This window comes from Microbacterium sp. LMI13-1-1.1, assembly GCF_040815625.1.
GTDB classification, from domain to species: Bacteria; Actinomycetota; Actinomycetes; order Actinomycetales; family Microbacteriaceae; genus Microbacterium; species Microbacterium forte.
The window spans coordinates 56,058-277,486 of the sequence record NZ_JBFPNL010000005.1 but is presented as its reverse complement, the minus strand read 5'-3'; the positions used below and the strand labels follow the sequence as shown (position 1 = coordinate 277,486).

Below are 221,429 nucleotides of genomic sequence, written 5' to 3'. Positions count from 1 at the left end.
CGACGAAGGACACAGCCTCGCTGAAGACATCGCGGTTGACCTGAAACCTCACGGGTGCTCCCTTGTCGTCATTCTGAGACGGTTCGTCATCGGTCCTGCCTGTGCAGGGCTTCCCATGCTAGCCCCACAGTCGGGCGTATCCCTACGAGCGGCGCAAACCTCCGTCCCGTCGGACTTTCCCCACCGTCTGGTGATCGGATCGCCCTTGAATTGAATTAACTCCTTAACGGTGTTAACACCTGTGGATACTGTGGATAACTCGGTGGAAAGCAGACGCGAGTAAGGAACTACACGGTTGTCAGTTGTGGAAACCCTGAGGAATCCGCGGGTGGACACCTTCCCCTCGGTCCGACCGTCTCCCCTAGTTATCCACAGGTTCGGTGGTTTCACACACATCCGTCCCGATCTCGAGGCGAGTCATCCACAAGTTATCCACATGTGCAAACTGGCATCGATCGAGCCGGCCGTATGCCTCTCACACGCACAGAAAGGGGGCCGTAGCGTCCCAACGGAAGCCACGACCCCCTTTTCGAGGTGTCCTGAGGTCAGCGCCGACCGAGCTGCGTGGTGATCTCGGTCACCTGGTTGTAGATCGAACGACGCTCTTTCATGAGCTCACTGATCTTCTTGTAGGCGTACATGACCGTGGTGTGATCCCGGTTGCCGAACAGCTGCCCGATCTTCGGCAGTGACAGGCTCGTGCGCTCCCGACACAGGTACATGGCGATCTGACGCGACGTGGCGATCTGCTGCGACCTGCTCGAGCCATAGAGGTCGTCGACGGTCAGCTTGAAGTACTGCGCGGTGGCGGTGATGATGTCGGTCGGCGAGATGATGTTGTCTTCCGCCGTGTCGATGATGTCGCGCAGCACCGTCTGCGCGAGGGAGATGTCGAGAGCCGAGCGGTTCAGGCTGGCGAAGGCCGAGACCCGGATCAACGCGCCCTCGAGTTCGCGGATGTTCGACGACACCACCGTGGCGATGTACTCGAGTACCTCGTCGGGAATATGGAGGGCTTCGCTCTGCGCCTTCTTGCGCAGGATCGCGATCCTGGTCTCGAGGTCGGGAGCCTGGACGTCGGTGATCAGGCCCCACTCGAACCGGCTGCGCATGCGGTCCTCGAAGCCGGTCAGGTGCTTCGGGGCGACGTCGCTCGTGATCACGACCTGCTTGTTGTGGTCGTGGAGCGTGTTGAAGGTGTGGAAGAAGGCTTCCTGCGTCTCGGCGCGACCCTGGAGGAACTGGATGTCATCGATCAGGAGGATGTCGACATCGCGGTAGCGAGCCTGGAAGGCTGCACCTCGGTTGTTCGCGATCGAGTTGATGAAGTCGTTCGTGAACTCCTCACTCGACACGTACCTGACTTTGACGCCGGCATAGAGCGACTGGGCGTAGTCTCCGATCGCGTGCAGCAGGTGGGTCTTGCCCAGGCCCGAGTCACCGTAGATGAAGAGCGGGTTGTATGCCTTGGCCGGCGCCTCGGCGACCGCGACTGCTGCGGCATGAGCGAACCTGTTGGACTGGCCGATGACGAAGTTGTCGAAGGTGTACTTGGGGTTGAGGCGCGACTCGTGGCGCTGCTGCGTCGGCTGCTCCATCGGAGATTCGACGCGCGTCTGCTCCTGGCGGCCGTAATCCGCGACGGCGATGGGCGCCGTCGGCTGCTCGGCGAGTTCGTGGTTGACCACCACTCGGTAGGAGGTGACCTCGTCGCCGATGTGAGAGAGAGCCTCCATGATCGGAAGCCGCAGCCTCTTGTTGATCTGCGCCGCGGTGAGATCGTTGGGAACCTCGAGATAGAGCGTCGCCGCCATCACACCGGCGGGAACCGCGAGGCTGAGGAATCCCTGGAGCTGAGGGGTGACTCGGTCATCCGCTTCGAGGAGCTCCTGCACCGTGGTCCAGATCGGAACGTCGGGCTGGGCAGGTGATGACATGACGCTCCGTGCTGAGGGGCGACGGGCCGTCGGGATGACGCGGCTCGCCTGTGGATAACTTCGGATGCCACGGTAGTCACCACGGCTGTGAACGGCAACCTGCCCTGAGAAATCCGCGCGCGTGTTGCGCATACGTGCACGCGGCAGGTTGTGGATAATAGCTGTGCGGATCCTGTCAGGGTCCGTGCCGAAGCGCGCAGATTTGCTCTGTGGGCCGCCAGGACGTACCCTTAATCGGTTGACTTATGCCTGAATGGCAGATCCCTATGTCTCCGGTCAAAATGATCCCGGTGGCAGCATTCCCGGAGTGATTTCATGAGCAAGCGCACCTTCCAGCCCAACAACCGTCGTCGCGCCAAGAAGCACGGCTTCCGTCTTCGCATGCGCACGCGCGCCGGTCGTTCGATCCTCTCGGCCCGTCGCGCGAAGGGCCGCACCGAGCTCTCCGCGTAAATCGCTGTGCTCGCCCGCCCGTTTCGTGTGACCCGCGGGAGCGACTATCGCCTGGTCGTTCGACGCGGATCCCGTTGTGGCGGAGCCAAAGTCGTCACATCGATGCTGACGACGGGCGAGAGCAGAGCCGCGAGGTTCGGATTCATCATCAGCAAGCAGGTGGGCACCGCTGTGGTGCGCAACACCGTTCGTCGGCGACTCAAAGCCGTGTGTGCGGATGCGCTGTCGCGGGTCCCCGAGGGCACGGATGTCGTCATCCGTGCCCTTCCTGCATCCGCGACAGCCACCTACGCAGAGCTGAGCGCCGATGTGAACCGCTGCCTCGACCGTCTCGGGCAGGGTCGAGCATGACCGCCCTTCCGGCATCTTCGATCGGCAGCGCTCATCTGCAGACCGGGGACGTGCTGCGCAGCATCCCGCTGATTCCGAGGAATCTCGTTCTGGGGTTCCTCACCGGGTATCGCAAGGTGATCTCCCCCATGTACGGAGATGTCTGCGCCTATTACCCATCCTGTTCCGCTTACGCTGTAGGTGCGGTGCAACAGCACGGCGCGGTGAAGGGAGCGATGCTCTCGGCATGGCGCATCCTTCGTTGCAATCCCTGGAGCCACGGCGGCGTCGACGACGTCCGTCCGCACCAACACTTCCGTTATGACCTGACCGCTCGCGGTTTCGTCGTCCCTGCCCGAAAGGATTGATCGGTGGGTCTTGACCTTCTGCTCGCCAGCGCAACACCGTCACCGGAGCCTGCCTCCGGCGGCTTCGATCTGATCGGAACCATTCTCTGGCCCCTCAAGTGGGTCGTCGAGCTCGTCCTCGTCGCCTGGCACTGGCTCCTGACCGCCGTCGGTCTGCCGGCAGCATCCGGTCTGACCTGGGTGCTCTCGATCGTCGGCCTCGTGATCGTGGTGCGCGCTGCCCTGATCCCGCTCTTCGTGAAGCAGATCAAGAGCCAGCGAAAGATGATGGAAATCGCTCCTGAGCTGCGAAAAGTTCAGGAGAAGTACCGGGGCAAGAAGGATCAGCTGTCTCGTGAGGCGATGAGCCGCGAGACCATGGGCCTCTATAAGAAGCACGGCACGACGCCGATGTCGAGCTGTCTGCCGCTCCTCGTGCAGATGCCGATCTTCTTCTCTCTGTTCAGTGTGCTGAGCGATGTCTCGAAGCACCACAATCAGGGCGTCGGCGGCGTGGGCCTGCTGAATGCAGAGCTCACCGAGCAGTTCTACAACGCGGAGCTCTTCGGGGTCGCCTCTCTTCACGAGACGCTCGGCAACGCAGTGGACGCCGGCAACACCACCGCGATCATCATCCTGGTCACGCTCGTCGTGCTCATGATCGCGTCGCAGTTCTTCACGCAGCTGCAGATCATCTCGAAGAACCTGTCGCCCGAGGCCAAGACCGGCCAGGCGTACCAGATGCAGAAGATCATGCTCTACGTGCTGCCGCTCGGCTTCATCTTCTCGGGCATCTTCTTCCCGCTCGGCGTCGTCGTGTACTGGTTCATCTCGAACCTGTGGACCATGGGTCAGCAGTTCCTGGTCATCCGCGAGATGCCGACTCCCGGTTCTGAAGCCGCGAAGGCGCGTGAAGAGCGACTCGCCCGCAAGGGCAAGGCGATCGATTCCTCGGGCAAGGTCGTTCCCATGGCCGCCTATGAAGCAGAGCAGCAGCGGCTGCTCGAAGAGGCGGAGCGAGCCAAGGCGCAGACTCCGAAGCGCCAGCAGCCCGTGGGCAAGAAGCGTGCCAAGAAGAAGGGGAGCGGTTCGTGACCGACAACATGACCGAGACCGTGGAGCCCACGGTCGCCGAGCTCGAGAACGAGGGCGACGTCGCCGCTGACTACCTCGAAGAGCTGCTCGACATCGCTGACATCGACGGCGATCTGAACCTCGATGTCCGCCAAGGCCGCGCCTACGTGTCGGTCGAGGCTGAAGGAGACGGACTGGCTCTGCTGTCTGCTCCCGAAACAGTGCAGGCTCTTCAGGAGCTGACGCGCCTGGCTGTCCAGAACAAGACCGGTTCGTTCTCGCGACTGATCCTCGATGTCGGCGGGTCTCGCGACGCACGCCGTCGCCAGCTCGAGACGCTGGTGAATGCGGCGGCCGCGAAGCTCGATGATGGAGCGACTCAGGCATCGTTGCCCGCGATGTCCAGCTATGAGCGCAAGCTTGTGCACGATATTGCCGCTGATCAGGGACTTGTTTCCGAGTCGTACGGCGAGGGTGCCGACCGCCACACGGTTCTGCGGCGTCGTTGACGTTTCACGTGGAACATCTGATCAGGATGCTGTCGTGAGTGATGTCGATGTCGAGGTCGAGCCCTCCGTCGCGCCCGAGCTCTTCGGAGACCGCATCGAGCTGGCACGCCGGTTCGCAGCAGCCCTGACTGAGCATGGGGAGGAAAGGGGTCTGATCGGCCCCCTCGAGCTTCCGCGTCTGTGGACCAGGCACATTCTGAACAGCGTCATCGCTGCTCCTCTGTTCCACGGATCGGTTGCGGATATCGGCTCCGGTGCGGGACTGCCTGGAATCGTGCTCGCGATCGCCCGCCCTGACGTGGAGTGGACGCTCATCGAACCGATGGAGCGTCGCACCACGTGGCTGAACGAGCAGGTGGCGGAGTTGACCCTGGACAACGTCGAGGTCGTGCGCGCGCGTGCTGAGGACGTACCTCGTCCGGCGGGGTTCGATGTCGTCACCGCGCGCGCGGTCAGCGCGCTCAAGACGCTCATCCCGCTCACCGCTCCTCTTGTTCGTGATGGGGGAGAGCTCCTGCTGCTCAAGGGGATGAACGCCGACAACGAGATCGAAGCGGCGCAGAAGCAGATCAAGAAGTTCCGCCTCTCAGACGTCCGTGTCGAAGTGCTCGGAGAGGGACTCCTCGCTGAAAGCACCCGCGTCGTTCGGGCTCGGGTTCGGTAGACAAAGCCGCGCGCTGCAGCTCCTAAGGGATCTTGGCCAGACGCGCCGGGAATCGTCGGAATACAGGGTCCGCCTTTTCGGACGTGGCACCCACTCCAGTGCTGAGTGGTCCGGCTGAGATGGACGGTTCGGATCTAAGCGCGGGGGCGTTTGACCCCCACGTCCCTGTCGGCGGGCGATAGGTCTACGACAAATCTTGCGGTTCTGACGTTCTCGGTGAAGTCTTCTTTGGTGGCGCCCCTGCCGCGGCATCGTAGCCGAACCCTCGCGGCAACAGAGGTCACACGCCTGGTTCCAGGACGAACGGTGCCCGCGCGTCACCGGCCGGCGCTCGTGCATCGTGACGTCAGCGTCCGCGGGAGGTGGATGCCGAGGAGGTGTAGGAGCCCTCGGAGATCCTGCGCGCCGTGAGTGGCGCTGATCTGGGGCGATGGGGAGTGCACGAGGGACTTCAGCTGGTGTGGAGAGTGTTTCCGATGTTTCACGTGAAACACACACCGGAGTCGTTGCTTTTCGAGCGCGAGCGTGAGCGCAAGCGGGAGCAAGAGCGGGCGCGGGCTGCGCCGGCGACCCCGCTCGTTCAACGTGATCTTCGCCGTGGGACAGTGAAGGTGAGTCATAGTGGCAGCGTGGTTCGGTCACGCGTCGCTAGGTCCGAGAAGTGTTTCACGTGAAACACTCCTTGTTCATGCCGCTGTTTCTTGGTCGTAGGCGTCGCGGTGTACTTCGCGAACTTCACTCGCCGGCCTGCGCGAGCTGGGTCGCAATGGACACAAGTGTTGAGCCGCAGTCGCGGTCGCGTGCGACGCCTGGCCGTTGAGCAGGGGGGAGGTGAGCGAGCGTCACTCCCCGGTCGGTCAGTCCGAGGGTTAGGTAGATCTCCACGGTGTTCACGTGAAACGCATCTGACGAGGTAGCCGTGGTCTGCTCATAGGGCTCGACGCCCGCCGCGAGCGTCACTGCCCGGTCGGACAGCCCGAGGGTTAGGTAGGTCGCCACGGTGTTTCACGTGAAACGCATCTGACAAGGGAGCTGTGGTCTGCTCATAGGGCTCGACGCCGGCCGCGAGTGTCACGCCCCCTGTCCGGCCTGAGCCGGGTCAGCGAAGTCGCCGGGCATTGAGTCTGCGCGGCGAGATCTCATGACGGCGCGCGCATGCGTCATGTAGACGTACCTGGAGAAGATCCTTCTCAGTGGGAGGTGCCTATCCAGCCGGATTGACGCTGGTGACAATGCTCTGTCGACCCGACCGAGCCGGAGGGACCGGACCGATCCCAGTAGCCAGGGCGCGCGGGGTGCTATCCCGTTGTGTCTCTAGCTGCGCTTTCAATAGGGGATCCCTCGAGCATGTTTCACGTGAAACGCACTCTTCTGCCCCTTGGGGGGAGAGATCCTCGTCCGGAGTGACTCGTTCGTCCAGCGTCGGTGGACTCGGCGAAATACCTGAACTTAGTGCCCCAATTCGAGATCTGGTAGTGCCGAGGACACGCCTTCGCGACCTTTCAATCAGCCCGGCTGTCTACTTGCATAGTGGCTGTTCGTGGCCGCAATAACGGTGCTCGTGGCGTGAGGAGTCGAACCACGACAGGTGGGGGTGAGGTGTGACCACATCCAACACGCACGATCTGGGCATGGGGCGGGTGTTTCACGTGAAACGTCATTGTGAGAAGTGTCGTCGACTCCAAGAAAGCGCGATTGCGCCCGCAGCAGTCGGCGCGTACAGGCATGAGTAGGCCGTAGCAGTCGCAGCCGAGAGCCTTCGTCCTTCTTAGCGATGCCGCGGTGCGTTGCGACGGCGTCTCCTCACCAGAGGAACATGGAGGGCCCTTTTGAGCGTGCTTCCGCACACCCAGCGGAACCGCAGGGTCGTGTTGGGAGTGTCACACGTCCGTTGTGTCCTGTGGCGAACGAGCCGTAGGCGCGAGATTGGAGGTCTGGACCTGATTGGGGGGGGGGAGGGGCTGCCCAGAGGATGATCATCAAGGGCGTTCACGTGAAACATCGCGCTCACGTGAAGCAGCTGTCTCACGTGGAACACCGTGGTCGCGTGACTCCCATATACGTGACTCGAGCGGTCCGATCAGATCCTGAGTGCGACTGGGACTATGGGCCGCGGGAGTTCGAGCCCCACAGGAGGCCACCTCTTGGGGTTACGTGAAGTGCAGGCGACCCGTTTTAATCGCGGGATGTGCGATCCCACGACGGTGGGTGGTCGGGCGTTCCGGCCTTGGTGGCTGACCCAAGCGCGGGGAAGTGGGGATACGCGCTGGGTAGGAGGCCGTTCCTACTCCGAAGACTCACTTCACGCGTTTGGGGCCAACACACGCTGTGGCGACAGAGGGTAGGTGAGCGATTTGCGAGGCTCTTCAGGACGGCCGAACTACGGAGAGCTCTCGCGCGTAGACCGTGAGCGGCGCGGCCACATCAGGAGAAGGGGTCTCTGACCCAACTACCCCGATGACCGGAGACCGAGTCAGTGCGACAGTGCCCGAGAGCGCCGGAGTCACCCGGCGCATCGATCGTGGAGGAGCCGAACGGAACGCAGGGTCCGTCGCGACGATAGGGGTCGACGATAGGGGTCACAGTGAATCGCGCGTTCCGTAGAGGCGTAATCCAGCCGATGTGCATCAGCATTGATACGGGCGGGTGGCGCTGACGCGGAGAGCCAATGTTCCACGTGAAACATCGGTATCGTGAGCACATGGTTCGCTTGCTCATCACCGGTATGTCGGGTGTCGGCAAGTCGAGCGTACTCCGCGAGTTGGGGGAGCGGGGCTACCCCGTCGTCGACACGGACTACGGCCACTGGACCACCGAGGCGGGGCTGTGGGACGACGTTCTGATGGGTGCTCTGTTGGGGGAGAGTACCGAAGTGGTCGTGTCCGGCACCGTCGAGAATCAAGGCGACTTCTACGACCGCTTCGATCACGTGGTTCTGTTGTCGGCGCCCATCGCGGTACTTCTCGACAGGGTCCGGCGACGCACCACGAACCCTTACGGCTCGACCGCAGCTGAGCAGGAAGAGATCACGTCAAATCAGGCGTCGGTTGAACCACGGCTCCGTGCGACGGCGACGGTGGAGATCGACGCTACGCAATCCCTCGAATATGTGGTCGATCGGATCGAAGAGCTCTTGCGCGGCGCTGACCGTTCCACGTGAAACACACCGACTTCGTTCACTCGCGAGGATGCACGCGCGAGAACGATGGCAGAGGCCGACAAGGCTCCGCGGCGCCGACAGGGATGACCCAGCCGTGGTCCCATAGCTGTGCGCAGGCTGCCGGCAGCGCAGCGGATGTGCAGTTCAGGAGGTGATTCGGCTGATCTCCACGGGTATGAGCGCGCATCACAACGATGGTGAGGATGAGCCCAACCCGCACATCACGTGCCGCACGGGATGATGCGTTACTGCTGTTCGACCACTTCGCGCGTGAGGCCCACGATACAGAGGGCGAGGGCGAGGGCGAGGACGAGGGCGACGTCGCAGTCGGCGATGCTCCAGCGGATGACGACGCAGCAGTGGTCCCCCGCCGGCGTGTGTGCAGCCCAGGGCGGGAGACGAGACGCCGCACCAAGGCATCACAGACAGAGCGTGATTCATCTGTCGTGTCACCGCCGTGCACACGGTGCGAGCGTGTCGATGACGACGAAAGCGCGGGGACCGCAATCGCGCACATCCACCGGGAGTAAAAGGGCGGGACCAGCTCGTGCTCCGATCCCGCGCACGACGCGGCACCTCTGACCCCGACCCATGCTCCCCCCAGAACCTCGGCGCGCAGCGGGGCGTTTGCGCCGCGAGACTCGCTGCTCCCGGGCGAGTTGACCCGGAGAGACTCCCAAAATCGCCACCGAGACCGCTGCCAGCGCCAGCTCCGACGCAGCAACGTCCGCCGCAGCGATTAGAGTGGAGGACGGCCCCGAAAGGAGTGGATGTTTCACGTGAAACAGCCCGAAAAGGCATCACCGAAGGACTCTTTCGGGATGGATACGCCGCTCGCGCGGGAACTCGCCGACCTCTCCGCTCGACGCCGTGCGCTCGAGACGGTGAACATCGACTTCACCGGAGACACCCGCATCCTCACGGTCTCGAACCAGAAGGGTGGTGTCGGCAAGACCACGAGCGCCGTCAACGTCGCTTCGGCACTGGCGGGTCTCGGCGCCAAGGTCCTGGTGATCGACCTCGACCCACAAGGCAATGCATCGACCGCTCTCGGTGTGCCGCACAACGCCGATACCCCGAGTGTGTACGACGTTCTGATCGACGACGTCCCGCTCGCCGACATCGTGCAGCAGAGCCCGGAAGACAAGAACCTCTTCTGCGCTCCGAGCACCATCCACCTCGCCGGGGCTGAGATCGAGCTCGTGGCTCAGGTCGCGCGTGAGCATCGCCTGCGACGAGCGCTCGACGCTTATCTCGTCGACAGCCCGATGGATTTCGTCATCATCGACTGCCCTCCTTCTCTGGGTCTGCTCACGATCAACGCCTTCACGGCGGCGAGTGAGGTCTTCATCCCGATCCAGTGCGAGTACTACGCACTCGAGGGGCTGAGCCAGCTTCTCGGCAGCATCCAGATGATCCAGAAGCACCTGAATCCTGGGCTTCATCTCTCCACGATCCTGCTGACGATGTTCGACGGCCGTACGCGGCTGGCGCAGCAGGTCGCTGACGAGGTCCGCACACACTTCCCCGATCAGGTGCTCGACACCGTCATCCCGCGCTCGGTGCGGGTGTCGGAGGCACCGAGTTTCGGTCAGACCGTGATCGCCTACGATGGGCAATCCGCCGGCGCCGTCGCGTATCGCGAGGCCGCTGTCGAGATCGCGTCGCGGACGGCGACGCAGAGCAAGGAGAAATGATGGCGAAGCGCACTGGACTGGGTCGGGGCATCGGCGCTCTCATTCCCACAGCAGATCAGTCCGAGCGTCCCGTGGATGTGTTCTTCCCCGGTGCCAACCTGCGTCCGGCGACGGATCAGACCAGCGACCAGCCTGCCGCTGAAGCCGACCTCGAGGTCGTGCCCGGCATCCACCTGATTCAGGTCGACCCGCAGAAGATCGTGCCGAACCCGCGCCAGCCGCGTACGCACTTCAATGCGGAGGATCTCGCGGAGCTCGTGCACAGCGTGCGCGAGTTCGGCGTGCTGCAGCCGGTCGTGGTGCGCAAGAACAGTGACGGCGAGTACGAGCTGATCATGGGGGAGCGGCGCACACGCGCTGCCCGTGAAGCCGGCCTCGAGAAGATCCCCGCCATCGTCCGCGAGACCGCCGACGAAGACCTCCTGCGCGACGCACTGCTCGAGAACCTTCACCGCTCCGAGCTGAACCCACTCGAAGAGGCCTCGGCCTACCAGCAGCTGCTCGAGGACTTCGGCATCACCCAGGAGGAGCTGGCTACTCGGATCGGCCGATCGCGCCCGCAGATCAGCAACACCATCCGCCTGCTCAAGCTGCCCATGCCCGTGCAGCAGCGCGTGGCCGCAGGTGTGCTGACCGCTGGACACGCTCGCGCGATCCTCAGCCTGGAGACGCCGGAGGCGATGCAGCGTCTTGCTGACAAGGTCGTGAACGAAGACCTGTCGGTACGAGCCACGGAGGTCGCCGCGAAGACCGAGCCGGCGAGTCCCGGTCGCACCGCGAAGCCGACCCCCGGCGCTCGCCGAGCCTATCTCGATGAGGTCGCCGGCACCCTCGGGGATCGCCTCAACACCCGGGTCAAGGTCTCGCTGGGTGCACGAAAAGGCCAGGTCATCATCGATTTCGCTTCGATCCAGGACCTGAACCGGATCCTCAGCGAACTCGGCGAATCGGGGTATGGCCCGGCGTGATGCCGCGCCGCAGCCACTGACCGGTCGTAGACTCTCGACATCGCGATGACGAGAGGGATGCCATGTCCAAAGCGCTGAATCCGGAAGGCGTCAGGCGACGCGTCATCGCGGTGAGTATCGCCGCAGCTCTCGGAGGTTTCCTCTTCGGTTTCGACACTGCGGTGATCAACGGCGCCGTCGATGCCCTCGCGGGTGACGTCTCGGGCTTCGACCTCGGGGTCGGGCTCAAGGGCTTCGCCGTCTCGTCGGCTCTGATCGGCTGCGCGGTGGGAGCATGGTTCGCAGGCCCCATCGCGAACAAGCGGGGGCGCATCCCCGTGATGGTCGTCGCCGCAGCGATGTTCTTCATCTCGGCGATCGGATCCGGACTCGCCTTCAGCGTCGTCGACCTGATCATCTGGCGGGTCATCGGAGGCCTTGGCGTCGGTGCGGCATCCGTCATCGCCCCTGCATACATCGCTGAGGTCTCACCTGCCGCGATTCGAGGACGACTGGGGTCTCTGCAGCAGCTCGCCATCGTCACGGGTATCTTCGCTGCGCTGCTGTCCGACGCTCTGCTCGCGAACATCGCAGGGGCAGCGGACCAGCCCCTGTGGGGGCTCACGGCATGGCGCTGGATGTTCATGGTCGCGGCGATCCCCGCGCTGGTCTACGGGCTGGTGTCTCTGCGGCTTCCCGAGTCGCCGAGGTATCTCGTGCGCAAGGGCGATATGACGCGTGCCGCAGAGGTGCTGGAGACCGTCACAGGCGCCGTCGACGTCGACGCGAAGATCAAGGAGATCACCAGCACGATCGACACGGAGCGCAAGGAGTCGCTGCGCGACCTTCGCGGCAGCCGTCTCGGGCTGAAGCCGATCGTCTGGGTCGGCATCCTGCTGTCGGTGTTCCAGCAGTTCGTCGGCATCAACGTCATCTTCTACTACTCGACGACGCTGTGGCAGTCGGTCGGATTCGACGAGTCGAGCGCTCTGCTGACCTCCGTCATCACGTCGGTGACGAACATCGTGGTGACGATCATCGCGATCCTGCTCGTCGACAAGGTGGGGCGCCGCATCATGCTCCTGGTCGGTTCGGTGGGCATGACAGTGACCCTCGGGCTGATGGCCCTGGCCTTCTCGTTCGGCACCCTCGACGCCGAAGGCGCGGCGACGCTTCCCGATCCATGGGCGACAGTGGCCCTGATCTGCGCCAACGGCTTCGTGGTGTTCTTCGGAGCCACCTGGGGTCCGCTCGTGTGGGTTCTTCTGGGCGAGATCTTCCCGAACTCGATCCGTGCCGGTGCCCTTGCGGTCGCTGCGGCCGCGCAGTGGGCGGCCAACTTCTTCATCTCGACGACGTTCCCGATCTTCGCCGACATCGGCCTCACCTTCGCCTACGGCTTCTACGCGTTCTTCGCTCTGCTGTCGTTCTTCTTCGTGTACTTCAAGGTGCCGGAGACCAAGGGCAAAGAGCTCGAGGAGATGACCGACGAGCTGACGGTGGAGCGCCGGGGCACGCGCAAGGCGACGTAGGCTGGAAGCATGACAGAGTCCGTTCCGCGCCGCGCCAGCCTCGAAGTGCTGAGAGCAGAAGCGTCGGACGAACTCGCCGTGCTGATCCAGGAGAGGCTTCTGAGCGGAGAAGACCCCTGGGAGTTCATGGAGGAGCTGCCGAGCGTCGACGAGCTCGTCGTCTACCTGCTGCGCGCCGACAACATCACGGCGAACGACGGCGTGCGCCCGAACGCCGCTCGGCACTACCGTGTGCTTCGCCAGATCGCGCTGGAGTACCCGGAGCTCACCCCGGCGGTCTGGGGCCTTCTCGACGAGAAGCAGCGCCACCGCCGCTGGGATCCCTCGGTCGCCGACGCCTCCTGAGGGCCGCGGAACGATGCCTCGGATGCTTGTCGGCTACGACCCCACCTGGCCGGAGCAGTTCGAGAGGATCGCACGGCAGATCCGCGCTCTCGGGGATGCCGACTGGACGATCGAGCACATCGGTTCGACGGCGATCCCGGGGATGCGTGCGAAGCCCATCATCGATGTGGCCGTCAGGATCAGGGACCTCGATGACTTCGAGATCCACAGCCAGGCTCTGCAGGGCGGTGGCTGGCGGCGGGGCAGCGCCGTGCGCTCTCATCCGGTGATGATCCTCGAAGCCGACGGCATCCGCAGTGCGATCGCGCACTTCTTCGTCGAGGGGGAGTGGGATGCCGTGCATCAGCGGCTGCTCAGGGACTGGCTGCGGTCGCATCCCGACGATGCCGACCGCTACTCCCACGCCAAGTGCGACGCGGTGGCTGCCGCCGCACGCGGTGCGTCGACCTACAACGCCGCGAAGACTCCCGTGATCCAGGAGATCGTCGACCGAGCGCGCGCAGCCCGAGGACTGCCGTCGGTGCCGGTCTACGACAAATAGGGGGCACGAAGAAAGGGCCGCCACTCCCGGAGGAGTGACGGCCCGTGTCTACGCGGGATCAGCCGATGAACGCGGCGAGATCCTGCTCGAGGGCCGGCTTCGGCTTGGCGCCGATGATGGTCGTCTTGACCTCACCGCCCTGGAACACCTTCATCGCGGGGATCGAGGTGATCTGGTACTTCATCGCCAGCTGCGGGTTCTCGTCCACGTTCAGCTTGAGGATGGTGATCTTGTCGGGGTTGTCGGCCTGGATCTGGTCCAGCACCGGCGCGACCATGCGACAGGGTCCGCACCACTCGGCCCAGAAGTCCACGAGGACGGGACCTTCGGCCTGCAGAACGTCCTGCTCCCAGGTCGCCTGGCTCGTAGCCTTTGCACTCATCAGAGTTCTCCTTGTTCGAGGTTCGCCTGCTACAACAGCAGACGAGGTGAAACTGTTCCCTGCCGCTCAGGCGGTGATGATCTCCGCGGCCTCCGCAGCCGGGAACTCGACCGAGGCGTCTTCAAGATCGGCCAGGAAGTGCTCGGCGTCGAGGGCCGCGACCGTTCCCGAGCCCGCGGCCGTGATGGCCTGGCGGTAGGTGGGGTCGATGACGTCACCGGCGGCGAAGACACCGGGAACCGACGTGACCGACGAGCGGCCGTCGACCCAGATGGTGCCCTCTGCGGTCAGCTCGAGCTTGTCGTGCACGAGGTGCGTGCGCGGGTCGTTGCCGATCGCGATGAACAGACCGTCGAGGGCGAGATCGCTGAGCGTGCCGTCGACCGTGTTACGCAGCTGCACACCCGAGACGGAGTCGCCACCGAGGATCTCGGCGACCTCGCTGTTCCACACGAACTCGATCTTCTCGTTCGCGAACGCGCGCTCCTGCATGATCTTCGACGCACGCAGGGAGTCCTTGCGGTGGATGACGTAGACCTTCTCGGCGAAGCGGGTGAGGAACGTGGCCTCTTCCATCGCCGAGTCGCCGCCGCCGACGACAGCGATCGTCTTCTCGCGGAAGAAGAAGCCGTCGCACGTGGCGCACCACGAGACGCCGTAGCCCGAGAGACGCTCTTCGCCCTCGATGCCGAGCTTGCGGTAGGCCGAGCCGGTCGCGTAGATCAGCGCCTGGGCCTCGTGCACGGTGCCACTGCCCAGCGTGACCTTCTTGACGGGGCCGGCAAGGTCGAGCTCGGTGACGTCGTCGTAGACGACCTCGGTGCCGAACTTCTCAGCCTGCTCCTGGAACTTGGCCATGAGCTCGGGTCCCTGGATCCCCTCGGGGAAGCCGGGGTAGTTCTCGACCTCGGTGGTGTTCATCAGCTCTCCGCCGACCTCGACCGTGCTCGCGATGAGCAGCGGCTTGAGGTTCGCGCGCGCCGCGTAGATGGCGGCGGTGAATCCGGCGGGACCCGAACCGATGATGATGACCTGACGCATGTGCTCTCCGTCGTAGATGCTGAGACGCCGAAAGACGTTCGACTGCTTCAACCAATGGTAGCCGCGCGACATTCCCGCGCGAGGAGCGGTCAGCGACCTGGCAGGAACCGCCGCAGCATGGAGCCCGCGACCTTGAGCTCGGGGGCACGCAGCAGGGCCAGGATGCCGATGTAGACGCCCACGACGGCGATGCCGATGATGCAGGTGCCGAGGGCACCCTGGATCTTGTCGGCGGTGGTCCAGCCGGTCGGGCCGCCGAGGAGGAGGAAGACCCCCCATCCCGCGACTCCGGCAGGAACGGCGGCGATCGCGAAACGGAGGATGGCGCTCATCCAGGTGCGGATCTCGAGTCCGCCGATCTTGCGATGCAGCAGCCAGACGGCGACCACTGTCTGGATCGTGCTCGCGATCGACTGCCCCAGCGCGATCGCGGCGGCGAGTGAGGTGACCTCGAAGACGCCGGCGGCGAGCAGCGACTGGGCGACGAGCGCGCTGACGACGACCAGCGCGCACTGGAAGAGCGTGAACCAGAAGGGCGTGCGGGTGTCACCGTAGGCGTAGAACGTTCGCTGGACGATGAACAGGATCGTCAAGGGCACCAGACACACCAGGAAGCAGACGAGCACGAGAGCTGCTGCTTCGGCATCCGGCGCCTCGTTCGTGAACACGCGCGACGCAGGCACAGCCGCGGCGACGACGGCCGCGACCGCGACCGCGATGAAGAACAGCAGGGTGCGGATGCTCTGAGCGATGTCCTTGCGGACCTCAGCGTCTCTGCCTGCTGCGGCATGCTCGCTGATCTGCGTGAAGTAGGGCGTCCCGATGGACAACACGATGATCGAATACGGCAGCATGAAGATGAGCCACGCGTACTGGAACGTGGCGACGGAAGCGCCCTTGCCGGCCGCCTCGATGAGGATCTGAGTCTGAATCAGACCAGCGATAAGGCTGGCGAGGGCCATCAGGAATGTCCACCCGGCGAGCTTGCCGACGGTGCCCAGCCCGACACCGCGCCAGCGGAAATCGGGTCGTAGCGCGAGACCCGTGCGGCGCCAGAAGATCAGCAGGATCGCTGCCTGGATCAGGATGCCGAGCGTCGCCGTTCCGCCGAGCGCGGCGATCATCTCGGGTGTCCAGTCGGAGATGCGGGTGAGCGGACCGCCGAACAGAGCACCGATGATCAGGAAGCCCACGATCGACACGATGTTGTTGACGACCGGCGCCCAGGTGAAGGGGCCGAAGATCCGACGGGCATTGAGCGCCTCGCCGAGAAGCGCGTAGAGACCGTAGAACAGGATCTGCGGCATGCACCAGTAGGCGAACGCCGTCGCGAGCGCGAGGAACTCCGACGACGCGTCCTTGCCGGCGTAGAGCCCCACCAGCCAGGGAGATGCGACTGTCGCAGCCCCCGTGATCACGACCAGCACAACTGTGCCGAGCGTGAACAGCTTGGAGATGAACGCGTTGCCGCCGTCGGCATCCGCTGCCGCCTTGACGATCTGGGGGATGATCACCGCGGTCAGCACACCCACCGAGATCAACGAGAAGACGTTGTTGGGCAGCTGATTCGCGATGGCGAACGCGTCTGCCGCGCCCGCGCTCACCGAGCCGATCACGCCCACGAGGACGATGGTGCGCAGGAGACCGGTGACGCGCGAGATGAGCGTGCCCGCCCCGATAAGTGCGCTGGCGCGCCCGAGACTACTCATTCATCTCCTCGACGGCATCGGACTCGGATGTCGTCTCCTGTTCGTTCTCAGCGACGGCCTCGCGGCGCCGACGTCGGACGGTGCGGATGATGCCGAGACCGAGAAGCAGCACGATGAGGCCGCCGAAGACTCCGAGACCGATCGCCTCCCATTCGGCCCGCACCGAGACGCGGACGCTCTCCGGCTGACTGATGGGCACGCCGGTGGGGCTCGAGAGCGACAGCGTCAGGGTGACCTCGCCGCTGCCGACACGGGCCGATACGGGGACCTTGACCCTCGTGGTGGTTCCGGGCTGGATCGTCCAGGGCGTCACCGACTGCACGTCGAGACGCGGGTCGCTCGGCGTGACGCTGAGCTGGATGTTCACCGGCCACGGCAGATCGTTGCGCACCGAGAACGGCAGGTCGGCGTTGGCGGAGAGCAGCTGGATGGTGCTTGCCGGAGGGATGTCGACGGCGTTCAGGGTCTCTGTCGTCGCGATGTTCACGTCGGAGACGGCGTCGTCGAATCCCTTCTCCGTGAGGCCGACCGCAGTAGCCCGCATGATCTGGATGCGCTTGGGGCTCAGCAGCAGCTGACTGTCGTCGAGGATCGTGGCGAAATCGCCGAGCACGATCTCGCTCTCGAGCATCCGCTGCAGAGCCGTAGCACGAGCCTGATCGGGATCGGTCGAGAGCGTCGCCGGAGTCTCCGGGACTGCCAGCACCTCGGCGAGACCGAATCCGAGGGAGTCGACCGACGCGACGGCCTCTCTGAGCGCCTCGGCCGTGCGCGTCTCGTCACGGTCGAGTCCGATCAGGAGCGGTGCGGTCGGGTTCGACTGGCCCGTCAGGGAGATGTGGGCGCTCGCCTCGGCGAGCCACTGCTGACGCGCGGCGGTGTCGTCTTCCCCTGCGGCCTGCGACAGGGCATCGGATGCTGCAGCCGAGGTGACCAGCACGCTGCGCCCATCCACACCGGCGTGCGCACCGACGGCGCCCTCGATGGCCGACGACGACAGGACCGTGACCGCGCCGTCGCTCATATACGTCGAGAAGACGTCGAGGTCGGCGGCGGACACATCGCTGCGCGGCCACAGGATTCCCGGGGTCGTGCCCTCGATGGCGGTGAGTCCGGCATCATCGGGCAGCACAGAGCCATCGGTGGGTGGCGACGTCGGTTCGTCACTCGGTGTCGGCGCCGGCGTCGGCGCAGTGCCTTCTGACGGCGCGGCGCCCTCTGTCGGTACCGAGGCCGGAGTCGGCTCAGCAGTCGCGGTGGGGGTGGGGGTGGGAGTCTCGTCTGCGGGCTCGGTGAAGTTGCTCGGGTTGAGGAACGGCGCGAGCGTCGTGGGCTGCAGGAGCGTGGGAAGGCCCGCCTGCGCCTGCGTCGTGGCGTCGGCATCGGCGAACTGCAGAGCGAAGCGCTCGTTGGGCAATGCGTCGAGAAGGCGCAGCCACTCGCGGGCGCTCTGCGGCGCGGAGGAGCCGAGCACCCGGATGGCGGCTGGAATCGCCGGGTCGATCGCCAGGATCGCCGAGGTTCCGCGAACTCCTTCGACGGCCGCGGTGAGTGCGCCGTCGGGGGCGGTGAGGGCACTGAGTTCGTCTGCGGTCAGGAGGGCACCGTTGTCGGGCGTGGCCGTGATCGGCACCATCACAGCGATGGGAGGGTTCGCGGCGGCGGTCACGACGAGCACCGTTGTCGACGTCACCGATCGCGCATCGTCCTGAGCATCGGTCTGTGCTCCGCTGAGGGTCGCTCGCAACGGGTAGACGCCGGGGGCGAGGTCGCCCAGCACCTCGGGCGGCAGGAAGAGGCTCGAGGTCACGGATCCCTCGGCGTCAACGGGCGCAGTCGTCTCAGAGCCGAGCTGTTCGAAGCCGCCCGTGGCGTCTGCCTCGTCGAGCCATGTCGAGACGGCGGCCTCGTCGGTGAGGGGGGTGCGGTTGAGCTCCACGGTGACGCGACCGGACGAGAGCTCGGTCCGGGAGTCGTTCTGCACGGTGATCGAGGCCGTCGTCGCGGCCCCAGGAGCGACCGTGCCGCGGACACCGGCAGAGACGAGCAGATCGATCGACGAGCCCTCGGACTCGGCATCGGTGGCGGCGAACGCGCTGCCGGCCCCCGCGCCGGTCAGGCCGAGAACGATCGCCGAGATGACGGATCCGCGTGCCAGGCGGTGCAGGCGCGTGCGGAGGCCGTTCTCGGGGGTGGTCGCGGTCATGAAGGTCTTCCTCGAACGCCGGGGATCCCAGGCTGCTCGTGAGTGCTGACCTTGTGATTCTAGGCGGCTGGCTGAATGAGAACCCTGAAGACGCGTAGAGTGACGGCCGTGTCCGACACCCTCGCCCCCACGCCCGATCCGCTCCGCAGCACCGCACTCGCCGCGGATCTCGACGACGCGGATCTGCGTTCGGAGCCTCTTCGCCGACTGTGGGGAGAAGAGGAGGACGACGCGCTGGCCAGAGGCATGCGTGAGCCGATCCTGCGCTCGATCGCCGGTGACGGCGGTGTGCTCGCCACGCTCGGCAGGCTGCTGGTGCTCGGAATGCCGCAGCCGCTCGCCGCGGTGACCGCGGCTCTGCCGAGACTCGGCGCCGACGGCCTCGCCGCTCTCGGTCTCGCACGCATCGAGGGGAGCGATGTGGTTCCCACTGCGCTTCTGCGGCCGCAGTCGTTCGTCGACTCGGATGGGATCGGTGAATGGTGGATCGCCAGCGATCTGGATGAGGTGGCGCTCGACGGCGCGCTTCCGGCGGATCACGTTCTCGGCGTCGGCGGAGCCTCGCGCACCCTCGCCGAGATCATCATGCCGATCGAGGTCGACCGCGCTCTCGATCTGGGCACAGGGTGCGGCATCCAGGCACTTCTGGTCGCTCGCCACGCAGGCTCGGTCGTGGCCACCGACATCTCGGCGCGTGCGCTCGCGTATGCCGAGTTGAACGCCCAGCTGAACGGCGTCACGAACATCGAGTTCCGCCTGGGCAGCATGTTCGACCCGGTGGAGGGGGAGGCGTTCGACCTGATCGTCTCGAACCCGCCCTTCGTGATCACCCCGCGCGCAGAGGGCGTGCCCGAATACGAGTACCGCGACGGAGGTCTCGTCGGCGACGCCCTCGTCGAGCAGTTCCTGCGCGCGGTTCCGTCGTTCCTGACTCCTGGGGGTGTGGCGCAGCTGCTCGGCAACTGGGAGTCACGCGGGGGTCAGGTGGCGTTGACCGGACGTTCCGGTCTCGACCGCCTCTCTTCCTGGGTTCCCGCCGACCTCGACCTGTGGGTGATCCAGCGTGAAGAGCTCTCGCCGCTCGGATACGCAGAACTGTGGATCCGGGATGGGGGCACGACGCCGCGGGATGCCGCGTTCACTCCGCTCCTCACGGCGTGGCTCGATGACTTCACCGCCCGAGGCGTCACCGCGGTCGGATTCGGCTACATCCTGGTGCGCCGGCCGGTTGCCGACGGCATCCCGCTGCGCCGTCTCGAGCGCGTGACGCAACCCGTCTCGAATGTGGGCGCCGCACTGCGCGCGGGCCTCGCCGCACACGATGTGCTCGCGACCGGACTGCCCGCCACGCTGCTCGTCGCTCCCGACGTCACCGAGGCACGCCATCTGCTCCCCGGCAACGACGACCCGAGCATCATCGAACTCCGACAGGGCGGGGGATTCGCCCGCACGATCACGGTCGATCCCGCGCTCGCCGGTTTCGTCGGAGCGTGCGACGGCGACCTCACCGTCGTACAGATCGTCTCGGCCCTCGCCGACCTGTTCGAGGTGCCGCTCGTCGAGCTGTGGGCCGACCTCGAACCCCGCATCCGGCAGCTCGTGCTCGACGGCCTGCTGGTTCCGGGGGAGTGATGACGGAATACCGCACCCCATCTATGCGTTCGAATACACCATGAAGGCTTTCGGATTCCTCTCCTTCGGGCACTATGCAGACGTGCCCGGTTCGGCGACCCGCACCGCGGGAGACATGCTGAAGCAGACCATCGAGATCGCGGAGGGTGCAGACGAGATCGGCGTGAACGGCGCCTCGGTGCGCGTTCACCACTGGGCACGGCAGGCCGCCTCGCCCATGCCGCTGCTGTCGGCCATGGCCGCGCGCACGAAGCGCATCGAGGTCGGCACCGGCGTGATCGACATGCGGTATGAGAACCCCTTCCAGTTCGCCGAAGAGGCGGCCGCCCTCGACCTGATCGCCGACGGGCGCATCGCGCTCGGCGTGAGCCGGGGGTCACCCGAGACGGCTCTGCGCGGCTACGAGACCTTCGGCTTCCATGACGAGGAAGACCCCGAGCGGGGCAGCGTGATCGCGCGTGAGAAGTTCGATCTCTTCCTCCGTGCCATCGACGGCGAGGGTCTCGCCCCCGGCGACCCCCGCATGGTCGGCGCCGGGCGCTATCTCGCGATCGAGCCCCAGTCGCCGACTCTGCGCGACCACATCTGGTGGGGCTCCGGGTCACGGGCCACGGCTGAGGAGACCGGGCGCAAGGGCCTGAACATGATGAGCTCCACGCTTCTCACCGAGGCGACGGGCGTGCCTTTCCATCAGCTTCAGCGCGAGCAGATCGACCTCTTCCGCGCCGCCTACAAAGAGGCAGGGCACACCGGTGCACCGCGAGTCTCGGTCAGTCGCAGCGTCTTCCCGTTGGTCTCCGACATGGACAGGGCCTACTTCGGGCTGCGCAGCGAGGAGAACGCCGACCAGATCGGCATCATCGACGGCTTCCGCTCGACGTTCGGCAAGACGTATGCGGCCGAGCCGGACGTGCTCATCCAGCAGCTTCTGGCCGACGAGGCGGTCATGTCGGCTGACACACTGCTGCTGACGATCCCGAACCAGTTGGGGCCCGCCTATAACCTCCACGTGCTCGAGTCGTTCGCGACGCACGTCGCTCCGGCACTCGGCTGGAAGCCGAACACCGAGGGGCCTGTGCAGGGCGATCCGGTCTGACGACAGACCGGACACTGCGGATGTGAGGGGCGGATGCGGACGGCATCCGCCCCTCTTCTCCTCGACTCCCTGAGCGATATATCGATACCCTGGCCGCATGCGAGCGCCCAAGAGCGGAATCCTGGCCGGAGTCATCGTCCTCGTCGTGGCGCTCGTCGGAGCTGTGCCGGCCGCCGCGGTCACCACGACCGCCTGGGCGACCTGGCAGCCGCTGACCGGCACGGGTGGCGCCTATACGACCACCGTGCAGGTGGCCGCGCAGCCGGCACTGACCGCGACCATGACCACCGACTCCCGCGCAGGACAGGTCGGCGTCATCTCGGGTGCATCGACCTGGCTCTCGCAGGGCACCCCCGTCGGTGAGAAGTACGGCAGCAGCATCAATCAGCAGTACCTGAATCTGCGACCGAAGGCCGACAGTCCCACGAGCCCGTCGACCACCACCTACTCGTTCGCGACGCCCACGCCGGCATCCGGTTGGACCTTCGTGCTGGGTGACATCGACGCCGATTCGGTGCGCATCGAGGCGATCGGCGTCGACGGTCAGACCCTCACTGCCGAGGAGATCGGATTCAACGGCGGCTTCAACTACTGCGCACCGGGCGTCACCGGCAAGCCGTCATGCTCAGGGGTCGCCACGGACGTGCCCTCGTGGGATCCCGCGACCCAGACGCTGACAGGAAACGCGGCGGCGTCTGACACGAGCGGCTCGGCGGCCTGGTTCGAGCCTTCGGTGCCGATCGCCTCGCTGACGTTCTTCTTCACCCAGCGCTCGGGGTTCCCGATCTACCAGACCTGGTTCGCCTCGATCGCACGCGACATCACGGGAACCGTCACCGACCAGGCCGAGGGCCCGCTGCCGGGAGCGGCACTCACACTCACCGACGCGAACGGCGCGGTGGTGGGAACGACCACGACGGATGCCGACGGCACGTACTCCTTCCCCGGTTTCATCGCGACCGACGGATACACGGTGACCGTCACGGTTCCCGACGGCAAGATCGCCGTCGGGCCGACCGTGCAGGCCGTCGACCTCACGACCGAAGACGGCAGCGCGGCCTTCGAGGTGCGCGACATCGAGCCGGTCGCGGTCTCGGGTCGCATCGTCGACGACGAGGGCACCGGCGTCCCCGGCGCGATCGTCACGATCGAGGGCGTCGACCCGGCGACGACCGACGCCGGTGGCGAGTTCCTGATCGAGGGGGTTCCTGTCGGCCCGCACACCGTCGAGGTCACACCACCGCCCGGGTTCAGCGCCATCGAGCCCACAGAGATCGTGGTGCCGGAGAACAGTGAGGAGCCGATCGTCCTCGAAGACCTCGTCGTGGTCGAGAACGCCGATCTGAGCGGCACCGTCAGCGCCGCCGGAACGGGCGTGCCTGACGTCACGATCACCGTTGATGACGGCGTCGACACGGTCACGACGGTCACCGACGAGGACGGCGTCTACACGTTCCCGCGCCTGCCGGCGGGGGAGTACGAGATCACGATGACGACGCCGGACGGCTACGTCGCGTCCGGCCCGGCGACTCGCACCGAGACTCTCACCACGACCGACCTCGCGGACGTCGATTTCGAGCTCGCCCGCCTGGGCTCGATCTCGGGAGAGGTGCGCACCGACGACGGCACACCCGTGGCCGGAGTGATCATCACAGTGGAATCGGATGAGGTCTCGCAGGAGCTGACGACCGACGCCGACGGCGGATACGCGATCGCCGATCTGCCGCCCGATTCGTACGATCTGACGATCACCGCCCCGGAAGGGCGCACGATCATCGGCCCGGCGACGGCGGCCTTCGTCATCACGGCTGCGGGAGAGTCGTTCGTCGGCCAGAACTTCACGGTCTCGGCCGCCGTGATCACCCCGACCGACCCGCCCACGCAGAATCCGACCGACCCGGCCTCGCCGCCGGACACCGGAGGCGCTCAGCTGCCGGGAACAGGCCTCGGACCCGAGACCTTCATCTGGGCAGCAGCGGGCGCCGCGGTGCTCGTGGTCGGTGCCGTACTGCTGCTGATCTCGCGCCGCCGTTCACGACGCGACTGAGTCCGGCGCGGCGGAGGCCGACCGGCTCGTCAGGCCGGGTGGACGACGCGAAAGCGCTCGCAGATGATCGGCATGTCGGCCTCGAATCCCCGAGGGTTCTCGGAGTGGGCGCGCCAGTACCGCTCGTGCGATTCGCGCCAGTAGGTGAGGGTGCGGTCTCCCTCTCCTTCCGCGTGCGCGTGCTCGTCGGTGACCTCGTCGAAGGGCACAATGCGGACCGCGGTCGTCTCGAGCACGGCGCGCGGAGCGCCGGATCCGTCGAGGATGATGCTCAGCTCTCCGACGTACGGCTCGGGGTCACCCGTCTCGTCGTAGTCCCACTGCGAGGAGGCGGTGCCGGTCTTCACGCCGGCGAGGACGAGCGCGAGCAGAGAATCGGCATGGTCGGGCGTCGCACCGAAGGCCCAGGCGCCGGGCGTCTGCTCCGGAAGCGCAGGATTCTCTGCGCGGACATGGTTCCAGAAGGCGGTGAGCGCGGCACTGTCGGTCATGCGGCAAGCCTATTGCCGTGCTACTTGGCCGCGGGGCCGAACAGCTCCTCGCCGTGCTCGTGCAGCAGCCGGTAGGCGTCGGCGAACGTCTCGGGCTCGGGTTCTCCCGGCTTGCCGTACTTGGCGATCAGCAGACCGAGCAGGCCTCGGGCAGGCGGGGTGAGCGGTTTCATCTCGGTGGGGTCACCGGGCTTCGGCTCCGCACGCTCGGGGTTCGGCGGCGTGTAGGCGGGTGTCGTGACGGGCCAGTCGGCGGGATGCCGAGGCTGGTCGAGGTTCACGGCGGCGAAGAGCGTGTTCGCCGACTGGTCGCGGTCGTTGAGCGGCTTCAGTCCGTGCAGGCGCGAGAGGGTGGCCGTGACCGACCCGTGGTGCATCTCGTCGTGGACGATGGTTCCTCGACGCGTGTACGCCGACACGGCGATCGCCGGCACACGGCATCCGAGTCGATCGAACGTGAAACCCATCTCGCCCGCCCCGGTGTCTTTCGTCGGCTTCGTCGCCGCGGGCGGGGGCACATGGTCGTAGCACCCGCCGTGCTCGTCGAAGGTGATGAGCAGCAGGGTGTTGACCGCGTTCGAGCCCTGGGGCGACGCGCTGGTGCGCACCGCCTCGTAGATGTCGTGGATCAGACGGTCTCCGGCCCGGACATCGGAGATCGCGCTGTCGTAGACGGGCTCGCCGTCGACGACACTCTCGCGAGGCGATCCGAAGGGCGGGTGGAAGTCGTTGTGGTCGTAGACCATGCGCGGTTCGATGAACGCGTATGCCGGCAGGGCGCCGTTCTTCGCCTCTGCGTAGAAGTCCTCCATCGTGCCGAAGTGCTCGGTGCGCCAGTACTTCTCGAGCACTGCGGCGTGCAGCATCCCCGTGAACGACACCAGCTGGAGCTTGTCGATGTAGATCTTCCAGCTGACCTTCTCGTCTTCGAGCCGATTGAACACCGTCGGCGCCGCAGGGGCGTCGAGCCACTTGCGGTAGCCGCCGCCCGCCTGGTTGGTGACGAAGCCGTGCGAGGTCGACGCGTGGAAGAACGACCGGTTGCAGAACGTCTGCGACGGCACCCCGGCATACCAGTGGTCGAACACCGCGAACTCGGAGGCGAGCGTCGACAGCACGGGCAGCATCTCAGGGGAGAAGGAGCCCATGATGTGCGCGGCCTCCTCGGGCTTGGGCTCGACGCCCTTGCGCAGGCGGCGGAAGTTGATGATGTAGTCCTCGAGGAACCCCGACATCGTCGCCTTCTCGCCGTGCGTCGGTGCGTTGAACGGGGCCGACATCTGATCGACGAACAGGTCGGCGTTGTCCTTCGGGTCGACCGTGCCGAAGATCTGCGTGTTGACGTGCGGATACTCCTCGCCCGGGTCGGGGTCGGGCAGGCTCATGATCCGGTCGGTGTCTCCGGTGTAGACGTGTGCGTCGACGACCGTGCCGTCGGCCGCGGTGTTGCTGTGCGTGCCGAACGCGAGACCCTCGAACTTCTCGCCTTTCGGAAGCGTCTCCTTCGAGTACAGATAGCCCAGCAGATTGTCGAACGACCGGTTCTCGCCCATCACCACGACGAGGTGGTCGAAGCCGGGTTCGCTGCGCGGAGTCAGCGCGGCGAACGGATCGGGGTCGGAGGCGAAGCCCTTTCGCTGATTCGCGACGTTCACACCGATCGCCGCACCTCCGGCGCCGCCGATCACGGCGCCGGCCAGTGCGGCGCCGCCCATCTTGAGGAATCCTCGCCGGGAGGGCTCAGGCGCGGTGGGGGACTCGCTCTGTTCTCCGGTCACGATGCCGATCCTAGGACGCGGAGGGTGTCGACGCACGGGATGCGGAACGCGACGCCGCTACGGTGGGGGGCATGAGCTACGCAGGAGAGTCCTCGATCGAGGCGCGCGTCCGGGCGGTCAACGCCGATTTCGGTCGCCGTCAGACGCGGCTGTTCGTCACGTTCGCGCTGATCGAGGGCCCGGTGCTGCTTCTCCTCGCTGTCGCGATCTACGGCTTCGAGCTCATTGACCCCGAGATCGGGATCTGGTTCATCGTCGCCGTCGCGGTGATCGGCGGGTTCCTGATGAGCACGCTCCTCATGCGGCTGGTGCAGGCGAGAGCTCGCGCGGTCGCGCAGGCCAAGGGCGAGAACCCCTTGTTCTGACACCCTGCCCAGTCACACCAGCCGCCGACGGATGACACCCGCACCCCGGTACGCTGGAACCCATGCTCAATATGGCTGACGGCCTCGTCCGTCTCGGCGCGCTCGCCGAGAACCCGGTCGTCCGCACCCTCGCCGGGGCGTTCGAGGCAGCGGGCTTCGACCTCGCCGTGGTCGGCGGACCCGTGCGTGACGCGCTGATCGGCAGGCCGACGCACGACCTCGACTTCACGACGAACGCGATGCCGGACGACATCCTGCGCATCGTCAAGCCGATCTCGACCGCCCAGTGGGACATCGGCCGCGCATTCGGCACCATCGGCGCGCGTGTGCAGGGCGAACAGGTCGAGGTCACGACGTACCGGGCCGACAGCTATGACGGCGTGACCCGCAAGCCGACCGTCGAGTTCGGCGACACGATCGACGCCGACCTGCACCGACGCGACTTCACCGTCAACGCGATGGCGCTGCTCGTGCCGGCCGTGAAGCTCGTGGACCCGACCGGGGGAGTCGAAGACCTCATCGCGGGTGTCCTGCGCACGCCGGCGAGCCCTCACGTGTCGTTCGGCGACGACCCGCTGCGGATGCTGCGCGCCGCGCGCTTCAGCGCTCAGCTCGGCTTCCGCATCGACGACGACACGTTCGACGCGATCACTCAGCTGCGAGCGACTCTCGAGATCGTGAGCCCGGAGCGCATCCAGTCGGAGCTCGTGCGGCTCATGCAGACCGACGACCCCGTGCGCGGCATCCGTATGCTCGTCGAGACCGGTCTGATCGAGGAGTTCCTGCCCGAGGTGAGCGCTCTGCGGCTCGAGGTCGACGAGCACCACCACCACAAAGACGTCTACGAGCACTCGCTCACGGTGCTCAACCAGGCGATCTCGCTCGAGCAGTCGCGCAACCCCGGGGCTGAACCTGACGTCGCACTGCGCATCGCCGCTCTTCTGCACGACATCGGCAAGCCCCGCACTCGCAAGCTCGAAGACGGCGGCGTCGTCACCTTCCACCACCACGACGTGGTCGGGGCGAGAATGGCGCGCAAGCGTCTGCAGGCGCTGCGGTTCGACACGGACACGACCGAGGCCGTGTCGAAGCTGATCGAACTGCATCTGCGGTTCTTCGGCTACGCCGAGGGCGCCTGGACGGATGCCGCCGTGCGGCGCTACGTGCGCGATGCGGGCGACCAGCTCGAGCGCCTGCACATCCTCACTCGCGCCGACGTCACCACGCGGAACAAGCGCAAGGCAGGGCGGCTCGCCTCGGCGTACGACGACATCGAGTCGCGCATCGCCGCGTTGCGCGAGCAGGAGGAGCTCGACTCCATCCGCCCGGAGCTCGACGGCAACCAGATCCAGAACATCCTCGGCATCGCGCCCGGCCGCGAGGTCGGCGAGGCCTACCGATTCCTGCTCGAGCTGCGCCTCGACGAGGGTGTCATCGGAACGGATGCCGCTGAGCAGCGCCTTCGCGAATGGTGGGCCGCCCGGGCCTGAGCTCGCTCCGCGGGCGGGCACACCTGGATGCCCGTATGGCAGGTGCATGCCCAGAACACGCATCTCGCCCTGCATCCGTGATCCGAGCATTCACCCGCGCGTGGATCTGAGCGCGCAACCGGAATATCGCGGGTACCGCCCGCGGCATCCGGCTCCTACACTGAGGTAACGCTCCACCGACGACGAATGGAGACGCCGTGGTTGTGTCGTGGCAGGTGTCACGTGATGGCCCTCCTGAGGCCTCTCGTCTCCTGATCGAGCGTGCGCATGAAGAGCTGATCGCCGGCAACCTCGAAGATCACCGACTGCAGCAGGTGCGTCCACTCGTCCGCGAGTCGTGGGTGCGGTCGTGGCGAGGCCGGGTCGGGCCCGAGGAGGCGCCGCGGATCGAGCTCGTGACCGAGGAGCTCGAGGCCTATCGACTCGCGCATCCGCTCGCATCCGCCATGGACATGATCCGTGCCCTGCTCCTGCCCGGCACCCCCGAGGAGGCGGGGGTCGTCGTCGCCGTGGGCGATCAGGCCGGTCGGCTGCTGTGGATCGAAGGCGACCGCCAACTCCAGTCGCTCACCGAGGGCATGGGATTCGTCGCCGGCGCGAACTGGGCAGAGAACGCCGTCGGCACGACCGCACCGGGCACGGCTCTCACCCTCGATCAGTCGGTGCAGATCCGCGGGGCCGAGCACTACAACCGGCTGGTGCATCCGTGGTCGTGCACCGCGGCACCGGTCCGCGACCCCGAGACGCGGCGGGTGCTCGGAGTGATCGATGTCACGGGTGGTGACGAGGTCGTCTCGACCCAGGCGCGGTTGCTGGTCGACGCCACGGCGCGCGCCGTAGAGTCCGAGCTGATGGTGGCGCGGCTTCGGGCGCGCAGCGACGCCCCACGCCCTGTGACGTTCTCGTCGCGCGCCAAGCCCACGACCCGCGCGACCCTGCACGTGCTCGGGCGAGACAGAGCGCGTCTCGAGACCGAGACCGAGCTCGAGGAGTCGATGATCGAGCTGAGCGCCCGACATGCCGCGATCCTGCTCATGCTCGCAGTGAACCGCCAGGGCCTGTCTGCCGAGCGACTGAGCGAACTCGTGTACGGACCTGAAGCGTCCGCCGACACGCTGCGTCCTGAGATGGTGCGCCTGCGCAAGGTTCTCGAGAAGCACGCGCCCAGCCTCGTTCCGGAGTCCCGGCCCTACCGACTGACGGTGCCGCTCGAGACCGATGCGCACGACGTGCTCTCGCTGCTCGACCGAGGCGCACATCGTGTCGCCCTCACCGCCTATCGCGGCCCTGTGCTTCCCGAGTCGACCTCGCCGGGTGTGGAGGAATTCCGTGAGTCGGTGAGAGCGGCGCTGCGCGAGACGATGCTGTCGGAGGCGAGCCTCGACGTTCTGTTGGAATACGCGGAGATCCCGGAAGGCCAGGGGGATGCTGCGGCGCTGCGTCTCGCTCTCGAGATGCTGCCGGCCCGGTCTCCGAAGCGCGCCGGACTCGTCGCGCGCATCGAACGCATCGAAGATCGCTGACCCGGGGTCATCCGGCTGACGGATCCTCGCCCGGCCGCGTACACGCCGACGGTATGCCCGCCATCCGGGAATCATCAGCCGTTCGACGGCATCCCCCCTGTGCCCGCCCTGCAACCGTTCGCAACGTTGCGCATCGGGGTGCAACCTCCGCCGACCTACCGTCGGAGGACAGCCGCAGCACCGACGCCGTGGCCCGTCGAAGGAGTTCCGATGACGATCGTCGAAGAAGACGTGTCCACCGCCCCCGCATCCTCCGCGTATGCCGCTCCCGGCCAGCCGGGCGCCATCGCGACCTATCGCCCCCGGTACGGCCATTACATCGGCGGCGAGTTCGTGGACCCGGTCAGAGGGCAGTTCTTCGACAACGTCAGTCCGGTCAACGGCAAGCCCTTCACCGAGGTGGGCCGCGGAACAGTCGAAGACATCGACCGTGCCGTCGACGTCGCGTGGAAGGCGTTCGCGAGCTGGGGCAAGACCAGCCCGGCTGAACGATCGGTGATCCTCAACAGGATCGCCGATCGCATCGAGCAGCACCTCGAGGAGATCGCCGTCGCCGAGACCTGGGAGAACGGCAAGCCCGTGCGCGAGACGCTCGCGGCCGACATCCCTCTCGCGGTCGATCACTTCCGGTACTTCGCCGGCGTGCTCCGTGCGCAGGAGGGCGGCATCAGCCAGCTCGACGAGAACACCGTCGCGTATCACTTCCACGAGCCGCTCGGAGTGGTCGGCCAGATCATCCCGTGGAACTTCCCGATCCTGATGGCGGTGTGGAAGCTCGCGCCGGCGCTCGCCGCAGGCAACTGCGTGGTCATCAAGCCGGCGGAGCAGACGCCGGCATCCCTGCTCTTCCTCTTCGACATCATCGGAGACCTGCTGCCGGCCGGTGTCGTGAACATCGTCAACGGCTTCGGCATCGAGGCAGGTGCACCGCTCGCGCAGCACAAGCGCATCCGCAAGGTCGCCTTCACGGGTGAGACCACGACGGGGCGCCTGATCATGCAGTACGCGTCGCAGAACCTGATCCCGGTCACGCTCGAACTCGGAGGCAAGAGCCCGAACGTCTTCTTCGAGGATGTCGCGCGCGACACCGCCGACCCGTTCTACGACAAGGCGCTCGAGGGCTTCACGATGTTCGCGCTGAATCAGGGCGAGGTCTGCACGTGCCCGTCGCGCGCGTTGATCCAGCGGTCGATCTACGACGGGTTCCTCGCCGACGGACTCGAGCGCGTCGGCAAGGTGATCCAGGGCAACCCGCTCGACCCGGCCACGATGATCGGCGCGCAGGCGTCGAACGACCAGCTGGAGAAGATCCTCAGCTACATCGACATCGGAAAGCAGGGCGGCGCGCGGCTGCTCACGGGAGGCGATCGCGTCGACCTCGGCGGCGACCTCAGCGACGGGTACTACGTCGCACCGACCGTGTTCGAGGGCACGAACGACATGCGCATCTTCCAGGAGGAGATCTTCGGGCCGGTGCTGTCGGTCACCTCGTTCGACAACTTCGACGATGCGATCTCGATCGCCAACGACACGCTCTACGGTCTGGGCGCCGGAGTCTGGAGCCGCAGCGGTGACACGGCATATCGTGCGGGGCGTGCGATCGAGGCCGGTCGCGTCTGGACGAACACGTATCACCAGTACCCGGCGCACGCAGCGTTCGGTGGATACAAGCAGTCGGGCGTCGGGCGCGAGAACCACAAGATGATGCTCGACCACTACCAGCAGACCAAGAACCTCCTGGTCTCGTATGCGGAGGGCCCGATGGGTTTCTTCTGAGTCAGGCCTCCGCCGCTATTCGCTCGAGCAGCGAAGCCCGCCTCCGGTAATTGAGCGAGGAGCGAAGCCCCGAGACGAAACGCGCTGAGCCGCTCGCCGCGTTTCGTCTCGGTCGGCTTCGCCGTCCTCGCTCAACGACCGGGAGCTAACGAAAGGTACGAATCATGGTGAGCATCGGCACCTATCAGCGGGTCGACGTGACGGATGCCGCGGCATCCCTCATCCGCGACCTCACCGTGCAGCATGGCCCGCTGATGTTCCACCAGTCGGGCGGATGCTGCGACGGATCGTCGCCCATGTGCTACCCCGTGGGGATGTTCATCACAGGTCCGGGCGATGTGCTGCTGGGCGCACTCGACGTGGCGTTGGACGCCCCGGTCGAGGTCTTCATGTCGGAGTCGCAGTTCGAGTACTGGAAGTACACGCACCTCACGATCGACGTCGTGCCGGGGCGTGGCGCGGGGTTCTCAGTCGAGGGACCGACGGGGATGCGGTTCCTGATCCGCTCCCGGATGCTGAACGACGCGGAGCTGGAGTACTTCGGGCTGGCGGGTTCGGCGGGTTGACGGCTATCGACGTCGGCCAGTAGCCGTCAGTACGTCATGCCCATCGCGGATCTCACCTCGTCGAGTGTGTCGTTCGCGATCGACTGCGCGCGCTCGTTGCCCTTTCGGAGCACGGCAGCGGCATCGGCGACGGTGAGCGCGGCACGACGGACACGGTGGTCCGCGAGATACTCGTTCACCGCCTCTGTCGTGAGGCGCTTGAGGGCACCCGCTCCCGCCCCACCAACCTCTTCCGCGATCTCCTCCGGAGTGCGCCCGAGAACGACCGCGGCCGTTGCGAGCAGCCCCGACACTCCCGGCCGATTCGCGGGGTCGTAGGTGATCACGCGATCCGAGTCTGTGGGAGCGCGACGGATGGCGTCGGCGGTCTCGTCGGCCGTCATCCCCAACGCGATCGCATTTCCATAGCTCTTCGACATCTTGCGGCCGTCGAGACCCGGAAGCTCAGGAGTCTCGGTGACGAGCGCGGCAGGCTCGGGGAACACGCTGCCGTATCGCTCGGTGAAGCGACGTGCGATCGTGCGCGTCATCTCGACGTGCGGGAGGTTGTCCTTGCCCACGGGAACGAGGTTGCCTTTGCAGAACAGGATGTCGGCCGCCTGGTGCACGGGGTACGTGAGGAGCAGGCCGCTCAAGGATCGACCGGATGCCGCGAGCTCGGCCTTCACGGTCGGGTTGCGGTGCAGCTCCGACTCGCTGACCAGGCTGAGGAAGGGGACGAGCAGTTGGTTGAGCGCGGGTACGGCCGAATGGGTGAAGATCGTGGTCGAGGTCGGATCCAGTCCGGCAGCGAGATAGTCGAGAACCGCGCCGTACACGGCGCCGCGCACATCGCCAGCCGAGTCGCGGTCGGTGATCACCTGGTAGTCGGCAAGGATCACGAACGTCTCGACACCGGCATCCTGCAAACGGACACGTTCGCGAATGGTGCCGAAGTAGTGACCGAGGTGCAGTCGTCCTGTGGGGCGTTCCCCGGTGAGAACGCGATATCTCTCGGGATGCTGCTCGATCGCCTCCCGAAGGGCGGGCATGCGAGCGAGGGTTGCGGCGTATGAGTCCATGATCTGCTCCTGATTCGAAAGGAGCTGCACGGACCATGAATCCGCGAGGGGTTCGCGGGCTGCCGTGCAGCCCGCGCGTGAATGCGTTACGGCTGCTCCGGCAGCCACCACGACGAAACGGTGAAACGCATGGGTCGAGGATAGCGACCCGCAGCAGTCGAGGCGACCGGCAGTGTGATTCCCCTGGTTACCATGGGCCGATGTGGTGGACGGATGAGGAGTGGGCGGAACTCGTGGACCCGGAGCTCTGCGGGATGTGCGTCGACGCTCGTCTTCCGGAGAACGAGCACAGCATCCTCGTGGCCTCGACCGAGACGACTCACATACGACTGGTGCGAAACCAGGCGCATCCCGGCTATATCGTCGTCATCCTCCGCGAGCATGTCACCGACCTCGGTCAGCTGGATGCCGCTCAGCTCAGCGCGTTCTGGCGCGATGTCCAGCGCGCGGGCCGGGCCGTCGACAAGGCGTTCGATCCGCGGAAGATCAACTACCTGGTGATGGGGCATCGTGCACCGCATCTTCACTGCCACGTGTTCCCCCAGCATCTGGAGGACGACCCTCTTCGGAACGTGGACATCTCTGACGGGCCCGTGCACCTCCCCGACGCCGATGTCGCCGCGTCTGCCGCCGCGTTGCGGAAGGCTTGGCAGACGATCGGATGATCTACCTCAGCGGGGAAGGCGCGGAACCGCGTCGGCCAGGGCGTGGGATACATCTCGAAGGACCGACGGGGAGCGGTCAATGATCCGGGTTCTGGCGCCGGAGGAGGTGAAGTCGGGGTATCTCGGGCTCGGACCTGCGGCGGCTCGCTGAAGGGTTGCGGACGACAGTCTGAAGAGAGTTCCGGCATGCTGCCGTGGGCTGTCCGGCGCCGGCCGGTGCGTCAGCCATGTGTGTTACGTTTGCTTCATCAGACACCGCCCCCCTCTGAGTCTTCGGACTTACGGGGGCGGTTTTCATATATTCGGAGGCACTCGGGCATGCCGTACTCCAAACCCTTTCGCGAGCTGAGTGATCTCGTCCTCGAACTTGAAGCTTTGGGAATGGCAGTGCCCGACAAAGCGGACGCGGAGTCTTTTCTGCGCAAGGTGGGCTATTACCGGTCCGGTGGGTACCGGTACGTGCTTCGAGAGTTTCTTCCTCAGGCCCTGCGTGATCCCGCGGCTCGCACATTCCGCGCAGAGAGATACCTCCCGGGGAGTACGTTCGCCCATGTCCAGGAACTCGAGAAGTTCGACTCGAAGCTGCGCGAGGTCTGTCTCGCCGGTCTGTGGGACTTTGAGATGAGAGTCCGAGCGGCTCTCGCGCATGCGCTTGCGCGCCGAGATGTCTTCGCTCACACAGACGTGCGCCACCTCGACCGATCGGAGGCTCTCAAGACGACTGGGAGATACACGAAGTTCGAGGCATGGGAGGAGACCTACAGATCAGCGATACGGAACTCGGCTCAAGAGGACTTCGTTGCGCACCTTCTCGTCAAGTACGGGCACCCGCTGCCGATCTGGGCTGTCGTTGATGTCCTCAGCTTCGGGAGTCTCCCGTATCTGTACGAGATCGCTCAGCGAGCAGATCGTCTCGAGGTCGCCAAGACTTTCGGAGTGAGCCAAGACAAGCAGTTCGGAGCGTGGCTGCGTGCAATGGTCGACTTTCGGAACTATTGCGCACACGGGGCACGCCTCTTCAACCGGCACTTCAAGCGTGAAGCGCGGGTCGTTCCCGGAGCGATCGACCTGTATTTCCTTGGCCACCTGACCGATCCTCACTTCTCCCCAAGCGAGCGGCCGCTCAGTCGCCTGTATGTGAATGCGGCTCTACTTGCCTACTTCCTTCGGAAGCATTCATCTGGATCCACGTGGTACCTCAGCTTCCGCACCCAGATCCGCAAACTGCCCGCGATCCAGATCGGGTCTGAGCAACTGGTTCAACCGACCGCCAACATGGGATTCCCGCTGCGGTGGGAGCAGTTGGATCTCTGGGCCTGACGGCCTGACGGCCTGACTCAGCGGGGGAGGCGCGGAACGGCGTCGACCAGCGCCCGGGTGTACGGGTCCTGCGGGGCATGCAGCACGGATGCCGTGGCACCCTGCTCCACCACGCGACCGTTCTGCAGCACGACCGTCCGGTCGCACGCCGAGGCGATGGCCGTGAGGTCGTGCGACACCATCACGAGCGACAGGCCGTTCTCGCGGCGCAGGCGGTCGAGCAGCTCGAGCACCTGCACGCGCGTGGTGACATCGAGAGCGCTCACGGGCTCATCGGCGAGCAGAACCCGCGGACGGGAGACGACGGCCCGTGCGATGGCGATGCGCTGACGTTGTCCGCCCGAGAACTCGTGGGGATAGCGGTGCGCGGTGTCGGCGGGAAGGCCGACCGACTCGAGGGATTCGGCGATGCGGCGCTGGGCGTCGGCACCGGATGCCAGGCGCAGTGACCGAAGCGGCTCGCCGATGATGCGGTCGATGCGCTGACGGGGGTCGAGCGACGAATACGGGTCTTGGAACACGGGCTGCACGCTCGCGCGGAAGCGACGCATCTGCGCGCGATCGCGCAGCGACAGAGGCTCGCCGTCGAACAGCACCTGCCCCTCCCGAGGCGCGGCGAGGCCGAGCAGCAGACGCAGGATCGTCGATTTGCCGGCACCCGACTCGCCCACGAGGCCGAGAGTGTCACCCTCGTCGAGGCTCAGCGAGATGTCGTCGAGCACTCGCCGGGATCCGTAGGCGAAGCCCGCGCCGCGCAGTTCGAGAAGGCTCATCGCTCACCCTCCGCGGTGTCGAGGAACGAATCGAGTGCGCGGGCGCTGTCCACCAGCATCCGCGTGTACGGCTGCACCGGGCTCTGCAGCACCTGTGTCACCGCGCCCTGTTCGACGACGAGCCCGTCGCGCAGCACCACGATGCGGTCGACCATGCGCGACACGACGGCGAGATCATGGCTGATGAACAGCAGCGCCATGCCTCGCTCGGCGACGAGACGCTCGAGCAGGGCGAGCACGGCATCCTGCACCGTCACGTCGAGAGCGGTCGTCGGCTCGTCGGCGATGAGCAGCTGCGGCTTGGCGGCGAGGGCGATCGCGATCGCGACCCGCTGCCGCTGACCACCCGAGAGCTCGTGCGGGTAGGCGCGCGCGATGCGCGGGTCGGTGAGAGAGACCTCGTCGAGGGCGGCCGCCACTGCAGAACGCAGCTCGGTGCCGCGCAGTCCGAGATGACGGCGCAGCGGCTCGGCGATCTGTCGTCCGACGCGCATCAACGGATCGAGCGCGGTGAGCGGCTCCTGGAACACGATCTGCGCGACGGGTCCGCGCAGAGGCCTGAGGTCGGCATCCCGCGCGCCGACGACCTGATGCTCATCGAGCAGCACCGATCCGGAGGCCGTGAGCGAATCAGGAAGCAGACCGGTGACGGCGAGCGAGGTGAGCGACTTGCCCGACCCGGATTCGCCGATCAGGCCCAGACGCTCGCCGGATGCGAGTGAGAACGACACATCGCGCACGAGTGCGCCCGATGCCGAACGCACGGTGAGGCCTGAGACGTCGAGGATGCTCATCGGCTCCTCCTGCGGGTCGGGTCGGCGAGATCGCGCAGGCCGTCGGCGAGGAAGTTGACTCCGAGCACCAGGGCGATGATCGCGATGCCGGGGGCGATCGCGCCCACCGGGGCGGTGAGCACGGTGCCCTGAGCCTCCTGCAGCATCCGACCCCACGAGGCGTTGGGCGGCGGGGCGCCGAGTCCGAGGTACGACAGGCTCGCCTCGGCGAGAACGGCGGCACCGAACTGCAGCGCGAGACTGACGGCGAGTGTCGGCGCGATGTTGGGCAGCACGTGCTGCATCACGATGCCGAGAACACCCGTGCCGCTGGTGCGCGCGGCGGTGACGAACTGCTCCTGCAGCACGCGGCGCGAGAGGATGCGGGTGAGACGCGCGACGACTGCCGACATCGCGAGACCGATCGCGAGCACCGCAGACCAGAGCGAGGCGCCCTGCACGGCGACGACGAGCATCGCGAGCAGCAGCACGGGGAACGCGATGACGACGTCGAGCCCCGCTGAGAGCGTGTCGTCGACCCAGGGGCGGGAGAAGGCGGCGATCAGGCCGACGATCGTGCCGAGCACGGCGGCGATCGCGACAGAGCAGGTGCCGACGATCAGAGCGATCCGCGCACCCCACATGAGCTGCGACAGCAGGTCACGGCCGAGACGGTCGGTGCCGAGCAGGTGCAGGGCGCTCGGGCCCTCGAGGCGGCTGCCACTGGTGTCGGCGAGTGGGTACGGCAGCCAGAACAGCGAGACCAGGGCGATCAGCACGATGACGCCGGTGAGCGCGAGTCCGATCAGCAGGGTCGCCTTCGGTCGGCGCCGCACGGGGACGGAGCCGGTGATCAACTGCTCGGCGACGCGGCTCATCGGTTGCCCGAGACGCTCGTGCGCAGACGCGGATCGATCAGGCGCTGCACGATGTCGGCGGCGAATCCGACGAGCAGCACGAAGAGGGTGCTGACCACGAGGACGCCCTGGATGACCTGGAAGTCGTGCTGCTCGATGGCCGACAGCAGCAGGCTGCCGAGACCGGGGAGAGTGAAGACGCTCTCCACCACGACCGCGCCGAGGAGCGTCGTCGACAGCTCGATTCCGAGGATCGCGACGACGGGCACCGAGCCGTTGCGCACGCCGTGACGCAGAAGCGCTTCGGCAGTGCCGGAACCCCCGGCCCGGGCGGTGCGCAGGTAGTCGCTGCCGATCACGTCGAGGGTGGCCGACCGCACGTACCGGCTGAGAGAGGCGCTCATCACGATCACGATGGTGATCACCGGCAGGGCGAGCGAGCGCAGGGCATCGGCCGGATCCTCCCAGTCGTCTCGGGGGAAGCCACCGGACGGCAGCAGTCCGAGACCGAGAGCGAAGACCCAGACGAGCACGACGCCCACCCAGAAGACGGGAACCGCGACGCCGAGCTGCGCGAAACCGGAGAGCGCGATGCCGTACCAGCGGTCGGACTTCACGGCCGCGGTGATGCCGATCGCGAGCGAGACGAGCAGCGCGACGGTGAACGCGATGAGCGTGAGCGGAAGGGTGACGGCGAGGCGGTCGGCGATGTCGGGGCCGACCGGACGCGAGCTCAGGAAGGACTCCCCGAGGTCGAATCGCAGCAGCTGCCCCGCCCAGGTCGTGAACTGCTGCAGCAGGGGCTGGTCGGAACCGACCTGCGCGCGGGCCGCGGCGATCTGCTCAGGAGTGGCATTGACCGAGAGCAGGGCGTTCGCCGGGTCGCCGGGAAGCAGTCGCAGCAGCACGAAGATCGCGATCATCGCGACGACGAGCGACACCACGAGGAAGGCGAGACGGCGGATCAGATAAGCGAGCATGGCTGTTCAGGATGAGGAGGGGGATGCCGACGCGCGGCATCCCCCTCGCGCGTCAGGACTTGACGATGTCGTAGGCGAAGAACTGGGAGTTCAGGCCGTTGACCGGGTATCCGCTGAGGTCACTCGAGGCGACCACGATCTGCGGGTAGAGGTACAACCATACGCTCGCGGCATCCTCGGCGATCTTCTCGTTGACCTGCTTCAGCAGGGCGGTCTGCTCGTCGGTCGTGGCGGCCTGCTCGGCCTCGGCGACCCACTGCTGCACCTGGGCGTCGTTGTATCCCCAGTAGAAGTCGGGGTTGCCGTACCAGACCACGTCGCGGTCGTTCACGTGCTCCTGGAGCGTGGCCTCGAAGTCCTGCTCCTTGAACACCTTCGTGTACCACTCGTCGGCGCTGATCGTGTTGATCTCGACCGTGATGCCGACCTCGGCGAGCTGCGACTGCAGGAATTCCGCCACGGCGGGGTGCGGGTCGTAGCTCGGGGTGTCGAGCGTGAACGTGAAGCCGTCGGCGTAGCCGGCCTGAGCGAGCAGATCCTTCGACAGCTCGACGTCGTAGGGGTTCACCGCGGTGAGGTCCTCGTACCAGGGGTCGGTCGGCGGCACCATCGAGCCGATGAGCGTGCCGTAGTCGCCCCAGATCGACTCGAGGAGCTTCTGGGTGTCGATCGCCGAGTAGATCGCCTTGCGCACGAGTGCGTTGTCGAAGGGGGCGACGCGGTCGTTGAAGGCGAGCAGCTCCTTCGTGGTCGAGGTTCCCTCGCTGATCACGTAGTCGTCGTTGTCGAACTGCGCGAGCGAATCCGGGCTCTGCACGCTCGTGATCACGTCGATCTCGCCCGTGGCCAGAGCGTTGTTCTCGGCGGTCGCGTCGGTGAAGTAGGTGTAGACGACCTCGGCGTTCTTGGCCGGCTCGCCCCAGTAGTCGTCCCAGCGCTCGAGCGTCAGGGTCGAGCCCTTCTTCCACTCGTCGAGCGTGTAGGGGCCCGTGCCGTCTTCCGACCCGGTGATGTCGCCGGCCTCGTCGTTGACGACCCAGACGTAGCTGAGGTTGTAGAGGAACGAGATCGACCGCTGCGACAGCGTGAAGACGACGGTCTGGTCGTCGGGGGTCGCGATGTCGGCGATCGTCTTGAAGCTCGACTTGCGCGCCGACACGGAGTCCTCGGCGGTGACGGCCTCGACGCTCGACTTCACATCGGCGGAGGTCAGCGGGTCACCGGAGTGGAAGGTCACGTCGTCGCGCAGCGTGATCGTGTAGGTGAGGCCGTCGTCGGACACCTGAGCGTCTTCGGCGAGAAGCGGCTCGACCTCGCCGTCGTCGGTCAGGCGGTAGAGGCCCTCGTAGACGTTGCCGGTCAGGGCCTCGGTCACGCCCTGGCCACCGCCCTGCGTGTTGCTCAGGTTGGTGGGCTCGTACAGCGACCCGATGAAGATCGTGGCGTCTTCGCTCGCGGCGTCGTCGGTGGCGCCCGACGCGCATCCGGCCACGAGGGCGAGCGTGGCCACGGCGCCGAGCGCGCCGAGGATGCGGGTTCTTCTCATGAGTGCTCCAGGGTGAGGGGGTGCGGCGTCACGCCGCGTAGATGTCGAAGCCGTCGCGGAAGACGACGTTCTTCTCGCCTGCTCGGATAGGCAGGGGGAAGCGGTTGGATGCCGGCGGCAACGGGCAGTTGTACTGGGCGCTGAATCCGCACGGCGGCACGAAGGCGCGGTTGAAGTCGAGCACCACGGTGCCCTCGTCGTCGCGCAGCTCGACGAACAGGAAGCGGCCGGATCCGTAGGTCTCGGCGCCGTTCGTCTCATCGCCGAACACGAGCAGCAGGGTGCCGCCGTCGTCGAAGGCGGCCAGATCGTATTCACGGCCGTCGAGCTCGAAGTGGATGTCGCCGGGGACGACGAGCTCGCGTGTGCCGCCGTTGTCGCGGATGTGCTCGAACGACACTCGGCGATCGCCGGACACCGGGGTGAAGTGGCCCTCGAGCACCCACGCAGGGTCGTAGTCGTAGGTGTCGATGCGGTCGAAGGCGCGGATCGCCGGTGCATCGGCATCCCACAGACGCAGTCCGTGCTCTGCCTCGCCGGTCTCGATGTTCGTGCGCTGGATCGGCGTCACGGTCACCGTGTCGGATGCCGCCTGCTGCTCGGCATCCAGATCGGGCGCCTCGCCCGTCCAGCGGGTCTCGATCAGGGCGAGGTTGCCCGTCGCGGACGTGACGGAGGCGCGGCGCTCGGCCTGCCACTGGGTGTGATCTTCGCGTTCAGACATCACCTTCCATTCTCTTGCATGCAGAAGAGGGTGGGGCCGGGTCCGTCACTCGAGGTAATGCGCGATGACAGGCATTCGCGAGAGTGCACGAATGCCGCCTTCCGGAGGGCCTTTCTGTCCGCATTTCGTGCATCATTCCGCGGGATTCGACCGGTTCGGTCGAGTCTCTCCGACGCAACGGAATGCAACGTATGCCGGTATACCATTACTCATATACGCGCAGAGTTGTCAGTCCCCAGCTGACCCGCACGTATAGACGGTTCGACCGTCCTGCGGAGGGAGTGTCAGATCTCCTTCTGATCCCGAGGGGGGATGGGGTGGGAACGCTGATCCCCAGTCAGCACCCACCCCCACAACCCACCCTCGGGGGTTCCCGCTCAGAACGATCTGGACCAGAACCAGAACGCCGCAAAGGCGATCATGAAGACCACCGGCACCCACGGGAAGCTGCGCTTCAGTCTGCGTCCTTCGTGCGCGACGCCCGGCGGCGGCGACAGCAGGCCGGCCGGTGGCGCAAACGGAAGCCGCTCGCCTGCAGGCCGCGGTGAGGCGGCCGGGGACGCGGATGCCGCAGCCGTCTGATTCTCGAGGAGCAGACGCTCGTCTCTCCATCGTTCCCATTGATCGAGCTTCGTGATCAAGGCGCCGACGGCGCCGAACAACCACGCCCAGGTCGCTGGGTCGAGCGTCGACACCCTGCGCTGCGTGTAGAGGAACATCCAGTCGTCGACGATCTCGACGTCGAGCTCGGCGGCGTTGTCGATGAACCGGGCCATGATGTCGGGGCTGAACAGATACAGCGCGTCTCGCTCGTATCCCTCGGGGCAGTAGAGGGTGAAGTACTCGTCGAAGTCGCCCTCGAGCGACAGTCGCTGCTCCTTCTGGAACGACGCCGGCAGGTTCGATCCGAATCCGTTGTTGCCCTTGGCGTCGAGCACGATGTTGGGCAGCGGCACGTCGAGCTTCACCGCGACATAGCCCCAGCGGTAGGTGGTCGAGCTCTTGCCCCGCTTCACCGTGTACTGGTAATTGCCGAACTCGACGAACCGCGGCGTCGTGCCGCGCACGAGATCCGTCGACATGCGCGAGCCGCCGAGGCTGAAGATCATCCCCGGCAGCGCGGGGGCAGTCACTCGTCCCTCGTACGACATCCCGTTCGCCTGGGCGAACCGGTGCAGTCGATAGCGCGTGACGCGGGCGCGCCGCCATCCGACGAACGACCCGATGGCGATCACGACGGCGACGGCGCCGAAGATCACCAGCGGAACGATGGCGAACCCGGATCCGCCGGGCGTGGAGACCATGCCGACGATGGTCGTGAAGACCACAGGCACCACGATGATGGCCATGAGCGCGATGACGACGATCGCGATGATGCTCGCGCCGTTCGTGCCGCTGGACCCTCGGGCTCGAAGCTCGGCGGCGAACGCGGTGACAGCCTTCGGATCGACCGGCTCGGTGAGCGGAGCGGCGTCGAAGGACGCCGCGGACGCGGGCCGCGGAGTCGTCATCGGTTCACCTCGTCGGCGTCCCACGTGAGGTCGGCGTTCTCGGGAAGGGGGAATGCCTCGAGCCGTTCGTCGGCGCAGATCGCGGCGACCAGCTCTGCGGGCCCGGCCACGATCGTCGAGTCGTAATCGATCTCGCTCACCATCACCCAGGCGTGGTCGTCGGGCCACAGGATGCTCGGGGTCTGCGCCGACGGTGGGAACCCGTGCTCCTCGCCCGGGCGGTCGCGCCAGGGTATGTCGAGCACCCAGTCCGCGCGGGCGAAGTCGCTGACCGCCCCGCGGAACAGCACGTGGTCGCGCCCGGGGAGGCGGAACCGCGGTCCTTCCGAGATCTCGCGTGACAGGATGCCCTCCTGCCACGTCGGCTTGCGGAAGGCGTTGTTGAGAGGGTCATGGATGCTGCGGTCGAGCATCGCCTGATGGTTCGGGTCATCGCTGAACGGGATGAAGAGGCGAGTGGGGCTGTGACCCATATGGCCCACCAGACCGCCGCGGCCCTCCCAGAGCGCCGCGAAGCCGGCATCCGGAGTCGTGGTGTGGGAGGCGAGGTGCGCGGCGATGATCGACAGCATCTCCGGGGCGATCTCCCCCTCCATCGGAGCCGTGAACTCGCGACCGTCGGGGGAGAGCCGCAGGTTCCAGTCACCGTCGATCGGGGTGCGCACGATGCGCTGCCACTGAGCCAACGGGTGCAGGGTCGTGCCGAAGGCGGATGCCGTCTCCGCCCACGTCGCGGGCTCGTCGACGTACTGATCTCTCAGGCTCAGATGCTCGGCCTGCGACATCCGCTCGTACTCCTCGTAGGAGGGCACGGGGCGGTCGGGCAGAGAGCGCACGGTCGCGGGATGCAGGATGCGGGCGTACGCGGGGAACCCGTGCGGCACGACGTCGTGCATCGTCGCTTTCCACGGATCGTCGAGGCGATCGCGCAGCCAGTCGCCCGCCGAGGTGTCAGAGATCCACTGCATGCGACCCACGGTACCTGCGAGGCATCGGTTCACCTGCCCGCGCGGCGGAGGGGCGCATGCTCGACGTCGAACGAGGGTCAGACGAAACGGCGAGGGCATCGGTGCCCGCGCCCGTTTCGTCTCACCCCGCCTGCTCCGCGAGCTGCCCGGGAAGACGCTTGCCGAAGGGGCTTCAGTGCACCTTCGAGCGCCCTCCATAATCGGAGGGTGAGTTCGACTGCAACCATCCCCTCGCTCGACGGCCGCCGGTTCCTGATGGTCTCCTCGACCACCTCGGCTGTCGACCCCGAATCTCCCAGCGAGTTCGTCTATTGGGAGAAGGACGGTGCGATCTGGGGTGACTACTCCGGTGACACCGTCACCTTCGGGCGCTTCGTCGGCACCCGCACCGGCGACACCATCTGGGTGTCGTTCGTGCACGTGCTCGTCTCAGACGGCGCCGTCGTGACCGGAGACGGCGAGAGCCAGCTCGAACTCACGGATGACGGTCGCATCCGTCTCGTCGAGCACTACGAGATGCACGGACTGCCGCAGCTCAGCGTCTGCGAAGAGCCCGTCGCGGCCTGATCGGGCGTTTCGTCTCGGTCGGCTTCGCCGTCCTCGCTCGACGACCGGGTTGCGGTCAGCGTGGCGGCAGCATGTCGCGACCCGGCGTCGCCGGAGTCCATCGCGTCATGCCCAGCGGCGTCGCCAGGTCGCGCTCCGGCAGGTCGCTCGGCAGCAGGAACGACCGGCGGATCACTTCGTCGAGCACGACCACGCTGACGACGGTGCGCACCTCAGGCAGCTGCGCGACGACGCCGGTCGTGAACTCGTGCACACCGCTCACGTCGACGGCACGGATGAGCAGCATGGCGTCGTGCTCGCCCGTGGTGATGGCGCACCACTCTACGTCGGGCATCTCGAGCACGCTCTCGCGGAACGACGCCCAGGCCTGCGGATGCACGGTGACGAAGACGAGCGCACCGATCGACAGCCCCGCCTTGGACTGATCGACCCGCGCGCTGAACCCGGTGATGACGCCGTCCTGCATGAGCGTCTCGACGCGCGTGTAGGCGTTCGCGCGAGAAATCCCCACGGTCTCGGCCAGCGCGGCGATCGAGATCCGACCGTTATCGCGCAGCGTCTCGAGGATTCTGTATCCGATGTCGTCCAGTGGGGCGGCACTTCGTCCAGATTGCTTCACGGCTTCGTCGCTCTTGGTGGACACAATGCTCCTCATGGGCGGGGTCTTGGACAGACTGTGATGACGTCTGCATTCTTGCTGGACACATAGTCCCATACAATGCGAATCTGATCACCGGTCGTCCACCCGGCGTCGACCGAACCCGATGAAACTCCTCGCCCCTGGAGGCCCATATGTCGTCACGTCGCAGCACGTCCGTCATCGCGATCGGAGCTGTCGCGCTCTTCGCTCTCGCCGGTTGCTCCGGTGGCAACTCGGCGAACACCGGGGGAGAATCCTCCGGTTCCGACTCGCTGGTCATCGACACCGCGTTCTCGATCGAGACCGCCGACCCCGGTCACACCTACGACCCGACCGGCAACATGATCGCGAAGGCGCTCTACGAGACCCTCGTCGACTTCGAGGGCTCGGATGTCTCGACCCCTGTGCCCGGCCTCGCGTCGTGGGAGCAGAACGATGAGGCGACCGAGTTCACCTTCACGCTCGAAGGCGACCGCGTCTTCTCCGACGGCACGCCGATCGAGGCGAAGGATGTCGTCTTCACCCTGCAGCGCATCCAGGGCATGACGGACGCCAAGCCGAACTTCCTCCTGGGCGGTCTGACGATCACCGAGGTCGACGAGAAGACGATCTCGATCACCTCCGAGACGCCGCTGCTGCAGCTGCCCGCGATCCTCGCCAACCCTGCGCTCGGCATCGTCAACTCCGATGTGGTCATCGAGAACGGCGGATCGATCGACGGCTCCGACAGCGCGCAGAGCTTCCTCGACGGCGAGTCCGCCGGCTCCGGTCCGTTCGTGCTCGACACGCTCGACCTCTCGTCGCAGGTCGTGCTGACCAAGAGCGACGAGTACAACGGGGACGAAGAGGCGGCATACGGCCGCGTCGTCGTGCGCAACGTCTCGGAGAGCGCGACGCAGCTCGCGAACCTCAAGGGCGGCGACTCGATGGTCGCGATGGACCTCAACGGCGACCAGGTCTCCGGCCTCGGCGACGGACTGAACGTCGAGTCGGTGCCGTCGGGCCAGACGATCTTCCTGCTGCTCAACCAGTCGGAGGCCGTCGCGGGCGAGCTCGCGAACGTCAAGATCGCCGAGGCGATCCGCTACGCACTCGACTACGACGCGCTGCTCGAGCTCGCAGGTGCGGGAGCCGTGCAGGCGACCGGCGTGATCCCGCCCGGATTCGAGGGCGCCCTCGACACCGGTGTGGAGCAGGACCTCGACAAGGCCGAGGCTGCTCTCGCGGAAGCCGGCTACACGGGTCAGACCCTCAAGCTGCAGTTCCCGAACGACTACCCGGTCGGCGGTGTGGAGTTCACCCCGCTCGCCGAGCGCATCCAGGCTCAGCTCGAGGATGCCGGCATCACGGTCGAACTCGCACCGGCGCCGTTCGCCACCGAGCTCGACGCCTACGTCAACGGCACCGAGGGCTTCGGCCTGTGGTTCTGGGGCCCGGACTACGCCGACTCGGCGAACTTCCTCCCGTTCGCTCCCGGCCTGAAGGTCGGTCTGCGCGCAGGCTGGGCCGCTGAGGCCAACCCCGAGATCGCAGGCATCGCAGCCGGTGCTGCCGCCGCGACCGACGAGGCCCAGCGCAGCGAGGCCTTCACCTCGTTCGCCGAGGCGATGCAGGCCGAGGGCCCCTTCGTGCCGCTGATCGTCCCCGGCCGCAACATCGCCACGGCGGATGCCGTCACCGGCGCCGTTTACAACTCGGTGTGGGAGATGGACATCGCCGAGATCACGCCTGCCGGCTGATCGGGGCTGACTGATGACGACGGTGGCCGTGCGACGGCAGGCTCAGCGTCGCAGGTCACCGCTCGTCGGATACCTGCTGCGCCGGATCGGCACTTCGCTGCTCCTTCTCGTGGGCGTCACGATCGTGACCTTCGCGCTGACGAACCTCGTGCCCGGCGACCCCGTGTCGGCGGCGCTGGGCGAGGGAGCATCGCAGAACCCCGAGACGCGTGAGGCGTTCATCAAGGCCCAGGGCCTCGATCAGCCTCTCTTCGTGCAGTACTTCATCTACATGGGCAACCTGTTTCGAGGAGACCTCGGAACATCGCTGGTGACCGGGCGACCGGTCACCAGCGACCTGGCCACCGCGGTGCCGGCGACGATCGAGATCGCGATCGGGGCCATCATCCTCAGCCTCGCGGTGAGCGTCGTGCTCGGAACCCTCGCGGCCTACCGTCGCGGCCTCGTCACCGACCAGGTCATCCGCATCGTGACGCTGATCGGGCTGAGCGTCCCGACGTTCTGGCTCGCTCTGGTCAGCTTCTACGTGTTCTTCCTCGAGCTGCGCATCGCGCCCGGCTCCGGTCGCATCTCTCCGTCGATCACGCCGCCGCCACGCATCACCGGGCTCTACACGGTCGACTACCTCCTCAACGGAGACGGCGTCGGATTCGCCGATGCCCTCGCCCACCTCGCCCTCCCGGTCATGGTGCTGTCGCTCGTGACGATCGGCCTGTTGACGCGCTTCATCCGCACATCGGTGCTCGAGGTGCTCGGCAGCGACTACGTGCGCGCGGCCCGCGCCAAGGGCCTTCCGGCCATGCGCGTGATCCTCGACTACGTGCTCCGAGGGGCATCCCTGCCGATCCTCACCATCGTCGGCGTCGCGTTCGGCTCGCTGCTCTCCGGCACCGTGCTCGTCGAGTCGGTGTTCGCGTGGCCCGGCCTGGGCACCTACGCCTACAACTCGGCGGCGAACCTCGACCTCCCCGGAATCATGGGCGTCGGTCTCGTCGTCGGGTTCATCTACCTCCTCATCAACTTCGTCGTCGATCTGCTCTACGGCGTCCTCGACCCGAGAGTGAGGATCGCATGAGCCGCATCGACTCGGCATCCGGTCCCTGGCGGTTCCGGTTCCGCTGGCCACGCGCCTGGCGCACGCCGCTCGGCGTGATCGGCACCGTCATCGCCGGAGCATGGATCATCGTCGCCTTCACCGCGCAGTGGTGGGTTCCCTACGGCCCCAATGCCCAGGTGCTTCCTCGTCTGCAGGCGCCGGGCATCGACACACTGCTCGGCACCGACGGCAACGGGCGAGACATCTTCTCGCGCCTGATGACCGGTGCGACGGTGAGCCTTCCGCTCGCCCTCATGCTCGTGATCGCCGCGATGATCATCGGCACCGTGATCGGCGCGGTCGCCGGCTACTTCGGCGGCTGGGTCGACGAGACGCTGATGCGCATCACCGATCTGTTCATGGCGTTCCCGACGGTCATCCTCGCGATGGTGGTGGCGGCATCCCTCGGGCCGTCGCTGTTCAACGCGGTGATCGCGGCGATCGTGGTCTCGTGGCCGCAGTACTCGCGAGTCACGCGCAGCATCGTGCTCGGACTCCGCGGGCAGAACTACGTCATCGCCGGTCGTCTGCTCGGTCACTCGCCGCTGCGGACGCTGTTCATCGACATCCTTCCGAACATCGCCGGACCCGTGCTGGTGCTCGCCACCCTCGACATCGGTGCGGCGATCCTGCTGCTCTCCGGCCTCTCGTTCCTCGGTCTCGGCGCGCAGCCTCCGACCGCAGAGTGGGGATCGATGATCTCCGCCGCCATGCAGAACTTCGATGCCTGGTGGCTCGGGGTCTTCCCCGGTCTCGCGATCCTCACCGTGGTGCTCGCCTTCAACTTCCTCGGTGACGCGATGCGCGACATCCTCGACCCGACGGCCGAGGTCACGCACGAGAAGCAGGCCGAGCACGTGGCATCGGCGAAGGGGGCGGCAGCATGACCGCCTCGACCCCCATGAGCGCGCTGAGCATCCGTGACCTGACCATCGACATCGGTCGCCCTCTCGTGCACGGCATCTCGCTCGACCTCGAAGCCGGTCGCATCCACGGCCTCGCCGGCGAATCCGGATCGGGCAAGACACTCACCGCGCTCGCCGTGCTCGGGCTGCTGCCCCGGCAGGCGCGCACCGGCGGATCCATCACGCTCGCGGGGGAGGAGCTCGTCGGCATGCGCCGCCGCGCCCTCAACCGCATTCGCGGCAAGCGCATCGCGATGATCTTCCAGGACCCGTCGGCGTCGCTGCACCCGCAGCTGCCGATCGGCCGGCAGCTCACCGACCACATGCGCGTGCATCTCGGTCTTCGAGGCGAGGCCGCGAAGGCCAGGGCCATCGAGCTGCTCGAGACGGTGCAGGTGCCGAATCCGGATGCGGCACTGAAGCGCTACCCCCACCAGTTCTCCGGAGGTCAGCGCCAGCGCATCGCCATCGCGTGTGCGCTCGCGTGCGACCCCGAGGTGCTGCTGGCCGACGAGCCGACCACCGCGCTCGACGTCACGGTGCAGGCCGGCATCCTCCGGCTGCTGCGCGACCTCGCGACCGACCGCAATCTCGCCGTGCTGCTCGTCACGCACGACCTGGGCGTCATGAGTGCGATCGCCGATGAGGTCGCCGTGATGAAGAACGGGCAGATCGTCGAGCGGGCAGACCGCGCGACCCTGTTCCGCGACCCGCAGCACGAGTACACCCGCACGCTGCTCGCGGCCCTGCCGGGGTCGAAGCTCGAGATCGCCTCACCGGATCCCGCGCTCATCGATCCGGTGATGTCGGATGCGGCGCTCTCGGATGCTGCCGTGAAGGATGCCGAAGAGGAGGCCGCAGATGAGTGAGATCGCCGTCCTCGACGCGCAGGGAGTCGTCGTGCGCTACCCCGGGAGCCCGCCGGTGGTCGCCGTCGACGGCGTCTCACTGACCGTCGCCCCCGGAGAGACCGTCGCGCTCGTGGGCGAGTCCGGCAGCGGCAAGTCGAGCCTGGCCCGTGCGGTCGTCGGCATCGAGAAGCTCGCCGGGGGAGAGGTGCGGTTCCGCGGCGAGCCCGTGAAGCCGCTCGGCATCCGTCGGCGGGACCTCGCTCTCACCGGCATCCAGATGGTGTTCCAGGATCCGTCGACGTCGCTCAACCCGCGGCGTCGCGTGGGCGACCAGATCGCCGACGGCATCGCGACCGCCCGCGCTCGCGGCGCCGAAGGATCGACCGTCCCCGAGTGGCTCGACCGCGTCGGGCTGCCCACCGAGGTCGCCACGCGCTTCCCGCATCAGTTCTCGGGCGGCCAGAAGCAGCGGCTCGCGATCGCGCGGGCGCTCGCCGCGCGGCCGTCGCTGCTCGTCGCCGACGAGCCGATCTCGGCTCTGGATGCATCGACCCAGACGAGCGTCGCCGGTCTCATGCGAGACCTCGTCGCCGAGGCCGGCGCGGGGATGCTGTTCATCTCGCACGACCTCGCCGTCGTCCGGCGCATCGCCGATCGGACCTTCGTGATGTTCGCCGGACGCGTGCTCGAAGCGGGGGCCACCGATCGTGTGTGGTCTGCGCCGCAGCATCCGTACACCCAGGCGCTGCTCGCGGCGATCCCCGAGCCCGACGGAGCAGGTCGCATCCCGGTCGCGCCCTCGACGAACGAGCGTATCGTCTGGTCGGAGATCGCCCCCGTCATCGACTGACGTCGCCCGCCCGCCCGCCCGCTCGGCTGTTCGACCGGCTGTTCGCTCGCTCGGCTTGCTCGGGAGGACATCTGCCCCTCTGCCCCTCGGGAGGAGATCTGCGCCTCGGGAGGACGGATGGGCACGAAGTATCCTCCCGTGGCGCAGTCGTCCTCCCGACGGAAGGGCCTCGACGCCTCAGCCTGATCGGGGGGTGACGGTGACGCGGAACACGGCTGGTGCGTTCGCGTCCGCCCCTCGGGAGGAGATCTGTCTCCGGGGAGGAGGTTCCGAACCCGATCCTCCTCCCGAAGCGCAGAGCTCCTCCCGAGGGGATGGGTCGAGAGGGTGGGTCGAGGGAGAGCCCGAGCGGATGCTGCGCCAGTGGAGCCCGGAACGCACCGCGGGCCGAGGCGATCGCCCCGGCCCGCAGCATCCCCTGGTGGATCAGAGAGGTGCGACGATGTCCTGCTCGACGTCCCACTCGGTGATCTCGAGCGAGGTCTCGATCATCTGGCCGGCGGCCTCGGTGCTGCCGGTCGTCGCCAGCACCACGTAGTCGTCGGTGACCTCGAACACCACGTCGACGGCGACGCCCTGCGCCTCTGACGTGCCGCTCACGAGGTAGACATCCTGACCCAGGCGGCTGCCGGTTCCGGTCACGGTGAACTCTCCGGTGAGCGCGCCTGCGGCCGTGGCCGGGTCGGTGCCGGCCGCCGTCGCCGCACCGCTGCTGAGCGCGGCGACGATCGGGTCGCTCGAATTCGGGTCGGCGACCTGCCACTCGGTCGTAGGAGTCTTGACCCAGGCGTCGTCGCCGATGATGATCAGCGATCCCATCGGAGTGATGGTCTCGACGGCATCCGTCGCGGGGTTGTACCGTGCGGTCGTGTCCATGCCCAGGATCGATGTCTTGGCCTGGTAGCCGGCGGTGTCGGTCATCGCCTCGGTGATGCAGGCGCCGAGCGCGGTGCCGTCGACGGTCGCGCCTTCGGTCAGCTCAGGGCAGTCGGACTCGGGTGCGGTGGTCTCCTCCGCGGCCGCTGTGGGCTCCTCTTCGGCGGGCTCCTCGGCACCCGCGGTGCACCCGGTGAGCAGTACGGTGGCGGTCAGGACGATGCCGACCCCCCATTTGTTGACGCGCATGGCGTTCCCCCTTCGGTCGTGTGCGCACTGAGTGTCAGACCGCACGCACTCCAGCATGCCAACTGCCCGGCGAGAGGCGTGGGGGCAGGCCGAAGGTTTCTCCGCTACACTGTCAAGGTTGTCTGCCATCAGGCCCCCACTCGGGTGGCTCGGCGGATGACGTTCACACACCCTCCTGCTTCCGGGAAAGTCCCGGAAGCCGTTCTAGTCCGAAGGAGGTGGGTAAGTGACGCACCAGTACGAACTCATGGTCATTCTGACCCCCGAGATCGACGAGCGCCAGGTAGCCCCTACGCTCGACAAGTTCCTGAAGGTCATCACCAACGATGGTGGCTCGATTGACAAGGTCGACATCTGGGGTAAGCGCCGTCTGGCTTACGAGATCCAGAAGAAGAACGAGGGCATCTACGCCGTCGTCAACTTCACCGCCACCAGCGAGGCCACGCAGGAGCTCGACCGTCAGCTGAAGCTGAACGAGCAGATCATGCGCACCAAGGTCCTCCGTTCTGAGGAAGCTCAGGCGATGGTCGCGTTCGAAGCGAAGCGCACCGAAGAGAAGGCTGCTCGCAAGGCCGCCAAGGCTGCGAAGGCCTGAGTCCGATGGCCGGCGAAACAGTCATCACCGTGGTGGGTAACCTCACGGCCGACCCCGAGCTGCGCTACACGCAGAACGGACTGCCGGTGGCGAACTTCACCATCGCTTCGACGCCTCGGAACTTCGACCGCGCCGCCAACGAGTGGAAGGACGGCGAAGCGCTGTTCCTCCGTGCGTCGGTCTGGCGCGAGTTCGCCGAGCACGTGGCGGGTTCGCTGACCAAGGGCATGCGCGTCATGGCGCAGGGCCGTCTGCGTCAGCGCTCCTACCAGGACCGCGAAGGCAACCAGCGCACCGCTATCGAGCTGGAGGTCGACGAGATCGGCCCCTCGCTTCGGTACGCGACCGCGCAGGTCACCCGTGCGGCGTCGACCGGTGGCGGCGGCGGTGGTGGCGGCGGACAGTCGCGCCCCGCTCAGCAGCAGCAGGTGTCGGAAGAGCCGTGGTCAACCCCCGGCTCGTCGACGAGCGCAGATGCCTGGAGCACTCCGGGCAGCTTCGGCGACGACACCCCCTTCTGAAACAGGATCTCGGGATGCTTCGGCATCCGTCTCATCATTAAGGAAAAACAATGGCTGGAAAGTCTAGCGGCGACCGCCGCAAGCCGCGGAAGGGTGGCAAGCCCACCGCTCCCGCGAAGTCGATCCGGGTCGGAGTCATCGATTACAAGGATGTCTCCACCCTCCGCAAGTTCGTCTCGGAGCGTGGCAAGATCCGCGCCCGTCGTATCACCGGTGTTTCGGTGCAGGAGCAGCGTCTGATCGCCACCGCGATCAAGAACGCACGCGAAATGGCACTCCTGCCCTACGCTGGCGCCGGCCGGTAAGGGGTATCGAGATGGCAAAGCTGATTCTCACGAACGAGGTCGCCGGGCTGGGTAGCGCCGGTGACGTAGTCGAGGTCAAGAACGGGTTCGCCCGCAACTACCTCATCCCCCAGGGCTTCGCTACGGCGTGGACCCGCGGTGGCGAAAAGCAGGTCGCTTCGATCCAGGCTGCTCGTCAGGCTCGCGCGATCCACGACCGCGACGAGGCCGTGGCGCTGAAGAACTCCCTCGAGGCCACCAAGGTGCGCCTGGCCGTCAAGGCAGGCAACGAGGGTCGCCTCTTCGGTTCGGTCAAGACCGATCACATCGCGGATGCTGTTGCAGCCGCGGGTCTCGGCTCGATCGACAAGCGCAAGGTGCACATCCCGTCGGCGATCAAGTCGGTCGGCGAGCACGAGGCCACCGTTCGTCTGCACGACGACGTGACCGCAGTCATCACGCTGCAGGTCGTCGCCGCCAAGTAAGGCGAGACGCTCTCGAACGCCCCCTGTCCTTCGGGACAGGGGGCGTTCTGCGTGCGCGGCCGGTCGGTGATTCGGAGGGTCTCGTGAAGGCGGCTAGCGGGTGAGACCGAGTTCGGCGGCGCGACCGGGATTCGCGGGCAAAGTCTCATCGACGTCGACGGACCGCGACCACCCGTCGTCCTCGACAGGTATGCCGCGAGAGACGAGAGCGCGCACTGCTTCGTCGACCCCGTCCACGAAGTCCCCGCCGACGTGGGATCCGGCGACCAGTGAGACGATCACGCGGATCGAGTGCGCGTCGACCGGGCCGATCCAGGTGACGGCGACGCCTCGGGCAGACAGCGGACCGAGCCTGGTCGTGAGGGTGGAGAGACCGCCTCCGCCGATGAGGACATCGCCGACTACCGACCCGCGCCGGTGGATTCGCTGCACTCCGGCCTCGGCACCGGGCACGTCTGCACGGAAGTGGGCAGCCTGCATCGCACGGTCGATCTCGACCAGGGCGACATCGGCGGCATCAGCCGGGATATGGAATGTCCGCGCGCCGTTGACCGCCCACCGCAGACGGCGCGGATCCTCTGTCACCGCGGCACCTGCGAGGCGAGCGCGTTCTGCATGATGACCTCCCCGGAGAGTCTAGGCGGATCGTCGTCGGCGCCATCCGAAGCGCTTCGTGCGGGTTCCGGGCACGACGGATGCCCCGCGCTGGGGACGCGGGGCATCCGTGAACTGTGCGGCATCGCAGACGCGGGCAGATCTGGGGAACCTGCTCAGTGCATCACGGGATCCGCACACCGACGGTGTCGCATCTCCTCCCCCGAGGACGTCGACACCGCCGGGGTCTGCGGCTACGCCGTCATGGGGCGACGACGCAGCATTCCGGCTCCGAGGAGGAGCAGGAGTGCGGCGAGGAATGCGAAGCCGAACGAGGTGGAACCACCGGTGGCGGCGAGTCCCTCAGCCGGGGCGGATGCCGTCACGGCTGCGCCGCTCGCGACAGCGGTCGCGGACGTGCCGGCGTCGGCGTCGGTGCCCACCCCCGTGACTGCGCCGGGAGTTGTGCCGGGGTCCGTGCCCGGGTCGGTCCCAGGGTCCGTGCCGGGGTCGGTTCCCGGGTCGGTGCCGGGGTCGGTTCCGGGGTCCGTGCCGGGGTCGGTTCCCGGGTCGGTGCCGGGGTCCGTTCCCGGGTCAGTTCCGGGATCGCTCGGGGGAGCCGTGACGGTGCTCTCTCCTACCACGGAGATCGCATTGCCGCCGATCGTGATCGGAAGAGTCACGGGTGCGGTCACCTGGGTGCCGCCGAGGATTCCGTCGTCACCGGTGGTGGTGCTGCCGGTGGACGGGGTTCCTGCGATGGGTGCGGTGCTGCCGGCTCCTCCCTCGGCCTCGCTGTCTCCGACGACGGAGATCGCGTTGCCGCCGACGGTGACGGGTGCGGTCACGGGTGCGGTGACCTGGGTTCCGCCGAGGATTCCGTCGTCACCGGTGGTGGTGCTGCCGGTGGACGGGGTTGCCCCGGTGGTTCCGGTGGAGCCGGTTCCGCTCGTCGACTCGCTGTCTCCGATGACGGAGATCGCGTTACCGCCGACGGTGACGGGCGCCGTCACAGGTGCGGTCACCTGTGTGCCGCTCCCGACCGCGTCGGTACCCGACGTCTCGGGTGCGGTGGTGCTGCCCCCGGATCCGGATGCGGGTGCGGTGGTGCCGCTGCTTCCGGTGCTCTCGCTGTCTCCGATCACGGAGATCGCGTTGCCGCCGACGGTGATCGGAGCCGTCACGGGTGCGGTCACCTGGGTGCCGCTCCCGACCGCGTCGGTACCCGAGGTCTCGGGTGCGGTGGTGCTGCCTCCGGATGCGGGTGCGGGGGTGCCGCTGCTTCCGGTGCTCTCGCTGTCTCCGATGACGGAGATCGCGTTGCCGCCGATCGTGACGGGTGCCGTCACGGGTGCGGTCACTTGCGTGCCGCTCGCGACGCCGTCGTCGCCCGACGTGGACGGCGCTGTGGATCCGATTGCGCTGCCGCTCGAGGGCGCCGGTGCTGCGGCATCCTGTCCGAGGGTCTCGCTGTCGCCGAGCACCGCGATCGAGTTGCCCGACACGGTGATGGGCGCGTCGACCTGAAGCAGGCCCTGGGTGCCCGACAGCACACCGTCATCGCCGTTCGTCGTGACAGCCGGCGCGGGGGCCGGTGCCTGGGGAGCCTCGGCCGGCGCCGCCGACTCGCTCGACGAGTCGCCGAGCACGGTGATCGCATTGCCGGTCACCGTGACGGGAACGACGACGTCCACGACGGCCTGGGTGCCCGACGCGGTGCCGGATTCACCGCTCGTGGTGGGGGCCGGTGCGGGAGCCGGAACCGGTTGAGGTGCCGGAGCCGGTTGAGGGGCCGGAGCCGGGGCCTGCTCCGCGGAGGAATCTCCGAGCAGCGAGACGGCGTTGTCGACGATCGTGACGGGCGCCGTGATCGCGGTATCCGCCTGGGTGCCCGAGAGCAGACCGTCTTCTCCTGAGGTGTCTGCCGCGTTGGCGGCCGTTGCGCCGAGCAGGGTGATCCCGCCGGCGAGAAGCGTGCCCCACAGGGCCCGCTTGATGTATGTACGCATGATGTCCTTCTCCTGACTGGAAATGGGTGTGTCTGGATGGGTGCACGCGAAGAGCATGTGCGCGCGCAGCACGGCATCTGTCGTTCACGAGGAACGACCGGACAACCCGTCAGTCAGGAGAGACGTCGGTGTCGGCGACCAGCGACGTCGGCAGGACGTCGTCGGGTGCACCGGGGGTGCGCTCCACAGCACGGAACGCGACAAGACCCGCGTCGCTGAGGTGTGCGGGGGAGAGTGAGGAGGCTCCGCTCGAACCGGCGGAGGAAGACGGCGCCGCGGGGGCACCGGAGGGCGGAGAGAAAGGCGAGGGCCGGTCATCGGATGCCGGCGCACTCGTGGCGGGCACAGTGATGGGTGCTTCCGGCTGGAGTCCGGATGCTGCCGGGTCGACTGGCTGAAGGCGCGCGACCGCAGGGGAGTGGAGGCCCGTCCGCGCATCGGCTGCGGCAGGGATCGGTCCGACCGGATCGGAGTCCGGCCCGGATGCGGGAACGGCTGGCCGAGTGGGCGTGAGGCCCGGGACGATCGGCGGCACGGTGTTGTCGACGACCTCCCCGACGATCGGTGTCGTCCCGTCGACGACACCGACGACCACGTCGATCACTGCGGGCACTCCGAGATCGCGGGTCACATCTCCGACGATCGGCAGTCCTGCGATCAGGTCCGTCACAGGTGTCACGATCGGCGCCACCGGGGATCCGCCGACCAGATCGGTGACAGGAGTGACGACGGCCTCGGCGGTGTCGTCGACGATGTCGACGATCGGCGACGTCGCCGGGCCGACGACCGGAACCTGCGCGATCGTCTCCGCGACGTGTTCGACGGTCGGCTGAGCCACCTGCTGCACCGGCTCGACGACCTGGGTCGCTATGGGCTCGACGACGTGTGTGACGACCGGCTCGACGACGTGTGTGACGACCGGCTCGACCACCTGGGTGACGGCCGGGGCCACGACCTGGGTCACGACGGGGGCGACCGGCGCCACGATCGGCGTGGTCGCTGCCGTGACGGTGTCTTCGACGGTCGAGACCGTCTCGCTGACGACAGAGGAGACGCCGTCGAGCAGAGAATCGCTCGAGCTGTCGTCCGCGCTCGCAGACGACGCTCCCGTGAAGATCGTGATCGCCGCCCACGCGACCGCGCCCAGGCTGCCCCACAGGGCGACAGCCGGAAGGCCGCGCCGGGCTTCTTGAGCGTTCACGTCGACTTCCCTCCCCCGAGAGCGATCGTTCGTTCACGACGCGCACTGCGTCGATTGCCGGTGACGATACTCCCGGCATATCGCGATGTCTAGAGGGTTCCGCTCGAAAACGATGACATCTCGCGCACATTTCAGGGGGTTGCGCAGTGTGACGCGCCCGGTTGAATCTCGGCTTGACTTTCCCCAGGTTCTACACATCCCCCACCGGATGCGATCAACCTTCAATGCCCAGTTGAACCACGTTCTCATCCACAGGGTGGGGAAACTCTAAACACCAGACCAGAGAGAAAAATAGAACCCTCTTTCGAGGTACTCCACCGAGTTATCCACATGCGTTCTGCACAGACTCTCCGGACTTGTTCGCACGCTTTCCACATAGTTATCCACAGGCCGTGTTGCGACCGAAAACACCCGCTCGTAGCGTGGTGCAGCGACCCGATGTCGGAAGTGCCTGGTTTGCTGTGCGAACGGTCCTTCTCGAGCTGAATCGCATCGAGTGGCCGACGCAGTCGGCACCGAGCACACCGGAAGAACGTCGCATCGAAGGGAGCAGTGTGTCGATCGCCGACATCTCAGAGGAGCGCCTCGGGGGCAAGCGTCCGCCAGAGCGCACACCCCCGCACGACACGCTCGCCGAGCAGAGCGCGCTGGGTGGAATGCTCCTCTCGAAGGATGCCGTCGCCGATGTGATCGAGACGCTCAAGGGCGCCGACTTCTACATCCCCAAGCACGAGCTCATCTTCGAGGCGATCCTGTCGCTCTACTCGCACGGCGAGCCGACGGACGTCGTCGCCGTCACCGACGAGCTCATCAAGACGGGGGAGCTGAGTCGCGCCGGCGGCGCCGACTATCTGCATACGCTCACCTCGATCGTCCCCACTGCGGCGAACGCCGGATACTACGCGGGCATCGTGTCGGAGCGGGCGATCCTGCGCCGTCTGGTCGATGCGGGCACCCGCATCGTGCAGCTCGGTTACGACGGACAGGGCGACGCCACCGACATCGTCAACAACGCCCAGGCGGAGATCTACTCGATCACCGGATCCGAGACTGCCGAAGACTACGTGCCGCTGCAGATCGCGGTCGATGCAGCGCTCGAAGAGATCGAGGCAGCCAGCGGCCGCGACGGGTCGATGACGGGCGTTCCGACGGGCTTCAAGGAGCTCGACGAGCTCACCAACGGCCTGCACGGCGGGCAGATGATCGTCGTCGCCGCGCGTCCTGCGATGGGTAAGTCGACTCTCGCGCTCGACTTCGCGCGCTCGGCATCCATCGGCCACAACATCCCCTCCGTCTTCTTCTCGCTCGAGATGGGCAAGAGCGAGATCGCGATGCGTCTGCTGAGCGCCGAAGGTCAGATCCCGCTGCAGAACATGCGCAAGGGAAACCTCGACCCGCGGGACTGGACCACCGTCGCGGCCACTCGAGGCCGCATCAACGACGCCCCCCTCTACATCGACGACAGCCCCAACATGACGCTGGTCGAGATCCGTGCGAAGTGCCGGCGACTCAAGCAGCGCGAGGGTCTGCGGATGGTCATCATCGACTACCTGCAGCTGATGACGTCGGGAAAGCGTGTCGAGTCGCGCCAGCAGGAGGTCTCGGAGTTCTCGCGAAGCCTCAAGCTCATCGCCAAGGAGCTGCAGGTTCCGGTCATCGCACTGTCGCAACTGAACCGTGGTCCCGAGCAGCGCACCGACAAGAAGCCCGCGATCAGCGACCTGCGTGAGTCCGGCTCGATCGAGCAGGACGCCGACATGGTGATCCTGCTGCACCGCGACTCGGTCTACGACAAGGACGTTCGTCCGGGTGAGGCCGACCTGATCGTGGCCAAGCACCGTAACGGCCCGACGGCGACGATCACCGTGGCCTTCCAGGGTCACTACTCGCGCTTCATGGACATGGCGCCGGGCGGCGACTTCAACTGAGTCGGGCGGGGCTCCCGGTCTCCGCGTGGTCGCATCGTTCGGCTGCGAGCTGATCCGGGGAGGACGGGACGCCCCCACCACGGGGGAGGCGGCAGAAAGGGCGCCCCATCCGATGCCGTCAATGGGCGGCACCCCAGCTGTCGCGTTACAGCGCGACAGAACTGTGAGGCAAGCGTGACACCAGCCGCCTCGCCGCACAAGCCCTATTGTCGACCGGTATGCCGCGGGTCGAGGCAGCGTTCAGATCAGGTCAGCGCTTCGGCGTGACGCCGCAGCTCTCTGCGGTTCGAGACGTCGAGCTTGCGCATGATCCGGTGCATGTGGCTCTCGACCGTGCGCACACTCAGCACGAGTCGGGAGGCGATCTCGGCGTTGGAGAGTCCGCCGGCGGCGAGGCGCCCCACCTCCTTCTCGCGGTCGGTGAGGGTGACAGCTGTCGCACCGAACCGCGCGAGGTCGTAGCTCCTCCCCGGGTGACGGGCACGGATCTGCTCCTCCCGCTCGACCGCGCGCTGCTGTCCGAGGTCGTCCGCCCCCGCCGCGAACCAGGCCCGCGCGAAGCGGCAGGCCGACAGCGCAGTGCCGGTGAGCCCGCGCACGTCGAGCTCGTCCGCGACGGCGAGCATCGCCACGGGATCCCGCTGCACCAGCGCGCTCACGAACGAGGCCTGGGCCGCCAGCCCTGCCGCCTCCGGCAGCTCCTTCGCGTGCGCCATCGCGGCGGACAGGCGGGTCGGCGTCGGGTCGAGTTCGACGGCGGAGAGCTGGGCGGTGAGCCCTGCCACGCGGGCTCCGCGGTTCCAGAGGGCGTCGCCGGAGCGGGCGAGCAGCTCGGCGGCCTTCTCGGTGCTTCCGTCGAAGGCGAGCAGCTGCACCTGGGGCCACGCCTTGCTCTGCCCCGGAAGCGGGCCGTCTTCTGCTCCGAGCTGATCCAGGTCGGCGGCCAGCCGCTCGCCGGTCGTCACCTGCCCTCGTCGGATGGCGACCACGGCGGCGACCGCGAGCAGCGAGAGCTGCACTCCGGGCGGCAGCGGTGAGGGCTCTCCCGCCGAGAAGATGACCTCGAGCAGATCGTCGACGGCCGCATGATCACCTGCTGCCAGATGACACAGCGATGCGGCGGTGCCGAAGGCTCGCACGGCGTCGATGTCGAGATAGCCGTGCGCCTCGTCGAACCCGCGCTGCAGCACGTCGAGAGCGGCGCCCGGGTCGCCCTGGCCGAACAGTGCCATGCCGAGCAGCACCCGAGGGGTGTACCGCTGCTCCTCGTGCTCGAGCGCCTCGATGAGGCCGAAGACCCGCAGTGCATCGGAGAAACGACCGAGGCTGACGAGCACGCTCATCTGGGTCTCGAGCATCATCAGCTTGACCGCCGCGGGCAGCTCGTCGGACACCTCGAGGCGGTTGCCGAAGTCAGCGGGCACGGTGTCGAGGTTCGCGAGCAGCTGCACCTCGACGGCCCGCAGCATCCCGGCGTGCGCACCCACGGTCTGGGCATCGTCCTGCAGCTGCGCGACCGCTCGCTGCAGGTCGTCGTCGACGTAGGCGGTCCACTCCGCCTTGAGCGCGGCGAACTCGGCACGACTGGCGTCGTCCCCGGTGCGCGTCGCAGGAGACGAGAGGACGTCGGCGATCACGTCTCGCACCCTCGCTGTGTGCGTGTGCATGAGGGCACGGATGTAGCGCACGGCACTGGCGGCGGTCGGGTTCGCCTCCCACTCGGCGGCCGTCACGATACGGCGTGCGCGGGCACGCTCCTGCAGCAGCCGGACGAAGAGAGCATCCTGACCACCCGACGCGGTCGGAGACGACTGCTGGTCGGTGAGCACCGACCACACCGACTCGGGCGTGCTCAGCTGTCGCACGATCTGGCTCGTCAGTCGCGTGCGTCGCGCTGTGAGCGGCTCGTGCCGGAAGAACTCGACCAGCAGCGGCGGCATGACGGCGACGAGCTGTCGGTCGCCGCTGGGGATGAAGGTGATCATCCGGCGCTCCTCCAGCAGCTCGAGCGTGCCCCAGTCGACGAGCTGGCTCGCCGTGTCGATATCGGCCACCCCCACGATCGCGATGATCTCGAGCGCATCACGCGTGGCGTCATCGAGGCTCTCGAGGTGCGCCTCCAGCACGGCTCGCAGTCCGCTGCTCCACAGATCGCGGGTGGCGGTCCACTCGCCGCCGCGCAGCACGAGACGCTTCTCACGCACGGTCGCGTCGACCAGGCTCAGGGCGAGGCCGATGTTTCCCCCCGACTTCGCGAACACCCGGCTCATCGTGCTCGCCTCGATCGGGTGCGACAGATACTTCTCCAGAGCCGTCTCGAGCTCCTCGAAGCGCAACGGGGTCATGTCGATCACGTACGAGGGTTCGAGAGTCGACGCGGGCAGGCCGCTCGGAGTGTGTCTGGCTCGAAGACCCTGCAGGCGAGAGAGCACGATCGGCACGCCGTACTCGCGTCGCACCGACTCCGCGACACCCCACGACGACTCGTCGAGGTCATCCCAGTCATCGAGGAACAGCACCGAGCGAGAGGCGCGGAGCGCCTGGCGCAGCGAGTCGGCGGTCTCGTGAAGGCTCGGCCCCGGCCGTTGACCACTGGTCGCGCCGATGCCGGCGAGATGCAGTGCGGCGAGCGGATGCTGGCGCAGCGACGCGATTCCGCGCACGGAGACGACCGTCCATTCGTCCTGCTCGACCCGGGCACGCAGCGCCTTGAGGAAGGCGCTCCGACCCGAACCGCGGCTGCCGACGACATCGATGCTGACACCCGCCTGGATGAGGTCCACTGCCGCGGCGAGACTCTCTTCACGACCGACCACCATGAGATTCCGCTTCCTCACGTGATGTTCCTATGCAAAAGCTACTCTCCCGGGCCTGTCAGAGATAGCCGCGCGGCGGGGGTGATGCGGCTGCTCCCTCGCATGAGCTTTCCCGGTGGCGGCGTCGCTGGTGACGTGAATCCCGAGGAGTACGAGCGACGAGTGCCGACCTTGCGTACTCACGAGCGATCAGCGGCAGGGCGAAGCGGTGCGGGCCAGTACCCGCGAGGGCACTACTGAGCATCGACGCGTGGTACTCCGCAGGGTCGTGCACACCCGCCACGCAACCGTCGGAGAGGCCCACTGATATCGAGGCGGCGGAGTGCTGAAGACGCCCGAAACCCCTGCAAGCGGGCAGGTCGCCGACCGCATCCTTAGGATGACCGCCCTTTCTGCGCACATCGTGCCCGCGGTCTCCCATCACTCGAGCGCGGCACATGTGTCGCGCGGAACCCTCTGGAGGACGTCAGCTGTGAGCGCGAGCCCGCGAGAAGAAGGTCGTCGACAGGTGCGCCGCCGGCGTCGCCTGGTGCGGCGCATGCGCCTCGTCTCTGCGGTGACGGCATGCGTCGGCCTGATCGCCGGCGGCCTCCTGGTGGCGGCTCCGGCAATGTCCGCGCCCAGCCACGAGCTCGAGATCACCAGCCTCGCGTTCTCGGGAGTCGATCAGGCGCCGGGTGATGGCGTGTGCCGGACAGCCGACGGCTCCTGCACGCTGCGCGCCGCGCTCGAGGAGTCGAATGCCCTGAACGGTGCGCCCGGGGCCGTCGTCATCGGCGTGAAGCCCGGCCTCAGCGGCATCATCCGTCCGGTGATGACCCGCTCCACCGCGAACTGGATGCAGACGAGCGCGGTGTCGACCTGGGATGACGGCGCCTTCTATCGCATCACTGCACCTGTCACGCTCGACCTCGACAATCGTGTCTCCATCATTCCGACGTCCGAGTCGACCGAGGCGGCGGCATTCGAGATCAGCGGTCCCGACATCGCGCTGAAGAACTTCCGCGACATCCTCTCCAGCGGCACGTCCATCGTGATGGGCGAGCAGGCGAAGCGGGTCAGCCTCGCGGGCGGCTCGACCGTGACGAAGGAGAACTACTACCCCGAGCGCTTCGTCGTCTATCGCCAGGGTGCCAGCGACATCTCGGTCAGCGACTACGAGCTGCAGGGGTTCTACCACGAGGGACAGCAGACCTCAGGGCTGTTCCTGTTCAACGCCACGACCGCCACACCGATGAAGAACATCTCCATTGCGCGGGTGAAGGTGAGCTACACGGCCGGCGGCGTGTGCAACGGATCCGACGGCTCTGGCTGCCGCACGAACCTCACCACCTTCTCGCCGCGCGACGCGAACGTCGTCCTCGACGGCTTCTCGTTCACCGATTCGACCGTGAGGAACCTCAACGGGGCGACGGCCTTCAAGTTCTCGAACAACAGCACGACGGGTGTGAGGCTGTCGAACCTGAACATCTCGGGCAACCAGTTCCTCAACTCCGTCGGAAACGGCACGGGAGACGAGTACGCGTTCGTCACGCTGCCCCCGGGCACCCTCAGCGGAGAGAACCGGATCTCGCGCAACGACTTCGTACGCGCGACGTCGGGACAGACCATCGCGATCTCCTGGGACGGCCTCACCCGCACCGGCACGGTGCCGAGCGGGCTCAGCATCACCGACAACTACTTCGACGGCTACGAGTCGAGCATCCGTCTCTCGCGCAGCGGTCTGACCACCGTCTCGGGCAACACCTTCGGCACGCGTTCAGGGTCGCAGGGCAGGCCGGCGACGGGGGAGGAGACCGGCGACGGAGGCTCGCTCCTGGTCGACAACGGAACCGAATCGAACCAGACGGTGTCGACGTGGTACCCCACTGCCGCGGCGTCGGTCGTGGCGGCTCCCTCGAGCGGCGCGATGGTCGCAGCGCCCCGCGCCACGTTCACCGGCGGAACATGCACCGCGGAGATCACGGTGGCGAAGCCTGCAGGCAGCGGCAAGTCGGTGCCGAGCGGACCCGTGTCGCTCGACCTCTACTGGACGGCCGACCGCACAGCCGAGATCCACCTCGGGCGCGTGACCGGAGTGACCGCCGCTGCGGCATCCGTCGCCTTCTCGCTGCCCGTCGGACCGCAGCCGCTCGCCGGCGCCACCGTGCCCGCCTCCGCGCAGGCCGTGAATGCCACGACGGGCGACGTCTCGGGTTTCGTGCGCGTGCAGACGCACGTCGAGACGACGCCGCAGCTGACGTCGTCGCAGCTCAGCCGCGCGGTGGGCGTGACCGGCAACTGCCGCCCGACTCTCACGCTCGATCAGGCCGGCGGTCAGAACGACCCGACCATGAGTCGCGACCTGCACTACACGCTGAGGTCTTCGCTGCCTCTCGACCCGTCCACCGTCACCGCGGATGACATCCAGCTGAGCGCTGCGGCGACCGCCGGGACCCTCGATGCCGAGCGCCTCGATCCGCGAGTCATCGCCGTGACTCCTGTCGCGGGCACGAACGGACTCGAGTTCGACGTGGTCGCGCGGGTCGACGACTCGGCATCCGTCTCGGCGACTCTCGCGGCCGGTCGCGTCACGTCGACATCGGGATTGACGAACACCGCTGCTGCGGTCTCTGCCGACCCTCGAGTGACCTTCGTCAACCCGCTGCAGGTCACCTCGACCCGGTTCACGCTGGTCACGGGAGACGAGAAGGGCAAGTCCTACGCGATGATGCTGCGAGCCGGTGCGCCCGTGCCGACATCGCCGTTGATCTTCTCGTCGAAGATCGACGCAGTGGGCGTCGCGCACGGAGTCGGTCTCTCGACTTCCACTCCGGTCATCGCCCCTGGCGCGCGTTCGACGGAGTCGATCGTGCTGCAGGCGACCGACGGAGATGTCACGGCGAACACCGAGGCGACCATCGCAGCGACCGTCGCCTCAGAGGACGAGAACTACGACGGGCTGGTCGTGCCGTCGGTGAGCGCGTTCCTGTTCGCCACAGACCCGACCATCGAGATCGAGAAGCGGGCCTACGCCGACGTGGCGGATGCCTCGACTCCCGCGACGATCGAGCAGACGGGTAGGCCCGTGCTCACCGGCGCGCGCCTCGTCGACGGACAGGCGGTGTGCTTCGTGTACACGGTCACGAACCGATCGGCCGACGACTGGATCACGAGCCTGCACGACATCGTCGTCACGGACTCGGATCTGCGCCTGGGCGCGCGGGGAGTGATCGGCTCGATCTCGCAGCTCGCCGTCGGCGAGAACGCGAAGGTCGCCGCGTGTGGCACGATCATCTCGAACGGCACTGCCGACGGGTGGGGACGATGACCGCCGTCGAGGCTCGGCCCCGCGGCCGCACGCTGCCCCTGGTCGTGAGCGTGATCTCCGTCGCAGCCCTGACGGTCGCGGCGATCGGCGCCGGCACCTACGCCCTGTGGTCGTCGGAAGACACGTTCGCAGGGTCTCTGTGGCAGGCCGGCGACCTCTCGATGACCACGGAGGACGCATCCTGGCGGCAGATCACCCCGGGCGTGACCGAGCCGCGGTCCGGCGACCTGGCGACCACGCCCGAGGACTTCTTCACGATGCCTGGCGACGTGATCGAGATCACGCAGCCGCTCGAGACCTACCTGTGCGGCGAGAATCTGACCGCGGCGCTCAGTGTCGAGTTCGCGTCTCCCGACGCAGTGCGGGCGCAGGAGGAGACGGGCGAGATCGCGATCGCACTGCGCGTGGAGAATGCCGAGGGAGACACGGTCGCGACCGGCTCTGCCGACGGGACGCCGCTGGCCGTTCCCGGTCTCGCGGGGTCGTCGCAGGGCGAGTCCGATCGGTGGTCGGTGATCGTGACCGTCGAGGTGCGCGGCGACTACGCCTGGACGGACGCCGACGTCCACAGTGCCGCGGGAGTCTGGGCCGCGGGCGACCTCATCGTGCGTCTCGATCAGGTGCGCGCGAACGGTGCCGGTCGATGAGGCTGCGCACGACTCTGTCGCTCACCGCCGCGATCGCCGGTGTCATGGCCTTCGGGGTCGTCTCGACAGCGAACGCGCTGTGGACCGCGAACGACGCGGTCGCGGTGCCTGAGCTCCGCACAGGAGCAGTGACCTTCGGAGCCGCCGCCGAGTCGCAGCGTGTGCTGTCGGCGGCGGGCGAGCCGGTCGAGATCACCCTGCCCGGCACCGAGATCGCCACGGTGCTCGATCAGGGCGGCTTGAGAACAGAACCCGTGATCTGGCGCTTTCAGGTGACCGGGGCCGCTCTCGGCATCGCCGGACTCGACTACGACATCACGCTCGGCGATCAGGTCTGGCACGACGGTCGCTCGGCCGAGCTCGCCGGGGGCGTCGCCCAGGACGGCACACTGCTGGCGGACTCGACCGTTCGGATCTACCCGGCCGGCCTCGGCGACGACTGCTCGGTGATCCCCGACGCGCCCGTCGACGGCGGGGCCGCCGTCAACGTGCACCTGCTCGACGCGTCCGATCGCACGCTGCAGGCGCCCGCGGCCAACCCCACCGGCACCGAGGTCACGCAGACCTGGTGCGTCGCGATGCTCTGGAACCACCGTGCCGACGGCGTGTACGTCTCGGAGGCGAGCGCCCGGGGGATCGCCGTCGACGGCAGCGAGAACCGGGACTTCGACACGTGGGACGCCGCGGTGGCGTTTCCCGCGTCCCTGAACGCCATCGGCGTCTACGACCACACGGCGTGGGCGGAAGGGACCGGCGATGACGGCACCCTGTCGCGCGACGACTCGTCGTGGAGCGGATCGGTGCATCCGGATCCCGGGGGCGAACCCGACCTCGTGATCCGCATCGACCCCCGTGTGACGAACGCGAACCCCGCCGTCGCACCCGGCGATCACGCCACTCGCTAGTCGCCGAAGCAGAAACACACCACCCAGGAGAAGGAAGAAGAACATGTCCAACCAGAATCCTCAGATCATCGTCGTGACCGAAGAGCGGAAGAAGCGCCGCGGCGCTCTGCTGCTCGTCGCCGGTGGCGCCGCCGCACTGCTCGCGGGCGGGTCGACGTTCGCCCTGTGGACGGCGACCGACGGCTTCAGCGGCGGACAGATCACCGCCGGCGACCTCGACGTCGTGCAGACTGCCGACACGACCTTCTGGGACGTCTCGGCCGACCGCGACGACGCCAGCGCCACCGTCGTCGGCACGGACGGCTCGCAGCTCGGCCACGCGCTGGCCCCCGCGGATGCGTCGACCTGGCGCATCGTGCCCGGAGACAAGGTCGCGGCCTCGTTCTCGGCCGACGTGACGCTGGAGGGAGACAACCTCGTCGGTCGCCTCTCGCTCGACGGTCTCACGGCGAACGACTACGACATCAGCGGCATGACCTACACCTACGAGGTCTACCAGGACGGTGCGCTCGTGCAGCCTGAGATCGCGCTGCCCGTCGCGGCGGATGCGACGCTGCTGTACCTGTCGGCGCCGCAGACGGGTCAGAGCGCTGGCCTCGAGGACGCGAACGGCACCACCGTGCTCTCGATGGCCGAGACCACCGAAGACGTGACGGTCGTCGTCTACGGCGCCTTCTCGTCGACGGTGACCGACCGCACCGACGTCGCGCTCACCGACACGCTGTCAGGGCTGAACCTCACGCTCGAGCAGGTTCGCGACACCGGCGAGCAGTTCTAAGACCCACCGTCGGGAGGCGCCCCGAGACAGGGGCGCCTCCGTCGCTCACGATCATGAAGAGAGACGCACGCATGCGCACCACCGGCAGGATTCCGAGGAGCTGGTACGAGTCGCCCTGGCGCATCGCCGGACGGGCCGTATGGATCGCGTTCGTCGTGACGCTGCTCGCGCTCATCGCCGCGCTTCTCGTGGTGCCGCGTGTCTCCGGCGGCACCTCGCTCACGGTGCTCACGGGATCGATGGAGCCGACATTCGCACCCGGTGACGTCGTGGCGGTGCGAGGCGTCGCGCCCGATCAGGTGTGCGCCGAGATCGGGGTCGGCGACATCGTGACCTATCTTCCCGAGCCGGGCGACCCGGCTCTCATCACCCACCGCGTCGTGGGCAAGACCGTCGGCACGTTCGACGACGGCACGGACTGCAGGCTCATCACTCAGGGCGACGCGAACTCCGCCGCAGACGCGCCCGTGTCTCCCGAGCAGGTTCGCGGGGCGATGCTCTACAGCCTCCCCGCCCTCGGATGGGTGCGCCAGTGGGCCACCGACAACATCGTGGTGCTCGGCGTCGCGCTCGGCGCCGGGCTTCTCGGCTACGGCGCATGGACCACCTTCCGGCGGCCTCGCACCCGCGTGATCATGACCTCCGGGCGGGGCGTGAACGACGCCCCCGCGGCATCCGCGGCCCCTGCCGTTCCCTCTGTCGCCGACGACCTCCGGATCCGGGAGCTCGATCTCAGAGAGCGGGAGATCGCGATCCGCGAGGAGGAACTCCACCTCGCACGGCTCGGACTCCTCTCGCTCGACGACGATTCGCTGCGCGAGATGCTGTCGCACGCGACGGATGCCGAGAGGAGCCGGCGATGAACGGAGTGGACGGCCTCCTCGCGGAGGCACGCCGTCGCACCCGACGGGAGACGTCCATCGCCTGGATCCTCGCCGTCGTGCTCCTGCTCATGCTGGCCGGGGTGCTCTCTGCGGCGGGCGTGCTCCCTGCCGTGGCGGCGGGTTCGACGACCGGCGTCTCGACGACCGGCGAACCCGTCGACACGGCGGTGGCACCGGCATCCGGGGGTGGTTCGCAGTCAGGGGATGTGATTGCCGAGGCCGCCTGGGACGGTCCGGCGACGCACCTGGACTGGTCGGGCCGGGGGTATTCGACCGCGGAGTCGTCGTTCGTCGGTCGCCGCATCGCCGCGCCGGGAGATCGCACTCGACGCACCCTGATGCTGACGAACAGCGGTCCTGCGCGAGCCGGCCTCACCGTGTCGCTGCGTCTGGATGAGAGCGTCCCCGGCGGCGCTCGCAATCCCGGCCTCGCCGACGAGGTCGAGCTGTTCTGGAGCGTCGGCGGTGTCGAGGGGCGGCGGCGCTTCTCCGCACTCGCCGAAGAGATGACCGGCACTGTCGACATCGCCGAGGTGCGGGTCGCCCAGGGTGAGACGGTGGCCGTGGAGATCGGGTTCGAGCTCCCCTCCGCGACTGCATCGCAGCGCAACGAGGGACAGGAGTCGACCGAGCTCGCGTTCGATGTCGTGTCTACGATGTCCGGTGAGGTCGACGAGCAGCCGACTCGGCTGGCGGCGACGGGGGCAAGCTCGCTCCTCCTCTCCGGAATCGCGGCGGCGCTGCTGCTGCTCGTGGGGCTTCTCCTCGTCGCCGGCCGTCGGCGGCGGTGCGATGACTGCTCGAGGACCATCGGTCAGGACGAGGCCTGGGTGGATCTGACAGAGCCCGACCGCGGCCGTCGGCGCGTGTGCCCGGACTGCGCTCTGCGCGGCACTACTGCGGCGGGCACTCCGCACTACTGAGAGATCGGGCGTCGGCACCGGAGATCGCGGTTCCCGGCTCGGAATCCGCCCCTTCTCGGCGTGCGAGCGCGCGGTTCACGAGATGGTTGAACCGTTCGATCACCCCGTCGGATCACCGCGGATCATCCGCACGAACGCCGCCACAGAGTCGCATCCCTCCCCGATCGCGACTTCTCCTCCCCGGATCGTGGCGGCGTTCATCCGTTCGCGCTGGCTTCGATGACCCGCGGACGCGAGGACGACCACCGCACTCCTCCGCGAGCACGTCCACCCGGTGGTGACGATGCAGGGGTTCGTCCGCGGCAGCGGTGCGCTTCGTCGCGTCGAGGATCCGGTAGACGCCTAGAGCGTGATGTCGGATGCGGAGGCGAGCGGTCGCCACTCGGTCGATCGCGCACTCGGCCGGGCGAGCACATCGGCGTCGAGCAGGGGCCCCACATCGACCTTCGTGACTCGGGCGATCTCGGCGACCGGAACCTGGAACGTGCGGAAGGCACCCAGTGGCGGCGCGGCCAGCAGGCCGTCGGAGGTGTCGACCAGCTCGGACTGATCGAGCACGAACCCTGCGGCCGACAGGCCATCCGGCGCCTGCCAGGCCGCGATCTTCCAGAACCGGAGGGGGATGCGGATGCCGCGATACGGCGGGTCGTCGTCGCCCAGCACAGGCGCGGTGAAGACCGAGACACGCTGATCGGTCGTCTCGGCATACTCGATCACATGGTCTTCCAGGCCGAGCCAGAGGTCCTTCGACTGGTTGAATCCTGCCGCCTGCGGGGCGGCGTTCGGATAGAAGAAGGTCGCCTCGGTGGCATCCCTCGCCTCATCGGCATCGCCCCATCCCGGATCACGCCGTCGCACGAGATGGCCGCGATCGAGGTCGTTGCGCGCGTAGACATCGGGACCCGTCTGCAGCTCGTCGCCGATCCGGGGGTCGAGCCTCCACTCGCCGGTGCGCGGCAGTTCGCGCAGCAGCGCTCCGTCGATGTTCACGCCGGTCACGGAGGCCAGCCGACGGTCGCGGTCGAGCAGCACCGTGAAGCGCGGGTAGGTCAGCTCGGTCGCATCCTGCGCCGGCCGGGGCAGGGAGACTCGCGTCGGAAGGAAATCGAGGTCGTATCCGTCTGCCATACCGTCATATTGCCTCGTGCCCCCGACATCGCCGACCATCTCCGAACACGGGAACGCCCCCACCCGGTCGCTTCGGGAGGGGGCGTTCGCTGTCAGCGGGTCACGGCGTGGGCATGCCGCCGTTGACGTTGAGCGTCTCGCCGGCGACGTAGCTCGACTCGGCCGAGGCGAGGAACACGTAGGCGGGTGCCAGCTCGGCCGGCTGACCCATGCGGCCGAGAGGCGTGTCCTCACCGAACTCCGGCAGCTTCTCCTGCGGCTGTCCGTCGCTGGGCTGCAGCGGGGTCCAGATCGGCCCGGGTGCCACGGCGTTCACGCGGATGCCCTTCGGTGCGAGCTGGTCGGCGAGGCCCTTGGTGAAGGCGTTGATCGTGGCCTTGGTCGACGCATAGTCGACGAGGATTCCCGACGGCGAGTACGCCTGGATCGACGTGGTGTTGATGATGGTCGATCCGGCGGGGAGGTGCGGCAGCGCGGCCTTCGTGATCCAGAACATCGCGTAGACGTTGGTCTTGAAGGTGTCGTCGAACTGCTCGTCGGTGATGTCGGTCAGAGACTCCTGATAGACCTGCTTGCCGCCGTTGTTGACGAGGATGTCGAGACCGCCGAGCGCACCGACCGCTTCTGAGACGAGCGTGCGGCAGTACTCGGGGTCGCGCAGGTCGCCGGGGATCTGCGCGACGGTGGCGCCCGCTTCGCGAAGGATGTCGGCGATCCGCGCAGCATCCTCCTCCTCTTCCGGAAGGTACGAGAGCGCGACGTCGGCCCCTTCACGGGCGAAGGCGATCGCGGTCGCCGCCCCGATGCCCGAGTCGCCGCCGGTGATGAGAGCCTTGCGGCCGGTCAGACGGCCGGTGCCGCGATAGCTCTCCTCGCCGAGGTCGGCCTTCGGAGCGAGGTCGGCGTCGAGCCCTGGTTCGGGCATGTGCTGCTTCTCGGGCTCGATGTCGGAATAGAGCTCGGCCGGGTTGACGAAGGTGTACTGGTCGCGAGACATGGGGTGTCCTCTCGGTCGCTGGTCTGGGGGTATGTCTCCAGCGTGCGCCGAGGTCGGGATGTCGGCCAGCGCCTTGCGTCTGCGGACTCAGGTCGCTAAGGGCGAAGCCCGGGGCCGTCGTCGATGTCGCTGGGGGGAGGAGAACTGCTCTTCGGGAGGAGAGATTCGCAGGATTGCTCCTCCCGAAGGGCATATCTCCTCCCGAGAGGGCGGCAGCGAGGGGGTCGACCAACCCCCGGCGCGCGGAGTAGCCTCGCCGCATGGGCCGACTCATCTACTCCATGATCACGTCGCTCGACGGTTACGTCAGCGGGCCCCACGGAGGATTCGACTGGGCGCTCGATGAGGAGCTGCACGACTTCATCAACAGGCAGTTCGCCGACGTCGGCACCTATCTCTACGGGCGGCGGATGTACGAGACGATGGTCTATTGGGAGACCGCCCACCTCGAGCCCGATCAGCCGCAGGTCGGCATCGACTACGCACGGGTCTGGCAGGCGGCCGACAAGGTCGTCTTCTCGAAGACGCTCGCCGAGGTGTCGAGCGAGCGCACGCGGCTCGAGCGCACGTTCGACCCCGAGACCATCGAGCGCTGGAAAGCCGAATCAGACAGTGACCTCTCTGTCGACGGGCCGACGCTCGCGGCCGAGGCGATCCGCGCGGGTCTGGTCGACGAGTTCGGCCTGTTCATCGGTCCGGGGATCGTCGGGGGCGGCAAGCCGTTCTTCCCCGGCGACGTGCACGTCGATCTCGAACTGCTCGACGACAAGCGCTTCAGCAGCGGGGTGATGTTCCTCCGCTACGCGACGCGGCGGTGACGGCGATCGCTGCCGGCGTCAGGGGCGCACGCGAACGGTGCGGCCCTCGAAGGTGACCAGGTCGCCGTCGTGCAGCTGACGGCCCCGGCGACGATCGACCTCGTCGTTGACCTTCACGAAACCGTCGATCACGACCTCTTTTGCGTCGCCACCCGAGTCGAGCAGACCCGAGTACTTCAGGAACTGCCCGAGGCGGATCATCTCGCCGCCGATGGAGACATCGTCGATGCGGCCGGAATTCGTCATGACTGAAATGGTAGCCGCCGGATGCGCGCCGCGGCTCGCGGTCAGCCGAGCGCCCGCTGGATCCGCTCGCTCAGACGGTCGGCCGCCTTCGTAGTCGTCCGGCGACGGGTCGGCGCCTGCAGTGCGATCCTCACGTCGGATCCTCCCTCAGCCAACGGAGTCGCCACGACCCTCACGTCGGCGGCTCCCCCGAACAGCGTCCGTCGTGTGCTGAACGCCACGGAACGATGATCGGAGACTCGCCACTCGACGCGCTTGAGCTCTGTCGTGAGCTGCTGCAGCACCCGCACGACGGAGTCCGCCCGCGCGGGTGTGTAGAAGTACGTGTGCACCGTGACCGGCATGGATTCCCCTGACGACAGCATCTTCGGTCTGCGATCGAGACCGTACCCACCTACAGAGACCGCGCGGTGAACGGATCATGATGCGAAAGTGCCGAACTCGTCGGAGATGCGTCGAGCCGCCGACCCCGTGGGGCCGGCGGCTCGAGGAACGACGCGGGGTGCTCAGTCGTCGATGTCGGTGCCGACGACGGCGAAGTCGGCGCTGAAGTCGATGTCGATCGAGCGGCGGTCGGTCGTGAGCACCGACGCGTCGTAGGGGCTGACCTCGTCGTTGTCGGCGTCGAGGTCGGTGATCATGCCGTCGGCCTCGGCCAGCGCGGCATCGACGAGTGCGCGGATGGCCGACTCGTCGAGGGTGTGGGTGGGGGCGGAGTCATCGTCGTCCTGCTCGGTCGAGACGACGGTGGCGGCGAGGTCGGCATCCACCCGCACCTCGGTCTCGCTGCCGTTCGCCGTGGTCAGCTGCACCTCCCAGGTGCCGTCGCGCTTCGCGTCGATGGACGTGACGTCGCCTTCGGCTGCGCCGCGGGCGGCATCCGCGATCTCCACGAGCTCGTCGGCGGAGTCGGTGCCGATGCCGGTCACCGGGCCCCCGCCCTGGGGTGCGCCCTGCTCTCCGTCGTCGTCGCGGCCGTCTCGGTCGCCGCCCGGCTGTCCGCCGTTGTCGTCGGCGTCGCCACGGGGACCGTCGGAGACCGAGGGGCGGTCGTCGTCGTCGCCGAACTCGTCGCCGATCGCTGCTCCGATGGCCACGCCGCCGCCGGCGAGAACCACCGCGGCCGCGATTCCACCGCCGATGAGAAGGGCACGCTTGCGACCACGCTTCGCGGGGGCTGCGGGAACGGATGCCGGAGTGCCGGTCTCAGCGGCGAGCGGTGCGACGGGCACGGTCTCGGCGTCGTGGGCCGGAGTCGGCGCGGGCGGAGCGGGGGGCGCCGGCGGAGTCGAGTTCACGGGGAGGTTCTCGGGCGTCTGGTCGGGGGTCGAGTTCTTGTCGTTCATGTCTCGATGTTCTCCCGGCGGTGCTGAAGCCACCCTGAAGCCTCCTGAAGACCTCTTCAGGAACCAGCGACCGAACGGCCGGGGCCGCGGACCGGGGTTTCCTCGTACCGTTTGCAGGATCCGGGCACCTCTGCGGGACGAGAACAGGTGTCTGGTCCCGCATCCGTGCTTCAGCCCTGCAGACGGGCCGGATGCCCGGGGGTGTTCGGCCTTCGGACGGCCCGGATATCGAAGTCGGCTTGGGGTTTCCTCGTACCGTTTGCAGGATCCGGGCACGAATGCAGGACGAGAACAGGTGTCTGGTCCCGCATCCGTGCTTCGGTCCTGCAGACGGGCCGGGTGCCGGGAAGTGCCGGGTCCCTGCAGACGGGCCGGGTGCCGGGAAGTGCCGGGTCCCTGCAGACGGGCCGGATGCTGAGGGATCAGTCCGAGAGCGGCAGGGTCACCACGAAGCGGGCGCCGCCCCAGCGCGAGGCGTCGACCGAGACCGTCCCGCCGCTGGCCGCCGCGATGCCCTGCACGATCGCGAGGCCGAGACCGCTGCCGCCGGCATCCCGGCTGCGCGCCTCATCGAGCCGCACGAAGCGCTCGAAGATGCGCTCGCGCTCGTCGGCGGGCACTCCTGCGCCGTCGTCCTCGACGGTCACGAACACCCAGGCGTCCTGCGGGATCACGCTGATCGCCACGCGGCCGGCACTGTGCCTGACGGCGTTGTCGGCGAGGTTGCGCAGCAGCTGGCCGAGAAGCCGAGGATCCCCGGCGACGCGGGCCGCACGGATGCCCGACCCGTCGACCTCGACCCCTCGCGACCTCAGGCGTCGCACCTCGCCCAGGGCCAGGTCGTCGAGGTCGACGGCCTCGTCGTGCGTGCCGCCGCCCTCGTCGAGCCGGGCGAGCAGCAGCAGCGACTCGACGATGCCCTGCAGTCGGAGCCCCTCGTCTGAGACGACTTCGGCCAGCTCGCCGATGCTCGTGGTGGCCGGGTGCGCCTGTGCGAGCTCGGCGTGCTGACGGATCGTCGCGAGCGGTGAGCGCAGCTCGTGCGAGGCATCCGAGACGAAGCGGCGCTGGGCGGTGGCCGACGAGTCGAGGCGATCGAGCATCCGGTTCATGGTGGTCGCGAGTGCGGCGATCTCGTCGGATGACGGCGGCACCTCGACGCGTCGGTGCAGGTGCTCGGCGGTGATGCCGTCGACCTCCTCGCGGATGCGGGTGACGGGCCGCAGCGCTCGGCCGACGACGAGCCAGGTGGTGACGGCGACGAGCAGCAGAAGCAGCGGCACGGCGACCGCGAGCAGCACGGCGACCGTCGACAGCGTCTCGACACCGTCTTCGATCGAGACGGCGAGCACGAGCGTCTCGTCGTTCTCGAGGTCGTCGGAGACGACGAGCATCGGCTCGCCGCCGATCGTCGTGGTGCGTGCCTGGTCGGCGAGGGGGAGCGCGGTGGAGCCGAGCTCGTCGCGGGCGTCCTCGCTGGCGGCCCTGACCGCGCCGTCCTCGCCGATGATCTGCACGATCTCGTCGTCGAGGGAGTCGACCCCGCGCTCGCCGCCCGGGCCGCCGCCGGGGCCGTCGAAGCGCTCGGCGAGTTCGTCGAGTCGCTGCTCGGCGGCGCGCTCGGCGCTGGCATGGATGCTGGAGCTCAGGATGCCGTAGAACGAGAACGCCCCGATCAGCAGCGCGACGGCCACGACCACGGTCGCGCCGAGGGTCGTCCTGGCACGCACCGATCGGAACGCGCGGCTAGCCACCGTCGGCCGCCAATCGATAGCCGGCGCCGCGGATCGTCTCGATCGCCTCGCGCCCGAAGGGCTTGTCGAGCTTGCGGCGCAGGTGACCGACGTAGACCTCGACGATGTTCGGGTCGCCGTCGAAGTCGTCGTCCCAGACGCCCTCGATCAGCGCGCGCTTCGACAGCACCTGACCGCGGTGCCGCATGAGGTGCTCGAGCACGGCGAACTCGCGCGCGGTCAACGTGACCTGGGTCTCGCCGCGCCAGACGTGGTGCGACGACGGGTCGAGCTTGAGGTCTCCGGCTTCGAGCACCGCAGGGCGCGCGACAGCGCCGCGGCGCACGAGAGCACGGAGGCGAGCCACGAGGATCGCGAAGGAGAACGGCTTGGTCACGTAGTCGTCTGCGCCCGTCTCGAGGGCCTCGACCTGGTCCCACTCGCCGTCCTTGGCGGTGAGCATGAGCACGGGCGTCCAGTTCTCCTCGGCGCGCAGCGCCTCGCACACCTTCCACCCGCTCATGCCGGGCATCATCAGGTCGAGCACGATCGCGTCGTACCGCGTCTCACGCGCACGCCACAGCCCGTCGACGCCGTTGTTCGCGACGTCGACCGCGAAGCCCTCCGCCTCGAGCCCCCGGCGCACGGCGTCGGCAAGACGCACCTCGTCGTCAACCACCAGGATCCGCATTCCTCCAGTGTGGCGGGCGCACGCTGAATCCGCGCTGAAGCGGGTCAGATGAGGCTCGTGCGCATCAGCGCGCGCACTCGGGCTCTCCCTCGTGCGCCCTCGGGAGGAGAACTCTCCTACGGGAGGAGAGAATGCCGCTGAGACTCCTCCCGGGGCGCAGTCCTCCTCCCGGGGCGCAGTCCTCCTCCCGGGGCGCAGTCCTCCTCCCGTGGCGCAGTGCTCCTTCCGAGGCGCAGGCGATGGTCGCCCACGTAGCGCACACCGGTTGGCACTGTCCGTCCCGTGTGGTTGCATGAGGGCATGACCGGAATCCGGGGGGACAGGTCGAGAGGTGCACGTCTTCTTCTCGTCGTCGCGACGACCATGATGCTCGCAGGGTGTGCGACGGCGACCACAGGCTCGCCCGGCGCATCGCCGTCCGCATCCCCGAGTCCCACCCCTACGGCCGCGTGCCCGCAGATCGAAGGCGTAGACCTGCCTCCAGACTGCGCGCCGTACGACCCCGATCACGCGATGGCGCAGAACGAGCGCTATCGCGACCGGGTCGATCTCTCGGAGGAGAGCCGGGCAGCCGCCGAGGAGCCCGCGGCTACCGTCCGCACCGGGCTCGAGACGCTCCGTGCCTCGGGAGACCTGTCGGTGAACGCGGTCGAGGAGGTGTTCGCCGCGGCGGGCCTCGCGGGCGTCCAGACGCTGGGCGATGAACGCGCGGTGGCCTTCGGCGCGGCTGCACCTGACGGCGGATGCATCTTCGGCGAGGTCTCGGCAGATACTCTCACGGTCGAGATCGGCGGCGTCATCATGGACGGCGGCTGCCTGCCGGCGGTCGGGCACTGACCGCAGCCGACCCGCGCCGACCGCGATCGGCCCGCGTCATCGAGATCAGGCGTCGGTGCGGAACCCGGCGGCCTTATGCGTGCCGTCGCAGAACGGCTTGATCGTCGAGAGACCGCAACGGCACAGCGCCACCGTGCGGCGCGTCACCTCGATCGGCTCGCCGTCGGAGGTCTCGAGCACCGCGGCTCCGCGCACCAGCAGCGGACCGTCGGGGTACGCCGTGATCGTGACGGCATCCTGCGCCCCGCTCATCGCGCGTCCCGCTCTCGCAGCGAGGATTCGCCGCGCGTCCAGGAGTCGAGCATGTGTCCCGCCGCCCATCCGTCGACGGTGAGGCAGGCTGCGGCGCCGAACATGATGTCGGGCAGCAGGTCGGGGCGGTCCTCGGCCAGTCCACCGGCGAGGTCACGCGCGGCGATCTGCTCGTGCACGGCATCCGCCTCGACGTGCTCGTCGAAGTAGTCGGTCACGTCCTCGGTGAAGCCGAGCCGTCGCAGCCCGTCGGCGTAGAACCGGTTGGGGATCGACGAGGTCATCTCGAACGCGGCCAGATGGCCGACGATCGCTCCGACGAGCCGACGGTTGAGGCCGAACATCGACATCATGTTGAGCGACGCGAGCGTGATCGCCGGCACGTCGTCGACGTAGGCGCCGTAGGTGTCGTCGAGGCCGGCGCCGCGCATCGCGCGAGCGAAGATCGTCGCGTGCACACGGTCGGGGCGCCCTCCGCCGTACTCGTCCGACTGGATCTCGACGAGCGCCGCCTTGGGCCGACCGGTCAGGCGGGGGATCGCCCACGAGTGCGGGTCCGCCTCGCGCAGCGTGTAGATCGAGCGCTGCATGAAGAACTCGTGCATCTGCTCGTCCGTGGCCTTCTTCGCGACGTAACGAGAGAGGCTCGGTCCGGTGTCGGCCTCGGCGAGAGCGAACAGGGCTCGTCCGACGGCGTCCACGGTCGGCTCGGGCAGTTCCGGGGTCGGCACGGTCGCCCGCAGCGCCCGCTCGAAGGCGTGCTCGAGGAGTCCTCGCGTGGCGATCAGCGCCGGGTCCCACTCGAGGGCGGGATCGAGCTCGGACAGAGATCCGTACGACGAGGCGTACAGCACGAAGAGCGCGAGTTGGATGTCGTCGTCGCGCACGACATCGTCGCTGGTGGCGAGCGCGCTCTCGGCGCGGGCGCCGAGGTCGTCGGCGTCTTCGCCGGTCAGTCGGCGGATGATGCCGTCGCTGAGCGGGCCGCGGGCGGCGATGCCGTGAAGGGCGGACGGAGTGAGGGCCGGTGCAGACATGCTCGAAGTCTCGCCCCCGATCCCCTTCTCGAGAAGGGTCTTGACGGCGACACATCCGATGCGGAAGGGACGGGAGGGCGGATGCAGTGGCATCCGCCCTCCCGTCGCCGTCGCTCGATCAGGCGTGCACGGGGTAGTGGCTGCTGATCGCGATGCGGTTCCAGCTGTTGATGACCACGGCGAGCCAGGTCACGGCGGCGATCTGCTTCTCGGTCAGCACGCCCTCGACGTCGACTCCGCGATCCGCCAGGCGGCCGTGGTCGCCGATCATCGTCACGTTCTCGGCGATCTGCAGCGCGGCCTGCTCCTCGGTCGAGAAGTACTGCGACTCCCACCATCCCGCGAGCACGGCCAGCCGGTCGGCCGTCTCGCCGGCCTTGACGGCATCGGCGCAGTGCATCCTGAGGCAGAAGGCGCAGCCGTTGAGCTGCGACGCCCGCACCTTGACCAGTTCGACGAGCAACGGCGAGAGTCCGGCATCCTCCGCTGCGGCGACCGCCTGGGCGTTGAACTCCAGCATCGCCTGATACGGGGCTGCGTAGACCTTGCCGATGTTGACGTGCGACACGTCGTCTCCTTCGCTCATGGGGCGCGGGATGCGCCTCCATGAGTACTGACGCCGCAGCATCCGGATCTGTGATGCGCCCGCGCCGCCTAGGCTGGATGCATGAACAAGAACTCGCTCTGGACCATCATCGGCGTCGTCCTCGCCGTCGTGATCGCCTGGTGGATCGTCAGCGCGCTCTTCTCGATCCTGTGGTTCATCGCGAAGCTCGCGATCGTCGCCGTCGTCGCCGTCGTGGTGTTCCTGGTGCTGCGCGGGATGTTCAGCTCAAAGGCAGACTGACCGGCGCCTCTGGTCACCACCCGGCGCTGATCAGGCGACGGGGGCGTTCGCTCCGACCCGGTAGCGGGCTGCGCGATGCGTGTCCTGCACGCGGTCGCCCTTGCCCTGCAGCTTGTTGCGCAGAGTTCCCGGCGTGTACTCGTTCGGGTAGACGCCGCGCTCGCGCAGCACGGGGATGACGTGCTCGATGACGTCCTGCCAGGTGCCGGGCGTGACCGCGTAGGCGAGGTTGAATCCGTCGATGTCGGTCTCCTCGACCCACGACTGCAGTTCGTCGGCGATCTCGACGCCAGAGCCCACGATCGTCGGCCCGAGGCCGCCGATCGCGTTGTGGCGGCCGAAGTCGCCGACGGTCCACTCGCGTCCGAGGTCGGCCTCCTCCTTGAGATGCTGCAGCACCGACTGGATCGCGTTGGACTCGACGTTGCCGACGGGCTCGTCCTCGGCATACTGCGAGAGGTCGACGCCCATCCAGCCCGACATGAAGGTCAGCGCGCCCTCGGGGCTCGCGTAGGACAGGTATTCGGCGTGCTTCGCCGCGGCAGCCGCGCTCGTGGCCCCCGTGATGACGGTGAGCAGCGTGTAGATCTTCGCGTCGTAGCGGTCGCGACCGGCGTCCTCCAGCGCATCGCGGATGCGCTTCACGGTGCCGGCGAGCACCTCCTTCGAGGGCGCGGCGACGAAGATCGCCTCGGCGTTCTCCGATGCGAAGCGCACACCGCGAGGGCTGGCTCCGGCCTGGTAGATGACCGGGGTGCGCTGCGGCGACGGCTCGGAGATGTGGATGCCGGGAACGCTGAAGTGCTTTCCCTCGTGGCCGATCGGGTGCACCTTCGCCGGGTCGGTGAAGATGCCGCGCTCGCGGTCTTCGACGACGGCGTCGTCTTCCCACGATCCCTCCCACAGCTTGTAGAGCACCTCGACGTACTCGTCGGCGTGGTCGTAGCGGTCGTCGTGTGCGAGCTGATCGTGCTGACCCATGTTGCGGGCGGCGCTGGGCAGGTAGCCGGTCACGACGTTCCAGCCGACGCGTCCGTTGGTCAGGTGGTCGAGCGTGCTCAGACGCCGTGCGAACGGATAGGGGTGCTCGAAGGCGGTGCCGGCGGTGATGCCGAAGCCGAGGTGCTCGGTGACCGCGGCCATCGCGCTCACGAGCAGGATCGGGTCGTTCACGGGAACCTGTGCGCCGTTGCGGATCGCCGCCTCGTTGGTGCCGCCGTAGACGTCGTAGGTGCCGAGCACATCGGCGATGAAGATGCCGTCGAAGGTCGCGCTCTCGAGCAGCTTCGCAAGATCCGTCCAGTACGAGATGGTGTTGTACTGGCGCGAGCGGTCGTCCGGGTGTCGCCACAGACCGGACGACTGGTGGGCGACGCAGTTCATGTCGAAGGCGTTGAAGCGGATCTGACGGGTCATGGGGTCAAGCAAAACCCGCGGAGGCGCCCCGTGTCAGCCCCCGCGACACGGGGCGACACATTCGTCGGTCGAGTCCGGCCGGGTCAGCCCCGGTCGCCGTCGACGGTCTTCGTGGTGGACGTGATCGGACGCGGATCGGGCATGATCGTCTCGACCTGCGGTTTGGCGTTCGCCTGCGCTCGGCACCAGACGACGAATCCGACCGCGGTGAAGACGCCGTAGAACACGTACATGAGTCCGGTCGCGTAGAAGCCCGAGCTGAACAGCAGCGGCACGCCCACGACGTCGACGGCGATCCAGATCAGCCAGAACTCCGTCCACCCCTTGGCCATGCCGTAGGTGGCGAGCAGGGATCCGACGAAGGTCCACGCGTCGGCCCACACCGGCTCCCACGAGCCGAGGGCGCGGAACAGGGGAGTGAGGGCGATCGTGCCGATCACCATCACGAGCACCAGGCCGATGCGCGCGCTGTTCGGTGCCCACCGGGGCGTGACGCGACCACCCGACGACGAGGCCTGCCGCCAGCGCACCCACCCGTAGATCGCCACGATGATGAACATGACCTGACGACCGGCCTGGCCGAGCAGGTGCGGCAGCTCATGATCGGGATTGAGGATGGACCCGAGGAAGACGGTGAGCAGCAGCAGGTTGCCGACGATGCCGACGGGCCACGCCCAGATCTTGCGCTGCATGCCGCCGAGTGCGCTGGCGAGGCCGAATGCGTTGCCGACCACCTCGCGCACGAGCAGCACCTGGCCGCCGGGCAGCATCCACTGCGAGTTGAAGGCGTCGACCAGCCAGAGGAAGACGTTCACTTCGTCTCGTCGGGGAAGGGCCGCTGATCGAGCACCAGCTGCAGGAACGTGAGGTCGAGCCAGCGATCGAACTTGGTGCCGACCTGCGGCATGCGCCCGACCTGCATGAAGTCGAGGCGCTTGTGCATGATGATCGACCCCGTGTTGCTGCTCTCGATCGCGGCGACCATCACGTGCTTGCCGAGGCTGCGGGCGCGGTGGATGAGCTCGATCATCAGCGCCTTGCCGATGCCGCGCCCCCGCTGGCCGTCGCGCACGTACACCGAGTGCTCGACGGTGTGCCGATATCCGCTGTGCGGGCGCCAGTCGCCGAAGGTCGCATACCCGAGCACGCCGGTCTCGTCGACCGCGACGATGACGGGATAGCCGCGGCCTGTGCGCTCCGCGAGCCAGGCGGCGCGGTCTTCGACCGTGACCGCCTCTTCATTCCAGATCGCGGTGGTGTTCAGCACCGCGTCGTTGTGGATCGCCGTGATCGCTTCGAGGTCGGCGGTCTCGGCATCCCGGATCTGGGGGTCGCTCATCGGCTGTCTCCTGCATCTGCGCTCGGGTGCGCACTGCACGACGGTAGCAGGATGCCGGGGCGGGGGCTCTCGGGCACCCGCTTCGCCTCACTGCGACGAGTTCCAGTAGGTGAGCTTGGCGGGGTTGAGCACGATCCACAGCTGGGTGATCACACCCGCCTCGACGTGCACGTTCATGACCGAATGCACGTTCTCTCCGTCGCGGAACACCAGGCCGAGACCGTCGCCGAAGTGCTTCTCCTCGGCGGTGAAGTGTGGGTTCTTGGCCGCTATCCCGAGCAGGAAGCGCGCGACGTTGTCAGCGCCGCTCACGACATTGCGGGCGGCGCTGACCACGCCGCCTCCGTCGCTGCGCAGTTCGACGTCCGGTGCCAGGAACTTCAGCAGCGGAGCGACTTCGCCCGTGCGCGTCGCCTGCTGGAAGGCCCGCACCACACGGTCGTGCTCGGCGCGGGGCACGACGGTCGCCCGGTTCTCGCGCACGTGACGACGAGCGGATGACGCGAGCTGCCGCACCGCCGCGGAAGATCGTCCCACGGCCTCGGCGATCTCGTCGAACGGCACGGCGAAGACGTCGTGCAGCACGAAGGCGACGCGCTCGGCGGGAGTCATCGCCTCGAGCACGACCAGCAGCGCGGTCGAGACGTCGTCGTCGAGAGTGATGCGATCGAGAGGATCTTCGGGCGTCGAGGCCGTGCGCGATCCGATCGCTCCGGCGAAGAGCTCGGCCGGAACGGGCTCGGGCAGCCACGGCCCGACGTACTGCTCGCGCCTGTGGCGGGCGGAGCCCAGAAGGTCGAGGGCGACGCGTCCCGCGACGGTGGTGAGCCAGCCGGCGGGGTTCGCGATGGTCTCGCGCTCAGCTTCGGTGAGCCGGTACCAGCGCAGGTAGGTCTCCTGCACGACATCCTCGGCATCCGCCAGAGTGCCGGTCATCCGGTATCCGAGGGCGAGCAGGCGTCGCCGCTCGCGGAAGACGTCGTCGAGGTCGTCATCCATGGGGTGCCTTTCGGATGCGGGTGCGAGTGTGCTTTCGCAGGATATGACGACGGAGCAGGGTGGAGTGTGAGGCCTCACGTTCTCGGGTGCTGATTCGTCATCTGGTGCAGGAGGCGTGGACGTGCGCCCCGGAGCGGAGAGGGAATCGGATGAGGATCGCGGTCGCCGGAGGAACAGGGGTCGTCGGTCGGCACGCCGTGGAGGCGGCGCGGGCGGCCGGTCACGAGGTGGTGGTGCTGTCGCGGTCGTCCGGAGCCGATGTGCTCACCGGCGCCGGGCTGGCCGCGCGGATGCAGGGGGCGGATGCCGTCATCGACGTCACGAACACGACCACGCTCTCGGCTGCGAAGGCGGTGAAGTTCTTCGAGACGGCGACCCGCACTCTGCTGGCTGCGGAGTCGCGTGCGGGTGTCGCGCACCACGTCGCTCTGTCGATCGTGGGGATCGTGGGGATCGATGGCATCGACGCCTCGTACTACGCGGGCAAGCTGGCGCAGGAACGCGCGGTGGCTGCAGGGTCGGTGCCGTTCACGATCGCGAGGGCCGGTCAGTTCCACGAGTTCGCCGGACAGCTGCTGTCGAGGATGTCCGGCCCGGTGGCGGTGCTGCCGAAGCTGCTCATGCGGCCGGTGGCTGCGCGCGAGGTCGGGGAGCATCTGGTGCGTGTCGCCGAGGGCGCGCCGGCCGGGCGTGTGTCTGACCTGGTCGGGCCGAGAAACGAGGTTCTCGCGGATGTGGCTCGGAGGCAGCTGGCGTTCGACGGAGTGCGCCGGCGGGTGCTGGGAGTGCGGCTGCCCGGCGCCTACGGGCGAGGGCTGGCGTCGGGGTCGCTGCGCGGAGGGGCGGATGCTCTGCAGGGTCGGATCACGTTCGATGAGTGGCTGCGGGGTGACGACCACCTGCCGTCATGAGCTCGATTTCCTGCTCCAACGGATTCCGGCATCTCGCTCGAGATTCGAACATCTGTTCTAAAATGGAGACATGCCCTCATCCCGCCTGATGCCGCTTCTCGAGGCCTTCGAGCGCCTCGGCGACGTCTGGGGCGACGCCGAGGGGTCGGCGGAGCTCTCGCGCATCGAACTGCTCGACGCGCATCGTGCGGTGAGCCAGGCGCAGCGATGCCTCGACGGGCTCCACGCCGAGCTCGCGGCGACGATCGCGCACGAGTCGCGGTCGGAACTCGGCCCTGACGGGTTCGCGAAGCAGCATGGATACCGGAGTGCTGCGGCGATGATCGCCGCGCACACGGGTGGGTCGGCCGGCGACGCCAAGCGACTCATCGCGGTAGGGCAGGCAGCGGCGCCGCGGACGAATCTGTTGGGTGAGGTCCTGCCCGCGCGGTATCCGGCGCTGGCGTCGGCGCTCGCCGCAGGGGAGATATCCGTGGCGGCCGCCGCGCTCATCGTCAGCCTGCTCGAGCGGATCCGGCTCAAGGTGGGGTCGGCTCGGGTCGAAGAGGTCGAGCGTCTCCTCATCGGCAGGGCAGCGGGGATGTCCCTCGCCGACGTCGGCAAGCTGGTGGCCCGTGCCGAAGCCTGGCTCGACCCAGATGGCGTCGCACCCAGAGAGCGAGAGGCCCGCGACCGCCGTTCCCTGACGATGTTCGAGCGCGACGGCTCGCTTCACCTCGTGCTGCAGACCGACATCGCCTCAGGGGCGCCGATCAAGGCCGCGATACAGGCCTACGTGGCGGCGTCGTTTCAGTCGCGGATCACCGCGACAGACCCTGACGCGCCGGATGCCGATCGCCGTTCGGTCGCGATGATCCAGGCCGATGCGTTGACCGCCGTCTGCGAGCACGCGATCGCCTGCGACAACGGCGGGATGCCCGCATCGGGTGCGACAGTGGTGGTGCGCGTGAACCTCGACCAGCTCATGTCGGGCGAGGGCAGCGCGACGATCGACTGCAGCGACCAGCCCGTGAGCGTCAGCACCTGCCGTCGCATGGCTGCGGGTGGCGGCATCATCCCGGTGGTTCTCGGATCAGCGGGGGAGATCCTCGACTGGGGGCGCGAGAAACGGTTGTTCACCCGGGCGCAGCGATTGGCACTCGTCGAGCGAGACGGCGGATGCGCCATGTGCGGTCTCCCTCCGCAGATGACCAAGGCGCACCACATCAGGTGGTGGCAGCGAGACACCGGACCCACCGACCTGAACAACGGCGTACTGCTGTGCGAGTCGTGTCACCATCGCATCCACGACAACGGGTGGGATATCCGCATCGAGGGAATCGGAGCCGCGGCACGGGTATGGCTGATCCCGCCGCGAAGCATCGATCTCGCGAGGACTCCGCGCCTCGGGGGCCGGGCTCGCTATGACATCGCTGCCTGACGTCGATTCCGTGGTGCGCGGTTCAGACGTGCACGTCGGCGGGCGATTCCTCGCCCTCGTGGAAGTTCGGCTTCTTGCCGATCAGGCGGCCGATCCCCAGGATGATCCCGACGATGATCAGACCCGCGATCAGGCCGGCGATGGCCGAGAAGAGGGTGTCGCCGATCCAGACGATGACAGCGCCGAGGGGCTCGAGCGCGTGCTCGATGGCATGCAGGATGTCTTCACCGAAGTGCACGCCCACCTCGCCGAGGTTCACGAGCAGCAGGTGGCCACCGACCCACAGCATCGCCACGGTGCCGAGGATGCTGATGAAGCGGAAGACCGCCGGCATCGAGCGCACGATCCGCATTCCCGTGTGGCGGACGCGTGCGACCGGGTTCTTGGCCATCTTCAGACCGATGTCATCGATCTTGACGAGCAGGGCCACGGCGCCGTAGACGACGCCCGTCATGAGCAGGGCGATCACCGCGAGGATCGCGAGGGTCGTCCAGATGTCGAGACCGGCCTCGAGGTTCGCCAGCGAGATCAGCATGATCTCGGTCGAGAGGATCAGGTCGGTGCGCACGGCGCCGAGCACCAGCTTCTTCTCGTCGCGGGCGCCTTCATCGGCGTGACCGTGCTGCACGCCGAACCACTCGAGCACCTTCTCGGCGCCTTCGAAGCACAGATAGGCACCGCCGAGGATCAGCAGGTACGGCAGCACCCACGGCGCGAAGGCGGTGAGCACCAGCGCGATCGGGATGATGATCACGAACTTGTTGACCAGCGAACCGAGCGCGATCTTCGCGACCACAGGCAGCTCACGCGCCGGCGTGATGCCCTGCACGTACTGCGGGGTCACCGCGGCATCGTCGATCACGACGCCCGCGGCTTTCGCCGAGGCCTTCATCGCCGCGCTGAGGATGTCATCGACGACGGCGAGCAGTCCAACCGACATGTGCGTCTCCCTGTGGTGTGTGTGGCTGAGCAACTCTATCGACTCCTTTCAAACTCACAGCCCGCTCACAGTCCTGCGGGACCAAAACAGGCGCCCGCCTGGTTCTCCTCTAAGACGCTGCAGCCAGCCGCGTCGGACAAGGAGTCAGATCATGTCGAACGAGTACCGCAAGAACCCCGCGGCGGTCAGCGACCTCACGCACCTGCAGTACGAGGTGACGCAGGAGGATGCCACCGAGCCGCCCTTCCGCAACGCATATTGGAACAACCACGACGACGGCATCTACGTCGACGTCGTCTCGGGCCAGCCGCTCTTCGCGTCGACCGACAAGTTCGACAGCGGAACCGGATGGCCGAGCTTCACCAAGCCCATCGAGGCCGATGCCGTGACCACGCGCACCGACCGCAAGCTCTGGATGACGCGCACCGAGGCGCGTTCCACCGGCGCCGACAGCCACCTGGGGCACGTCTTCGACGACGGACCCCGCGATGCAGGAGGGCTCCGATACTGCATGAACTCCGCCGCCCTGCGCTTCATCCCGGCTGACAGCCTGGAAGATGAGGGGTACGGTCGCTACCGTCACCTCTTCCCCACCACCCCCACCTCTGAGGAGCAGTCATGACCGACACCGGAACCATCACCCGCACCCCCGGAGCCGAGACCGCCGTGCTGGCGGGCGGCTGCTTCTGGGGCATGGAAGACCTGATCCGCCGCCAGCCCGGCGTGCTCGACACCCGTGTCGGCTACACCGGCGGCAGCAACGACCACGCCACCTACCGCAACCACCCCGGTCACGCCGAGGCTGTGGAGATCGTCTTCGACCCCACCAAGACGACGTACCGCGACATCCTCGCGTTCTTCTTCCAGATCCACGACCCGTCGACGAAGGACCGTCAGGGCAACGATGTCGGCTCGAGCTACCGCTCGGCGATCTTCCCGCTCAGCCCCGAGCAGGAGGCCGTCGCCCGCGACACCATCGCCGACGTCGACGCCTCAGGCCTGTGGCCGGGCAAGGCCGTGACCACGATCGAGCCCGCGGGCCCGTTCTGGCAGGCGGAGGACGAGCACCAGGACTACCTGATCAAGTACCCCAACGGCTACACCTGCCACTTCCCGCGTGCGGGATGGGTGCTGCCGAAGCGCGAAGAGAACGCGACGGTCTGACCGTCACCCCGAGAGCCCTTCGTCACCTCGTGACGGAGGGCTCTTCTCGTGCCTGCGGTCAGCCCTCCGACAGGAACGCCAGCGCGGCTTCCTTGAACGCGCGGGACCCGGGAGCGTTGAAGTGGTTGCGATCCGGGATCTCGAAGAACCGCCCCTGAGGGGCTGCGGATGCGAGCGCGCGCGAGCCTTCGATGATCGCATCCTTCGAGCCCGTCGCGAACAGGATCGGGCTCGCGGGGGCGTGCGACGGATCGGGGTCGATCGTCCGTGACGACCGCATCCCCTCCGCCAGTGCCACCAGGGCTCCGAGGTCGTTGCCCGGCACGCGCTCGGTCAGCGTGATGTAGTTCTGCGTCGTCGCATCCGACACGGGCGTGCCGTCCGCCAGGTATGCGCGCACCTGATCGAGATCGAGCCGGGCGAGAGGGATGCCGTCGGGCACCCCGCCGAGCACGGCACGACCGATGCGATGCGGAAGATCACGCACGACCTCCCAGCCGACCCGCGCGCCGAGCGAGTATCCGACATAGACGGCTTCATCGACGAGGTATGCGTCCATGACCGTCTCGACGTCGGTCGCGAGGGTGCGGATGCCGTACGCGTCGGCCTGATGCGGCTTCTGGCTGAGGCCATGGCCTCGCTGGTCGAGCGCCAGCACGCGGTATCCGGCCTTGGTGAGCTCGCGCACCCAGCCCGTGAGCACCCAGGTGTCGCGGGCGCTCGACGCGAAGCCGTGCACGATCACCACCACCGGCGCATCGATCTCCCCCCATGTGTACGTCGCGAGGCGAGTGCCGTCAGCGGCGTACACCTGCTGGGGTTCGGGCATGTTGGTCAGGTCGGAGAGAGGAACAGCCACGGCATCCATTGTCCTCCTCCTGCGATGCCCGGAGACGCCGAGACCCACCGGCCCCGAGGGAACGGTGGGTCTCGGTCGTCAGCAGCTGCGGCTCAGAAGCGAGCGCGCAGGGCCTCTCCGAGCGATGCGTCGACGTTCGTCCAGTACTGGAAGAAACGCTCGCGGATCGCGTCGATCGTGATGGCCTGTCCCTGACCGGTCAGCGTGTCGAGGAAGCGCGCGCGCTGCTCGTCGTCGAAGACCGTGCGGTACAGCGTGCCCGCCTGACCGAAGTCGTCGTCGTCGAGGTGCAGGGTCGCCGCGGCGCGGATCAGCTCGCCGTCCGACTCCCAGCTCGCCTCGACACCCGCGGCAGGGTCGGCCGTCGGTCCGCCGGCGGGGCCGTACGAGTTCGGCGTGTAGACGCGGTGCTCGGCCGGGTTGAACTTGTACTGCATCTGGCCTTCGTGCATGTAGTTGCGCACCTCGGCCGCATGCGGCTGGTTGACCGGAAGCTGGTTGTAGTTCGCGCCGATGCGGTAGCGCTGCGCGTCGGAGTAGGCGAACACCCGAGCCATGAGCATCTTGTCGGGCGAGATGCCGGTGCCGGGAACCTGGTTGCCGGGCGAGAAGGCGGCCTGCTCGATCTCGGCGAAGAAGTTCTGCGGGTTGCGGTCGAGCGTGAACGTGCCGACCTTGATGCGCGGGTAGTCCTTCTTCGACCAGGTCTTCGTCAGGTCGAACGGGTTGAAGCGGTAGGTCTTGCCCTCGTCGTAGGGCATGACCTGCACGTAGACATCCCAGGAGGGGGCGTCGCCGCTCGCGATCGCGTCGAACAGGTCGCGACGGTAGTAGTCGGCATCCGATCCTGCGAGCTTCTCGGCCTCTTCGGCGCTCATCGCCTCGACGCCCTGCTTCGACAGGAAGTGGTACTGCACCCAGAAGCGCTCGCCTGCGGCGTTGACCCACTGGTAGGTGTGCGAGCCGTAGCCGTTCATGTGGCGCCAGCTGCGCGGCAGGCCACGGTCTCCCATCAGGTACGTGACCTGGTGGGCGGACTCGGGAGAGAGGGTCCAGAAGTCCCACTGCATGTCGGCGTCGCGCAGACCCGAGTCGCCGAGGCGCTTCTGCGAGTGGATGAAGTCAGGGAACTTCATGGCGTCGCGCAGGAAGAAGGTCGGGGTGTTGTTGCCGACGATGTCGAGGTTGCCCTCGGACGTGTAGAAGCGCAGTGCGAAGCCGCGCACGTCGCGCCAGGTGTCGGGCGAACCCTGCTCGCCGGCGACCGACGAGAAGCGCAGCAGCGTCTCGCTCTGAGCGCCGGGCTGGAAGGCTGCGGCACGGGTGTAGGCCGACACATCCTCGGTCACTGTGAAGGTTCCGAAGGCTCCGCCGCCCTTGGCGTGCGGGTTGCGCTCCGGCACACGCTCGCGGTTGAACGACGCGAGCTTCTCGACGAGGTAGCGGTCGTGCAGGACCGTGGGTCCGTCTGCTCCGACGGTGAGCGAGTGGGCGTCGCTCGCGACGGGAGTGCCCGTCTGGGTGGTGGTCGATGGGTCGGTCATGTTCTTCTCCTTCTGCGCACAGGGACGACGATCACCCCGGGTGCCCGGGATCGGACGTCGGATGCTACTGCGCGGCGTTCTGGCAACTGGGGCACAGGCCCCAGAAGGTCACTTCGGCTGTCTGGACGGTGAATCCCCCCGCCGAAGACGGGGTGAGGCACGGCGCTTCGCCGACGACGCAGTCCACATCGCCGATCGCACCGCACTGGGTGCACACGATGTGGTGATGGTTGTCGTCGATGCGCCGTTCATAGAGCGCCGCGGAGCCTGCCGGTTCGATCCGGCGGATCAGACCCGCCGTCGTCAGGTCCGCGAGGATGTTGTGCACCGACTGGATCGACGTCGTCGGAAGCACCTCGGAGACGGCGCGGAAGACCCGCTCCGCATCCGTGTGGGCCATGGATTCCAGAGCCTCGAGAACGGCGACGCGGCCCGCGGTCGCACGCAGCCCGGCACCGCGAAGTGCCGAGTCGAGTTCTGTCTCCATGCCTCGACTCTAGCGTCTCTTTTGAGTAATTCAAAAGAATGGCGTGTCGGCCGCGCGGGTTGCATCCTGCACACGTGCACGTAGCGTGAAGGGATGTCTACGACAAGAGCGGCAGCAGTGGGACTGATCCTGATGGCGGGCGTCGCGCTCGCCGGATGCAGTGGCGAACCCTCAGGGTCGGGCGAGGGGTCCCCGTCGCCCTCCGCCTCGGCGTCGAGCCCCACGCCGACCCCGACTCCGGACGCCGAGGCGGATGAAGCGCTGCTCCCGGTGCCGGTCGAGGAGATCGCCGACTGGGCGAAGACTGCCGTTCCCGGCGGAGACGCCGACGGATACGTCTTCGGCTTCTCCGGGTGGATGAGCGAGAACAGTTCGGCCCACGACGTGACGTCTTTCACGTCACTCCCGCCCGGGTCGTACCAGGCTCAGTTCGCCTGCAGGGGTGACGGCACCATCACTCTCGTGACCAGCGAACTGGACGAGGGAGACCCGGCAGAGCCGGTCGTGTGCGCGAACGAGACGATCGCCTTCGACGTCACGAATGCTCGCACCGGAATTCGGTTCGCGCTCGCTCTCGAGGGCGCCCCCACGGTCCACGCGCTGTCGCTCGTCGAGGCGTCCTGAGCGCGCGGTCGTCCGGATCCACTGAGGGCGTCAGGACTCCGACGGCGCGAGAGGCAGCTCGAGGCCGTAGTTCCAGGTCAGGATCGCCGGTTGCTCACGGTAGAAGCTCAGCACCGACACCGATCCGGCGTCCAGCGTGATCTGAGCGCCGAAGCGCGGCGCGAGGCGCAGATAGACCGCGGTGAGGATGCGGAGGAAGTGCCCGTGCGCGACCAGCGCGACATCACCCTCGGTCAGCTTCGGCAGAACCCGGGTGAGCACGCGGGATGCGCGGGCCGCGACCTCCTCGACGGTCTCGCCCGGCGTCGCGCCTCGGATCACTCCGTGAGTGAATGCGCTCCAGTCGTAGCCGAGCTCCTCGCGGATGTCCTTCGTCGTGCGGCCCTCGTATCCGCCGTAGTCCCACTCGACGAGCAGCGGATCGATCTCGGCGTGCAGACCGGCGAGCTCGGCCGTGCGCCGGGCGCGCTCGAGCGGCGACGACAGCACGAGCGAGAAGTCGTAGTCGGCGACCAGCTGTCCGGCACCCCGGGCGAGGTCCTCGCCCCGCGCCGTGAGCGGGATGTCCGTGAGGCCGGTGTGCAGGCCGGCCTTCGACCACTCGGTCTCGCCATGGCGCAGGAGCACGAGCTTTCCCGTGGGGTTGTCGGGTGCGGGTCGGTCGGGCAGCTGGTCGTAGACAGGGATCGCAGGCACACCGCAACCGTAGCCCGACGTCGGGGCCCGGTCACTGCGTGATCGTGAACCCGCCCCCACGCACGCGCACCTTTCCGCCGGCGACGGCCTGGCCGCGCTGCGATCCGTCCGCCTCGTAGGCTCGGCCGGCACCGCGTGCGAGCGCAGCGACCCGCTGGTCCCGTCGAGTCCCGTTCGCATAGAGAACCGCCGAGCCGGAGGTCGTCGAGTACACCGCGTTCGCGATGGCTGGCTGGATCACCAGGGCGTCGAGCCGCAGGTCGCCGGTGCTCGTGCATCGCACGGTCACCGCCTCCGCGGGCAGCTCGCCACCGAGCAGCTGCGGCACCAGCATCCCGTCGGCTTCGGTGAGTCCGCGCTCGCCGGTGCCACCCGCGGGCGTGCGAGTGCTCCACAGACGCCGGCGACCGCGGAACACCTCCCACACCGCGTCACCCGCATCCGCCGCCTGTCTCCACACGAGGCCGTGCAGGATGCCGTCGGGCTCGGTCACATCGAACTCGACCGACTCGCCCGCGGGAACGCGCACGTACGCGCCATCCGACAGGTTGCCCTCGCCGGTCCAGGCGCCGTCCTCGGGCCGCACGACCACGCAGCCCGCCGAGAGCCGGGCGCCCTCGGCGTCGATCACCCTCAGTCCCGAGAACGACGACAACCCGGTGATCGACGTCGCGATCCGGGCGATGTCACGGTTCGCATCCAGCAGCAGCATCGTGAGCAGTCCGTGGATGGTGGACTCGGCTCCGGAGTTCCGATTCACCCGTCCATCCGTCTCGACACCGTCGAAAGTCACACCGGTGGCCGGGTCGTAGACAGGGATACCCGCCGTGTTCGCGCCGAAGAACCACCCTGCGGCGAGTCCTGCGAGCACCCGCAGCCCCTCACCACCGACGGATGCCGCCTGCACCGCCGCCGCGACGCGACCGTGCGCGCCGTAGGCGATCTGCGCCTCCGCGGGCACCGGCGCCCAGGCGTTGTGCGGACCGCCCGTGGCGAGCACCTGCGGGGTGAAGGTCCCGGCATCCGCCACGGCCGACGCGGTCCACTCGCGACGTCGCAGCAGCGCACCGGCGCGAGCGAGAGCCTCGGGCGCGGCCGCACCCCAGGCGTGCCAGAATCCCAGCGACCCGGTCCAGGGCAGCACGGCGCCGAACGGCCAGCCCTTCGCAGGATCAGTGGCCATCGCCGCGACACCTTCTCCATACGTCTGCAGAGCCTGTCGGCTTCGGGCGTCTCCGGCATCGGTCGCGGCGGAGAGTCCGAGCATGGCCTCGGCCGTGGCATCCGCTCCCCCCGCGATCAACCAGGCGGGCAGGTCGCGTCCGTCGCTGCGCACCCACTGCCCGGCGCGCGACAGCGACTCGCGACCGAGCGCATCGAGGGCCAGATGCAGCCGCGAGAGCAGGAACGCCGCGAACTCGGCATCCTCCCGTCGGAAGGCCGCGTAACCCTCACCGAACGCCCACACCGTGCGCGCCAGCCAGTACGACTCGGCGGAGTCCGACGGATCCGGCAGTTCGACGGGGATCGCGCTGGGATTCAGCGTGCCGTCCTCCTGCTGCCACAGCACCACGCGGCCGGCATTCGGCCCGCTGGTCGTCTGCAGGAACGCCAGCGACCGCAGCACATCGCGTGCCTCGTCGCGGGCCTGCGCGTCGCCGGTCGCCTTCCATTCGCGCAGGAACACGACCGCGGCTCGGGCGATGTCATCCGCGTTGTACGCGCCCTGTGTCCAAGAGCCGGTCACGGCGTCGCGAGTGCCGCCACCCACCGGTCGGTAGCCCCCGGCGCCGTCGGTGTCGGCATACGTCCATGGCGCGAGCACGCGCGGCGAGACGTCGATGTCGAACGTGGTGTGCGTGACGCTCGCCACGACCGGCACCTCCGCGAGCAGAAAGCGCAGGTGCGCGAGGTTCGTGAGTCGCGCCCCGGCACCCGCCCCCGCAGGCGGAGACCCGAGAGGCAGGCCGGCAGCGGGCGCCGACGCCTGCGCCCCGGCCGAATCCAGCGGCAGGAGCGCCAGCGCCGAGGTGGCGGCTGCCGCGGTCAGGAAGGTCCGTCGGGAGATGGCCATGGTCTCATTCCTCGCTCGTGTTCGAGTCGGCGCCGTCTCGCAGTGCGCGGCCCCACGGCTGGGCGGGGTCGTGGATGGCCACGGCCAGCGTCGTGTCCGACTGCCCGTAGTACGCGAACCACCGGCCCTGGAACTTCACGAGTCCCTCGACGAAGGTCACGTTCGAGACGAGCCCGTGCATGTCCTCGAAGGTCTGCGGACGCAGCCACGGCTCCTGCAGTCGCGCGAGCACCTTGGTCGGCTCGTCGGGGTCGATCGCGATCTGGCCGCAGCGGTAGTCCACGTCGACCGAACCGTCCTCGTGCACGGTCCTGGTCGCCCCGTTCGTGAGCATCACGAGCAACCCGTTGTCGGTGACGACAGGCGAGGTGCCGATCTCGACGAGCGCCTCGTCCCAGGTGCCGGGGGTCGGCGAGTACATCGGCTCGGTGTCGGGGGTGCCGGGCGTCCAGTGGAGGAGATCGTCGCTGGTGGCCCAGTAGATGCCGCCCTCGCCGAAGTACATCCACCACTTGCCGTGCATCTTCTGCGGCACGATGACCCCGGCCTTCGACCAGTTGAACCCGCGGGGGTCCATGGTCTTGAACGTGTCGAAGTCGTCGAACAGCGGTCCATGCTTGGTCCAGGAGCGCAGATCGGTCGAGGTCGCGAGGCACAGCTGCGCGCTGCGCCGATCCCAGCCGGTGTAGGTCAGGTAGTAGGTGCCGTCGATCAGCGCGATGCGCGGATCCTCGCATCCGTAGCGTTCGTAGTCCTCGGAGGGGGAGAGGATCGGTGCGTCCTCGCGGGTGAAGTTCACGCCGTCGCTCGAGCGGGCGATGCCGATGTGCGAGACGATGTCGTCTGCGTGCGCCCGGTAGAGCAGCACCACTTCGTCGCCGTCGACGAGAGCCGCCGGGTTGTAGAGGTTGGCCGACTCCCAGCTGTCGCCCTTCGGACGCAGGATCGGGTTGCCCTCGTAGGGGGTGAACGGGCCGAGGGGGAAGGATGCTCCGGTGAACATGGGGGTCCTTTCGGGGATTCTGGGGGAGGGGCCGATCAGCCCTTGACGGCAGCACCGAGGTCGGTGGCCCGGAAGAAGCGCTGGAAGACGATGAACAGGATGACGACGGGGAACGCCAGGGCGGTCGCTCCGGCGAGGATCGCGCCGTTGGGGTTCGCCGTGGACTGCGCCACGTTCGAGATGTAGTTCGCGAGGGACACGGCGAGCGGTTGCAGCGATGCGTCCTTCGTGATGAGGAACGGCCAGAGGAACTCGTTCCACGGGCCGATGAAGGTGACGAGCACGACGGTCACGAGCACCGGCTTGATGAGCGGGATCGCGACCGAGGTGAGCAGGCGGATCTCGCCGGCGCCGTCGATGCGGGCGGCCTCGAAGATCTCGACGGGCAGCGCTTTGAAGAACTGCACGAAGATGAACACCGCCGTCGTGTTGATGAGGAACGGCAGGATCATGCCCATGTACGAGTCGCCGAGCCCGTAATTGCGCGTGATCTGCACGTACAGCGGGATCATGAGCAGCTGGAACGGCACCATCTGCACCAGCAGCATGAGCACCCAGATCACTCCGCGACCGCGGAAGTCGAGCCGCGCGATCGCATACCCGGCGAGCAGTCCGAACACGACGGTGCCCAGCAGCACGCCCGCCGTGAAGATCAGCGAGTTGAGCAGCGAGCCGACCAGGTCGATGCGGGAGTCGATCGCGAGGAAGTTGTCGATCGTCCAGCCGCTCGTCGGGAAGAGCTCGTCGGGCGAGTTCGTCGGGTTCTCCTGGAACGCCCCGACCAGCATGAAGTAGAACGGGAACGCGAATCCGATCGCCGCGACCGTGAGCAGGATCACGCTCAGGATGCGGGGCAGTGAACGCTTGCGTCTCATGGTCATCGCTCCCTGGTGGCGCGGTTGGCGGCGAGCGACAGCATGCCGACCAGGATCACGAGGATCATGCCGATCGCGGCCGCGGTGTCGGGGTTCTGCTGCTGGATGCCCAGCTGGTAGATGAGCAGCACGGGTGTCGAGGAGGCGCCGTCGGGGCCGCCGCCGTTCGTGAGCAGGTACGGCTCGGTGAAGAGGTTCGCTCCGGTGATGATCGACAGGATCAGCACGAGCGTGGTGGCGCTGCGCACGCCGGGAACGGTGACGTTCCAGAAGCGCGAGAACGCGCCCGCGCCGTCGGTCTCGGCCGACTCGTAGAGCTCCTTCGGCACGTTCTGGAGTGCGGCGAGGTAGAGCAGGATGTAGAACCCCAGCTGCTTCCACGTGACGTACAGCGCGATCATCGGCATCGCGAGACCGCTGTTCACCAGCCACGACGGATCGGGGGCGAGCGGCCCGAGGATCGTGTTGATCAGGCCGTTGCCCGAGAACAGCAGCATCCACACGCCGACGAGCGAGACACTGGCCGTCAGATACGGCACGTAGAACGCCACCCGGTAGGCGGCGACCCAGCGGATGCCGGTGTTCAGCGCCGCCGCGAGCACGAGCGAGAGCACGGCGGTGAGCGGCACGTTGATGACGAGGAAGACCAGGGTGTTGCGGAACGATCCGAGCACCCTCGGGTCGGTGAGCACGGTGACGAAGTTGTCGAAGCCCACGAACGGCCGGTCGACCTCGACATTGGGTGCCGTGAAGAAGTAGTCGTGGAAGGCGATGTAGACCGCGAATCCCAACGGGAACGCGAAGATCGCCAGCACGAAGACCAGATACGGCAGGGCGAAGAGGCCGCCGATCGGCTGTGCACCCAGCAGTCGGTTGCGTAACCGCGCCCTCGGTGACCGGCCCGCGGACGGGGCCGGGGCGGTGGTGCCCCCGGCCACGTCCGCGACGGCGTCGTCTCGGAGAGTCATGTGCGGCTCATCACTCGGCGACGAGATCGTCGATCTTCGTCGCGGCGTTCTTCAGGAAGTCGTCGATCGACTCCTTGCCGAAGATCACGGCGGCGGAGTACTCGTCGCGGAACGCCTGCCAGGCCTCCACGGAGTTCGGGATGCTGGGCACGTCTGCCGTGGCCTCGGCCTGCTCGGCGAACGCCACGTAGTTCGGGTTCGCGTCGAAGTAGTCGGCGTAGGTCTCGGTGAGGTCGGTGCGCATCGGCATCTGGCCCGTCGCCTCGAGCAGCTGACCGTCGCTGTCGACGCTCGTCGAGAACTTCAGGAACTCCCATGCGGTGCCCTGGTTCTCGCACGCGGTGAACATCGAGACGCTCTTCGAGTCCGCGAACGTCGTCGGGTTCTCGCGACCGTCGCTGGTCGGCACGGGCATGAACCCGACGTCCACGGTCTCGGCGTACGAGGGGATGGCCCACGGACCGGCGAGTTGCATGGCGGTCGTCCCCGCGGACATCGCGTCATCGGTCGACGCCTCGTTGGGCGAGAGCTTCTCGTCGTAGAAGGTCTTCCAGAACTCCGCGACCTCGCGCCCTGCATCCGAGTCGACCGTCGCCGCGCCGTCTTCGACGAGCATGGTGCCGTCGGTCTCGGCGAGGTACAGGGGATAGAAGTCGAACCAGGGCTGGTAGAACTCGCTGGTGGGTGCCGGCCAGATCGCACTCTGCACTCCGGATTCGACGATCGCGCGTGACCCGGCGAGGAACTCGTCGTACGAGGCCATCTGGGGGTCTTCGGGATCGATGCCCGCAGCCTCGAAGAGGGCCTTGTTGTACATCACCATGACCGGGTTCGACTTCCACGGCAGCTGGTAGAAGCTTCCGTCGGTGGCATACGAGTCGACCTCACCACCGCGCTCGGTGATGTAGTCGCTGCCGCCCTCCATGGTGCTGAGGTCGACGAGCCCGCCCTGCTTGACCCAGCCGGAGACCGCCGCCGGAGCCACGTTGTAGACCAGGCAGGGTGCGGTGCCGGCGGTGATGGCGGCGGTGATCGCCTCTTCCGACGACGAGCCGGCGGGGATCTCCTGCGCGTTGACCTTCTCGTCGGGGTGCTCGGCGTTCCAGGCCTCGACGACGGCGGTGCCCCAGGCGACCTCCTGCTCGTTGTTCGACAGCCAGATGTCGATCGAGCCGGTGCCCTCGCCCGAGGCATCGCCGCCTCCACCTCCGGATGAGCATCCGGTGGCGACGAGCGCGACCGCTCCCAGGAGCGCTGCTGCGCGGATCTTCTTCTTCATGTTGTCCTCCTTGACGCGATGGTTCGGGTGATCGTCTAGCGGGCTGTGCTCTCCCGGAAGTGCACGACGTTGCAGTCGACGACCTCTGTGCGCGGCTCGGCGCCGAGGATGTCGGCCTGAAGCAGGCGGGCGGCAGCGCGTCCTCGCGCGGCGGGGCCCGATGAGACGCTCGTGAGTGCGGGGGAGAGGTGGGCCGAGAGATGGTCGTCGTCGAAGCCGGCGATCGCGAGATCGCGGGGGATGCTGAGGCCGCTCGACCGCGCGAACGACAGCCCGGCGATCGCCATGGTGTCGTTGGAATAGAGGATGGCGGTCGGGCGATCGGGCAGCGCGAGCAGCTCGGCGGTGCGCTCCCGGCCACTCGAGGCGGTGAAGTCGCCCTCGCGCAGCAGGGCATCGCCGCCCACGGCATCGGTGTAGGCATCGGCCCGCACGCGCGAGTGCACGTAGTCGAGCGGACCCGAGACATGAGCGATGCGTTCGTGGCCCTCGGCACGCAGGTGAGCGATGATCTCGCGCACGGGCGCATCGTCGTCGGTGCGCACGCACGAGAATCGGGTCGGCTGCTCGTAGGCGCCGACCAGCACCGAAGGGAGGTCGAGCTCTTCGAGCAGCGGCACGCGCCAGTCGTCGTTCCGCAGGTCGAGCAGCAGGGCGCCGTCGGCGCGCCCGTGGCTGAGCGACCGGTAGGCCCGCTCCTCGGCCGCCCGATCGGGAACGACCTGCAGGATCAGCGCCGTCTCGGTCTCAGCCAGCACCGATTCGACGCCAGCGATGAACGCGGGGAAGAACGAGTCGTTGGCGATGACCTCGGGGTCACGGGCCAGCACCACGGCGATCGCATTGGCCTTCTGCGTGGCCAGCGCGCGGGCGCTCTGGCTCGGCACCCAGTTGAGCTTTTCGGCGGCGGCGAGCACCTTGGCTCTGGTGTCGTCGGAGATGGGCCGCTTGCCGCTCATCGCGTGCGAGACGGTGGCCTTGGTGACGCCGGCCTCGCGGGCGACGTCGGCGATCGTCGTGCGGCTCATGCCACCTCCTCGTGGAACTTTCGGGTTGATCCCTAAGCACTCGGCACGGCACGATTTAACCGGTTTGACGAATGTGGGTGAAGCGAGTGTAAACCGGTTTGACGGATGCGGTCAAGGCCCGTCACAACCGACGGGATCATGCGTCGGGGGAGGAGCCCCCATCTGCCCACTCGAGGACCCGCGTCCCCATCAGGGTCAGCCACCGCGACGGGGCGCCTTCCGCGGCATCGACGGCGAACCACGTCCGCCCCTCCAGCGGCGGGCCCTGGAGCCAGGATCCATCTGCCTGTCGCGCCGCGCGCACGAGCTCGACTGCGGCATCCGTTCGCGGGTCTCGGGCGGTTCGGTCGGACTGTGACGCGTCGCGGAAGTAGTCGAGCGCCGCCAGAGCGCTGTACTGATGTCTGCTCGGGTAGACGAAACGGACCACGAACCCGTCCACGAGCTCGCCGGTGGAGGCACGGAACATCAGCTGCCTTCGGAGGAGGTACTCCTCGCCGGCGTGCCGCGTCGATCGCAGTGACGTGTCCCCGGTCGCGAGCTCATAGGAGAGCATCCCGCGGAGCGCGTTGAGCGTGGAGTGAAACGAGGATCGGACCGAGTCGCCCTCCTCCGCCTCGCAGTTCCACCCTCCGTCGGCGAGCCGGTGCTCCGGGAACCATCGGACCAGTCGCGAGACGTCGGCCCCCAGCCATGCGCCGTTCGCGAGGGTGAACGCGTTGATGCACACGTCGATCTCGCCACCCCAGAAGGGCATGTCGTCATACTCCCACCGGCAGTTGCGTGCGAGACGGTCCGCGGTGTCGCCGAGCGCCGCCGCGGGCACCCCCCACTCCCGGAGCTGATTCAGAGACCAGCTCGTGGCAGTCCACGGTTGACCCGGCTGCTCCGCCTCCGCAGTTCCGAAGAAGTCGCCGGGAAAGTGCGCCCCTCCGTCCCAGCGTCCGTCCGGATCCTGCGCGGCGAGGAGTGCGGCCCCGAAACCCTCCGTCGACACCCGAGCTCGCGTGGACCTCCAGACATCGGCCGGGGCGCCGAGCAGGTCGCGCTCCACCTGCCAGCGCAGGGCCGGATCGGCATCGAGCATCCATGCCATCGTCGCCGCGGGCGTAGCCATGCGAGCAGGGTACTCCCGCCGAGTCGATGCCGGGAGTCCCTCGTTCTGGGAGGCCGGGGTCAGACGAAGGTGACGGTCTGCTGCAGGCGTGTGCGCACGTCGAACAGCTCGTTGCCGCCGATGGCGCGGGCACCGGGGACTCCCTGGCGCAGCACCATCGCGAGCGCACTGCGACGCACGACGACCACGGGAACGCCGCGGCTGCTGCCGAGCGGGGTGACGGCCTGCGCGAGATCGTCGTCGGGGAGCACCATGATCAGTCCGCCGAACTTCACCCGTGCGGCCTTGGCCACGGTGCGCATGCGCGAGAGTGTGGCGGTGACGGGCGCGCGTGTGCCCAGACTCGGGCCCGTGATCTCGCCCCGACGGAACCCGACGACTCCCCCGAAGTCCTCCGACATGACGCCGTAGAGGCCCGAGGGGCTGAGCACGACATGGTCGAGCTTGTCGTCGGCATCCGCTCCTGTGGCGACGTCGTGCCACACCGTGAAGCCCATGCCGAGCGCGCTCACCGTGCGGGCGGTCGCCTCTTCGGCGAGAGCATCGGCGAGCAGGCGTCGCAGGTCGCGCGGGGCCGAGCGCACGAGCGCCGGGTCATAGGGGTCGGGCACCTCGACGCCACGGCCGGCCCATTCGCGGATCAGCGACAGGTAGCGCTCGCGGCGCCACCCGCCGGGATGCCCGTACGAGCGAGCTCGAGGGCGGGTGTCCGTGCGGGCGGCCGACTGCGGCCGCCAGCCGTTCCACTCAGGCTCGGCCGGGATGCCGGGGTGCGCACCCGAGCGACGGTCGTAGGCGGCGCGGCCCTCGGGGGTGCCGATCAGCTCCCATGCTCGCTGCACCTGGATGAAGACGGCCGCGTCTCCGCCCGTGTCCGGGTGGGTCTGCCGCAGGCGCAGGCGATACGCGCGCCGCAGCTCGCCGTCGTCGACGGTCGGGTCCACGCCGAGGATCTCATAGGCGGAAGCCGAGAGCGGGCTGTCGAACATCGCTCTCCTTCCGAGATCGCGGCATCCAGAATATCCGGATGCTGTTGTGGATCAGCCGGGCGCGTCGGCCAGGGTCAGGCCGGCACGTCGACGACGCGCTCCACGCCGATCACCGGCACCACGGAACCGGCGGATGCCGCTGCGATGTCATCCGCGAGCCGGTCGATCTCCTGCGCGGGCACCCACACCTCGAGAGTCGCCAGCGCCGCGTATCGTGGCTCGCCGAGCGTCGCGCCGTGACGCGGCACCCAGTCGCGCAGAAGGTTGTCGAAGCGTCCGGCATCCGCCTGCGCGACGTCGATCGTCACCTGGGTCAGGGACTGCCGGTGCACGAGCGATGCGAGATCGAGGGCTTCTGAGACAGCGGTCGAGTAGGCCCGCACGAGCCCGCCGGCGCCGAGCTTCACGCCGCCGAAGTAGCGGGTCACCACTGCCACGACGTCCGTCAGCTCGCGCCGTCTGAGCACCTCGAGCATCGGCACCCCCGCAGTGCCGGACGGCTCACCGTCATCCGACGAGCGGGCCTGATCGCCGAGCAGGCCGGTGACCATCGCGCTGCAGTTGTGCCGCGCATCCCACCACTGCTTGCGCAGGCGTGCGATCACGGCATCCGCGTCCTCGACCGAGGTGACCGGCTCGACGGTCGCGATGAACCGCGACTTCTTGATGACGAGTTCATGCTCCACGGGCGCGGCGATCGTGGCCGGGTAGGTGCGGGGCGGAGTCATCCGCCTCAGACTACCCAGCGCACGCCGCTGCTCAGCGGTCGACTCAGATGTCGACTCAGCGGTCGACGAACGACATCTGTTGCGGGTTGTACCGATCTCCCTGCACGCCGACCCGGTCGGCGAGCTGATCGAGGTCGGCGAGTTCGTCGGCCGACAGGGCCACCGTGGTGGCTCCCGCATTCTCGGCGATCCGCGACGTGCGCCTCGTGCCGGGAATCGGCACGATCCACGGCTCTCGAGCGAGCAGCCACGCGAGGGCGATCTGGCCGGGGGAGGCCTCCTTGGACTCCGCGAGCGAGGCGACGTGGCCGACCAGCGCCTCGTTCGCCGCCCGGTTCTCCTCGCTGAAGCGCGGGATCGTGCCGCGGATGTCGCCGTCGGCGAATGAGGTGCGGCGATCGACCGTGCCGGTGAGGAACCCCTTGCCGAGCGGGCTGAACGGCACGAAGCCGATGCCGAGCTCGCCGAGTGTGGGCAGGATCTCGGCCTCAGGGTCGCGCGTCCACAGCGAGTACTCGCTCTGCAGCGCCGTGACGGGCTGCACGGCATGGGCCCGGCGGATCGTCGAGGCCGATGCCTCGGACAGCCCGAAGTGCCTCACCTTGCCCTCGGCGATGAGCTCGGCCACTGTGCCTGCGACGTCGTCGATCGGCACATCCGGGTCGACACGGTGCTGGTAGAAGAGGTCGATCACGTCGGTGCGCAGGCGACGCAGCGACTGCTCGGCGACGCGACGGATCTGCTCCGGCCGGCTGTCGAGCCCGACGCTCTTGCCGTCTTCGATGCGCCAGCCGAACTTCGTCGCGATGACGACCTGGTCGCGGATGGGCTCGAGAGCCTCGCCGACCAGCTCCTCGTTCACATAGGGGCCGTAGACCTCCGCGGTGTCGAAGAAGGTGACGCCGAGGTCGAGAGCCGACCTCAGCACGCCGATCATCTCGTCGCGGGTGCCCGGGTTCGGCCCGTAGCTCTGCGACATCCCCATGCATCCGAGCCCGACGGCGGAGACCTCGAGGCCCTGTCCGAGTGTGCGAGTGTGCATTGCGTGTCCTTTCGTCGAGACCGACGCTACGCGCGGCCTCGACGATGAGGGAGGGGCTGTCAGAACCTCCCACGGCCGTCCAGGACTACTCCGGGGAGTCGTCGCGCAGGTACGCGATGTGCTCCGCGTGACGGGTCAGATGGTTCTGCGACGTGCGCACGAACATCCAGGCGACGAGCAGCAGCACGAACCAGATCGGCGTCACGAGCAGCGCGATCAGGGTGTCGGGCTGCGTCGTGAGCGCCCAGAGGATGAACACGAAGAACGCGAGCACCACGTAGACCATGAAGATGCCGCCCGGCATGCGGAACTTCGACGCTGCGACCTTCTCCGGCCGCCGACGGCGGTACACGAGGTAGCTGCAGAGGAAGATCGTCCAGACGAACATGAAGCACACGGCTGAGACCGTGGTCACCATGTCGAACGCGGTGCCGATGTCCTTGCCCGCGTAGAGCAGCACGACGCCCGAGAGCAGCAGGATGCACGACAGGAACAGAGCGTTCTGCGGCACACGTCGCTTCGACAGCCGGCCGAAGACGCGCGGGGCGTCGCCGTCCTGCGCGAGGCCGAACACCATGCGCGACGTCGAGTAGATGCCCGAGTTGGCGCTCGACATGGCCGAGGTCAGCACGACGAGGTTCACCACCGTCGCCGCGATCCCGAGACCCGCGAGGGCGAACATCGCGATGAACGGGCTCTCGCCGGCGACGTACTCGGTCCACGGGGTGACCGCCATCAGGATGATGAGCGCGCCCACGTAGAAGAGCAGGATGCGGATCGGGATCGCGTTGATCGCCTTGGGCAGGTTCTTCTCGGGGTCTTTGGTCTCGGCCGCGGCGGTGCCGACGAGCTCGACGCCGACGAAGGCGAACACGGCGATCTGGAACCCGGCGACGAAGCCCATGAAGCCGTGCGGGAACATGCCGCCGTGGTCCCACAGGTTGCTGAAGCTCGCGGTTCCCGCATCGTGCTGGAAGCCGGTGAAGATCATCACAAGACCCGTGACGATGAGCGCGACGATCGCGATGATCTTGATCAGCGCGAACCAGAACTCCATCTCGCCGAACGCGGCGACGGTGGGCAGGTTCAGTGCGAGCAGGATGACGATCACGAGGACGCCGGGGATCCACAACGGGATGCCGGGGATCAGCGCATCCGTGTACCCCGCGATCGCGATCACATCCGCGACTCCGGTGACGACCCAGCAGAACCAGTACGTCCATCCGGTGAAGAAGCCGGCCCACGGGCCGAGCAGGTCGCTCGCGAAGTCGCTGAACGACTTGTACTTGAGGTTCGACAGCAGCAGCTCGCCCATCGCCCGCATCACGAAGAAGAGCATGAAGCCGATGATCATGTAGACGAAGATCACCGAGGGGCCGGCGACCGAGATCGTCTTGCCGCTGCCCATGAAGAGGCCGGTGCCGATGGCGCCGCCGATCGCGAGCAGCTGGATGTGACGGTTGCTCAGGGCCCTCTTCAGGTGCTGGTCGTCGCCGTCGGCGGTTCCGTCCACCCCGACGGATCCCCGTGTTCTCTCTGTCGTCATCGCTCGAACCTCCGGTGTTGGGCGCCGCGTCCCGCTGCGGCATCCTTCCGACCGTAATGGCCGATCGGGGATGGCAGTTAACCGAATCGATTCGATATCCTGGTTCGACCCCCGATCATCCCCCCAGTTCTGCGAGCCGCTCCCACCATGGCCACCTCTCTCACCACGGGCCGCCCGTGGCGTGTCATCCTGTCGTTCTCGATCCCCCTGCTGCTCGGCAATGTCGTGCAGCAGATGTACCAGTTCGCCGATGCCGTCGTCGTCGGCCGACACCTCGGCGTCGAGTCCCTCGCCGCCGTCGGCGCGACCGGCAGCCTGCTGTTCCTGCTGATCGGCTTCGCCTGGGGCCTGACGAGCGGTTTCGCTATCCCGATCGCGCAGGCGTTCGGCGCGGGAGACGGCGCAGCGGTGCGTCGCTCGGTCGCGACGGGCGTGATCCTGACCGGCATCACGAGCGTGGTGCTCACGATCGTCGCGCCGCTGATCGCGGCGCCGACGCTCGCCCTGCTGCAGACGCCTGACGAGCTCATGGCCGAGGCGGCGATCTTCACGCAGATCAGCTTCATCGGCGCCAGCGCGACGATGTTCTTCAACTTCCTCTCGGCGATCATCCGTGCCATCGGCGACTCGCGCACTCCGCTGATCTTCCTCACGGTGTCGTGTGCGCTCAACGTCGGGCTCGTGATCCTCATGGTCGCCCCGCTCGACTGGGGCGTGGCCGGTGCGGCTCTCGCGACCGTCGTCGCCCAGGCCGTGTCGGTCGTGCTGTGCCTCGAGTTCGTGCGTCGCCGGCTGCCGATGCTGCACCTGCGTCGTGCCGACTGGCGCGTCACCCGCGACGACATCCGAGAGCACCTGCGCCTCGGCCTGCCGATGGGCTTCCAGGCGTCGATCATCGCGATCGGCACGCTCGTCGTGCAGGTGGCCCTCAACACCCTCGGCTCCGAGGCCGTCGCCGCCTATACGACGGCGTCTCGTGTCGACGGCCTCGCCGTGGCCTTCCTCTCGTCGCTGGGTCTCGCCTCATCGATGTACACGGCGCAGAACCTGGGCGGACGCCGCCCCGACCGCATCCGCCGCGGTGTCGTGGAGGGCACCTGGATGGCGATCGCCGCCGGCATCGCGCTCGGAGGCGTCATCATCGCGTTCGGGGCGCCGCTGGTGCGGCTGTTCGTCGGCGAGGGCGCGGCAGCGGATGGGGTCGTCGAACTCGCGCACCTCATGCTGATCATCAACGGATGCGGATACTGGGCGCTCGGCGTGCTGTTCGTGCTCCGCGGTGCGCTGCAGGGCCTCGGCCACACCCTGGTGCCCACCGTCACGGGTGTGATCGAGCTGGTGATGCGCGTGGGCGCCGCCATCGTGCTCGGCGCGCTCATCGGCTTCGAGGGCGTCGCGCTCAGCAACCCTCTCGCGTGGCTCGGCGCGATCGTGCTGCTGGTGCCGGCGTACGTGCGTGCGCACCGGTCGCTCGGCCGCATGCGCGTCGACCCCGTCGAGGCCACGGAGACCTCGGCGATGGCGATCATCGGACCCACCGACGGCTCGATGGTCGTGGACGCGGTCGTCACCCAGCCGGTGCGAGTGATCAGGACCTCGCGTTTCGCGCGGTTGACGCGCCGCTGAACAGCTCGTCACAGTTGCAGAACATCATCCTTGAGATGGATGCCCGGCATGCCGACACTTCGTAATGTTGGTGATGCGGAGATTCCGCAGACCGGGGGGTCGTGATGACATCGTCAAGGGTGGCAAGCGAACTGGCATCGATTCTGGTGCCGATCGGAGTGGTGGGGGCTGTGCTCGCAGCGCTGTGTGCGCTCATCGCAGGAATCGCGATCATGCGCGGAGCGGCGGGTCTCGCCGGCGGAGCGGTCGGTCTGTGGATTCCGAGCGCGATGCTCAGCTCCACGGCATCGTTCGCGAATCAGTGGACGCCGCTGCTGATCTCAGGCGCCGCGCTCGTCGCGATGCTGGTGATCGGAGCAGTGGGTCGCGGCATCGTGAACACGGGTGAGCCGGCACGAGAAGCCGCCCGCGCCGCGCGCGTCCAGGCGCTCATCGACGCACCGGACCCGGTCGTCGTGCCGCGGGGCACCACGGTGACGCCGAGCACAGGCAGTCAGCCCGCGCTGGCAGGCTGAGAGCTCGTCAGCGGTAGTCGCGGTCGCGGTGCTGTGCGGCCTCGTCTGCTGAGGTCACGCGCTCGGCCTCTCTGGCGCGCAGCTCGACGCGGCGGATCTTGCCCGAGATCGTCTTGGGCAGTTCGGGAACGAACTCGATGATCCGCACCCAGAGGTGCGACGACAGGCGGTCGTGGGCGTAGGCGAAGATCGAGCGGGCGGCGTCGGCTTCGGCGCCGACCGCGTCGGGGTGCAGGCACACGTACGCCTTCGGAACCGCGAGTCGCGTCGGGTCGGGGCTCGGGATCACCGCCGCCTCGATCACGAGGTCGTGCTCCAGCAGCACCGATTCGAGCTCGAACGGCGAGATCTTGTAGTCGGAGGCCTTGAACACGTCGTCCGCCCGGCCGATGTAGGTCAGGTATCCGTCGGCATCCCGCTGGGCGATGTCTCCGGTGTGATGGAAGCCGCCGACGCGGGATTCGGCCGTCTTGTCCGGATCGTCGTAGTACCCGGCCATGAGCCCGACCGGAGGGTGGGCCAGGTCGAGCGCGATCTCGCCCTCGTGCTCGGCGATCTCTCCGGTGGCGGGGTCGAGCAGCACGACCGGGTACCCGGGCAGCGGGCGCCCCATGGAGCCGACCTTCACGACCTGACCGGGGGAGTTGCCCACACAGGCCGTCATCTCGGTCTGCCCGAAGCCGTCGCGGATCGTGCCGCCCCACGCCGCGCGCACCCGGTCGATGACCTCGGGGTTCAGCGGCTCGCCCGCTCCGACCAGCTCCCGCGGCGGGTGGGTGAGGCGCGCGAGGTCGGCCTGGATCAGCATCCGCCACACCGTCGGCGGAGCGCAGAACGTGGAGACGTGGTGGGTGTCCATGACCTGCATCAGGGTGTTCGCGTCGAACCGGTCGTAGTTGTAGACGAACACCGTCGCCTCGGCGAGGAACGGCGAGTAGAAGCTCGACCACGCATGCTTCGCCCAGCCGGGTGAGGAGATGTTGAGGTGCACGTCATCGGGTCGCACGCCCAGCCACCACATGGTCGACAGGTGTCCGACGGGATACGAGACGTGCGTGTGCTGCACGAGCTTCGGGCGGCTGGTCGTGCCGCTCGTGAAGTAGAGCAGGGCCGTGTCGTCGGCCGGTGTGGCGGCGTCGGGCTCGAAGGCCGCAGGGGCGTCGGACGAGCCGTCGAAGCGCGTCCATTCGGCGGGGATGCCGTCACCCACACCGATGCGCAGCACGTCGGCGTCGATGTCGGCGATGCGCTCGGCGAGGCTGCCGAGCGTGACGATCGCGCGGGCCTGGCCGTGCTCGACGCGGTAGGCGAGGTCGGATGCCGAGAGCAGGGTCGACGTCGGGATCGACACCGCGCCGATCTTGGTGATCGCGAGCATCACCTCCCACAGCTCGATGGTGTTGCCGAGCATCACGATGACGTGGTCGCCTCGTCGGATGCCGAGGCCGGTCAGCCAGGCCGCGACCTGATCCGAGCGGGCCGACAGCTCTCCGTATGTCCACGACTCGAGACTGAGATCGGCCGAGACGATCTGCACGGCCGGGCGGTCGGGCGTCTCGCCCGCGATGACGTCGAACCACTCGAGCGCGAAGTTGAACTCCGTGGGCGTCGGCCAGACGAACCCGTCTCGCGCCGCCGCGTAGTCGGTGGCATTCGCGAAGAGGAAGTCGCGCATCTCTCTGATCGCGGACGTGGCTGCGGTGGCGCTGCGGCTCATTCTGGGCTCCCTTGCTCGGCAGACGTGTCCATCCTCGCCCACGATCCGCTCAGCGCGCGAGCAGGCCGGCGCCGTCGCGGAGCTCGAACACCAGCTGCGTCTCGGTGCCGCGGACGACGGGGTGGATCGTGATGTGCTCGAGCACGATGTCGCGCAGGGCGGTGGCATCCTGCACCGCGACGTGCACGAGGAAGTCGTCGACACCCGCGACGTGGAACACCTGCAGCACCCGCGGGATGGCCGCCAGCGCGTCGAAGAGCGCGGTGACCTTGGGGCCCGTGTGATTCGCGAGGCGCACCTTGATGATCGCCTGCAGAGGCAGTCCGAGAGCCGACCCGTCGACCCGGATCCGGGTGTCGCGGATGATCCCGCGCTCGCGCAGTGCGCGCACGCGGTGCGCGCATGTCGACTCGGCGAGACCCAGCCCGTGCGCGAGCGCCTTGTTCGTGACCTCGGCGTCGCGGGTGAGCACGGCGAGGATCTCGAGATCGATCTCGTCGAGCTGTGCTTTCGCCAATGCCCGCACCTCCTGGTATTGCCTCTTTGCTCAGAATATCGAGAACGAGCCAGAATCCGACGGATGCTGTCGAATCTCTGCGCATCCATCGCGTTTCGGGCAACGTGGCAGACATGACTGCACCGTTACATCCAGACACCGTCGCCGTGCACAGCGGCCGCTCAGACCTCGAGGCACTGGGAGTCCACGCGCTGCCGATCGACCTGTCGACGACCAACCCGCTGCCCGACATCGAGCGCGGTGGCGACTCGTACGAGGCGATGGCGACGGGTGGGCGTCCGCCCGCCGACGGCAGCATGGTCTACGCGCGGCTCTGGAACCCCACCGTGGGGCGGTTCGAAGACGCCCTCGCCGAGCTCGAGCACGCCGAGGCCGCCGTCGCCTTCGCATCGGGCATGGCGGCGATGACCGCGGTGATCCTCGCGCACGGCCCCGCAGCGGGGAAGAACCACGTGGTGGCGGTGCGTCCCCTCTACGGCGGCACCGATCACCTGCTCGGCTCCGGCCTGCTGGGTGTGGAGACCACCTATTGCCACCCTGCCGAGGTCGCCGCATCGATCCGTCCGGACACGGGACTCGTGGTGGTGGAGACCCCCGCCAATCCGACGCTCGAGATCGCCGACATCGCCGCCGTGGTGGCGCAGGCGGGAGTCGTGCCGGTGGTCGTCGACAACACCTTCGCGACGCCCGTGCTGCAGAATCCCCTCGACCACGGTGCGGCCATGTCGCTGCACAGCGCTACGAAGTACCTCGGCGGACACGGCGACGTGATCGCGGGCGTGGTGGCCTGCGACGAGCAGACCGCGGAGGCGCTCCGCCGTGTGCGTGCCGTGACCGGCGGTCTGCTGCATCCGCTCGGCGCCTACCTGCTGCACCGTGGGCTCGCGACCCTCCCGGTGCGCATGCGCGCGCAGCAGGAGAGCGCTCGCCGCATCGTGCAGTGGCTGATCGACCGCCCCGAGATCGCCGAGGTGTTCTATCCCGGACTCGACGACGACCCGCAGGGCATCATCCAGCGTCAGATGCGGGGCACCGGGGCCATGATCGCAATGCGGATGCGGGGCGGGTATGCCGCGGCATCCGCCGTCACCTCATCGACGTCGCTGTTCACCCACGCCGTCTCGCTGGGCGGGGTCGATTCGCTGATCCAGCATCCGGCCGCGCTCACGCACCGGCCCGTGCCGGCGGAAGCGCGCCCCGACGCCGATGTGCTGCGACTGTCGATCGGTCTCGAGAACGTCGACGACCTGATCGCCGACCTCGCGCAGGCATTCGCTGCACTGTCGCGGGTGGAGGGCGCCGTGGCATCCGGCCGTTCGTGGGCGTGAGGTCGCGACGTTTGTCGAACAGCTACAAGGAACTGAGTCTCACCATGAACGGTATCTAGTTCCGAGGAGCAAACCTGTGCGAATCCTGAGAGCCCGCCCATACACTCGCCGGTGGCAAGGACGCCACTGACCCCGGGAGTCCTCAATGACGAGTGCAAAGCCCCACGCGCACGGAATCGGAATGCGCATAGCCGTGATCGTGCTCAGCCTGCTGCTGGCCGCGATGGTGATCCTGTTCTTCCTGACCACGGGCAAGATCGCGGCCGGTGCCGCGGAACTCGCTGACGGCACCACCACCGCACGAGACGGCTCGGCCGACCTCGCCGCAGGTGCCGGTGATCTCTCTGCGGGCGCCGACGAGCTCGCCGCAGGCACGGAGCAGCTCGCGGCGGGAGCGACGAGCGCCCACGTCGGCTCCGAGAAGGTCGCCACGGGTGCGCAGAGCGCCTCCACCGGCGCCGCCGCGCTCGCCGTAGGTGCCGACACTCTCGCGATCGGCGCCTCGAACGCCGCGTCCGGGGCTGCTCGGCTGAGCGCCGGAGCACTGTCGGCGCTCACAGGTGCCGAGCGTCTCGAATCGGGACTCACGACGGCGGATGCCGGTGTGCAGTCTGCGCTCGACGGTGCGCAGAAGGTCTCGGCCGGTGCGCAGCAGATCGACTCAGGAGCCCGGGCCGCACTCGACGGCGCTCAGCAGGTGGCCGCAGGAACGCAGCAGGTCGACGGCGGAGCCCAGTCGCTCGTCGACGGCGCTCAGGACCTCACGACGGGCGCGCTGCAGGTCGACGCGGGAGCCCAGTCGGTGCTCGACGGGGCGACGAATCTCGCCGCCGGGGTCGCCGGCGCGCACCAGGTCGCGGGGCAGGTGCTCGACGGGGCGAACCAGCTCAGCTCGACGATCACCGGCGCCGTGACGCCACAGCTTCAGGCGCTCGCCAGCCCGGAGAACGCCGCGGCGATCACCGAGGCGGCCAACGGTGCCCCCGCGAACGCGCAGCAGCTGGCCGATGCGCTCTCCCAGCTCGCTGCGGCAGACCCGACGAACGCGCAGATGCAGCAGCTCGCTGCTCTCGCCGCCGGAGTGGATGCTCAGGTCGACGGAATCGCCGGAGCGGCCGCCGCGGCACCCGTGCTCGCGCAGGGGACGATCCAGGCCGCCGCCGGAGCGCAGCTGGTCGCCGGCGGTGCGAATGCGCTGGTCAACGGCGATGCCGCACAGGGATGGCCGGGAACGGTCGCGCTGGCAGACCCGACCGCAGGGGCCCCGGCATTCGTCACGGGGGTGCAGCAGTTGAAGGCCGGCACTTCCGGTCTCGCCGCGGGCGCCTCGACGCTCGAGTCCGGTGTGGGCACGCTCAAGGCAGGCGCCTCAGCGGTGTCCGCCGGTGCGTTGAAGCTCGCCGACGGTGTGCAGCCACTGAGCGACGGAGCCTCGCAGCTTTCGGGAGGCGCGCTCGCGCTGGCCACGGGACTGCAGCCTCTGAAGGCGGGCACCGCAGAGCTGTGGGCCGGCGCGGATCGGCTCGCCGCTGGTCTCGACACTCTCGCCGATGGCGCCGTGTCGCTGCAGGACGGTTCGGCGCGGCTCAGCGCCGGTGCGGCGAGCCTCGACGAGGGCGCGACCGCGTTGGCCGAGGGCACCGAGACGCTGAAGGTCGGTGCGTCAGACCTGAGCACCGGCGTCGGCGAGCTCTCCGAGGGTGCTGCCACTGTGGCCGAAGGCACCGGCGAACTGGCGGAGGGCGGTGACAAGCTCGAGGCGGGTGCATCGGAACTCGCAGACGGCAACGGCCTGATCGCCGACGGCTCCGGCACGCTCGCGACCGCGACGGCGGGCGCTGCGCCGTCGATGCTGCCCTGGATGCTCGTCGTCACGCTGGCAGGACTCATCGCGGTCGGCTTCTGGATCGGCCACCGCGTCAGTCACCGTCGGAGCGTCTGAGCGGCATCCCGGACTGACGCCGCACGCATCGAAGGAGATCTCTCGTTCCGAAGAACCCGATCCGCACGATCGTCCTTCGACACGGGAGATCTCCTTCGGCGCGCGTGAGACACAGGGCGAGAGGATGCCGGAGCCTGGCTCTACGGCAGGCGGATCGTGCCTGTGGCGATCCGCTCCGTCGGCATCCGATCGCGGTTGTAGGTGATCTCGTCGTACCCGTGAGGGGTCGGCGTGCCGTCCTCGTCGAGGCTCACGAACACGATCTTCTCGATCGTGAGGATGCGCTTGCGGGTGATCATGTTGCGGGCGACCGCGCGCATGGTCAGCGAGGTGGTGCCGAAGTGGGTCGCCTGCAGGCCGATCTCGATCAGGTCGCCCTGCACGGCTGAGGCCTCGAAGTTGATCTCGGAGATGTGCTTGGTCACCGCGCGGTAGTTGCCCAGCTGCACGATCGCGTAGATCGCGGCCTCCTCGTCGATCCACTTGAGCAGGCTGCCGCCGAACAGCGATCCGTTCGCGTTCAGGTCCTCCGGCTTCACCCATTTGCGGGTGCGGAAGTTGATGCCGTCTTCGGACCACTGCCACTCGGGTGTCTGCTGTTTCGCCATGCTTCGAGGGTAGGAGCATCGTGAGTCGGTGGTGTTACGCGTGCACATCCGTGCATGTCGACGGTCGCTCGGTCTCGGGTCGCTCTGCCTCGGGTCGCTCTGCCTCCGGCGGATCTGCCGAGGGCGGATTCGGTTCCGAACGGACTCGACACGGCGGATGCTGAGGCCATGAGCGAAGAGACCCCCATCCCGCACTTCGGACCCGAGGCCAGGCGAGCGCTGTTCCACGAACGCGTGCTCGTGCTCGACGGCGCCCTCGACGACGACAACGGCACGCTGCTGATGACGCAGCTGCTCACCCTCTCGGCCGAGGATCCGACGACCGACATCGCCCTGTGGATCCACTCGCCCGGCGGCTCCGTGCCGTCGATGCTCGCGATCCGCGACCTCATGACGCTGGTGCCGAACGACGTGTCGACCCTCGCGCTCGGACTCGCGTGCAGCGCCGGGCAGTTCCTGCTCTCGGCGGGCGCGAAGGGCAAGCGCAGGGCACTGCCGCACGCGCGCATCCTCATGCATCAGGGTTCCGCCGGCATCGGCGGCTCGGCGGGCGAGCTCGAGACCCAGGCAGACGATCTGCGGCACATGCGCGACACCGTGCTCGGGCTGATCGCCGCCGACACCGGGCAGCCCGTGGATCGCATCTTCGAGGACTCGCTGCACGACCGCTGGTACACCGCAGAGCAGGCGAAGGACTACGGGTTCATCGATGAGGTCCTCGACTCGCTCGCCGACCTCATGCCCCGTCGTCGGGCCCGCGTCGGGCTGGGGGTGAGCGCATGAGCGGCTACACGATCCCGAACGTCATCGCGCAGCATCCGCGCGGCGAACGCGTGATGGACGTCTACTCGCATCTGCTCGCCGAACGGGTCATCTATCTCGGCACCGGCATCGACGCGGGAGTGGCGAACGCCCTCATCGCGCAGCTGCTGCACCTCGACGCCGACAGTCAGGACGCGGGCGTGCAGTTCTACATCAACAGTGAAGGCGGCGACCCGGGGGCGGCGCTGGCGATCTACGACACGATGCAGCACATCCGCCCCTCGGTCGCGACGACCTGCGTCGGGCAGGCGATCGGACCCGCCGCACTTCTCGTCGCCGCCGGAGCGCCGGGTCAGCGGGCCGCGCTCGCCCATGCCCGCATCGTGCTGCATCAGCCGGCGGGCCAGTCGCGGGGAGCCATTCCCGACCTCATCCTCGCGGCCGACGAGGTCGTGCGCGTACGGGCGGACATGGAGGCGATCCTCGCCAGGCACAGCGGACGCTCGCTGAGCGAGCTGCGCGCCGACACCGACCGGGATCGCGTCTTCACGGCATCCGCCTCTCTCGACTACGGGCTGATCGACACCGTCCTGGGGGAGCGGGCCGTCTGACCCGATGCCCGGCCGGCCGTCTGCAGGATCGAAGCACGGATGCGGGGTGATTCTGCCGATCTGCTCCTGCAGACGTGCCGTGGTCCTGCAGACGGGCAAAGGACACGGGCCGCGGCCGAAGATCTGGCCGACGCCCCGGCCCGAAGACTCCGACCGTGGTTCCCGCGGTGGCTCAGGCGGCGAGGGCGAAGGCCCCGCGTGCGGCCGAGACGGCAGCGGATGCCGGAGCGGCCGTCACCTGACGCAGCTCGTCGGCCACGGCGCTCGTCAGCTCGATCAGCGAGGTGTCGAGGGCTCCGGCGATCGCCGCGATCATCTCACTCGACGGTTCTTTGAGTCCGCGTTCGACCTCCGAGAGGTACTGCGGCGACACTCCGGCATTCTCGGCCGTCTCGGTCAGCGTCTCGTCGCGATCATGTCGTCGCCGCCGCAGCTGGTCGCCGAGCATCTGTCGCCACAGCGGTTCGGGCTCGCTGGGGCGAGGGCGGGAAGGACGAGGTGCACGGGAGAACGGGACGAGGTCGGCCATGCCTCACGATATGCCGCCGTCGTGCGCGGGTTCGAGCGGTTCTGCTCAGAGCAGAACCGTCGCGCTCAGGCCTCGGTGCGCTCCGGCGACACGGTCTCGGGCTCGGCGACGGCCGCGTCGGTCGCCGCCCAGCTCGCCAGCATCCGCAGCTTGTCGGCCGATGGTGTGCCCGGCTCTGCCGTGTACGTCGACATCTGCAGCCCGGCGTCGGCGGGCAGCTCGAACGCCTCGTAGGTCAGCTCCATCTCGCCCACGACCGGGTGGTTGATGCGCTTGACGCCGCTGCGATGGAAGCGCACGTTGTGCGCGGCCCACAGGGTGCGGAAGCGCTCGCTGCGCGTCGACAGCTCGCCGACCAGATCGGTGAGCTTGCGGTCGTAGGGGTTTCGTCCGGCTTCGCCGCGCATCGCCGCGACGAGCTCCTGGGTGTTGCGCTCCCACTCGGGGTAGAACTCCTGGGCGGCCGGGTCGAGGAACGCGAATCGCGCGCTGTTCGGCACCGGAGTCGTGAAGAGCGGCGAGTAGAGAGCGCGGCCGAGCGCATTGGCGGCCAGGTAGTCGAAGTAGTTGTTGCGCACGATCGCGGGTGCCTCGGTCATCGCGTCGAGCAGGCGCAGGATGCTGGGGCGCAGCGTCTCGACCTTCTTGCGCGGCGTGCGGGCGACAGGCGACGCATTCGCCGCGCGGGCGAGGTCGAACAGGTGCGCCGTCTCGGCCTCGTCGAGCTGCAGGGCGCGGGCGAGCGCGTCGAGCACGCTGTCGGAGACGCCGGACAGATCGCCCCGCTCGAGTCGCGTGTAGTAGTCGACGCTGACGCCGGCGAGCAGCGACACCTCCTCACGCCGGAGTCCCGGTACGCGGCGGTTGCCGCCGTACGCGGGCAGGCCGGCCTGGTCGGGGGTGATGCGGTCGCGCCTCGACGAGAGGAATTCGCGCACCTCGCTGCGGGTGTCCATGTCATCGACCGTACGCGCACGCGACCGGCGAAGGGAGGTACTGGCAGTACCGGGTACGGCCGTCACTGCTCTCGATCGCGCGCCGGGCGTGGAATGGATCCATGACACAGACCCGGAACAGCGCGGCGATCCTGACGATCATCCTCGTCAGCTACTTCATGATCCTGCTCGACAACTCGGTGATCTTCACGGCGCTGCCCGCGCTCGCCGCAGGCCTCGGACTCGGCCCCTCGGAGCTCGCGTGGGTGCAGGACGCCTACACGCTGGTCTTCGGCGGACTACTTCTTCTCGGGGCCCGCGCCGGCGACATCCTGGGTCGTCGACGCGTGTTCGTGTTCGGTCTGGTCGTCTTCTCGGTTGCCTCCCTGCTGATCGCCCTGGCCCCTGCCGCGTGGTGGCTCATCTCGGCCCGAGCGCTGCAGGGCGTGGGTGCCGCGATCGTGGCACCGTCGGCGCTCTCGCTTCTGACGGCGAGCTCCGAGGGAGCGCAACGCGACAGGGCCGTCGCCTGGTACGCCGCGACCGCCGGCATTGGGGCGAGCCTCGGGATGCTCGTCGGCGGCGCCGCGGCCACCCTGCTGTCGTGGCGAGCGGGGTTCTGGATCAACGTCCCGATCGGCATCGCCATGATCGTCCTCGCGCCGCGGTTCCTCCCCGAGACCGACGCGGCGCCCGGCCGGTTCGACATCACTGGGGCGATCACTTCCACACTCGGCATCGGCTCACTCGTGTTCGGCCTGCTGCACGGATCCGAAGCCGGATGGGGTGATCCCGTCACGATCGTCTCGTTCTCGGCATCGATCGTGCTGCTTGCGGCCTTCGTGATCGCGGAGTCTCGGGCGGCGCAGCCGATCATGCCGCTCCGTCTGTTCCACAGCCGGATCCGCACCGGGGCCTACCTCGTGCGTCTGACCTACCTCGGCGCCATGATCGGTTTCTTCTATTTCACTACGCAGTTCCTGCAGGGGGTGCTGGGGCTCACGGCCCTCCAGGCGGGACTCGCGTTCCTTCCTATGACTCTGGTGAACTTCGCGGTCGCCCTCGTGATCCCTCGACTCGTCGCGCGAGTCGGCGGCCGGGTGCCGCTGGTCATCGGCATTTTCCTCACGGCGGGCGGGATGCTGTGGCTCAGCCGCCTCGGCATCGACAGCACCTACCTCACCGGCGTCGCCCTGCCGATGCTCCTGATCGGTGCAGGCCAGGGGCTCGCCTTCGCACCGATGACCTCGTTCGGCATCGCCGAGACCGCGCCGCAGGATGCCGGCGCCGCCGCCGGTGTCATCAACACGTTCCACCAGGTCGGCATGTCACTCGGACTCGGCATGCTCGTCGCCATCGCGGCGGCGTCCGACACCCCGGGGGCGACCGCCCGGGCGGCGCTCGCCGGAGAGGTCTCTGTGACTCTGACCGCAGCGACGGGGTTCCTGGTCGCCGCACTCGTGCTCGCCCTCGCACTGATCCTTCCGTCTCCGCGCGCGTCGCGGGCGGAGACCACCGAGAGGGGTTCCACCAGGCACTCCCTCACCACCGCGACCACTCGCACACTGGAGGTATGACCATGAACATCACGCTCAACAACGGCATCGAGATGCCCGCCCTCGGCTTCGGAGTCTTCCAGGCCGCCCCGGAAGAGACTGTCGATGCCGTCAGCACCGCACTCGCTACCGGCTACCGCCTGATCGACACCGCCGCCGCGTACGGTAACGAGCGCGAGGTCGGCGAGGCGATCCGTCGCACCGGCATCGCGCGCGACGAGGTCTTCATCGAGACCAAGGTCTGGATCAGCGACTTCGGCTTCGACGAGACGCTGCACGCGTTCGAGAAGTCGACCGGCAAGCTCGGCGTCGACCAGCTCGACCTGCTGATCCTGCACCAGGCTCTGCCGACGCGCTTCGATCTCACGCTCGGCGCCTACAAGGCCCTCGAGACTCTGCTCGCCGACGGCCGGGTGCGCGCCATCGGCGTCAGCAACTTCATGGTGGAGCACCTCGAGAAGCTGGCGGCTGAGACGAGCATCGTCCCGGCGATCAACCAGATCGAGGTGCACCCGTACTTCCAGCAGCGCGAGGTGCAGCAGGCGGATACCGCTGCCGGCACCGTCACGCAGGCCTGGTCGCCCATCGGCGGCATCACGGCGTACCGCCCGAACGGTGCATCGGTCTTCGATGACGAGACCCTCACGGCGATCGCGACCGAGCACGGTAAGTCGCCTGCGCAGGTGATGCTGCGCTGGCACCTGCAGCAGGGTCGATCCGCGCTGCCGAAGTCGGTACGCCCCGCCCGCATCGCCGAGAACTTCGACGTCTTCGACTTCGAGCTCTCGGACGAGCAGCTGCAGGCCATCGATGCGCTCGACACCGGTGTGCGCCGCGGCCCGGAGCCCGAGGACGTCACGCTCGAGACCTTCGGCCGGGAGATCCCCGAGGCATGAGTCACCTCGTCAGGTCGGGCGCGTGGGTGGCCGGGGCGCTGGTCGCGGGAGTCTCTCTCGCAGCGTGCGCCGCCGATTCCGCTCCGCGTCCGATCGACGAGAGCTCTCCCGCCCCGGATGCGTCGGAGGTCGACTATCGAGACGGAGAGTACGCGGCCATCGGATGGTACGGATCGTTGCCGTCTCACCAGGACGTCGCTCTGACCATCGAGGACGACATCGTGACCGAGGTCACGATCACCACTCCCGCCGAGGACCCGACCTCGCTGCAGCACCAGCAGGCGTTCGCAGACGCGCTCCCCGGCGAGATCGTCGGGCAGCAGATCGACGTCATCGCTCTCGATCGCCTGGCCGGAGCGAGCGGATGCTCGGAGGGTTTCATGAACGCACTGGCCGAGATCAAGACCCGGGCCCGAGCCTGACATCGCGACTCGAATCGAGGAGAGAACCATGAGCGCACTGACCATCCTGCTCGTCGGCGGCACCGGCAGCATCGGACGCCATGTCGCGCGCGTCGCGACGGCGGCTGGCCACAGCATCCGCATCCTCAGCCGTCAGGGCGGAGTCGACACCGTCCGCGGTGACCTGACCGACTCGGCGAGCCTCGCCGACGCCGTGCGAGACATCGACGCGGTGATCTTCACCCACGGCACGCATGGCGCGGAGGCGGGTTACCGCGACGTCGACTACGGCGGAGTGCGCAACGTTCTCCAGGCTGTGGGCGATCGCCCCCTGCGCATCGCGCTGATGACGGCGATCGGGGTGACCTATCGAGACGGCGCCTGCAACCGCAGCAACCGTGCCCACGATTGGAAGCGCAGGGCCGAGCGGCTCGTCCGCGCGAGTGGCAACGGGTACACGATCGTGCGCCCGAGCTGGTTCGACCACAACGACGATGACCAGCACGAGCTGCACTTCCTGCAGGGCGACACCCGCACCTCGGGCAGCCCCGCAGACGGCGTGATCTCCCGCGCCCAGCTCGCCGAGGTACTGGTGGCGTCGCTGACGTCCGAGGCCGCGAACGGCAAGACGTTCGAGCTGGTCGCTGAACGGGGGCCGGCGCAGACCGACCTCGAGCCGCTCTTCGCCGCTCTCGAGCCGGACGACGGCATCGACGGCGCGAAGGATGCTGACACCATGCCGCTGTCGGACGAGCCGGCTTCCGTGCGCGAAGATCTCGCCCGCGTCGCGCCCGGGACCTGATCGGCGTCAGAGGGCGGCGGCGACGCTCGGGAGCAGTTTGGTCAGGATCGCGCCGAGCTGTTCCCGCTCCTCGGCGGTCAGGGGATCGAGGATCAGCTCGCGGATCTGCGCCACATGGACGGGCGCCGCCGCACGGAGCAGTTCGCGACCGGCATCCGTCAGGGCAGCGGTCAGCGTGCGCTTGTCGCTGCTGCATGAGGTGCGCGTCACCCAGCCGAGATGCTCGAGCGAGTCGATCGCGTGGCTGAGGCGCGAGCGGCTGAGTCCGGCGATCTGGGCGAGTTCGGTCATCGGTATCGCGCGGTCTCCCTGCCCTGCCAGCGTCACGAGGATCGCGTAGTGCGAGTGCTTGAGTCCGGTCTCGGCCTTCAGGGTGCGGTCGAGCACCTGCGGAAGCAGCTGCACGAAGCGGATGGTCGGCAGCCAGGTCGCCATCTCGTCGTCGTCGAGGCGTCGTTCGCTCATCGCGCCTGCCTCCCTCACGGCTGCCTCCATCACGCGGCGGAGAGGTCGAGCGTGTGCGAGGTGTGGTCGCGCTTGGCCTCGAGGTAGCGGTGGTTCGCGTCCGACAGGTGAACCCCGGTGCGCACCTGCTCGGTGACGCGGATGCCGAGTGCCTCGAGCTGCGCAGCCTTGTCGGGGTTGTTGCTCAGCAGGCGGATGCTGTCGACGCCGACCGCCTGCAGCATCTGCGCGGCGATCGTGTAGTCGCGTTCGTCCTCGCCGCGACCGAGCGCCACGTTCGCCTCGTACGTGTCGAGCCCTGCATCCTGCAGCGCGTACGCGTCGAGCTTGGCGTACAGGCCGATGCCCCGGCCCTCCTGGCGCAGGTAGAGAAGGAACCCGCCGTCTTCGGCGATGCGCTCCACGGCCTCCCGCAGCTGCGGGCCGCAGTCGCAGCGCTCCGAGCCGAACACGTCTCCGGTCAGGCATTCGCTGTGCGGGCGCACGAGGGGTGCGTCGCCGCCGTCGGCCGCCCGCTCCATCGCCGCCCTCCAGTCTCCGAGCCCGAGCAGCAGGTGCTCACGGCCGTCGATCAGACCGTCGAATGTGACGACATCCGCCGTGGTGGAGAATCCGTCGGCGAAGCGCATCGGCACGCGCACTCGCGTCCGCTCGGTGGCGACCGGAACGACGGTTGAAGTTTCAATCATGTCGGGTGCAACGCGGCGACGTCACCGATATTCCCGTGAGAGGAGTTCTCTCAGAACCTCCCGAGCACGCGAGATCGGGAGTTGACTGGAACCACAAGACCGAAGGAGCACCACTCATGCGTGGAGTAGTCACGTACGCGCCCGGCGACGTTCGCGTCGAGGACCGCGAGAAGCCGACCATCACCCGTCCGACCGATGCCGTGATCCGGATCGCCGCGACCTGCATCTGCGGATCCGACCTGTGGCCGTACCGGGGCGCGAACGAGGTCGACCACGACCCGATGGGCCACGAGTACGTCGGCATCGTCGAGGAGATCGGCGCCGATGTGAAGAACGTGAAGGTCGGCGACTTCGTCGTCGGCTCGTTCATGGCCTCGGACAACACCTGCGAGATCTGCCAGGCCGGATACCAGTCGCGCTGCGTGCACGTCGTGCCGATGGGCCGCTTCGGAACCCAGGCCGAGTACTCGCTGATCCCGCACGCCGACGGCACGCTCGTCGCGACGCCGGGTCAGCCCGACGCCGATCTGATCCCGTCGTTGCTCGCGGCATCCGATGTGCTGGGGACCGGCTGGTTCGCGGCCGTCGCCGCAGAGGTCGGCCCGGGCAAGACCGTCGCCGTGGTCGGTGACGGAGCCGTGGGTCTGCTCGGCATCCTCGCCGCGCGTGAACTCGGCGCCGAGCGGATCATCGCCATGAGCCGTCATGCCGACCGCCAGGCGCTGGCGCGCGAGTTCGGCGCGACCGACATCGTCGAGGAGCGCGGAGACGAGGGCGTCGCCCGCATCAAAGAGCTCACGAACGGGCTCGGCGCCCACTCGGTGATCGAGGCCGTCGGCACGCAGGAGTCGATGATGCAGGCCATCCGCGCGACCCGGCCCGGCGGTCACGTCGGATACGTCGGCGTCTCGCACGACGTCGCGCTGCCCGGCGAGGAGCTCTTCTTCTCGGGCGTGCACCTGCACGGCGGCCCGGCTCCGGTGCGCCGCTTCCTCCCCGAGCTGATCCAGCTCATCTGGGACCGCAAGATCGACCCCGGCAAGGTGTTCGACCTCACGCTTCCGCTCGAGGACGCCGCCGAGGGGTATCGCGCCATGGACGAGCGCCGCGCCACCAAAGTCCTGCTCACCGTCTGAGTCGGGCAGTCGGCAACCCGATCACAGGAGACGACATGCACATCGAAGACCGCATCCCGACGGTGAAGAACCCGCCCGAGTGGTTCACCGGCGACGTCTGGCTCGACCCGATCATCGCGCCGCACGACGCAGACCAGCGGATGTCGGGCGGACTCGTCCGCTTCGCGCCCAGGGCGCGCACCGCGTGGCACTCGCATGCGCGCGGCCAGTACCTGCGCGTCACTGAGGGCACTGCACTGTGCGGCACGCGCGACGGCACCGTCGTCGAGGCGCGGCCGGGCGAGACGATCTACACGCCGCCGGGGGAGGAGCATTGGCACGGTGCCGCCGAGGACTGCTTCATGCAGCACCTCGCGCTGCTCGAGGGTGCGGACGACCCGAGCCAGACCACGACGTGGCTCGAGCACGTGACCGACGAGGACTACCGCCGGCGCTGAACCGCTACTCGGCCTTCCGTGCCGGTGCCCGTGCCGCTGCGGGTGCGGGTGCCGCTGCGGGTGCCGGTTCGCGGCGCCGCACGGGCGTGAGCTCGCTGGCCAGGATGCCGAGCACCACGAGCGCGCCGCCGATCAGCGCGGCGAGGGGCAGGCGCTCGCCGGCGATGCGCCCGATCACGGCGGCCCAGACCGGCTCGCCCGCGTAGATGATCGTGGCGCGGGTCGGCGAGACGGACTTCTGGGCCCAGTTCATGGTGAGCTGGATGATGCAGCTCGCCGCCCCGAGCCCGACCGCGCAGCCGACCCAGATCCAGGAGAACTCCGGCAGGCCCTCGCCGACGACGGGCATGGTCAGAATGCCGAGGGCGCCCGCGGTGAGGAGCTGGACGATCGTGATCCGGCCGAGGTCGATCCTCCCGGCGAAGACGCTGATCAGGATGATCTCGGCCGCGATCGGCAGCGTGCTGATGAGCGTCAGGATCTCACCGGATCCGAGGGTGAGCGCGAAGGCGTCGGGGCCTGCGATGAACAGCAGACCGAGGAACGCGAGAGCGGCACCCACGAACGCCATGGCGGGCGGGCGCTTGCGGAACACGGCCCACTGCGCGAGCGGCACGAGCGGGATGTACATGGCCGTGATGAACGCCGACGTGCTCGAGTCGATGGTCTGCAGCCCGACGGTCTGCAGCCCGTATCCGAGGTGGATCATCACGCCGATCGCGACGCCGGCGCCGATGTCGCGCCAGCGCATGCCTCGCAGCGCCCGGCGGAAGATGACGACGCTGATCAGACCGGCGATCAGGAACCGGATGCCGACGAAGAACCAGGGCCCCGAGTGCTGCATCGCCCAGTGCACGAGCAGGAACGTGCTGCCCCACACCGCGGTGACGGCGATGAGGGCGATCTCCTGCCGACGCAGGCTCATGAAGCGGAGTCGAGTGGACATGCTGTCCTTTCTCGACGTGGCCGGCTCGAGCCTAGCGCCGTGCGCACCCCCGTTCCGAATCGTGCGAAGAGCCCGATATGACGACGGAATACGGTCAGGTGCGTGATTCGAAAGGCCGATCGATAGCCTCGCCTCATGAGCAATTTCGTGAGCGTCGCCGAACTGGACGAACTGCTGAAGTCCGAGGCGCCCCTTCGTCTGATCGACGTGCGGTGGCGACTCGACCGGCCGGACGGCCATGCCGACTATCTCTCAGGGCACATCCCCGGGGCGGTCTTCGTGCCGCTCGCGACCGAGCTGGCCACGCACGGAGAGCCGTCTGAGGGCCGTCATCCGCTGCCCTCCACTCAGACGCTTCAGGATGCTGCGCGCCGATGGGGCGTCAACCAGGGCGACATCGTCGTCGCGTACGACGACGCGAAGGGACTCAGCGCATCGCGCGCCTGGTGGCTGCTGCGCCAGGGCGGAGTCGATGTGCGCGTGCTCGACGGCGGCATCCGCGCCTGGACGGCCGCGGGCCTCCCGGTCGCAGGCGATGACGTGCAGGCGGAGCCGGGTGATGTGGTCCTCGACGAGATCGGCGGCGACGCGATCTCGATCGACGAGGCCGCCTCGTTCGCCGACTCGGGTGTGCTCCTCGACGTGCGCGCGCCCGACCGCTATCGCGGAGAGCACGAGCCTCTCGATCCCGTCGCCGGACACATCCCCGGAGCGCTCAACGTGCCGATGGCCGCTCATCTCGACGCCGAGGGCCGGATCCTCGACATGCACACCCTCCAGGCGACCTTCGCGGCCGTCGGCGTGACCGAGGGCACCCCTGTCGCGGCGTACTGCGGCTCGGGCATCACTGCGGCGCATACCGCTCTGGTGCTCGACGAGATCGGCATCGAGGCGAAGGTCTTCCCCGGCTCGTGGAGCCAGTGGTCGAACACGCCGGGGCGCCCGGTCGCGGTCGGCGATCAGCCCGGCTGAGCGGTCAGGCGCCGGGGTCAGGTGCCGGGGTCAGGTGCCGGGGGTCAGGCGTCGGTGTTCAGGTTCCGGGGATCAGCGCCGTCCGCGTAGCTCCAGGCGACGCCGAGAAGCCCCGGGCCGAACGCGCGTCGCACCTGGTGCACGGACGTGCGGCCCTCCAGAGACAGTTCGGTGAGCTTCGAGCCGTCCGGGGTCTCGACGCGCTCCTCGATGCGGTCGGGGAGTGCGTCGGGGTGGAACCGCGTCCACACCAGCAGCTCTCGGCACTGCCGGGCGACGGCGTGACCCGTCTCCCGTTGCGGCGGATAGTCGGGCGGGTAGGCGACCGACCACTCCACCATCGCGGTGCTCGGCGCGGTCAGTGGCACGTCGAGCTCGAACAGGACGCCGTGCACCTCGCCGTTCGGATGCGAGTAGCGCGCGGAGATGCGTCCCCCGGCCACAGCCTCGATGAAGGGGGCTGGCGTGCTGATGCCCGGCGTCATCTCCAGGAACGGGATCGACACGACCGTCCCGACGGTCGACTGCACGATGCTGCGGGTGATGGAGTACGACACGTTGCCGGCGGCATCCACGTCCGTCACGGAGTGCGTCGTGAGTTCGCGTGATGTGTCGGGGTACTCGGCGCCGAGGGCGGCGAACGCCTCTTTGACGGCCTCCTCGAGTTCCCGCTCGTCGAGGGGGAACAGATTGGGGCCGAGGGGGCCGGTGCGGTTCGTCGTGCCGAGCAGTGCGGTGAGCGAGCCGGGCTCGAGGTGCAGAAGCTGCTCGATGTCGCCGAGGGCGGCCATCGACTGGGCCCCTTCGGGGCGGCGTGCTCCGGAGCGCCAGTAGCTGAGCGTCGCCATCGACACGCTGTTGCCGCGAGCGCGCAGCTGCTCGTGCAGCCGGGCGAGGGTCAATCCACGTGCATTGATCGCGTCTCGGAAGGACGCCGCGAATACATCGGCATATCGGCGAATGCCACTTTCCATGCTCATCACAGCACCCCCTCCGGTATGTGAAGAATCGCGTTCTAGAGTGAGCTTACGACCACACCAGCATCGCGTAGGGGACGAGGTGCTATTTCTGGGGTCTACTGGGCTGAGCAATCGTGAGCAGGGTGCCCGACCTCACGGCGTCTCGGTCCACAACGCAGTGTCGCCCCCGTCGCTGCGTTCTGTCGCGGGGCCTGGTGATCGATCTGGGGAGATCCATCGGGCCCCGCGAACACCTCTCCGGTGTCGGCGCCCACTCAGCGCCCCCGCGTAGACTGGGGGGAACACCCCCGGAGGATTCTCGATCTTCATGTCTGCCCCTGCCCGCGCGTTCACCGTGCGTCACGTTCAGCTGCTGCGCGCGCTCTTCGCCGCCGCCGCAGCCGTGATGATCACCTTCTCGCCTGATCACTCGGCGGCCGTCGGTCTCTCCGTCTTCAGCGGGTTCGTGCTCACGACCGGCCTCGTGATGATCGTCGCCACGTGGCTCGTCTATCCGGCCGGCCAGCGCTGGCCGTCCGTCGTCTTCGCGCTGCTGAGCTTCGTCGCCGGCATGATCGCCGGTGTGCCCGCTTGGCGAACCGAAGACGTCTTCTTCGTCGTCGTCATCGCCTGGTCGGTGACGACCGGCGTCCTCGAACTCGTCGTCGGGCTGCGTGCGCGCAGAGCCGGCGAGGCGAACGCACGCGACTCGATCACCCTCGGCGCGTTCGGGCTGCTCTTGGCCGTGCTGCTGATCGCGATCCCGGCCGGCTTCGTGCAGCCGTACGAGATCGACGGAGCCGGTGCGTTCCAACTCACCGGCATCATCCTCGGCGTCGGCATGTTCGGCGGATATGCGGCGATCGTCGCCGTCTTCCTCGGCATCGCCGGTCTCACCCCGAAGCGAGCGGATGCTGTCGCCGAGGGGCGCACGACCGAGAACGACCCCGCCCCCGCCGGGCACGGAGGAGAGCGATGAGCGACGAGAAGCCCACCCGGCGCGACATCCTGCGCCCTCTTCACCTGCTGGGAATCGCCCTCGGCTGCGGAATCTTCGCCGCCGTGGTGACGCTCGTGTCGACGGGAGCGTTCACCGCCCGCGTCAACAACGCGATCGCGAGCGGCACCTACGACGGCCTCACTCCGATCGCGCTCGGTCTCGTGGTGGGCGGCGGAGCGTTCATCGTCACGCTGCTGTTCCTGGCGATGCTGATCCTCGTGGTCGACCCCGCCGACGTCGCCAAGACGGTCGACCGTCCCGTGCTCTTCGACCCCGAGACGTCAGACGAACCGGACTCCGACAAGCCGGACCGCACGTCGTCCTCCTCCTGACATGATGATCGCGGGTTTCTCCGACCCGACCGGAATAGCCCCGGGCTGCGACGGCTTGTCCCTGTAGTGACTGCCTCGATCGATCGCGCCTCCATCGGACTCCGGTCGGAACGGGGCCCCGTGCTCGGGGCGCTCATGCTCGCCACCGGCCTGATCGCGATCGACGCGACGATCCTCGCGACCGCGGTGCCGAGCATCGTGCGCGACCTGGGCAGCTATCAGCAGTTCCCCTGGCTCTTCTCGGTGTACCTGCTCGCGCAGGCGGTCAGCGTGCCGATCTACTCGCGCTTCGCCGACACCGTCGGCCGCAAGCCGATCATCCTGCTCGGAATCGCGCTGTTCCTGCTCGGCTCCCTGCTCTCGGGCTTCGCCTGGAGCATGACGGCCTTGATCGTCTTCCGCATCATCCAGGGTCTCGGCGCAGGCGCCGTCGCACCCATGTCGATGACGATCGTGGGCGACATCTACACCGTCGCCGAGCGCGCCAAGGTGCAGGGATACATCGCATCCGTCTGGGCGATCTCGTCCGTCGTCGGCCCTGCGCTCGGCGGCATCTTCGCCCAGCTCGACGCGTGGCGGTGGATCTTCTGGGTCAACATCCCGCTGTGCCTGATCGCGGGATGGATGCTGCTGCGCAAGTACCACGAAGAGAAGCAGACGCAGCAGCATCGCATCGACTACGCCGGCGCCGTGCTCCTGACCGTCGGACTCACCGGCCTGATTCTGGGCATGCTCGAGGGCGGCAACGCCTGGGCCTGGCTCTCGATCCCCAGCGCCGTCTGCTTCGGGTCGGGTGCGGCTGCGCTCGTGGCCTTCGGGCTCGTCGAGCGACGTGCCGCCGAGCCGATCGTCGACCTGCGCCTGGCCGCGAGGCCGCTGATCCTCACGACCACGATCGTCTCACTGGGCATCGGCGCCCTGATGACCGGAGTCACGAGCTTCGCGCCCGCCTATCTCGAGGGCTCCATCGGCATCGCGCCGCTGCTGTCGGGGCTGGCGGTCGCGGCGCTCACCCTCGGCTGGCCGCTCGCCGCCGCGAACGCGGGGCGGCTGTACATGAGGATCGGATTCCGGCGCACCGCGCTCACGGGCATGTCGATCACGGCCGTCGCAGCGATCGCGCTCGCGGTGGTCTCTCCGTGGCCCAACCCGTTCTCGATCGCGGCGGTCGCGTTCGTGCTCGGCTTCGGCCTGGGGTGGAGCGCTGCTCCCACGCTGATCGCCGCTCAGGCGTCGGTCGGATGGGGGGAGCGCGGAGCCGTCACCGGCATGAACGCCTTCGCCCGGTCGGCCGGCAGCGCGCTCGGCGTGGCCGTGTTCGGCGCGATCTCGAACTCGGTGATCGCGCAGGGCGCCGGCCCGGATGATCCGGCGACCATCATCTCGGCATCCGTCTGGGTGTTCATCGCCGCGGCCGTGGTGGCCGTGCTGACCCTGGTCGCTGCGGCGTTCATGCCGCGCGACTCTGCGGGCGCGCACTCCGCAGAGCCGCGCCCGTAGCGTTCGGCGGGTTACTTCGCGAGCTGCTCGGCGATGCCGGTGTACGACGCGGGGGTGAGTGCGAGCAGACGCTGCTTCGCGGCGTCGCCGATCTCGAGCCCGTCGACGAACTCCGCCAGCTCTGCAGCGCCGACGCGGTGTCCTCGGGTCAGCTCCTTGAGCAGAGCGTAGGGGTCGGTGATCGACGAGCGGCCGGCGACGACCTCGGCGCGGATGACGGTCTGGATGGCCTCTGCGAGAACCTCCCAGTTCACGTCGAGATCGGCGAGCAGCACGTCGCGCGAGAGCGAGATCGCGTTCAGTCCGCGGCGCAGGTTGTCGATCGCGAGCAGCGAGTGACCGAAGGCGACGCCGATGTTGCGCTGCGTCGTCGAGTCGGTGAGGTCGCGCTGCAGGCGGCTCGTGACGAGGGTCTGACCGAGCGATGCGAGCAGAGCACCCGAGATCTCGAGGTTCGCCTCGGCGTTCTCGAACCGGATCGGGTTGATCTTGTGCGGCATCGTCGACGAACCGGTCGCACCCGCGACGGGGATCTGTGCGAAGTAGCCGAGCGAGATGTAGGTCCAGATGTCGGTCGCGAGGTTGTGCAGGATCCCGCCGGCGTGACGCACCCGGTCGTAGAGCTCGACCTGCCAGTCGTGCGACTCGATCTGCGTGGTCAGCAGGTTGAAGCCGAGCCCGAGACCCTCGATGTACTCACGCGAGATCGTGGGCCAGTCGGCGTCGGGGTCGGCCGCGAGGTGCGCAGACCAGGTGCCGGTCGCGCCCGAGAACTTGGCGAGGTAGTCGGATGCCGCGATCTGCGCGCGCACGCGCTCGAGACGCCACGCGAAGACGGCGATCTCCTTGCCCATGGTCGACGGGGTGGCCGGCTGTCCGTGGGTGCGGGAGAGCATCGCGGCATCCGCGTGCTCGGCGGCCAGTTCACGGAGCTTGGCGATCACGACGTCGAGCGCGGGGAGCCAGACCTCTTCGACCGCGCGCTTCACGGTGAGCGCGTACGAGGCGGAGTTGATGTCCTCACTCGTGCAGGCGAAGTGCGTGAGCTCGGCGATGCTGTCGAGGCCGAGCGCGCTCAGGCGGTCGCGCACCAGGTACTCGATCGCCTTGACGTCGTGCTGGGTGACGGCCTCCTTCTCGGCGAGCCAGTCGATCTCGGCCTGTCCGAAGTCGCGGTAGAGGGCGCGCAGCCGCTCCTTGTCGGCATCCGACAGCGGGCTCGTCTCGAAGAGCGAGCGGTCGGTGAGCGCGATCAGCCACTCCACCTCGACCTCGACCCTGGCGCGGTTCAGACCCGCCTCCGAGAGGAAGTCGGCGAGGCCGGTGACGGCGCCGCGATAGCGACCGTCGAGGGGGCTCAGGGGCTGGGGCGGGAGCGAAGGCTGGAAAGTCAGGGGAGTCCTCCTGATCGGGCCCCGGGAGTGCGGGGCGTGCGGGGCTGGCGAAGAGCCGGCTCGAGCTGGCGGAACAGCCCGCGAGTCGCGGTCTCAATCATACCGAGCACCGAATCGAACATCTCGGCGCCGGCGTAGTAGGGGTCGGGCACATCCTGGCTCCGGGCGTCGGGGTCGAAGGCGAGCAGCAGGGTGACTTTGCCCTCTTCGTCCTCATCGTGCGCCCACTCACGCAGGATGCGCTCGTGCGTGCGGTCGAGGGCGACGACCAGATCGTTCTCCGAGAAGGAGGCGAAGGTGAACTGCTTCGCGCGATGCTGCGAGCCGTCGTAGCCACGGCGGGCGAGGGAATCGAGCGTGCGATGATCGGCCCGTTCGCCGAGGTGCCAGTCACCCGTTCCGGCGCTGCGCGACACGATCCGCGAGCCGAGTCCCTGTCGCTCCGCGAGATCGCGGAACACCACCTCTGCCATCGGAGAGCGGCAGATGTTCCCCGTGCACACGAAGATCACGCGGAAGGGATCCGGGGATGTCACCGTCCTATTCTGCCCGTCGAAGGCCGATCGTGCGATGCCGGGTATCCCGGCCGGGCGTGGTGCACCCGTTCTGCACCACCGCAGGGGTCGAGCGATCCCCCCACGGTCTCCGCCGATCCGGGCGACTCCGATCTCGGACTCGGCGGGCCATGGCGGATGCTGGGCGCATGTACTCCTTTGCACTCACGCAGACCGGCGCGGGCGAGACCGCCTGGGCGAGGGCGCAGACCCTGGCAGCCCTCCGCACCGCCGTCGAGGCGCTCGACGACGTGCGCGCGTCGCTCGCCGTCCTCGCCTCCGACACCGACTGGCACTCCGACGGAGTGCGCGCGATGCAGCGCTCGCTCGACGAGCTTCGACAGGGCGCTCGTGTCGAGGCGTCCGAGATGCGCAGCCGCGAATCCGAGGCTGAGCGGATCGACGCCTCGTGAGCGGGCTGACCATCGATCATGGCGGAGCGATCTCGGTCGACCCCGACGCGCTGCGCGACGTCGCTCGACGTGTGGATGCCGTCGCCTGCCGCTATGACGATGCGCACTCCGCGATCATGCGGGCGCATCGGATCATCGTCGACACTCCGGGCTTGAGCGCGCACGTCGACACGGTCGGGCTGTGGGCGTCGGGTCAGCACGTGTCTCGCCTGCACTCCGAGTGCCGGGAGACCGCCAGCTCCACCCTGCTCATGGCCGATGCCTACGAGTACGTCGAGCTGCGAGCCGAGGCCGAGATGCTCGCGCAGACCGATCCGAGCACGGCGCAGCGGCTGTTGCGCCGGGCCGATCGGCTCGCGGCGTCGGATGACCGCATCCGGGCGATGGCCGATGAGGTGATCGCCCAGTGGCGCGCCGAGCGCTTCGAGGGACTGACCGGCAACCTCGTGACGCCCGCGCTGTATGACGAGGTGTTCAGGACCGTGGCGATGGTGGGGGTGGTGTCGGGCTTGGGCAAGGTGCTCCCCGGCGAGACTCTGCGGGGCAAGGCCGACCCCGTCTCGGTCTCGCCGGTCACGACGTCGTCACCGACCGGTGCGCCGTCGGGCCTGGCGGGAGCCTTCGGGCGCATGCCGACCACCGCGGGGGCGCAGGTCGCCGTCGAGAAGTACTCCTTCGCCGACGGCACGACGAAGTTCGTCGCCTATCTGGAGGGAACGCAGAGCGTCGGGTGGGGAGGAAAGGAGCCGTGGGACTCGAAGTCCAACCTCCAGCTCTACACCGGGCAGCGATCGGCGTCGTATCAGTCGACAATCGACGCGCTGAGGGCCGCGGGCGCCGAGCCCGGTGACGAGGTCGACGTCGTGGCTCACTCGCAATCGGGGATGGTCGCCGCGCACCTCGCGATGGAGAGCGAGTTCGACGTGCAGATGCAGATCACCGCGGGGAGCCCGGTCGAGCCGACCCTCGACGACGATCAGACCATCATCCAGCTGCGTCACACGAACGACCCGGTCTCGGCGCTGGCCGGCGGAGGGTCACCCGAGGGCACAGGGTCGGACGACAGCGTCACCATCTCGACGGAAGCGAACCCGAATGACACGCTCGACGACCTCGTGGTCGACGCGCATCACCTGGAGACGTACCGAGACACCGCGAGGTTCGCAGACGACCTGAGCGATCCCCGGATGGACGCGGTGGACGAGTTCTGGAGCGAGCTCGACGCGGCCGAGGTGATCGAGCGCACCGAGTATCAGGCCGAGCGCATCGAATGAGGGACGCGCCGGGGATGCGCGGTCTCCCCGTCAGTCGCGGCGCTGCTTCTTGCTCTGCGGGCGCAGGATGAAGCCGAAGACGCCGTTGATCAGCGAGATGATGAGCGCGGCGAGCACGCCCCACCAGAAGCTGCCGACCGTGAGACCCCAGTCGAAGCTGCTCGTGATCCAGGCGGTGAGCCACAGCAGGAACCCGTTGATCACGAACCCGATGAGACCGAGGGTGAGGATGTACAGGGGGAACGCGACGATCTTCACCACCGTGCCGATGAAGGTGTTCACGAGCGCGAAGATCGCGGCGACCGCGAGCAGGGTCAGCACGAGCTGCAGGGTCTCGCCCGGCGCGAACGCCGTGATCTGCACCTGCAGGGCGGGGATCAGCGTCACGACCCACAGGGCGAACGCGTTGACGACGACTCGGATGATGAAGCGCATAGTCATCCCAGTCTTCCATGCGAGGTGCACGAAGACACTCGCCAATCTCTCGACCGCTATCGGTCGCCTGCGGCACCGGGAAGGCGCAGAATCTAGACTCATCCTTGTGACCGACCCGATCCTGCCGCGCATCCGCCCCGCCATCGCCGCCCTGGCGCCGTACCGACAGGGCAAGCAGGCGGGCCCCGACGCCTACAAGCTCTCGAGCAACGAGAACCCGTTCGAGCCGCTTCCCTCCGTCGCCGCGGCGCTGCAGCACACGACGCCGATCAACCGCTACCCGGATGCCACCGCCGGTCGGCTGCGCGAGCGGCTGGGCGTCCGCTACGCGGTCGCTCCCGAGCAGGTGCACGTCGCCGCGGGCAGTGTCTCGATCCTCCACCAGCTGATCCTCGCCACCTCTTCGGTCGGCGACGAGGTCGTCTACGCGTGGCGCTCGTTCGAGGCCTACCCGAGCCTGCCGCTCGTCGCCGGTGCGACCGGAGTGCAGGTGCCTCTGACCGCCGACTCGCGCCACGACCTCGACGCGATGGCCGATGCGGTGACCGAGCGCACCCGCGCGGTCATCCTGTGCACCCCGAACAACCCGACCGGGCCGATCATCACGAGCGACGACTTCGCGACGTTCGTCGAGCGCGTCCCCACCGACGTGCTGATCATCCTCGACGAGGCCTACGCCGAGTTCGTGACCGCGCCGGGCGCGGTCGACGGCCTCGCAGAGCGCGTCTTCGAACGGCATCCGAACGTCGTGGTGCTGCGCACCTTCTCGAAGGCCTACGGTCTCGCGGGCCTGCGCATCGGCTACGCGATCGGCAACGAGAAGGTGCTCGACGCCGCGCGCACCACCGGCATCCCGCTCTCGGTGACGTCGGCGGCCGAGAACGCCGCGATCGCCAGCCTCGATGCCGAGTCCGAGCTGCTCGAGCGCGTCGCGGTGATCGTCGAGCGCCGCACCCGTCTGGTCGAGGGCCTCCGCACGCAGGGCTGGGACGTGCCCGACAGTCAGGCCAATTTCATCTGGCTGCCCACCGGCGAGCGCACCGTCGACGTCGCCGCGGCGTTCGTCTCGGCCGACCTCATCGTGCGCCCTTTCCCGGGCGACGGCATCCGCATCTCGGTCGGCGAAGAAGCATCGGTCGATCGCGTTCTCGAGGTCGCCGCGACGCAGCTCTGACGGGCTCGGGGCGCCCTGTTCTCCGGTTTCCCGGCAGATGCGAGGACGTCCTAGGTATGCGTGCCCGAGCATGCGCACGGCGGTAGCGTGGCACCGTGACCTTGCCAGAGACTGAACTCGTACGCGTCCTGGATCAGGACGGCCGCTTCACGCCGAGTCCGGCTGCCGAGCAATATCTGTCCCTGATCGAGGCGATCAGCGACGCCGAGCTCGAGCAGTTCTACCGCGACATGGTGGTCATCCGCGCGATCGACACCCAGGCGACCAACCTGCAGCGTCAGGGGCAGCTCGCCCTGTGGCCGCCGAGTCGTGGGCAGGAGGCCGCTCAGGTCGGTTCCGCCCGCGCCGCCCGCGCGCAGGACACCATCTTCCCGTCGTATCGCGAACACGCCGTGACGCGGATCCGCGGCGTCGACCCCGTCGACATCATCAAGCTCATGCGCGGCGTCTCGCATGGCGGCTGGGACCCGACCGACCCGAAGAACGGCAACACCCGTCTCTACACTCTCGTTCTCGGCTCGCAGGTGCTGCACGCCGCCGGATTCGCCATGGGGCTCAACTTCGATGGGCGATCCGGCACCGGCGACCTCGACAAGGATGAAGCGGTCATCGTCTACTACGGCGACGGGGCATCGAGCCAGGGCGACGTGCACGAGGCGATGGTCTTCGCGGCGAGCTACCAGGCGCCCACCGTGTTCTTCCTGCAGAACAACCACTGGGCGATCTCCGTGCCCGTGTCGACGCAGTCGCGGGTGCCGCTCGTCGAGCGCAGCGCCGGCTACGGCATCCCCAGCGTGCGCGTCGACGGCAACGACGTGCTCGCCAGCTACGCCGTCTCGCGAGTCGCCCTCGACGAGGCCCGCAGCGGTGGGGGTCCCCGTGCGATCGAGGCGGTCACCTACCGTCTCGGCGCGCACACCACCAGTGACGACCCCACGAAGTACCGCGGCTCCGACGAAGAGCAGTCATGGGCGCAGCGCGACCCGATCGATCGCATGCGCGCGTTCCTGGAGAACAGGGGAGCGGCCGGGCAGTTCTTCACCGATGTGGATGCCGAGGCGGCAGACGCCGCCGAAGACCTGCGTTCGCGCAGCGTCGAACTCGGGTCGCCCGCCGCAGACCTGATCTTCGACCATGTGTACAGCGACCCGCATCCGCTCATCGCGGAGCAGAAGGCCTGGCACAGGCAGTACGAGGCATCGTTCGAAGGAGACAGCAAGTGACCCTCGAGACGATGCCCCTCAGCAAGGCCCTCAACTCGGGCCTGCGCCGGGCCATGGAAGACGACTCCAGAGTCCTGCTCATGGGCGAGGACATCGGAAAGCTCGGCGGCGTCTTCCGCGTGACCGAGCACCTGCAGCGCGACTTCGGCGACAAGCGCGTGCTCGACACGCCGCTCGCCGAGTCGGGGATCGTCGGAACGGCGATCGGGCTCGCGATGACCGGGTTCCGCCCGGTGATCGAGATCCAGTTCGACGGATTCGTGTTCCCCGCGTTCGACCAGATCACGACGCAGCTCGCCAAGCTCACCAACCGGCACGAGGGCAAGCTGAGCCTGCCGATCGTGATCCGCATCCCCTACGGCGGACACATCGGTGCCGTCGAGCACCACCAGGAGAGCCCGGAGGCGTACTTCGCGCACACCCCCGGACTGCGGGTGGTCTCGCCCTCCACGCCGAACGACGCGTACTGGATGATCCAGGAGGCCATCGCGTCGAACGACCCGGTCATCTTCATGGAGCCCAAGAGCCGCTACTGGCAGAAGGGCGAGGTCGAGCTCGACGCCTCGGCCGCCCCGCTGCACTCGTCTCGCGTCGTGCGCACCGGCTCGGACGTGACGCTCGTCGGACACGGCGCGATGGTGACGACGCTGCTGCAGGCGGCCGCGCTCGCCGAGGCCGAGGGCACCAGCTGCGAGGTCGTCGATGTGCGTTCGCTGTCGCCGGTGGACTACGAGCCGATCCTGAGCTCGGTGCGCAAGACCGGACGCATGGTCTACGCGCAGGAGGCGCAGGGCTTCGTCAGCATCGGCAGCGAGATCGCGGCCACGGTCATGGAGCGTGCCTTCTATGCACTCGAGGCCCCGGTGCTGCGGGTCTCGGGGTACGACACCCCGTTCCCGCCCGCGAAGCTCGAGGGCACCTACCTTCCGGATGCCGACCGCATCCTCGAGGCCGTCGACCGCTCCCTCGCCTACTGATCTCACCCCGATCTCGCCGTTCCGAAAGGACCGCACATGAGCACGCAGAACTTCAACCTCCCCGATGTGGGCGAGGGCCTGACCGAGGCCGAGATCGTGGCGTGGAAGGTCGCGCCCGGTGACACCGTCGCCATCAACGACGTGATCTGCGAGATCGAGACGGCCAAGTCGCTCGTCGAGCTGCCCTCGCCGCACGCCGGCGTCGTCGGTGAGCTGCTCGCCGCAGAGGGCGCGACGGTCGAGGTCGGCTCGCCGATCATCACCTTCGTGACGGATGCCCGTGACGATGCCGGTCCGGGCGTGATCGCCACGGCCGAGGCTCCCGCGCCCGAAGAGGGTGGCGGCTCGGTGCTCGTCGGCTACGGCACGGGCGGCGGTGCGACCTCGCGGCGCAAGCGACCGGCCGAGCGCCCCGTTCGCTCGTCGGTCGGTGTGATCGCGAAGCCGCCGATCCGCAAACTCGCTCGCGACCTGGGCGTCGACCTCACGACCGTCACGCCCACCGGCGCCGACGGCGAGGTCACCCGCGACGACGTGATGACCCACGCACAGCAGGCCAGCGTCTTCCGCAACATCGAGACGCCCGAGTGGGGCGCCGTGCGCGAAGAGACCGTGCCCGCGCCGCAAAGCGCCCCGTCGGGTCTCGCCCGCGGGCTGTCACCGGCCCCGGCATCCGCCTCCGGCCGGAGCGACGATCGCACCGAGTCGATCCCGGTCAAGGGAGTGCGCAAGGCGACCTCGTCGGCGATGGTGCAGAGCGCGTACTCCGCCCCGCACGTGACGGTGTGGAAGGAGATCGACGCGAGCCGCACGATGGAACTCGTCAAGCGCCTCAAGGCGTCGCCCGACTACGCCGACATCCGCGTCTCCCCGCTGCTGATCATGGCCCGTGCCGTGATCTGGGCTGCGCGTCGCACCCCGATGGTCAACGCCGCCTGGATCGAGACCGAGGGCGGCGCCGAGATCGCCGTGCGCCACTACGTGAACCTCGGCATCGCCGCGGCCACGCCTCGCGGTCTGCTCGTGCCGAACATCAAGGACGCGCAGGATCTCAGCATGAAGGACCTCGCCCGCGCGCTGAACCGGCTGACGCTCACCGCCCGCGAGGGCAAGACGAGCCCGGCCGACCAGCAGGGCGGCACGATCACGATCACCAACATCGGTGTCTTCGGGATGGATGCCGGCACGCCGATCATCAACCCCGGCGAGGCGGGCATCGTGGCGATGGGCACGATCAGCCAGAAGCCGTGGGTCGTCGACGGCGAGGTGCGCCCCCGCTGGGTCACCACGGTCGCCGGATCGTTCGACCACCGCGTGATCGACGGCGACGGCATGAGCCGCTTCATCGCCGACGTGGCATCGGTTCTCGAGGAGCCCGCGCTCCTCGTCGAGTGAGGTCCTCCGGCGTCCGCGCAGGGGAGACCAGGAGCATTCCCGGGGATGCCGGTGCCTCGCGCCCCGACATGTCGGCGGCTGCTAGACCGCTTCCGTTCTCGGAACGCGTGCCCGCTAGAGCCGTAGCTCCGCGAGGGTCGTGACGGCGGCGACGTCGGGGTCCCAGCGCCGCACCGCATGTGCGTGACCGTGGATGTCGCCGCCGATCAGGTCGAGCGCCGCCGCGAGGCCCGGGACCCGCAATCTGCGGGCGAGCGCGACATGCGGCATCCACTCGCCCGGCGCGGTGTGCGGGGCATCATCTCCGGCCCCGACGGCGGCGAGGATACTCTCGCGGAGGTCCAGCAGTTCCGCACTGGGAACGATGCTCCGGGCCAGCACGCGACGCTCGCCGCTGCCGAAGAGCAGGGGCGCCCCCAGTGTCAGGGGGAACGATGCGATGTCTGCCAGACACCCCAGGTCCACTTTCGACAGGCCGATGCGTGCGACCAGCGTGACGTGAGGGCGGTTGCTCGCGGATGTGTGCCCCGCGAGGCTCGAGAGCCCGCGTGCGGCGAGGGCATCCCACTCGGCGCGGACGGCGGTCTCCGCATCCGGGTCGAGCAGCAGCTCGATCGACGAGGGGGAGCGCCGCGGCTCTGGCTCTCGCACGTGCCCTCAGCTCACCGCGCTGAGTCGCCGCTCCGCCAGCAGCGGCACGGCCACCTCGCGGGCGGCCATGCGGGCGGTGGTGACGGCCCCGATCGAGACGACCTCGGCGCCGAGCGTCGAGGCGAGGATCTCGGGAGCCGGCAGGTGCAGTTCGGTCGGCACGACCTCGCGCGCGGCGGCGATCACGGGAGCGACGCTCTCGGCGACTGCCCCGCAGACGATCACGCGCGTCGGGTCGTACATGCTTCCCAGAACGCCGACCACCCGAGCGAGGGTGGCGCCGACGCGCGAGGTCGCGAGCAGCGCATCGGCATCACCCGACGCGGCGGCTGTCAGCACGACGCGCGGATCCACGCGGTCGTCGTCGGCGAGGCGTCCGATCGGCGAGCTCGCGTCGACCTCGCCACTCGCGACGGCGGCACGCACCTCGTCCTGCAGGGCGTAGCTCAGACCGAAGGCCGATCCCACGCCCACGATGTGGTCGAACACGATGCCTTCGCCGACGCCGCCGTGCGCGCCGTGCAGCACGTGGCCGTCGACGACGACCCCCCCGCCGAAGCGCTCGCCGGCGAGCAGCGCGACGTAGTCTCGGCATCCCACTGCGGCCCCGACCGAGCCCTCGGCGATAGCGGCGAGCTGAGCGTCGTTCTTGATCTCGACGGCCGGCGCCCAGCCGGCCAGTGCGTCGGCGAGGCCCGGGTTCGTGCGCTCCCAGAAGCCGTCGGGATGCGGGGGAGAGACCCCTGCGCGATTCACGGGAGCGGCGACGCCGACGCAGATCGCGAGGATGTCATCCTTCGAGACACCCGCCTCGGTGAGTGCCTGCTCCATCTGGCCGAGCACCGTCGCGCGCCGCGCCGCCGCCGATTCGGTCGAGTCGATGTCCGTGCGGTGGTGCACGAGTGTGCGGTCGAGCAGATCGGAGACGGTGACGGCGACATGGTTGTCACCGGCATCCACGCCGAGCACGACACCGAGATCGGATGCCAGCACGAAGCGTCGCGCGGGGCGCCCTGCGCGATAGCTGCCTGCGGCCCTCGCGTTCGGAAGCTCACGGAGCACGGCGGCGCTGACGAGGGTGTCGATCGCGTCGATGGCCGTCGAGCGCGTCAGAGACGTCGAGGCCATGACGTCGGTGGCGGTGAACTCGCCCGCCGCCCAGGCGAAGTCGAGCACGGCGCCGACGCTGGCTCGCCCGGTGCCCAGACCTGCGGAGACTTCTGTCACGGGTCTTGACCTCACTCTCGTCCACATGAGACAGTACCGTTCATCGAAGTAAATTCGCTCACTAGATTTAGTCCGCGGATCTACAGGACGAAAGGACAACGGTGTCTGTGAAATCCCCCTCCGTCGCACGAGTGGCCGGTGCTGCCATGGCGCTGGCGCTCGTCGGCTCCGCCCTCACCGCCTGCGCACCCGGCGGCGGCACCGAGACCATCCGCTTCACGTTCAACAAGCGTGAGGCGATCGGCTTCATGACCGACCTCGTCGCCCAGTTCAACTCGTCGCAGAGCGACGTGCGGGTCGAGATCGACACCTCGGGGCCGGACGTGATCTCGGCCAGCTTCGTGCGGGGCAATCCGCCCGACCTCATCCTCGGCAACTACAACTACGAGATCGCGCGGTTCGTGCAGCGGTGCACCCTGACCGATCTCTCCGACACCGACGCCGCCGCATCCGTCCGCGACGATCTGCAGCCGCTCATGGACCAGTACGGGTCGTGCGAGGGCCGCACCAGCGCCTTGCCGTACTCGGTGATGGCGGCATCGGTCATCTACAACAAGGAGATCTTCGACGCCCAGGGGCTCGAGGTCCCGCAGACCTGGGACGAGCTGATCGCGGTGTGCGACCAGCTGAAGGACGCAGGGATCGACCCGTTCTACGCGACGTTCAAGGACGACTGGACCGTGGGCCAGGGGTGGTACGACTACTCGATCGGAGGATCGGTGGACACGATCGAGTTCTTCGACGCGATGGCCGACGAGGGTGCCGCCGTCGGCCCCGACTCGCCCGTCTCGTTCGAGAAGGACTTCGCCGAGCCCATGGACCAGATGATGCAGCTCGCGAACGACTACACGAACGAGGATGCCGAGAGCCGGGGATACGGCGACGGCAACCTCGCGTTCAGCAAGGGCGAGGCTGCGATGTACATGCAGGGCCCCTGGGCGTTCAGCGAGATCGCGAAGACCGCACCCGACCTCGAGCTCGGAACGTTCCCGCTGCCGATGACCGACGATCCGGCCGACCTCGGTGTGCGCGTGAACATGGACCTCGGCGCGATGATCCCCGAGGGATCGAACCACCAGGAGGCGGCACGCGAGTTCCTCGAGTACCTCTATCTGCCCGAGAACATCGAGGCGTACAACGCATCGCAGCTCGGCTTCACCCCGACGAAGGGTGCACCGGCTCCGGATGATCCCCGGATCGAGGGGATGATCGAGTACTACGAGAACGGGCAGATCTACCAGGGCCCCTCAGTGCTCGTGCCGAAGACCATCCCGGTGATGAACTACGCGCAGGCGATGGTGCTCGGCGCCTCGACCACTTCGATGTTGCGCACGATGGACGCGGACTGGGCTCGCATCGCCTTCCGCGCACCGATCCCCAAGACCGATGATGCGGCAGCCGGCGAGACAGAGGAGTCCGCACCGTGAGCACCACCGCAGCCGCGAATGTGACGCGGCCGAACAGCCCGACCACCGACACGACCTCGATCGTCACGGGACAGGGCCGCAAGCTCCGTCGTCGCAAGGGGCGGGTCGAGCCGATCTACTACCTGTTCCTGCTTCCGACCCTCGTGATCTTCACCCTGGCGATCACCGTGCCCGCGGTCATGGGCATCTTCTTCAGCTTCACCGACTCGATCGGCATCGGGGAGTGGAGCTTCAGCGGTCTCACGAACTACATCGCGATGTTCAGCGATCCCGCCATCCTGCAGAGCTACCTGTTCACGTTCGGCTTCTCGATCGCCACGGTGATCGTCGTCAACGTGATCGCGTTCCTGCTCGCGGTCGGGCTGACCTCCCGCATCCGCTTCAAGACGGGCCTGCGCACGATCTTCGTGATCCCGATGGTGATCTCGGGAATCATCATCGCCTACGTCTTCAACTTCCTCTTCTCGAACTCCATCCCCGCCGCGGGCGCCGCCACCGGCATCCCGTGGCTGTCGACCAGCCTCCTCGCCAATCCCGATCTCGCCTGGGTCGCCATCGTCATCGTGACCGCATGGCAGGCGGTGCCAGGCACGCTGCTGATCTACATCGCAGGTCTGCTCTCGGTGCCGAGCGAGGTCTACGAGGCGGCGAGCATCGACGGGGCGAACAAGAGGCAGCAGCTGTTCCGCATCACGCTGCCGCTCGTCGCCGGATACGTGGTGATCAACGTGATCCTCGGGTTCAAGGGCTTCCTCAACGCCTACGACATCATCGTCGGCCTCACCAACGGCGGTCCCGGCACCGCCACCCGCAGCGTCGCGATGACCATCATCGCGGGCTTCAACGGCGGCGACTACGCCTACCAGATGGCTAACGCGACGATCTTCTTCATCGTCGCCGTGCTCATCTCCCTGCTGCAGCTCTCGCTGACCCGCGGAAGGAACGCACTCTGATGTCGACGCAGACACTCACCACCATCCCCGCCTCGGGCAAGAAGCCGAGGGTCCGCATGGAGCGCGTCAACTGGTCGGGCACGATCATCCTGATCCTGTGTGCCGTCACGGTGCTGCTTCCGCTGTACGTGACGATGTCCATGGCGTTCAAGACCACGGGCCAGGCGGTCGACGGCAACGCCTTCTCGCTGCCGGCTCCGTTCAGCATCGACGGCTTCGTCGAGGCGTGGAACCTCACGAAGTTCCCCGTCGGAGCGGGCATCTCGCTGCTCGTCACGGCGGGCACCGTCATCGCGACCATCGTGCTGGCCGCGTTCGCGTCATATGCGATCGTCCGCAACTGGGACCACCGCCTGTTCCGCTACTCGTTCTTCTACCTGCTGGCCGCGATGTTCATCCCGTTCCCGGTCGTGGCGCTGCCGCAGATCCAGCTGACCGGCTGGGTCGGTCTCGACAACCCGTTCGGGGTCATCATCCTCGCGACGATGTTCCAGCTGAGCTTCAGCGTGCTGTTGTTCACCGCATTCCTGCGCTCGATCCCGATCGAGCTCGAGGAGAGCGCGCGTATCGACGGCGCCAGCACATGGCAGACGTTCTGGCAGCTGATCTTCCCGCTGCTCGCGCCGATGAGCGCCACGGTCGGCATCTTCGCCTTCCTCTACGCGTGGAACGACTTCATGATGCCGTCGCTGATCATCTCGGACCCGGCCATGCAGACCCTCCCGGTGCGGCAGAACCTCTTCCAGACCCAGTTCAGCAACAACTACAACGTGTCGTTCGCCTCATACCTGATGGCGATGGCCCCGGCGATCCTGGCGTACCTGTTCACGCAGCGCTTCGTCATGGAAGGCGTCACCCAGGGCGCCGTCAAGGGCTGACGCCATCGCCATCGCGCGGGCCGACGGGCGTCGGTCCGCGCGCATCCCAGACCGCAACACGAAGGAGCAAGACCCCTCATGACCGATGCGCTTCTCACCGAGACCCGCGACGACAAGACGGCAGCATGGTGGCGACAGGCCGCCGTCTACCAGATCTACCCCCGCAGCTTCGCCGATGCCAACGGAGACGGACTCGGCGACATCCCGGGCATCGTCTCGCGCGCCGACTATCTGCGCGACCTGGGCATCGACGCAGTGTGGCTGAGCCCGTTCTACCCGTCGGCGCTGGCCGACGGCGGATACGACGTGGCCGACTACCGCAACGTCGATCCGCGTCTGGGCACGCTCGAGGACTTCGACGAGATGGTCGCCGCGCTGCACGAGCGCGACATCCGCGTGGTCGTCGACATCGTGCCGAACCACTCGTCTGACCTGCACGAGTGGTTCCAGGAGGCGCTCGCCGCCGGCCGCGGTTCGGCCGCCCGTGAGCGGTACATCTTCCGCGAGGGCAGCGGTCCCGACGGCTCGGAGCCGCCGACCGACTGGACCGCCGCGTTCGGCGGATCTGCATGGGAGCGCGTGGCGGACGGGCAGTGGTTCCTGCACAGCTTCGCTCCCGAGCAGCCCGACCTCAACTGGGACCACCCCGAGGTGCGCGAGGACTTCCTGAAGACCCTGCGTTTCTGGTCGGACCGCGGAGTCGACGGCTTCCGCATCGACGTCGCCCACATGCTCACGAAGGACCTCACCGAACCGCTGCCGAGCACCGCCGAGCTCGAGCTGCTGCCGCACGACGGCAACCACCCGCTGCACGACCGTGACGATGTGCACGAGGTGTATGCCGAATGGCGTCGGGTCTTCAACGAGTACGACCCTCCTCGCACGGCTGTCGCCGAGGCCTGGGTGAGCACGCCCGAGCGTCGGGCGAAGTACGCCTCGGCTGACGGGCTGGGTCAGGCGTTCAACTTCGATCTGCTCGTCGCCGACTTCGACGCGACGCAGTTCCGCACCATCATCGCCGACAACCTGGCGCAGTCGCAGGCGACGGGCTCATCGACGACGTGGGTGCTGTCGAACCACGACGTCACGCGTCACGCGACGCGCTACGGGCTGCCGCAACTCGGGGGGCGCACCGGAGTGAAGCAGGGTGTCGAGTGGGTCTCCGCCGGGGGCCCGGAGGACCAGCTCGACCGCGAGCGCGGCCTGCGCAGGGCACACGCCGCGACATTGCTGCTGCTCGGCCTTCCCGGCAGCACCTATCTCTATCAGGGCGAGGAGCTGGGGCTGCACGAGGTCGCCGACGTCGCGCCCGAGCAGCGTCAGGACCCGGCGTTCTTCCGAGGGGCCGTCTTCGACGGCCTGGGAAGGGACGGATGCCGCGTGCCGCTGCCGTGGACGGCATCCGGTCCCTCGTTCGGATTCGGCTCCGGCGACGCGCACCTGCCGCAGCCCGCCTGGTTCGCCGAGTCCGCGGTCGATGTCGAGGCGGCCGACCCCTCGTCGACACTTGCGCTGTACCGCGAGGCGCTGCGCCTGCGCCATGAGCTGCAGACGGAGGAGAGTCTCGAGTGGATCGAGACCGGGCGCCCCGATGTGCTGCGCTTCGCTCGCCCGAACGGCTGGCAGATCGTGACCAACTTCGGCTCGGAGCCGTTCGACCTCGGCGCGGATGCCGCAGACGTCGTGCTCGGCTCGGTCGTCGACGGCGCTCTGCCCGGCGACTCGACCGTCTGGATCGCGCCCGGCCTCATCGGCTGACCAGGTTCCACTGAGTCGTTTGCAGGACGAGAGCACGGATGCAGGACGGGAACACGGTTTCTCGTCCTGCATCCGAGCTGCGGTCCTGCAGACGGCGCGGTGGCGAGCCGACCCGGCATCAAGGCGGCGAAGGGCCGATTTGATAATGGTTCTCATTAGCGTTTAGAGTGAGAGCATGAAGAAGCCGTTCGTCGCCCTCGCCCTCGCATCCGTCGCCGCGCTCTCGCTGGCCGGATGCTCCACCACTCCCGCGGCGGGAGAGGGTGCCGGCGACACCGTCACGGTCGCTGCGAGCACCAACGTCTACGGCTCGCTCGCCGCGCAGATCGGCGGCGACCGCGTCGACGTGACCTCGATCATCACCTCGGCCACGCAGGACCCGCACTCGTACGAGGCATCGGCCCGCGACCGGCTCACCGTGCAGAAGGCCGACCTCGTGATCGAGAACGGCGGCGGCTACGACGGCTTCATCGACACGCTGCTGCAGGATGCGCAGGACGTGCACGTGGTCAGCGCCGTCGAGTTCTCGCACGACTTCCCGGGCAACGAAGGTCACTCCGACGAGGAGGGCGCGACCGAGGAAGACCACGACCACGATCACGATCACGCCGAAGGTGAAGAGGGCCACGAGGGTCACAACCACATCGAGGGCTTCAACGAGCACGTCTGGTTCGACCCGCACACGATGATCCACGTCGTCGAGGCCATCGCCGAGGAGCTCGCCACCATCGATCCGGACGGCGAGGCGGAGTTCACCGCCAACGCCGAAGAGATCGTCGCCGACCTCGAGGGCTTCGAGGCCGACCTCGAGACGCTGAAGACGGATGCCGCCGGCGCCAACGTGATCATCACCGAGCCGCTGCCCGGCTACATCGCCACCGCCGCCGGACTCACCGACGTCACGCCCGAGGGGTTCGCCGAGGCCGTCGAGGAGGGCAGCGATGTCGCCCCCGCGACACTGCTCGACACCCTCAACGTCGTCGACGGCGGCGATGTGGCGGCCGTGCTCACGAACGCGCAGACCGGTGGAGCCGAGACGCAGCGCGTCGAGGATGCCGCGACCGCGGCGGGCATCCCTGTCGTCGCCTTCACGGAGCTGCTGCCCGAAGGATCGTCGTACTCTGAGTGGATGAGTGACGCGATCCAGAGCCTCGCCGACGCGCTGCAGTCGTGAGCGCCGCCGCCGACGCGCGGGCAGGAGCCGAGAAGTCGAACCCGGTGCTCGAAGTGCGGGGAGCCGCGCTGCAGCGCGGTGACCGCGAGCTGTGGTCGGGACTGGACCTCACGGTCGAGCCCGGCGAGTTCATCGCCGTGCTCGGTCCGTCGGGTTCGGGCAAGACCACGCTGCTGCGCAGCATCCTGGGCCTGCAGCCGCTGTCGGCCGGCGAGATCACGGTCGCGGGCGAACCCGTGCGCAAAGGAAATCCGCGCATCGGATACATCCCGCAGCAGCGCTCACTCGCCCCCGACACGAGCATGCGGGCCCGCGACCTCGTCGCACTCGGCGTGCAGGGCAGCCGCTTCGGATTCCCGATCCCGCACCGGGGCGACCGGGCCAAGGTCGATCAGCTGCTGACCTCGGTCGGAGCCGCGCACTATGCCGATCGCCGTGTCGGGCTGCTGTCGGGCGGTGAGCAGCAGCGGCTGCGCGTCGGCCAGGCGCTCGCCGACGAGCCGACCCTGCTGCTGTGCGACGAGCCGCTGTCGAACCTCGACCTCGCGAATCAGGTCGCCATCACCGACATCATCGACCGCCAGCGTCGCGATCGCCGCGCCGCCGTGCTGTTCGTGACCCACGACATCAACCCGATCCTCGGCCGCGTCGACCGCATCCTCTACATCGCGGGTGGCCGCTTCGTGCTCGGCACCCCCGAAGAGGTGCTGCAGACGCGGGTGCTCACCGAGCTCTACGGCACCCCGGTGTTCGTGCTGCGAGCGGGCGACCGGCTGGTCGTCGTCGGAGTGCCCGATGCCGAGCCCCACCATGAGCACGCGCACGATCACGACCACGGAGGTGCCGCATGAACGTCATCACCGGCATCGTCCCCGCGGTCGACTGGAGCGACGTCTTCTCGTTCCAGGACTACGGCGAGCTGGTCGCCCTGCTCGCGAACTCGATCATCGCGGGAGCGGTGCTCGGCATCGTCGGAGGACTCATCGGCGTCTTCGTGATGCAGCGCGACCTCGCGTTCGCGGTGCACGGAGTGAGCGAGCTGTCGTTCGCCGGGGCCGCCGCGGCGCTGCTGTTCGGCGGCAGCGTGGTCGTCGGGTCGCTCGGCGGCGCCCTGGTCGCGGCGATCCTGATCGGCATCCTCGGCGCCAAGGCCCGCGACCGCAATTCGATCGTCGGAGTGCTGATGCCGTTCGGGCTCGGCCTCGGCATCCTGTTCCTGTCTCTCTACGACGGGCGCAGCGCCAACCGGTTCAGTCTGCTCACCGGGCAGATCGTCTCGGTCTCGAGCCCCGACCTCGGCTGGCTGCTCGGCATCAGCATCGTGGTGCTGCTCGGCCTGCTGCTCATGTGGAACCCGCTGCGCTTCGACTCGCTCGACCCCGAGTCCGCGGCGGCCCGCGGTGTGCCCACGCGGGCCGTCAGCCTGCTGTTCATGGTGCTGCTCGGCCTGATCGTCGCGGTCAGCGTGCACATCATCGGCGCCCTGCTCGTGATGGCGCTGCTCGTGACTCCCGCGGCCGCCGCGATGCGCGTCTCGGCCGGACCCGTCGCCGTGCCGCTGCTCGCCGCACTGTTCGGCTTCGTGTCGGCCGTCGGCGGCATCCTGCTGGCTCTCGCGGGCACTCTGCCGGTCAGCCCCTACATCACGACCCTGTCGTTCACGATCTACGTCGTGTGCTGGATCATCCAGCGCGCCCGCGGCGGTGTGCGACGAGTGCGGGCCTGACGTTCCCAGGGCCCGGCAAGGGCGGCGCGCCTAGAATCGTGGGTATGGCTCAGCGGAACACCTGGCAGCGCGATCGCGTGCGCGAAGCCCTCGCCGATGCGCGAGGGTTCGTCAGCGCGCAGAACCTGCATGCCTCGCTGCGCGACGACAACACCGGCATCGGCCTCGCCACGGTGTATCGCGCGCTGGCCGGGCTCGCCGCTGCGGGCGACGCCGACTCGCTGCAGAGCCCCGAGGGTGAGGCGCTCTACCGCGCCTGCACGACACAGGGTCACCACCACCACCTGATCTGCCGCAACTGCGGACTCACGGTCGAGATCGAAGCGACCGACGTCGAGCAGTGGGCGCACCGCACCGCGGCTCTGCACGGCTTCACGGATGCCGCACACGTCGTCGACATCTTCGGACTGTGCGCCTCCTGCACCAACAAGCGCGACGCCGAAGAGGCAGCGAACGCGTGACCACCCAGGCCGCTCCACGGACGGTGCACGCGCACCGACCCTCCCGATCGCCGCGCTCGCCGTGGATCGGAGTCGGCCTCGGCGCCGCGATCGTGGCCGCGCTCTTCCTGGTCGACCGGTTCCTGCCGACGCTCTTCACCGCGAGCCTGCCGAGCAGGGCGCAGGACGGGCTGACGCTCGCGCTGAGCGTGCTCATCGAGGCTCTGCCGTTCGTGATCCTCGGCGTGCTGCTGTCGATCGTCGTGCAGGTGTGGCTGCCGGCCGATGTGATCCACCGCTGGCTGCCGAAGCGCGCATGGGCGCGCCGTGCCGTGCTGTCGCTGCTCGGCATGCTGATCCCGGTGTGCGAGTGCGGCAACGTGCCGTTCGCGCGCGGACTGATGATGCGGGGTCTCGCCCCCGCCGAGGCGCTCACCTTCCTGATCGCCGCCCCGATCGTCAACCCGATCGTCATCCTCACCACGCATGCGGCCTTCGGCTTCGACGACGGCATCCTGGTGGCGCGTCTCATCGGCGGCTACCTGCTCGCCAACCTGATCGGCTGGATCTACAGCCGGCACCCCTCGCCCGACTCCCTGCTCACGGAGCGCTTCATCGACACCTGCGACCGCGTCACGCACGAGCACGGCACCCCTGTTCGCCGCAGCCTCACGCAGTTCCTCGTCGAGCTGCGCGCGGTCATGCCGGCCCTCGTGATCGGCTCGGCGCTCGCCGGGGCCGTGCAGGTGCTGATCCCGCGCGAGGTGCTGCTGGCCATCGGCTCGAACCCGGTGCTGTCGATCCTCGCGATGATGGCGCTCGCGATGACCGTCGCTATCTGCTCGAACGTCGACGCGTTCTTCGCACTCTCGTTCGCCTCGACCTTCTCGTCGGGCGCTCTCGTCGCGTTCCTGCTCGTCGGCCCCCTCGTCGACGTCAAGATGCTCGCGCTCATGCGCACGACATTCACCACCCGCACGCTCGCCGGCATCGTCGGCGTGGTGGTGTTCGCCGCCTTCGCGATCGGGATCGGGGTGAACGTCCTTGTCTGATCACACACCCACCTCTGACGCGCCTTCGCACGCCCGGGCGCTCGGCACCCGCTGGCTGGGCATCGGCCTCGCCACGGTCATCTCGGTCGTCACTCTCGGACTCGGCCTGACCGGACGACTGAACCTCTACATCAGCCCCGAATCGGTGTGGTTCGCGTGCGCCGCGGCCGTCGTGACGCTCGCGGGCGCGATCTGGTCGTGCACGCTGCCGCTCGGCGAAGAGGGCGACCACGGTCACGACCATGGCGACAGCCACGAGGCGGATGCGGCGCCGACGCCGCGCCGTTCCCTCGCCCTGGCCGGCACGGTGACCGGCGGTGTCGTGGCCAGTGGTGTCGTGATCGCCGCGCTCGTGCTGCCTCCCGCATCGCTGTCGGTCGAACTCGCGATGTCGAGGGTCGGTGAGCAGACCGCCCTGTTCGCCGGGGCCGACGACGTGACCCTCGGCGTGGCCGACACCGCCACCTTCGGGGTCGGCGACTGGGCGAGCGTGTTCGCCACGGCGACCAACACCGCGGCCTACGACGGCAAGACGGTCACACTGACCGGGTTCGTCACCCCGACGGATGCCGACGGCGTCAACCTCACCCGCCTGGTCATCACACACTGCGTGATCGACGCGCAGCCGGCGACCCTGCCCGTGACGATCGACGCCGGAGAGTTCGACACCGGCCAGTGGGTCGAGGTCGAAGGCACGGTCAAGGCGGATGCCGACGGCTCGCTGCACGTCGAACCGACGACCGTCACCGCGATCGACGAGCCTTCGGATCCGTATGAGTACTGACGACGACCGCCGCGACGAGCCGGCGGTGCCGCGCACCCGGGCCGAGCTGCGTGCCGCGCGCGAGGCCGAGGCGGCAGCTGCCTCCCGTTCGTTGAGCGAGGACGGAGCCGAGCCCTCTCCCCGTTCGTCGAGCGAGGACGGCGGAGCCGAGCCCTCTCCCCGTTCGTTGAGCGAGGACGGCGGAGCCGACCGAGACGAAACGCCTCCCCAGTCGACACCGCGTTTCGTCTCGCCTGCGGCTCGCTCAACGACCAGTGAAGAAGCCGTCTCTCCCCGTTCGTCGAGCGAGGACGGCGGAGCCGACCGAGACGAGACGCCTCCTGCGACAGGGCCGCGTGCCGTCTCACCCGTGGCCCGCTCGACGGGCGATGAGCGGCCGACGCGCTCGACCTTCGTCCCGCCGGATGCCGAGTCGACGACCACGCTCGCGGCGCACTCCTCGACCGACTATGCGCCCCCCGCGCCGGAGAAGCCCAAGGCGGAGAAGAAGCCGAAGCCCGCGAAGGCGCCCAAGCCCGCGAAGGCGCCGAAGCCCGCGAAGCAGCCGAAGCCCGCGAAGCAGCCGAAGGCGCCCGCGCCTGAGAAGTCCGCCACCTCGAGCGACCGCCGATTCCTGCTGGCGCTCGGCGCCGTGATGGGCATCCTCGTGCTCGTGGGCGCCGGACTCGGCGTCGTCAGCCTCACGCAGGGTCCGCGCATCACCGACGTGCAGGTGAATCCGACCGAGGCGATCGAGACCTCGGGAAGCCGTGTCATCCTCACCGCCAACCAGTCTCTGGCCGCGATCGACGAGTCGCAGGTCACGGTCGAACCCGCGCTGCCGTTCACCCTCGACGCCGCAGGTCGTGGCATCGGCATCCGCTTCACCGTGCCGCTCGATGACGACACCGAGTACACCGTGAAGGTCGCCGATGCCGTGGGCGCCGGAGGCGGCCCCAGCGCGACGCTCTCGACGAGCTTCTCGACTCCGGCGTCGAACATCTTCCTGCTGCGTCGAGATGCCGACGGCGACGACCAGATCTTCCGCACCGACCTGACGGGCGAGAAGGCGCAGCCCGTCTTCGCCGCCGACAGGATCAACGACTTCCGCGCGACCTCCTCGCAGCTCGTCGTCTCGGTCGAGGAGGATGAAGGCTCGAAGCTGCTCGTGATGGACCGTGACGGCCAGAACCCGCGCGAGCTCGAGCTCCCCGGCGTCGGGTACGTGGGCGCGATCCAGGTCTCTGACCGCGGGGGCCTGGTCGGCTACAGCTACTCCGACAAGGAGCTCAGCGACACCGAGGGGCGCGCCAGCGTGCTCGTCACGCAGTCGCTGAGCGGCGACGGCGAACCGGTGGTGACCGAGGTCGGCGACAAGGAGGCGAACATCTTCGTCTGGCAGTTCGTGCCCGACAGCGCCGCCGTGCTCTTCATCGACTTCGACGGTGCGCTCTCGCTGGTCGATCGCACGACCGACGCGGGGGTCCAGTCCCTCGGACTCGCGACGACCATTCAGGGCATCTCGCGCGGCACCTATACGGCGATCGTCGAGCGACTCGACGGTTCGGTGGTCGAGCTGAACCTCACCGACGGCTCGGAGGTGCCGCTCGAGGCGTCGACTCCCGACTACGGCTCCGCGATCACGATCACGCCCTTCCCCGGCGGCACGCTGCGCCACGTCGTCTCGCGCGATGAGAACGGGCTGCCCATCGGGCAAGCGGTCATCCGGGTCGACGAGGAGGGAGCCGCGACGCCTCTCGTCGAGGTGGACTCGACCGACTCGATCCTGCAGGCCTGCGCCTCACCCAGCGGCCAGTACGCCGCGGTCGTGATCGCGCCCGATCTGGCAGACAACCCCTACGACCAGATGCTGCTGCCGCTGCCCGAGAACCTCGAGACGCACCTGCTCGACCTGCGCACGGGCGACGAGATCGTGGCGCTCACCGGCTTCGACGCCTCGTGGTGCCAGACGGCGCCGCAGTTCTGACCGCATGTCGACGGATGCCCTGCACCGAGCGACCCGCATCGAGCTGAGCGGGCTGCCGGTCGAGGTCGCACCACTGCTGCTCGGCGCAGAGCTGCGCACGGTCGTGGCGGGCTCCGAGGTGCGACTCCGGCTCACCGAGGTCGAGGCGTATCACGGCCAGGGCACCGGGCCGGAGGCCGATCCGGGCTCTCACGCCCGCATGGGCCGCACCGCACGCAACGCGACGATGTGGGGCGAGCCGGGGCATCTGTACGTCTACCTGAGCCACGGCATCCACTCGTGCGTGAACGTCGTCTCGGGGCTCGAGGGCCAAGCCGGCGGAATCCTGCTGCGCGCGGGCGAGGTCGTGCACGGAGCGGATGCCGCGGCCGTGCGCCGCCGCGCGACGACCCCGCTGACGGCGACGGCGCTGCGTGACCTCGCCAAGGGGCCGGGCCGATTCGGCCAGGCGGTGGGGCTGCGGCATCCGATCCACGACGGGATCGACGCGATCACCGGCGAGGAGTTCGAGGGTGCTCGCGCCGAGCTGTGGCTGCGCGACGAACCGATCACCGACGTGGCGACCGGCCCGCGAGTGGGCGTGGCCGGCGTGGCCGGCACCGCGGCGTTCCCCTGGCGCTTCTGGATCGCGGGCGACCCGACGGTCTCGACGTTCCGGTGGGGGAGAGGCGCTCAGGCCGAGTCTCTCGGCCCCGCCTGAGGCCAGCGCTCAGGCCGAGTCTCTCCAGACGACGGGCGTCGGCAGCATGATGCCCTCCCGCGGGCGCTGATCGTCGCGCAGCTGCGCGAGGACGGATGCCGCGGCCGCGGCCCCCAGCCCTTCGGCGGGCTGATCGACGGTCGAGAGCAGCGGGGTGGTGCGCGTCGCCCAGCTGCTGTTGTCGAAGCCCACGACGCCCACGTCGTCTGGCACCCGGCGTCCGGCTTCGCGAAGCGCCCACATCGCACCCGCGGCGACGGCATCCGACGCGGCGAAGACCCCGTCGATGTCCGGAGCCCGCTCGAGCAGTCGCGTCATCGCCGCGGCTCCGTCGGCGTAGGAGTACAGCGGCACCTCTTCGACGAGGTCGGGGTCGAAGTCGTCGCCGAGCGCGTCGGTGAAGCCCGCGAGGCGGTCGGTGCCCGAATCGCGGTCGAGGGCGGCCGCGATCATGCCGACCCGTGCGCGCCCCGTCGCCAGGAGGCGTGAGGTGACGGCCTGCGCGGCGCCGCGGTTGTCGACGCCGACCCACGCCGCGTCGACATCGGGTGGGTGGCCGACATAGGTCACGGGCAGGTCGAGTCGCATGACGGCCTTGGTGATCGGGTCCTGTGCTCGCGCCGAGACGATGACGGCTCCGTCGACGAATCCGCCGTTGAGGTAGCGGGCGACGCGCTCGGTGTCGCGCACCGAGTCCACGACCAGGCACACCATCTGGTAGTCCGCCTCGGACAGCGTCTCGTTCGTGCCGAGCATGATCGCGCCGATGTTCGGGTCCTCGAGGAACAGTGCGTGCGGCTCGTGCACGATGAACGCGATGGCCTGCGTGCGCTGGCGCACGAGGTTCTGTGCGGCGGTGTTCGGCACGTAGCCGACCTCGCGGATCGCGTCTTCGATCGCGGTGCGTGCGGAGTCCGACACATACCCGCCGTTGATGACGCGGCTGACGGTTCCCCTCGAGACCCCGGCCACGCGCGCCACGTCGTGCACGGTGCTGCGACGACGGGCGGAAGTGCTCATGATCGACAGCCTAGCGACCCGGACTTGACGGGATTCACCACGACATGCGACGATGTGTGCACGTTCACAGAAATCCCGATCGCTGCTCTCATGCCGCGAGCTGTGCACGTGCACACATGAACCGCAAAGGAGCGTCACCGATGGCCGCCGCTGTGTCCGACCGCATCGCCACCCTCTCCGCAGGGCGCGGCCTCGTCTTCGGATGCGACTACAACCCCGAGCAGTGGGACCGCAGCGTCTGGCCCGACGACGTGCGGCTCATGCGGCAGGCCGGCATCGGACTCGTGGCGATCAACATCTTCGGCTGGTCGTCGATCAACCCCGCCCCGGGGGTCTGGGACTTCAGCGCACTCGACGAGATCATCGAGCTGCTGCACGCGGCGGGGATCCGCATCAATCTCGGCACCGGCACCGCGTCTCCTGCTCCCTGGCTCACCGCCCGCCACCCCGAGATCCTCCCGGTCGGCGAAGACGGCACGGTCTTCCACCCGGGCGGCCGCCAGGGCTACTGCCCGAGTTCGCCGCTCTTCCGCGCCTACGCCGCCGAGGTCGTCACCCGCGTGGTCGAGCGCTACGGGAACCACCCCGCCGTGGCGCTCTGGCATGTGTCGAACGAACTGGGCTGTCACAACGCGCTCTGCTACTGCGACACGAGCGCCGAGGCGTTCCGCGGTTGGCTGCGCGACCGCTACGACGACATCGACGCGCTCAACCGCGCCTGGGGCACGACGTTCTGGAGCCAGCGCTACAGCGACTTCGACGACGTGCGCGTGCCGGCGCAGGCCCTGTCGCTGCGCAACCCCGGCCAGATCCTCGACTTCCAGCGGTTCAGCTCCGACGAGCAGCTCGCGCTCTACCGCACCGAGGCCGAGATCCTGCGCGAGCACAGCGAGGTGCCGGTCACGACCAACTTCATGGTCACCGCGCACATCCGCAACCTCGACTACTGGTCGTGGGCGGGCGAGATGGACCTGATCGCCAACGACCACTATCTCGACCGCCGCCTCGACGACGCGCGGGGCGAGCTCTCGTTCGCCGCCGACCTGACCCGCGGGCTCGCCCAGGGTGCGCCCTGGCTGCTGATGGAGACCTCGACCGGCGCTGTGAACTGGCAGCCCTACAACCTCGCCAAGGCCCCGGGTGAGCTGCAGCGCAACATCGCCGCGCACGTGGCACGCGGCGCCGACGGCATCTGCTTCTTCCAGTGGCGGGCCTCGACGCAGGGCGCCGAGAAGTACCACACGGCCCTCGTGCCCCACGCGGGCGAGGACTCGGACCAGTGGCGCGAGGTCGTCGAGCTCGGCGGTCTGCTCGACCGCCTCGGCGACGTCGCCGGCACACGAGTCGCAGCCGATGCGGCCCTGTTCTTCTCGTGGGAGAGCTGGTGGGCGACCGAGAACGAGGGCCGCCCGAGCGAGGGGCTCGCATACCTCGGGCAGGTGCACGCCGCGCACGCGGCACTGGCGGATGCCGGTGTCACCACCGACGTCGTCCGTCCGGGCGCAGACCTCGACGGGTACCGCCTGCTGGTCGTTCCCGCGCTGCACCTCATCAGCGACGCGGATGCCGCGGCGATCGCCCGCGCGGTCGAGAACGGCGCCACGGCTCTCATCACGTTCTTCAGCGGCATCGTCGACGAGGAGGACCGGGTGCGCACCGGCGGCTACCCCGGCGCGTTCCGCGAGCTGCTCGGCATCCGCTCGGAGGAGTTCGCACCGCTCCGCCCCGACGAGTCCGTCACCCTCAGCGATGGCACCACCGCCACGGTCTGGAGCGAGCGGCTCAAGACGACGGATGCCGAGGTCGTCGCGTCGTTCGTCGACGGCCCTGCCGCCGGCGGCCCTGCGATCACACGCCGCGCGGCAGGCGAGGGCGAGGCCTGGTTCCTCGGAACCCAGCCCGCTCGCGACGACTACCGCCGACTGATCGCGCGGCTCGCGGCATCCGCCGGCATCGCCCCGACGCCCGGCGCCGGACCCGACGTCGAGGTCGTGCGCCGCACCGGCGACGCCGGGTCGTTCCTGTTCGTCATCAACCACGGATCGACGGATGTCGAGATCGCGACCTCGGGCCACGACCTCGTCACCGACGCCGCCGCCACCGGGCTCGTGCCGGCGGGGGCCGTCCGCATCATCAAGGAGGATGTATGACCACCACGCTCACCGCTCCGGCGGTCGCCTCAGCGCCCCGGGCGCCGGGCCGCCGCCGACGGATTCCGCACAAGGGCGCGATCGCGTTCCTCATCGTGCCCTTCGGCGTGCTGTTCGCGCTGTTCTACGTCGTGCCGATCGCCTACGCCTTCTGGCAGTCGCTGCTCGTCGTCGAGCGCGACGGCACCTTCGGCAAGGCCGAGCAGGTGTTCGGCGGCTTCGCCCAGTACGTGCTCGTCTTCCAGAACGAGGCGTTCTGGAGCTCGATGGGGCGGATGCTGACGTTCGGCGTCGTGCAGGTGCCGGTCATGCTCGGCCTCGCCCTGCTGTTCGCGCTGCTGCTCGACTCGCCGCTCGTGCGGGGCAAGCGCTTCTTCCGTCTCGCGTTCTTCGTGCCCTACGCGGTGCCCGGCGTCATCGCCGCGATCATGTGGGGCTCGCTGTTCTCGCCCAACCTGTCGCCGTTCACCGCGATCACCAAGAACATCGACTTCCTCGGTGCCGACCTCGTGCTGTGGTCGATCGCGAACGTCGTCACCTGGGTCTACGTCGGCTACAACATGCTGATCATCTACTCGGCGCTGCTGTCGATCCCGCAGGAGCTCTATGAGGCGGCCACCCTCGACGGCGCAGGCCAGTGGCGCATCGCCTGGTCGATCAAGATCCCGCTGGTGCGCCCGGCGATCGTCATGACCGCGATCTTCTCGATCATCGGCACGCTGCAGCTGCTCGCCGAGCCCCAGGTCTTCCGCTCGTTCAGCTCGGCGGTGACCAGCACCTTCACCCCGAACATGACCGTGTACGCCACGGCATCCATCCCGAACACCAACCTGGCGGCCGCCTTCTCGGTCGTGCTCGCCGTGACGACGTTCGTGCTGTCGTTCGGGTTCATGAAGTACATGCAGCGCAAGGAGCAGAACGCATGAGCACCATGTCGATCGTCGCCCCTGGCCGGGGCACCCGCGGCAAGGCCCTGCGCGGAAAGGCCGCTCGCGAGTCCGGCATCTCGCGCACCGGCGCCATGCTGATCATGGCCGTGTTCACGGTCTACTTCCTGCTGCCGCTGTGGTGGCTGCTCGTCGCGTCGAGCAAAGAGACCGGCGACATCCTGACCACCGCCCCGCTGTGGTTCGCCGACTTCCACCTGTTCGACAACATCGCGGAGCTGTTCGCCTACCGCGACGGCGTCTACCTGCGGTGGCTGATGAACTCGGTGCTCTACGCGGCACTCGGTGGCGCCATCGCGACCCTGCTCGCCGCCATGGCCGGCTACGCCCTGGCGAAGTACCGGTTCCCGGGCCGCGACCTGATGTTCGACATCGTGCTCGGCGGGGTGCTCGTGCCCGCCACCGCGCTCGCGCTGCCCCTGTTCCTGATCTTCAGCCAGGCGCAGCTGACCAACACGTTCTGGTCGGTCTTCCTGCCGTCGATCGTGAGTCCGTTCGGGGTCTACCTGGCACGGATCTTCGCGGCCTCGTCGGTGCCGGACGAGCTGCTCGAAGCGAGTCGACTCGACGGCGCGGGGGAGATCCGCACGTTCTTCACCGTCAGCATCCGGCTGATGACCCCCGCTCTGGTGACGATGTTCCTGTTCCAGTTCGTGGCCATCTGGAACAACTTCTTCCTGCCGATGATCATGCTGCGATCCGAAGACCTCTTCCCGGTGGTCTTCGGTCTCTACAACTGGAACAACCAGCTGAATCAGCTGCCAGAACTCCGTGGTCTCGTGCTGATCGGCGCTCTGCTGTCGGTCGTCCCGCTGATCGTCACCTTCCTCTTGCTCCAGCGCTTCTGGCGCAACGGACTGGGCGCCGGCGCCCTGAAGTGAGCAGGCAGCCGCCCGGACCGACCGGGCGGCGCACCACCCGCACCACCCGCACCACACACCCGCACCACCCCATCGCATCCACGAAAGGATCGAAATGCAGCATTCGAAGATGAAGGCAGCCGCTGTCATCGCCATCTCGGCGTTCGCGCTCGCCGGTTGCTCGGCATCCGGCGGAGACAGCTCAGGCACCGGCGGCGACGCCGCCTCGTGCACCCCGGCCGACGGCGACGTCACGCTCGAGTTCACCTCCTGGATCCCCGGCATCGAAGATGTCGTGAAGATCTGGAACGACGCCAACCCCGAGATCCAGGTCGACGTGCAGACCGGCCCCAACGGCAACGGCGGCACGTACCAGAACTTCTTCAACCAGATCAAGGCGGGCGACGCTCCTGACCTCGGGCAGATCGAGTACGACGCCCTGCCGAACTTCCTCGTGCAGGACGGTCTCGAAGACCTCAGCGCCTGCGAAGACGTCGTCGCCTCCGAAGACCAGTTCGTCGACTGGGCCTGGGGTCAGGTGACTCTCGGCACCGAGGGCGTCTACGGCGTGCCGCAGGACACCGGCCCCATGGGGCTGTTCTACCGCGCCGACCTGTTCGAGCAGAACGGCATCGAGATCCCCACCACGTGGGACGAGTATCGCGAGGCCGCGGTCAAGATCCGCGAACTGGGCGGCTACATCACCAACTTCTCGCAGTCCGACATCAACCAGTTCGCCGGCTTCGCCTGGCAGGACGGCGCGCAGTGGTTCTCGAGCGACGACGAGGGCTGGACGGTCTCGCTCGCAGACGACGCCACCACCACGGTCGCCGACTACTGGCAGAGCATGCTCGACGACGACCTGGTCGCGACGGTTCCCGCGTGGACCGACGAGTGGAACAACGCCTACAACTCCGGTCAGGTCTGGACCTGGAACTCCGCCGTCTGGGGCGCCAACTCGATCTCGAGCGGCGCACCCGACACCGCGGGCAACTGGGCCGTCGCACCGCTCCCGCAGTGGGAGGAGGGCGGATCATCCGCCGGCAACTGGGGTGGATCCTCGACCGCCGTGCTCAAGGGCAGCGAGCACCTCTACGAGGCGACGAAGTTCGCGCTGTGGCTGAACACGTCCGATGAGGCGCTGACCGCGCTCGCCGAAGCGGCCAACCTCTACCCGGCCACCACCGCAGGACTCGACCTTCCGGTCTACGCCGAGGGCGTCGAGTTCTACGGCGGCCAGAAGATCTATGACGTCTTCGCCGACGCCGCCACCCAGGTCTCGCCCGACTTCGCGTGGGGCCCGACCATGACCCAGACCTACTCGGACGTGTCCGACGGGTTCAAGGCCGCGGTCTCGGGCAGCGGAACGCTGCTCGACGCGATCGAGAAGGGTCAGACGGCGACCGTCGACGCGCTCAAGGCCGCGTCGATCCCCGTCAAGGAGTAACACCCTCCGGAGGCCCGCCCGTATGCTCACGGGCGGGCCTCCTGTTTCGTCTGCGACCCGTCTGGAGCGGCAATGAGCGCACTCGTCCACCTGACCTCCGGCGGCGTCAGCGTCGTCATCGACACGACCACTGCGCGCCTGCTGCACTGGGGCGCGGCGCTCGATCCCACCGACCTCGAGGCGCTCGCCGGGTCGTCGACCGGCGCGGTGACGTTCAGCTCGTTCGACGCCCCCCGGGTCTTCCCGCTGCTCGCCGTCGAGGCCGACGGGTGGTCGGGCGCACCGGCACTCGCGTGGCATCGCGGCGGACTGCACAGCGCGCCGCTGCTGCGGTGTGTCGGGTGGGAGTCGACGGCGACGTCGGTGCGGGCAGAGTTCTCGGATGCCGGGGCCGGGGTCACGGTCGTGCTCGACCTCGCGTTGGATGCCGGGGGCGTGCTGACCGGCCAGGTGTCGGTCACGAGCACCGCCGACGGCGTCGAGCCGCTGGATCTGCTCGCGGCCCGCATCCTGCTCCCTGTTCCGGTGCACGCGACCGAGGTGCTCGACCACACGGGGCGCTGGACCGGCGAGCGGCGCCCGCAGCGAGGCGAGCTGCGTCACGGGGCGCACCTGCGACAGGTTCGTCGAGGCCGCGGCGGACACGACGCTCCCTACCTGACCGCGGTCGGCACCGACGGGTTCGGCTTCCGACGTGGCGAGCTGTGGACCGCGCACGTCGCATGGAGCGGCGACCTCGAAGTCGGTGTCGAGAGGCTGCCCGAGGGCGCAGGTGTGCACGGGGCTGTGCTCGGCGGAGGTGAGCTGCTGCTGCCGGGCGAGATCCGGCTGGGGGCGGGGGAGACCTACGTGTCGCCGCAGGTGTTCCTCACCTATGGCGAGAGCGGACTCGACTCGGTGTCTGCCCGACTGCACCAGGCGGTGCGTTCGTTCGCCGCGCACCCGACCACGCCGCGCCCCCTCGTGCTGAACACCTGGGAGGCCGTGTACTTCGACCACGACCCGGCGAAGATCGTCGAGCTCGCGGAGGCCGCGGCATCCGTCGGGGTGGAGCGGTTCGTGCTCGATGACGGCTGGTTCCGCGGGCGCCCCGACGACCGCTCGGGGCTCGGCGACTGGTTCATCGACGACGCGAAATGGCCCGACGGACTGCGCCCCCTCGCCGATCACGTGCACGGGCTCGGGATGCAGTTCGGCCTCTGGTTCGAGCCCGAGATGGTGAATCCGGTGTCGGACCTCGCCGAACGGCATCCGGACTGGGTGCTTCAGGCGTCACCCGACTCCTCGACCTGGCGGCACCAGAAGGTGCTCGACCTCTCGAACCCGGATGCCGCCGCCTACCTCTTCGAGCGCATCGACGTTCTGGTCGCCGAGGTCGGCATCGACTTCATCAAGTGGGATCACAACCGCGACCTGCATGCCGCGGTGTCGCCGCGTACCGACCGCGCGTCGGTGCACGCGCAGACCACCGCGTTCTACGCCCTGCTCGATGCGCTGCGCGAACGGCATCCGTCGTTGGAGATCGAGTCGTGCGCGAGCGGTGGCGCCCGCGTCGACCTCGGCGTGCTGCAGCGCACGCAGCGCGTGTGGGCGTCGGACTCGAACGACCCGATCGAACGGCAGCGGATCCAGCGCTGGACCGGCACGCTCGTGCCGCCCGAGCTCGTCGGCTCGCACGTGGGTCCGCCGATCGCCGAGACGACGCACCGCGCGGCATCCCTGCCGTTCCGAATGACGACCGCGCTGTTCGGGCACGCCGGCATCGAGTGGGACATCACCCGGTGCACGTCGGAGGAGCGCGAGATGCTGTCGCGGTGGACCGCCCTCTATCGCGAGCTGCGGCCGCTGCTGCACTCGGGCGTCACGGTGCGCAGCGACGAGGTCGACGACGAGACGCTGCTGCACGGCGTCGTCGCCGGTGACGGCTCGCGGGGCGTGTTCGCGTGGGTGCGTCTGGGCGCCTCGGTCGACGGGTTCACGCCGCGCACTCGGATCCCGGGGCTTCAGGCGGGGGAGCGGTACCGGCTGCGGGTGCGCGAGGAGCTCGGATCGGTGTCGCGCCATCAGGTCTCGGACCCCGCGTGGCTGGGGGCCGGCATCGAGGCGTCGGGTTCGCTGTTCGGATCGGTGGGGGTGCCGCTGCCGCTGCTCGCTCCGGGGGCGGCGCTGCTGCTCGAGGCCGTGCGAGTGTGACGCAACGGACCGTGCTAAACTGACTCTTTGTCTGCGCACACTCCTGTGCGTAGTTCGCGTGCTTCCCCTTCTTCTGCCGAGAGATCGGCGCTGCGGGGTGGCGCGCAGACAAGGGATCTTGGGTGAGGCCGTCCGGCCTCACGGTATAGAAGGAGTCACATCATGGCAGCAGTGTGCCAGGTGACAGGAGCTGTTCCCGGCTTCGGTCACAACGTCTCGCACTCGCACCGCCGGACGAAGCGCCGCTTCGACCCGAACGTGCAGAAGAAGACCTATTTCGTCGCGTCGCTCGGTCGTAAGATCACGCTCAACGTGTCCGCCAAGGGCATCAAGGTGATCGATGTCCGCGGCATCGAGAACGTGGTCAAGGACCTCCAGGCGAAGGGTGTGAAGCTCTAATGGCCAAGAAGGCTCAGGACGTACGTCCGATCATCAAGCTGCGTTCGACGGCAGGTACGGGCTACACGTACGTGACCAAGAAGAACCGCCGCAACACCCCCGACCGCCTCGTGCTCAAGAAGTACGACCCGGTCATCCGTCAGCACGTCGAATTCCGAGAGGAGCGTTGATCAATGGCTAAGAAGAGCAAGATCGCTCGCAACGAGCAGCGCAAGGTCATCGTCGAGCGTTACGCAGAGCGTCGCGCCGAGCTGAAGAAGACCCTCGTCGACCCGAACGCCACCGACGAGGCCCGCGAGGCCGCACGCGTCGGCCTGCAGAAGCTGCCGCGCAACGCGTCGCCGGCTCGCGTGCGTTCGCGCGACGTCATCGACGGCCGCCCCCGCGGTGTCCTCACGAAGTTCGGCGTCTCGCGCGTCCGCTTCCGTGACATGGCACACCGTGGCGAGCTGCCCGGTGTCACCAAGTCGAGCTGGTAAGTCTCAGCAGACAAGCCTGAAGGGGCGAGGATCTTCGGATCCTCGCCCCTTTCGCGTGCCCGGGGCTTCGCCCCGGCATCCGCTCCGCCGCGGCATCCGCTCTTCCGCGGCATCCGCGCTTGCGCCCGCGGCATCCGCCCTGCTGCGGCATCCGCTCCGCCCCGACATCCGCCCTTCCGCGGCATCCGCCCTTCCGCGGCATCCGCCCTTGCGCCCCCCACATCGCCTCACTCGGTTCGGTCTCCTCTGCGCCTCGGGAGGAGATCTGCGCTTGGGGAGGAGTTTTCTCGAGCATTCCTCCTCCCGAGGCGCAGTTCTCCTCCCGACGGATGTTCACGTGTGGGGGCGTGGGGGCGTGGGGGGTGAGGGGGGTGTGTGGGCCGTGTGGGCCGTGGGCCGCCGAGAGGAGCCGTCGAATAATCGGGCGTCACGAGGCACGGGGCAGGTGCCGAGGGCGGCGTGACCTCTTCTGCACGGATGGGGGTCTGAGGCGGCGGGGCACGAATCGTGGATGCCGTGTCGATCGCGGATGCGAGCATGAGTGATCCTCGACGGGTGAACCCCAGACAGGCGCTGATGCAGCGCGACGGCGTGGCCCGCACCGAGACACTGAGGCGGCTCGGGGTCAGCAGGCACGTGCTCCGATCGTCGGTCCAGAGGGGTGACGTCATCGCTGTTCGCCGAGGGTGGGTCGCGCTGCCGGATGCCGACCCGATGCTTCTCGCGGCTGCCCGCCGCGGGGTGTTCCTGACTTGCGTCACGCTCGCGTCGCGGAAAGGGGTGTGGGTGCTCGGCGACTCACAGCCGCACGTCGCTGCGCCGGCGCGATCGGGCCATGTGAAGGTGTCCCGCGGCACGGTGCATTGGAACGAACCGGTGTTCCCGCGGGATCCGGACTCGCGCGAGGACTCCCTCGAGAACGCGCTGATCCTGATCGCGGGGTGCCAGCCGTATGAGAGTGCGCTCGCGACCTGGGAGTCGGCCATGCGACAGAATCTCATCGCCCCCGGCATCCTCGAGCGGGCTCCGCTTCCGCCCACTGCTCGACGTCTGCTCGCGGATGCGCGGCAGTTCGCCGATTCCGGTACCGAGAGCATCTTTCAGGTGCGGCTGAGATGGCTGGGGATCCCCGTCGTGCCGCAGGTCTGGATACTCGGCCATCGGGTCGACTTCGTCATCGGTGAGCGACTGGTCATTCAGATCGACGGCGGCCATCATGTCGGTGAGCAGCGGACGAGCGACATCGCCCACGACGCTCTTCTGAAGCTGCACGGCTATCACGTGATCCGCATCGGCTACGACCAGCTGATGGGCCGATGGGCGCAGGTGCAACAGGTGATCTTGACCGCGATCGGGCAGCGACTGCACGTCGCGGAGTGAATGATCCGCATCCCTGTCGCTGCTGCATCCCTCGGGAGGAAGACTGCGCTTCGGGAGGAGAGAATCCGCAGATCTCTCCTCCCGAAGCGCAGTTCTCCTCCCGGGGCGCTGCCCGAGGTGGGGCGAGAGCGCCGCGGCCGGCCTCGTCGCGAAGGGCCCACCCCTGCACGAGCCCGACATCAGGCGGCGGATGCTGTCGCGTGCGCCACCGCCCAGGTCAGTGCGTAGTCGGCGATCTCTTCCCAGCCGTCCTGGCTGACGAGGCGGTGGGTGCGGCCGGCATACTCCTTGTACTCGACGACCGCGGGGCTGCCGCTCGACCGGTACTTCTTGACGATCGCGCGGCCGATGGCGGGCGGCACGACGTGGTCGATCTCGCCGGTGATGACGAGCAGCGGAGCGCGGTCGGCACGAGCGTAGTCGACGTGCGTGACGCCCCCCTTCTCGTTGAGCACCGAAGTCACGCCCTCGAAGAAGACCCGGTTGTAGGAGTTGACGGCATACTCCTCCCAGAGCGCGTCGGATGCCGCGCGCGACAGGTCGTTGCCGAATGTGAAGTGGAAGTGGCGCTTCGAGAGCGGCTTGGCGCCGTTGCGGCCGAACGGGTTCGAGAGGATCGGCGTTCCTGTCCAGAGGGTCGAGAGGGGGAGTGCGGTGACGCCGGCGGTCTGTCCGGGGGCGACGCCGACGTAGGCGGCACCGAGGCCGCGGTCTGCCAGCATCTGCGTGATCACGCCGCCGAACGAGTGGCCCATGATGATCGGCTTCACCGGGAGCGCTCTGATGATGCGCTCGTAGTTGTCGGCGATCTGCTTCAGGCCGATGCCCTTGAGCGCGGACGGATCGCGGCGGATGTCCTCGACAGAGCGGTCGTCGATGCCGGGCCAGCCCGGAATGATCACCTCGTGACCCTGTGCGCGGAAGCGCTCGGCCCAGGTGTTCCAGCTCTTCGGCGTCATCCAGAGTCCGTGGATCAGGACGATCGGGGTCTTCTCGGTGCTGTTCATGGTCTCTTCTCCTGTTCCTGCTCCCGCCCGGTGCGGATGCGTTACGCTGATAGTAGACCGAACGTTCTATCTACCGCAACCTATTCCCGAAAGTCGCTTTCGGATGACACGATGAGAGGGATCACCATGAAGACCACGACTCCCACCCCGGCTCCGGAGAAGATCCCGACGCCGACCCCGAAGCGTCCGAGCGCCGCGCGCACCCGATTGATCGACAGCGCCACCAGGCTCTTCTACGAAGAGGGGATCCATGCCGTGGGCGTCGACCGCATCATCGACGAGGCCGCGGTCACCAGGGCGACGCTCTACAACCAGTTCGGTGGCAAGGAGAACCTGGTCCTCGCGTACCTGCGCAACGAAGACGAGATGCTTCGGGCGCTGTTCGCCCAGGCAGGGGCGGAGGTCACGGACCCGACTCAGCTGGTCGACGCGGTGATCGAGGGCATCGCCGCCGACATCCGCCTCAGGCACACGCGCGGCTGCCCGTTCATCAACGCGGCCGCGGAGTATCCGGATGCCGACGGCGCCGTGCGACGACTGATCGACGAGCACCGCGAATGGTTCCGGTCGACCCTGCAGGCCGTCGCCGAGCAGGCCGGCCTCGAGAGCCCCGCCGATGTCGCAGCATCCCTCGTCCTGCTGCGCGACGCAGCGCTCGTCGGCGGCTACCTCGACGGAGACGAGCGCGTCACCCCGGCATTCGCGCGCACCGCCCGCTCGGTCGTCGAGTCCCACCGCCCGCGCTGACACGCGCATCCCTCGGGACTGCACCTCGGGACTGCGCATCCCTCGGGACTTCGCCTCGGGAGGAATGCTGCGCCTCGGGAGGAATGCTGCGCCTCGGGAGGAGAGGCTCAGCAGATCTCTCCTCCCGAGGCGCAGTCCTCCTCCCGAAGCGCAGTCCTCCTCCCGGAGCGCAGCGAAGTCGACGGTACTGACTCCTACCGAAGCGCAGCGCGAAGTCGACGAGGCCGACCCGTCGCAGCCCGCTGCGGGCCGCGGAACGGCGGTGTTCGGCTGCCGAACAGGGCACAACAGGGGTCACTTTCGTCACTTCTGCACCACGACACGCCGCCGAAAACCCCAAAACCCGCGAAATGACGCGGAAATGTGGGTGGTGGTTGGTACATTCAAGGCGGTCACTCGACCAACGGAGGGCAGTCGCCCTTCGAACACCAACGATGCGACGGGAACCTCGTCGCTGGAGGATGACATGGCTGACAAGTCCATCACCAAGACCGAGCTCGTCGCGAGCATCGCTTCTGCCACCGGCCAGAGCCAGGCCACCGTCTCGGGTGTCCTCGACGCGCTGTTCTCCTCGGTCTCCGACGCTGTTGCCAAGGGCAGCAAGGTCTCGATCCCGGGCTGGATCTCGTTCGAGCAGGTCGCAACCGCAGCTCGCACGGGCCGCAACCCGCAGACCGGTGCCGAGATCAAGATCCCGGCCGGCCACCGCGTCAAGGTGACCGCTGGTTCCAAGCTCAAGGCTGCCGTCAAGTAAGACTGCACCTCTTCGAAGGCCGCTCCCGATCCGTCGGGGGCGGCCTTCGTGCTCCCACCCCGAATCCGCGGCTTAGGCTTGAGGGGTGAGTGCCCGCGCCGTGCAGACCCCGAGCCGCTCCGCGTATCGCGCGGCCGGAGTCGGAATCCTGCTCGCGACCGGATTGATCGGCGTGCTCATCGCCCTCGTGATCGGCGGGGGTGCGGCGCCGCTGCTGCTGCAGGATCCGGGTCCGTTCGTGCGCTGGGCCACCCCCATCGTCAAGCTCGTCATGAACATCGCGGCTGCGGCGATGCTGGGATCCCTCGTGCTGGCGCTGTTCGCGCTGCGCAGCGAGGAGAAGTCGTTCGACACCGCCCTCAACACGGCATCAGCGGGCGCGGCCGTCTTCACGGTCACCGCGGGCATCAGCGGATTCTTCACGTTCATGGCGGCCTTCAACCCGCAGCTGAGCGCCGAGCGCGAGTTCGGCGAGCAGCTCGGGCGCTTCCTGCTGCAGCTGCCGCTCGGTCAGTCGTGGCTGATCACCACGATCATGGGCTCGGTGATCACCGTGCTCGCCTTCGCGTGGCGCACGTGGACGCCCACCCTGATCACGGCGATCCTCGCCGCCGCATCCTTCCTCCCGCTGGCGACCCAGGGTCACTCGGGTGAGCTCGCGGGCCACAACATCGCCGTGAACTCGATCCTGCTGCACACGATCGGCGCGGCGGTGTGGCTCGGCGGTCTGCTGCTGGTCGTGATCCTGAGAGACCGCTCCGGCGTGGGAACCGCGCGGCTGGTCAGCCGCTACTCGAGTCTCGCGATCGCCGCCTTCGCCGTCGTCGCGATCTCGGGCCTGGCGCGTTCCATCGTCTCCTTCGGCGACATCTCGCAGCTCTGGACGCCCTACGGCACGATCCTCCTCGCGAAGGTCGTGCTCCTCGTCGGCATGGGCCTGCTCGGCGCCTGGTACCGCATCCGCCTGATCCCTCGTCTCGAGGGCGCTGGAGCAGCGCGCTGGTTCTGGATGCTGGTGCTGTGCGAGGTCGCGCTGATGGGTCTCGCCTCGGGTGCGGCCGCCGCGCTCGCGCGCACTCCTCCGCCCACCGGCGAGGAAGCCGCGTTCGTGCAGACGCCAGCGGAGAACCTCACCCGTTCGCCCCTGCCTCCCGAATTCACGATCGACCGGTGGTTCACGGCGTGGGACATCGACGTGCTCTGGCTGGTGGCCGCCGGCTTCGGCCTCTTCTTCTATCTCGCAGGGGTGCGCCGTCTGCGCCTGCGGGGCGACCGCTGGCCGATCCATCGCACCGTGTTCTGGGTGCTGGGCATGCTGATGCTGCTGTGGGTCACGGGTGGCCCGATCAACGCCTATCAGGAGTACCTCTTCAGCGTGCACATGCTGGGGCACATGATGCTGTCGATGGCGATCCCGCTGCTGCTGGTCTCGGGGGCGCCTGTCACCCTGGCCCTCCGTGCGATCCACAAGCGCGACGACGGCACCCGCGGCGGCCGCGAATGGATCATGTGGGCGGTGCACTCGCCGTTCTCGAAGGTCGTCACCCACCCGTTCGTCGCGGCGGGCATCTTCATCCTGTCGCTGTGGGCCTTCTACTTCACCGACCTCGTGCGCTGGTCGATGTTCGAGCACCTCGGCCACGAGTGGATGGTCGCGCACTTCCTCATCTCCGGATACCTCTTCGTGCTGAGCCTGGTCGGCGCCGACCCCGTGCCGTACCGGCTGCCCTACCCGGGGCGCCTCATCACCCTGATCGCGATCATGGCCATGCACGCCTTCTTCGGCGTCGCGATCATGATGCAGGAGGGGCTGATGGTCGCCGACTGGTTCGGGTCGATGGGGCGCACCTGGGGCCCGTCGCCGCTCGAAGACCAGTACATCGGCGGCGGCATCGCGTGGTCGATCGGTGAGATCCCGACCCTGATCCTCGCGATCACGGTGGCGATCCAGTGGAGCCGCAGCGACACGAAGCTGCAGAAGCGTCGCGACCGTCATGCCGATCGCACGGGCGAGGCCGAGCTCGAGGAGTACAACGAGAGGCTCGCGGCCCTCGCCGAGCGCGACCTGCGTCAGGCCGAGCGCGAAGCACGCTGACCCTGCGCCCGCACTGCCGCGGGCGAGCGGATCAGCCCGTCGGTTCCTCGCCGGGAGATCCGACGCGGATCGACACCTTGCCGTCCGGCAGGATCGTGATCGACCCGTTGACCTGGAACGGCACGTCTTCCGAGACCTCCTGAACCGAGCCGTCGAAGAGTGACCTGATCTCGACGTCGACGTGTGCGACCGCATCGGTCGGAGGGATCTTCCAGTGCCCGCCGTCAGGCACGACGCTGACCTGGGGCTGAGCCGTGATCGACCACTTCGGCAGTGACGCGAGGCGGTTGTACACCTCGAGGCCGAACGGGCAGGCGGTCGGCTGCAGCACCTCTTGAGCGGTGCACCCCGTGAGGAACTCCTCGACACGCTGCTGCACCACCGCGACGAATTCGGGGGTGGGTTCGGTCTGCACGTCGATGGGGGTGGTGGCGAGCGGGGTGTCTGCGAGGACGCCGACACCGTCGGAGTCGGCGATCGCCGTGTCGACGGTGACCGAGTACAGCCCCGGCGTGAAGACCAGCAGCGGCAGGGGATCGAGCGGAGCGGCCTGCGCGCCCGCAGCCGACACCTGGCGGCGGTCCATCTCGAAGCCGTTGACGGCGAACTGATCGGCGCCGCGCAGCGTGAGCTCGACCACGGCGAGAGGGCTCGTCGTGAAGCGCCAGTTCGGGGTGACGCCCGCCCAGCCGTCCTGCTCGACCGTGAAGGTGGTGGTGCCGACGTGTCCGCTCGCCGAGAAGGAGACGGTCACCTCGGTCTTGCCTGCGTCGTCCTGCTTCTCCGACAGCACCTCCACGTCGGTGAGCGGGGCGAGGGCCGAGTGCCGCAGCAGAGCCTCTGACGCCGTGGCTCCGATGCCGGCGACCTCGAGCGTCTCGCGATCGATCGCTACGCCCGGCACGCGGAGGGCATCTGCCGCGCGGCCTTCGGAGAGCAGATCGAGATACCGCACGACGAACGCCGACGGTCCGTAGAACTGCTGGTAGAGAGTGGCCCCGCCTGCGCCGAGAGCGGCGACGAGCACCAGGCCGACCACTGCGAGCAGCGCGAGATCGGCAGCGAGGCGGGAGCGCCGGGGCGCCTTCGTCTCGACCTGCTGCATGGCGTCAGTCTAGGAGCGCGGCCTGGGACGGAGCCGAGCGTGGGTCGCTGTGCGTCGGCGGTGATCGCTGTGTCCGTCGGATGCCGGGCGGCGGCGCCACGTAGCATGGGGAGGCACGATCTCAACGTGCACTCCCGCCTCCAGCCGTGTGAGAGAACCGTGTCGCTTCCCGCCCTGTCCGAAGAGCAGCAAGAGCTGTTCCGGCTGATCGAGGACACCAGCGAACATGTCTTCATCACCGGCCGAGCGGGCACAGGCAAGTCGACCCTGCTGCAGTACTTCTCGTGGAACACCAAGAAGCAGATCGCGATCTGCGCTCCCACCGGTGTCGCCGCACTGAACGTCGAGGGTCAGACGATCCACTCGCTGTTCCGGCTGCCGATCGGTCTGATCGGCGACTCGGACATCGATCAGAACGACAACACACGACGCATCCTCAACGCGATCGAGACGCTCGTGATCGACGAGATCTCGATGGTCAACGCCGACCTCATGGACGCGATCGACCGCTCCCTCCGGCAGGCGCGGGGCAAGCGCGGCATCCCGTTCGGCGGCGTGCAGATCGTGATGTTCGGCGATCCGTATCAGCTGGCTCCCGTGCCCCCGCGGGGCGACGAGCTGCGGTACGTGAAGGACCACTACCGCTCGTTCTGGTTCTTCGACGCCAAGGTGTGGGCCGGCGCTGCCGGCGGGGAGGAGCCGGAGGAGGACGAGGGGCTCTTCGCCGTCGACACCCGCGCCGAGCTGCATGTGCGCGAGCTCGTGCAGATCCATCGGCAGTCGGATGACGGTTTCAAGGCCATGCTGAACGCGGTGCGGTACGGCCGGGTCACCGCCGAGATCGCCGGGGTGCTGAACGCGCAGGGCGCACGCACACCCCCCGACCCGGAACCGGGCGAGGTGCCGATGATCACGCTCGCCACGCGCAACGACATCGTGAACACGATCAACAGCCGGCATCTCGCGGCGCTTCCCGGCAAGGAGCAGACGGCGAAGGCCGAGGTGAGCGGAGAGTTCGGCAGGGGCGAGGCGTCGCTGCCCGCCGAGTCGGAGCTCAAGCTGAAGATCGGCGCGCAGGTGATGTTCCTCCGCAACGACACCTCGATGTCGGGGGAGCCGCCGCGGTGGGTGAACGGCACGATCGGCACGGTCGTCCGGATCCTCGGCGAGACCGTGCGCGTCGAGATCGACGGAGACGAGGTCGACGTCGAGCCGGCCGTGTGGGAACGCTTCCGCTATTCGTACGAACCGAGCACGAAGAAGCTCTCCCGAGACGTCGTCGCGGAGTTCACCCAGTTCCCGCTGCGTCTGGCCTGGGCGGTCACGATCCACAAGTCGCAGGGCAAGACCTACGACCGCGCCATCATCGACCTCGGGTCCGGTGCCTTCGCACCGGGGCAGACCTACGTGGCGCTGTCGCGACTCACGTCGCTCGACGGGCTCTACCTGTCGAGGGCGCTGCGCCCGAGCGACATCCGGGTCGACGAGGACGTGCGCCGCTTCATGCGCGACGCATGGCTCGCGGCATCCACCCCCGAGGTCGGCCGGGCCTGAGGCGTTTCAGGCGGCGACGCGTGCGCGGTCGAGGTCTTCGAACAGCTCGGTGTTGAAGCGGTAGGCGAGAAGCACCTCGTCGATCACGCGCTCGCGCTCGGCGTCGTCCCACGGTGCTGCGTCGAGCTGCTCGCGGTAGACGTCCTTGAAGGCCGCGGGGTCGGCGATGTCGTCGAACAGGTAGAAGCCGATGCCGTTGGTCTCGAAGCCGAAGCGGCGCGCCATCACTCGTCCGATGAAGATGCCACCGGACAGGTCGCCGAGGTAGCGGGTGTAGTGGTGCGCGACGAAGCCTCCGGCCCAGGTCGCGCCGACCTGACGGACGCGCTCGACGTAGCGCTGCGTGGTGGGGAGAGCGACGATCTCGTCGCGCCAGCCGGCGCCGAGCAGGAACTCGAGGTCGGCCTCCAGTGCCGGAAGACGGGTCAGCTTGTCGCTGAGGAAGACGGATGCCACGGGGTCGCGGCGCATGCGCTCTCCCGCGCCTTCGAGGGCCTCGTAGATGAAGTAGTGCTGTGCGACGAGCGCGATGTAGTCCTCACGCGAGCCTTCGCCCTTGAGCAGGTCGGACATGAAGCCCGCCCCCTCGCTGCGCGAGTGCGAACCGGAGGAGCGCTCACGGAGGGCTGCGGAGAAGGAGAGGATCTCGGACATGTGCCCAGTGTAAGGGTTGCCTAACCTGGAGCGATAGCCCGATATCTCAGAGCGTCATGCGTGCGGACGCGGCTCGACCCCGAGCTTCTCGCACGCGAGATCGTAGAGTGCGACGACCTCGCGGCGCACAGCCGGGCGCTCGGTGATCGAGCCCGAGGGCCATGCGATGCGCAGCTCGGAGGCGACCCCCGAGCGGGTGACCTTCCAGACGCCGCCGTCGCCATCGAGGTCCGTCATCACGGCATCCGTGATCTCGCCGTCCTCGACGGCCGAGAAGGCGCGCGTGATGAGCAGGTTGTCGTCGGTGTGGTCGCCGTTCATGTGGCGCAGGATGGCGGAGACGACGTCGGCCTCGAAGATGTGGGGCATGCTGATCACCCTAAAGGGGCCCCGGCGATGCCTTCTTTCAGGAACGGCGTTCTAGACTCGGGAGACACGTCTTCCGGGGGTCCCCTTTCATGCAGCTTCTCTCGTCGCGCACGTTCCGCGCAGCAGCGGCCGGCGTCGCCGCGCTCGGACTCTTCCTCACCGGCTGCACCGCCGAGCCGGAGTTCAGTTACGAGCCGCCGTCTCAGGTCGAGGGCGCACTGCCCGACGACACCGTCGCCGCCATGGAGGCGGCCGTCGCCAACGCGCTCGCCGCGTCGGGGGCGTCGGGTGCTGTCGTGGGCGTCTGGGCTCCCTGGAGCGGCAGCTGGGTCACCGGCGTCGGCACGCAGGGCCCCGGCTCCGATGAGGAGATCAGCACCGACATGGCCTTCCGCGTCGCGGACATGACCCGGCTCATGACGTGCGACGTGCTCTACGGCCTCGCAGACGAGGGCGTGGTCGAGCTCGACGACCTCGTGCCGGAGTACGTCTCGGGCGTCGCCGACATGAAGGACATCACGCTCCTCGATCTGTGCAACAGCACGAGCGGGGCCGGCTCGTCCGAGGCCACCGCGCAGGCCTCGTGGTTCGCCACCCCCGAGCGCGTGTGGGCGCCGCTCGAACTCGCCTCCTATGGGCTCGGCGCCCCGCGCGCCACGCCGAAGACGACGTACACGAACTCGGACGCCGGCTACCTGCTGCTCGGCCTCGCCCTCGAGCGGGCGTCGGGCCTCACGGCATCCGAACTGATCGCCGAGTACGTGACCAAGCCGCTCGGTCTCACCGCCACGTCGCTGCCCTCGCCGGCCCCGGCTGCGCCATCGACCGGTCCGGTCATGAACGGGCACTACTTGACGCCCATCGAAGGCGGATACAACTGCGCGGCTCCGACCGACATCACCACGCTGTCGTCGAGCACCGGATACACCGACTCCGGCGTCGTGTCGACGATCGATGACCTCGGTCGCTACGCCCAGGCCGAGGCCGCACAGAAGCTGCGGACGAAGGATGAGCCGAATCGCTTCGGGGCCCCGTTGCCGCAGAGCCCCGAGGCGCCCTCGTGGTTCCAGGCCACCGGAGGAGCCCTGCTCGTGGGCTCGATGGTCGGGCAGTCGGGCTGGACCCCCGGGTACCAGACGTCGGCGTTCTCCGACCCTGCGAGCGGCTTCACGGTCGCGGTATCGCTCAACGACTCGACGACCGGTGGGACGACCGCGATGTTCCTGGCATGGGAGCTGGCCGCGATCGCATCGAAGGCCCCTGCAGCCGCAGGCGAGACGGCCCCCGAGTTCGGGTTGCCGTTCACGGCCGAGCAGTACCACCAGGCGATCACCGATTCCGCGATCCCCTGCGTCGCGCCGCCCGCCGGCTGATCTCGGAGGCGGACGACCGATCCGCGGCCCCGACCGATGGAGGGAACGCCGATGGCGATCATCGACAACGCGATCTATGTCGACGGCATCCGGACCGAGAATCCGCGGAGCCTCAGCGAGACCTTCGAGGTGCTGCGCGAACGCGGGGGCATGAGCTGGATCGGCCTGTATCGGCCGAGCGAGGCCGAGATCCGCGAGGTGGCCGACGAGTTCGGCATCCACGCGCTCGTCGTCGAAGACGCCCTCTCGGGTCACCAGCGCTCGAAGCTCGAGCGCTACGGCGAGGTGCTGTTCATGGTGCTCCGCTCCGCCCGGTATCTGGATGAGGCGGAGGAGGTCGAGTTCGGGGAGATCCACGTGCTCGTGGGGCCGGACTTCGTGGTCACCATCCGTCACGCGGAGTCGCCTGATCTCGGGCGCGTTCGGCGCCGCCTCGAAGACGACCCGGGGCTGCTGAAGCTCGGCCCTGAGGCCGTGCTCTACGCGATCCTCGACGAGGTCGTCGACGAGTACGCACCGGTGCTGGCCGGCCTCGAGAACGACATCGACGAGATCGAGAGCCAGCTCTTCGAAGACGGGGTCGACGCCACGCAGCGCATCTACGAGCTCGGTCGCGAGGTGATCGACTTCCAGCGTGCGGTGCAGCCTCTGGCGGGGATGCTCGACTCGCTGCTGCGGGGGTCGGCGAAGTACCAGGTCGACGAGGAGCTGCAGCGGTATCTCCGCGACGTGCTCGACCACACCCTGCGCGTGTCGGAGCGCGCGAACACTTTCCGCACGGTGCTCGACAGCGCCCTGACCGTCGAGTCGACGATCGTGGCGCGGCGGCAGAACGAGGAGATGCGGCGGATGACCGAGCTGAGCATCCGTCAGAACGACGAGGTGAAGAAGATCTCGGGCTGGGCGGCGATCCTCTTCGCGCCGACTCTCGTCGGCACGGTCTACGGCATGAACTTCGACCACATGCCCGAGCTGCACTGGACGCTCGGCTACCCGATGGCGATCGCGCTCATGGTGGGGATGGGCGTCGGTCTGTACTGGGCGTTCAAGCGCAAGGGGTGGCTGTAGCCACTCGGCCGGAGGGTCATCTTCCACCGGGGGTGACGACGACGGCGTACTCGGCGCCGGGGCCGATCAGGCCCGACTCCACGTCGACGTACCGCAGGGTCAGCAGGTGGAACCCGTGGTGGATGTCGGGGATGTAGTCGTCGGAGGTCACCTCGTCGATGGCGATGAGGTGAGGGTTCACGACGCCGTCGACCGCCACCTGCACCCATCCGCCCGGGATTCCCTCGAGGGAGACGAGCGCATCATCGCGCTCGCCGTCTGCGTCTGCATCCGCGCCGTCGAGGTGGATGCGCGACGGCCCGCCGGAGATGACGGGCACAGGGAACGCGAGGGGCCCCATCGGCTCGCTGAGGTCGATGTCACCGGTGGGGGACGTGTGTTGCGCGGTGAGGGTCATGCCCTGACGGAGGTCGTCGCCCGCGACCGAGATCCCGAACACGCCCTCGTCGTCGACCGGCACCTCGGCGAGGACTGCACCCAGCTCGTCGAGCATCGCGACCGTGCTGCCGGGGATGCCGGTGCCGCGCGCCGAGACCGCAAGGGGGTTGCTCGTGTCCCAGCCGGCCGGCTCGAGACTGAACTCGTAGGGGATCTCGACCGGCGGTTTCTGGGCCGGCGGAGTCTGGGCCGGCGGAGTCTGGGCCGGCGGAGTCTGGGCCGGCGGAGTCGCTGCCGGAGGGTCCACCGCGGGGGGAGCCGGAGGGGGAGGACTCTTCGTCTCCGGAACGGCTCGGTCAGTGGAGGTCAGCGGCGTGGTCTCGAGGACCGGTTCGGGCGGGGGCTCCACCGGCGCCGGAACCAGCGGGGGCACAGGAGGAGGCGTCGGAGAGGTGCCGACCGGCGTCGCGGATGGCGTGCCGGGAATCGGGTCGACGGGGTGGGCGACCGGTCCGGATGCTTCGCTGTGGTCGGTGCCGGGCGCAGGTTGCGTCCACGGAGCGGCGATCGCCACCGCGACGGTCGCCGCGAGTGCGACTGCACTGCCCGCGGCGACCCCGAGGGTGAGAACGCGCCGGGATCGCAGGACTGCGGATGGTCCGACGACAGCGGCGCTCGCCGCGGCGCCGGGTTCGAGCGCCGCGAAGGCAGCGGCCCCGGCGCTGCCGAGCGCGAGTGGCAGAAGCACCGCCCGCAGCTTCGACGAGGCCGTGTCGATGTCCCGAGCGATGATCGTGCACCCCGCGCAGCCGTCGAGATGATTCTCGAGCCGCGGACGCTCGTGTCGACTGACCGGGCGGCGGGTGCGGCGTACGAGCCGTCCGCAGGCCCAACGACACTCTTCAGGGCGGGAGGGGTCGGCGATGAGCGCGTCGAGCCACGCGTGACGGAAGCCGTCTCGTGCGCGCAGGGCGAGGGCGGAGACGGCGTTCGGGGTGAGTCCCATCAGCGGCGCGATCTCTCGCGGCTTCATGCCCTCGACCTCGAGATACCAGAGCAGAGTGCGGTGGTTCTCCGGCAGGTTCTTGAAGGCGGCGGCGAGCATCGCTCTGTCCGACAGCTGCTCGATCGCGTCGGGCGCCTCGTCGGGGATCTCCTCGATGAACTCGATCGGGATGTCCTTCTGCTTGCCGCCCCACGTCGCCGCGGCGTTGCGGATGGCGGCGTACAGATAGGCGCGGAAGCCGTCGGTCGGTCCGCCGCCGTTCTGCATCGCGCTGAAGGTCTTCGTGAAGGCCTCGCTGACCAGGTCGTCCGGGTCGATCGAGCGCGTCACCGCGCGGGCCGCCCGGAGTCCCGCCTCGGCGTGCCTCTGCCACAGCACGGCGAACGCCTGAGCGTCGCCGTTGCGAGTCGCGTCGGCCAGCTCGGCGTCCGACCTCGTGTCAGTGCTCGGATCTGCGGTGAGGCTCACGGCATCCCCCCGATCGTGGTGACGACATCTGTCACCGACCTCGAGGCCGACGACACGGCCTCGATGTCAGCATACGCTCAGGGGTTGCTGTTCAGGGATATCTGTGATATATCGGCATATCCGCGGGGAGAGGGCTGTCGCCCCGCACCTGTTACCGCTCGGGTTCGTCGTCGATCTCGACTCCAGGGCCGGGGCCGGGGCGCACCGCAGCATCGGGCGCGATGTCGATGCGGGTGTTGCCGTCGTGCTCGGAGACCTCGATGCGGGGCGCGGCGTCGGCCTCGGTCGCCTCCGGTGCCGAGGTCAGCTGGTCGTGTCGCTTCTCTTCGCTGGTCATGGCGTCGTCTGCCTCGGAGGTGTGATCAGGCGTGCTCATGGTTCTCCTTCGTGGTGGTGGATGAGGGGTCTGCATTCCGGCTCTGCTTCCGGGTGCGGTTCCGCCCCCAGCGGGCGAGCAGATAGAGCACGCCGCCGACGGCCAGCAGGATCGCACCGAAGAGCCAGACGATGGGGCGCTGCTGGGTGAGCAGCAGGATGCACGACGCGATTCCCAGCACCGGGATGACGGTCCAGATGCGGAAGTGATCGTGCTCGACCCGGTCGCGTCGCAGCACGAGCACCGAGACGTTGACGCTCAGGAAGACGAACAGCAGCAGCAGCACGACGGTCTCGGCGAGCGTAGCCAGGTCGCCGACCAGCGTCAGGCCCATCGCGACGAGGGTCGTGGTGAGGATCGCCACCCAGGGGGTCTTGCGGTTCGGCAGCACGCGGCCGAGCACCGGGGGCAGCAGGTTCTGCTCCGCCATCCCGTAGGTCAGGCGGCTGACCATGATCATGGTCAGCAGGGCGCCGTTCGCGACGGCGATCAGGGCGATCAGGCTGAACAGCCACGAGGGGATGCTGGCGCCCGCCGCCTCCACGACCGAGAGCAGCGGCCCGCTCGACTCCTGCAGCTCGGATGCCGGCAGCGCGATCGAGCTGGCGACGCCGACGAGCACGTAGACCGCGCCGGCGGTGAAGAGGGCACCGAAGAGCGCGCGTGGATAGGTGCGCCGCGGGTCCTTCACCTCTTCGATCATGTTCGCCGATGTCTCGAAGCCGACGAACGAGTAGTACGCGATCACGGCCCCGGCGAGGACCGCCATGGCTACGGGAGTCCCCTCCGGTGTCTGAGTGAGCCGCGAGGCGTCACCGCCGCCACCCGCCACGAACACCCCCACCACGACGATGACGATCACGAGACCGCTCAACTCGATAGCGGTCATCACCAGATTCGCACCGAGCGACTCGCGGATGCCTCGGGCGTTGAGCGCTCCGACGATGGCGAGGAAGACGATCGCGACGGGGATCGTCGGCAGGTCGAAGAAGGTGCCCAGGTAGTCGCCGGCGAAGGCGATCGCCAGACCCGCGGCGCTCGTCACGCCCGCAGCGAGCATGCTGAATCCGACGAGGAAGGACACGACCGGGCTGTGGAAGGCGCGCTCGGCGAACACGGACGCCCCGCCCGCGCGCGGGTACTTGGTGACGAGTTCGGCGTACGACCCCGCGGTCAGCAGGGCGAGCAGGAGCGCGAGCAGCAGCGGAGCCCACAGCATTCCACCGACCTTCTCGGAGAGCACTCCCATCAGGGCGTAGATTCCGGCGCCCAGAACGTCACCCAGGATGAAGGCGAACAGGAGGGGGCCGGTGATGGCGCGACGCAGCCGGGTCGGCTCCTCCTGCGTCTGGGCGGTGTCGGATGTCATCCTGAAAACCTATGGAGTCGGCGGCTGCACAGCGACGGGGTTGACAGGACGCGGTATCGAGCTCGGCATCCGAAGTCATCCGTCCGGGGGATGCCGATGCGCGCAGAGCCGTCATAGCGTGGATGCATGCTGATCGTCGAAGAACTCCATCTGCTGCTTCTCCGGCCTGATGGCCGCGTCGAGAGTCCGGTGAGCGTGAACCGCCTCTATGGCGAGGTCGCGGCCGTCATCGTCGACCTCGCCCTGCACGGACGCATCTCGGTCTCGGACGAGAAGAACCCCGTCATCGACATCGTGTCGACCGAGCCGACGGGCAACCCGATCCTCGACACGACGCTGCAGCGCCTCGTGCCGTTGCGCGGCAAGCGACTGCAGTCGCTCGTGGTGCGGCCCAAGCTCGATCCGCTCGAGGTGGTGGTGGAGTCTCTCATCGCACAGGGCGTCCTGATCCGCGGAGAGCGCGGGTTCTTCGGCTGGGGTGCGGCGCGCACGCCCGAATCCGACTCCGCACCGGAGCAGATGCTCCGCGCCCGACTCGCCGCCGTGCTCGCCGGAACGGGCTCCCCGACGCAGGCCGACCTGGCGCTGCTCTCCATCCTGCAGAACCTGAACTGCGCGCATGCGATCCTGCGCGACGAATGCGGCGGAATGTCGGCGCGCGACCTCAAGAAGCGGATCGAAGAGCTCACGGCGGGGTCGCCGGCGGGGGACGCCGTCGCCAAGGCTGTCAACGACGCGATCACCGCGGCGATGGTGGCCGTCATGACCCCGACGATCGTGGCCGCGACCATCACCTGACGCGCGCTCAGCGCAGCACGGCCACACGCTCTGCGAGCTCGCTGATCACGGGGTTCGAGTCGACGGGGTCGACGACCACACCGGCGACGGCCTCGAGGTCGAGCACGGGGTGGCGCGACGTCGCCCCGATCTTCTCTTCGCTGCCGAGCACGTAGGTCTGCGCACAGCGGGCGGCGATCGCGCGCTTGGTGACGGCGTCGTCGAGGTTGCCGGTGGTCAGCCCGCGCACCGGGTCGATGCCGGTCGCGCCGAGGAAGAAGATGTCGGCATGGAGGTGCTGCACCGCCTCCATGGCGAGCGGGCCGCTCGCGACCATCGAGAAGCGAGCGAGCTCACCGCCGATGATCACGATGCGGGCATCGGAGTGCTCAGCGACCGCGAGGGCGATCGTCGGGCTGGGCGTGATCACGGTCAGGTCGGAGCCGCGCGGCAGCATGCGCGCCATCGCGAGAGTCGTGGTGCCGGCGTCCAGCACGATCGTCGAGGCCGGGGTGATCAGCTCGACGGCGCGACGGGCGACGCGCTCTTTGCTCTCGGTGGCGAGCAATGCCCGCTGGTCGACGGGGCGGTCGGCCGGCGGAATCGGCAGAGCACCTCCGTAGACCCGCACCATCTCACCGGCGTCGGCGAGCTCGCGGAGGTCGCGGCGGATCGAGTCCTCTGAGACGCCCAGATCGGCGGCGACATCCTTCGCCACCACACGGCCGTCCCTGCGCAGGATCTCTCGCAGGTGGTCCTTGCGCTGTGCGCCCAGCATCCGACTCCTCAAAATCTTGTTCATTCGCGAAGTTGCACGTTCTTGCACGGTTAACGTTACAGTCTTCTCCATGACAACTCCACTCCTCATCCTCATCGCCGGTCCCTACCGCTCCGGCACCGGCGGCGACCCCGCCCTGATCGCCCGCAACCTCGAACGACTCGAAGAGGCGGCCGCGCCGATCCATCGCCTCGGCCACGTGCCCATGATCGGGGAGTGGGCAGCCCTGCCGATCCTCCGGGGGATGGACGAGACGGATGCCGCCGAGGGCGACGTCATGTACGAGACCGCGCACCGACTGCTGCAGCACTGCGACGCGGTGCTCCGCCTGCCCGGCGACTCCGCCGGCGCCGACAAGGACGTCGAGATCGCCCTCGAGCGCGGCCTGCCCGTGTACCGATCTCTCGACGAGATACCTGCCAGGGAGATCGCTGCCGCCTAGACCGCCGTCTGGCCGGTCACGACGACGATCTTGCCGCTGGCATGCCCCTCGATCGATCGGGCGTACGCGTCGCGCACCTTCTCGAGCGGGTGCACCGAGTCGATCGGCAGCTCGATCGTGCCGTCGGCCAGCAGTTCCGCGATCATGGCGAGCTCCGCCGCGCCTGCGGCTGCGCCTCCCACTCCACGCACGGGATGCCGCTGGCGGGCCTCGTAGTCGGCGACCGTGTTGATGCGCTCGGGCGGCACGCCGAGCGAGAGGGACAGATCGACCGTGCCGTGGCCGACGGTGTCGAGCACGACGGTCAGCCCGTCGGGGGCGGCGGCGCGGATGGCATCCGCGAGCCCCTCTCCGTATGCGAGGGGCTCGATGCCGAGGCGATGCAGCAGCTCGTGATTGTGCGAGCTCGCGGTGCCGAGCACGCGGGCGCCTCGCACGGCGCACAGCTGCGCGGTCAGGATGCCGACTCCGCCGGCCGCTCCGCTCACGAGCACCACGTCGGAAGGGCCGATGTCCTGCGACTGGACGCTCGCGACCGCCGTGCGGCCGACCACGTTGAGCGCACCGGCGACGACGAGGGAGAGGTCGCGCGGAACCGGCACGAGAAGACCCGGATCTATCACCAGGTGGTCGGCCTGCGCGTGATACCGCAGCCCTCCGAAGACTCGGTCGCCGACGGCCCACCGCTCGATGTCAGCACCGACCTCGTCGATGACGCCCGAGAAGTCGTACCCGTTGCCGGAGGGGAGTGATCGTTCGTACGGATCGTGCAGGGTCTGCCCGCTGAACAGCTTCCAGGCGACCGGGTTCACTCCCGCAGCGGCGACTCGGACGCGCACCTCGTCGCGCCCCGGCACAGGAACCGGCCTCGAGTCGATCTCGAGCACCTCCGGTCCGCCGAATCGGCGGAACACGACCAGTCTCGATGCGGCCTCCCGCGATTCACCGGTCATGCGCCCAGCCTAGGAGCGCCTTCGTCGTCGAGGGCCGCTGCCTTTTTGCGATCGTCGTCGAGGGCCTGTGAGACTGTGGCCATGACCGATGGCCTGGAGTTCCCTCGACACGTCTTCGATTCGCTTCAGGCCGACCCGATCGCGTGGGAAGACCGCATCGGCGGGTCGATCCGCGTGGTCGAGAAGCGGCCGGCGGGCGGCCCCATCACGGTGATGACATCGGGAGTCTCCCTGATGCCCACCGACTCGGGCGAGCGTGTCGAGCTGGCCGTCGAGGTGAGGGACGGCCAGCAGGGCGCGGCGCGGATCGCGCTCGGGATCGTCTGCGACGACATCGCGGCGAATCGGCGGGTGCCTCCGGTCGGAGCCCCGTGGCGCAACAGCGAGTCGTTCCTCACCGGCACTCGCATCTCGGCGATCATGGTCAGCCCGTCGCGCTGGGGAGCATCCTTCGACGAGGTGCGGTCCGATGACGGCGCAGTGGTCGGCCACGTGCGCACACTCCGGATGCTGACCGACGCCGAGGCGTCGTTCGCGTCGGCCCAGGGATGGGAGGCACTGGTCGCTGCTGCCGGCTCCGTCGATGCGCTGCTCGACGTCACGCGTGAGGATGTGGTCGCTGCCCCGGGGCCGAAGGGCAACGCACCGGTCTTCCTCTCGAAGCTGCATGCCGAGCACCCGCCGCGATGGATCACGTTCACCGGGCACGACCTGCAGTCGGTCACCGGGCTCGAGTCAGAGGCGTACATGAGCGACTCCGCCAACCACGAAGTGTGGTCGGTCGACTCGTTCGTCGCGCGTTTTCCGTGGGTCGCCGACTTCGTGCGGAAGGCGCGGCCCGGTCAGACCGGGCTGTTCACCGACGCATCCGGCGCCTACGTGGTCGAAGACGAGTGAGGCCGATGCGACGGCCGCGTGGATAGGCTTTCGACCATGACAGATGATGTTCGCAACGTGCACGACGCCCTCTCGCTGATCACCGAGCACTGGCAGCCGCACCGCCTCACGAGCATCAACGACTACGACGTCAAGGTGGTCAAGCTGCAGGGCGAGTTCGTGTGGCACACCCATCCCGACACCGACGAGCTGTTCATGGTCGTGAGCGGCCGACTGACCATCCAGCTGCGCGATCGCGACGTGGTCTTGAACCCGAATGACGTGTTCGTCGTGCCGCGAGGAGTCGAGCACTGCCCGAAGGCCGAGGACGAGGTGCACGCGATCCTGTTCGAGCCGAAGGGCACGGTCAACACGGGAGACGCCGGGGGAGACATGACGGCGACCCTGCAGGAGCTCGACTGACCGACGCGCCGAGCGTCAGATCCTGAACCGCACGCCCGCCATGTGCTCGGCGACGGCCCACAGCTCAGCCCCCACATCGACCGAGCGCACCTGCGCGCTCGCGGCGACGCGTCTCGGTGCCCCGCGGAACTCCAGCAGCCCGCCGGGCCCCCAGTAGTCTCCACCCGTGGCGTCGGCGGCGACCGCCGCATGCACGATGGGCGCGGCTCCGGCATCCTTGCCCTGCACGAGCGGGCGGCTGAGTGCGGCGAGGGCGCGCGTCACTGTCGACACCGCGGCGAGGCCGTCGCGGTGCGGAGTCAGCGGGTCGACCGCGTAGCCCGGGTGCGCGCACAGCGCTGACCGTGCGGAGCCCCTCCAACGCCGATTCAGCTCGAACGCGAAGGCCATCAGCGCGGCTTTCGACCGGCCGTACTGACGCAGCGACGGACCGGTCCACGGCTGCGCGAGCGTGGCGGGGTCGATCTCCGCGAAGCGATGAGCCAGCGAACCCACTGCCACGACCCTGGCGTCATCGGCGAGCACGTCGCCGAGTCGGGCGATCAGGGCGAAGTGCCCGACGAAGTTCGTGCCCACCATCAGGTCGAGGCCATCAGCGGTGCGGGCGCCGCGATCCGCTGCTTTCACTCCGGCGTTGCAGATCACGGCGTCGATGCGCTCGCCCATGGATGCCGCGGCAGCGGTGATGCTCACGAGCGAGCCGAGATCCAGCGGGACAATTCCGAGGTCGGCGCCGGGCGCGTGCGCGCGGATCGAGGATGCCGCGACCTCCGCCCGCTCGGTCGACCGGCATCCGAGCAGCACCCTGGCGCCGTGCCCGGCGAGGATCTCTGCACACCAGTAGCCGATGCCCGCGTTCGCCCCCGTCACGAGAATCGTGCGGCCGGCGAGATCGGGGAGCGCGAGCGAGGGGGACATGCCCTCCAACCTAGGCGGAGATGCCGACCCGATCGGACGTGCGGATGACGGTCGCGAATCCACGCGCGGCGAGGATGCTCTCGGTGCGTCGCATGATCTCGTCACCCGAGACGGCCGCGAGTCCGTCATTCGCCTCGATCGCCGAGGTCGTCGTGGCATCCGTCACGAACTCGACCGCGAAGCCCAGGTCGGACGCCATCCGAGCAGTCGTCTCGCAGCACTGCTCCGTGCGGATCCCGCACACGACCACGCGCCCGACGCCGAGCTGCCGCAGCTGATCTTCGAGGTCTGTCGACGTGAAGGCGTTGACGGTGGTCTTCGTCACGGCGATCTCGTCGCCCTGCGGATCGAGGTCTGAGATCACTCGGACGAAGCCGTTGACCGGGTCGAACACTCCGCCGCTGCCCGGTTCTGAGTGAGTGACCCAGACGACCTGATCGCCGATCTCGCGAGCGTGATCGACCAACCGTGAGATGTTGTCGACGGCATCAGGGTTGGCGGTGGCCGCCCACTCGTCCGGCCGCTGACGGAAGGACTCCTGGGCGTCGATGACGAGCAGTGCGGTGGCGATGTCTCGGTTCATGCCCTCATCCTCGCGGTCGAGGGCGGCGTGGGCCAGACCGTCAGCGGCCATGCCTCGCGCGAATCCCGCCGATCCCGCAGCCCTCATGCTCGGCGCCAGAGCGCAACGATCAGCGCCGCGATCGCCGACAGTGCCGCGGCAGACAGGAACAACCAGGCGAAGCCGCCGGTGAGGGCATCCGCCGCTGATGCGCCTCCCGCTTCGAGCGCGGATGTCCGCAGTCCCGCGATCGTCCCGAGCACCGAGAGGCCGACTGCGCCGCCGATCTGCTGGCTGGTGTTGATCAGGCCGCCGGCGAGTCCGGCTTCGCCGCCCTCGACGCCGTCGACGGCCAGCTGCGTGGTGGCGACGAATGCTCCACCGAGACCGACGCCGATGAGCAGGGTGGGCGCGAGGAGGTGCGTGAGGAACACGGCATCGGATGGGGCGAACGCGATCCAGACGAGTCCGGCCGCGAGCACGAGCAGAGATGCGATGAGCACCGGGCGTGTGCCCAGCCGAGCGATCAGAGCGGGTACCGCTCCGGCGATCAGCACGAGGGCGCCGGCCAGTGGAAGCTGCGTGAGCCCGGTGGCGAGAGCGTCGTAGCCGAGCACGGCCTGCATGTAGACCGAGAGGGCGAAGAACAGGGCCACCATCGCGGCACCGGCGAGCAGCATCACGATGTTGCCGAGTGCGAGGTCGCGGTTGCGGAAGACCGACAGCGGCAGCACCGGTTCGGGGCTGCGACGCTCGATGACGATGAACGCGGCGCCGAGCGCGAGGGCGACGGCGATGAGCACGATCGGCAGCGGATGAGTGAAGCCCAGCTGTTCGACCGCGCTCAGCGCGCCGACCAGTGCGACGAGCGCGGTGGTGATCGTGACCGCGCCGGCGACGTCCAGGCGGCCGGACGCGCGCATCGTGTCGCGGGTGATGAGAAGCGGGATGGCGATGAGCACGAGCGCACCGACGGGAACGTTCACGAAGAACACCGACTGCCAGCCGAGAGAAGCGGTCAGCACGCCGCCGAGAAGAACGCCGGCCGCGGAACCGATGCCGGCGACGGCGCCCCAGACGCCGAGTGCTTTCGTGCGCTCGCGATCATCGGGGAACAGATGGGTCAGCAGCGCGAGGGCCGACGGCGCGAGCAGCGCGGCGGATGCCCCCTGGAGTGCGCGCGCGGCGAGCAGCATCTCACTCGAGATCGACAGGCCGGCAAGGGCCGATGCGGCCACGAACCCGGCGGTGCCGATCAGGAACACCCGACGGTGGCCGTAGCGATCGGCGAGGCGCCCGCCCAGCAGCAGCAGCCCGCCGAAGGCGAGCACGTAGGCGGTGATGACCCACGAGAGGCCCAGGGTGTCCATGCCGAGCTCGCGCCCGAGCACCGGCAGGGCGATGTTGACGATGGAGGCATCGAGCACGACGAGGAACTGTGCGAGCGCGAGGATGCCGAGGGCGAGCCAGCGGCGAGTGCTGCGCGGGCCGGTCACTCGCGTGGCCTGGGTGAGGCTGGTCATGGGAACTCCTTCTCGGATGGGTGGAGAGTGATTGCTCACTCACTCTTTCGGGCAAGAAAAAAGGCCGGTGGCTCGGCCCGGGGTCAGTCGGGGTGGCGGATGCCGCGGGTGAGCAGCTGGGCCCAGTCTTCTGGTCGACCGTCGAGTTGCGTGGTCACGATGAGATGGCACAGCTGACCGAAGGCGATGAAGCGCTGCACCTCGGCATCGCTCCCGCCCGACCGGGTCTTCGCGAACGACGTGACGCGGCCGAGCCCTGATCGCAGAGCGGCTCCGATCTCGGGAATGTCGGCGACCGACTGTGCGTGCACCTGCAGCATCAGCAGCGTGCGGTCGGAGATCAGGTGCGCGTACGCATCGCCCATCGCCTCGAGCGTGCTGCCGGCTGACTGGTCGGGCGCAGCATCCGCTCCCTCTGCGAGTGCGACGAGGATCGCCTCGAAGCAGGCCTCGAGTGCGGCGATGAACAGGGCCTCTTTGCCGGAGTACAGCTTGAAGACGTACGCCGGCGAGATCTTCGCCTCGCGTGCCACATCGGCGACCGTGGTGCCGTGATAGCCGCCTCGCGCGAACTCGGTCAGAGCTGCCGCGGCCACGAGTGGGCGGCGGGCATCTGCCGTGGAGAGGACGGAGCTGCGGGTGGAGGACATATGAGTGACTGTACACTCACTACCTCCGAACGGCAACCACGATCGGCACGCCATCGGGTCTGTCCGACCTTTCGCGACGAATTTGTGACGAACGCGCACCCTCGCACGTCCTATCTGTGAGCGACCAACACGCTCCCGGTGAGGCCATCAGGTCTCGTAGCCGGCACCCCGTGAGACGAAGGAAAAGTCATGGCAACTCAGGACCAGAACACCCCCGCCAGCCCCGCTGAGAAGGAACTGGCACAGACTTCCGCCGCGCCGAAGCCGGCAGCGTCCACCTCGCGTGTGGACCGCTCCTCCAGCTTCTCGACGTCGCGGATCCCCGCTGACTCGGATGCCGCGGGCAAGACCACGATCGCCGACGGCGTCGTGGCCAAGGTCGCCGGCATCGCCGCCCGTGAGGTCGCCGGCGTGTACGCGCTCGGTGGCGGTGGAGCACGCGCCTTCGGCGCCATCCGCGACGCCGTCAACGCCACCGACCTCTCGCAGGGCGTCAAGGTCGAGGTCGGCGAGACGCAGGCCGCCGCAGACCTGACCATCGTCGTCGAGTACCCCGCTCCCATCCAGGAGGTCGCGAACAACGTCCGCGCCGCCGTCGCCGGAGCGATCAGCCGCCTCGTCGGTCTCGAGGTCGTCGAGGTCAACGTCGAGGTCAACGACGTCCACGTGCCCGGCGACGACAACCACGAGAACGAGGAGTCGCGCGTCTCATGACCCCCACCACCACGGGCGCCCTCGTCGGTGCCCTCCTCGCCCTCGCTGCGCTGATGTTCGGATTCTGGGGCTTCCTGCTCATGGCTCTGTTCGCCGGCATCGGGGCGCTCATCGGTCGGATCGCCTCCGGCAAGCTCGACGTCCGCGGCCTCGCGGACGCCTTCACCGGGCGGCGTACCTCCTGATGCGCGCCGACCAGCACCTCGCCGCCGGTGGCGGCCCCGAGCGGGCCGCCACCGAGGCCACCGTCCCTGGTCGCGTCGACGTGAAAGAACGCGTCTACCGCACGGTCACCGAACAGGCGTCCGCAACTCTGATCGGTGTCCCTCGCGGTGACGTGAAGGTCGACGTGACCGAACACCCCGGCGGGATCGCGGTGCGCATCGCCACACCGCTTCCCGTCCCGGATCTCGACGACACCGTCGCGATCTCCCAGAGCGTCCCCGTGCTCGATCGGGCCCGCCAGCTGCAGGAGCAGCTCCAGCGGAACCTGACCGATGTCCTCGGACGCGACGTCACCCGCATCAACCTCACCATCACCGGTGCGACCATCCCCGAGAGGAGACGAGTGCGATGAGCACCCCGGTTCTTCGTCGCGTCGTCCGACGCGAGACGCATTCACCGCGCACCGTGGCGATGTTCGTGGCGGTCATCCTCCTCATCCTCGCCCTGGCCTACATCGGGCTCGAGATCGTGCTGAACCTCGCCGCCCAGCCGGCGCTGCTGCTCGGTCCCGCCGCCGCCGGCGGATGGCTGGTGGGTCTGCCCACCGCGCAGCCCGCCGGCCTCGTGATCGCCGGTAGCGTCGTACTCGCCCTCATCGGGATCGTCTTCCTCGTGCTCGCCCTCACTCCGGGCCGCCTGTCGAAGCACACCCTCGAAGCGGGCGACCGGGCGGTCGTCGTCGACAACGGCGTGATCGCGAGCGCTCTCGCTCAACACCTGTCTGAGGAGACGGGCCTCGCCCGTGACAACATCACCGTCGGTGTGGGCCACCGTGGAGTCGACGTCACCGTGCGCCCCGGCGCCGGCATCCCGCTCGACAAGGGCGCGGTGAAGTCCGCCGCCGAAGCTGAGCTGCAGACGTACCGACTCACCAGGAGCGTCCGTACCCGGGTGCGCATCGAGCGCCCCACCGAGCAGGAGGACGAGCTGTGAACAACACGAACCGCGCGCTGAACCGCGTACTGCTGCTGATCATCGGGCTGCTGTTCCTGGCCCTCGGCGCCGTCGGCATCGCGATCATGAGCTGGCCCACCGCGACGGACATCTGGACGTCGGCCGGTGAGAACGCCCGCTCCTGGCTTGACCAGGCGATCGCTGCCACCGCCATCGCCGGCGGCAGCCTCTCGTGGATCGGAATCGGCGCCGTCGTGGCGATCCTCGTGGTCGTCGTGCTGCTGATCCTCGCGCTCACCAGCATCGCCGGACGCCGCTCGAAGACGGCCTTCCGCTCCACCGGTGCGCAGAACCCGCTCGGTCGGGTCACCGTCACCGAGTCCTTCGTGTCGGATGCCGTGAAGAACTCGCTCGCGACGAGGGACGAGATCCTCTCGACCCAGGTCACAGCGAACGACATCCGCAACACTCCGGTGCTGCACGTGTCGGTCACGCCGCGGCAGAACACGGACCCGCGAGAGGTCGTCGATCACATCGACCGGCTTCTCACCAACCTCGCCACCCTGACCGGCCGTGACACCGAGACCTACGTCTCGATCCACACCGGGCTCCGTGCGCGTCTCGCCCACGACCAGCGTCGACTGTCTTGAACACCGGTCGTCGCACTCACTCTCAGGAAGCAGGAACCAGCATCATGCGAAACAAGATCCTCCTCATCGGCGCCGTGGCTTTCGTCGCCTACATCCTGGGCAGCCGATCGGCGACCGTGCAGGTGAACAAGGGCGAGTCGGTCCGGCATCAGCTCGTACGGATGTGGAACGACCCCAAGGCGAAGAAAGAACGAGCCAAGACCGCCAAGAAGGCGGCCAAGGCCGCGGAGAAGGCGCTCGATAAGGTTCGACGCTGACATCCGTCCACACACTTATCGTCGGTCGCGAAGAGCAACGGCGATAAGACGGCGGGAATCCTCCCGCAGTCAACGATCACCCTCACGAAAGGAGCTCCTCATGGGACTCGACGACAAGATCAAGAACGCCGCTCAGGACATCGCCGGCAAGGCGAAGGAAGCGATCGGCAACGCGACCGACAACGACAAGCTCGCCGCCGAAGGCAAGGCGGACCAGGTCAAGGCCGACGCGAAGAAGGCCGGCGAGAACGTCAAGGACGCGTTCAAGAACTGACACACCCAGCGGGCGGGTGGAGGGCGATTCACACCTCCACCCGCCCGTTGCTGTGCGCGGGGAGGAGGGCATGAGACGATGCCCGAGATGGATGCCGCCGCCGACGAAGAGCTGCGTGAGCTTCGTGCTCGCGCGTACGGCCCTCATGCCGACATCGCGACCGACCCCGCCGCGGTGCGGCGGCTCGAGGAGCTCGAATCCTCACGCAGTGCAGCGGCTGTCCGGCGCGGGGGCCGCGATCACGCGGCGATCGCCGACTCCGGAGCAGATGGCGAGGCCGCCGAGCTGCGCGTCGTGCATCCCTCGGCCGATGCCGCACGAGAGAGCAGCGACCTTCTCGACCGGCTCGGCGACGAAGCCACGTGGGAGGAATCGATCGCACGTGATGCTCCGACCGATGCGCCCCGGCAGCCTGGGCGCCTGGCGCGGTGGCGGACGCCGCTGTGGGCGGCATCCGTCGTCATGGCTGCCACGCTCGCAGCGATGATCACTTACGCGTTCGCGTCGATCCCTCCGGTGTCGTCGGCCGCGGGCGCGCCGCAGATCGCGACGCTCGAGCTGACGCGCACGGAAGCCGTGCCGCCCGGGTGGTTCGGAGCGGAGGAGGACGTCGCCGCGGTCGAGTTCTACGGCCTGACGATCTTCGCGACCCCCGGGTGGGTCTCGGAATCGGGGGATCGGTCGTCCGAGGATCGCTGCCTCAATGGCGTCCCGACGGAGGACGTGCCGCCGGAGGCGGACCCCGACGGATCGTCGTATGTCAGCGGGCGGATCTGGGGGGCGTGCAGCGTCGGATCGTTCCCGGCGACCTTCGCGATGCCGATCGACGGCGATGCTCCCGACGAGCTGATCGACCGCTACCCAGAGGGCGCCGCATTGCAGTTCGTTCTCGACGGCGACCGCGTCGCGGTCTTCCTCGACAGCGGCTCGGACTGACTCCGCCGCACCTCTTGACTCCGGCGCTCAGCGATCTAGCCTGGCAGGCATGTGCCGCAACATCATTCCGCTGAACAACCTCGCACCGCCCGCGACCGACGACGAGTGCCACGAGGCCGCCGTGCAGTTCGTGCGCAAGATCTCGGGCACGAACGCGCCGTCGCGGGCGAACCAGGAAGTGTTCGACCGCGCCGTCGCCGAGATCGAGCAGTCCGTGCGACGTCTTCTCGACGGTCTCGTGACGACGGCGCCGCCGAAGAACCGCGACGAGCAGCGCGAGAAGAGACAGGCGCGCTCGGCCGAGAGGTACGAGGCGATCCGTGTCTTCCAAGAGGCGAAGCGCGCCGCGCGGGCAGACTGACGCAGCTCGAGGATCCTGAGCGCACGTTCGAGGCCATCGCCGACAGGCTCTGAGAAGAATCTTCATCCACCTGCATCCAAAACCCGGGTTCCCGGGGAACAACTCCTATGAAGGGCCGCACAGGGCGGTCCGGGTACAGGAGGAACAGATGCGCAAGACAGTCGCCGCCGGCCTCGCCGTCGGAATGATCACCGCTCTCGGCCTGGCATTGCCGGCCGGCGCCGCCACCACCCAGGCGGCTCAGCTCTCCGTGTTGCACGCGATCCCCGACACCCCGGTCGACGTGTACGTCAACGGCGAGCTGACCCTCGACGACTTCGCCCCCGGCGACCTGGCCGGTCCGCTCGAGCTGCCGGCCGGCTCGTATGAGGTCGCCCTCACCGCTCCCGATGCCGCAGACGCGAGCGCTCCCATCCTCGGACCCGCGACGATCGCTCTCGACGCGGGCGGGAACTACACCGCCGTGGCCCACCTGACCGAAGCGGGCGAACCCGGCCTCAACCTGTTCACGAACGACATCTCGCAGACGGCACCCGGCCAGGGCAGGCTGACGGTGCGTCACACGGCTGCGGCACCCGCGGTCGACATCCTCGCCGGCGGCTCGCCCGTGATCGAGAACCTCACGAACCCGAACGAGGCGAAGCTCGACCTGCCCGCGGGAACCGTGTCGGCCGCCGTGGCACTCACGGGCACGACCGACCCGGTCATCGGCCCGGCGGACGTCGCGATCGAAGAGGGCGTCAACACGATCGTCTATGCCTGGGGCAGTGCCGAAGACGGCAACCTCGCGATCGCCGCGCAGACGATCTCGGGACTGCACTCGAACCCCGACGGAGTGCCCTCGGGCACCGCGGGCTACCTCGCCCAGCAGGACGCATCGGTGACCACGCTTCTCTCGGCGGGTCTCGTCGCCCTCGCGATCTCGGCCGCCGTGGGTGCGGGTCTGATCGTCCGTCGTCGCCAGACGGTGCGCTGATGCTCGGAGGCACGCCGCGAGAAGCCGGTCTGCGCCGCGTCATCCTGACGCTGGGCGCCCTGGTCGCTGCGGCGTGCCTCGTGGCGTGCGCACCGGGAGGGGCGGGCGCGGAACTCCCTCCTTCCTCGGAGTCGCCCCCCACGACTCCACCGCCCGTCCCTCCCACTTCACCCCCCACCCCCACCCCCACGAGAGACGTCGAAGTGCGGCCGGGTGCTCTCCCCACCCCGGAGGCATCCGTCGCTCCCGTGAGTCTGGCCATCCCGTCGCTCGCCATCGACATGCCGGTGACGGACGTCGGGGTGGCCGACACCGGACAGATGGAGCTGCCGACCGACCCGGCCGTCGCCGGGTGGTACCGATACGGGGCGGATGCCACGAGCATGAGCGGCCGGATTCTGATCGCAGCGCACGTCGACGCGGTCGACTATCCGATCGGACCGCTCGCTCGCCTGCGGGACGTGCCCGCAGGCGAGGCCGTCCGTCTCACCGCGGCAGACGGCACGAGTCGCGAGTTCGTGGTCCAATCCCTGACCTACTTCGAGAAGACCTCGCTCCCCACGGCTGAGCTCTTCGAGCGCGGCGGGCCCTCCGCCCTGGTTCTCGTGACGTGCGGCGGCCCCTTCGACAGCCAGACGGGCCACTACCGCGATAACGTGGTGGCTGTGGCGGTCCCGCGATGAGGCGGGGTGATCACCATGGAGAGGAGACTCCGGGTGGATGAGACCACCGAAGCCGAGGCAGCGCTCGATCGACGTTTCGTCGCGGGCGACGAGCAGGCCCTCGCGGAGCTCTACCGACGCTGGTCGCCGGTCGTCTTCACCCTTGCGCTTCGTTCGCTCGGCGACCGGGGGGACGCCGAGGACGTCACACAGCGCACGTTCGTGTCGGCCTGGAACTCGCGCGCCGGATACGACTCGTCGAAGGCGCGCTTGTCGACCTGGCTGATCGCGATCGCGCGGCGTCGGATCGCCGACACATTCGAGGCGCGGGCCAAGGTGCAGCAGCTGCAGGCCGAGATGGAGCGCCTCACTCCGCCGGACGCACTCGTCTCGGAGTCGATCGATCTGTCTGAGACGCTGCTGCTCTCGAGCGAGCTGCAGCAGCTCGCACCCGACGCGCAGGCGGTCATGCGACTGGCCTTCTACGATGACCTGACCCACGAAGAGATCTCACGCAGAATGGGGATGCCGCTCGGCACCGTGAAGAGCCATATCCGCCGAAGTCTTGCCCGAATGCGCGACCGATTGGAGGTGAACCATGTCACATCTCGATGACGAGAAGATCGCCCTGATCGCGATGGGTGAGCCGGCCGGCTCCGATGCGGACATGCAGCACCTCGTCGAATGCGAGTCCTGCGCGGCAGAGGTCGCCGAGATGTCCCGGGTGGCGCTCGTGGCGCGATCCAGCGTCGTCGAGGGCGACCTGGAAGCCCCGCCGGCAGACGTGTGGTCGCGGATCCATGGCGAGCTCGGTTTGACCGAGGCGGTCGCTGCCGATCCCGCGTCCATCGCTGGCGAGCTCGAACCCCCGCCGGAGCCCGAGCACGAGCCGGAGCCCGATCACGAGCCGGAGCCCGAGCCGGATTCAGAGCCGGCTGTTGCGGATGCCGAGCCTCCGCGTCAGCATGCCCGCGTGCGCTCGCGTCGTCGCTCCTCGGCATCCGTCTGGATCCTCGCCGCGTCGATGGCGCTCGTCGTCGCGATCGGCGCCGGTGTCTGGATCGCCCGCGCGCTGACGCCCTCGTCTGCCGTGATCGCGTCGGCCGAGCTCGCGGCGTTCCCCGATCACCCCGATGCGGTCGGGCAGGCGGAGGTCGACGACGACGGCGACGGCCGGCGCACGCTCACGGTGACGCTCGAAGGCGATGAGCTCGCAGAGGGCGACTACCGCGAGGTGTGGCTGATCCGCGAAGACGGGCAGGCGCTGATCAGCCTCGGCGTGCTCGACGATGCGTCGGGCACCTTCCGTGTGCCCGACGGCGTGGACCTCGACGAGTACCGCCTGGTCGACATCTCCTTCGAGCCGGTGGACGGCGATCCGGCGCACTCGGGGGATTCGATCGTGCGGGGAGAACTCGACTTCGCCTGAAGGAAGTCGCCTGGTGCGAGTGCGAGCGGATCAGTCCGCAGCAGGTGAGGTCGCGCCGGCGAATACGGCATCGACGGCCAGGGTGAGCGTGTTCGTCTCGGCTTCGAGGATCGACTCGTCCGACGGGAGCGCCCTCTCGAGCGCGAGGCCGGCGAGCACCGTGTTGAGGAACCGCGCGCGCCGCGCATCGTCGCCCGGTGGCAGCGAGCCGTCTCGACCGAGCACCGAGAGCCAGTGCTCGACTCGGCGTTGCCCCATGCGCTCGTTCGCAAGATAGGCGTCCCGGAGCTCGTCCGTGAGCTCCGGTTCGATGAAGGTCTGATGGAGCAGTGTCGCGGCGCGTCTGGCCTGTTCGCCGACGCCGGAGGGTGCCAGCACCTGGCGCAGGCAGGCGAGGAGCCGTTCGCGGGGCGAGAGCGCCTCGTCATGGATGGGGTCGTCCGGTGCGATGACCTCGTAGACGATGCGCAGCACCTCGTCGAGCAGCTCGCGCTGGGTGGGGAAGTGGAATCGCAAGGAGCCTGTGCTCACGCCTGCGCGCGCTGCGACCGCGCGCACACTGAGCTTCCCGCCGGGATTCTCGCCGAACATCGTCAGGGCCGTATGCAGGATGCGATCCCGGGTGTGCATGGTGCTCGGATCGACCGTCATCCTCTCATTCTCCCTCACGCACGCTGACACGGTGTGTTAGCGTGGTCGGCGTCACTCACTAACACGCCGTGTTAGTGCATCGAAAGGACACCAGAGTGAATCTCGTTCGAAAGCCGTTACGGATCATCCGTGCCAATCTGCGCGTCTACCTTCTCCTCAACGAACTCGCTTACGGCACGTTCGTGATCGGCTTCATCGTCGGCCTGCTCTTCCCCGACCTCGTCGCCGGGCGGGCGCAGGCCATGGAGGACGACGGCACGGCGGCACTGATCACCTCGTTGCTCAGCAGCCCCTGGCTCTTCGCGTTGACCATCCTGGCCGTGAACACGCTTCGGCTCGGTGCACTGACAATCCTGCTGCCATCACTCGTGGTGCCCTTCCTCGGGCTCGCGACCTTCGCGATCTGGTCGGTGACCACCGGCGTGACCCTTGTTCCCGCCACGCCGGAGGGCTGGGTCGCGCTGATCCCCCACTCGCTCACCCTGGTGATCGAGCTTCAGGCCTACATCCTGCTGCTGCTCGGGGCATTCCTCCTGGGCAAGTACTGGCTGCGGCCGCAGACGATCCAGGCGACGACTCGGCGGCAGGGATACGTCCGCGGGCTCCAGCACATCGGCTGGCTCAGCCTGCCGGCACTCGCGCTGCTCGTGATCGGTGCGGTATACGAGGCCTTCTCGCTTCTGTACTTCGTGTACCCGCTGCAGCAGTGGCTGCTCGGCTAGCGCGAGTTCATTCCTCGCACTCGACTCAGGCGTGCGAGCTCTCGGCCTGCGCGAGGACGCGCTGCAGTGGTCGGTAGTGCTCGATCACGGCCGCGCGGTAGGCGTCGACGTCCCCGGCCCGCACGGCGGCGAGCATGTCGCCGTGCGCCACCGCGGTCTGATGGATGTCGTCGGGCTGATCGATGTCGAGCTGCGGCAGCACGGCTGTGTGCACGTCCCAGAAGGCGCCGACGAGCTGCCCGACGAGTCGGTTGCCGATCGCGTCGAAGAGCTTGGTGTGGAACAGGCGGTCGGCCTCGAGGAAACGTTCGCCTCTGCTCGCCTTGTCGACCATCTCGGCGACGAGCTCGTCGAGCTCTCCGCCGGCATCGACCTGGGCGGCCGCGACGACACGCTCGGCCATCGAGAGGTCGAGCGCCAGGCGCACTTCGACGACCTCGCGCAGCGACTGCAGAGACCCTTCGGGGGAGAGGACCCCTCGGAAGACCAGTGCCTCGACCATCGGATCCAGTGACATCGGGCCGACGTAGGTGCCGTGGCCGTGCCGCACATCGACGATGTCGAGGGTCGACAGGGTGCGGATCGCCTCCCTGACCGACGAGCGAGACACATCGAGCTCTTCGCAGAGCTCGGCCTCGGTCGGAAGGGGGTCTCCGGGTGTCAGCCCGCGGGCGATGATGAGCTGCTTGATCTGATCCGCCGTCGTCGAGCGCCGCATCCGCGATGCCCTACTCGTGGTGGACTTCATCTGGTCTCCCTCTCGTCCCGACTGAAACGCTCCGATCATCTCACTCTTGTGATTCGACCGATCGTGTGTTTAGAGTACATCAGACATCAGATGTCCTCAAGATGTCCCCCACCCACCCTGGAGCACACATGAACCGACACGTCACCCGCCGCCGTGCGGGTCGATTCACGACACTGGTCGCCGGCACCGTCGCCGCCTCCGCCGTCCTGGCCGGCTGCGCCGCCGGAGCGACCCCCGCACCCGACGACGGCGCGTCCGCCGGCGCCGTCGATCCCGACGCGATCATCGAAGCGGGCATCTCATACACGCTCAACGGCAGCTTCGACCCGATGGTCGCCTCCGGCGCCGTCACGGTGTCTGCGAACTGGCATGTCTTCGAGGGCCTCGTCGACCTCGACCCCGTCACGCAGGAGGCCGCCCCCGCACTCGCCGCCGACCTCCCGACCAAGGTCGACGACACCACGTATGAGATCGACCTGCGCGAGGGCGCGACGTTCCAGAACGGCGACCCGGTCACCGCAGACGACGTCGTCTTCAGCTACGAGCGCGTCCTGAACCCCGACAACAACTCGCTGTTCCGGACCTTCATCGACTTCGTCGACACGGTGACCGCGGTCGACGAGGACACGGTGCGGATCACGACCGACTATCCGTTCTCCCTCATCGAAGAGCGCCTCGGCGTCGTCAAGATCGTGCCCAAGGCGGTCGTCGAAGCAGACCCCGAGGGCTTCGGCGCGAACCCCGTCGGCTCCGGTCCCTACTCGCTGGTCTCCGCCGTGCCCGAGGACAAGCTCGTCTTCGAGCGCTACGACGACTACAACGGGCCGCACCCGGCACTCGCCGCGGGCATGAACTGGAACCTGCTGTCCGATGCCTCAGCCCGAGTCACCGCGATGTCGACCGGCACGATCCAGGCGATGGAGGACGTGCCCTACATCGACGTCGACTCGCTGGCATCCGCCGCCGATGTCGAGAGCGTGCAGTCGTTCGGGCTGCTGTTCATGATGTTCAACACGAAGGCCGCGCCGTTCGACGACGTCCGGGTGCGCCAGGCCATGCATTACGCGCTCGACATGGACAAGATCATCGAGACGGGGATGCTCGGCAACGCCACCCCCGCCACGTCGTTCCTGCCCGAGACGTACCCGAACTACAACGAGGCCTCGACGGTCTACAGCTACGACCCCGAGAAGGCCGAAGAGCTGCTCGCCGAGGCGGGCGTCGACGACCTGTCGATCACGCTGCTCACCACCGACACCGGCTGGGTGAAGGAGGTCGCGCCCCTGATCAAGGAGTCGCTCGACGCCATCGGAATCGACACGACGCTCGACATCGGGCAGTCCGCTGCCATGTACGAGAAGGTCGACTCCGGCGACTACACGGTCGCGATCGCTCCGGGAGACCCGTCGGTCTTCGGCGTCGACCCCGACCTGCTCATGAACTGGTGGTACGGCGAGAACGTCTGGACCCAGACCCGCACCAACTGGGCCGATTCGGCCGAGTACGCCGAGCTGCGCACGCTCCTCGACGACGCCGTGCAGCAGCAGGGCGACGAGCAGCAGGCCACGTGGGACAAGGCGTACGACCTGATCGCCGATGAGGCCGTGCTCTACCCGCTGTTCCACCGCAAGCTGCCCACCGCGTGGAGCAGCCAGGAGCTGATCGGCTTCGCTCCCGTCCCCACCACCGGCCTGTCGTTCCTCGACGTCGGCGTGGCGGCGAAGTAGTCCCGGTCTCCACGGCGGGGGTGCGCGCCCGAGCGCATCCCCGCCTCACCTCCCCGAACCTGGAAGGAGCGGCACGTGTCCAACACGCTCCGCCTCATCGGACGACGGCTGCTGCAGCTGCCGTTCATGATCCTCGGCATCACGTTCCTCGTCTTCTTCGTGATGTCGTTCTCGCCCGTCGACCCGGCACGCACCGCGCTCGGCGAGACCGCATCCCCGGAGGCGCTGCAGGCGTACCGGGAGCAGTACGGCCTCGATCAGCCGCTGCTCGTGCGCTACTTCACCTTCCTGGTGGGCCTGCTGCAGGGCAACCTCGGCACCTACTCGGCGCGGAGCCTTCCGGTGATCGACGAGGTCGTCCGTGCGTTCCCCGTCACGCTGGCGCTGACCTTCCTCGGCCTCCTCATCGCCGTCATCGTCGCCTTCGTGATCGGCGTCCTCGCCGCCGTCTATCGTGACCGCTGGCCCGACCAGCTCATCCGCATCATCGGGGTGGCCTCGCTGTCGACACCCTCGTTCTGGCTCGCGATCCTGCTCATCCAGCTCTTCACCCTCGGGCTGAACGTGCTGCCCGCGTCCGGTCCCCTGCCCGATCCGTGGGCCGACCCGGCAGGGTGGCTCGCCCGCATGGCGCTGCCGGCCATCGCGCTCGCCGTTCCGGTGATCGGTCAGCTCTCCCGCGTCGTGCGCACCTCGATGGTCGAGGAGCTCGACCGGGACTACGTGCGCACGGCACTCGGCGCCGGCATCCCGCGGACCGTCGTCGTCGGTCGCAACGTGCTGCGCAACGCCCTGATCACGCCCGTGACCGTGCTCGGTCTGCGCATCGGCTACCTCATCGGAGGGGCAGTGGTGATCGAGATCATCTTCGCGATCCCCGGCATGGGCACCCTGATCCTCAACGGCGTGACCAACAACGAACCCAATCTCGTGCAGGGCGTGACTCTCGCAGTGTCACTGGCCTTCGTGGTGATCAACATCATCGTCGACCTCCTGTACGTGCTCATCAATCCCCGAATCCGGGCGGTGTGACATGCGACGCAAACTGACTGAACGACTCTCGCTTCCGGGACTCCGCCTCGGCGGCCTGTCCCTCGGCTCCCTGATCTGCATCCTGGTGCTCGCAGTGATCGCGTTGGCCGCGATCGCCGCACCCCTGATCGCGCCGTTCGACCCGCTGGCATCCGGTGCCCCGGTGCAGCCGCCGAGCGCGGAGCACTGGTTCGGCACCGACCGCCAGGGCCGCGACATCTTCTCCCGACTGGTGTACGGCGCCCGGTACTCCCTGGTGATCGGGCTCGGCGCGACCCTGGTCGCACTCGCCGCGGCCTGCGTGTTCGGCACCATCGCCGCCACCGCCCCTCGGTGGATCTCCGAGACCCTCATGCGGGTGATGGACGTGGTGATGTCCTTCCCGGGCATCGCGCTGGCCGCGGTGTTCGTGGCGGTGTTCGGCAAGTCGCTGCCGGTGCTCGTGCTCACGATCGCCTTCCTCTATGTGCCGCAGCTCACCCGCATCATCCGCGCGAACATCCTCGATCAGTACGGCGAGGACTACGTCTCAGCCGTGCGCGTCATGGGCGCGGGCACTCCGAGGATCATCGCCAAGCACGTCGCCCGCAACGCGATGGCCCCGGTGCTCGTCTTCGCGACCGTGCTCGTCGCCGACGCGATCGTCTTCGAGGCGTCGCTGTCGTTCCTGCAGGCCGGCGTGCCCGACCCCGAGCCGTCGTGGGGCAACGTGATCGCCGCCGGTCGCAACCTGCTGATGAGCGGGGCGTGGTGGGCGACCTTCTTCCCCGGCATCCTCATCATGCTGACGGTGCTCTGCCTCAACATCCTCTCCGAGGGGATGACCGATGCGATGGTGTCGCCGCGGGCACGAAAGATCACCGCCGATGCCGCGAACACCGAGGAGTCGACGCACGAGCTCGAAGAGGCGGCCGCAGGCCACGACGACACGAATGTGATCGTCACGGTCGACACCGCCGTCAATCTCTCCGTTCCGAGCGGCGTGCCGGACGTGCTGGCGCCGGTGGCACCCGCGGTGCCTCTGTCCGAGCGGCTCGCCGTTCTGCGGCAGCGCGAGCTCTCCCGCACCGATCGGCTCGTCTACGCGGGCGACGAGACCCCGTTGCTCGATGTGCAGGACCTCTGCATCTCGTTCCCGCGGCACGGTGACGTCGACGTGGTCGACCATGTCAGCTTCACGGTGCGCCCCGGCGAGACCATGGCGCTGGTGGGCGAGTCGGGCTGCGGCAAGTCGATCACCTCGCTGGCCATCATGGGCCTGCTCGACCCGAAGGCCGACGTTCGAGGACGCATCCTCTTCGACGGCCAGGATCTGCTGCAGATGACCCCGAAGCGACGCAACGCGCTGCGGGGCCACGACATCGCGATGATCTACCAGGATGCGCTGAGCTCGCTGAATCCGGCGATGCTCATCCGCTCGCAGATGAAGCAGCTCACCTCGAGGGGTGGCACCCGCACGGCCGAGGACCTGCTCGAGCTGGTGGGTCTCGACCCCGCGCGCACCCTCGCCTCGTATCCGCACGAGCTGTCGGGAGGTCAGCGGCAGCGCGTGCTGATCGCGATGGCGCTCACCCGCGACCCGCGCCTCGTGATCGCCGACGAGCCGACCACGGCTCTCGACGTCACGGTGCAGGCGCAGGTCGTCGAGCTGCTGATGCGGCTGCAGCGCGAGCTCGGCTTCGCTCTCGTCTTCGTCTCGCACGACCTCGCGCTCGTCGCAGAGCTCACCCACCGCATCACGGTGATGTATGCCGGGCAGGTCGTCGAGCAGGGCACGACCCGCGAGATCCTGACCCAGCCGGTGCATGAGTACACGCAGGGGCTTCTCGGGGCCGTGCTGTCGATCGAGGCGGGCTCCGACAGGCTCCACCAGGTCTCCGGCGTCGTCCCGTCGCCGCGTGACTTCCCCGCCGGCGACCGCTTCGCTCCTCGTTCGTCCGACCCGGCCCGCTACGCGGGGGTCGCGCCGGTGCGCCGGCGGATCGAGGGAACCGAGCACTACTACTCGGCGCATCCGGACGATGCGCCCATCGATGCGATCGGAGCAGGACGATGAGCGAGACCGTCATCGAGCTCGAGGACGTCCACGTCCGCTACAAGACGCGTGCGTCGTCGCTGTTCAGGCCGAAGTACGTCGACGCACTGGCCGGTGTCTCGCTCACCGTCAAACGGGGGCAGACCCTGGGGATCGTCGGCGAGTCTGGGTCGGGCAAGTCCACCTCGGCCAAGGTTCTGGTCGGCCTCGAGAAGCCGACCAGCGGCCGCGTCGTGTTCGACGGCGAGACGGTGACCTCGTTCACGCCGGCCGTGCGCCGACGGCTCGGGCGGATCCTGTCGGTCGTCTTCCAGGACCCTGCCACGGCTCTGAACGCCCGGATGACCGTGCGCGATGCGCTGCTCGACCCGATGCAGGTGCACCGGCTCGGCACGCCGGCGAGCCGTGACCGCAAGGTGCGCGATCTGATCGGACTCGTCGGCCTGCCGGCCTCCGCACTCGAGGCGTTGCCCAGCCAGCTCTCCGGCGGTCAGCGTCAGCGTGTCGCGATCGCGAGGGCGCTGGTGCTGGATCCGCAGGTGATCGTCGCAGACGAACCCACCTCGGCGCTCGACGTCTCGGTGCGGGCTCAGATCCTCAACCTGCTCACCGACCTGAAGGAGCAGCTCGGCCTCGGCATGGTCTTCATCTCGCACGACATCCAGACCGTCCGCTACCTCTCAGACGAGATCGCCGTGATGAACCGGGGGAGGGTCGTCGAGTTCGGCGATGCCGCCCGCGTGTTCGAGGCGCCCTCCGACGACTACACCAGAACGCTGCTGGGCGCCGCGCCCTCGCTGCTCGAACCGACCAACTGAAACGACCGGAACACAATGACTGCTGCATCCTCCTCCGTCACCTTCACCGGTGTCATCCCGCCCGTCGCCACCCCGCTGCTGCCCGACGGCACGATCGACCACGTCTCGCTCGAGCGTCTCGTCGAGCGACTGATCGCCGAGGGCGTCTCGGGTCTGTTCGCGCTCGGGTCGACGGGCGAGACCGCCTACTTCACCGACGACCAGCGCGTCGAGCTGCTCACCACGATCGTCAGGGTGAACGCCGGTCGGGTGCCGATCATCGCCGGTGCGATCGAGCTGACTGCTCCCCGCATCATCGAGACCGCGCGTCGTCTGGTGGCGGCCGGCGCACAGGCGATCGTCACGACGGCACCTCTCTACACTCTGAATTCCGCCGCAGAGGTCGCCGATCACTTCCGGGCGATCGCCGCGGCGATCGACGTGCCCCTGTGGGCGTACGACGTGCCCGTGCGGGTGCACTCCAAGCTCGGCATCGACCTGCTCGTGCGACTCGGCACCGAGGGAGTCATCCACGGGGTCAAGGATTCCTCGGGCGATGACGTCTCGTTCCGCCGTCTGATCGCCGCGAACGACGCCGCCGGGCGTCCGCTGCAGCTGCTCACCGGTCACGAGGTCGTCGTCGACGCGATGGCGCTGGCCGGAGCCGACGGTGTGGTGCCGGGCTTCGCGAACGTCGAGGCCGCGGGCTACGTCAGGCTGTGGGATGCCACGCAGCGCGGCGACTGGACAGAGGCGCGCACCGAGCAGGAGCGCATCAACCGCGCGTTCGACATCGTCTTCGCACCGCAGGGTCTCTCGGGTGACGCGACCGGAGTGGGCGCGTTCAAGGCCGCCATGCATGCCCGCGGCATCATCGACCACGCGACGATGGCCGACACCGTGCAGTCGCTCGATGCCGACACCGTCACGCGCATCCGTCAGATCCTCTCGGAGCAGGGGATGCTGCCGGTCGTCGTCTCCTGATGGCGCGTCGTCTCGTGCCAGCGGATCATGTCGGATCAGCGCATCATGTCGGATCAGCGGAGTCGCGCGAGGTGGTGCTGGCCGTCGACATCGGCGGTACGAAGACGTCGGCCGCCCTCGCCGATCGTGGCGACATGCTGCTGTGCACCGAGACGGCGCCCACGCGAGCAGCGGAAGGACCGGCGGCGGTCGTCTCGACCGTCGCCGGTCTGGCGCAGAGACTTCTCGACGGATCACCCGCGCGTCTCTCGGGCGTCGGGATCGGCGCGGCCGGGGTCGTGAACGCCGTCACCGGCACGATCGTCTCGGCGACCGACACCTTCGCCGATTGGCCGGGCACCCCCGTCGCCCAGCTGGTGCGCAAGGCGCTGGGCGACCTGCTGGTGCCCCGCGCCCCGGTCGTCGTGCAGAACGACGTCGACGCGCATGCCGAGGGCGAGCACCGGCACGGGGCGGCGGCCGGTGCGGCCAGCGTGCTCGTCGTCGCCGTGGGAACCGGTGTCGGGGCGGGGCTCATCCTCGACGGCAGCGCCGTGCGCGGCGCACACCACGTCGCCGGCGAGATCGCCCACCTGCCGACCCCGGGGGCCGAGCATCTGCGCTGCCCCTGCGGTCGCATGGGGCATCTCGAGGCCATCGGCTCCGGCATCGGTCTGCACGCGCACTTCCGGTGGCTGGGCGGGGATCCGCACATCATCGACGCCCGCGGGGTCGCAGCCGCCGCAGCCGACGGCGACCCGATCGCCATCCGTGCCGTCGGCGAGTCCGCCGCTGCCGTCGGGCGCGCGCTCGCCGGCGCCGCGACCATCCTCGACCCGGAGCGCATCGTGATCACCGGGGGAGTGCCGAAGATCGGCGACGCGTGGTGGACGCCGATGCTGAGTGCGTACGCGGACGACGCCATCGATGCACTGCAGTCCACTCCGATCCTGCCGGGCGAGCTCGGTGACGACGCGCCCCTGCGGGGCGCCGCAGCATCCGCCTGGAGGGCGATATGACATCCATCGACATCCTCGACGAGCTGCGAGGGGGCCTCATCGTCTCGTGCCAGGCCTACCCCGGCGAGGCGATGCGCGATCCCCGCACCATGGCGCAGGTCGCGCAGGCGGCGGTCGTCGGTGGAGCCGCCGGCATCCGGGTGCAGGGACTCGACGACATCCGAGCCGTCGCCGGGATGACCGTGCCGGTGATCGGGCTCTGGAAGGACGGCGACGCCGACGTCTTCATCACCCCGACGCTCGAGCACGCCACGGCGGTCGCTGACGCAGGTGCCGACATCGTCGCGATCGACGGGACCCGCAGACGCAGGCCGGACGGCAAGAGCCTCGCCGAGACGGTAGCAGCGCTCCGCGAGCACACCGACGCCCTGATCATGGCCGACTGCGGCTCGCTCGACGATGCACTGGCGGCCGAGCGGGCCGGCGTCGACATCCTCGGCACGACGCTCTCAGGCTACACGGCCGAGCGCCCGAAGACCGAGGGGCCGGATCTCGAGCTGATCTCGCTCCTCGCCGCCCGCTGCGGCATCCCGATCATGGCGGAGGGGCGCATCCACTCGCCTGCGCAGGCGGCTGCAGCGGCCGCCGCCGGGGCGTTCGCCGTGTGCGTCGGCACCGCGATCACCCACCCGGCGACCATCACGTCATGGTTCGTCGCCGCACTCACCGAGGAGAGCTGATGGACGTCGTCATCGCACCCGAAGCCCAGATCGGCGAGATCGTCGCCGACGACATCGCCGCCCTGATCGCAGCTCGGCCGGATGCCGTGCTCGGCCTCGCGACGGGATCGAGTCCGCTGCGCATCTATGACGCGGTCGCCGAGCGCGTCGAGCGCGGGGAGCTCTCCCTCGCGCGCGCTCGGGGGTTCATGCTCGACGAGTATGTCGGACTGCCCCTGGGGCATCCGTGCCGCTACAGCACGGTGATCGACGAGGACTTCGTCTCGCGCGTCGATCTCGCCCCCGGCGCGGTGCGCGGGCCGGACGGTGACGCCGCCGATCTCGACGCGGCGTGTGCCGGCTACGAGAAGGCGATCCGCGATGCCGGCGGCGTCGACCTGCAGATCCTGGGCATCGGCACGGACGGGCATATCGCGTTCAACGAGCCCGGGTCGTCGCTGGCGTCGAGGACCCGAGTGAAGACGCTCACCGCACAGACCCGTGAAGACAACGCCCGTTTCTTCGGCGGCGACGTCGACGCGGTGCCGTATCACTGCCTCACGCAGGGACTCGGCACGATCATGGACGCGCGACGCATCGTGCTCGTCGCGACCGGTGAGGCGAAGGCAGAGGCGGTCGCGCAGCTCGTCGAAGGGGCGGTGTCGGCCCGATGGCCCGCGACGATCCTGCAACACCACCGACGCGTCACCGTGCTCGTCGATGACGCGGCCGCGTCCCGGTTCGCGCTCGCCGAGTACTACCGGCACACCCAGGCGCACCGCCACCTGGTGTCATGAACGAGCCGCTCGCACCGCTGCTGGTCAGCTCCTACGCGGTGTCTCCCGCGCATGCGACCTGGGATCCCGATCTCGAGGCCGAACTCCTGCCCGCGCTCTGCGCGCTGCCCGATGTCGTGGGGCTCGAGGTGCCGTGGATCGGGGGCCTGCACCCTCATGATCCGGGGTGGTTCCTGCGCCACGTGCCTGCCGCGGCCGAGCTCGCGGTGACCCCGCTGCCATGGGTGATGAAGCGGTGTGCGGCCGACGCCCGCTACGGCATCGCCTCCCCGGATGAGGATGGGCGTCGCGCCGCCATCGCCGACCTGCGCGCAGTCGCCCGAGACGTGCGGCGGATCGACCACGACACCGATGCGTCGGTCACGGTGGTCGCACTCCACGCCGCCCCGCAGGGGGGAGGAGATCGAGCGCGTCTGGCGGCATCGCTCGCCGAGATCTCCGGATGGGACTGGGCGGGAGCGCGGCTCGTCATCGAGCACTGCGACGCCGCGGTGCCGGGTCACCCGTGGGAGAAGGGCTTCCTGACTCTGGACGACGAGCTCGGCGCGATGCTCTCGGTCGACGCTCCGCTGGCGCTCTGGCTGAACTGGGGTCGCTCGGTGATCGAGACGCGCGACGCCGACGCGGTGACCGGGCAGATCGCGGAGGCAGCGGCGACCGGTCGGCTCGCCGGGCTGACGTTCTCGGGGTCGGCAGCGATCGACGGCCCCTATGGCCCAGCCTGGACGGACGGGCACCTGCCGCTCGCGGCAGCGGATCCCGCATCCGGTTCGCTGTTGGATGCGGCCCATGTCGCCGCCGCGCTCGCCTCCGCCGGTCAGGTCGAGCGACTCGGGCTGAAGGTCAGCCGACGGCCGGGAGACACGACGGCGGAGGATGTCATCCGGACGGTCGACGACAATCTGCGCGAGTTGAGGGCGGCTGCCCGCGCGTGAACCCGGTCTCCGCGCTTTCTACGCAGCACGCTCCCGCACGGCAGGCCGGGTGAGGCGCGGGATCAACGAGGGCGTGCTCTCGCGGTACTCGACGTAGCCGGCGCGGTCGCCCCACTTCTTCTCGGCGCGCGCTTCGAGCAGTGGGATGCCGCTCACGCGGGTGAGCAGCAGGATCACGAACAGCGGCGACAGGATCGCGACCCACTGCCACCCCGCGAGCACGGGTGCGGCGGTCAGGAACACGCCCACCCAGATGACGATCTCGCCGAAGTAGTTCGGGTGCCGCGAGCGCGACCACAGGCCGGTACGGATGAACTCGTCCTTGTTCTTCGGGTCGGCGCGGAACGCCGACTTCTGCGCGTCGGCGATGATCTCGATGGTCATGCCGAGCAGCCACACGACGATGCCCACGACGGTCAGCCATCCAATGGGCGCTCGTGCCGCAGCATCCGTGCTGATCGCGATCCATGCCGCCGCCGCCGTGATCGACACCCACGCACCCTGGATCACCCACACCTGCAGGAAGCGTACGGGCGAGCCCTTGATCTCGTCGAAGCGGCCGTCGGATCCGGCCTTGTGCACGCGCAGGGCGAGGAACGACCCGAGGCGCACGGCCCACAGGATCACCATCGCCGCGAGGATCCAGCTGCGCGCATCGGGCATAGGCGTCAGCAGCACGAGAGCGACCGAGATGGCAAAGAAGGTGAGGCTGCCGGTGAGGTCGAAGAACCGCTCGGTGCGCAGGATCATCGCCGGGATGAACGCGATGACCTGGATGGCGAATGCCGCGGCGACGGCGAGGGCGAACAGCGGGATGCCGCCGATCGCCGCACCGCCCTGGCTCCCGGCGAGTGCGACGAGGGCTCCGATGACGAGCGCGACGATGATCGCGATGAGAGACGATCGCGAAGACTTGGGGGTGGAGGAGGTGGGGGAGGACATCGTTCTCTTTCTGCTTCTCAGAGGTACAGGTCTTCGACGGTGACGGCGGCGCGATCCAGCACGACGCTCCGCTTGAGCTTCATGGTCGGCGTGACCAGGGCGCGGTCGTCGAGGTCGGCGAAGACGAGGCTGAACCGGCGCACCTGCTCGCTGCGGGCCACGAGTGCATTGGCGGCGTCGACGGCATTCTGCAGGCGAGCGCGCAGGGTCGGGTCGGTCACGGCGCGGAGGTCGGCCTCGGCGATCGGAGGGATGCTGACGCCCTCGGATGCCGCCCAGGCCACGGTCTGCTCGGGGTCGAGCACGAGAAGCGCCGAGAGATACGGCTTGCCCTCGCCCACCATCACCGCGTGCGAGACGAGCGGATCCGCCTCGACCGCGCTCTCCCACCGCGTCGGCACCACCGTCTTGCCGTTCGAGGTCACGATCACGTCTTTGAGTCGGCCTTCGAGGAAGAGCCGGCCCTGGTCGTCGAGCCGCCCGAGGTCGCCGGTGCGGAAGAAGCCGTCGACGAAGGCACCCTCGTCGTGGGCCGGGTTGCGGTACCCGCCGAAGACGCCGATGCCGTTGGCGAGCACCTCGCCGTCGTCGCTGATGCGCACGGTGAGCCCTGGCAGCGGCGAGCCGACGCTGCCGGAGGCGATGCGACCGGGCAGGTTGCCGGTGAGCGGCGCCGTCGTCTCGGTGAGACCGTAGCCCTCGATGACGGGAACGCCGATGCCGCGGAAGAAGAGCGAGAGCTCGGCGTCGAGCGCGGCTCCACCCGACAGGATGTATCCGACGCGCCCGCCCATCACGGTGCGGAGGCGGCGGTAGAAGAGAGCGTCGAAGAAGCGGTGCCGCAGGCTGAGCCCGAGGTCTTTCGGGAGACGGCGGCCGGCGTCGATCCGTTCGGCGCGGTGGCCCCAGGCGATGGCCGTCGACCGGGCCTTCGCCCACACCGCCGAGAGCTTCTTCTCGGCGGCTTTGTCGGCCGCGGCGGCCTGGATCTTCTGCAGCACCCGCGGAACGACGACCAGGAATGTCGGGCGCAGAGTGTCGAGGGTCGCGACGACCGTCGAGGGATCGGAGAGGTGCGCGATGCGCATGCCGCTGGCCAGGCAGATCAACTGCAGCCCGCGCGCCAGCACGTGGGCGAGGGGCAGGAAGATGACGGTGTTGCCCTGCTCGTTCACGATCTCGCGATACGCGGCGGCGATGTTGAGGACCTGCCCGAGGAAGTTCCGGTGCGTGAGCACGACGCCCTTGGGCTCGCCCGTGGTGCCCGACGTGTAGACGATCGTCGCGGGGTCGTCCTGCGAGGCCGAGGTCCTGCGAGCCTCGAGTTCGTCGTCGGCGACGTCGACGCCCCGCGCGACCAGGTCGGAGAGCGTGCCGGATGCCGCGGCATCCATCGTCCAGGCGCCGAGAGTGTTCCGCCCGGTCTGCGTGAGCGCCGCCCGAAGAAGCACCGCGTGCTCCGTGGTGCCGCCGATCGCCAGGCGCACGCCGGCATCGGCGACGATGGCGTTGACCTGCGACGGCGACGACGTCTCGTAGATCGGCACGACGACGGCGCCGGCGAACCAGGAGGCGAGGTCGGCGACGGCCCATTCGTAGCGCGTCGGCGCCATGATCGCGATGGGGTCGCCGGCCCGCACGCCCTGGGCGATGAAGCCCTTGGCCAGGGCGCGCACCTGGGTGAGGAACTCCCGAGTCGTGATCGGGCGCCACGGGCCTCGAGCATCCGCGCCTTTGACCTCGAAGGCGACGTGATCGGGAGCTGCGGCTGCGCGTGCGACCAGCAGGTCGGTGACGTTGCGGTACCCGTCGAGGTCGGCGAGCGGCGGGGTCGACGATTCGATCATCGGAACTCCTCTCGGGCGCGCGAGAACGGGCCCATCTGCTCCTGTTCGGAGCCCGCGAGGAATCGGATGGGGTGAGAAGGCCATCCGGGCGAGGGAGAGGTTCTCGTATGACCCCCGGTTACCCCTCATGACACCGGGGCGGATCCGATCTCCGTCGCGACCTAGTGTGCTGATTCACCGGGCTCGCGTCGTGAGGCCCGTTCACCGCTGTCAGAGGAGACGATCATCACTGCCCGCACATCGGCCGAGCCGAAGCCCCTCATCCTCAACCTGTTCGAGATGAACTGCGTGAGCCACATCACGCACGGGCTGTGGCGCCTGCCAGGGAACAATCGCGACCGCTACACGGACATCCGGTACTGGACGGAGCTCGCGCGCACCGCCGAGCGGGGTGGATTCGACGCGATCTTCATCGCCGACGTCGTCGGCGCGTACGACGTCTTCCGCGGTGGCCCCGCGGATGCCCTGCGCGAGGGGCTGCAGATCCCGAACAATGATCCGATGCTCGTCGTCCCGGCGATGGCGGCGGTGACCGAGCACCTCGGATTCGGCATCACCTTCTCGACGAGCTACGAGCCGCCGTTCGGGTTCGCCCGTCGGATGAGCACCCTCGACCACCTCACCAACGGGCGCGTGGCCTGGAACATCGTCACGTCCTACCTGCCGAATGCGGCGCGGAACTTCGGCCTGGCCGAGGAGATCCCGCACGACGAGCGCTTCGCGATCGCGGAGGAGTACCTCGACGTCGTCTACAAGCTCTGGGAGGGATCGTGGGACGACGACGCCGTGATCCGCGACCGAGCGGCCGGGGTGTACTCCGATCCCTCGAAGGTCAGGTACATCGACCACGAGGGCGAGTACTTCCGGGTCGCGGGCCCTCATCTCTCCGAGCCGAGCGTGCAGCGCACCCCTGTGCTGTTCACCGCGACCGCGTCGCCCGCGGGCATCGACTTCGCCGGTCGTCATGCCGAAGCGGTGTTCACCGGTGTCCGCGGCCCCGGAGGCGCGGGACCGCTGATCGACCGGTTCCGTGACTCGGCGAGGCGGAACGGTCGTGACGGCAGTTCGGTGAAGATCGTCGTGCAGGCCGCCGTGATCGTCGCCCCGACACAGGAGGAGGCCGAGCGCAAGGCCCAGGAGTATCGCGAGCACGCGAGCCTCATCGGCCGGTTCGTGCATGCGAGCCTGCCGTTCGACCCCACCGCGCACCCGGCGGAGCGCACGATCGCGGATGCGCTCGCCGCCGAGGGTCTGCCGGATGACACGCTGCCTCCGCAGTCGGTGTCGGGCACCGTGGGCGACTTCATCGAACGCGTCGGCGCAGAGCTCGAGCAGGACTTCTTCGCGGTCGGCACTCCCGAGGTCGTCGCCGACGAGATCGAGCGCTGGCTCGACGAGGTGGGCATCGACGGCATCAACCTCCGCCAGTACCACAGCTACGACACCCTGCAGGATTTCGTGGAGCTCGTCGTCCCCGAGCTCCAGCGGCGGGGACGGCTGCGCACCGCCTACGTGCCGGGCGAGACCCTACGCGAGCGGCTGACCGGCGGCGGAGCGCGTCTCCCTGACGACCACCCGGCGGCGCGGTATCGCGGCGGAACCGGACTGGGCGGCACTCGACCGGCGGACTCCCGCCTGATCGGAGCCTCGGCATGAGCACGGCCCCCGCTCCGAGCATCTCGTCCGTCGACTCGCCCGTTGCCGCGTCGACCGACCGACTCGCTGCGGCGCGCGAGCGATTCGCCCCGCTCTTCGCGGAGATCGCCGCGGGTGCGGCGTCGCGGGAGGCCTCGCGCGAGCTCCCCGTCGACGAGGTCCGACGCCTCGCCGCCGCGGGGTTCGGCGCCGTGCGCCTCGACGTGTCGGAAGGCGGAGGCGGGTTGACCGCCGGCGAGCTCGTCGAGCTGCTCATCGACCTCGGTGCCGCCGACGCCAACCTTCCGCAGATCTGGCGCAACCACATCGCCTTCGTCGAAGACCGCCTCTGGCATCGTGAGGGCGGTGTCGACGACGTCTGGATAGCCCGCATCGCCCAGGGCTCTTTCGTCGGCGGTGCCTGGTCGGAACGCGCCACCGTGCCAGGCGCCAGGAGCAGCACGCGCTTCGACGCGTCGACGCGGCCCCCGACGGTGAGCGGCACCAAGTACTACAGCACCGGCAGCCTCTACGCCGACTGGATCACGGTGACCGCTAAGACGGATGACGGCGCGGATGTGCTCGTGGTCGTCGATGCCTCGGAAGCGGGTGTCGTGCGTCATGACGATTGGGGCGGTATCGGCCAACGGCTCACCGCCAGCGGCACGACCGAGCTCCGAGACGTCCCCGTCGCGGGTGACGCCGTGTTCCCGGACGGAGGTCGCTCGCCCCACCAGGAGACCATCTACCAGCTGGTGCTCGTCGCCGCGGTGGCGGGTGTGGCCGTCGGAGCGCGGGATGACGGTGCTGCCGCCGTCCGTGCACGGGTGCGCAACTATCCGCAGGGTCTCGCCGCTCTGCCGAGGGAGGACGCGATCGTGCAGGAGACGATCGGCGGCGTGGCGGCCGCCGCCGCGGCGGCTCGAGCCGTGGTCGTGCATGCGGCGCGCGAACTCGACGCCGGGCTGGAGGCCCTCCGTGCCGCCCGTGCGAGCGCCGAGGGGCTGCGCGCCGCGGACGCGAGGGGCAGCGACCTGCTGCATCCTGCCGCCGTCGCCACCTACGAGGCCCAGATCGTCACTGCCGACGCCGCCCTGCGCGCCTCGACCGAGCTGTTCGACGCGCTCGGATCCTCGTCGGTCGAACAGAGGGCAGGCCTCGATCGGCACTGGCGCAACGCCCGTACCCTCATCTCCCACAACCCCCGTGGTTACAAGGCGAGGCTTCTCGGCGACTGGTACGTCAACGGAGCCGACCCCGACCCGTGGGCGGCTCGCCATGAGCCGCTTCCCGACCCCGCAGAGCGCGAGCCCGGTGCTGATCCGGATTCGAGGTCCGCCCCGGGAGCCGACACGCAACGTCATACAGCGACACCGACCGACGATCCCGGTCACCGCTGGTAACAGCGCGTGCGCAGGGCCCGATCCAGCCGCAGGATGGTCAACCACACGGGCACAGCAGTGGCCTTGTCGCATCCCGCCCCCCGCATCTCGAACCCAGCCTCAGGAGAATCCGCCATGTCCCGAATCACCGGACGACGAGTCAGACTCGCCGCCGCAGCCGTCGCCGTGCTCAGCATCGCGCTCGCCGGCTGCTCCGCCCAGCCGGCGTCCACCGACGCCGACGGCGGATCCCTCGTGTACCTCGACGCCGAGATCCCCACCTCCGCGCAGGTGCAGGAGTCCGGCACGTGGCAGACGCGTGCACTGCAGCAGAACATCACCGACCGGCTGCTGTACCGCAACCCCGACACGAACCAGCTGGAGCCCTGGATCGCCGAGTCGTGGACGGTCAGCCCTGACGGCCTCACCTACACGTTCGTGATCCGTGACGGCGTCACCTACAGCGACGGCACTGATCTCGACGCGTCGAGCGTCGCGAAGAACCTCGAGTGGCAATCCGCGGGCGACGAAGCGGTGGGCACCACCCCGAACGCCCAGTTCCCGAGCGGTCTGGCGGCGACCGCCGACGACGCGAGCCGCACGGTGACCGTCACGCTCCCCGAGCCGTACGCGCCGTTCCTCAACGTGCTCACCGGCTGGGGCTCCGGCCTCGTCGCGGATGCGACGATCGACGCGAGCAAGGAGGATCAGTCGAAGTTCGTGAACCTGATCGGGAGCGGGCCCTTCGTCGTCACCTCGGAGACCTACGGCAAGGAGATCGTCCTCGAGCGCCGCGACGGCTACGCCTGGGCGCCAGAGAGCTCGCCGAACCAGGGCGAGGCGCACCTCGCCCAGGTCACCGTGATCCCCGTGCAGGAGGACAGCGTTCGGCTCGGCACCCTCACGTCGGGGGAGGCCGATGTGATCCGTTACGTCCAGCCCAGTGAAGAGCAGGGACTCGCGGATGCCGGGTATGAGATCGTCTCGAAGACCGGCGTCGGCCTGAGCAACCAGTGGTTCCTGCGTCCCGGCGCCCCGCACTTCGACGACATCCAGGTGCGCAGAGCCCTGCTGCATGCGATCGACCGCGAGCAGATCATCGAGACTCAGTACACCGAGAGCTGGACGGCCGCGAGCTCGGTGCTGTCGCCGGGCACCTTCGGTTACGTCGACGAGTCGGCGAAGTTCGAGTACGACCCCGATGAGGCGAACAGCCTGCTCGACGCGGCGGGATGGACGGAGCGCGACTCCGACGGCTATCGCACCAAGGGCGGCGAGCGCCTGACGCTCAAGACCTACATCGACGTCTACGACAACACCGCGAAGAGTCTCTTCCAGCAGATCCAGAACCAGTTCAAGGATGTCGGCATCGAGCTGGCGCTGAACGAGCTCGACTACTCGACCTACTGGGCGACCGCGTTCGCGGACCCCGAAGTCGGACCGCTGCGGGTGGGATGGCCGCACCCGGACGCCTCGAAGGGTCTCAGCGAGTACTACGGATCGGCAGGCTCGGATCTGCTCGGCCTCGCCGGGTCCGACCAGACCCTGCAGTCGCTGCTGGACTCGCAGTATGCCGCGACCGACGATGAGGCCCGGACGGCGATCCTCGGACAGATCCAGGACTATCTGATCGATCAGGCGTACGTGGTCCCGATCCTGAACGACAGCCAGGTGTACGTCACCCAGCAGCACGTGAAGGGCTTCCGCCTCACGGACGGCGCTCTGCCGGAGTTCTACAACGCCTCGATCGAGGACTGACCCGACGGGAGGGCGCCGCGCGCGACGCCCTCCCGTCGGAACGCCCGATGGCCGCAAGGAGGCCCGAATGCAGTACCGCACCTACGTCGTCCGCCGCATCGCGCAGGCGCTGCTCGTGATCGCTCTCGTCTACACCCTCGTGTTCTTCGCGCTCTTCGTACTCCCCGGTGATCCGATCGAGAACAAGCTCATCAGCCCACTCAATCCGCTGCCGCCGTCCGCGGCAGAGGCGTTGCGGGCGTACTATCACTTCGACCTCTCACCCGTGGAGCAGTTCTTCCTGGCCGTGAGCCGTCTCTTCCAGGGCGATCTCGGATTCTCGCTCGTCAGCAACCGGCCCGTGTCGGAACTCGTGGCCCAGGGGCTCTCCGACACGATCGTCCTCGCCGCGATCGCCTTCGTCTTCACGATCGTGATCGCGTTGGCGACCGCCCTGGTCGCCGTCTACGCGCCCTGGAAGGCCGTGCGCAGTTTCGCGAGCGCCCTGCCGATCGCCTCCATCTCGGCACCGAGCTTCCTCATCGGCTTCGTGCTCCTCGCGGTCTTCTCGTTCCAGCTCGGCTGGGTCTCGTCGGTGCGCGATGAGGGATTCGTGTCGTATGTGCTCCCGGCGCTCACGCTCGCCCTCGCCGTGAACGGGCCGCTGTCGCAGGTGCTCATCCAAGGTCTGCGCAAAGCGGCCGACGAGCCGTTCGTCACGGTGCTCCGCGCCAAAGGGCGCAGCGAGTCGAGGATCGCGCTCGGACACGTGCTCAAGAACGGGGCGATCCCGTCGATCACGATGCTCGCTCTGATCGTGGGAGAGCTTCTCGCCGGTGCGGTGATCGTCGAAGCCGTCTTCACACGCACCGGGCTCGGGTTCATCACGTTCGAGAGCGTCCGCGATCAGGACACGCCCGTGGTGCTGGCGGTCGTGATCCTCATCTCCGCCATCTACGTCGGCATCAATCTGATCACCGACCTGCTCTACCCAATCCTCGATCCTCGCATCGTCACTTCGGGCCGGGTGACCGCGCAGTCGAGACGGCGGTCAGCCGCCGCGGACGGTCGCAGTCGTCCGCTCGGCCCGTCGTCGTCCGCCCCCGTCCAGGAAGAGAGCGTGCTCGCATGACGACTGCACTCGACAGACTCCCCGCCTCCGTCCACGACACCGTGGACGTCGAGCCGAGTGCCTTCCGTCGCCTCACCACCCGGCTCGGATTCGGCGACCTCCTGGCGCTCCTCGTCCTCGCTCTCGTGCTGCTCTCGGTGCTCGCGCCGGGACTCCTGGCGCCCTACGACCCGCTCGCACCTGACGATGCGAATCCACTCGCCGCACCGTCCGCAGCGCATTGGTTCGGCACCGACTACCTCGGCCGCGACGTGCTGTCGAGGATCGTACACGGCACCGGTCGGACCCTGCTCGGCTCCGCGGTCGCCGTCCTCATCGGCCTCGGCGTCGGCACCGTGCTCGGTCTGATCGCCGCCTCGTTCGGCGGGATCGTCGACGCGGTGATCAGCCGGATCGTCGACGTTCTCCTGTCGATCCCGGGCCTGCTGCTCGCGATGGTCGTGATCGTCGCGCTGGGCTTCGGCACGCTCAACGCTGCCGTCGCCGTCGGTATCTCCTCGATCGCGGCCTTCACCCGCATCATGCGCTCCGAGGTGCTGACCGTGAAGGACCTGCCGTTCGTCGAGGCGAGCCATCACCTCGGCGGGTCACGCCTCCACGTCCTCATCAGGCATGTGCTGCCGAACTCGTACTCGGCCGTGCTGTCGCTCACGGCACTGCAGTTCGGTCTCGCGATCATCTGGATCTCCGGGCTCAGCTTCCTCGGTTACGGCGCGCCGCCACCCGAGCCCGAATGGGGATTGCTGGTCTCGGAGGGGCGCCAGTACGTTGTCTCCTCGCCGTGGCTCGTCATCGTGCCCGGACTCGTGATCGGCGTCACCGTACTCGCCATCAGTCGCCTCAGCCAGCTCTCCCGTGGAAGGACCGCAGCATGACCGGCACTACCCACCCGCACCTGGCTCAGCATCTCGGTGGCCAGGCCGCCCCCGGCCTCCATGCCGTGCCCGAGAGGCCGCTGCCGCTCGTGGTCGATTCCCTCGCCGTCGGGTACTCGGTGCCCGGTTCGCGCCGACCGCTGCGGAGTGTGAGCGAGATCTCGTTCGAGGTCGGTCGCGGTGAGACGGTCTCGCTGGTCGGCCAGTCGGGCTCGGGCAAGAGCACGATCGCTCGCGCGGTCGCCGGGCTCCTCCCCGTGAACGGCCGAGTGACCTCAGGGCGCATCCAGGTCGCGGGCCACGACGTCGCACAGAGGTCGAGCAGGCAGTGGCGTCCGCTGCGCGGCACGACCCTCGGCTTCGTCCCGCAGGATCCGCTCAGCTCACTCGACCCGCTGCAGCGCATAGGCACCCAGATCGCACAGGCCGTCGCCGTATCGGGAGAGGTCGCGAAGGTCGACGTGCCCTCGAAGGTCGTCGAGCTGCTCGAGCACGTCGGCATCCGTGACGCCGCGTCGCGGGTCAGGGCGTACCCGCATGAGCTCTCCGGTGGCCAGCTGCAGCGCGTGCTCATCGCGATCGCGATCGCCGCGAGCCCGCAGCTGCTCATCGCAGACGAGCCGACCTCTGCGCTCGACGTGACAGTGCAGCGCCGCATTCTCGATCTCCTCGACGGTCTCCGCGACGAGCTGGGCCTGGGCATCCTGTTCATCACCCACGATCTCGCGCTCGCGCAGGAGCGCAGCGACGCGATCGTGGTGCTGCAGGACGGCGAGATCCGCGAACAGGGGCGCGCCGACGAGGTGCTGTCCGACCCGCGGCATCCGTACACGATCCGCCTGCTCTCGGATTCACCGGCGTCCTCGCCGCTTCGGTACCGGGATCGGATCGCGCAGAGGGACACCCGACGCGAGACCTCGGATGCCGGTTCGGAGCGGGAAGCCGTGGTCGAGGTCACCGGGGTCTCCAAGCGGTATGGTCGCGACCCGGATGCGCCGAAGGCGCTCGACGACGTCTCGCTGACTCTCCGACGCGGCAGCATCCATGCGCTGGTGGGCGAATCCGGATCGGGAAAGTCGACCCTCGCGCGCATCGCCGCTGGACTGACGTCGTTCGACGACGGTGCAGTAGCCGTCGCCGGTCGCGACCTGCCGCAGACCCCGTCGGTCGCCAATCCGTTCGCGCGGCAGCTGCAGCTCGTCTACCAGAACCCGCTGTCGGCAGTGGATCCGCGCTCGACGATCAGGCAGATCATCGAGGAGCCGCTGCGCATCCACGGGGTGCGCTCGGCGGTCGAGCGACGGCGCCGCGTCGCCGAGATCATCGATCAGGTGGCTCTGCCGGCGAGTTCGCTCGGACGACGTGCACGCGAGGTGTCCGGCGGGCAGCGTCAGCGCGTGGCGCTCGCGAGGACCCTGGTGATCGCGCCGTCCGTGCTCGTGCTCGACGAGCCGACATCGGCGCTCGACGTCTCGGTTCAGGCGCAGGTCATCGAGCTGCTGCTCGACCTGCGCGACGAGCGCGACCTCAGCTACCTGTTCATCTCGCACGACCTCGGACTGATCCGCCAGATCGCCGACGAGGTCACGGTGCTGTCGGACGGACGCGTCGTCGAGACGGGGTCGGCGGACGTCGTGCTCGAGCATCCGCACCACGAGTACACCCGGGAGCTGCTCGACGCGGTGCCGCGCTTCGACACCGCTCGGTCCGAGGAGGCCCGACTGGAGCGGGTCGGATGAGCTCGCAGGAACGGGCGGGGGCGACGGAGCGGGCGTCCGCTCAGGATGTCGACGCTCTGATCGCCGAGGCCGACGCCGCGTCGGTCGACGGCTGGGACTTCGGATGGATCGACGGCCGCGCGACGGAGCAGCGTCCGACGTGGCGCTTCTCGGAGCTGCTCGCTCGGCGCATCGCCGTGGTCCCCTCTCTCCTCGACCTGGAGACCGGGGGTGGCGAGGTCCTCGACACGGCACCCACGATCCCGCCGCTCGCCGCGGCGACCGAGTCCTGGCCACCGAACCTCACGCGCGCCGCCGCGCGTCTGCAGCCGCGCGGAGTGGTCGTCGTCCGCGTGACGGAGGGGCAGCCCCTGCCGTTCGCGGACGACAGTTTCGCTCTGGTCTCGAGTAGGCATCCGGTGGCCGTCGACTGGGCGGAGGTCTCCAGGGTGCTCGCACCCGGCGGCAGCTACCTCGCGCAGCACGTCGGGCCGGCGAGCGCGTTCGAGCTCGTCGAGGAGTTCCTCGGGCCGCAGCCCACGGAGATCCGCAGTCGCCGAGACCCCGAGGTCGAGGCGTCGGAGGCGAGGGCGGCCGGTCTCGACGTCGTCGATCTGCGCACGGAGCGCCTGCGTCGAGTTCTACGACGTCGGCGCGATCGTGTGGTTCCTGAGAAAGGTGATCTGGCTGGTGCCGGGCTTCGACTCCGCTTCGCACCGCGAGCGTCTGCAGAGTCTGCACGAGCGGCTGCAGGAGGGCCCGTTCGTCGCTCACTCGTCGCGCACGCTCATCGAGGCCCGGAAGCCGCGGCGCTGACTCTCCGTGAAGGAGTCGTCACACCTGTGGAGCTCGCGGAGGGTCGGTATCCGGGTGTCGCCGTAGTCTGAGTCGGACAGCTCGATGAGGACCTCAGGGACAGGGATCGATCAGTGACGACAGCTTCGACGACTGGCAGTTCACCGACGGCGCGTGCGGCTCGACGCGAGCGGCGCGTGTGGATCACCCTGGGTGCCGTCGCGCTTGCGGTCGGCGGTTATCTGACCGCGGCAGCACTGGTGGCGAACTCCAGTGATCCGTCGGAGGCAGTGCACTCGTACCTCGCGGCGATCGCCGACGGCGATGCCTCCACCGCCGCGCAGATCGTCGACCCGGATGCATCCGGTATCGATGCGACGTACCTGACCGACGACATTCTCGGTGCTGCCACCGAGCGTATCGAGGTGGTGTCCGTCACCACGAAGAAGCATGAGGGCGACACCGCGGAGGTGAGGGGTGCGATGGAGCTCGCCTCGCAGACCTTCACACATACGTTCACGATGACGAGAGATGCGGGTGCCTACTGGCTGCTGCAGCCGGGATGGCGCCCCGACTCGCCGCTGACGGTCGAGGCGACCGTGGCCGTGCGGGACAGCATCTCCCTCACGGGTGTGGAGCAGGTCGATCTCGCCGGCACCGAACTCGAGCTCGCCGTGAAAGAGGTCGCCGGGGTGTCTGCGGACTCGCGGTCGGAGCCGGTGCAGGTGTATCCCGCCGTCTATGATCTGATCGGCCCAGACCTGGGTACCTACTTCACAGTCGCGACCGATGAGCTGGCAGCCGTCCCGCCGACAGCGACGGCCGAACTCTCGGTCGCGGCGACGGAGGCGCTGCAGACGGCGCTGACGGATGCGGCGAACGTCCGAGCCGATGCGTGTGTCGAACCCGGGACCTCGGCGGATGCGGCCTGTCCTCTGCTCCTGAGGCAACAGGATCCGTCGACGATCGGGGTCATCCGGGCCCCGTACAACGTGACCTTTCGAACCGACCACCGATTCATGGTCGACGTCGTCTTCTGGTACCGCCCGGAGGGGGGAGCCTCGTCCGGAACCGGCACGACCGACTATAGGACCGATCTCATCGGCACGTACACGGTCGACGGAGATGACGTGACGGTCGAGTTCACCCCCTGGGAAGACCTCTGACAGCTACCGACGCGTGACGCGCCGAAGAACGATCGCTCCCGCCGGCGATGTCACCCGTTGATCCATCCCTGCATGTCGGTCCACACCGCAGTCAGGGCATCCTCGAGTGAGAGATCGGAGGGGCCTTCCAGCCATCGGTCCATCGCGAGGTCGAAACACGTCACCGCGAGGGCGGCCAGGGTATGCGCGTGCTCAGGGGTGATGCCGCGCTGGTTCAGTGACCGTTCGATGGCGCGCGCGAGGTAGTGACTGCGCAGAAGATCGCGTTCGTGCAGCGCGGGTTCGCTGCGGATGATGCTGCGTCGACGTGCGATCTGCTCCCGCCACTCCTGGAGGCCTCGGCATGCTGCCGCGAGGCCTGCGCGCACGGTGGCCGTCCCGCCGCGTTCTTGCGGGATGGACTCCATGAAGTCGCTCACCGCTTGGGGGAACTCGCGATCTCGGAGGAACAGGACATCCCGTTTGTCGGAGAAGTGGCGGAAGAACGTCCGCGTGGTCAGTCCCGCCGCCTCGGCGATCTGGGGAACCGTGGTTCCCGAGTACCCCTGGTCGGTGAACAGGTTCATCGCTGCAGCTTCCAACCGCAGTGCAGCATCCGGTGACCATCGAGGCATACAACAATGATGACACGAACTGTCGTAAGCTCGACTGTGATGACACGAGGTGTCATCGGATTCGGAGAGCAGAGGAAAATGAGCGACAACACTGCGGCGTGGATCGATTCCGCCTATGCGGACCTGGCGATTCGAGATGCCCCGATGCCGAAGCCGGGGGCGGGGCAGCTCTTGCTCGAGGTGCATGCGGTGGCGGTGAATCCGCTCGATGCGATCATCCAGTCCAACGGCACTGTCATGTACGGATGGTTGCGCTACCCGGTGATCCTCGGGGAGGACGTCGCGGGCGTGGTCGTCGAGACCGGAGCGGGCGTGGACGACTTCGTCGTCGGAGACCGCGTCGTGGCGTATGCGATGGGCTTGGAGAAGGGTCGGGATGCCGTCTCCGAGAGCGGCTTCCAGACCTACGTCGCGGTCGATGCGAGCCTGGCCGCCGCTCTGCCGGCCACCACCGCTTTCGAGGATGCCGCCGTCCTGCCGCTGGCGGTGTCCACAGCGGCGGCCGGCCTGTTCGAGAAGGAGCAGCTGGGACTGGACTACTCCCGTCTCGGAGACGCGGCGCATCGCGATGAGGTCGTCGTGGTCTGGGGCGGCGCGACAGCCGTCGGAGGCAATGCGATCCAACTCGCCCGAGCGGCCGGTTATCGCGTCATCACGACGGCCTCTGCGAAGAACCATGACCGGATGAGGCGACTGGGAGCAGAAGCCGCCTTCGACTATCGCGACCCGGAAGCGGCGAATCGGATCGTCGAAGCGGTCGGCGGCTCCGCCGTGGCGGGGATCCTCGCCGTCGCGGTGGGATCGGCCGAGCCCTGTCTGAGGATCGCCCGCGCCACCGATGCCACGCGGATCGCGATGGCGAGCCCTCCCGTCTCGTTCTACGAACAACCCCGCCGTGGCGGTCTCTCCCTCGCCCGCATCCGCCTCTTCCTGAAGCTCGGAACGAGGACCGCCCTCGTGCAGGTGCGCAGTCGCGCTCGCGGCATCAGGGCATCATTCATCTGGGGAAGCGCCATCGCCACGTCTCCCGTGGGTCCGGCCGTCTGGGGCGGGTATCTCCCTGCCGCTCTCGCTTCGGGCAGCCACCACCTCTACCCGGAGGCCCACATCGCAGGACGCGGGCTTTCGGCCATCCAAGAAGCCATCGACACCCTTCGCCGTGGCGTATCGGCACGGAAACTCGTCATCACCCTCGACCACCCACCGACGAATCCGTGATGGATCCATGAGGAGGAGCCGGAGTGCGTCGCGGGAACAGCGAGCGGGGCGTCACATGTATGGAGGGGCTGACGGGAATCGAACCCGCGCTATCTGCTTGGGAAGCAGAAGTTCTGCCATTGAACTACAGCCCCGTACCCGCATCCGAGGAGCGGGTGAACGCAAGCCTACCCGCACGATCCGTCATGGCCAAAGTGTCGGCCGCGTGTGGTGACTAGGCTGGGGCCGTGCTTCTCAGCGACCGCGACATCAGAGCAGAACTCGCCTCCGGCCACATCGGTCTCGACCCGCACGAGCCGGAGATGATCCAGCCGTCGAGCATCGACGTGCGCCTCGACCGCTACTTCCGTCTCTTCGACAACCACAAGTACCCGTTCATCGACCCGTCGGTCGATCAGCCGGAGCTGACTCGGCTGATCGAGGTCGACCCCGACGAGCCGTTCATCCTGCACCCCGGTGAGTTCGCGCTCGGCGCGACGTTCGAGCAGGTCTCGCTGGCCGATGACATCGCTGCCCGCCTCGAGGGCAAGTCGTCACTCGGTCGCCTGGGGCTGATCACGCACTCGACCGCCGGCTTCATCGACCCCGGCTTCACGGGGCACGTGACGCTCGAGCTCGCGAATGTCGCGACGCTGCCGATCAAGCTGTGGCCGGGCATGAAGATCGGACAGTTGTGCTTCTTCCGGCTGACCTCTCCGGCTGAGAACCCGTACGGCTCCGGCCCGTACGGCAACCGCTACCAGGGACAGCGCGGACCCACGGCATCCCGCTCGTTCCAGAACTTCCACAAGACCGACGTCGGAACGACCGACGTCGGAGCCGTAGGGGGCTGACATGAGCGGTGACAGCAGAGATCCGTACATCCCGTCGGAGGACGCTGTCGTTCCGCCGCCGCCGGCCGAGATCCCGATCCCGGACGGTCTGATCCCGCCGCCTCCGTCGGAGTCTGCGATTCCGGATGCGGTGATCCCGCCGCCTCCGTCGGAGTCTGCGATTCCGGATGCGGTCATTCCGCCGCCTCCCCCGGAGGCGATGCTCCCGTCGACGCGCCGATCGCGGCCGAAGCCGGCGATCCTCACCGGCGACCAACCTGCGCCGGTCGCGGAGGACTGGGCGCAGCCGTCCGTCGCGCCCGAGGCGCCGACATCAGGCGGATACGGCGCGCTGACTTTCGTGATCTTCGCGTTCCTCATCGTGCTCCTCGGAGCAGCCATCGCCGGGGCGGTCTACCTCGGCACGAGCGTGCCGTTCGCGATGGCACCCGGCGAGCCCGGTGCGGTCACCGCGGCGATGTGGCATGGGTGATCTGAGATACGACCCCGAGGTCGATGCCGCGTATGTGACTCTGGGTGCTCCGATCGCCGACGGCGAGGTTGCACGAACCGTTCCGGTCGACCTGCCGGACGGCGTCTCGGGTGAGCTGTTCCTCGACTTCGACGAGGACGGCCATCTGCTCGGCATCGAACTCCTCGGTGCCTCTCGGTTGCTCCGTCCGGAGGGCCGCGCCGTCTGACATACAGCGGGTTCCGTCAGCTCGACCGTGACGCCCACATGTACGCGGGCACTGCCACGGCGACGACCACGAGGTGCATGACCATCAGTGCGATGACGGCGCTCACTGTCGTCCCGGGGATGAAGCGCAGGGCGAGCAGCAGAACGTCGGGGACGAACGACGCCACGGTCACGATCGGCACGACCATGGTGAGAGTGCGGCGGGGGTCGCGCGCGTGGCGGCGCACGAGCGACCATCCGATCCACCCGGCGACGACGCCCACGGTGGTGAACAGGCTGAAGGCGGGAAACGTCAGCGGGCCGTAGGTCGTCGGCGCGCCGGCGGCGACGGCGATGAGGGCGACCATGGAGTTCGCCGCGATCGCGATGGCCACGGCGGCGGCGAGTATGAGGGCGCGACGCAACCGTGAACCGGTGGCGTGCAGATCCCCGCGGGTGGTGGTGGTGACCATGACGACTCCTTCGCTGATGTCCTTCCGGTACTGATCAGTACCGGATATAACGGTACTGCTCGATACCGGAATATACAATGGGGTGCGATGAGCGAAGACGAATCGAATCGGCGCGCAGGGCGTCCCCGCGACCCCGGCGTCGAGGGGGCGATCCTCGACGCTGTTCAGGAGCTCCTCATCGAGAACGGCTATGCCGGCACGACGATCGGCGCGGTCGCTGATCGTGCGCGCTGCGGACGGTCCGCCATCTACCGTCGCTGGGAGAACAAGGCCGAACTCGTCGTGGCGGCTGTCCGGGCGCTGCAGGTGACCGCCGCGGTTCCGGACACCGGAACGCTCCGCGGTGATCTCATCGCCGCGGCGATGCACTTCGCCCAGGCGGATGAACGGACGGCGGGCGTGCTCGCCAGCATCCTGAGCGAGATCGGCCGCGACGACGAGTTGCGCGACGTCGCCTATCGAGTGGTCGGAGGACCGCCCGTCGCTGCGCTCGGCGTGGTGATAGAGCGGTGGATCGAGCGGGGCGAGGTCCGGGCGGACGCTCCGGTCGCGCTCATCGCGGGTCTCGTGCCGACCGCCGCGTTCGGCAGCATCAGTCTGCGCCGGCGTGCGCTCGAACCGGATGCGGTGGTGCAGCTGGTGGACGAAGTCGTCCTTCCCGCTCTCCGGTAGGAGGTGGCCCCATTCCCGGTGAACGGCGAACGCCCCGTTCGCCGGAGCGAACGGGGCGTTCTGTGGATCAGGTGCCTGCTGACGGATGCCGTCAGGCGTCGCGACCGCGGGAGAACCCGGCGTCGAAGCCGCGCTCATAGGCGTGCTGCGCCGCACGGGCGACGCGGTGCTCGCCGTGGCGGGGCCCTTCGTGCCTGCCGTGCTCGTGCCCGCCGTCTGCGTGCCCGGCGCCTGCGCGACCGTGGTGCGCGCGATCGTATGCGTCCGCGAAGCGGTCGTGCCCCGGGTGCCCGCGGTGTCCGCAGTCGTGGCCGCTGAGCTCGGCATCCGCTCCGTGCTCGTGCTCGGAGTCGAACCCGGGTGCGAAGCCGCGACCGCGTCCGAACGGGTGTCCGTGGCGACGGCCGAAGCCACGTCCGGGATGGCCGGGGCCGAACCCGTGCTCGGGCGCGAAGCCGCGACCGAAGCCGCGACCGAAGCCGCGGGGTCCGAAGCCGTGACGACGACCGCGTCCACGGGGGAGCGGAGTCTCTTCGTCCCAGCCGAACGCACGGGCGATCTGCTCGAGCGAGCTCATCGTGGTCTCGAGGGCTTCGGGGCTCACGGCGTCCGTGACCTTGGCGCGGATGCCGTCGACGATGCGGCCGAGGCGTTCCTTGGCCGCACGGCCGTCGTCGGTCAGCGTCCAGCCGTCGCCGTCGGCGACGACCCAGCCACGCTCGACGAGGGCATGCAGCTTGTGGGCGTTCAGGGGGCGACGGGCGGGCGCGGTGCCATCGATGACGTTGAGGATCCGCCAGTCGCGGCGGCTGGCGTGCTCGCCCTCGAATGCGGAGTCGAACTCGGCCGCCATCAGGCGGTCGACGGCCTTCAGCCAGTAGCCGAAGGGGCGGTGGGTGCTGTCTGTGTTCTGAGTGTCAGAGGTGTTCATGAGTGGAGTCCTTAGATGTCATGGGGCATGTGC

General features: G+C 68.3%; 223 protein-coding genes, 1 tRNA gene and 1 pseudogene (1 of these 225 only partly in view). 136 read left to right on the top strand and 89 right to left on the bottom strand.

What is annotated here, in order from left to right:
• Both dnaN and dnaA read right to left on the bottom strand, forming a co-directional pair.
• A protein-coding gene (gene dnaN, locus MRBLMI13_RS08210; RefSeq protein WP_042541557.1) for a DNA polymerase III subunit beta crosses the window boundary here: on the bottom strand, positions 1-52 show its 5' end (the start). The gene continues 1,091 nt to the left of window position 1, outside the view; only the first 52 of its 1,143 coding nucleotides appear in the window; the start codon lies at positions 50-52; its stop codon lies off the left edge, out of view.
• 493 nt (positions 53-545) lie between these two features.
• A pseudogene (dnaA, locus tag MRBLMI13_RS08205) lies at positions 546-1,874 on the bottom strand (chromosomal replication initiator protein DnaA); the annotation flags it as partial.
• 378 nt (positions 1,875-2,252) lie between these two features.
• Between dnaA and rpmH the strand changes: the two are divergent.
• The 12 genes from rpmH to MRBLMI13_RS08145 all read left to right on the top strand — a co-directional run bounded on the left by rpmH (position 2,253) and on the right by MRBLMI13_RS08145 (position 13,536).
• Positions 2,253-2,390, top strand: a complete 138-nt coding sequence (gene rpmH, locus MRBLMI13_RS08200) for a 50S ribosomal protein L34 (RefSeq protein ID WP_042541555.1) — start codon at positions 2,253-2,255, stop codon at positions 2,388-2,390.
• A gap of 6 nt (positions 2,391-2,396) precedes the next feature.
• Entirely contained in the window at positions 2,397-2,741 is a 345-nt protein-coding gene (rnpA, locus tag MRBLMI13_RS08195) for a ribonuclease P protein component (protein WP_079113846.1), read from the top strand.
• Complete coding sequence (gene yidD, locus MRBLMI13_RS08190; protein WP_042541553.1) at positions 2,738-3,088, top strand: membrane protein insertion efficiency factor YidD; 351 nt, start codon at positions 2,738-2,740, stop codon at positions 3,086-3,088. Before rnpA ends, yidD begins: the two co-directional genes overlap by 4 nt.
• Before the next feature lie 3 nt (positions 3,089-3,091).
• A complete protein-coding gene (gene yidC, locus MRBLMI13_RS08185) occupies positions 3,092-4,162 on the top strand; it encodes a membrane protein insertase YidC (protein WP_042541552.1) in 1,071 nt (356 codons plus the stop codon).
• An 8-nt stretch (positions 4,163-4,170) separates the two neighbouring features.
• Complete coding sequence (locus MRBLMI13_RS08180; protein ID WP_367823084.1) at positions 4,171-4,650, top strand: protein jag; 480 nt, start codon at positions 4,171-4,173, stop codon at positions 4,648-4,650.
• A gap of 34 nt (positions 4,651-4,684) precedes the next feature.
• A complete protein-coding gene (gene rsmG / locus MRBLMI13_RS08175; RefSeq protein WP_367821725.1) occupies positions 4,685-5,314 on the top strand; it encodes a 16S rRNA (guanine(527)-N(7))-methyltransferase RsmG in 630 nt (209 codons plus the stop codon).
• A 2,701-nt stretch (positions 5,315-8,015) separates the two neighbouring features.
• On the top strand, positions 8,016-8,474 hold the full coding sequence (locus MRBLMI13_RS08170) for an AAA family ATPase (protein WP_367821723.1): 459 nt from the start codon (positions 8,016-8,018) through the stop codon (positions 8,472-8,474).
• Between the two features lie 821 nt (positions 8,475-9,295).
• A complete protein-coding gene (locus MRBLMI13_RS08165) occupies positions 9,296-10,171 on the top strand; it encodes a ParA family protein (protein ID WP_157550015.1) in 876 nt (291 codons plus the stop codon).
• Positions 10,171-11,139 carry a ParB/RepB/Spo0J family partition protein gene (locus MRBLMI13_RS08160; protein WP_079113844.1) on the top strand — a complete coding sequence of 323 codons (969 nt, stop codon included), beginning with the start codon at positions 10,171-10,173 and terminating at the stop codon, positions 11,137-11,139. Before MRBLMI13_RS08165 ends, MRBLMI13_RS08160 begins: the two co-directional genes overlap by 1 nt.
• Before the next feature lie 62 nt (positions 11,140-11,201).
• A complete protein-coding gene (locus tag MRBLMI13_RS08155; RefSeq protein ID WP_042541546.1) occupies positions 11,202-12,650 on the top strand; it encodes a sugar porter family MFS transporter in 1,449 nt (482 codons plus the stop codon).
• A 9-nt stretch (positions 12,651-12,659) separates the two neighbouring features.
• Positions 12,660-12,995, top strand: coding sequence for a hypothetical protein (locus tag MRBLMI13_RS08150; protein ID WP_042541545.1), 336 nt, complete (start codon positions 12,660-12,662; stop codon positions 12,993-12,995).
• Between the two features lie 22 nt (positions 12,996-13,017).
• The gene (locus MRBLMI13_RS08145; RefSeq protein WP_309692428.1) at positions 13,018-13,536 is read left to right on the top strand and encodes a GrpB family protein; all 519 of its coding nucleotides are present in this window, start codon (positions 13,018-13,020) and stop codon (positions 13,534-13,536) included.
• 58 nt (positions 13,537-13,594) lie between these two features.
• On the opposite strand, the gene trxA is transcribed toward MRBLMI13_RS08145, so the two are convergent.
• The 4 genes from trxA to MRBLMI13_RS08125 all read right to left on the bottom strand — a co-directional run bounded on the left by trxA (position 13,595) and on the right by MRBLMI13_RS08125 (position 18,874).
• On the bottom strand, positions 13,595-13,918 hold the full coding sequence (trxA, locus tag MRBLMI13_RS08140) for a thioredoxin (protein ID WP_042541543.1): 324 nt from the start codon (positions 13,916-13,918) through the stop codon (positions 13,595-13,597).
• Positions 13,919-13,984: 66 nt separating this feature from the next.
• Positions 13,985-14,959, bottom strand: coding sequence for a thioredoxin-disulfide reductase (gene trxB, locus MRBLMI13_RS08135; protein ID WP_042541570.1), 975 nt, complete (start codon positions 14,957-14,959; stop codon positions 13,985-13,987).
• Positions 14,960-15,048: 89 nt separating this feature from the next.
• Positions 15,049-16,668, bottom strand: coding sequence for a murein biosynthesis integral membrane protein MurJ (gene murJ / locus MRBLMI13_RS08130; RefSeq protein ID WP_367821718.1), 1,620 nt, complete (start codon positions 16,666-16,668; stop codon positions 15,049-15,051).
• Positions 16,661-18,874, bottom strand: coding sequence for a DUF6049 family protein (locus MRBLMI13_RS08125; RefSeq protein WP_367821716.1), 2,214 nt, complete (start codon positions 18,872-18,874; stop codon positions 16,661-16,663). The genes murJ and MRBLMI13_RS08125 overlap by 8 nt, the downstream gene beginning before the upstream one ends.
• A 99-nt stretch (positions 18,875-18,973) precedes the next feature.
• Here MRBLMI13_RS08125 and MRBLMI13_RS08120 point away from each other — a divergent pair, with 99 nt between their 5' ends.
• From MRBLMI13_RS08120 to MRBLMI13_RS08110, 3 genes are all read left to right on the top strand, one after another.
• Positions 18,974-20,506, top strand: a complete 1,533-nt coding sequence (locus tag MRBLMI13_RS08120) for a class I SAM-dependent methyltransferase (protein ID WP_414685953.1) — start codon at positions 18,974-18,976, stop codon at positions 20,504-20,506.
• A 40-nt stretch (positions 20,507-20,546) separates the two neighbouring features.
• Positions 20,547-21,602, top strand: coding sequence for an LLM class flavin-dependent oxidoreductase (locus tag MRBLMI13_RS08115; protein WP_042541541.1), 1,056 nt, complete (start codon positions 20,547-20,549; stop codon positions 21,600-21,602).
• Positions 21,603-21,699: 97 nt separating this feature from the next.
• Positions 21,700-23,649, top strand: a complete 1,950-nt coding sequence (locus tag MRBLMI13_RS08110; protein WP_367821712.1) for an MSCRAMM family protein — start codon at positions 21,700-21,702, stop codon at positions 23,647-23,649.
• Positions 23,650-23,678: 29 nt separating this feature from the next.
• Here the strand turns inward: MRBLMI13_RS08110 and MRBLMI13_RS08105 are convergent, their stop codons facing one another.
• Positions 23,679-24,140: an ASCH domain-containing protein gene (locus MRBLMI13_RS08105; protein WP_367821710.1), complete on the bottom strand. Its 462-nt coding sequence runs from the start codon at positions 24,138-24,140 to the stop codon at positions 23,679-23,681.
• Between the two features lie 20 nt (positions 24,141-24,160).
• Complete coding sequence (locus MRBLMI13_RS08100; protein WP_367821708.1) at positions 24,161-25,918, bottom strand: alkaline phosphatase family protein; 1,758 nt, start codon at positions 25,916-25,918, stop codon at positions 24,161-24,163.
• Between the two features lie 71 nt (positions 25,919-25,989).
• Here MRBLMI13_RS08100 and MRBLMI13_RS08095 point away from each other — a divergent pair, with 71 nt between their 5' ends.
• The 5 genes from MRBLMI13_RS08095 to MRBLMI13_RS08075 all read left to right on the top strand — a co-directional run bounded on the left by MRBLMI13_RS08095 (position 25,990) and on the right by MRBLMI13_RS08075 (position 31,638).
• Positions 25,990-26,283, top strand: coding sequence for a hypothetical protein (locus MRBLMI13_RS08095; RefSeq protein ID WP_367821706.1), 294 nt, complete (start codon positions 25,990-25,992; stop codon positions 26,281-26,283).
• A 62-nt stretch (positions 26,284-26,345) separates the two neighbouring features.
• The gene (locus MRBLMI13_RS08090; RefSeq protein WP_367821704.1) at positions 26,346-27,773 is read left to right on the top strand and encodes a CCA tRNA nucleotidyltransferase; all 1,428 of its coding nucleotides are present in this window, start codon (positions 26,346-26,348) and stop codon (positions 27,771-27,773) included.
• A gap of 197 nt (positions 27,774-27,970) precedes the next feature.
• Positions 27,971-29,296 (top strand): GAF domain-containing protein, encoded by a 1,326-nt coding sequence (locus MRBLMI13_RS08085; RefSeq protein WP_367821702.1) that lies wholly within the window; start codon positions 27,971-27,973, stop codon positions 29,294-29,296.
• A gap of 210 nt (positions 29,297-29,506) precedes the next feature.
• Complete coding sequence (locus MRBLMI13_RS08080; RefSeq protein ID WP_367821700.1) at positions 29,507-31,072, top strand: aldehyde dehydrogenase family protein; 1,566 nt, start codon at positions 29,507-29,509, stop codon at positions 31,070-31,072.
• A 164-nt stretch (positions 31,073-31,236) separates the two neighbouring features.
• Positions 31,237-31,638, top strand: coding sequence for a DUF779 domain-containing protein (locus MRBLMI13_RS08075; protein WP_367821698.1), 402 nt, complete (start codon positions 31,237-31,239; stop codon positions 31,636-31,638).
• Positions 31,639-31,664: 26 nt separating this feature from the next.
• Here the strand turns inward: MRBLMI13_RS08075 and trpS are convergent, their stop codons facing one another.
• On the bottom strand, positions 31,665-32,699 hold the full coding sequence (gene trpS, locus MRBLMI13_RS08070; protein ID WP_367821696.1) for a tryptophan--tRNA ligase: 1,035 nt from the start codon (positions 32,697-32,699) through the stop codon (positions 31,665-31,667).
• A gap of 200 nt (positions 32,700-32,899) precedes the next feature.
• Here trpS and MRBLMI13_RS08065 point away from each other — a divergent pair, with 200 nt between their 5' ends.
• Both MRBLMI13_RS08065 and MRBLMI13_RS08060 read left to right on the top strand, forming a co-directional pair.
• Positions 32,900-33,364 (top strand): HIT family protein, encoded by a 465-nt coding sequence (locus MRBLMI13_RS08065; RefSeq protein ID WP_367821694.1) that lies wholly within the window; start codon positions 32,900-32,902, stop codon positions 33,362-33,364.
• A gap of 318 nt (positions 33,365-33,682) precedes the next feature.
• On the top strand, positions 33,683-34,684 hold the full coding sequence (locus tag MRBLMI13_RS08060) for an Abi family protein (RefSeq protein ID WP_367821692.1): 1,002 nt from the start codon (positions 33,683-33,685) through the stop codon (positions 34,682-34,684).
• A 17-nt stretch (positions 34,685-34,701) separates the two neighbouring features.
• Here the strand turns inward: MRBLMI13_RS08060 and MRBLMI13_RS08055 are convergent, their stop codons facing one another.
• From MRBLMI13_RS08055 to MRBLMI13_RS08020, 8 genes are all read right to left on the bottom strand, one after another.
• Positions 34,702-35,457, bottom strand: a complete 756-nt coding sequence (locus MRBLMI13_RS08055; protein ID WP_367821690.1) for an ABC transporter ATP-binding protein — start codon at positions 35,455-35,457, stop codon at positions 34,702-34,704.
• Positions 35,454-36,251, bottom strand: coding sequence for an ATP-binding cassette domain-containing protein (locus tag MRBLMI13_RS08050; RefSeq protein WP_367821688.1), 798 nt, complete (start codon positions 36,249-36,251; stop codon positions 35,454-35,456). The genes MRBLMI13_RS08055 and MRBLMI13_RS08050 overlap by 4 nt, the downstream gene beginning before the upstream one ends.
• Complete coding sequence (locus MRBLMI13_RS08045) at positions 36,248-37,108, bottom strand: ABC transporter permease (protein WP_042541531.1); 861 nt, start codon at positions 37,106-37,108, stop codon at positions 36,248-36,250. The genes MRBLMI13_RS08050 and MRBLMI13_RS08045 overlap by 4 nt, the downstream gene beginning before the upstream one ends.
• Positions 37,105-38,067: an ABC transporter permease gene (locus tag MRBLMI13_RS08040; protein WP_367821686.1), complete on the bottom strand. Its 963-nt coding sequence runs from the start codon at positions 38,065-38,067 to the stop codon at positions 37,105-37,107. The genes MRBLMI13_RS08045 and MRBLMI13_RS08040 overlap by 4 nt, the downstream gene beginning before the upstream one ends.
• Positions 38,068-38,119: 52 nt before the next feature.
• On the bottom strand, positions 38,120-39,613 hold the full coding sequence (locus tag MRBLMI13_RS08035) for an ABC transporter substrate-binding protein (protein WP_367821684.1): 1,494 nt from the start codon (positions 39,611-39,613) through the stop codon (positions 38,120-38,122).
• Positions 39,614-39,641: 28 nt separating this feature from the next.
• Positions 39,642-40,337, bottom strand: a complete 696-nt coding sequence (locus tag MRBLMI13_RS08030; protein WP_367821682.1) for a DUF1684 domain-containing protein — start codon at positions 40,335-40,337, stop codon at positions 39,642-39,644.
• A gap of 377 nt (positions 40,338-40,714) precedes the next feature.
• Positions 40,715-41,848: a hypothetical protein gene (locus MRBLMI13_RS08025; RefSeq protein WP_367821680.1), complete on the bottom strand. Its 1,134-nt coding sequence runs from the start codon at positions 41,846-41,848 to the stop codon at positions 40,715-40,717.
• Positions 41,845-42,816 (bottom strand): hypothetical protein, encoded by a 972-nt coding sequence (locus tag MRBLMI13_RS08020; RefSeq protein WP_367821678.1) that lies wholly within the window; start codon positions 42,814-42,816, stop codon positions 41,845-41,847. The genes MRBLMI13_RS08025 and MRBLMI13_RS08020 overlap by 4 nt, the downstream gene beginning before the upstream one ends.
• A 207-nt stretch (positions 42,817-43,023) precedes the next feature.
• Here MRBLMI13_RS08020 and MRBLMI13_RS08015 point away from each other — a divergent pair, with 207 nt between their 5' ends.
• Positions 43,024-43,383 carry a hypothetical protein gene (locus tag MRBLMI13_RS08015; RefSeq protein ID WP_228385603.1) on the top strand — a complete coding sequence of 120 codons (360 nt, stop codon included), beginning with the start codon at positions 43,024-43,026 and terminating at the stop codon, positions 43,381-43,383.
• A gap of 55 nt (positions 43,384-43,438) precedes the next feature.
• Here the strand turns inward: MRBLMI13_RS08015 and MRBLMI13_RS08010 are convergent, their stop codons facing one another.
• Positions 43,439-44,026: an Lrp/AsnC family transcriptional regulator gene (locus MRBLMI13_RS08010; protein ID WP_228385602.1), complete on the bottom strand. Its 588-nt coding sequence runs from the start codon at positions 44,024-44,026 to the stop codon at positions 43,439-43,441.
• Between the two features lie 149 nt (positions 44,027-44,175).
• Between MRBLMI13_RS08010 and MRBLMI13_RS08005 the strand changes: the two genes are divergently transcribed.
• From MRBLMI13_RS08005 to MRBLMI13_RS07985, 5 genes are read left to right on the top strand one after another with little or no spacing between them, the layout of a single operon-like run.
• Entirely contained in the window at positions 44,176-45,762 is a 1,587-nt protein-coding gene (locus MRBLMI13_RS08005; protein ID WP_042541525.1) for an ABC transporter substrate-binding protein, read from the top strand.
• A 13-nt stretch (positions 45,763-45,775) separates the two neighbouring features.
• Entirely contained in the window at positions 45,776-46,837 is a 1,062-nt protein-coding gene (locus tag MRBLMI13_RS08000; protein ID WP_042541524.1) for an ABC transporter permease, read from the top strand.
• Positions 46,834-47,745, top strand: a complete 912-nt coding sequence (locus MRBLMI13_RS07995; RefSeq protein ID WP_056275557.1) for an ABC transporter permease — start codon at positions 46,834-46,836, stop codon at positions 47,743-47,745. The genes MRBLMI13_RS08000 and MRBLMI13_RS07995 overlap by 4 nt, the downstream gene beginning before the upstream one ends.
• Positions 47,742-48,632 carry an ABC transporter ATP-binding protein gene (locus tag MRBLMI13_RS07990; RefSeq protein WP_367821674.1) on the top strand — a complete coding sequence of 297 codons (891 nt, stop codon included), beginning with the start codon at positions 47,742-47,744 and terminating at the stop codon, positions 48,630-48,632. The genes MRBLMI13_RS07995 and MRBLMI13_RS07990 overlap by 4 nt, the downstream gene beginning before the upstream one ends.
• Entirely contained in the window at positions 48,625-49,464 is an 840-nt protein-coding gene (locus tag MRBLMI13_RS07985) for an ABC transporter ATP-binding protein (protein WP_079113825.1), read from the top strand. Before MRBLMI13_RS07990 ends, MRBLMI13_RS07985 begins: the two co-directional genes overlap by 8 nt.
• Before the next feature lie 426 nt (positions 49,465-49,890).
• Here MRBLMI13_RS07985 and MRBLMI13_RS07980 read toward each other — a convergent pair whose 3' ends face one another.
• Positions 49,891-50,589, bottom strand: a complete 699-nt coding sequence (locus MRBLMI13_RS07980; protein WP_231567603.1) for a hypothetical protein — start codon at positions 50,587-50,589, stop codon at positions 49,891-49,893.
• Positions 50,590-50,815: 226 nt separating this feature from the next.
• Here MRBLMI13_RS07980 and rpsF point away from each other — a divergent pair, with 226 nt between their 5' ends.
• From rpsF to rplI, 4 genes are read left to right on the top strand one after another with little or no spacing between them, the layout of a single operon-like run.
• The gene (gene rpsF / locus MRBLMI13_RS07975) at positions 50,816-51,184 is read left to right on the top strand and encodes a 30S ribosomal protein S6 (protein ID WP_042541520.1); all 369 of its coding nucleotides are present in this window, start codon (positions 50,816-50,818) and stop codon (positions 51,182-51,184) included.
• Between the two features lie 5 nt (positions 51,185-51,189).
• Positions 51,190-51,705 (top strand): single-stranded DNA-binding protein, encoded by a 516-nt coding sequence (locus tag MRBLMI13_RS07970; RefSeq protein WP_042541519.1) that lies wholly within the window; start codon positions 51,190-51,192, stop codon positions 51,703-51,705.
• A gap of 50 nt (positions 51,706-51,755) precedes the next feature.
• The gene (gene rpsR, locus MRBLMI13_RS07965; RefSeq protein ID WP_042541518.1) at positions 51,756-52,010 is read left to right on the top strand and encodes a 30S ribosomal protein S18; all 255 of its coding nucleotides are present in this window, start codon (positions 51,756-51,758) and stop codon (positions 52,008-52,010) included.
• 11 nt (positions 52,011-52,021) lie between these two features.
• Positions 52,022-52,474, top strand: a complete 453-nt coding sequence (rplI, locus tag MRBLMI13_RS07960) for a 50S ribosomal protein L9 (protein WP_042541517.1) — start codon at positions 52,022-52,024, stop codon at positions 52,472-52,474.
• 93 nt (positions 52,475-52,567) lie between these two features.
• Here the strand turns inward: rplI and MRBLMI13_RS07955 are convergent, their stop codons facing one another.
• The 3 genes from MRBLMI13_RS07955 to MRBLMI13_RS07945 form a co-directional block, all read right to left on the bottom strand.
• On the bottom strand, positions 52,568-53,059 hold the full coding sequence (locus MRBLMI13_RS07955) for a hypothetical protein (RefSeq protein ID WP_367821670.1): 492 nt from the start codon (positions 53,057-53,059) through the stop codon (positions 52,568-52,570).
• A gap of 263 nt (positions 53,060-53,322) precedes the next feature.
• Positions 53,323-55,077: a beta strand repeat-containing protein gene (locus MRBLMI13_RS07950; protein ID WP_367821668.1), complete on the bottom strand. Its 1,755-nt coding sequence runs from the start codon at positions 55,075-55,077 to the stop codon at positions 53,323-53,325.
• Between the two features lie 109 nt (positions 55,078-55,186).
• On the bottom strand, positions 55,187-56,278 hold the full coding sequence (locus MRBLMI13_RS07945; protein WP_367821666.1) for a hypothetical protein: 1,092 nt from the start codon (positions 56,276-56,278) through the stop codon (positions 55,187-55,189).
• 554 nt (positions 56,279-56,832) lie between these two features.
• Between MRBLMI13_RS07945 and dnaB the strand changes: the two genes are divergently transcribed.
• Positions 56,833-58,206, top strand: coding sequence for a replicative DNA helicase (dnaB, locus tag MRBLMI13_RS07940; RefSeq protein ID WP_042541564.1), 1,374 nt, complete (start codon positions 56,833-56,835; stop codon positions 58,204-58,206).
• 245 nt (positions 58,207-58,451) lie between these two features.
• Here the strand turns inward: dnaB and MRBLMI13_RS07935 are convergent, their stop codons facing one another.
• On the bottom strand, positions 58,452-61,043 hold the full coding sequence (locus tag MRBLMI13_RS07935) for a LuxR C-terminal-related transcriptional regulator (protein ID WP_367821664.1): 2,592 nt from the start codon (positions 61,041-61,043) through the stop codon (positions 58,452-58,454).
• Between the two features lie 517 nt (positions 61,044-61,560).
• Here MRBLMI13_RS07935 and MRBLMI13_RS07930 point away from each other — a divergent pair.
• The 6 genes from MRBLMI13_RS07930 to MRBLMI13_RS07905 all read left to right on the top strand — a co-directional run bounded on the left by MRBLMI13_RS07930 (position 61,561) and on the right by MRBLMI13_RS07905 (position 68,469).
• Positions 61,561-64,332: a hypothetical protein gene (locus MRBLMI13_RS07930; RefSeq protein WP_367821662.1), complete on the top strand. Its 2,772-nt coding sequence runs from the start codon at positions 61,561-61,563 to the stop codon at positions 64,330-64,332.
• Positions 64,329-64,979: a SipW-dependent-type signal peptide-containing protein gene (locus MRBLMI13_RS07925; protein WP_367821660.1), complete on the top strand. Its 651-nt coding sequence runs from the start codon at positions 64,329-64,331 to the stop codon at positions 64,977-64,979. Before MRBLMI13_RS07930 ends, MRBLMI13_RS07925 begins: the two co-directional genes overlap by 4 nt.
• Positions 64,976-65,884 carry a hypothetical protein gene (locus MRBLMI13_RS07920; protein WP_367821658.1) on the top strand — a complete coding sequence of 303 codons (909 nt, stop codon included), beginning with the start codon at positions 64,976-64,978 and terminating at the stop codon, positions 65,882-65,884. The genes MRBLMI13_RS07925 and MRBLMI13_RS07920 overlap by 4 nt, the downstream gene beginning before the upstream one ends.
• 43 nt (positions 65,885-65,927) lie before the next feature.
• A complete protein-coding gene (locus MRBLMI13_RS07915; RefSeq protein WP_367821656.1) occupies positions 65,928-66,662 on the top strand; it encodes a SipW-dependent-type signal peptide-containing protein in 735 nt (244 codons plus the stop codon).
• Between the two features lie 71 nt (positions 66,663-66,733).
• On the top strand, positions 66,734-67,525 hold the full coding sequence (locus MRBLMI13_RS07910) for a signal peptidase I (RefSeq protein ID WP_367821654.1): 792 nt from the start codon (positions 66,734-66,736) through the stop codon (positions 67,523-67,525).
• Positions 67,522-68,469, top strand: coding sequence for a hypothetical protein (locus MRBLMI13_RS07905; RefSeq protein WP_367821652.1), 948 nt, complete (start codon positions 67,522-67,524; stop codon positions 68,467-68,469). The genes MRBLMI13_RS07910 and MRBLMI13_RS07905 overlap by 4 nt, the downstream gene beginning before the upstream one ends.
• 342 nt (positions 68,470-68,811) lie before the next feature.
• On the opposite strand, the gene MRBLMI13_RS07900 is transcribed toward MRBLMI13_RS07905, so the two are convergent.
• Complete coding sequence (locus tag MRBLMI13_RS07900) at positions 68,812-69,597, bottom strand: DNA/RNA non-specific endonuclease (protein WP_367821650.1); 786 nt, start codon at positions 69,595-69,597, stop codon at positions 68,812-68,814.
• A gap of 100 nt (positions 69,598-69,697) precedes the next feature.
• Complete coding sequence (locus MRBLMI13_RS07895; RefSeq protein WP_367821648.1) at positions 69,698-70,594, bottom strand: SDR family oxidoreductase; 897 nt, start codon at positions 70,592-70,594, stop codon at positions 69,698-69,700.
• A gap of 260 nt (positions 70,595-70,854) precedes the next feature.
• On the opposite strand from MRBLMI13_RS07895, the gene MRBLMI13_RS07890 reads away from it, so the two are divergent.
• Positions 70,855-71,412: a dihydrofolate reductase family protein gene (locus tag MRBLMI13_RS07890; RefSeq protein WP_079113816.1), complete on the top strand. Its 558-nt coding sequence runs from the start codon at positions 70,855-70,857 to the stop codon at positions 71,410-71,412.
• A gap of 18 nt (positions 71,413-71,430) precedes the next feature.
• On the opposite strand, the gene MRBLMI13_RS07885 is transcribed toward MRBLMI13_RS07890, so the two are convergent.
• The 5 genes from MRBLMI13_RS07885 to MRBLMI13_RS07865 form a co-directional block, all read right to left on the bottom strand.
• Positions 71,431-71,658, bottom strand: a complete 228-nt coding sequence (locus tag MRBLMI13_RS07885; protein ID WP_042541504.1) for an RNA-binding S4 domain-containing protein — start codon at positions 71,656-71,658, stop codon at positions 71,431-71,433.
• A 41-nt stretch (positions 71,659-71,699) separates the two neighbouring features.
• Positions 71,700-72,002: a hypothetical protein gene (locus MRBLMI13_RS07880; protein WP_042541503.1), complete on the bottom strand. Its 303-nt coding sequence runs from the start codon at positions 72,000-72,002 to the stop codon at positions 71,700-71,702.
• 162 nt (positions 72,003-72,164) lie between these two features.
• Positions 72,165-73,004: a PepSY domain-containing protein gene (locus MRBLMI13_RS07875; protein WP_367821644.1), complete on the bottom strand. Its 840-nt coding sequence runs from the start codon at positions 73,002-73,004 to the stop codon at positions 72,165-72,167.
• Positions 73,005-73,426: 422 nt separating this feature from the next.
• Positions 73,427-74,758 (bottom strand): sensor histidine kinase, encoded by a 1,332-nt coding sequence (locus tag MRBLMI13_RS07870; RefSeq protein WP_367821642.1) that lies wholly within the window; start codon positions 74,756-74,758, stop codon positions 73,427-73,429.
• A complete protein-coding gene (locus tag MRBLMI13_RS07865) occupies positions 74,751-75,428 on the bottom strand; it encodes a response regulator transcription factor (protein WP_042541499.1) in 678 nt (225 codons plus the stop codon). Before MRBLMI13_RS07865 ends, MRBLMI13_RS07870 begins: the two co-directional genes overlap by 8 nt.
• 513 nt (positions 75,429-75,941) lie before the next feature.
• Here MRBLMI13_RS07865 and MRBLMI13_RS07860 point away from each other — a divergent pair.
• Positions 75,942-76,265, top strand: a complete 324-nt coding sequence (locus MRBLMI13_RS07860; protein ID WP_367821640.1) for a hypothetical protein — start codon at positions 75,942-75,944, stop codon at positions 76,263-76,265.
• A 45-nt stretch (positions 76,266-76,310) separates the two neighbouring features.
• On the opposite strand, the gene MRBLMI13_RS07855 is transcribed toward MRBLMI13_RS07860, so the two are convergent.
• From MRBLMI13_RS07855 to MRBLMI13_RS07845, 3 genes are all read right to left on the bottom strand, one after another.
• Positions 76,311-76,517: a CDGSH iron-sulfur domain-containing protein gene (locus MRBLMI13_RS07855; RefSeq protein WP_056374892.1), complete on the bottom strand. Its 207-nt coding sequence runs from the start codon at positions 76,515-76,517 to the stop codon at positions 76,311-76,313.
• Positions 76,514-77,554 carry an iron-containing redox enzyme family protein gene (locus MRBLMI13_RS07850; protein ID WP_367821638.1) on the bottom strand — a complete coding sequence of 347 codons (1,041 nt, stop codon included), beginning with the start codon at positions 77,552-77,554 and terminating at the stop codon, positions 76,514-76,516. The genes MRBLMI13_RS07855 and MRBLMI13_RS07850 overlap by 4 nt, the downstream gene beginning before the upstream one ends.
• 118 nt (positions 77,555-77,672) lie before the next feature.
• A complete protein-coding gene (locus MRBLMI13_RS07845) occupies positions 77,673-78,122 on the bottom strand; it encodes a carboxymuconolactone decarboxylase family protein (RefSeq protein ID WP_367821637.1) in 450 nt (149 codons plus the stop codon).
• 99 nt (positions 78,123-78,221) lie between these two features.
• Here MRBLMI13_RS07845 and MRBLMI13_RS07840 point away from each other — a divergent pair, with 99 nt between their 5' ends.
• On the top strand, positions 78,222-78,401 hold the full coding sequence (locus MRBLMI13_RS07840; protein WP_042541496.1) for a hypothetical protein: 180 nt from the start codon (positions 78,222-78,224) through the stop codon (positions 78,399-78,401).
• Between the two features lie 30 nt (positions 78,402-78,431).
• Here MRBLMI13_RS07840 and MRBLMI13_RS07835 read toward each other — a convergent pair whose 3' ends face one another.
• The 4 genes from MRBLMI13_RS07835 to sigJ form a co-directional block, all read right to left on the bottom strand.
• The gene (locus tag MRBLMI13_RS07835) at positions 78,432-79,817 is read right to left on the bottom strand and encodes an LLM class flavin-dependent oxidoreductase (protein ID WP_367821636.1); all 1,386 of its coding nucleotides are present in this window, start codon (positions 79,815-79,817) and stop codon (positions 78,432-78,434) included.
• 83 nt (positions 79,818-79,900) lie between these two features.
• The gene (gene pnuC / locus MRBLMI13_RS07830) at positions 79,901-80,587 is read right to left on the bottom strand and encodes a nicotinamide riboside transporter PnuC (protein ID WP_376708839.1); all 687 of its coding nucleotides are present in this window, start codon (positions 80,585-80,587) and stop codon (positions 79,901-79,903) included.
• A 41-nt stretch (positions 80,588-80,628) separates the two neighbouring features.
• Complete coding sequence (locus tag MRBLMI13_RS07825; RefSeq protein WP_042540414.1) at positions 80,629-81,156, bottom strand: GNAT family N-acetyltransferase; 528 nt, start codon at positions 81,154-81,156, stop codon at positions 80,629-80,631.
• An 87-nt stretch (positions 81,157-81,243) separates the two neighbouring features.
• Positions 81,244-82,155: an RNA polymerase sigma factor SigJ gene (gene sigJ, locus MRBLMI13_RS07820; RefSeq protein WP_367821634.1), complete on the bottom strand. Its 912-nt coding sequence runs from the start codon at positions 82,153-82,155 to the stop codon at positions 81,244-81,246.
• A gap of 149 nt (positions 82,156-82,304) precedes the next feature.
• Here sigJ and MRBLMI13_RS07815 point away from each other — a divergent pair, with 149 nt between their 5' ends.
• Both MRBLMI13_RS07815 and MRBLMI13_RS07810 read left to right on the top strand, forming a co-directional pair.
• Positions 82,305-83,066 (top strand): SDR family oxidoreductase, encoded by a 762-nt coding sequence (locus tag MRBLMI13_RS07815; RefSeq protein ID WP_367821632.1) that lies wholly within the window; start codon positions 82,305-82,307, stop codon positions 83,064-83,066.
• A gap of 70 nt (positions 83,067-83,136) precedes the next feature.
• Entirely contained in the window at positions 83,137-84,486 is a 1,350-nt protein-coding gene (locus MRBLMI13_RS07810; RefSeq protein ID WP_367821630.1) for a DUF222 domain-containing protein, read from the top strand.
• A 22-nt stretch (positions 84,487-84,508) separates the two neighbouring features.
• Here the strand turns inward: MRBLMI13_RS07810 and MRBLMI13_RS07805 are convergent, their stop codons facing one another.
• Positions 84,509-85,426: a DUF808 domain-containing protein gene (locus tag MRBLMI13_RS07805; protein WP_042540422.1), complete on the bottom strand. Its 918-nt coding sequence runs from the start codon at positions 85,424-85,426 to the stop codon at positions 84,509-84,511.
• Between the two features lie 151 nt (positions 85,427-85,577).
• Between MRBLMI13_RS07805 and msrB the strand changes: the two genes are divergently transcribed.
• Both msrB and msrA read left to right on the top strand, forming a co-directional pair.
• A complete protein-coding gene (msrB, locus tag MRBLMI13_RS07800) occupies positions 85,578-86,048 on the top strand; it encodes a peptide-methionine (R)-S-oxide reductase MsrB (RefSeq protein WP_042540424.1) in 471 nt (156 codons plus the stop codon).
• Positions 86,045-86,590, top strand: coding sequence for a peptide-methionine (S)-S-oxide reductase MsrA (msrA, locus tag MRBLMI13_RS07795; protein WP_367821627.1), 546 nt, complete (start codon positions 86,045-86,047; stop codon positions 86,588-86,590). The genes msrB and msrA overlap by 4 nt, the downstream gene beginning before the upstream one ends.
• Before the next feature lie 58 nt (positions 86,591-86,648).
• Here the strand turns inward: msrA and MRBLMI13_RS07790 are convergent, their stop codons facing one another.
• From MRBLMI13_RS07790 to MRBLMI13_RS07780, 3 genes are all read right to left on the bottom strand, one after another.
• A complete protein-coding gene (locus MRBLMI13_RS07790) occupies positions 86,649-87,458 on the bottom strand; it encodes an alpha/beta fold hydrolase (protein ID WP_414685952.1) in 810 nt (269 codons plus the stop codon).
• An 83-nt stretch (positions 87,459-87,541) separates the two neighbouring features.
• Positions 87,542-88,993, bottom strand: a complete 1,452-nt coding sequence (locus tag MRBLMI13_RS07785) for a catalase (RefSeq protein WP_367821623.1) — start codon at positions 88,991-88,993, stop codon at positions 87,542-87,544.
• A gap of 64 nt (positions 88,994-89,057) precedes the next feature.
• Positions 89,058-89,480, bottom strand: coding sequence for a Fur family transcriptional regulator (locus MRBLMI13_RS07780; protein WP_042540432.1), 423 nt, complete (start codon positions 89,478-89,480; stop codon positions 89,058-89,060).
• Between the two features lie 93 nt (positions 89,481-89,573).
• Here MRBLMI13_RS07780 and MRBLMI13_RS07775 point away from each other — a divergent pair, with 93 nt between their 5' ends.
• The gene (locus tag MRBLMI13_RS07775) at positions 89,574-90,104 is read left to right on the top strand and encodes a hypothetical protein (RefSeq protein ID WP_367821621.1); all 531 of its coding nucleotides are present in this window, start codon (positions 89,574-89,576) and stop codon (positions 90,102-90,104) included.
• A gap of 30 nt (positions 90,105-90,134) precedes the next feature.
• Here MRBLMI13_RS07775 and MRBLMI13_RS07770 read toward each other — a convergent pair whose 3' ends face one another.
• From MRBLMI13_RS07770 to cycA, 12 genes are all read right to left on the bottom strand, one after another.
• A complete protein-coding gene (locus MRBLMI13_RS07770) occupies positions 90,135-90,791 on the bottom strand; it encodes a histidine phosphatase family protein (protein WP_228385721.1) in 657 nt (218 codons plus the stop codon).
• Between the two features lie 40 nt (positions 90,792-90,831).
• Positions 90,832-92,874, bottom strand: coding sequence for a hypothetical protein (locus tag MRBLMI13_RS07765; RefSeq protein ID WP_367821619.1), 2,043 nt, complete (start codon positions 92,872-92,874; stop codon positions 90,832-90,834).
• A 4-nt stretch (positions 92,875-92,878) separates the two neighbouring features.
• Complete coding sequence (locus tag MRBLMI13_RS07760) at positions 92,879-93,877, bottom strand: glycoside hydrolase family 130 protein (RefSeq protein ID WP_309692204.1); 999 nt, start codon at positions 93,875-93,877, stop codon at positions 92,879-92,881.
• Positions 93,878-93,912: 35 nt separating this feature from the next.
• Positions 93,913-94,752, bottom strand: coding sequence for a carbohydrate ABC transporter permease (locus MRBLMI13_RS07755; protein WP_042540439.1), 840 nt, complete (start codon positions 94,750-94,752; stop codon positions 93,913-93,915).
• Between the two features lie 2 nt (positions 94,753-94,754).
• Positions 94,755-95,720 carry a carbohydrate ABC transporter permease gene (locus MRBLMI13_RS07750; protein WP_309692200.1) on the bottom strand — a complete coding sequence of 322 codons (966 nt, stop codon included), beginning with the start codon at positions 95,718-95,720 and terminating at the stop codon, positions 94,755-94,757.
• A gap of 10 nt (positions 95,721-95,730) precedes the next feature.
• Positions 95,731-96,999 carry an extracellular solute-binding protein gene (locus tag MRBLMI13_RS07745; RefSeq protein ID WP_042540443.1) on the bottom strand — a complete coding sequence of 423 codons (1,269 nt, stop codon included), beginning with the start codon at positions 96,997-96,999 and terminating at the stop codon, positions 95,731-95,733.
• Between the two features lie 35 nt (positions 97,000-97,034).
• Positions 97,035-98,027, bottom strand: coding sequence for a LacI family DNA-binding transcriptional regulator (locus tag MRBLMI13_RS07740; protein WP_367821615.1), 993 nt, complete (start codon positions 98,025-98,027; stop codon positions 97,035-97,037).
• A gap of 136 nt (positions 98,028-98,163) precedes the next feature.
• Positions 98,164-99,144, bottom strand: a complete 981-nt coding sequence (locus tag MRBLMI13_RS07735) for a squalene cyclase (RefSeq protein WP_367821613.1) — start codon at positions 99,142-99,144, stop codon at positions 98,164-98,166.
• Between the two features lie 59 nt (positions 99,145-99,203).
• The gene (locus tag MRBLMI13_RS07730) at positions 99,204-100,133 is read right to left on the bottom strand and encodes a J domain-containing protein (protein WP_367821611.1); all 930 of its coding nucleotides are present in this window, start codon (positions 100,131-100,133) and stop codon (positions 99,204-99,206) included.
• A gap of 74 nt (positions 100,134-100,207) precedes the next feature.
• Positions 100,208-100,861 carry a YigZ family protein gene (locus MRBLMI13_RS07725; RefSeq protein WP_367821609.1) on the bottom strand — a complete coding sequence of 218 codons (654 nt, stop codon included), beginning with the start codon at positions 100,859-100,861 and terminating at the stop codon, positions 100,208-100,210.
• Positions 100,862-100,916: 55 nt separating this feature from the next.
• Positions 100,917-101,903, bottom strand: coding sequence for an aldo/keto reductase (locus MRBLMI13_RS07720; protein WP_367821607.1), 987 nt, complete (start codon positions 101,901-101,903; stop codon positions 100,917-100,919).
• An 85-nt stretch (positions 101,904-101,988) separates the two neighbouring features.
• Positions 101,989-103,449, bottom strand: a complete 1,461-nt coding sequence (cycA, locus tag MRBLMI13_RS07715) for a D-serine/D-alanine/glycine transporter (protein ID WP_056374858.1) — start codon at positions 103,447-103,449, stop codon at positions 101,989-101,991.
• A gap of 147 nt (positions 103,450-103,596) precedes the next feature.
• Between cycA and MRBLMI13_RS07710 the strand changes: the two genes are divergently transcribed.
• Both MRBLMI13_RS07710 and MRBLMI13_RS07705 read left to right on the top strand, forming a co-directional pair.
• Positions 103,597-105,075, top strand: a complete 1,479-nt coding sequence (locus MRBLMI13_RS07710) for an MATE family efflux transporter (protein WP_367821605.1) — start codon at positions 103,597-103,599, stop codon at positions 105,073-105,075.
• 104 nt (positions 105,076-105,179) lie between these two features.
• On the top strand, positions 105,180-105,590 hold the full coding sequence (locus tag MRBLMI13_RS07705; protein WP_367824994.1) for a hypothetical protein: 411 nt from the start codon (positions 105,180-105,182) through the stop codon (positions 105,588-105,590).
• A gap of 7 nt (positions 105,591-105,597) precedes the next feature.
• Here the strand turns inward: MRBLMI13_RS07705 and MRBLMI13_RS07700 are convergent, their stop codons facing one another.
• The gene (locus MRBLMI13_RS07700; protein WP_367821603.1) at positions 105,598-107,307 is read right to left on the bottom strand and encodes an AMP-binding protein; all 1,710 of its coding nucleotides are present in this window, start codon (positions 107,305-107,307) and stop codon (positions 105,598-105,600) included.
• 49 nt (positions 107,308-107,356) lie between these two features.
• Positions 107,357-107,833, bottom strand: a complete 477-nt coding sequence (locus MRBLMI13_RS07695; protein WP_042540462.1) for an Lrp/AsnC family transcriptional regulator — start codon at positions 107,831-107,833, stop codon at positions 107,357-107,359.
• Positions 107,834-107,937: 104 nt separating this feature from the next.
• Here MRBLMI13_RS07695 and MRBLMI13_RS07690 point away from each other — a divergent pair, with 104 nt between their 5' ends.
• Positions 107,938-109,152 (top strand): trans-sulfuration enzyme family protein, encoded by a 1,215-nt coding sequence (locus MRBLMI13_RS07690; RefSeq protein ID WP_367821600.1) that lies wholly within the window; start codon positions 107,938-107,940, stop codon positions 109,150-109,152.
• 145 nt (positions 109,153-109,297) lie between these two features.
• Positions 109,298-111,094, top strand: coding sequence for a hypothetical protein (locus tag MRBLMI13_RS07685; RefSeq protein ID WP_367821598.1), 1,797 nt, complete (start codon positions 109,298-109,300; stop codon positions 111,092-111,094).
• 140 nt (positions 111,095-111,234) lie between these two features.
• Here the strand turns inward: MRBLMI13_RS07685 and MRBLMI13_RS07680 are convergent, their stop codons facing one another.
• Entirely contained in the window at positions 111,235-111,702 is a 468-nt protein-coding gene (locus MRBLMI13_RS07680; RefSeq protein ID WP_082041096.1) for an acyl-CoA thioesterase, read from the bottom strand.
• Positions 111,703-111,870: 168 nt separating this feature from the next.
• Between MRBLMI13_RS07680 and MRBLMI13_RS07675 the strand changes: the two genes are divergently transcribed.
• Together MRBLMI13_RS07675 and MRBLMI13_RS07670 are read left to right on the top strand one after the other, a co-directional pair.
• On the top strand, positions 111,871-112,485 hold the full coding sequence (locus tag MRBLMI13_RS07675; RefSeq protein WP_367821596.1) for a ClpP family protease: 615 nt from the start codon (positions 111,871-111,873) through the stop codon (positions 112,483-112,485).
• Complete coding sequence (locus tag MRBLMI13_RS07670) at positions 112,482-113,075, top strand: ClpP family protease (protein WP_367821594.1); 594 nt, start codon at positions 112,482-112,484, stop codon at positions 113,073-113,075. The genes MRBLMI13_RS07675 and MRBLMI13_RS07670 overlap by 4 nt, the downstream gene beginning before the upstream one ends.
• A gap of 172 nt (positions 113,076-113,247) precedes the next feature.
• On the opposite strand, the gene MRBLMI13_RS07665 is transcribed toward MRBLMI13_RS07670, so the two are convergent.
• Together MRBLMI13_RS07665 and MRBLMI13_RS07660 are read right to left on the bottom strand one after the other, a co-directional pair.
• A complete protein-coding gene (locus tag MRBLMI13_RS07665; protein WP_079113797.1) occupies positions 113,248-113,604 on the bottom strand; it encodes a helix-turn-helix domain-containing protein in 357 nt (118 codons plus the stop codon).
• Between the two features lie 65 nt (positions 113,605-113,669).
• The gene (locus MRBLMI13_RS07660) at positions 113,670-114,626 is read right to left on the bottom strand and encodes a helix-turn-helix transcriptional regulator (RefSeq protein ID WP_367821592.1); all 957 of its coding nucleotides are present in this window, start codon (positions 114,624-114,626) and stop codon (positions 113,670-113,672) included.
• Between the two features lie 35 nt (positions 114,627-114,661).
• Here MRBLMI13_RS07660 and MRBLMI13_RS07655 point away from each other — a divergent pair, with 35 nt between their 5' ends.
• From MRBLMI13_RS07655 to MRBLMI13_RS07640, 4 genes are read left to right on the top strand one after another with little or no spacing between them, the layout of a single operon-like run.
• Entirely contained in the window at positions 114,662-116,116 is a 1,455-nt protein-coding gene (locus tag MRBLMI13_RS07655) for an MFS transporter (RefSeq protein ID WP_367821590.1), read from the top strand.
• 2 nt (positions 116,117-116,118) lie between these two features.
• Positions 116,119-116,991 carry an aldo/keto reductase gene (locus MRBLMI13_RS07650; protein ID WP_200933743.1) on the top strand — a complete coding sequence of 291 codons (873 nt, stop codon included), beginning with the start codon at positions 116,119-116,121 and terminating at the stop codon, positions 116,989-116,991.
• Complete coding sequence (locus MRBLMI13_RS07645) at positions 116,988-117,413, top strand: hypothetical protein (protein WP_367821588.1); 426 nt, start codon at positions 116,988-116,990, stop codon at positions 117,411-117,413. Before MRBLMI13_RS07650 ends, MRBLMI13_RS07645 begins: the two co-directional genes overlap by 4 nt.
• A 28-nt stretch (positions 117,414-117,441) precedes the next feature.
• On the top strand, positions 117,442-118,194 hold the full coding sequence (locus tag MRBLMI13_RS07640; RefSeq protein ID WP_367821586.1) for an SDR family oxidoreductase: 753 nt from the start codon (positions 117,442-117,444) through the stop codon (positions 118,192-118,194).
• Between the two features lie 6 nt (positions 118,195-118,200).
• Here the strand turns inward: MRBLMI13_RS07640 and MRBLMI13_RS07635 are convergent, their stop codons facing one another.
• Both MRBLMI13_RS07635 and MRBLMI13_RS07630 read right to left on the bottom strand, forming a co-directional pair.
• Positions 118,201-118,659 carry a MarR family winged helix-turn-helix transcriptional regulator gene (locus MRBLMI13_RS07635; RefSeq protein ID WP_367821584.1) on the bottom strand — a complete coding sequence of 153 codons (459 nt, stop codon included), beginning with the start codon at positions 118,657-118,659 and terminating at the stop codon, positions 118,201-118,203.
• Positions 118,660-118,688: 29 nt separating this feature from the next.
• Complete coding sequence (locus MRBLMI13_RS07630; RefSeq protein WP_363573543.1) at positions 118,689-119,348, bottom strand: GTP cyclohydrolase II; 660 nt, start codon at positions 119,346-119,348, stop codon at positions 118,689-118,691.
• A 116-nt stretch (positions 119,349-119,464) separates the two neighbouring features.
• On the opposite strand from MRBLMI13_RS07630, the gene MRBLMI13_RS07625 reads away from it, so the two are divergent.
• A complete protein-coding gene (locus tag MRBLMI13_RS07625) occupies positions 119,465-120,484 on the top strand; it encodes a zinc-dependent alcohol dehydrogenase family protein (protein ID WP_367821582.1) in 1,020 nt (339 codons plus the stop codon).
• 35 nt (positions 120,485-120,519) lie between these two features.
• A complete protein-coding gene (locus MRBLMI13_RS07620) occupies positions 120,520-120,921 on the top strand; it encodes a (R)-mandelonitrile lyase (RefSeq protein ID WP_367821580.1) in 402 nt (133 codons plus the stop codon).
• Positions 120,922-120,925: 4 nt separating this feature from the next.
• On the opposite strand, the gene MRBLMI13_RS07615 is transcribed toward MRBLMI13_RS07620, so the two are convergent.
• Positions 120,926-121,867, bottom strand: coding sequence for a DMT family transporter (locus MRBLMI13_RS07615; protein WP_367821578.1), 942 nt, complete (start codon positions 121,865-121,867; stop codon positions 120,926-120,928).
• A gap of 135 nt (positions 121,868-122,002) precedes the next feature.
• Between MRBLMI13_RS07615 and MRBLMI13_RS07610 the strand changes: the two genes are divergently transcribed.
• A complete protein-coding gene (locus tag MRBLMI13_RS07610; protein ID WP_367821576.1) occupies positions 122,003-122,839 on the top strand; it encodes a sulfurtransferase in 837 nt (278 codons plus the stop codon).
• 44 nt (positions 122,840-122,883) lie between these two features.
• Here the strand turns inward: MRBLMI13_RS07610 and MRBLMI13_RS07605 are convergent, their stop codons facing one another.
• The gene (locus MRBLMI13_RS07605; RefSeq protein ID WP_367821574.1) at positions 122,884-123,819 is read right to left on the bottom strand and encodes a hypothetical protein; all 936 of its coding nucleotides are present in this window, start codon (positions 123,817-123,819) and stop codon (positions 122,884-122,886) included.
• A 307-nt stretch (positions 123,820-124,126) separates the two neighbouring features.
• Here MRBLMI13_RS07605 and MRBLMI13_RS07600 point away from each other — a divergent pair, with 307 nt between their 5' ends.
• The 3 genes from MRBLMI13_RS07600 to MRBLMI13_RS07590 all read left to right on the top strand — a co-directional run bounded on the left by MRBLMI13_RS07600 (position 124,127) and on the right by MRBLMI13_RS07590 (position 126,630).
• Entirely contained in the window at positions 124,127-124,777 is a 651-nt protein-coding gene (locus tag MRBLMI13_RS07600; RefSeq protein ID WP_367821572.1) for an acyl-CoA synthetase, read from the top strand.
• Positions 124,774-125,130, top strand: a complete 357-nt coding sequence (locus MRBLMI13_RS07595; protein ID WP_367821570.1) for a hypothetical protein — start codon at positions 124,774-124,776, stop codon at positions 125,128-125,130. Before MRBLMI13_RS07600 ends, MRBLMI13_RS07595 begins: the two co-directional genes overlap by 4 nt.
• 66 nt (positions 125,131-125,196) lie before the next feature.
• Positions 125,197-126,630: an MFS transporter gene (locus MRBLMI13_RS07590; protein WP_367821568.1), complete on the top strand. Its 1,434-nt coding sequence runs from the start codon at positions 125,197-125,199 to the stop codon at positions 126,628-126,630.
• A gap of 11 nt (positions 126,631-126,641) precedes the next feature.
• Here MRBLMI13_RS07590 and purB read toward each other — a convergent pair whose 3' ends face one another.
• Together purB and MRBLMI13_RS07580 are read right to left on the bottom strand one after the other, a co-directional pair.
• Positions 126,642-128,024, bottom strand: a complete 1,383-nt coding sequence (purB, locus tag MRBLMI13_RS07585) for an adenylosuccinate lyase (protein WP_079113792.1) — start codon at positions 128,022-128,024, stop codon at positions 126,642-126,644.
• Positions 128,021-128,560, bottom strand: a complete 540-nt coding sequence (locus tag MRBLMI13_RS07580; RefSeq protein ID WP_194285977.1) for a low molecular weight protein-tyrosine-phosphatase — start codon at positions 128,558-128,560, stop codon at positions 128,021-128,023. Before MRBLMI13_RS07580 ends, purB begins: the two co-directional genes overlap by 4 nt.
• A gap of 167 nt (positions 128,561-128,727) precedes the next feature.
• Between MRBLMI13_RS07580 and MRBLMI13_RS07575 the strand changes: the two genes are divergently transcribed.
• Positions 128,728-128,991, top strand: coding sequence for a hypothetical protein (locus tag MRBLMI13_RS07575; RefSeq protein WP_079113791.1), 264 nt, complete (start codon positions 128,728-128,730; stop codon positions 128,989-128,991).
• Positions 128,988-130,265, top strand: coding sequence for a hypothetical protein (locus MRBLMI13_RS07570; protein WP_367821565.1), 1,278 nt, complete (start codon positions 128,988-128,990; stop codon positions 130,263-130,265). The genes MRBLMI13_RS07575 and MRBLMI13_RS07570 overlap by 4 nt, the downstream gene beginning before the upstream one ends.
• Before the next feature lie 30 nt (positions 130,266-130,295).
• On the opposite strand, the gene MRBLMI13_RS07565 is transcribed toward MRBLMI13_RS07570, so the two are convergent.
• Positions 130,296-130,700: a phage holin family protein gene (locus MRBLMI13_RS07565; RefSeq protein ID WP_042540493.1), complete on the bottom strand. Its 405-nt coding sequence runs from the start codon at positions 130,698-130,700 to the stop codon at positions 130,296-130,298.
• A gap of 106 nt (positions 130,701-130,806) precedes the next feature.
• On the opposite strand from MRBLMI13_RS07565, the gene MRBLMI13_RS07560 reads away from it, so the two are divergent.
• The 4 genes from MRBLMI13_RS07560 (at position 130,807) to MRBLMI13_RS07545 (ending at position 135,469) form a co-directional block, all read left to right on the top strand.
• Positions 130,807-131,874, top strand: coding sequence for a histidinol-phosphate transaminase (locus MRBLMI13_RS07560; RefSeq protein ID WP_079113789.1), 1,068 nt, complete (start codon positions 130,807-130,809; stop codon positions 131,872-131,874).
• A 95-nt stretch (positions 131,875-131,969) separates the two neighbouring features.
• On the top strand, positions 131,970-133,097 hold the full coding sequence (pdhA, locus tag MRBLMI13_RS07555) for a pyruvate dehydrogenase (acetyl-transferring) E1 component subunit alpha (RefSeq protein ID WP_367821563.1): 1,128 nt from the start codon (positions 131,970-131,972) through the stop codon (positions 133,095-133,097).
• Positions 133,098-133,108: 11 nt separating this feature from the next.
• Positions 133,109-134,074 carry an alpha-ketoacid dehydrogenase subunit beta gene (locus tag MRBLMI13_RS07550; protein ID WP_079114087.1) on the top strand — a complete coding sequence of 322 codons (966 nt, stop codon included), beginning with the start codon at positions 133,109-133,111 and terminating at the stop codon, positions 134,072-134,074.
• A 36-nt stretch (positions 134,075-134,110) separates the two neighbouring features.
• Entirely contained in the window at positions 134,111-135,469 is a 1,359-nt protein-coding gene (locus tag MRBLMI13_RS07545) for a dihydrolipoamide acetyltransferase family protein (RefSeq protein ID WP_367821561.1), read from the top strand.
• 114 nt (positions 135,470-135,583) lie between these two features.
• Here the strand turns inward: MRBLMI13_RS07545 and MRBLMI13_RS07540 are convergent, their stop codons facing one another.
• Both MRBLMI13_RS07540 and MRBLMI13_RS07535 read right to left on the bottom strand, forming a co-directional pair.
• Positions 135,584-136,120 (bottom strand): 2'-5' RNA ligase family protein, encoded by a 537-nt coding sequence (locus MRBLMI13_RS07540; RefSeq protein ID WP_367821559.1) that lies wholly within the window; start codon positions 136,118-136,120, stop codon positions 135,584-135,586.
• 6 nt (positions 136,121-136,126) lie between these two features.
• The gene (locus MRBLMI13_RS07535) at positions 136,127-137,347 is read right to left on the bottom strand and encodes an ROK family protein (RefSeq protein WP_367821557.1); all 1,221 of its coding nucleotides are present in this window, start codon (positions 137,345-137,347) and stop codon (positions 136,127-136,129) included.
• 101 nt (positions 137,348-137,448) lie between these two features.
• On the opposite strand from MRBLMI13_RS07535, the gene MRBLMI13_RS07530 reads away from it, so the two are divergent.
• The 12 genes from MRBLMI13_RS07530 (at position 137,449) to MRBLMI13_RS07475 (ending at position 150,205) form a co-directional block, all read left to right on the top strand.
• The gene (locus tag MRBLMI13_RS07530) at positions 137,449-138,774 is read left to right on the top strand and encodes an ABC transporter substrate-binding protein (protein ID WP_376708815.1); all 1,326 of its coding nucleotides are present in this window, start codon (positions 137,449-137,451) and stop codon (positions 138,772-138,774) included.
• Positions 138,775-138,833: 59 nt separating this feature from the next.
• On the top strand, positions 138,834-139,727 hold the full coding sequence (locus MRBLMI13_RS07525) for a carbohydrate ABC transporter permease (RefSeq protein WP_156145907.1): 894 nt from the start codon (positions 138,834-138,836) through the stop codon (positions 139,725-139,727).
• Entirely contained in the window at positions 139,727-140,605 is an 879-nt protein-coding gene (locus MRBLMI13_RS07520) for a carbohydrate ABC transporter permease (protein WP_042540511.1), read from the top strand. Before MRBLMI13_RS07525 ends, MRBLMI13_RS07520 begins: the two co-directional genes overlap by 1 nt.
• Before the next feature lie 78 nt (positions 140,606-140,683).
• Positions 140,684-142,363 (top strand): glycoside hydrolase family 13 protein, encoded by a 1,680-nt coding sequence (locus MRBLMI13_RS07515; protein WP_367821554.1) that lies wholly within the window; start codon positions 140,684-140,686, stop codon positions 142,361-142,363.
• A gap of 175 nt (positions 142,364-142,538) precedes the next feature.
• The gene (locus MRBLMI13_RS07510; protein ID WP_367821552.1) at positions 142,539-143,537 is read left to right on the top strand and encodes a metal ABC transporter solute-binding protein, Zn/Mn family; all 999 of its coding nucleotides are present in this window, start codon (positions 142,539-142,541) and stop codon (positions 143,535-143,537) included.
• Positions 143,534-144,388: a metal ABC transporter ATP-binding protein gene (locus tag MRBLMI13_RS07505; RefSeq protein WP_042540515.1), complete on the top strand. Its 855-nt coding sequence runs from the start codon at positions 143,534-143,536 to the stop codon at positions 144,386-144,388. Before MRBLMI13_RS07510 ends, MRBLMI13_RS07505 begins: the two co-directional genes overlap by 4 nt.
• Positions 144,385-145,263, top strand: a complete 879-nt coding sequence (locus MRBLMI13_RS07500; RefSeq protein WP_197066007.1) for a metal ABC transporter permease — start codon at positions 144,385-144,387, stop codon at positions 145,261-145,263. The genes MRBLMI13_RS07505 and MRBLMI13_RS07500 overlap by 4 nt, the downstream gene beginning before the upstream one ends.
• Positions 145,264-145,307: 44 nt before the next feature.
• Positions 145,308-145,724, top strand: coding sequence for a Fur family transcriptional regulator (locus tag MRBLMI13_RS07495; RefSeq protein WP_042540517.1), 417 nt, complete (start codon positions 145,308-145,310; stop codon positions 145,722-145,724).
• Between the two features lie 23 nt (positions 145,725-145,747).
• Positions 145,748-146,755: a permease gene (locus tag MRBLMI13_RS07490; protein WP_367823079.1), complete on the top strand. Its 1,008-nt coding sequence runs from the start codon at positions 145,748-145,750 to the stop codon at positions 146,753-146,755.
• The gene (locus MRBLMI13_RS07485) at positions 146,748-147,539 is read left to right on the top strand and encodes a TIGR03943 family putative permease subunit (RefSeq protein WP_367821549.1); all 792 of its coding nucleotides are present in this window, start codon (positions 146,748-146,750) and stop codon (positions 147,537-147,539) included. Before MRBLMI13_RS07490 ends, MRBLMI13_RS07485 begins: the two co-directional genes overlap by 8 nt.
• Positions 147,529-149,505 (top strand): Ig-like domain-containing protein, encoded by a 1,977-nt coding sequence (locus tag MRBLMI13_RS07480; protein WP_367821547.1) that lies wholly within the window; start codon positions 147,529-147,531, stop codon positions 149,503-149,505. The genes MRBLMI13_RS07485 and MRBLMI13_RS07480 overlap by 11 nt, the downstream gene beginning before the upstream one ends.
• A 4-nt stretch (positions 149,506-149,509) precedes the next feature.
• On the top strand, positions 149,510-150,205 hold the full coding sequence (locus MRBLMI13_RS07475) for a DNA-3-methyladenine glycosylase (RefSeq protein ID WP_367821545.1): 696 nt from the start codon (positions 149,510-149,512) through the stop codon (positions 150,203-150,205).
• 9 nt (positions 150,206-150,214) lie between these two features.
• Here the strand turns inward: MRBLMI13_RS07475 and MRBLMI13_RS07470 are convergent, their stop codons facing one another.
• A complete protein-coding gene (locus MRBLMI13_RS07470) occupies positions 150,215-151,225 on the bottom strand; it encodes a LacI family DNA-binding transcriptional regulator (protein ID WP_367821543.1) in 1,011 nt (336 codons plus the stop codon).
• Between the two features lie 140 nt (positions 151,226-151,365).
• Between MRBLMI13_RS07470 and MRBLMI13_RS07465 the strand changes: the two genes are divergently transcribed.
• The 9 genes from MRBLMI13_RS07465 to MRBLMI13_RS07425 all read left to right on the top strand — a co-directional run bounded on the left by MRBLMI13_RS07465 (position 151,366) and on the right by MRBLMI13_RS07425 (position 161,080).
• Positions 151,366-153,375: a beta-galactosidase gene (locus MRBLMI13_RS07465; protein WP_367821541.1), complete on the top strand. Its 2,010-nt coding sequence runs from the start codon at positions 151,366-151,368 to the stop codon at positions 153,373-153,375.
• Positions 153,372-154,301: a carbohydrate ABC transporter permease gene (locus MRBLMI13_RS07460; protein WP_367821539.1), complete on the top strand. Its 930-nt coding sequence runs from the start codon at positions 153,372-153,374 to the stop codon at positions 154,299-154,301. The genes MRBLMI13_RS07465 and MRBLMI13_RS07460 overlap by 4 nt, the downstream gene beginning before the upstream one ends.
• 5 nt (positions 154,302-154,306) lie before the next feature.
• Positions 154,307-155,203, top strand: coding sequence for a carbohydrate ABC transporter permease (locus MRBLMI13_RS07455; RefSeq protein ID WP_367823077.1), 897 nt, complete (start codon positions 154,307-154,309; stop codon positions 155,201-155,203).
• A 94-nt stretch (positions 155,204-155,297) separates the two neighbouring features.
• Positions 155,298-156,629: an ABC transporter substrate-binding protein gene (locus MRBLMI13_RS07450; protein ID WP_042540529.1), complete on the top strand. Its 1,332-nt coding sequence runs from the start codon at positions 155,298-155,300 to the stop codon at positions 156,627-156,629.
• 72 nt (positions 156,630-156,701) lie between these two features.
• The gene (locus tag MRBLMI13_RS07445) at positions 156,702-158,822 is read left to right on the top strand and encodes an alpha-galactosidase (RefSeq protein WP_367821537.1); all 2,121 of its coding nucleotides are present in this window, start codon (positions 156,702-156,704) and stop codon (positions 158,820-158,822) included.
• 162 nt (positions 158,823-158,984) lie between these two features.
• Positions 158,985-159,221, top strand: coding sequence for a 50S ribosomal protein L28 (gene rpmB / locus MRBLMI13_RS07440; RefSeq protein WP_042540533.1), 237 nt, complete (start codon positions 158,985-158,987; stop codon positions 159,219-159,221).
• Positions 159,221-159,391 (top strand): 50S ribosomal protein L33, encoded by a 171-nt coding sequence (gene rpmG / locus MRBLMI13_RS07435; protein ID WP_017203558.1) that lies wholly within the window; start codon positions 159,221-159,223, stop codon positions 159,389-159,391. The genes rpmB and rpmG overlap by 1 nt, the downstream gene beginning before the upstream one ends.
• Before the next feature lie 3 nt (positions 159,392-159,394).
• Positions 159,395-159,700: a 30S ribosomal protein S14 gene (rpsN, locus tag MRBLMI13_RS07430; RefSeq protein ID WP_042540535.1), complete on the top strand. Its 306-nt coding sequence runs from the start codon at positions 159,395-159,397 to the stop codon at positions 159,698-159,700.
• Between the two features lie 537 nt (positions 159,701-160,237).
• On the top strand, positions 160,238-161,080 hold the full coding sequence (locus MRBLMI13_RS07425; RefSeq protein ID WP_367821533.1) for an endonuclease domain-containing protein: 843 nt from the start codon (positions 160,238-160,240) through the stop codon (positions 161,078-161,080).
• A 179-nt stretch (positions 161,081-161,259) separates the two neighbouring features.
• Here the strand turns inward: MRBLMI13_RS07425 and MRBLMI13_RS07420 are convergent, their stop codons facing one another.
• Entirely contained in the window at positions 161,260-162,087 is an 828-nt protein-coding gene (locus MRBLMI13_RS07420) for an alpha/beta hydrolase (protein WP_367821531.1), read from the bottom strand.
• Positions 162,088-162,213: 126 nt separating this feature from the next.
• On the opposite strand from MRBLMI13_RS07420, the gene MRBLMI13_RS07415 reads away from it, so the two are divergent.
• The 3 genes from MRBLMI13_RS07415 (at position 162,214) to MRBLMI13_RS07405 (ending at position 165,683) form a co-directional block, all read left to right on the top strand.
• A complete protein-coding gene (locus tag MRBLMI13_RS07415) occupies positions 162,214-162,834 on the top strand; it encodes a TetR/AcrR family transcriptional regulator (protein ID WP_367821529.1) in 621 nt (206 codons plus the stop codon).
• A 466-nt stretch (positions 162,835-163,300) separates the two neighbouring features.
• Positions 163,301-163,588 carry an HU family DNA-binding protein gene (locus tag MRBLMI13_RS07410; protein ID WP_042541574.1) on the top strand — a complete coding sequence of 96 codons (288 nt, stop codon included), beginning with the start codon at positions 163,301-163,303 and terminating at the stop codon, positions 163,586-163,588.
• Positions 163,589-163,673: 85 nt separating this feature from the next.
• A complete protein-coding gene (locus tag MRBLMI13_RS07405; protein WP_309692002.1) occupies positions 163,674-165,683 on the top strand; it encodes a cytochrome c oxidase assembly protein in 2,010 nt (669 codons plus the stop codon).
• 31 nt (positions 165,684-165,714) lie between these two features.
• Here MRBLMI13_RS07405 and MRBLMI13_RS07400 read toward each other — a convergent pair whose 3' ends face one another.
• Positions 165,715-166,788 carry a hypothetical protein gene (locus MRBLMI13_RS07400; RefSeq protein ID WP_367821526.1) on the bottom strand — a complete coding sequence of 358 codons (1,074 nt, stop codon included), beginning with the start codon at positions 166,786-166,788 and terminating at the stop codon, positions 165,715-165,717.
• 159 nt (positions 166,789-166,947) lie between these two features.
• Here MRBLMI13_RS07400 and MRBLMI13_RS07395 point away from each other — a divergent pair, with 159 nt between their 5' ends.
• Positions 166,948-168,342, top strand: coding sequence for an ATP-dependent DNA helicase (locus MRBLMI13_RS07395; RefSeq protein ID WP_056374765.1), 1,395 nt, complete (start codon positions 166,948-166,950; stop codon positions 168,340-168,342).
• A 6-nt stretch (positions 168,343-168,348) separates the two neighbouring features.
• Here the strand turns inward: MRBLMI13_RS07395 and MRBLMI13_RS07390 are convergent, their stop codons facing one another.
• Positions 168,349-168,996, bottom strand: coding sequence for a heme oxygenase (biliverdin-producing) (locus MRBLMI13_RS07390; RefSeq protein WP_367821524.1), 648 nt, complete (start codon positions 168,994-168,996; stop codon positions 168,349-168,351).
• 54 nt (positions 168,997-169,050) lie between these two features.
• Positions 169,051-169,365, bottom strand: a complete 315-nt coding sequence (locus tag MRBLMI13_RS07385) for a DUF2470 domain-containing protein (RefSeq protein ID WP_042541596.1) — start codon at positions 169,363-169,365, stop codon at positions 169,051-169,053.
• 89 nt (positions 169,366-169,454) lie between these two features.
• On the opposite strand from MRBLMI13_RS07385, the gene MRBLMI13_RS07380 reads away from it, so the two are divergent.
• Together MRBLMI13_RS07380 and corA are read left to right on the top strand one after the other, a co-directional pair.
• Positions 169,455-170,738, top strand: coding sequence for a serine hydrolase domain-containing protein (locus MRBLMI13_RS07380; RefSeq protein ID WP_367821522.1), 1,284 nt, complete (start codon positions 169,455-169,457; stop codon positions 170,736-170,738).
• A gap of 51 nt (positions 170,739-170,789) precedes the next feature.
• Complete coding sequence (corA, locus tag MRBLMI13_RS07375) at positions 170,790-171,806, top strand: magnesium/cobalt transporter CorA (protein WP_367821520.1); 1,017 nt, start codon at positions 170,790-170,792, stop codon at positions 171,804-171,806.
• Positions 171,807-171,822: 16 nt separating this feature from the next.
• Here the strand turns inward: corA and MRBLMI13_RS07370 are convergent, their stop codons facing one another.
• From MRBLMI13_RS07370 to MRBLMI13_RS07360, 3 genes are all read right to left on the bottom strand, one after another.
• Entirely contained in the window at positions 171,823-173,658 is a 1,836-nt protein-coding gene (locus tag MRBLMI13_RS07370) for an RNA polymerase sigma factor (RefSeq protein ID WP_367821518.1), read from the bottom strand.
• A 151-nt stretch (positions 173,659-173,809) separates the two neighbouring features.
• Positions 173,810-174,034, bottom strand: coding sequence for a multidrug transporter (locus MRBLMI13_RS07365; RefSeq protein WP_367821516.1), 225 nt, complete (start codon positions 174,032-174,034; stop codon positions 173,810-173,812).
• Positions 174,021-175,403: an APC family permease gene (locus MRBLMI13_RS07360; RefSeq protein ID WP_309691987.1), complete on the bottom strand. Its 1,383-nt coding sequence runs from the start codon at positions 175,401-175,403 to the stop codon at positions 174,021-174,023. The genes MRBLMI13_RS07365 and MRBLMI13_RS07360 overlap by 14 nt, the downstream gene beginning before the upstream one ends.
• Before the next feature lie 126 nt (positions 175,404-175,529).
• Here MRBLMI13_RS07360 and MRBLMI13_RS07355 point away from each other — a divergent pair, with 126 nt between their 5' ends.
• On the top strand, positions 175,530-176,201 hold the full coding sequence (locus MRBLMI13_RS07355) for a GOLPH3/VPS74 family protein (protein WP_309691984.1): 672 nt from the start codon (positions 175,530-175,532) through the stop codon (positions 176,199-176,201).
• Between the two features lie 7 nt (positions 176,202-176,208).
• On the opposite strand, the gene MRBLMI13_RS07350 is transcribed toward MRBLMI13_RS07355, so the two are convergent.
• Positions 176,209-176,958, bottom strand: a complete 750-nt coding sequence (locus MRBLMI13_RS07350) for a DeoR/GlpR family DNA-binding transcription regulator (protein ID WP_367821514.1) — start codon at positions 176,956-176,958, stop codon at positions 176,209-176,211.
• Between the two features lie 70 nt (positions 176,959-177,028).
• Here MRBLMI13_RS07350 and MRBLMI13_RS07345 point away from each other — a divergent pair, with 70 nt between their 5' ends.
• A complete protein-coding gene (locus MRBLMI13_RS07345) occupies positions 177,029-177,400 on the top strand; it encodes a DUF4406 domain-containing protein (RefSeq protein ID WP_042541585.1) in 372 nt (123 codons plus the stop codon).
• Here the strand turns inward: MRBLMI13_RS07345 and MRBLMI13_RS07340 are convergent.
• Entirely contained in the window at positions 177,397-178,353 is a 957-nt protein-coding gene (locus tag MRBLMI13_RS07340) for an NADP-dependent oxidoreductase (protein ID WP_367821511.1), read from the bottom strand. The genes MRBLMI13_RS07345 and MRBLMI13_RS07340 overlap by 4 nt on opposite strands.
• A gap of 81 nt (positions 178,354-178,434) precedes the next feature.
• Here MRBLMI13_RS07340 and MRBLMI13_RS07335 point away from each other — a divergent pair, with 81 nt between their 5' ends.
• Together MRBLMI13_RS07335 and MRBLMI13_RS07330 are read left to right on the top strand one after the other, a co-directional pair.
• The gene (locus MRBLMI13_RS07335) at positions 178,435-179,250 is read left to right on the top strand and encodes a suppressor of fused domain protein (protein WP_367821509.1); all 816 of its coding nucleotides are present in this window, start codon (positions 178,435-178,437) and stop codon (positions 179,248-179,250) included.
• Between the two features lie 36 nt (positions 179,251-179,286).
• Complete coding sequence (locus MRBLMI13_RS07330) at positions 179,287-179,652, top strand: cupin domain-containing protein (RefSeq protein WP_309691975.1); 366 nt, start codon at positions 179,287-179,289, stop codon at positions 179,650-179,652.
• Between the two features lie 15 nt (positions 179,653-179,667).
• Here the strand turns inward: MRBLMI13_RS07330 and MRBLMI13_RS07325 are convergent, their stop codons facing one another.
• The 4 genes from MRBLMI13_RS07325 to MRBLMI13_RS07310 form a co-directional block, all read right to left on the bottom strand.
• On the bottom strand, positions 179,668-180,570 hold the full coding sequence (locus tag MRBLMI13_RS07325; RefSeq protein ID WP_367821507.1) for an SDR family NAD(P)-dependent oxidoreductase: 903 nt from the start codon (positions 180,568-180,570) through the stop codon (positions 179,668-179,670).
• A gap of 10 nt (positions 180,571-180,580) precedes the next feature.
• Entirely contained in the window at positions 180,581-181,153 is a 573-nt protein-coding gene (locus MRBLMI13_RS07320; protein WP_367821505.1) for an isochorismatase family protein, read from the bottom strand.
• 83 nt (positions 181,154-181,236) lie between these two features.
• A complete protein-coding gene (locus tag MRBLMI13_RS07315; RefSeq protein ID WP_367821503.1) occupies positions 181,237-182,655 on the bottom strand; it encodes a DHA2 family efflux MFS transporter permease subunit in 1,419 nt (472 codons plus the stop codon).
• An 83-nt stretch (positions 182,656-182,738) separates the two neighbouring features.
• Positions 182,739-183,305: a TetR/AcrR family transcriptional regulator gene (locus tag MRBLMI13_RS07310; protein ID WP_367821501.1), complete on the bottom strand. Its 567-nt coding sequence runs from the start codon at positions 183,303-183,305 to the stop codon at positions 182,739-182,741.
• Between the two features lie 189 nt (positions 183,306-183,494).
• Between MRBLMI13_RS07310 and MRBLMI13_RS07305 the strand changes: the two genes are divergently transcribed.
• From MRBLMI13_RS07305 to MRBLMI13_RS07245, 13 genes are all read left to right on the top strand, one after another.
• A complete protein-coding gene (locus MRBLMI13_RS07305; protein ID WP_079113761.1) occupies positions 183,495-184,019 on the top strand; it encodes an Asp23/Gls24 family envelope stress response protein in 525 nt (174 codons plus the stop codon).
• Positions 184,016-184,204 carry a DUF2273 domain-containing protein gene (locus tag MRBLMI13_RS07300; protein WP_042541587.1) on the top strand — a complete coding sequence of 63 codons (189 nt, stop codon included), beginning with the start codon at positions 184,016-184,018 and terminating at the stop codon, positions 184,202-184,204. The genes MRBLMI13_RS07305 and MRBLMI13_RS07300 overlap by 4 nt, the downstream gene beginning before the upstream one ends.
• A complete protein-coding gene (locus tag MRBLMI13_RS07295; RefSeq protein ID WP_056311292.1) occupies positions 184,204-184,596 on the top strand; it encodes a hypothetical protein in 393 nt (130 codons plus the stop codon). The genes MRBLMI13_RS07300 and MRBLMI13_RS07295 overlap by 1 nt, the downstream gene beginning before the upstream one ends.
• Positions 184,593-185,177 (top strand): DUF6286 domain-containing protein, encoded by a 585-nt coding sequence (locus tag MRBLMI13_RS07290; RefSeq protein WP_309691956.1) that lies wholly within the window; start codon positions 184,593-184,595, stop codon positions 185,175-185,177. The genes MRBLMI13_RS07295 and MRBLMI13_RS07290 overlap by 4 nt, the downstream gene beginning before the upstream one ends.
• A complete protein-coding gene (locus MRBLMI13_RS07285; RefSeq protein ID WP_042541590.1) occupies positions 185,174-185,788 on the top strand; it encodes a hypothetical protein in 615 nt (204 codons plus the stop codon). The genes MRBLMI13_RS07290 and MRBLMI13_RS07285 overlap by 4 nt, the downstream gene beginning before the upstream one ends.
• A gap of 44 nt (positions 185,789-185,832) precedes the next feature.
• Positions 185,833-186,045, top strand: a complete 213-nt coding sequence (locus MRBLMI13_RS07280) for a hypothetical protein (RefSeq protein WP_341955746.1) — start codon at positions 185,833-185,835, stop codon at positions 186,043-186,045.
• A gap of 100 nt (positions 186,046-186,145) precedes the next feature.
• The gene (locus MRBLMI13_RS07275) at positions 186,146-186,319 is read left to right on the top strand and encodes a CsbD family protein (protein ID WP_042541591.1); all 174 of its coding nucleotides are present in this window, start codon (positions 186,146-186,148) and stop codon (positions 186,317-186,319) included.
• 78 nt (positions 186,320-186,397) lie between these two features.
• The gene (locus tag MRBLMI13_RS07270; protein WP_367821497.1) at positions 186,398-187,255 is read left to right on the top strand and encodes a hypothetical protein; all 858 of its coding nucleotides are present in this window, start codon (positions 186,398-186,400) and stop codon (positions 187,253-187,255) included.
• A 49-nt stretch (positions 187,256-187,304) separates the two neighbouring features.
• Positions 187,305-187,616 (top strand): DUF2277 domain-containing protein, encoded by a 312-nt coding sequence (locus MRBLMI13_RS07265; protein ID WP_056374724.1) that lies wholly within the window; start codon positions 187,305-187,307, stop codon positions 187,614-187,616.
• Between the two features lie 148 nt (positions 187,617-187,764).
• Complete coding sequence (locus MRBLMI13_RS07260) at positions 187,765-188,592, top strand: DUF4397 domain-containing protein (RefSeq protein ID WP_056374722.1); 828 nt, start codon at positions 187,765-187,767, stop codon at positions 188,590-188,592.
• A gap of 248 nt (positions 188,593-188,840) precedes the next feature.
• Positions 188,841-189,275, top strand: a complete 435-nt coding sequence (locus tag MRBLMI13_RS07255; protein WP_367821494.1) for a class F sortase — start codon at positions 188,841-188,843, stop codon at positions 189,273-189,275.
• Positions 189,276-189,308: 33 nt separating this feature from the next.
• The gene (locus MRBLMI13_RS07250; RefSeq protein WP_309691937.1) at positions 189,309-189,869 is read left to right on the top strand and encodes an RNA polymerase sigma factor; all 561 of its coding nucleotides are present in this window, start codon (positions 189,309-189,311) and stop codon (positions 189,867-189,869) included.
• Positions 189,853-190,683: an anti-sigma factor gene (locus tag MRBLMI13_RS07245; protein WP_367821492.1), complete on the top strand. Its 831-nt coding sequence runs from the start codon at positions 189,853-189,855 to the stop codon at positions 190,681-190,683. Before MRBLMI13_RS07250 ends, MRBLMI13_RS07245 begins: the two co-directional genes overlap by 17 nt.
• Positions 190,684-190,713: 30 nt before the next feature.
• On the opposite strand, the gene MRBLMI13_RS07240 is transcribed toward MRBLMI13_RS07245, so the two are convergent.
• On the bottom strand, positions 190,714-191,334 hold the full coding sequence (locus MRBLMI13_RS07240) for a TetR/AcrR family transcriptional regulator (protein WP_367821490.1): 621 nt from the start codon (positions 191,332-191,334) through the stop codon (positions 190,714-190,716).
• A 95-nt stretch (positions 191,335-191,429) separates the two neighbouring features.
• Between MRBLMI13_RS07240 and MRBLMI13_RS07235 the strand changes: the two genes are divergently transcribed.
• Complete coding sequence (locus tag MRBLMI13_RS07235) at positions 191,430-192,056, top strand: hypothetical protein (RefSeq protein WP_367821488.1); 627 nt, start codon at positions 191,430-191,432, stop codon at positions 192,054-192,056.
• A 25-nt stretch (positions 192,057-192,081) separates the two neighbouring features.
• Here MRBLMI13_RS07235 and MRBLMI13_RS07230 read toward each other — a convergent pair whose 3' ends face one another.
• Positions 192,082-192,804, bottom strand: coding sequence for a FadR/GntR family transcriptional regulator (locus MRBLMI13_RS07230; RefSeq protein ID WP_042536924.1), 723 nt, complete (start codon positions 192,802-192,804; stop codon positions 192,082-192,084).
• Positions 192,805-192,932: 128 nt separating this feature from the next.
• Here MRBLMI13_RS07230 and MRBLMI13_RS07225 point away from each other — a divergent pair, with 128 nt between their 5' ends.
• The 9 genes from MRBLMI13_RS07225 (at position 192,933) to MRBLMI13_RS07185 (ending at position 202,768) form a co-directional block, all read left to right on the top strand.
• Positions 192,933-194,531, top strand: a complete 1,599-nt coding sequence (locus MRBLMI13_RS07225) for an ABC transporter substrate-binding protein (RefSeq protein WP_367821486.1) — start codon at positions 192,933-192,935, stop codon at positions 194,529-194,531.
• A 75-nt stretch (positions 194,532-194,606) separates the two neighbouring features.
• Positions 194,607-195,563, top strand: a complete 957-nt coding sequence (locus MRBLMI13_RS07220; protein WP_187249251.1) for an ABC transporter permease — start codon at positions 194,607-194,609, stop codon at positions 195,561-195,563.
• 1 nt (position 195,564) lies between these two features.
• On the top strand, positions 195,565-197,619 hold the full coding sequence (locus MRBLMI13_RS07215) for a dipeptide/oligopeptide/nickel ABC transporter permease/ATP-binding protein (RefSeq protein ID WP_367821484.1): 2,055 nt from the start codon (positions 195,565-195,567) through the stop codon (positions 197,617-197,619).
• Entirely contained in the window at positions 197,616-198,416 is an 801-nt protein-coding gene (locus tag MRBLMI13_RS07210; protein WP_079113753.1) for an ABC transporter ATP-binding protein, read from the top strand. The genes MRBLMI13_RS07215 and MRBLMI13_RS07210 overlap by 4 nt, the downstream gene beginning before the upstream one ends.
• Before the next feature lie 15 nt (positions 198,417-198,431).
• Positions 198,432-199,379, top strand: a complete 948-nt coding sequence (locus tag MRBLMI13_RS07205; RefSeq protein ID WP_367821482.1) for a dihydrodipicolinate synthase family protein — start codon at positions 198,432-198,434, stop codon at positions 199,377-199,379.
• A 71-nt stretch (positions 199,380-199,450) separates the two neighbouring features.
• Positions 199,451-200,377 (top strand): ROK family protein, encoded by a 927-nt coding sequence (locus tag MRBLMI13_RS07200; RefSeq protein ID WP_367821480.1) that lies wholly within the window; start codon positions 199,451-199,453, stop codon positions 200,375-200,377.
• The gene (locus MRBLMI13_RS07195; RefSeq protein WP_367821478.1) at positions 200,374-201,057 is read left to right on the top strand and encodes an N-acetylmannosamine-6-phosphate 2-epimerase; all 684 of its coding nucleotides are present in this window, start codon (positions 200,374-200,376) and stop codon (positions 201,055-201,057) included. Before MRBLMI13_RS07200 ends, MRBLMI13_RS07195 begins: the two co-directional genes overlap by 4 nt.
• Entirely contained in the window at positions 201,057-201,833 is a 777-nt protein-coding gene (gene nagB, locus MRBLMI13_RS07190; RefSeq protein ID WP_367821476.1) for a glucosamine-6-phosphate deaminase, read from the top strand. The genes MRBLMI13_RS07195 and nagB overlap by 1 nt, the downstream gene beginning before the upstream one ends.
• Complete coding sequence (locus MRBLMI13_RS07185; RefSeq protein WP_367821474.1) at positions 201,830-202,768, top strand: DUF4862 family protein; 939 nt, start codon at positions 201,830-201,832, stop codon at positions 202,766-202,768. Before nagB ends, MRBLMI13_RS07185 begins: the two co-directional genes overlap by 4 nt.
• Before the next feature lie 18 nt (positions 202,769-202,786).
• Here the strand turns inward: MRBLMI13_RS07185 and MRBLMI13_RS07180 are convergent, their stop codons facing one another.
• Complete coding sequence (locus MRBLMI13_RS07180; protein ID WP_367821472.1) at positions 202,787-203,710, bottom strand: DUF1295 domain-containing protein; 924 nt, start codon at positions 203,708-203,710, stop codon at positions 202,787-202,789.
• Positions 203,711-203,727: 17 nt separating this feature from the next.
• Positions 203,728-205,557, bottom strand: a complete 1,830-nt coding sequence (locus tag MRBLMI13_RS07175; RefSeq protein ID WP_367821470.1) for an AMP-dependent synthetase/ligase — start codon at positions 205,555-205,557, stop codon at positions 203,728-203,730.
• Positions 205,558-205,764: 207 nt separating this feature from the next.
• Between MRBLMI13_RS07175 and MRBLMI13_RS07170 the strand changes: the two genes are divergently transcribed.
• From MRBLMI13_RS07170 to MRBLMI13_RS07135, 8 genes are all read left to right on the top strand, one after another.
• The gene (locus MRBLMI13_RS07170; RefSeq protein WP_331451821.1) at positions 205,765-207,213 is read left to right on the top strand and encodes an LLM class flavin-dependent oxidoreductase; all 1,449 of its coding nucleotides are present in this window, start codon (positions 205,765-205,767) and stop codon (positions 207,211-207,213) included.
• The gene (locus tag MRBLMI13_RS07165; protein WP_367821468.1) at positions 207,210-208,595 is read left to right on the top strand and encodes a monooxygenase; all 1,386 of its coding nucleotides are present in this window, start codon (positions 207,210-207,212) and stop codon (positions 208,593-208,595) included. The genes MRBLMI13_RS07170 and MRBLMI13_RS07165 overlap by 4 nt, the downstream gene beginning before the upstream one ends.
• Before the next feature lie 114 nt (positions 208,596-208,709).
• Positions 208,710-210,332: an ABC transporter substrate-binding protein gene (locus MRBLMI13_RS07160; protein ID WP_367821467.1), complete on the top strand. Its 1,623-nt coding sequence runs from the start codon at positions 208,710-208,712 to the stop codon at positions 210,330-210,332.
• Positions 210,333-210,399: 67 nt separating this feature from the next.
• The gene (locus tag MRBLMI13_RS07155; RefSeq protein ID WP_367821465.1) at positions 210,400-211,443 is read left to right on the top strand and encodes an ABC transporter permease; all 1,044 of its coding nucleotides are present in this window, start codon (positions 210,400-210,402) and stop codon (positions 211,441-211,443) included.
• Positions 211,440-212,318 carry an ABC transporter permease gene (locus MRBLMI13_RS07150; RefSeq protein WP_367821463.1) on the top strand — a complete coding sequence of 293 codons (879 nt, stop codon included), beginning with the start codon at positions 211,440-211,442 and terminating at the stop codon, positions 212,316-212,318. Before MRBLMI13_RS07155 ends, MRBLMI13_RS07150 begins: the two co-directional genes overlap by 4 nt.
• Entirely contained in the window at positions 212,315-214,057 is a 1,743-nt protein-coding gene (locus tag MRBLMI13_RS07145) for a dipeptide ABC transporter ATP-binding protein (RefSeq protein WP_367821461.1), read from the top strand. Before MRBLMI13_RS07150 ends, MRBLMI13_RS07145 begins: the two co-directional genes overlap by 4 nt.
• Complete coding sequence (locus MRBLMI13_RS07140; protein WP_367821459.1) at positions 214,054-214,923, top strand: class I SAM-dependent methyltransferase; 870 nt, start codon at positions 214,054-214,056, stop codon at positions 214,921-214,923. The genes MRBLMI13_RS07145 and MRBLMI13_RS07140 overlap by 4 nt, the downstream gene beginning before the upstream one ends.
• Before the next feature lie 42 nt (positions 214,924-214,965).
• Positions 214,966-215,997 carry a hypothetical protein gene (locus MRBLMI13_RS07135; protein WP_367821457.1) on the top strand — a complete coding sequence of 344 codons (1,032 nt, stop codon included), beginning with the start codon at positions 214,966-214,968 and terminating at the stop codon, positions 215,995-215,997.
• A gap of 50 nt (positions 215,998-216,047) precedes the next feature.
• Here MRBLMI13_RS07135 and MRBLMI13_RS07130 read toward each other — a convergent pair whose 3' ends face one another.
• Positions 216,048-216,563, bottom strand: a complete 516-nt coding sequence (locus MRBLMI13_RS07130) for a TetR/AcrR family transcriptional regulator (protein ID WP_367821455.1) — start codon at positions 216,561-216,563, stop codon at positions 216,048-216,050.
• Between the two features lie 126 nt (positions 216,564-216,689).
• On the opposite strand from MRBLMI13_RS07130, the gene MRBLMI13_RS07125 reads away from it, so the two are divergent.
• Positions 216,690-217,829, top strand: coding sequence for a zinc-binding alcohol dehydrogenase family protein (locus MRBLMI13_RS07125; protein WP_367821453.1), 1,140 nt, complete (start codon positions 216,690-216,692; stop codon positions 217,827-217,829).
• A 60-nt stretch (positions 217,830-217,889) separates the two neighbouring features.
• Here MRBLMI13_RS07125 and MRBLMI13_RS07120 read toward each other — a convergent pair.
• A tRNA-Gly gene (locus MRBLMI13_RS07120) sits at positions 217,890-217,963 on the bottom strand.
• 93 nt (positions 217,964-218,056) lie between these two features.
• Here MRBLMI13_RS07120 and dcd point away from each other — a divergent pair.
• Genes dcd through MRBLMI13_RS07105 form a run of 3 tightly spaced genes read left to right on the top strand, consistent with a single transcriptional unit; the run spans position 218,057 to position 219,342 of the window.
• A complete protein-coding gene (dcd, locus tag MRBLMI13_RS07115) occupies positions 218,057-218,662 on the top strand; it encodes a dCTP deaminase (RefSeq protein WP_042536862.1) in 606 nt (201 codons plus the stop codon).
• A 1-nt stretch (position 218,663) separates the two neighbouring features.
• Positions 218,664-219,134: a hypothetical protein gene (locus tag MRBLMI13_RS07110; protein ID WP_367821450.1), complete on the top strand. Its 471-nt coding sequence runs from the start codon at positions 218,664-218,666 to the stop codon at positions 219,132-219,134.
• The gene (locus MRBLMI13_RS07105; RefSeq protein WP_042536860.1) at positions 219,127-219,342 is read left to right on the top strand and encodes a DUF2283 domain-containing protein; all 216 of its coding nucleotides are present in this window, start codon (positions 219,127-219,129) and stop codon (positions 219,340-219,342) included. Before MRBLMI13_RS07110 ends, MRBLMI13_RS07105 begins: the two co-directional genes overlap by 8 nt.
• A 16-nt stretch (positions 219,343-219,358) precedes the next feature.
• On the opposite strand, the gene MRBLMI13_RS07100 is transcribed toward MRBLMI13_RS07105, so the two are convergent.
• Positions 219,359-219,793: a DUF6069 family protein gene (locus tag MRBLMI13_RS07100; protein ID WP_367821448.1), complete on the bottom strand. Its 435-nt coding sequence runs from the start codon at positions 219,791-219,793 to the stop codon at positions 219,359-219,361.
• 87 nt (positions 219,794-219,880) lie between these two features.
• Between MRBLMI13_RS07100 and MRBLMI13_RS07095 the strand changes: the two genes are divergently transcribed.
• The gene (locus tag MRBLMI13_RS07095; RefSeq protein WP_309691873.1) at positions 219,881-220,465 is read left to right on the top strand and encodes a TetR/AcrR family transcriptional regulator; all 585 of its coding nucleotides are present in this window, start codon (positions 219,881-219,883) and stop codon (positions 220,463-220,465) included.
• Between the two features lie 91 nt (positions 220,466-220,556).
• Here the strand turns inward: MRBLMI13_RS07095 and MRBLMI13_RS07090 are convergent, their stop codons facing one another.
• Positions 220,557-221,396, bottom strand: a complete 840-nt coding sequence (locus tag MRBLMI13_RS07090; RefSeq protein WP_367821446.1) for a MarR family winged helix-turn-helix transcriptional regulator — start codon at positions 221,394-221,396, stop codon at positions 220,557-220,559.
• Between the last annotated feature and the right edge of the window lie 33 nt (positions 221,397-221,429).

Coding starts and splice junctions, on each gene's coding strand:
- MRBLMI13_RS07600 (WP_367821572.1), top strand. CDS start 124,127: ATGTCTGCCCCTGCCCGCGCGTTCACCGTGCGTCACGTTCAGCTGCTG.
- trpS (WP_367821696.1), bottom strand. CDS start 32,699: ATGGACTCATACGCCGCAACCCTCGCTCGCATGCCCGCCCTTCGGGAG.
- MRBLMI13_RS07245 (WP_367821492.1), top strand. CDS start 189,853: ATGTCACATCTCGATGACGAGAAGATCGCCCTGATCGCGATGGGTGAG.
- MRBLMI13_RS07475 (WP_367821545.1), top strand. CDS start 149,510: ATGTCGACGGATGCCCTGCACCGAGCGACCCGCATCGAGCTGAGCGGG.
- MRBLMI13_RS07510 (WP_367821552.1), top strand. CDS start 142,539: ATGAAGAAGCCGTTCGTCGCCCTCGCCCTCGCATCCGTCGCCGCGCTC.
- MRBLMI13_RS07515 (WP_367821554.1), top strand. CDS start 140,684: ATGACCGATGCGCTTCTCACCGAGACCCGCGACGACAAGACGGCAGCA.
- MRBLMI13_RS07090 (WP_367821446.1), bottom strand. CDS start 221,396: ATGAACACCTCTGACACTCAGAACACAGACAGCACCCACCGCCCCTTC.
- MRBLMI13_RS07320 (WP_367821505.1), bottom strand. CDS start 181,153: ATGAACCGAGACATCGCCACCGCACTGCTCGTCATCGACGCCCAGGAG.
- msrA (WP_367821627.1), top strand. CDS start 86,045: ATGACCGACACCGGAACCATCACCCGCACCCCCGGAGCCGAGACCGCC.
- MRBLMI13_RS07345 (WP_042541585.1), top strand. CDS start 177,029: ATGACAACTCCACTCCTCATCCTCATCGCCGGTCCCTACCGCTCCGGC.
- nagB (WP_367821476.1), top strand. CDS start 201,057: ATGGACGTCGTCATCGCACCCGAAGCCCAGATCGGCGAGATCGTCGCC.
- MRBLMI13_RS07180 (WP_367821472.1), bottom strand. CDS start 203,710: ATGTCCTCCCCCACCTCCTCCACCCCCAAGTCTTCGCGATCGTCTCTC.
- MRBLMI13_RS07985 (WP_079113825.1), top strand. CDS start 48,625: ATGAGTGAGATCGCCGTCCTCGACGCGCAGGGAGTCGTCGTGCGCTAC.
- MRBLMI13_RS07380 (WP_367821522.1), top strand. CDS start 169,455: ATGCAGCTTCTCTCGTCGCGCACGTTCCGCGCAGCAGCGGCCGGCGTC.
- MRBLMI13_RS07335 (WP_367821509.1), top strand. CDS start 178,435: ATGACCGATGGCCTGGAGTTCCCTCGACACGTCTTCGATTCGCTTCAG.
- MRBLMI13_RS07725 (WP_367821609.1), bottom strand. CDS start 100,861: ATGACTCCGCCCCGCACCTACCCGGCCACGATCGCCGCGCCCGTGGAG.
- MRBLMI13_RS07270 (WP_367821497.1), top strand. CDS start 186,398: ATGCCCGAGATGGATGCCGCCGCCGACGAAGAGCTGCGTGAGCTTCGT.
- MRBLMI13_RS08145 (WP_309692428.1), top strand. CDS start 13,018: ATGCTTGTCGGCTACGACCCCACCTGGCCGGAGCAGTTCGAGAGGATC.
- MRBLMI13_RS07205 (WP_367821482.1), top strand. CDS start 198,432: ATGACTGCTGCATCCTCCTCCGTCACCTTCACCGGTGTCATCCCGCCC.
- MRBLMI13_RS07495 (WP_042540517.1), top strand. CDS start 145,308: ATGGCTCAGCGGAACACCTGGCAGCGCGATCGCGTGCGCGAAGCCCTC.
- MRBLMI13_RS07675 (WP_367821596.1), top strand. CDS start 111,871: ATGAGCGAAGAGACCCCCATCCCGCACTTCGGACCCGAGGCCAGGCGA.
- MRBLMI13_RS07910 (WP_367821654.1), top strand. CDS start 66,734: ATGCGCACCACCGGCAGGATTCCGAGGAGCTGGTACGAGTCGCCCTGG.
- MRBLMI13_RS07620 (WP_367821580.1), top strand. CDS start 120,520: ATGCACATCGAAGACCGCATCCCGACGGTGAAGAACCCGCCCGAGTGG.
- MRBLMI13_RS07915 (WP_367821656.1), top strand. CDS start 65,928: ATGTCCAACCAGAATCCTCAGATCATCGTCGTGACCGAAGAGCGGAAG.
- MRBLMI13_RS07990 (WP_367821674.1), top strand. CDS start 47,742: ATGACCGCCTCGACCCCCATGAGCGCGCTGAGCATCCGTGACCTGACC.
- MRBLMI13_RS08160 (WP_079113844.1), top strand. CDS start 10,171: ATGGCGAAGCGCACTGGACTGGGTCGGGGCATCGGCGCTCTCATTCCC.
- MRBLMI13_RS07740 (WP_367821615.1), bottom strand. CDS start 98,027: ATGAGCCGCACGACGATCGCCGACGTCGCCCGCGAGGCCGGCGTCACC.
- MRBLMI13_RS07925 (WP_367821660.1), top strand. CDS start 64,329: ATGACCGCCGTCGAGGCTCGGCCCCGCGGCCGCACGCTGCCCCTGGTC.
- sigJ (WP_367821634.1), bottom strand. CDS start 82,155: ATGGATGACGACCTCGACGACGTCTTCCGCGAGCGGCGACGCCTGCTC.
- MRBLMI13_RS07670 (WP_367821594.1), top strand. CDS start 112,482: ATGAGCGGCTACACGATCCCGAACGTCATCGCGCAGCATCCGCGCGGC.
- MRBLMI13_RS07750 (WP_309692200.1), bottom strand. CDS start 95,720: ATGACTCTCCGAGACGACGCCGTCGCGGACGTGGCCGGGGGCACCACC.
- MRBLMI13_RS07665 (WP_079113797.1), bottom strand. CDS start 113,604: ATGGCCGACCTCGTCCCGTTCTCCCGTGCACCTCGTCCTTCCCGCCCT.
- MRBLMI13_RS07125 (WP_367821453.1), top strand. CDS start 216,690: ATGAGCGACAACACTGCGGCGTGGATCGATTCCGCCTATGCGGACCTG.
- rpmH (WP_042541555.1), top strand. CDS start 2,253: ATGAGCAAGCGCACCTTCCAGCCCAACAACCGTCGTCGCGCCAAGAAG.
- MRBLMI13_RS07150 (WP_367821463.1), top strand. CDS start 211,440: ATGACGACTGCACTCGACAGACTCCCCGCCTCCGTCCACGACACCGTG.
- MRBLMI13_RS07765 (WP_367821619.1), bottom strand. CDS start 92,874: ATGGCCATCTCCCGACGGACCTTCCTGACCGCGGCAGCCGCCACCTCG.
- MRBLMI13_RS07195 (WP_367821478.1), top strand. CDS start 200,374: ATGACATCCATCGACATCCTCGACGAGCTGCGAGGGGGCCTCATCGTC.
- MRBLMI13_RS07850 (WP_367821638.1), bottom strand. CDS start 77,554: ATGTCTGCACCGGCCCTCACTCCGTCCGCCCTTCACGGCATCGCCGCC.
- corA (WP_367821520.1), top strand. CDS start 170,790: ATGGCGATCATCGACAACGCGATCTATGTCGACGGCATCCGGACCGAG.
- MRBLMI13_RS07215 (WP_367821484.1), top strand. CDS start 195,565: ATGCGACGCAAACTGACTGAACGACTCTCGCTTCCGGGACTCCGCCTC.
- MRBLMI13_RS08115 (WP_042541541.1), top strand. CDS start 20,547: ATGAAGGCTTTCGGATTCCTCTCCTTCGGGCACTATGCAGACGTGCCC.
- MRBLMI13_RS08080 (WP_367821700.1), top strand. CDS start 29,507: ATGACGATCGTCGAAGAAGACGTGTCCACCGCCCCCGCATCCTCCGCG.
- yidD (WP_042541553.1), top strand. CDS start 2,738: ATGACCGCCCTTCCGGCATCTTCGATCGGCAGCGCTCATCTGCAGACC.
- MRBLMI13_RS08075 (WP_367821698.1), top strand. CDS start 31,237: ATGGTGAGCATCGGCACCTATCAGCGGGTCGACGTGACGGATGCCGCG.
- MRBLMI13_RS08105 (WP_367821710.1), bottom strand. CDS start 24,140: ATGACCGACAGTGCCGCGCTCACCGCCTTCTGGAACCATGTCCGCGCA.
- rpmG (WP_017203558.1), top strand. CDS start 159,221: ATGGCCAAGAAGGCTCAGGACGTACGTCCGATCATCAAGCTGCGTTCG.
- MRBLMI13_RS07400 (WP_367821526.1), bottom strand. CDS start 166,788: ATGCAGCAGGTCGAGACGAAGGCGCCCCGGCGCTCCCGCCTCGCTGCC.
- MRBLMI13_RS07680 (WP_082041096.1), bottom strand. CDS start 111,702: ATGGCGAAACAGCAGACACCCGAGTGGCAGTGGTCCGAAGACGGCATC.
- MRBLMI13_RS07500 (WP_197066007.1), top strand. CDS start 144,385: ATGAACGTCATCACCGGCATCGTCCCCGCGGTCGACTGGAGCGACGTC.
- MRBLMI13_RS07950 (WP_367821668.1), bottom strand. CDS start 55,077: ATGCGTACATACATCAAGCGGGCCCTGTGGGGCACGCTTCTCGCCGGC.
- MRBLMI13_RS07685 (WP_367821598.1), top strand. CDS start 109,298: ATGACGAGTGCAAAGCCCCACGCGCACGGAATCGGAATGCGCATAGCC.
- MRBLMI13_RS07460 (WP_367821539.1), top strand. CDS start 153,372: ATGACCACCACGCTCACCGCTCCGGCGGTCGCCTCAGCGCCCCGGGCG.
- MRBLMI13_RS07640 (WP_367821586.1), top strand. CDS start 117,442: ATGAGCGCACTGACCATCCTGCTCGTCGGCGGCACCGGCAGCATCGGA.
- MRBLMI13_RS08040 (WP_367821686.1), bottom strand. CDS start 38,067: ATGCTCGCTTATCTGATCCGCCGTCTCGCCTTCCTCGTGGTGTCGCTC.
- MRBLMI13_RS07130 (WP_367821455.1), bottom strand. CDS start 216,563: ATGAACCTGTTCACCGACCAGGGGTACTCGGGAACCACGGTTCCCCAG.
- MRBLMI13_RS07360 (WP_309691987.1), bottom strand. CDS start 175,403: ATGACATCCGACACCGCCCAGACGCAGGAGGAGCCGACCCGGCTGCGT.
- MRBLMI13_RS08035 (WP_367821684.1), bottom strand. CDS start 39,613: ATGAGAAGAACCCGCATCCTCGGCGCGCTCGGCGCCGTGGCCACGCTC.
- MRBLMI13_RS07710 (WP_367821605.1), top strand. CDS start 103,597: ATGGCCACCTCTCTCACCACGGGCCGCCCGTGGCGTGTCATCCTGTCG.
- MRBLMI13_RS07605 (WP_367821574.1), bottom strand. CDS start 123,819: ATGAGCATGGAAAGTGGCATTCGCCGATATGCCGATGTATTCGCGGCG.
- MRBLMI13_RS07445 (WP_367821537.1), top strand. CDS start 156,702: ATGAGCGCACTCGTCCACCTGACCTCCGGCGGCGTCAGCGTCGTCATC.
- MRBLMI13_RS07630 (WP_363573543.1), bottom strand. CDS start 119,348: ATGATTGAAACTTCAACCGTCGTTCCGGTCGCCACCGAGCGGACGCGA.
- rpsR (WP_042541518.1), top strand. CDS start 51,756: ATGGCTGGAAAGTCTAGCGGCGACCGCCGCAAGCCGCGGAAGGGTGGC.
- MRBLMI13_RS07140 (WP_367821459.1), top strand. CDS start 214,054: ATGAGCTCGCAGGAACGGGCGGGGGCGACGGAGCGGGCGTCCGCTCAG.
- MRBLMI13_RS07110 (WP_367821450.1), top strand. CDS start 218,664: ATGAGCGGTGACAGCAGAGATCCGTACATCCCGTCGGAGGACGCTGTC.
- MRBLMI13_RS07730 (WP_367821611.1), bottom strand. CDS start 100,133: ATGTTCGACAGCCCGCTCTCGGCTTCCGCCTATGAGATCCTCGGCGTG.
- MRBLMI13_RS07265 (WP_056374724.1), top strand. CDS start 187,305: ATGTGCCGCAACATCATTCCGCTGAACAACCTCGCACCGCCCGCGACC.
- MRBLMI13_RS07805 (WP_042540422.1), bottom strand. CDS start 85,426: ATGTCGGTTGGACTGCTCGCCGTCGTCGATGACATCCTCAGCGCGGCG.
- MRBLMI13_RS07225 (WP_367821486.1), top strand. CDS start 192,933: ATGAACCGACACGTCACCCGCCGCCGTGCGGGTCGATTCACGACACTG.
- MRBLMI13_RS07860 (WP_367821640.1), top strand. CDS start 75,942: ATGGCGCAGAACGAGCGCTATCGCGACCGGGTCGATCTCTCGGAGGAG.
- rpsN (WP_042540535.1), top strand. CDS start 159,395: ATGGCTAAGAAGAGCAAGATCGCTCGCAACGAGCAGCGCAAGGTCATC.
- MRBLMI13_RS07900 (WP_367821650.1), bottom strand. CDS start 69,597: ATGGCAGACGGATACGACCTCGATTTCCTTCCGACGCGAGTCTCCCTG.
- MRBLMI13_RS07650 (WP_200933743.1), top strand. CDS start 116,119: ATGAACATCACGCTCAACAACGGCATCGAGATGCCCGCCCTCGGCTTC.
- MRBLMI13_RS07160 (WP_367821467.1), top strand. CDS start 208,710: ATGTCCCGAATCACCGGACGACGAGTCAGACTCGCCGCCGCAGCCGTC.
- MRBLMI13_RS08045 (WP_042541531.1), bottom strand. CDS start 37,108: ATGAGCCGCGTCGCCGAGCAGTTGATCACCGGCTCCGTCCCCGTGCGG.
- MRBLMI13_RS07465 (WP_367821541.1), top strand. CDS start 151,366: ATGGCCGCCGCTGTGTCCGACCGCATCGCCACCCTCTCCGCAGGGCGC.
- MRBLMI13_RS07980 (WP_231567603.1), bottom strand. CDS start 50,589: ATGCGCGTCAACAAATGGGGGGTCGGCATCGTCCTGACCGCCACCGTA.
- MRBLMI13_RS07745 (WP_042540443.1), bottom strand. CDS start 96,999: ATGAAGAAGAAGATCCGCGCAGCAGCGCTCCTGGGAGCGGTCGCGCTC.
- MRBLMI13_RS07815 (WP_367821632.1), top strand. CDS start 82,305: ATGAGGATCGCGGTCGCCGGAGGAACAGGGGTCGTCGGTCGGCACGCC.
- MRBLMI13_RS07355 (WP_309691984.1), top strand. CDS start 175,530: ATGCTGATCGTCGAAGAACTCCATCTGCTGCTTCTCCGGCCTGATGGC.
- MRBLMI13_RS07230 (WP_042536924.1), bottom strand. CDS start 192,804: ATGAAGTCCACCACGAGTAGGGCATCGCGGATGCGGCGCTCGACGACG.
- MRBLMI13_RS07760 (WP_309692204.1), bottom strand. CDS start 93,877: ATGTTCACCGGAGCATCCTTCCCCCTCGGCCCGTTCACCCCCTACGAG.
- MRBLMI13_RS07300 (WP_042541587.1), top strand. CDS start 184,016: ATGACCCCCACCACCACGGGCGCCCTCGTCGGTGCCCTCCTCGCCCTC.
- MRBLMI13_RS07450 (WP_042540529.1), top strand. CDS start 155,298: ATGCAGCATTCGAAGATGAAGGCAGCCGCTGTCATCGCCATCTCGGCG.
- MRBLMI13_RS07315 (WP_367821503.1), bottom strand. CDS start 182,655: ATGACCAGCCTCACCCAGGCCACGCGAGTGACCGGCCCGCGCAGCACT.
- MRBLMI13_RS07705 (WP_367824994.1), top strand. CDS start 105,180: ATGACATCGTCAAGGGTGGCAAGCGAACTGGCATCGATTCTGGTGCCG.
- MRBLMI13_RS07155 (WP_367821465.1), top strand. CDS start 210,400: ATGCAGTACCGCACCTACGTCGTCCGCCGCATCGCGCAGGCGCTGCTC.
- MRBLMI13_RS07970 (WP_042541519.1), top strand. CDS start 51,190: ATGGCCGGCGAAACAGTCATCACCGTGGTGGGTAACCTCACGGCCGAC.
- MRBLMI13_RS07825 (WP_042540414.1), bottom strand. CDS start 81,156: ATGAGCGACCCCCAGATCCGGGATGCCGAGACCGCCGACCTCGAAGCG.
- MRBLMI13_RS08005 (WP_042541525.1), top strand. CDS start 44,176: ATGTCGTCACGTCGCAGCACGTCCGTCATCGCGATCGGAGCTGTCGCG.
- MRBLMI13_RS07175 (WP_367821470.1), bottom strand. CDS start 205,557: ATGATCGAATCGTCGACCCCGCCGCTCGCCGACCTCGACGGGTACCGC.
- MRBLMI13_RS07295 (WP_056311292.1), top strand. CDS start 184,204: ATGCGCGCCGACCAGCACCTCGCCGCCGGTGGCGGCCCCGAGCGGGCC.
- MRBLMI13_RS08050 (WP_367821688.1), bottom strand. CDS start 36,251: ATGAGCATCCTCGACGTCTCAGGCCTCACCGTGCGTTCGGCATCGGGC.
- MRBLMI13_RS07700 (WP_367821603.1), bottom strand. CDS start 107,307: ATGAGCCGCAGCGCCACCGCAGCCACGTCCGCGATCAGAGAGATGCGC.
- MRBLMI13_RS07595 (WP_367821570.1), top strand. CDS start 124,774: ATGAGCGACGAGAAGCCCACCCGGCGCGACATCCTGCGCCCTCTTCAC.
- MRBLMI13_RS07645 (WP_367821588.1), top strand. CDS start 116,988: ATGAGTCACCTCGTCAGGTCGGGCGCGTGGGTGGCCGGGGCGCTGGTC.
- MRBLMI13_RS07390 (WP_367821524.1), bottom strand. CDS start 168,996: ATGTCCGAGATCCTCTCCTTCTCCGCAGCCCTCCGTGAGCGCTCCTCC.
- MRBLMI13_RS08125 (WP_367821716.1), bottom strand. CDS start 18,874: ATGACCGCGACCACCCCCGAGAACGGCCTCCGCACGCGCCTGCACCGC.
- trxA (WP_042541543.1), bottom strand. CDS start 13,918: ATGAGTGCAAAGGCTACGAGCCAGGCGACCTGGGAGCAGGACGTTCTG.
- MRBLMI13_RS07260 (WP_056374722.1), top strand. CDS start 187,765: ATGCGCAAGACAGTCGCCGCCGGCCTCGCCGTCGGAATGATCACCGCT.
- MRBLMI13_RS07325 (WP_367821507.1), bottom strand. CDS start 180,570: ATGTCCCCCTCGCTCGCGCTCCCCGATCTCGCCGGCCGCACGATTCTC.
- MRBLMI13_RS07755 (WP_042540439.1), bottom strand. CDS start 94,752: ATGAGACGCAAGCGTTCACTGCCCCGCATCCTGAGCGTGATCCTGCTC.
- MRBLMI13_RS07790 (WP_414685952.1), bottom strand. CDS start 87,458: ATGGATGCCGTGGCTGTTCCTCTCTCCGACCTGACCAACATGCCCGAA.
- MRBLMI13_RS07635 (WP_367821584.1), bottom strand. CDS start 118,659: ATGAGCGAACGACGCCTCGACGACGACGAGATGGCGACCTGGCTGCCG.
- MRBLMI13_RS07865 (WP_042541499.1), bottom strand. CDS start 75,428: ATGCGGATCCTGGTGGTTGACGACGAGGTGCGTCTTGCCGACGCCGTG.
- MRBLMI13_RS08090 (WP_367821704.1), top strand. CDS start 26,346: ATGCTCAATATGGCTGACGGCCTCGTCCGTCTCGGCGCGCTCGCCGAG.
- MRBLMI13_RS07780 (WP_042540432.1), bottom strand. CDS start 89,480: ATGGAGACAGAACTCGACTCGGCACTTCGCGGTGCCGGGCTGCGTGCG.
- MRBLMI13_RS07100 (WP_367821448.1), bottom strand. CDS start 219,793: ATGGTCACCACCACCACCCGCGGGGATCTGCACGCCACCGGTTCACGG.
- MRBLMI13_RS07185 (WP_367821474.1), top strand. CDS start 201,830: ATGAACGAGCCGCTCGCACCGCTGCTGGTCAGCTCCTACGCGGTGTCT.
- MRBLMI13_RS08170 (WP_367821723.1), top strand. CDS start 8,016: ATGGTTCGCTTGCTCATCACCGGTATGTCGGGTGTCGGCAAGTCGAGC.
- msrB (WP_042540424.1), top strand. CDS start 85,578: ATGTCGAACGAGTACCGCAAGAACCCCGCGGCGGTCAGCGACCTCACG.
- MRBLMI13_RS07340 (WP_367821511.1), bottom strand. CDS start 178,353: ATGACCGGTGAATCGCGGGAGGCCGCATCGAGACTGGTCGTGTTCCGC.
- MRBLMI13_RS07775 (WP_367821621.1), top strand. CDS start 89,574: ATGTCTACGACAAGAGCGGCAGCAGTGGGACTGATCCTGATGGCGGGC.
- MRBLMI13_RS07855 (WP_056374892.1), bottom strand. CDS start 76,517: ATGAGCGGGGCGCAGGATGCCGTCACGATCACGGCGTACCCCGACGGT.
- MRBLMI13_RS07885 (WP_042541504.1), bottom strand. CDS start 71,658: ATGACGAATTCCGGCCGCATCGACGATGTCTCCATCGGCGGCGAGATG.
- MRBLMI13_RS08150 (WP_042541545.1), top strand. CDS start 12,660: ATGACAGAGTCCGTTCCGCGCCGCGCCAGCCTCGAAGTGCTGAGAGCA.
- MRBLMI13_RS08055 (WP_367821690.1), bottom strand. CDS start 35,457: ATGAGCCTTCTCGAACTGCGCGGCGCGGGCTTCGCCTACGGATCCCGG.
- MRBLMI13_RS08155 (WP_042541546.1), top strand. CDS start 11,202: ATGTCCAAAGCGCTGAATCCGGAAGGCGTCAGGCGACGCGTCATCGCG.
- MRBLMI13_RS08095 (WP_367821706.1), top strand. CDS start 25,990: ATGAGCTACGCAGGAGAGTCCTCGATCGAGGCGCGCGTCCGGGCGGTC.
- MRBLMI13_RS07810 (WP_367821630.1), top strand. CDS start 83,137: ATGCCCTCATCCCGCCTGATGCCGCTTCTCGAGGCCTTCGAGCGCCTC.
- MRBLMI13_RS07930 (WP_367821662.1), top strand. CDS start 61,561: ATGCGCCTCGTCTCTGCGGTGACGGCATGCGTCGGCCTGATCGCCGGC.
- MRBLMI13_RS07385 (WP_042541596.1), bottom strand. CDS start 169,365: ATGCCCCACATCTTCGAGGCCGACGTCGTCTCCGCCATCCTGCGCCAC.
- MRBLMI13_RS07880 (WP_042541503.1), bottom strand. CDS start 72,002: ATGCCGGTCACGGTGCACACGTACTTCTACACACCCGCGCGGGCGGAC.
- MRBLMI13_RS08065 (WP_367821694.1), top strand. CDS start 32,900: ATGTGGTGGACGGATGAGGAGTGGGCGGAACTCGTGGACCCGGAGCTC.
- MRBLMI13_RS07835 (WP_367821636.1), bottom strand. CDS start 79,817: ATGACCCGTCAGATCCGCTTCAACGCCTTCGACATGAACTGCGTCGCC.
- MRBLMI13_RS07275 (WP_042541591.1), top strand. CDS start 186,146: ATGGGACTCGACGACAAGATCAAGAACGCCGCTCAGGACATCGCCGGC.
- MRBLMI13_RS07480 (WP_367821547.1), top strand. CDS start 147,529: ATGAGTACTGACGACGACCGCCGCGACGAGCCGGCGGTGCCGCGCACC.
- MRBLMI13_RS08180 (WP_367823084.1), top strand. CDS start 4,171: ATGACCGAGACCGTGGAGCCCACGGTCGCCGAGCTCGAGAACGAGGGC.
- MRBLMI13_RS07615 (WP_367821578.1), bottom strand. CDS start 121,867: ATGTCCACTCGACTCCGCTTCATGAGCCTGCGTCGGCAGGAGATCGCC.
- MRBLMI13_RS07875 (WP_367821644.1), bottom strand. CDS start 73,004: ATGAACGACAAGAACTCGACCCCCGACCAGACGCCCGAGAACCTCCCC.
- MRBLMI13_RS07365 (WP_367821516.1), bottom strand. CDS start 174,034: ATGAGCACGCCTGATCACACCTCCGAGGCAGACGACGCCATGACCAGC.
- MRBLMI13_RS07890 (WP_079113816.1), top strand. CDS start 70,855: ATGGGCCGACTCATCTACTCCATGATCACGTCGCTCGACGGTTACGTC.
- MRBLMI13_RS07720 (WP_367821607.1), bottom strand. CDS start 101,903: ATGCACACTCGCACACTCGGACAGGGCCTCGAGGTCTCCGCCGTCGGG.
- MRBLMI13_RS08020 (WP_367821678.1), bottom strand. CDS start 42,816: ATGCAGTGGATCTCTGACACCTCGGCGGGCGACTGGCTGCGCGATCGC.
- MRBLMI13_RS08110 (WP_367821712.1), top strand. CDS start 21,700: ATGCGAGCGCCCAAGAGCGGAATCCTGGCCGGAGTCATCGTCCTCGTC.
- MRBLMI13_RS07165 (WP_367821468.1), top strand. CDS start 207,210: ATGAGCACGGCCCCCGCTCCGAGCATCTCGTCCGTCGACTCGCCCGTT.
- MRBLMI13_RS07280 (WP_341955746.1), top strand. CDS start 185,833: ATGCGAAACAAGATCCTCCTCATCGGCGCCGTGGCTTTCGTCGCCTAC.
- pnuC (WP_376708839.1), bottom strand. CDS start 80,587: ATGCTGCCCGGCGGCCAGGTGCTGCTCGTGCGCGAGGTGGTCGGCAAC.
- MRBLMI13_RS07305 (WP_079113761.1), top strand. CDS start 183,495: ATGGCAACTCAGGACCAGAACACCCCCGCCAGCCCCGCTGAGAAGGAA.
- MRBLMI13_RS07735 (WP_367821613.1), bottom strand. CDS start 99,144: ATGGCTACGCCCGCGGCGACGATGGCATGGATGCTCGATGCCGATCCG.
- MRBLMI13_RS07610 (WP_367821576.1), top strand. CDS start 122,003: ATGAGCAATTTCGTGAGCGTCGCCGAACTGGACGAACTGCTGAAGTCC.
- MRBLMI13_RS08000 (WP_042541524.1), top strand. CDS start 45,776: ATGACGACGGTGGCCGTGCGACGGCAGGCTCAGCGTCGCAGGTCACCG.
- MRBLMI13_RS08060 (WP_367821692.1), top strand. CDS start 33,683: ATGCCGTACTCCAAACCCTTTCGCGAGCTGAGTGATCTCGTCCTCGAA.
- MRBLMI13_RS07895 (WP_367821648.1), bottom strand. CDS start 70,594: ATGTCTCGCGACCAGTACACCTTCGTCAACCCGGCCGAGCTCTATTCC.
- MRBLMI13_RS07625 (WP_367821582.1), top strand. CDS start 119,465: ATGCGTGGAGTAGTCACGTACGCGCCCGGCGACGTTCGCGTCGAGGAC.
- MRBLMI13_RS07840 (WP_042541496.1), top strand. CDS start 78,222: ATGAACAAGAACTCGCTCTGGACCATCATCGGCGTCGTCCTCGCCGTC.
- MRBLMI13_RS07350 (WP_367821514.1), bottom strand. CDS start 176,958: ATGCTGGGCGCACAGCGCAAGGACCACCTGCGAGAGATCCTGCGCAGG.
- MRBLMI13_RS07785 (WP_367821623.1), bottom strand. CDS start 88,993: ATGACCGACCCATCGACCACCACCCAGACGGGCACTCCCGTCGCGAGC.
- MRBLMI13_RS07310 (WP_367821501.1), bottom strand. CDS start 183,305: ATGTCCTCCACCCGCAGCTCCGTCCTCTCCACGGCAGATGCCCGCCGC.
- MRBLMI13_RS07210 (WP_079113753.1), top strand. CDS start 197,616: ATGAGCGAGACCGTCATCGAGCTCGAGGACGTCCACGTCCGCTACAAG.
- MRBLMI13_RS07455 (WP_367823077.1), top strand. CDS start 154,307: ATGTCGATCGTCGCCCCTGGCCGGGGCACCCGCGGCAAGGCCCTGCGC.
- MRBLMI13_RS07470 (WP_367821543.1), bottom strand. CDS start 151,225: ATGAGCACTTCCGCCCGTCGTCGCAGCACCGTGCACGACGTGGCGCGC.
- trxB (WP_042541570.1), bottom strand. CDS start 14,959: ATGCGTCAGGTCATCATCATCGGTTCGGGTCCCGCCGGATTCACCGCC.
- MRBLMI13_RS07330 (WP_309691975.1), top strand. CDS start 179,287: ATGACAGATGATGTTCGCAACGTGCACGACGCCCTCTCGCTGATCACC.
- MRBLMI13_RS07425 (WP_367821533.1), top strand. CDS start 160,238: ATGAGTGATCCTCGACGGGTGAACCCCAGACAGGCGCTGATGCAGCGC.
- MRBLMI13_RS07690 (WP_367821600.1), top strand. CDS start 107,938: ATGACTGCACCGTTACATCCAGACACCGTCGCCGTGCACAGCGGCCGC.
- MRBLMI13_RS07575 (WP_079113791.1), top strand. CDS start 128,728: ATGTACTCCTTTGCACTCACGCAGACCGGCGCGGGCGAGACCGCCTGG.
- MRBLMI13_RS07290 (WP_309691956.1), top strand. CDS start 184,593: ATGAGCACCCCGGTTCTTCGTCGCGTCGTCCGACGCGAGACGCATTCA.
- rpmB (WP_042540533.1), top strand. CDS start 158,985: ATGGCAGCAGTGTGCCAGGTGACAGGAGCTGTTCCCGGCTTCGGTCAC.
- MRBLMI13_RS07095 (WP_309691873.1), top strand. CDS start 219,881: ATGAGCGAAGACGAATCGAATCGGCGCGCAGGGCGTCCCCGCGACCCC.
- MRBLMI13_RS07145 (WP_367821461.1), top strand. CDS start 212,315: ATGACCGGCACTACCCACCCGCACCTGGCTCAGCATCTCGGTGGCCAG.
- MRBLMI13_RS07420 (WP_367821531.1), bottom strand. CDS start 162,087: ATGAACAGCACCGAGAAGACCCCGATCGTCCTGATCCACGGACTCTGG.
- cycA (WP_056374858.1), bottom strand. CDS start 103,449: ATGACGACAGAGAGAACACGGGGATCCGTCGGGGTGGACGGAACCGCC.
- MRBLMI13_RS07655 (WP_367821590.1), top strand. CDS start 114,662: ATGACACAGACCCGGAACAGCGCGGCGATCCTGACGATCATCCTCGTC.
- murJ (WP_367821718.1), bottom strand. CDS start 16,668: ATGAGTAGTCTCGGGCGCGCCAGCGCACTTATCGGGGCGGGCACGCTC.
- MRBLMI13_RS07415 (WP_367821529.1), top strand. CDS start 162,214: ATGAAGACCACGACTCCCACCCCGGCTCCGGAGAAGATCCCGACGCCG.
- MRBLMI13_RS07240 (WP_367821490.1), bottom strand. CDS start 191,334: ATGACGGTCGATCCGAGCACCATGCACACCCGGGATCGCATCCTGCAT.
- MRBLMI13_RS07920 (WP_367821658.1), top strand. CDS start 64,976: ATGAGGCTGCGCACGACTCTGTCGCTCACCGCCGCGATCGCCGGTGTC.
- MRBLMI13_RS07105 (WP_042536860.1), top strand. CDS start 219,127: ATGGGTGATCTGAGATACGACCCCGAGGTCGATGCCGCGTATGTGACT.
- MRBLMI13_RS08165 (WP_157550015.1), top strand. CDS start 9,296: ATGGATACGCCGCTCGCGCGGGAACTCGCCGACCTCTCCGCTCGACGC.
- MRBLMI13_RS07520 (WP_042540511.1), top strand. CDS start 139,727: ATGTCGACGCAGACACTCACCACCATCCCCGCCTCGGGCAAGAAGCCG.
- MRBLMI13_RS08025 (WP_367821680.1), bottom strand. CDS start 41,848: ATGACGACTCCGCGGCCCGCGTCCGCGGCGTCCTTCGACGCCGCTCCG.
- MRBLMI13_RS07565 (WP_042540493.1), bottom strand. CDS start 130,700: ATGCGCTTCATCATCCGAGTCGTCGTCAACGCGTTCGCCCTGTGGGTC.
- MRBLMI13_RS07995 (WP_056275557.1), top strand. CDS start 46,834: ATGAGCCGCATCGACTCGGCATCCGGTCCCTGGCGGTTCCGGTTCCGC.
- MRBLMI13_RS07545 (WP_367821561.1), top strand. CDS start 134,111: ATGAGCACGCAGAACTTCAACCTCCCCGATGTGGGCGAGGGCCTGACC.
- MRBLMI13_RS07410 (WP_042541574.1), top strand. CDS start 163,301: ATGGCTGACAAGTCCATCACCAAGACCGAGCTCGTCGCGAGCATCGCT.
- MRBLMI13_RS08030 (WP_367821682.1), bottom strand. CDS start 40,337: ATGTCTGAACGCGAAGATCACACCCAGTGGCAGGCCGAGCGCCGCGCC.
- MRBLMI13_RS07905 (WP_367821652.1), top strand. CDS start 67,522: ATGAACGGAGTGGACGGCCTCCTCGCGGAGGCACGCCGTCGCACCCGA.
- MRBLMI13_RS07550 (WP_079114087.1), top strand. CDS start 133,109: ATGCCCCTCAGCAAGGCCCTCAACTCGGGCCTGCGCCGGGCCATGGAA.
- rplI (WP_042541517.1), top strand. CDS start 52,022: ATGGCAAAGCTGATTCTCACGAACGAGGTCGCCGGGCTGGGTAGCGCC.